The sequence below is a fragment of the Chryseobacterium sp. Bi04 genome (assembly GCF_918698085.1).
In the GTDB taxonomy this organism is placed as follows: Bacteria; Bacteroidota; Bacteroidia; order Flavobacteriales; family Weeksellaceae; genus Chryseobacterium.
The window spans coordinates 115,344-346,029 of sequence record NZ_CAKKLP010000005.1 but is presented as its reverse complement, the minus strand read 5'-3'; the positions used below and the strand labels follow the sequence as shown (position 1 = coordinate 346,029).

Genomic DNA, 230,686 nt, shown 5'->3' with positions numbered 1-230,686 from the left:
AGCATATGCCCGTGACTTCTAATGGAAAAACGGACCGAGGCTTTCTTTCGCAGATTGAGGATCAGCAAAGAAAACGAAGTACCGGATATGAGATGCCTGTTTCTGCAATGGAAATTGTACTTGCTGATATCTGGCAGGAAATATTGAGTATAGAACGGGTAGGTGTCCTTGATAACTTTTTTGAAATTGGAGGAGACTCCATCCGTGTTGTAAAAGTAGCGGCCCGTATCAAGAATAGGATCGGTGTTGAAATAAGTGTCGCAGATATCTATGGGACACGTACCGTTCGGGATCTGGCTGTTTTATTGGAAAACACTAATTATGAGAATACTAATGAAGTCCTTAAAGATATAACCGAAGAACTGTCTGATCTGGAAAAAAAATACCTGCCTTTACTTGATTCAGGAGGTAACTTGGAGTCTGTTTATCCTATGACCAGTATTCAGAATGGGATGATCTACGCTTCATTACGCGACCCGGATTCATCTATTTACCACGATCAGTTTCTATATCCTGTAGAACGGAAAATAGATAGACTGCTTTTTGAGAGTGCCTTAAAGCTAATGGTTGACAAACATGAAACATTCAGAACTACTTTTCATCTCGGGCTTCATGAAACGGGATTGCAGGCTGTGTCACGAAGTATACCGGTGATGGTAGAAGAATTGGATTTGTCTGATAAGGATATAAATGGGGTAAAGCAATATCTGACCATCTATCTGGAAAAGGAACGTGTGAAATCTTTTGATATTCAGGAAGGCCCTTTATGGCGTGCAGCTCTTTTACATTGGCATGAAGGCACTGTTTTTATTTTGCAGTTTCATCATGCTATACTGGATGGCTGGAGTGTGGCTGCTTTTAACACAGAGTTATTTAACCTGTATTTACAATTGGAAAAGAATCCGGTACATCAGCCACTTCCACGGCTGAATGGTCATTATCGCGATTTTGTAAAAGAAGAGATGAGCAGGAAGAAACAGGCACTGGACCATATTTTTTGGCAAACTGAAATGGAAGATCATCAGCGGCTTGATATCTTTACCCAGGAAGAGAACTATGAAAATGTTGTTGTTGGATATGATATTCAGATACTAAATCACCTGAAAGACCTGACCAGGGAGTATGGACTGTCATTGAAAGGTATATTCCTGGGGATCAGTCTTTACGTAACAAGTATGCTTAGCTACAGACGCAAAATAACAATTGGTCTGGTGGCCAACAACCGGCCTATAGTAGAAGACGGAGATAAATTGCTTGGATGCTTTCTCAATACAATACCATTTGTACTGGATATGCCCGGATCTGATATATCCTGGATAGATTATTTCAAAACAGTAGAGGATAAATTAAAACAACTGGAAATTCATGATCGTACACCTCTTGCAGAAATTGCACGCATTAATGGAGAATCTTCACCCAAAGAAAACCCTTTCTTTGATGTTATTTATAATTTTATCAATTTTCATATTTATGATGAACTTGAAAAAGATCTTGTTAATGTACAATTAGGAAAAGAATCGCTTACCGACACCAGCTTCGGTGTAGCAAATACATTTCTTAATTTTTCCATAAGCCTTACGGGAGATGATATGAAAATAGTTTTCTCCCTTTCCAGAATGCTTCAAAGTGGCAAAACAGCCGGAGATCTGAAATACTACTTCGATTATGTGCTGGACTGTTTCCGTCACCGGGCAACACAAAAGATAGAGAAGCAGCTGCTGTTACCAATGGCAGAGCATGATTATCTTATTAAAGATCTCAACAATTCAGGAGCCATTTTCTCACAAGATAGTACACTTTCTTCCGGTTTTGATAAAGCCGCGGAAAATCATCCCGATAAGATTGCACTGGTAACGGCAGAAAAAGAATATACTTATCGTAGATTACAAGACTGGGTAAACAGGCTGGCTGCTTTGTTTATCAGTGCGGGTATTAAGCCTGGTATGTATGTTCCGGTAATTGCTGACCGTACCGCAAATACAGTAGCAAGTATTCTGGCCATTATGAAAGCAGGAGCCGCTTATGTACCTATTGATCCTAAAATGCCGGAAAACAGAATGCTAATGATACTGAATGATACAAAAGCCACCATTGTAGTAGGCCGCCAGCTTCCTGTATTTCAACTTTCTCCTGGAGCTGTATTTGTAAATACTGCGGAGGTTTCAAGTATTGATGCGGCTGATGTATTTCCTGTACTGTCCTCTTCCTCTTATGCCTATGTGATTTATACTTCAGGATCTACCGGAGTGCCTAAAGGGGTGCCTGTAAAACACAGATCTGTGGTGAACCTTATAGAAGGATGCAGCACGCAGCTTGATTTTTCTGCAGATGAACGCTCATTACAGTTTACAAATTTCACCTTCGATGCATCTGTGGAAGTAATGTTTTTATCTTTATTAAAAGGTGCTGCATTGGTTGTACCGAACGATGAGGTATTACATGATCCGGATCTTTTTTGCAAATTCGTAAAAACACAAAATATCACTCATCTTGTTCTTACTCCGGGTTTCTTACAAAGTCTCGGGCATATAAGGCTGTCATCTATCCTTAAAAGGATTGTAGTGGGTGGAGAAGAATGTCCACCAATGCTGGCGGAGTATTGGTCTCAATACGTAGATTTTTATAATGAGTACGGACCTACGGAAAGTACGGTAACTGCCACAAGGTACAAGTATACAGGGGAATCCTTAAAAAAAACACCTATAGGAAAGCCTGTACAAAATGTATCTGTTTATGTATTGGATGAGTTACAGCAGGTGCTTCCATCCGGAGTTACGGGTGAAATATACATTGGTGGAGAAGGAGTTACAGATGGCTACCTGAATCGCCCGGAATTAACGGAACAACGTTTTATACCTGATGTATTCACTGATGCCTCAGGGGCGGTCTTGTATAGAACCGGGGATATAGGAAGATGGCTGCCGGATGGTAACCTGGAATATCAGCATAGAGCTGATAATCAGGTGAAGGTACGTGGCTACCGTATAGAGCCCGGCGAAATAGAATCCGTATTGCTTCAGCATCCGGACATTAAACAGGCTGCCGTACTGGTACAGACAGATATGCATCACAACAATCGATTAATTGCCTACGTATCAGTTGTTAATGGGTTGTCTGAAGAAGATGTTATTTCTTATTTACGAGAACAGCTTCCGTACTATATGATTCCGGCATATATTCAGTTATTGTCACAAATTCCGCTCACTTTTTCAGGAAAGGTAGATAGAAATGCCTTGAGCATTAGCACACCAACGGATTCTGGATCCCGCCAGCTTATTCTTCCGGCAAATCCACTAGAAAATAGGCTGGCAGATATATGGCGGGAGCTATTGAATGTAAATGAGATAAGTACCGATGATGACTTTTTTGCACTGGGAGGGCATTCACTTACTACATTACAATTGCTGAGCCGTATACGGGCAGCAGGATATGAAGTTCAATTGCAGGAAATACTTGCCCATACAACAATTGCCGGACAAGCTGTTTTCCTGATGAATAATCAACAAAGAGCAGACTCTGATAAGGCAATGCAAAACGAACACATTAGAATACTTAACAAAAGCCACCAGCCTCAAAAAATATTTTTATTGCCGGGATCAAATGGTAATTGTGATGGTTATGATGAACTGGCTGCTTCACTGGCTCCTTTGGGAACTGTGTATGGTATTCAGATGATGGGGGTGCTGGAAGGTGAAAAACCATTGTATAATATGAGGAAAATTGCAGAACTTCAGCTTAGCTGGATACAGGAAATACAGCCAACAGGACCTTATCAGTTTATTGCTCACTCTTTTGGCGGACATGTATTATTTGAAATGATTAAACAGTTGGAACAGGCTGGCGAAAAAGTAGAAATGGCTTCCATACTGGATGTAGCCACAACTTTACCTGATATGTTTTTTAATGCCGGTTATGTGATGAATTTTGTGATGGATTCACTTGCGAAATATGGTTTATTAACGGTTTCAGATCCTGAATGGAAAGAGGACCTGCATACTGAACTGATCACATTGATTTCTCAAAAGAAGATTCCCGATATTACTGAATTATTGAAACACAGAATTATAACACAGCCTGAAGGTAATGGTTTGATACTTCGGATTATCAATATGAATATAACCAACATGATGCTTGGCCATGCTATTGAGGATAAAATTGATACTCCTCTTATCATAATAAAAGCAGCGGAAAATAGGTTATCTCATGAGCTGTCTGCACTTGGATGGGAGAACCACAGTACATCGGTACAGGTTGCAGAAGTGGCCGGAGACCATTTTACAATGCTATACAAAAAAAATGCTGTGGAAATAGCCACCTTGGTACAGCAATTTATTGTTGAGCTGGCAGAATAATTATAGCCTTTATTTAATTCTAAAACAAGATTAGAATAGGTTATTTAATCTTACAGTTTTGAGTCGCTTCTTTTCAGTTGTTATAATGTGGAAAGGGTATTAAAGCCTGCAGTTTTTTAAAGCTGCAGGCTTTATTTTTTTTGATAGCTGTTCATAATTTAGCAATAACTGAAGAAATTTACTTGGAAGACATCGTCCTAAATTCGGTAGGACGCATATTGGTTAATTGCTGAAATGTATTGCTGAATGCTGATATGTTGGAATAGCCAATCTCATAGGCAATTTCACTCATACTGAGATCGGTATCTTTAATCAGTTCCATGGCACGGATAATGCGCAGCATTTTTAAATATTGGACAAATGAAATCCCCAGCCTGGTTTTAAACAGGCGGGTCATGCTTCTAACACTCATTCCGGATTGGCTTGCTATACCCTCCAATGTTATAGGTTCACTTATTCTTTTCCGTATATCACCTGTTATATCCCCTAATCTGCTGTCATCAGTAGTAGGCAGCTGAATAGAAAATCTTTTTAAGTTCTCCCTGGGAAGCAGATTCTTTAGAGTAGTTAAAAACTCATATTCCCAGTCACCGGAAAAGAAATTCCCCTGCCATTTTTCACTGTAAGACAGCATCTCAGATAAAAGTTTACTGACCGGATAGATCCCCAGGTTATCATAGAAGTCCTGCTGATCTCCCGGTGGAAAATAGATATTGATGATGTTTAGATCCTGAGTATTGTACATCAGATTGTGAGGATAGCGGGCAGGAATCCATATATAATGGCTGGACGGAATGTAAAAGTCCTTTTCATAAGTCTGCAAATACGCAATTCCTCCAAATACCAGTAAAAGCTGCCCTTTGTCATGCTGATGGGCAGGTAGTTTCTGCTCAGTCTGCTGCCGGACAACCAAAATAGAATCCTGATACTGATCTATAATTCTGTTAAGTTCCTTTAAAATTTCCATCTGGCCAAAATTAACAAAAAATAGGCTAATTATATAAAATAACACAGAGCTGAGTGCGATAATTTTGTATCAAAGTTAATAAGCGGAATCATTATGACAATCAAAAAATATAATAAAGGATTGGAAACAGAAAGGAAAACTGCCCAAAATAAGGGCAGCATCAGAGAACTTTCATACTATAACCCTGGCAAAGCTTACTGTATGATCTCATCAGTGTTTTTACTTCCGTTCTTCTCCCTGGGAAATGTTTCAGCTTTCATCGATGGGCTGATGATCTTTCTGAAAATCCGTACAGGAAAATTATGTAACAGTAAAATTAAATAGGTGAAAAATACAATGAAACCAATACAATTAATAAATGCAGGATGGGCTGTGCTATTCTTTTTGTTTTTTCTGCCAATTGATGCCCAGGTTTCCGACAGCATTCAGGTATTGAGACTGGAAGAGATCTGGAAAATAGCGGAATCCGGCAACAGACAGATAAAACTTACAGATCTTGAACAAAAAGAAAGCAGCATCAGTATCCTCGAAGCCAAAGATAAACTTCTGCCTGAACTTTCCGTTGCCGGAGATTTTAAACTCAATTCAAAATTTCTCATTTACGATAACGGATTGTTTTCAACACCTCAAAATGTACCAGCTTCCCGATACGGATATGCAGCAGGCTATAACTTTAGCCTCAATATTTATAACGGTGGCAGAGAGCAGCGGAATATCAGAATAAAAGAGGAAGAAAGAATACACAGACAACATGAATCTGAGTTACAAAAAAACACTGTAAAATATGCGATAGCCGTTGCTTATTACGACCTCAGCAAATTTCTTCAGTTCCGGGATTTACTTTCCTCAGAAATGATCAACGAAAAAAAGCAATTGTCAAAGATTGAAAGCTTACACCGGAATGGTATTGTCCTGAAAAGTGATGTATTAAGGACCTCACTGAAACTATCCCAATTGGAACTGAGCTTTTCAGATGTTGAAAAAAAGATTGAAGTGGCAAGACAGAGACTGAATATATTAATGGGACGTAAAGGTGATCAGGCATTGGAGATTCCATACCAGGAAATACTCAGCCATAGCGATATAATGGAAACTGATTATTCAGACTACGTGGCTATAGCGCTCAGCAAATCACCGGAAATAAAAATAACACAAAGTAATCTCAGGTTAAGTGAACTGAATATAAAGCAGGTAAAAGCAAGCCTGCTTCCCAGGATCTCCCTTTATTCCTATTACAATTATACTTATCCCCAGGTTTCATTCTTTCCGTATTCAAATGATGTATGGGGGTATGGCCAGACGGGTGTAAAAATGCAGTTTTCCATTGACAATCTATATAAAAGTAAACACAGTATTGCCCATGCAAACAATATAAATCTGCAACAACAGGAAAAATCCAATATAAAAAAAGACGAAATAAATATTCAGGTAAAGGAAGCTTTTCTGCAAAAAAAACAAGCCGAAGAAAGCGTGGAAACAGCAGAAAAAAATATTATCCAAAGTACGGAAACCACACGGGTAATACGAAACAGCTATCTCAACCAGGAATCATTATTGACAGACCTGCTGGATGCAGAAAATACGTTGCTTGAAGCCAAGTTTACACTTACATCAGCCCATATGGCTTTGAAATTGAGTGCTATAAGGCTTTTAATCATTACAGGAATATTTGAATACTAAACATTATGAAAAACAACAGAACCGATAAAATAGTAGTCCGTGCAACCCAATGGCTGGGTATTGCCTTACTTATCACGATCACGATATGGACAGCATTATATTTCCGGAACAGATTGCAGTACGAGCAAACCAATGATGCACAGGTGGACGCTTATCTTTCTCCCATCAATGCAAAAGTAGGCGGATATATCAGCAAGATCAGATATAAAGATAACCAGATGGTGCATAAAGGGGATACACTTGTTTTGATAGAGCGTGATGAATATGGACTGAAAAGGGATGCCGCTTTTGCAGAACTCGTAAGCTCCCGTGCAAAGCTGGATATATTGAGTGCTAATGAACAAACTCAGCTTAAGAATATTGAAGTAATCAAAGCCCAGATTTCGGGTTCCAAAGCAAAGCTTGAACAGCAGCAGAAAGAATATAAAAGATATAAAAGCCTGTTGGATGAAGAATCTACTACTCAGCAGAAATTTGATAATGTATATACAGCTCTGGAGATCAATCAATCTGATTTTGAACAAACGCAGGCGTCCTTACATGCAGCAGAGTCTAAGTTAAATGATGTAAAAGCCCAGCGATCTTCTGTATACGCTGAAATCAGAATTAAAGAAGCACTGCTTCAAAGACAAAACCTGGATATCCGGTATACTGTCATTACTGCACCTTTTGATGGGCAGATCGGAAAAAAGACCATTCAGGAAGGTCAATTGGTACAGCCCGGACAAACACTGGCTTTTCTGGTGAATACATCTGATGATAAATGGGTAGTGGCCAACTTTAAGGAGACACAGATTAAGACGTTTGCCATAGGCCGGAAAGTATCCGTTGAGACGGATGCCTATCCCGGAGAAAAATTCTCCGGCATCATCGAATCAAAATCTCCTGCAACAGGATCACGGTACTCCCTGTTGCCTCCTGATAATGCAACAGGAAATTTTGTTAAGGTTACCCAACGCATTCCTGTCAGGATCAAATTAACTGATCCCCGTGAGAAACTTGCCAAATTATCGGCAGGAATGAATGCCAATGTTTACGTTTTAAAAAATTAAAAATATGCAGATTCATCAGATTCTTATCTTCAGACCCTGGGTACCAGAATGGCTGGCACGCACCGTTATTTTTTGCCTGCTCATGATCTCCCTTTTTAGTTTTGCATTATATAGCAATCCTGCAGCCCTTATGGGATACTATGGGGTAGAGCCTGCAGATGTACAGTATGGGATGGTTCTTACCTATGCTTCAGCTGTTACTTTTCTGGCACTGGATTTTCGTATTGTCAAGTATTTCAGTTCAAGAAAATACCTGTTATTTGGCCTTTCTTTGAGCTGTTTTTGTTCATTAGCTTGTTTTTATACCAAAGGCTGGCTTCTATTTCTGGCTTGTGCATTTATTCAGGGGATCACCTGTGCACTGATATGCAGTATTGTTTTGAATTTGGTTTTTCCCCGCTTAGATTCTGCCAGAGCAAGGGTAATAGGTTATACAATTCTCTATGGCGGGATTCAGATTTCAGTTCCTTTTTATGCGATTTATGCCAATATATTGCTGCATTTTTTTGATCTTAACTGGATTTTTTACGGACATATTATTTTACTTACTGCAATTGCCGTTATCGTCCTGATTACCATGAATGCTAAGGCCAGATTCCATAAAAAAATTCCGCTTTACCAGGTCGACTGGACAGGATATTTTTTCTATACTGCTTTTTGCCTGGTTATTGGATATATTTTAATCTACGGACAGCGGCTGGGATGGTTTGAAAGCAGCTTAATAGGATTTCTTACGGTATTTGGGTTTGTACTGCTTTTTCTTTTTGTCATCAGGGAGATAAACTTAAAACGCCCGCTCATCAATTTACGGGTTTTCAAGGCTAAAAACTTTGTGATAGGGCTGCTTCTGCTTTTTGTCTTTTATATTTTCAAAGGAACTACGGGATTAACATATGGTTACGTAGAAACTATTTTGGGTACAGATCCTCTTCATATATTTCCCATTTGGCTGGCTGTGATTGCGGGAACGGCTCTCAGTATGTTTGTAACGGCACGCCTTATACTTACAGGTACTGATCTTATTCTATTGATCATAGCCGGTTTTGTAATCATGGGGATATATTATGCCTATATGCTTACATGGATATCCGTAACGGGGGAGACCCGTGATTTTGTTTTTCCTATGTTTATTTATGGGGCAGCAACAGGGGTTTTATTTGTTCCTATTGTTTCCTTTACAGCATCATCAGCTCCCCCTCATATCGCTTTCAATGTCGGTTTTGTGGGGATTTTTGCCAGGTTTGCCGGTTTCTGTGCCAGCATGGCCATCAACAACCAGTTACAATTGTTTACCAAAGCTTCTGTAAGCGAAAAAATCCGGGAAGCCGTACATGAAAGCAATAGTCAATTTTTCCTTACTTTAGAAAATATTCAATATGCCTATCTCAATAACGGAAATGATATTTATACTTCAAAAGCAGCTTCACAGCTGTATTTTAATACCCTGCTCAAAAGACAGATATTGGCGCGGGCCAGTATGGATTATTATGAGGTGATGCTGACAGGAATTGTTGTTGTAATCGTTCTGATCTTATTTTTACCAAAAATTCATTCATTTGTACCAAGAAGATCTGAGACTGGGAAAAACTCCTGATATTTTAGCGATGGAATCTATAATTATTACAATTTCATCATCACAGAGAATGTATAAAACGGTCTTTATTATACAGAAATCAGCAATAAAAAAGATGAGACAGGGGAGTCTCATCTTTAATCAATGGTTAAGGTAAATTAATTCTTTTGCCCTGTTCAGGGAAGATGTAATTTACTTCTAACGGATTATTTTCCAGTAATTCTTTTTTTATAATTTCGGGATTGTCCTTTGTCGGTTTTCTGTGGGTAACCACAATGCTTAAACCTTTCAGATTCTTTTGTCCTGTTTTTTCTTTCAGCTTCTGCAGTTCTTCCAGCAGCAGATTAGGGGTGAGGTGGCCGAACAGAAGGTTTTCAGGTTGGCTGTTGGGGAAAGAAACTTCGATTAATATCGTGTTTAACTTCCCTTTTTTTATAAGTGGAGCTATACTGTTCCAAAGCTTATTAAGCTGTTCAGATTTTTCAATCCGATCTGCACCGGTATCCCCTAAATAAAGCAGATAATGATCATCTTTTCTGACCAGTGCGGCACTGCTTTTATAAGGATTCACATGGCTCAGTTCATATGCCGTTATAAAAAGAGGTGTTTTGGATACCGCTATTTCTTTTCCCTCCTGAAGCTCATTATAATGGTATTTTCCGAGCATGGGTTTTTGCCCCTGATCGGCAAAATTAATCCAGGTATCTGTGATGAAATAATGATTCTGTAGAATTTGAAGTACCGGAGCTATAGCGAAAATATCCTTTTTAGAATCGGCCGGAGAATTGATAATGAGCCCCGATAAATGGTCCAAATGACCGTGTGAGATAAAATATCCTTTTATTTGGTCCTTTAGAACGGTTTCTTCCGGTCCGTTAAGGCTTTTCATTTGAATAGCTTTCCGTATTCCCGTATTTAAAGTACCTGCATCAAGAGACAGAAATGTGCTGTCTTTTGGCGCTCCCACTAAATAAGCTGATAAATTGTCTTCTTGTTCTCCACCATATATACCCAATGGAATAAGGTCAAAGTTTTGTCCCTGACAAGCCATATGCATAATGAAGGCCAGTAAGGAAAATGCTGTTTTTTTCATATGATCTAAAGCTAAGAATCTACCTTTTACAGTAGAATAGGGCAAATTTACATTATTTTTTAACGATTATATCCCCCTTTACTTTCATAAAGCAGCTCTTATTAAACATAGATAAAAGTAAAAAGAGATCTTTTGCAGATCTCTTTTTATGATATTGTGACCAGAATTCAGCTATAAAGCTTTAGTATTAAGCCTTGTATCTGCCACTTTTGTTAAAAGCGCATCACATTTTTTTTCTTCGCTAAGGGTTGCTAAGAAATTTTTGAGACAGAAATTTTCTTTAAGAACTTTAGCATAGGCTGCCAATGTCCCGTAGGTAGCGATTTCGTAATGTTCCACTTTCTGTGCTGCAGCGATGATGCCCGCATCTCTTACAGATCCTGGTGCTGTTTCTTCCATAATACTTTTGCCCTCATCCAATAGCCCCTGCATAGCATCACATTTTTTTGCCGTTGCCCTTTTTTTTAGTGATTTAAAGCATTCTTCCAGTCTTTTTACATGAACCTGGGTTTCCATTAAGTGGTTTTCAATGGCTGTTTTAAGTCTTTTATCTGTCGCATTTTTTTGCATCTTAGGTAATGCCTTAACTAATGCTTTTTCTGCCCAGTAAATGTCTTTCAGCGAATCTTCAAACAAATCTTTCAGTTCTTTGGCTGCGTTTTTTTTAGCCGGAGCTTTAGCTGTTTTTTTCGCTGGTGATGACGTGCCTGCCGTTGTTTTTTTTGCGACTGTTTTTTTTGTGGTGGTTTTAGTTGCCATAATATTAGATTTAGTGTTGTTCACTATATACCTACAATTTTAAGACCATAGGGTCTCAAGTCCTTTTTTATTTCGGCTGTTGCTGTGTCACACAATGTACCATTCCTCCATTGGCAAATAAATTACGGCAGTCAATTCCAACTACTTTTTTATCCGGATACAGCTGTTGGATAATCTGGTTGGCAACAGCATCATTAGGATCATTGTAATTAGGAACCAGCACGCGGTTATTAGTAATATAATAATTGATATAAGAAGCACGGCCTACATTTTTTCCATAGGTGGTCATCACATCATATTGAGTCAAAGGAACTTTTACAAACTGATATGCGGCTCCATTTTTCCCTGTGGCACGGTACAGTTTATCAATATCACCATCCGGAATCTGCCAGTAGGCCAGATCATCAGAGTTCATTGTAATAATGGTAGAAGAATTTACAAACCGGGCAAAACCGTCAATATGCATGTCTGTGATATCCAGGCCTGCTTTTCCTTCCAGCCAGATAAACTTGGTTATCCCTAAATTCCTGGTGAATATAGCCTCAGCCTGCTGCTGGGTCATGCCCGGGTTTCGGTTTGTATTGAGGATGGAACTTTTGCAAGCCATTAATACCCCGTTTCCATCAATTTCTACACTTCCGCCTTCATTAATCATTACTGAGTTGAGATCAATTTTTGGAATATGGGGTATCTGCAGCAATTTTAGAGGGAACCGAATTGCAGTGGCTGTATTCTGCCTTATTACCCCAGCCATTGAATCCCCAATCCTGAATAAATAATTTTCCGGTATTATCCTTTACATAGATAGGGCCGTTATCTCGTACCCAAAAATCATCCGTTGGATAAAGTTTAAAATTAACATGGGTGAGTGGAATTCCTGCATTGGCTAGCAATGCTGTAATGCGCTGTTTTTCCGTATCGTCATAAGCAATGATATGAACGTTCTCACTTTGTACCAATTCCCTGGTCATGGCTACCCATGTTGCATCCAGGCGCTTTCGGTAGGTAACACCATATTGATATTCATGTGGCCATTGAAGCCATGTTCCTTCATGTGGAGCAGATTCTTCCGGCATTTTGTACACAGCATCAGTGGATTCATTGCCTGTCCCCGAAGTATCTGTTATATCCGTTTGTGTGCATGAGAGAAGAAGAGGTAATAATAAGAATGGTATCATATTTTTTTGCATAATTAATCTATTTTTTGATATGACAAAATTAGATCGATTACTATTTTCAAAGTTGTCCGGAATTGACAACTTACTTCAGAGGTAATAAAATATAAGTCAGCTGATCGTCCTGACTATCTGTATGATCAGCATGTCTTTCATATTTTTCTATAATAGGAGTATGGGAAAATTCAAGACCGGAATTGAAAATCCAACGGGAATAAATATTCGTGTAGGTTTCATCTATGGTTTCATAGCTTCCCATATGTGTAAAACGGGCATATCTGCATCCGAATATTTTTTTTGTAGGTAGCTTTTTATTTTTAGCCTGGGCACTGGCACAGGCATCATAACGACAGTTTATTTCAGCTTTGATCAACGGTTCATCTGCGATAATCCCAAAATACTCAGTACCGGAAACGGGAAATTCATTTTGTGTAAATTTTCCCCATAATACTTCAATCTCCTCATTGTTGTAATAAGTTGGAGTGCTTTGATAGTACACGGGTATTGATGTAAGGTATACAATTTCAGGTTCCAGCAATATATCAGATGCTACAGGAATCAGATCAGATCCACAAAGCAGCTTTTCTCTGCTCAGTTTTGCTGCTTTAGGTGAAATACCGAAATGCTGTTTGAAAGCTTTTGAAAATGAGGCTATATTGGCAAACCCTACTTCAATACCAATGGCTGTCAGACTTTCATGGGTATAGAGAATACGTTTATAGGCGTTTTCTACCTTCAGCCTTTGCTGAAAAGCACCGATTGTTTCTCCACAACTGTATTTGAAAATACGCTGTATATTTCTGTAAGAGTAGTGGGATACGTCTTCCAGATCTTTTACAGAGATCTGCTGATCATAATTCTTCTCTATAAAATGAATGACCCTGTAAATACAGTTCAAATTGTCTTCCATAAACAACGATTTTTAGCTTCCTTAATCAATTATAATAATTTTCTGAAGATTCAATTCATCTTTATACTGCTCGTTGAGGCTCTTCATTTTTTCTTTATACTGCAATTACTTTCAATATAAGTAACAATGTTATTTGTCTTAGCTTTTTTGCTTTTGTGCCTGTATTGTACTGGGAGAATAGCCAAATTGTTTTTTAAATGCAAAAGAAAAATGGGAAAGGTTTTCAAATCCCAATTCCAAATAAATATCAGAGACCGGTTTATCTTGTTGTGTAAGTAAAATGTGTGCCTCCTTCAGTCTCCGAAGCTGTAGCCATTGTCTTGGCGGTATCCCAAAACTTTTTTGAAAATCCCTTTTAAAAGTAGATAAGCTTCTTCCCGTTAAATAGGCAAAACGTTCAATTTTAGCATTAAAATGGAAATTCTTATTCATAAATGATTCAATATCAATTTTGTAAGGTTCTGAAAAATCAAATAATATATCTTTGAGATCAGGATCATAAGCGAGCATCAGAATTAATGCTTCCTTTTGTTTCAGGCGAATAAGCTCTGTTGAAGCAGGATTGCTCAATAATTCCTCGTAGGGAAGAAGAGAACGCATAAACGTGAGTAATGGCTGGTTGTCCGGCTTTATAAATGTTGAGATATTTTCTTTTTTCTCTGCCGAATATCCATATTCCCTGCTGAAATCCTGTAATACGGCATCGTCAAAATAGAGAGTTACCGTTTTAATTTCCCCATTTTTGGGTGGATATTTAGCAAATTTCAAAAGACGGTTTTTACGTGAGGAATAAAGCTCACCTTCTTTAAATACTGTTTTTGTACTTCCATCATCTAATTCCATTTCACCGGAAAGGACTAAACCCAGACTGTGAATTTGAGTGAACTGTTCTCCCTCCCGGAATTCTGAAAAATGGCAGGAGTAATTAACGGGCCAAACTGTTTTCTGATCATTCATTGCTCAAATGGTAGTTTTCTATTGATTCTTATTCAAACTTACAAACTTTTTCCTCATTACAGGAATATATAAAATGTCTATTCCTCACAGCCAAAACTATGAGGAATAAGCTCTGGTTATGATAAAATAGCTTTGGGTTCTAAATAGGCTTCCAGTCCAAAGATACCATATTCACGGCCAATACCGCTTTGTTTAAAACCACCGAAAGGAGCAAGCGGATCATGGGCAAATCCATTAATGCAAATCCTTCCGGCATCAATCTGGGCTGCAACATGTTCTGCATGTTCCCGGCTGGAAGAACTGATGTAGGCTGCTAATCCATAGGTTGTATCATTTGCGATCCTGATAGCTTCCTCTTCATTTTGATAAGGGATAATAGATAATACAGGACCAAAGATTTCTTCTCTGGCGATGCGCATATTATTATGAACATTTGTGAAAATAGTTGCCTTTACAAAATTACCGTCCTCAAGACCTTCAGGTTTTCCTTCACCTCCCGCCAGCAGAGTAGCACCTTCGCTTTGTCCAAGCCTGATGTAACTTTGTACCCGCTCATATTGTTTTGTACTTACCATGGGACCAACAGTGGTATCCTCTTCATGTGGATGTCCTACTTTCACATTCCGGACAGCCTGTTTTGCGAGCTTATTCACTTCATCCAGCTTATTTTGAGGGACAAGCAGGCGGGTAGGGGCAATGCATGCCTGGCCATTATTCATATAAGCTCCAAACACAGCCATGGGAACAGCTGTAGTAAGATTTGCATCCTCCAGAATGATATTAGGCGATTTTCCACCAAGTTCCAGGGTTACCCTTTTCATGGTATCTACCGCTCCTTTAGCAATGGTTTTCCCTGTAATTGTAGATCCAGTGAAAGATATTTTAGCAATATCAGGATGATTTGTAATTTCAGCACCCACTACATTTCCAAAACCATTAACTATATTAAAAACACCTTTTGGCAATCCGGCTTCATGGAAACATTCTGTAATTAATTGCGTCTGTTGGGCACTCATTTCACTCGGTTTGATTACAGCAGTACAGCCGGCAGCAATTGCTGTAGCCAACTTATTGCATATAAAACTGTTGCTGGCATTCCACGGAGTGATAATCCCTACAATGCCCAATGGCTCAAAACGTACTTTTGAATGTCCTGCGGTTCTTTCAAAATCAAAAGATTCCAGTATTTCAATAGTGGTTGCAAAAGAGGAAATGGCATTCTGTATACTCATTTTACAGAATTGAAGAGTACCTCCGTATTCTTTAACCATGGTGAAAACCAGTTCTTCTTCCCGGCTGCTGACTGCCTGATGAAGCTTTTTCAGGAAAATAATACGTTCAGCTTTGGTAGTTTTTGAAAAGGTTCTAAAAGCTTCTTTTGCAGCAGCAATGGCTGCTTTGGTATCTTCTTCGTTTCCCAATATCACTTCGCCGGTTTTCCGGTTGGTCGTTGGGTCAATAAGATCAAAAGTATCTGTCCCTTGTGGTGAAACAAATTCGCCGTTGACGTAAATTTTATTAATCTGTATCATTTTGTTTGATTTTAATACCACAAAGTTCGTCCGAAATACAAAAGTTAAGTTTGCTGTGCAGTTCAATTTTTGTTTGTTGTATGGTTCATTGTAATTTCAGTAGATAGAATTACTTGAGCTTAATACTAATAGAAAATATTTGTTTTGAAAACGGATAGAATTTCAGCCGTAATTTAATCTGGCAAATAGAGCCTCCGGACTGCTGATCCGGAGGCTTTTGTTATGGAAATATTTTATTTTAGGATGTTTTGTGGTTGAAAATTTTAGATATACATCACAGTCCTGAATACACTTACTGCATTCCCTGTAATGCTGACGATATTGGGAGTACTGCCTTTTACCCTAACTTCCACCTGCACTTTTCCAATACGGTTGATCGCTTCTCCCTGTTTACCTATAAATTTGAAAATATCTTCAGTAATACTGATAATTTTATTTTGAATAAGATAGCCTCCCAAAGGTCCATTGGCATTTCCGGTAACGGGATCTTCTGAAATACCGATTGCCGGGGCAAACATTCTCCCATAGGTCAGGATTTCCTTATCATCGGAATCAAAAGTAAATACAAAATAACCATTACAGCTGATCACTTTACTTAGCTGAGCTAAAGCCATAAGATCAGGTTGAAGATGATTTAAAGTGTTTCTGCTTTTAATACCGATCATAACCTTTGAGTGGCCTGTCGAAGCAATTTGTACAGGGCATTTCTCATCAAGATCTTCCATTATCAATCCTAATGCATGAACGATATTTTGTGTCGTTAACGGATCAAAGGCCGGGCTTAGCTCAAAACGTCCCTGTGTCATTGTGATTTGATAATCATGGTCCTGTTTTTCAATCCTAATGGGTAAAATTCCGATTTGGGTCATTATTCTGATAGTACAGGAATCCAACTGATCTTCCATAGCTTTTGCATATAATGCAGCAATAGTGGCATGTCCACAGGAAGGAACCTCTGTTGTCGGGGTGAAATACCTTACATGGTATTCAAAATTTTGTTCCCGAGTAGTGGGGCGGAAAACAAATGCTGTTTCTGAATTGTTGAGTTCCCTGGCTATCAATTGCATTTCCGAAGTGGTCAGATTTTCTGCATTTAAAACGACCCCGGCAGGGTTTCCTTTGAATTTTTCTTTAGTAAAAGAGTCAATTTGATACACAAGTACTTCCTTCATCATACCATATTAAGTTCAACGTAAAGATAAGGATAAATGAGATGTAAAAAGCCTTTTAGAGGCATACTTATGGCTTTAAAAAGTGTCCTAATGAATCAGCTGGGTAAAAGAAAAATCAGGACGGCGCATTTCTATTTCATTTCTGGATGATGAAATCTGGGCTTCGGAAGCATAGATAAACATTTGCTCTTCATAATCATGAATAGCTGTCTGCAGAGAATTGTATTTTCCATCAGTAAGATTCTCAGCTAAAATGAGAGCATCCATCAACCCCGTATTGACGCCCTGGCCGGCAAAAGGAGGCATGAGATGAGCTGCGTCTCCGATAAGGGTTATCGGTAAAGATCGGTCAGTCTTCCAAGGTGTATTCAAAGGAAGTTTTTTGATAGGTAAGCTCAAAAAAGAGAGCGTCAATTGAATTAAATGTTGGTAACATTTGTCCCAACGGGCAAAATTTTTCAGGAGAAATTCTCGGATACTGTCTGTATCCTGGATATTATATTCCACATTATCAGTTTTTTTGAAAATAACACCATAAGTTAATGCGCCGTTATTGTTGGGATTTACAACCAGCAGCTTACCCTGAAAAGCTGTCATCAGCCTGTTTCCATTGCATAATTGATAAAATTCGGGACAATCTGTTTCAGGATGAGGGATATCTCCCTGAATAATTATGGTTCCTGTTTCTTCAATTGCTGTATCAGTCACAAACTTCCTTATGGCAGACATGCCTCCGTTGGCACCAATGACAAGATCTGCCATAGCTGGTAATCCGTTCTCAAAAAGCAGTTGCCATTTCCCATCACAAACCTTAAGGTCGATGCATTTTCTATCCCAACTCACCGAATCATTGGTTAAACTTTCGAGTAGCATTTTTCTCAGGTTATTTCTGTTGATTTCAGGATTGTCAAACTGATTTTCGGGGGTGATTTGTTTGGTGAACAATATTTTCCCCTGTTCATCAGTGATGGTAATCCCCATGGGTACAGCTGTTTTGTAATAAGCTTCCAGCAATCCGGCCTTTTTCATCGCTTTCTGTCCGGAATTTTTGTGAAGATCCAGCGTTCCACCCCATATTCTGGCATCCGGATCTTTATCTCTTTCGTATACGGTTACTTCAATGCCTTTTTGCTGAAGTAATTTTGCCATTGTCAGCCCCACAGGACCGGCTCCAATAATGGCTACTTTTTTGTCTTTGAGTAACATAATTGTTGTGCTATTAAATATGAATACAAATTTCTGTGTCATTTTAGAGATAAAATAATTATATTAGACTTAAAAATAGCTGTAAAAGACTTTTATGGAAAGAGTTGATCAAACGATTCCTAATATTCTAAAGACCTTAGCCCGTTTATTGGGTTCTGAAATAAAACAGAGAAAACTGGAGATTCCATTCCAGTTTGGAAAAGGATATTGCAGAGGGTTTATTTTTAATCAGTATATCCGGATGCTCATTAGTAATTATGAGCTATACGAAAACTTGATCATTGAAAATCCGGATGTGAATATTGCTAAAAAAATGATCTTTTTTAAGTTTCAGAATATTTTTCCCAAAACAGAAATATCTCCAGGAGGAAATCCGGCCGAACTGCCTTCGGTTATGGTGGCAACGAGCCGTCTTAATACCGATAGGTTCATCCCTATTCATTCCAATAGAAACACAATCAATATAGAAGTGGATGCAGACTACCTGAAAGGGTTGTTTCAGATATCAGATCAGTCACCGATATTGAAAAGTTTGCTGGAAAATACTGAACCCTTTCTGTTTGAACATATGATTAATCCTTCTCTGCAAAATGTTGTCAATGAAATCGTCTCTGAAGAGGTAGGTGAAACTTTTAAGCTGTTTTTTTTAAGGATAAAAGCTGAAGAGCTGATTTGCAGACTATTGATAGAATTGGAAAAACGGGATGAGAAACGTCTCTACGCGCTCAACATCCATGATATTGAAATGATGTATACAATAAAGGCAAAAATTCTTGAACAACTAGAAATTCCTCCTGTCATCAAAGACCTGGCTGCAGAAGCCGGAATGAGTGCTACCAAGCTCAAACGACTGTTCAGACAGATTTTTGGGAACAGTATTTTTAATTATTATCAGGAATTCAGAATGAAGGAAGCTGCGCTATTGCTGAAAGAGAAAAAGTATTCCGTTTCTGAGGTGGGCTACAAACTGGGGTTTTCTAATCTGAGCCATTTTTCAAAAGTGTTTAAAGAGCACATCGGGATGAATCCTAAACAATACTCAATGGGATAAAAAGTGAAACAGCAGAGGTGATTTCAACAGCGAAATGGCCTTTTTGTTATAATTAAATCTAATTTTGTTGCCAGATAAAATGAAAGACGGTTATTCTATTTTTCAACCGGTATTAATTCTATTGAGTATGGCTTGAAACTACATATTTTCCGGCTTCGGTAAAAGAAGAAACTGACACCTATAAGTAAATAAATAGCAAATATTCCAATGTCCAGAAAGCTTGTTTAACTTGAGTTGGAAGCATGAATAATCGATAGTGTATTAACGCTGCGTTCGCCAAGGTTCTATTTAAGTCTTTATTTTCGTTCACAAGGGCACTTTGTTTAGCAGAGAAAGAATACTTTGCTGAGCTAATTGCCCTTGCGAACGTAAAAAATTTCAATTGTAAATAATCCTTTGCAATCTGTAGCGTTTAAAAAATTATTTATAAGTTTTTACCCTGGACCCGGAGTATTTACTTGGCCTGTCCAATATCCAGTCTTTCAAATTTACCTTCAGAATTCTTATGAAACTTGAAAAATACGGGAAATGTTCCCCATTGTCCGGCTTTAAAGCTTCCGTAAATGTCCTTTCCTTCATTTTCTACGCGGTCTATGCTGAGAAAATGTTCTTTACCCAAGGCTTTGGAGAAAAAAGAGGTAAAATCTACAGTATTGCCGTCATCTGTCATGACCGGATTTTCTGTAAAGAAGCTGTACCATTTTTTATCTCCGGTTTGCAGTGCTTCTATGGCATTTTTTACCGTTTCGTCTGTTATTTTTGATAAGTCCATTGTTTGTTGTTTAGAGGATTGTGTTTTTTTTTGATTTTCTTTGACCTGTCCGCAAGCTGTCAGGGAGAAGCTTGTAACAAATATTGTCATGTATATATATTTTTTCATCTCTGTTAGGATTTAAGAGGATGTTGCAGATAAATGATCAGGAGGTTGAGAAATAAGAAGGGAAGCTCAATAGCTACACCTTTAAAATCTTTGTCCATAAGGTGAAAGCAGATAATCAACAGGATACCTGCTGCCATCAGGAAATTCCCCCAGACAAATGTTTTTGGAAATAAAATCATCACTGAAGCCAGGATGGTAACAGCTCCATTAATCATGAGTGCTGTTCGGCTGAATCCCCATTTTCCGAACATTTCCACCATTTCCTGTTTTCCGGAAAACATGGCAGTTCCTTGTTTAAATCCCATGAATACAGCGCCCAGAATAAGTATTGAACTAATAATCTTTATTATCATAATGTGTATTTTATAAAGTCAGCTGCTTTAATAAACAGTATAACAAATATGCAGGAAAAGAATGGTTTTTGAATGGTGAATTTTTCGGAAGTTATTGCTCATTGTCATTTTAAGTGTATTAAAAGATAGAAGCCACAGTTTATAAACTGTGGCTTCTATAACTACTAAGAACTATTTAATACTATTTTGTTTCCAGGTAACCGTAGTGTAAAGAGGGGTCTTTTCCAAATAAACAGGAAAAAATATTCTGGAACTCATGGATATACCTGCATTTTATAGAATTGCCATATATTTTGAGCCCTTCCAGTATTTTCCTGGAACTCAAGTCTATATCATATTTTATAAATGTTTCCGGTCTTTCATACCGTATTCTCTGATCTGAACTATACGTTCTGGAAAAGCCCAGTTTTTCAAGCCATTCTTCCGTGATACGAATAGGTTTAATAGAATCTGCCGGAACTGAAAGGCTCTGACTGTCATTTTCAATTTTAACAAAATAAGCTTGCTCCAAACTCTGAAAAATTTCAGTGATCGTATAAATCTGATTTTTGTACTCGACTAAATTTTTGATTTTAAGATCTGCTACGTTCATAATATTTTGATTTTAAAGGTGGTATTAGTACTATATAAATTAGCAAATACTATGCCCTGCATCATATTGTCTGCCAGCGTTTTAATGAATATTGTGTTAAATATCACACCTAAAAGATTAATAAAGTGTTAAAACCTTTATAGTCAGAGGGATTAGAGCCTGTTTTTATAAAAAATGTGTGGTATCTATGTGGTACCGGTATTGGCAGATGTATTGGCTGTAGCCAGCAGAAGGGCTAATATAACAGCAATAACAAGTACGGAGATAAATACATTCCAGGAAAATGAATGAAGGAGATATCCGGTACCACTTCCCAGAATACTGGACCCAAAATAATAAAATAACCAGTAAATGGAAGTAGCTGAAGATTTTCCCTTTCTGGCATGAAGGGCAGTCATCTGGCTGGCCATAGTATGGGCTGCAAAAAAGGAAAGTGTAAATATCCCCAGCCCGAAAATGACCATATACAAATTTTCTGACAGCAGTAAACATAGTCCGCAAAGCATCAAAAGAATGAAGCTTTTCAGAATGTTATTTTTTGAAAATCTTTTAGAAAGCTTTCCTGTAATCATAGTACCAAATACTCCGAAAATATACATCAGAAATATAAAGGCAATAATAAAGTGACTTAATGAAAAAGGTTCTGCTTCTAACCTGAAAGTAAGATAATTGTAAACACTTACAAAAACACCCATCAGTAAAGCTGCAATAAAGTATAACCGAAGCATATAAGGATTCATGAGAAACCCTTTCATCTGTTTTACCTTTTGATGGTAATCGGTTTTCTGTGGATTGAAGAATTTTGACTCGGGAAATAGTTTCCAGAATATAAGCCCCAGGATCAGACTTTCCAGCCCAATAATAAAAACCGCATTACGCCATCCGAATTCGCCAGCTGCAATGGTAGCCAATATCCTTCCGCTCATCCCTCCAATAGTATTACCACTTAAATACATACTGATGGCAGCGGGTACCGCAGCGAGATAAACCTCTTCAGTAAGGTAGGCAAGGGCGACAGCAGAAACACCGGAAACCACAAATCCTTTCAGTACTCCAATTCCAATAAGAAGACTGAGATTGGGAATCCAGGTTGAAATAATAGTTAATAAAGCTGATGAAATCAACGAAAATACCATCAGCCGTTTTCTGGAATAGCTGTCTGCCTTAAAAGCGAAAAACAATAATCCCAGTGCCATCCCTATAGTAGATGAAGAAACAAGCAGGGAAGTATCACCTACGGTTACATTGAACTGCTCTGCAGCCATCGGGAGCAACGGCTGAAAAAGATAAAGCTGTGCAAATACAGAAAGTCCCGAAAAAAAAATACAAAGTTTTATATATCGGAGGCGCAGGCTTCCCTGGTTGGCTTTTTCAGGTGAATTCATGATTTTTTGCAATTAAAATGCAGTATTGACTGTAGAAATTTTGGTTCTGTAAATTTCAAGATATTTTTTTAATCCTGAAAATGCTTATCTCAATGATTTTTATCGGCAAAACCAATCAATGCATCATCTCGTATACCTTAATCAGCTCTGCAATATTACTGACCTCCAGTTTTTGAAATATCCTTTTCTTATATGTGCTTACAGTAGACATCTGGATACTGAGCTTATTGGAAATCTCCAGGTTTCCGTATCCGTCAGCCAACAGCTTAAAAATTTCATACTCTCTTGAAGAAAGCTTTTCTACAGGATTATCCCGCTTATTCTGAATGATCAGGCCGATAAGTTCTACAGGATAAAAATAACCTTTTTCAATCACTGTTTTCACTGCATTTTTAATTTCTTCCTCACTGCTCTGTTTGTTCAGATATCCTTCAGCACCTTCCCTGATATACTGGATGGCTACATCCTGATCATAGCCTGAAAACACAAGAATCTTTAAATCTTTCTGTATATTTTTGAGCTCAGAAATCATTTTTTTATATTGAGTTCCCGGCATATCAATATCCAGGATCAGAAGATTATAATATTGAGACTTCAATGCTTCTTTTACCCGTTCATAGTTTTCAGCAAAGTCTATTTTCAGTTCAGGGTAAGCAGATTCAAGAACAAGGGCTGTTCCTGCTCTTACCACATAATGATCATCAGCAATTAAAATTCTTTCATTCATATAATTAGTTTTTTTTGAGGGTAATTTCTACAATGGTTCCTTTCGGAAAATTTTGGCTGAAACTGATCTCAGCATTAATCTTTTTAACCAGGTGAATAACCATATGCAGCCCCAGTCCTTTACCTTTAAAACTGGGCGTTTTCCATTTAGGATTTTTGAACAAATTCATATAAATGGCTATTTGTTCCGCAGACATTCCGGTTCCCGTATCATCTATGATGATAACGACTTTCTGTTCATCCTCTATAATATTAAGACTAATCTCTCCTTTATATGTATTTTTTACAGCATTATCGAGGATATTATGAATAATGGCAGACAGAATACTTTCGCTCATTCTGCTGTTTACATTTGTTTCCGTAGCATTAATAATAACAGTCTCTCTTTCCTTTGCGATTTCCCAGAATAATTTTTTCTTGATCTCTAAAATCCTGTTGACAGGATATTCCTGTTCCTCAACAATGCTTTCGGCTTTATAAAGTTCTGTATATTCTTTTAAATTCAATGTAAACTGGTAAAGCTGTTCCGAAGATTTGTAAATACTGTCAAAATACTTTTTCTGAAGCTCTACATCATCAGATTCATGAAGCTTTTGGGAAAGCATGGCAATAAACCTGATGGGAGTAGTGATATCATGACTGATGGTCTCCACCAGCTTTTTCTGATATTCCGTTTCTTTCTGTAAATCATTTTTTACCACCTCAAGCGTAAGGGAAGTTTCCTTAAGTTTAGAATTTTTGTTGTGAACAATCCGTTTTAAAGCTTTGTTTTTTGTTCTTAATAAATTGGTAGTCAACATTATAATAATGATGATTCCCACAAGGAAAATAATGGAAAGTAATATCTTAAATAATAGCGTTTGGAAAAAATAAGGCTGAATCCTGAACTTAACAGCTTTTTCTTCATATTTCCCATCCGCAGAGGCGAGTACCCTCACCTTTAAAGTATATTCTCCCGGGCTGAGGTTGCTGATGGTATATTTCAGATCTTTCCCTAACGTCACCGCCTCCCAGTCAGATTCCTCTTCTCCCGAGATTTTAGCCTCTATATAAAGGTTTTCAAAATCAGAGAAATAAGGAATATCTATGAAAATGTCAGCTGTTTTGTAGTCATTCTTCAGATCGAGTACAGCATCAAAATAAAGGGTTTCAGCATGACCAATTTTTGCTCTTTCTATATAGATTTTTTTAGGATCCGGATAATAGGTCTGAACCTGAACAGGATTGAAAAATACAAAACCATCCATGGAGGGAAACATAAACTCCCCATTTTCTAAAGCATAAGCATTAGGCTGGGAATTGCCGTTGAATTCATTAGACGTAAAACCGTCTTTTTTAGTGAAACGGTAATAGAAGACCGGGCTTTTCCTGTTCTCTGCGTACTGAAGAAGCTGCTTTTTAGGAACTTTATACAGGCCATTGTTCGAGGATATCCAATAAAAGCCCTGTTGATCCTCAAGAATAGAATGGGCAGACTGCAGGTAGTTATTCCTGTCATTAGGCATCTTAATCAGTTTCCGGTCTTTAAAAAGATAAAAACCGTTTTTATGAGTCATAATCCAGATCAGATTATCCTTTGTTTTTACAATACTTTTTACAGAAATATTTTTGATTAGCAGATGAACTGTATTTTTATCTAACATTACCAAATGCAGTCCTTCATTATTGCCCGCCAGCACCTGATTTTCATTATATTGGAGAAAAGTAGTGACAGGGCTTTTAAAACTATAAATATAATCTGGCCTTGTAAACTGATCCTTTTTGAAAATCTGCAGCTGGTATCGGGAAGAGTTTAACAGGGAAAGGGCATATAAATTTCCACTTTTCATAAAGTTCTCAAAACCCAGTTTAAAAAAAGTAGAATCTTTTTTCTTATAACCCGAATTTTTATAAAACCTAATGATGCTCTTTCTTTTGCGGATCAGAATATTACCCGAGTTATCATACATCATAAGGGAGTTGTCATTATTCCCAAAAGCATATTTATTGACAATGCCGTCTTTCCCAAACTCGGTTCCATCCTCCGTTATAATTGTATTTTTACTAAAAGGTAATGAGGCATTGGATACATTATTTGAAAAATCATCTTCCTTTCTGGCCACATGTATGTTTGAAAGATGAACAATATTAAGTCCGTTATTCAATGTACCAAGATAAAGATTGTTGAAATTTTTGCCATAATACATAGAGTAGTAGGAGTGGCTGCCTATTTCTTTATAGGTTACAAGAAATTTTAAAGAAGGCCTGTTTCTGCTGTCCTCTACAAGGTAGATATTACTTTTGTTGATGATAAAAGACTGATTGGTGATCTGTTGCCAGTATATTTTAGTTTCCGGATCATTAAAAAGACTCGGTTGATCAAAAACAGAAAGTTTTCCTTTACAGAGAGAATATGTTTTTCTTGTTTGAAGATCATTTATAAAAAGATTTTCATGGAGAACAAAAATATTATTCAGATCTTCATTGGTAAAAGGGATGGCTATTCTTGTTTCAATACCCTTTTCATCCTTATATATTACAGCGTTCTTTTCTCTGAAAATATACTTTGAGTTTTTGAGCTGTATAAAATATTGAACATCATTATAAAAACTGGAAGATATGGTATTGTTTGCAATTCTTTGGATCTGCTGATCTCCTTTTGAAAAAGAAACCCTGTCATTAGGGTTGAGCTTACTGAGCCTTGGAAATCTGTTTTTGATGATGATCTTATCTTCCTGAGAATTAGTAAGTGTTGTAATAGTGTCTTGAATGGAATCGCCAATAAACACCCCGAAATGCAGGCTGTTTATTTTAAAATTATTAAACGTGACAAACGAAATGCCATCATACCGCACAAGCCCGTTTTCCGTAGATATCCAGATAAAACCGTATTTATCCTTGGCAATAGCCTTCGCACTGCTTTGTGGAAGACCATTATCTATATTATACCAGGTGGAAGTATAGCGCTGTCCGTAAATAGGTAAGTATAAGAAAGCAAAAAAAACTACCCAAGCCCTCATATGTGCAAAACTCATCTATGTTCTCGCATATCAATGCAAAAATTTGTTAATATTAGTTTTTGTACAAGCCGAAGTTTTTTTTAAGATTGAGAATGATTGAAAATAATTTTTTGTCACTTAAGTTTTCTAGGTTTTGCGTTTTATCGTTAAACATATTTGTTTTACGGTGTAAAAATAGTGAAATTATACAGATAAACCAGTATTTTTCAATTTGTTTTAATTTGTGTTTTTTTTATAACCATTGATAATTAAACATATAATGGCTGTTTTATTTCTGGTGGTGGTGAATAAATATTCTTTGAAATTAGAATTTCTATTAATAATTTTAATCCAAAATACGCTGAAATCATCTGGTTTATTCCAGCAGATAGCTGTATTTCTTTTGATAATACATTGATAGATAAGAATATCGATACTAGATATTCTCAAATAGGTGATTTTTTGTATTAAATGTTTATTTTTTATATTATTTTAAAAATGAATTAATATTATTCTTTTACTGAGTTTTTTGTAGTAATAATTTTACAAAAAGTAGGATGTTAATTCTATGGATAAATTTTGCATCAGTGAAATAAGATATATATTTTTGCAAAACAATTTCTAAACATCGATGAATAGAGGGTTTTTATTTAAATAATGATTCTGAAAACACAAACGGTTCAACCCACAAAAAAAGGTCTCTTTTAAGAGATCTTTTTTGTTTTTTAAGGCTTTGCCCACTTTTATTTTTAAAATTCTTTTACTAAACGCTATAGAACTGTCATTTTTTTTAATGGTTTGATAATAATTATTTATTATATTTAATTTTCTATTACCAAAAAAATATTAAACTATGGATCTATTTATGTTAGTGCCAATTTTTGGTGTCGTGGCTTTGCTTTATACATTTCTTCAGAGTAACTGGGTCAGTAAACAGAATGCCGGAAACGAAAAAATGAAAACAATCAGCGGATATATTGCTGATGGTGCGATGGCTTTTCTAAAGGCCGAGTACAAGATTTTAACCTATTTTGTTATTGTAGTAGCTATTTTGCTCGCTGTGATGGGAACCACCAATTCCAATTCACACTGGAGCATAGGAGTTGCTTTTGCAGTGGGAGCTGTATTTTCGGCTCTGGCAGGCTTTATAGGAATGAAGATAGCTACAAAAGCTAATGTAAGAACTGCTGAAGCGGCAAGAACCTCACTTTCTAAAGCCCTTAAGGTCTCTTTCACCGGAGGTTCCGTTATGGGAATGGGAGTTGCAGGACTTGCTGTATTGGGATTAGGATCGCTGTATCTGATCATTAAACAGATTTTTGCCCCTGATGCTACAGTAGATTCACATGAAATGGAAAGGACAATTGAGATTCTTACCGGCTTTTCTCTGGGTGCAGAATCTATTGCTCTTTTTGCAAGAGTAGGTGGGGGTATTTACACGAAAGCAGCAGATGTAGGAGCTGACCTTGTAGGAAAGGTAGAAGCCGGAATTCCGGAAGATGACCCAAGAAACCCTGCTACCATTGCAGATAATGTAGGAGATAATGTAGGAGATGTTGCCGGAATGGGAGCTGACCTTTTTGGTTCTTATGTAGCCACAGTCTTAGCGACCATGGTTTTAGGAAGAGAAACAATCTCTGACGATTCCTTCGGAGGCTTTGCTCCAATTCTGTTACCCATGCTTATTGCAGGAACAGGGATTATATTTTCAATGATAGGGACTTTGTTTGTAAGAATTAACGACAATGAAGGTTCATCCACATCCAGCGTACAGAATGCTTTAAATCTTGGAAACTGGGGAAGTATTGTCATTACAGCTATTTCTTCTTATTTTCTGGTCAATTACCTGCTACCTGAAAAAATGATGCTCAGAGGTCATGAATTTACCAAAATGGGGGTGTTTGGAGCTATAATGGTGGGACTAGTTGTAGGAACTTTGATGAGTATCATTACGGAATATTATACAGCTATGGGTAAAAGACCCGTTTCAAGTATCGTAAGACAATCTTCTACAGGTCATGCTACCAATATTATCGGTGGGCTTTCTGTGGGGATGGAATCTACGCTGCTTCCAATTCTCGTACTGGCAGGTGGAATTTACGGTTCTTATTTGTGTGCGGGATTATACGGAGTTGCCATTGCCGCTGCCGGAATGATGGCTACTACCGCGATGCAGCTGGCTATTGATGCTTTCGGACCTATTGCAGATAACGCAGGAGGTATTGCAGAAATGAGTGAGCTTCCTAAAGAAGTCCGTGAAAGAACAGATATTCTGGATGCTGTAGGAAATACCACTGCAGCTACAGGAAAAGGATTTGCTATTGCTTCAGCAGCATTAACGGCTTTGGCCTTATTTGCTGCTTTTGTAGGAATTGCAGGAATAGATGGTATTGATATTTACAGAGCCGATGTATTGGCCGGATTATTTGTAGGAGGAATGATTCCTTTTATATTCTCTTCCCTCGCGATTACCGCTGTAGGACAGGCTGCAATGGCTATGGTAGAAGAGGTTAGAAGGCAGTTCCGGGAAATTCCGGGGATTTTAGAAGGAAAAGCACAGCCGGAATATGAAAAATGTGTAGCTATTTCTACAGATGCCTCTATCAGAAAAATGATGCTTCCGGGAGCTATTGCTATCATTTCACCATTGCTGATCGGATTTATTTTTGGTCCTGAAGTGTTGGGTGGATTTTTAGCCGGTGCTACTGTAAGTGGTGTTTTAATGGGTATGTTTCAGAATAATGCGGGGGGAGCCTGGGATAATGCGAAAAAATCATTTGAAAAGGGAGTGGAAATTAACGGGCAGACTTATTATAAAGGTTCCGAACCTCATAAAGCTTCCGTAACAGGAGATACCGTAGGAGATCCGTTTAAAGATACGTCGGGGCCCTCAATGAATATCCTGATCAAATTAATGTCCATTGTTTCATTAGTAATTGCGCCCACCTTAGCGGTGTTGCATAAAGATAAAATTGAGGCCAACAGAAAAGCAAAGCTGGAAAGTTTAACCAGGGGAGAAATGGAGCATGGAGGCAGTAACGGTACAGATTCAGTGTATGTTTCAGCTCCCAAAGAAGTGAAAGGTCACCTTAATGAGAACGGAGACTTTGTCTATGAAACAGGGGCTGTCCAAAAGCTTAATTTAAAAGGAGGAAAAACAATTGCAATAGGAGAAGGAAGCCAGATCTACCAGCTGTATCAATCCATAAAGAAGAATGATCAGTCCATTGTAGATCCTAATAAATGGTATACCATAGAAAATCTTTATTTTGAAACCGGATCAAGCGATCTGAAAGCCGGCTATGAAATGCAACTGAATAATCTGGCAGAAATTTTAAATGCATATCCTGATCTTAAGATCAAATTGGGAGGTTACACAGATAACAGTGGAAATGAAGAGACTAACCAACGGTTATCTAACCTGAGAGCACAGACCGCAAAACTGAAACTCCTGGAATTGGGAGTGCCTTCAGACAGGGTAGAAGCTGAAGGATATGGTTCGCAGCATCCGATTTGTGAAGCAAATGATACCGATGAATGTAAAGCTAAAAACAGAAGAATTGATGTAAGTGTACTTGCTCTTTAAAATCAAACTAAATATAATTAAACACTGCTTCGGCAGTGTTTTTTTGCTTTATAAAGTATTAAAGTTTACTTTTCACAGATAGTACTTGTTATAAATAGAAATCCAGAGTCTTACAGAATGACAAAGTCTGTGGTTAGAAAAAGAATTAAAGGTTTTTCCTCAAATGTTCCAGAGCCTGAATAATCACATCATCTTTTTTTGCAAAACTGAACCTTATATAATCTGAATTCTGTCTTGAATTGTAAAATGCAGAAAGAGGAAGACACGCTACTTTTTTTTCAACGGTCAGCCATTTTGAAAAATCCACATCAGACATCGTGGTGGAGACATTTCTGAAGTTGACGACCTGGAAAACACTTCCTTCTGCTTTCTGTTCAACCTGTAATGGAGTATCCCGGATCATCTCATGGAAAATATCCCTTTTTTTCTGCATCATGCTTTTATTGATATTGGGATCAAATACTTCGAGATATTTTGCCAAAGCATATTGGGCAGGGGCATTAGCACTGTAGGAAATATATTGCTGATGACATTGGAATAATGCCGTTAATGCTGCCGAACTAATCATATAGCTTACTTTCCACCCTGAGGTATGAAACATCTTACCAAAGGAAAAAATACAAAATGTCCTGTTTTTAAGTTCAGCATGAAGAAACGAACTATAATGTTCCGTGTCATCATAGCAGTATGTATCATAAATTTCCTCTGAAATTAAATAGATTTCCCTGTCCTTAATCAGTTCATACAATTGGTTCCAGTCTTCCTTTTTCCATATTTTTCCAGTCGGATTTTGAGGAGAATTAACAATAATAGCCTTCGTTTTTTCTGAGATGCAGTTTTGAAACTTTTCCCAGTTTATCGTGAAATCATTATCAAGATCATAATAAACAGGAATTCCTCCGTTCATCACAATGGAAGGGCCATATGTATAATAGGAAGGCTGAATAATGATCACTTCATCTCCCTGGTTTAAAGTAGATTTCAAAGCAGTATATAAAGCAAAGGTAGCACACGGTACAATGGTAATCTCATCTGTTCTGAGCGGTATACGGTTTTCCCGTCTGGCGTTATAGGCAACGATGTTTTCAATGAGCAGCGGATTACCTGCAAGAGGTTCGTAATGATGATGGTCAAGGCTTGCAGACTCTTTTAAAAAGGTTTTTAGCCTTTCATCAATATCGAAATCAGGAAGTCCCAAAGAAAGATCAAAGCTTCCGTGCTTTGTGGCAAGCTCAGACATTTCCGTAAAAAAGGAATAATGAGTGAATCCGTAAATTTTATCCATCAATTTTGCATTTATATCAAATATAATGAAAATAACATTTCACCAATGATTAAATAAAATTTGTTATTTTTAAGAAAATTATTCTTTATGAAAAAACTGCTTATTCCGTTACTGGCCATTACTGTACTCACTGGCTGTAAAACGGCAAATACTTCTAATGGAACACCTACTGCCTCTTTTAAACATGACAAGGCCTTTTCGGCTGCCTATAAGATGATTAAAGCAGAGGACTTAAAGAAGAACTTATATGTAATTGCTGCTGATGGAATGGAGGGTAGAGACACAGGAAGCCCGGGGCAGAAAAGAGCAGGAGAGTACATCGTAAACTACTATAAAAACCTCGGTATTTCCCATCCGAAAGTGCTTAACTCATTTTTCCAGAAGGTTCCGGCAGATTTTATGAAGAAAAGAGGTGGCGGAAACCTTCCCGATTCTGAAAATATCCTGGCTTTTATAGAAGGCAGTGAAAAACCGGAAGAAATTGTTGTAGTTTCTGCTCACTATGACCATGTGGGGATAAAAAACGGTGTTGTATATAATGGTGCTGATGATGATGGAAGCGGTACTGTAGCAGTGATGGAGATTGCAAAAGCTTTTCAGGAGGCTAAAAAGGCTGGTAAAGGGCCTAAAAGATCTGTTTTATTCCTTCATGTCACAGGAGAAGAACACGGGCTGTTTGGTTCTGAATACTATTCCCAAAACCCTGTTTTCCCATTGGCAAATACCGTAGTAGATCTTAATATCGATATGATAGGACGAGATGATCCTGCCAACAGAGGGAAACAATATGTGTACGTGATTGGCTCTGAAATGCTGAGCTCTCAGCTTAAGGTGATCAATGAAGCGGCTAATAAGAGAACCAATAATCTGGAACTGAACTATAAGTATGATGATTTAAATGATCCTGAACAGTTATATTACCGTTCTGATCACTATAATTTTGCCAAGCATAATATTCCGGTTGCATTTTTCTTTGACGGAATCCATGAAGACTATCATAAGCCGACCGATGATCCTGAAAAGATTGATTACCCACTGTTAGAAAAACGTACCCAGCTGATTTTTACTACTGCCTGGGACATTGCGAACAGAGCAGAAAGAATTGTAGTAGATAAAAAATAACAGATAAGACAGATGATAAAGGCACAGGTATACAAAACGCTTTGTGCCTTTATATATAACCATCAATACAAATAAAATTCATCGAATGAATATGATCATCCGTGAAGCAATTTTAGAAGATATTCCACAAATCCAGACCGTAAGAAATTCTGTGAAAGAGAATACATTGTCAGATCCCGGTTTGGTTACAGACAGAAATTGTGAAGAATTTCTTTTTGAAAGAGGAAAAGGCTGGGTCGCTGAAGAAAATGGAAGAATTACGGGCTTTTCGATTGTTGACCTTAAAGAACATAATATCTGGGCTCTGTTTGTACATCCCGATTTTGAAAATAAAGGCATCGGAAGAAAGCTCCATAATATCATGCTCGATTGGTATTTCGCACAGAAAAAAGATGCTGTCTGGCTGGGAACTTCTCCTGAGACAAGAGCTGAAACATTTTACAGAAAATCAGGTTGGAAAGAAGTCGGAATCCATGGAAAAGGAGAGGTTAAATTTGAAATGACTTTTGAGAACTGGAAAAACCTGCAATAATGACATCACAGATAAAATCAATCAGACCTTTTATCGGGGCTAAAGATTTTGAAATAAGCCGTAATTTTTACAGAGATTTGGGATTTGGGGAAGTTATTCTTGAGCCCAAACTGTCTTTGTTTAGCTTACAGGGAATTTGTTTTTATCTTCAGGATTATTATGCCAAAGACTGGATTGAAAATACAATGATCTTTATGGAAGTGGCTGATACTGATGAGTTCTGGAATGAACTTCAGGCCTTAAACCTTACGGAGAAATATAAAGATATACAGCTTAGTCCTGTGAGAACCATGGAATGGGGAAAAGAATGTTTTGTCCATGATCCATCGGGAGTTTTATGGCATTTTGGTGAGTTTATTAATAATGAACAGAAATGATTTACGCTTTTGATACCTATTATTATGAGGATTATGCCAATACCGTGTGTATTGCTTTTGAAAAATGGGATTCTGAAAAGGAGGAGAAGTTTTTACCGAACAGATTTCCATTACCTCAGAATATGAGAGCGGAGCCTTTTATAAAAGAGAATTGCCCTGCATTCTGAGTTTGCTTAGTAAAATAGCATTGAAAAATGGAGATGTCATTATTGTTGATGGATATGTTACCCTTGATAATAATGGTAAACTAGGGCTGGGAGGATATCTTTATGATGCTTTGGACCAAAAATATCCCATCATCGGAATTGCAAAAAATGAATTTACCACACCTGATTCTCAAAGAAGAAATGTCTACAGAGGTGAAAGCAAAACGCCACTTTTCCTTACTGCAAAAGGTGTGGACGTGGATGAAGTACAACCTAAGGTGGAACAGATGCACGGACCTTTCAGAATACCCACTTTATTGAAGAAACTGGATCAGCTGAGCCGGTTATAAAAGATTCTTCTCTGATTGTATTGAAAACTTTGCTATACAATAAAATACCAATTGGTATATTTTGTATATTTGACAAAACGCTTTTTTAACAATGAACGTTTTAAAAAGGGAAAATTTTTTAACCTAAAATATACTGATCGGTATATTTTTAAAACAATAGTATATGAAAGATGTATTTATTATGGCTGCAAAACGAACTCCTGTTGGTGGATTTATGGGGAGTTTATCCGGATTTACAGCCCCACAGTTAGGAGCAATAGCAATGCAGGATGCTTATGAAAGTATATCACTTGCGCCTGAACATATAGACAGTGTATATATGGGGAATGTATTGAGTGCTGGGGTAGGGCAGTCCCCGGCAAGGCAGTCGGCTGTTTTTTCTAAAATTCCCGTAGATAAAGATGCTACAACAATCAATAAAGTCTGTGCTTCCGGGATGAAGGCTGTCATGATCGGGGCCCAGCAGATTCAGCTTGGACTGGAAAATAGGGTAATGACGGGCGGAATGGAAAGTATGAGTAATGTTCCTCATTACCTCTATATGCGTCAGGGGAAAAAACTGGGTGATGAAATGCTTACAGATGGGCTGATTAAAGATGGATTATGGGATGTTTATAATGATTTTCATATGGGAAGTGCTGCTGAGCTTGGGGTAAAAAAATATGGCCATACCAGACAACAGTTGGACGACTATGCCCTGTTATCCTATAAGAGAGCCCAGGAAGCTTCGGGAAAGGGTAAGTTTAAGAATGAACTGATTGAAATATCAGTGACTGGAAGAAAAGGAAGTACAACGGTAGATAAAGACGAAGATATTGACAAGCTTATTCCTGAGAAGATTTCATTGCTGAAACCTGCTTTTGAAAAAGACGGCCTGCTTACAGCTGCCAATTCCAGTAACCTGAATGACGGCGCTGCTGCTATTTTATTAGGTTCATCGAAAGCTTTAGAGCTCCATGGCATCAATCCGCTGGCAAAAATTATAGCATATGCCGATGCTGCACAATCTCCGGAATGGTTTACCACTTCTCCTTCTATAGCTATTCATAAAGTACTCAAACAGTCCGGGCTTAGTCTTTCTGATATAGATTATCTGGAGATCAATGAAGCGTATTCATCTGTTATTTTATCCAATCAGCAGATTTTAAGATATGATCTGGACAGGGTAAATGTATATGGAGGGGCCGTTGCATTAGGTCATCCGATAGGTGCTTCAGGAGCAAGGATCATTGCCACTCTGGTCAATATATTACGCCAGGAAGGAGGAAGGTATGGTATTGCTGCCATCTGTAATGGTGGTGGAGGAGCTTCAGCTATTCTTATTGAAAATATGAGTTAAAATGAGTTTACAGAAGATAATAATGTTAATTGTGTAACAAAATATAAGGGTAGTATGGAGAGGAGATCCCCGGTTTGTATGGTAATATAAAAAAACATGTAAAAAAGGATATCAAAATGAAGCTTCCTGGCCACTGTACTCAAATAGAGAAGCGGGAGATCAGGAATATGCAATCTTCCTGGGAAAAGGAGAAAGAAAAGTGAAACTTAACTGGTCTGATGCTAAGGATAGATTAGAAGCCTATCAAAAGAAGTATGAATTATACAGAGAGAAATCACTGGAGATCATCAGAAATTACAGTAAAAGACAGTAGATCGTTTGAAAAGACATACGATGAAGGATAAAGCCTGAATTTCCATTTTTCCAAAGTAAGTGTTTGGTTGTTATTCAATTAATCAATTAATTTTCAGTTTTAAATAGTCTCTTTTGTCTCAAATGTTAATAAACTGATAAATGTCATTACATTCTTATTTTTATTGATTCTAAATAAATATAAATTTGTCTCATTCAAATTAAGAATTCAATGAAAAAAATAACTACTCTTTCTGCTGTCATTCTCTGTTCTTTGATGGAAGCACAATATTGTACTCCTTCATTTCAGTATGGGGCAGACAGCAACATGATTACCCATATTAATTTTGGAAGTATTAGTAATACCTCTCCGTTTCAATCAGGATCAACGCCTACTTATGAAGATTTTACATCAATGTCTACTGATCTTCAGGCAGGGAATAGCTATCCTATAGCTATAAAAGGTCCTTCGGGAACATTTCCCAGCGATGTAGTTGTTTTTATTGATTTCAATAACAACGGAAGCTTTAATGATCCAGGGGAAAGTTTTTATATCGGAAGATTAACAGAAGCTACCCCTTTCAATGCTTTGACTATCAACGGAACCATTACAGTGCCGGCAAATGCTTTAAACGGTGCTACTAGAATGAGAGTGCTTAAAAACAGCAGTGTAGCAGCGTATTCGGATCCTAATGCTGGAAACTCGATCAGTACAGCTTGTGATGCCGGCTTAAGATCCGGGCAGGCAGAAGATTATACCGTTATTATTTCAGGGAGTAATGTCGTATTCCCGTCCCCTTATTGTGGAACTGAAAATGTAACCACTTCTACGGTAAGCGAAATAAGTAAGGTAGAATTTGCAGGAATCACCAATTCCAGTCCTATTGACGGAAATTCTGAACTTCTGGAGAATTTTACAGGTACTGTTTTTAGTGTTAACCGTGGAGAGACCTATCCTATAACAGTTACAGCAGGTACTCACGGGCAGATTACAGTATCCGCCTATGCTTACATCGACTTTAACCACAACAATATCTTTGATACTGATGAAAAGTTTAACCTGGGATATTTAGATAATTCCAGTCCTGTTTCCAGTATAGAATCTGGTGTTACCTCAGGGAATATCACCATTCCGGCTACAGCATTATTGGGAGCTACACGCTTCAGATTGGTAAAAGCTTATGAATCCAGCTCATCGATGGGTACATTGGAAAACCTACCATGCCCTTCAGGTTGGTTTATAGGACAGGCAGAGGATTATACCATTGACATACAGCCTGCTAATCTTTCCACAAAAGAAACAATGGCAGACTCTTCTGTGAAAATATATCCTAATCCTACAACAGGGTCAGTAAGTGTAAAAACAGCAAAAGGGCTTGAAAAGTACGAAGTTTACAATATCTCAGGACAAAAACTTACGGAAGGTAATACTGCCAGTATCAACTTAGATGGCTTTGTACCAGGGATTTATTATATTAAAATCCAGACTAAAGATAAGAAAGTAATCACTGAAAAGATGATTAAAAAATAAACACATATCTAATCATATCCATATCAATTTTTGTTTTTTTGACCGGCAGATTCTTCTGTCGGTTTTGTTTTTTGAAGGAATAATTAAGGAAAATCTTTATTCCGGTTCCAGGATTTCCAGAAGGTCCTGTTTTGAAAACCCTTGGAACTTGGCTCCATCTGTTTTAAGAAGTTGCTGGGCAAGCTGATTTTTTTTCTTCTGAAGAGAGAGGATTTTTTCTTCTACAGTATTGGAACAGATCATCCGGACAGCAATTACATTTTTAGTCTGTCCAATTCGGTAGCTCCGGTCTATAGCCTGATTTTCGGCTGCAGGATTCCACCACGGATCTACCAGGTAGATATAATCTGCCTGGGTAAGATTGAGACCCACACCTCCGGCTTTCAGACTGATCAGAAATACACGGACGTCTTCATTATTTTGAAAGTTATGTACTTTTTGTCCCCGGTCTTTGGTTTGACCTGTGAGGTATTCGAAGGAGATTTTTCGGCGTTCCAGTTCGGTCTTTATAAGATCCAGCATTCCTACAAACTGTGAAAATACCAGAATTTTATGATCTTTTGATTTACCAAGGATCTGCTCCATCAGAATTTCAATCTTCACGGCATGTTCCCCTGAATATCCTTCTTTGAGCAGGATAGGAGAGTTACAGATCTGTCTTAGTCTTGTTAGGCCTGTAAGAACATGCATACTGTTTTTATTAAGGTCATCTTCGTCATTGGCTGCAATAAATTCACGAAGCTCCCTCTCATAGGCATCATATATCTTTCGCTGTTCAGCATTCATTTCACAGTAGATCACTGTTTCTGTTTTTTCAGGAAGTTCCTTTGCTACCTGCTTTTTTGTCCTGCGGAGGATGAATGGTTTTATTTTTTGCTGAAGTTCCATAGCCCGTTTACTGAACTCAAATTTATCAATAGGAATAGCATAGATATCCTTAAAATATTGCTTGCTGCCCAATAATCCGGGACAGGCAAAAGAAAGCTGGCTATACAGGTCGAAGGTATTATTTTCAATGGGGGTTCCTGTCAGTACAATTCTGTTTCTCGACTGGAGAAGACGGGCAGATTTATACCTTTCTGAGTTGGGATTTTTAATAGTCTGCGACTCATCAAGGAACACATAATTAAACTGAAAGGTTTTCAAAAACTTAATATCTGAAAGAAGCATTCCATAGCTGGTGAGTATTACTTCATAATCAGACATATGAGTGGTGCTTTTCTGTCTTTCGGCTCCATAATGAAGCCATACTTTTATAGAAGGTGCAAATTTGCTGATTTCCTCCTGCCAGTTAAAAAGAAGAGAAGTAGGAACCACAATAAGATTGGTGGTATGACCTCTTTTCTCTCTTTGTGAAAGGATAAACGCAATGATTTGAACTGTTTTTCCAAGTCCCATATCATCCGCAAGACAGCCACCGAAATTAAAGCCATCCAGAAAGTTAAGCCAATTGAGTCCTTCGTGCTGATAGTCTCTGAGCTCCGCATGTAATGCAGAGGGAACGGGGATTTCCGGAATACTCTCACCTGAATAAAGACGGGATGAATAAGAAGTTATTTCTTCCTTTACTTCATCGCTTATCACTTCTTTTTCAAAAAGAGAAGAAACCTCCGTAAAACTTATTTTAGGAATTTTCAGTAGATCTTCATCAATTTCACCAGCCCGGAAATAGGCTGAAATCCTGTCTATCCATTCTTCAGGAAGCATTCCCAATGAACCGTCATCCAGCTGAATAAATTTACTTTTATTACGGATTGCCCTGTGAAGCTGTTTTAAAGAAGCATCTTTCTGTCCGAAGCTGACCTTCAGTTTGGCATTGAACCAATCCAGGCCACTGGTGATCTGAATATTTATTTTAGCCCGGTGTGAATTGAGTTTATTGTTTTTCAGTTCATTAAAACCAAGTATAGATACTCCCTCATTCCTCCAGACCTCGAAGGCCTCCAGGAACCAGTTGTCTTCCAGGAATTTATCCCGGTGGAGGTAGAAATACTGATATCCATCCATCTGTTCTTCAAAATCCGGATGCTGCTGCATGACCAAAGAGGTAAAACGGGCTTCTAACGCTTCGTTTCTTTCTACTTTAAAAAGGTTCCCATTCTGATCAGAATCGAAAAGCTGCTTCCTTGAATAGACAGGAACTTCCAGTTGCCCGTAACGCATCACGGGAGTAATTCCGATGTAATTCTCCTGTTGACGCAGATAAATGATCTTCTCCACATCAAAAGCCTTTTCTTTAAGCTGTACTTTCGATGCGGGTTGTATGTAGCTGTAATTTATATTAATACGTTCTTCTAAAGAGGATAGGGTGGACTGCATAAAATCTTCATATTTAGAAGAATGTATCAGCAATATTTCATTATTGGCTTTGAAGAATTTAATGACTCTGAGCATGTCAGGATCTTCTACAAAGCTGAATGTGTGGTTATTATATACGAAATAGTCATTCCGGAGCATTACATTTTTAAAAGGGATAGAATGGTCCTGAAACTGAATTTCTCCCGTTATTTCATAAAATGGATCTTTCTTAAATACAGAAAGTTGAAGCTCTGCATTTAAAGTGTTCATTGTAACTTTTGTTAGTGACTTTGCAGATATGGTTTCCGCTATTTCACGGTCATGATAATAGACGTCTAAGTCCAGAGGGTTCCGTACAATCAGTTTTAAAGCTTCAAGTTCTGCTGGATTATAATCCTGGTTATAATTATTCTGGAAGGATGCAATGGCAGTATAAAATTTAATTTCCAAAGGTTTTTCAGCCCTCCATATCAGCTGCATAGCATCTACAGGACTAACCGGATTTTTTATTTTTCCGGCTTGGGTAATTTCTGCTTCCATTAAATTAAAAATCAGATGATTATAATAACGGTGCTTACCAATGACCAATATCTTTTTTTTAGTCGTGTTATGCAATACAAGCTCATCCAGTTTGGAAGGGTGCTGAGGAAGAAGATCTTTTTTTAAAACGTGCTCATCAATCGGAAACATTTCTTTGATCTTAGGCATGATTTCAATTCTGCCTTCATGGTATTCCACCTGAAAATAAAGGTCAAGGTCAGGTTCGTTTTCCAAGCCATATCCCTTAGCCTTGGGGATCATTGTTTTTTTACGAAGAGAATCATCAAAGAAAATCCGATACTTCTTTTCTTCTAAAATGCAATGAATGATTTCTGCCTGATGCAGGCAAAGTCTGTCTTCCGGAGTATCGCAGGTACAGGAACAAAGCAGGGTGTTGTTTATCCTGCTGATGGTGACAACAGGAGAACTCTGCAGGGATGATTTTTGAGTGAATATTCCCGTATTAATTTCAATTGAAACAGGATAGATACCGTGAAAATTTTTGCTTTCTATAAAAGAGCTCTCTGAAGTATATTTCAGCAGGTCATATACGGAAAGTGTACTGATATTGATGTTTTCAAGAATATATTCTGCCATAAAAATTAATAGAAGCAAACTTACAAAAAAATGCGAATGAAAAGAACGGGGTTCGCATCCATTTTGGATACATTTTTACCCGTTTTGGCAACTCCGGCATTTTTTCTAATGCTGAACTTTGTCCTACAATTAAACAAAGAAAATATGAAAACAGTTTTTATAACAGGTGCATCTACAGGATTAGGAAAAGCAGCAGCTCAATTATTTCAGAATAAAGGCTGGAAGGTCATTGCTACGATGAGAAATCCTGAAGCTGGGGCAGATCTTTCTGCTTTAGAAAATGTAACGGTACTTCCATTGGATGTTACCAATCCTGAACAGATACAATCAACCGTTAAAAAATCATTGGAATCAGGAGATATTGATGTGGTTTTCAATAACGCAGGATATGGCCTGCTGGGGCCTTTGGAGGCGCTGACAGATGAACAGATTGTAAGACAGTTGAATACCAATTTATTAGGCGTTATCCGGGTAACGCAGGAATTTATTCCGTATTTCAGAGAAAAAGGAAGAGGAACATTTATTTCCACGACTTCGATAGGAGGATTAATTACCTTTCCGCTGAATTCTGTTTACCATGCTACAAAATGGGCATTGGAAGGCTGGAGCGAGAGTATGGCCTTTGAACTTAATACATTAGGAATAGATATCAAAACAGTCTCTCCCGGAGGGATTAAAACTGATTTTGTAAGCCGTTCTTTAGATTCTGCATCAAGTCCTGCCTACGAAGGAATGATCAGTACGTTATTTTCCCGTATGGAAGGGATGATGGATGCAGCTTCTACACCGGAACAGATTGCAGAAGTAGTATACGAAGCTGCTACGGATGGTAAACGGAAACTGAGATATGTTGCCGGTGAGGACGCAAAAGCTCTATATGCACAGCGCCTTGAGTTGGGAGATGAGGCATTCAGAGAACAGCTGGGAAAACAATTCATCTAGCCACTTGTAACCTGTGGCAGCATAAGTGATCATTTATGCTGCCTTTTTACGTTAATAATCAATACATTTATATCATGGAAAAGAAAGAAAATGTACCGCTGAAAATTTCATCCATATCAGAAATGCACGATATGCTTCAGCTTCCGAAGCCTCTTCATCCGCTGGTGAGCTTAGTGGATAATACTAGGATGACTGTTAATAAAGAGCTTTTGGGAAGAAGTTTTATTCTGAATTTTTATAAAATTTCCTATAAATATTCCACAAACGGGAAAATGGGCTACGGACAGGGATATTATGACTTTAATGAAGGAGGAATGATGTTTACCTCTCCCGGGCAGATTCTTTCTACAGATGAAAATACAGAATATTGCGGCTATACTTTGCTCGTACATCCCGATTTTATCAGGAATTACCCTTTGGCTAAGAATATTAAAAAATATGGCTTCTTTTCCTATGATACCAATGAGGCGCTGCACTTATCTGATCAGGAAAAAACAATGATTACCGGACTTCTGGACAGTATTACCCACGAACTGAATACGGCTATTGACGAAATTAGCCAGGATCTGATTATTTCCTATATTGAAGTGCTGCTCAACTATAGCAACCGCTATTATAAAAGACAGTTTATCACAAGAAAATCTGTAAGCAATGATCTTTTATCTAAAATGGATACTATCCTGGAAAATTATTTTGACCGTGAAGAAACCCTGAATAAAGGGCTTCCTACCGTAGAATTTCTGGCTTCAGAACTTCATCTGTCGCCACACTATTTGAGTGATATGCTCCGTAATCTTACCGGGCAAAATGCGCAGCAGCATATTCACGAAAAACTGATAGAAAAAGCCAAAGAATATCTTACGCTCACTAATTTTTCCGTATCAGAAGTCGCATATGCACTGGGATTTGAGCATCCACAGTCATTCAATAAGTTATTTAAAAAGAAAACAGATAAAACACCTTTAAGCTACAGACAGTCATTTAATTAAATATAAATATTTCTTATTGATCTACCCGGCCGATGTGCCGGGTATTTTATGTGTAGCTGTTTGTAGAATGGAAAAGGTTTTACATAGATAAAAATCATTTTTAAAGAAGAAGCCTTTTTACTTTCGATAGAACAAAAAATAACATCAATATGAAAAAGTTAAACTCCATTGTATGCATTATGATAGGCATTACAGCCTGTGCACAGCCTTCAATAACAAGATCAGGTGTTGATAGGGTGAACGCCACCATTACTTTTAAGGCAGGAGATGCAGCAGCTACTGATACTCAGGGCCCTTCAGGGGCTAATATAACCTGGGATTTTTCTGCCTATACAGGACCAAACGTAATTACCACAAACACCAATGAATGTCCGGGACAGGCCAACTGTTTTAGGTTTGCAGGAGCCAACAGGATCACAAAACCAACACTTTCAGATGTCTATGATTTTGCTTCTATCACCGACACAGAAGCCATAACGCTGGGCTCTTATGCCGGCTCGGGCTTTGGAGATGCTACGACTACCTATACAGATCCTCTGATCGATTTTAAATTTCCAATCACTTATTTGCAGCAGTTTAGTGATACCTATCAGTTTACCAATGTTTCTGCAGCGAGCGGAACCACCAACGAATCCGGGCAGGTAGACTATACGGTAGATGGCTATGGAACGGTCATCACACCTACGGGAACCTATTCCAATGTACTGAGGATGAAAAGTATGAAAGCATCAACAATCATTGTTCCGGGATCACCTTTGCCATTCAACTATACAAACGAAAATTATACATGGATCAGCCAGACCTCAGGGATCGTATTTACCTTTGGAATCAATACTTTTGCTTTTAATGGGGTGCCGAACATATCAAAATATATTTCTTATCTGGATACACTTGTTTTATCAACGGCCGGGTCTGCGGGTAGAAAAACAGAAATTTCGGTATATCCGAACCCTGGTTCCGATTTTATTAACCTGGAATCAAAAGAGGATATTAAAAAAGTATCTGTGAATTCATTGGATGGTAAGACGGTTTTAATAACCGACAGCGCTAAAAATATTAATATTTCAAACCTTCCCAAAGGAACTTATATTCTTCAGGCTGAATTGAAGAATGGAGGGTCTGTAACCCGAAAAATTATTAAAAAATAATATAAATTTCTTTTAACAGTTTTTTTATGGCCGGGGACACACGATATAATAAACACAATGGGTCTTACTGTGGATTTCAAGGTCCCCGGTTTTTATAAAAGCTGGGAAAATTTTGTTTTTTTCTTAAAGGCTTTTGATTCTTTAACTACTGATGTTTTCAATAGCTTCAATCTGCCATTGATTCGCTTTACGCAGGGTATAGCGGTAGGTCATTCCGCAATTTTTTAAATGAAATTCCACATAACATAATCTATTGTTGACAGGTTTTAGATTGAAACTTATGGTTTCAATATTCTTTAAATCAGATTGATAGTAAAAAAACGAACTTACAAAAAATAGATAATCTATTTACTTTTTAATTTTATAATTCTCTCTGTAAGTATTGGCTGTAATACCCGTACAACGCCTGAAATACCGACAGAATAGGGAAGAGTCTACAAACTGCAATTGGTTGCTGATCTCTTTAATAGACAGTGAAGTTGTTTTAAGAAGCTCTTTGGCCTGTTTGATAACCCTATAACTGATCCACTGCTTGATGGGTTTTCCCGTTTCTTTTCTTATTAAACTGCTTAGATACTGGGGCGAAAGATGCAGCTGATCAGAATAATACAAGACACTTCTTTGCAAATGACCATGTTCATTTAATAGTTTAAAAAAATGGTCTATGATATCCTGACTTCTGGTTTGTAATAGACTGTTGTTTTTAATGACCGGCAAATAAAGTTTTGAAACCAGCTCCAGTAAGGCATATAGCAGATATTGTACAGACTCCAGAGTGCTTTTTTCTTTCGTTTTGGAATGATATTCCTGGATCAGTTTTACTGTAGGCCAGATCAGTTTTTTAGAAGAAGCTCCCACTTCCATGACAGGACTGAATTTTATTTCATCACTGGCCAGCAGTACCGTGAGGAAACTATAGGTACTGATGAAGTCTAAAGAAATAAAAAATACAGTCAATTCTAAATCCTTACTCCCCGAAACATCAGTCAATTCGGTATCCGGTAGAATCATGATCACAGCATTTTTCTTACTATGAAACGGAAGTGTATGGATTGTAAGGCTTAATTTACCTTCAGATAGAAAGCAGAGTATCAGCTTGTTAAACTTGTTAGCTTTTTTCTGAAAGCCGGTAATGCTTGCTGCCTTATATTTTTCAATATACAACCCTTCGAAATTTGGCTTACTATCTGTCATGGTACTGGTGGATGACTTCCTGGATTGGGTTAAATGTTTTTGGCTTCTGTATTTTTGTGATTAACTTCCGGACAAATGTAAGCAGTTAATTTTTCTTTTTAAATGGGTTGTTTAAAATGGAATATAAAATACCAGAAATGGAATATATTTTATTCCTGAACTGTTCCTAAATTCGCAGTCGGAAACTTTAATCAAATACTGTTATAATGCACAATACAGAATCCCCTAATGCGAAAATGCCGAAAGCCTGCTTTTTACTTTTCTTTGCCCATGGGCTTGTTTTCTCTTCCTGGGCAAGTAGAATTCCTATCATTAAGGACGCCCTTTCAATTAATGAAGCCGAACTGGGGACGCTCTTATTGTTAATGCCTATAGGACAGATTTCCACCATGGTTCTTGCCGGAAAGCTGATCAGTAAGTACGGAAGTTCCTGGATCATCAAAAGATGTTTTCTGCTGTATCCGATGTTTCTTTTACTGATTGGGTTAGCACCATCTTACTGGGTTTTGGCAGCTGTTTTGTTCTTCTTTGGAGTTTCCGGTAATTTATGCAATATAGCGATCAATACACAGGCGATTGAGATAGAGGGGATTACAAAAAGAACCTTACTCTCTTCCTGTCATGGCGCCTGGTGTTTTGCAGGACTGGTTGGTGCCGTTGTGGGATTGCTGATGATTAATCTGGGAGTAGGAACTTTCTATCATTTTGTAGTTGCTTTTGTACTGGTATTTCTACTTTGGTTATACAGTAAGGCTCACCTGACCAATATCATTCATAAAGTAGCTCCTCAAAGACAGTCAATTTTCAAATCGGTAAACCCTACCTTGGTTGCTTTAGGGATCATAGGGTTTTTAAGCATGGCTATTGAAGGAGCTATGTTTGACTGGAGCGGGGTGTATTTTCAGACTATTGTAAAAGCACCGGAAAAGCTTGTGATCGTAGGATATACCAGTTTTATTTTAATGATGACACTAGGCCGTTTTGTGGGAAACCGTGTTATAGAAAAATACGGAAAAAGACTTGTTCTGCAGATGTGTGGTATTTTGATGAGTACGGGCCTTTTTCTAAGTGTTTTCTTTCCGGAATTATGGGTGTGTATTATTGCCTTCATGATTATTGGGTTGGGAAGTTCTCTGAGTGTTCCGTCTGTTTATAGCACGGTAGGAAAGGTGAGCACTGTAGCTCCCAGTATTGCATTGTCATTTGTATCCAGTATTTCGTTTTTAGGATTTTTAATGGGGCCGCCTCTTATCGGATATATTGCTGAAAGCTTTGATTTACGATATTCTTACGGACTTTTTGCATGCTTTGGAATCTTACTGTCTGTTATGGCAGGGCAGATGAAAGTATTCCGAAATAAAAATTGATGAGAGAATCTCTATCTGAATCAAAAGCTACCCGGAGGTAGCTTTTGATATTGTAAGCTTAGGATATCCATTTTTCTACCAGATGAAGCCATAATGCTTTTTCCTCACCAATGAGAAAAACAGCAGACGATTTCCGCTTTGTAGGAGTTTCTCCCGTTACCTGAATTTCGGTATAGGTAGCCAGTCCGTGACTTTCCGAATGTTGGATTTCTATATTTTCCACCGTCACATGACGATCCTGGAATTTGCCATATACCGTGGGAAGCCAGTCGGAAAGCATGGCTAAGGTAACCATATCATTATTGCCGTTAATCATTTTAAAATCCGGAGAAAATCCGGAAAGCAATTGCCTATAAAGCACTTCCTGATCTTCTGATTTTCCCTGAAACCATTTTTCAATATCATCATGAAAGCCCTGAATTTCTTTACTTATTTTTTCTGTAATGCTCATAGAGGTAAGTTTATATTATTTATTTCGAAAATGTGTTGATCTCTTTAAGACCGTTGAATATACTTTTTTAATCTGACAGTAATGAGTATTCCGGTTACCTGAAAGATACCAATCATAGCAATGGCTGCTGCAAAAGCTGTGGGAAATCCCAGCAAGTCTGTCAGATTAAAAAATAAAGTGCCAATAACAGCTCCTCCGGTTACACTGCCTATCTGGATTCCGATACTGATGAGCCCGGATGCCTGTCCTGCTTTATCTTTGGAAGTAAGGGAAATGGCAGTCCTCATCATAACAGGCATAATCGTCCCATGTCCCAATCCTGCTAAAAACAAGGTGATATTTGTTATATAAGAAGGTTTTTGCTGAACATAAAAGGTGGTGGCACTGAGAACAAAACCTCCCATCAGTAACCCTAACCCTATATAAATCATTTTGTGAGTTTCTAGCTTTACTCTTGCCGAAATTAAGGGCCCCAGGAAAAAAGCAATTCCATAGGGAACAATGGCAAGCCCGGTCTGCATAGAGCTTTGATGTAAAAACTGCTGAAGATAATAAGGATAGCAGATAAATAAACCGGCGGTAAAGTTGTAGAAGAATATAATTAAAAAACTTAACGCAAATGGCTTATGCTGCAATAATATAGGGTCTATAAGTACCGGACGTCCTTTTTGCTGTAAGGCTATTTCATATTTTAAGAATAATGTTAATGAAAGTATTCCTGTACATATAATCCCGAATATCCACCATGCCCATTGAAATTTTTGCCCGAAGATTAATGGACAGATAAGCATTAATAAAGCAAAGATTAATATCAGAGAACCTTTATAGTCAATACCCATCTGGTCTGTGCTATGATTATTGTCCATTGTAAAATGTATGCCGGCTATGCAGATGATGGTAACCGGAACATTCACAAGGAATACAAGCTCCCAGGAGAAATCTCCCCAATGCATACTCAGCAGTATACCCCCAAGCAATTGTCCGATCACGGAAGCCAATCCGAAGACAGAGCTGAAAAGACTTACTGCCTTAGGCTGCTCCCGGCTATCAAATAATGTTTTTATGGAAGCTAAAACCTGTGGCGCTAATAAAGAAGCTCCAACACCCTGGAATAATCTGGCAAAGATCAATAAGGTGATGGTGGGTGAGAATGCACAGGCAAGAGAAGAAAACAGGAAGGTATACAAACCCAGGACAAAAATCTTTTTCCGGCCGTAAATATCCCCTAATTTTCCGCCCACAACAACCAGTGCGGCATAAGTAAGCCCATAAATAGCTACTACCATCTGCAACTGATGGTCGCTGGCTTTGAACGCCTCTTTTATGGAAGGTAATGCCATATTCACAATAAAATAATCCAATGGCGAAAGAAATGCTCCTGCTATCAGAAAATTTAATGCCTGCCACTGTTTGGAATAGATACTCATATTTTTTTTATGCAAAATTAACCTCTTAATGTAATGGTAAAATTGTACTTTTGGAGGAAAATTAAGTTCAAAGAATGAAAAGCTTACATCTTGAAGGAATAGACGTAAAAGAAATATGTTTGAAAGGCGAGGAGCTTCCTTTCAAAACAAAAGACTTTCTTTCATTTGCTTATGTTGTAAAAGGCGAAGGGGATCTAGCCTATGATGAACGCAGTATCCGTTTTTCTGCAGGTAAACTTTTCATCATTCCCCAACAGGAACTTTACCATTTTACAAGTAGCGATGCAGAGCTTATTGTTATCCAGTGTCCCATTGAATTTATTGATAAGATACGCCTTGAAGCAGACCGTATCGAAAGTTGTGAAAATTTATATAAACTCCAGTATGTCAGCAATAATTACCATGCGAGAGCCGGATGTGTTTTCCGTAACAAAAATGATGAACATTTTGCCGAAACGATTATTCTTCAAATCGCCAGTGAATTCAAAAATAAAACAGATGATTATCTGATTATCCGTAACTGCATTTCAATTCTGCTCAACCTTATTGCCCGCAATATCATTCAGAGTGAGACTTCAGATCTTCAGGAAAACAGGAAAGCTTTTTCCATCATGAAAATCATCACCTATATTCAGCAAAATATAAAGGATAGAGAAAAGACAGGTATTCAGACTATTGCAGATCATTTTGGGATTTCAGGAAACTATTTCGGGGAATATTTTAAACAACAGACTGGGATCTCCTACCAGGATTATCTGCTGGACTACAGACTTAAGCTTGTAGAAACCTATTTAAAATACAGCAGTATACGCTTAAGTGAAATTGCCTATGAACTTCAGTTCAGCGATGAAAGCCATCTTTCAAAGCTTTTTAAAAAGTACAGAGGGCTTACGCCGGGAGCATTCAGAAAAAATTATAAATGATAGATAACCATTGTGTTATGTTAATTATTTATTAAATATAAAGTCAACTATAAATGTGGACTGGTTAGAAAAATTGGAAGGGGGCAAAGACCTGATAAAATTGTTTATAGAGCTTAATTAATGCAGTAGAAAAGCATTATTAATAGGATGGAGGCCCGGATGGTCTCCTTTTTTTGAATATAATGTAGACATTTTGAATCATGGGTAAGAATCGTAGAACTACTACAATTTTTTAAATAAGTACTATTTCATTTTGCCGTGATTTTTTATGGTGATATATTAGCTTTATGAAGACTCAAAAGATAATAGTTTATGAAAAATAACCTATTGATAAATAGGAGTATTAGACGGATTAATTAAATTAATTCTTTTCTGACTTTATGTTGTATTGAAGGTACGGAAGAACAACACTATCCAAAGCCGAAAGAGTTGTTTTTGTTGCTTGAAAGCGGCTTTTTAATTCCGGTTTTAACCGGAAGATGTAAACAAAAAAAAAAATTAATAGTTTCCGGAAATTCTTCAAAAAATGGATACTATATTTCATATAACTGGGATACCCTTTTAAAAGAAAATGATATGTCTAAAGCTATTAAAATGGGACTTGGAGACCCACCTCAGAATGGTAAATCTATGACAGCATTTGGAGATATTGGACCAATGATTATCAATGATTTGGGGTTTGGATCTACTAATATCTATAAAAAAGGAACTCCAAAAAATGCTCCATTAACAGGTGAGCCTCCTGCTTCTTTCAAAGCATCATTATTACAAAGAAGTTCTTTGAAGTTTGCCCAGTTTGCCCAATCTGACAAAGAATCTGGTTATACAAAAGGAAAAAACTTGTCTTGCAGTTTCTTCTACAAAAATTATTATAACTGTACAGGAGGATGGAATAAATGGTCCATCATTGGATGGTATGAGAGATTATTTCAAAAAATTAGGTTGTAAATATGCTGCTTTTTTTGATGGCAGTGATTCTGCAATGCTTTTTGAAAACGGAAAATTTACAATTAATATGGGGCAAGATAAAAACGAACTTTGTACTTCAGGTATTGCATTAGTAAAATATTATTAAAATGAAATTATTAAATAAATTATTCTTTTCATTTTCCATTTCAATTATACTTTTTACCATTTCAATTTTAAAGTATAATATCAATTGTATGGAAGAAACTCAGCAAGGCATTGGTCATTTTCTTGTTTGGTCGGTAAGAGGTTTTACTTCTTTAAGCTATAAAGTAGATTTGTTAAGATTGATATGTGATTTTTTATTATTTTTTATTATTATTTTTTGTGCTATTTTTTTTATTAAAAAGGCAGTTAATAAATGGTTTAAAATAATAATTTATGTCATTTCATTTATAATAATTTTATTGCTAGTACCCTATTTTTTAATTACAGAAATATATTTTGAAAAAATTGCCTGCCAGGTAATTTATTCTAGTTTTTCTTTAGGTTGGTTTTAATTAAAAATGTTATTATATCAGAAATGATAAAAAATATTTTTATAGTATCGGAAGTACAGGTTATAAGATACTGAAAAATAGATAAAAGGACCTGAGATAACAACTTTGGAAATTAATATACCGGAACTGAATGTAAAGACGGAAGACTAGAACCCAGATGGGGAGAAATAATAGCCTAATATAAGGCATGAATAAATGGAAAATATTTCCCGGCATCATTATTTTAATACAGCTAATAAGTTTAGGACATCTGTATTATACTTATCAATATGAGAATAGTGAGATTCCTGCAACATTTATTAATATTATAATGTTGGTATTATCATATTTCTTTTATTTCAAAGCAGATAAAAACATATTTTGTGGTGGGTGTCTATATCTGTATCTGTTGTTATTATTGTTTTTACTTTGATTTGCTACATCACTATTGGAATTGATAAATATAGATAGTATCTGCTTGCTTCTGAACCTTGAGGCCGTAAAAAAATGATTAGGGGTTGAACAGGTAAATTATCCTGTCTCTTTTGAATACATTCGGTATACTTATAAATGAATTATGAAAAAAATAGCAGCATATACCATCTTATTATTCCTTACAGCAAATACTAATTTGTTTTCACAAAAAACGATTAATAAAGATAATTACACATCTCTGATACAAAAAGAAGAGGGTGATTTGAATTATGATAAAAAGAATGACAGGATCATGGTGGAAATGGATATAAAGGATGAGACCAGACCATTAAGATTACAAATATTCCTCTCCCAACCTGATAAGAAACTTCAATTAGTAGTTTCTTCTACAAAAATCATTGAAAGCCAATATCCGGTTAATAAGAATGGAGAGCATAATGGTAATGTAATTCCGGATTTTTTTATTGAAGAAGGTAAATTGAAAATGCTTACCGACATTAAAGATCGAAAAAGTAGCTATGAATTCAGGCTGAAGCAAAATAATTTTGAGCTGGTTAACATATCACGGGTATACTGGGATGGAAAAAACAGAACTTTTGAAACAAAAATTGACTTAATAGCAAAAACGAAAATTGAATTTGAACAAGAATTAGGGTCAGATGAAATCCTAAACAAGAAGAAAAAACTGATAAAAGTAAATGCATTGCCAAAAATCCAGGATTTAAGCTTCTCCGATTTAGAACAGTACTAAAATATCAATCAGACTAATGACGAAAATTTCCTCTAAATAATACTAAGAGAATAGCTGATCAACTAATATAACGAAAGGAAGATACAGCAACTGAAAATGAATAGAAAATCAGTAGAATAACAGGAATGAAAGGTGTAGCAAAACAAGAATATACAAAGGTAAAGGTAGAAGGGATTCTGAACCTTAAAAAACTTTCCGGAGAGTATGAGCTCACTCCGGAAGAATTGGTAGGTTTTCATAATCAATATTGCAGTCTTCAGGAGTTATTGACCTTGTCACTACCAAAGTGGAGTATATTTATATTCCTTCTGATAAGTTCGAAACCAGGGACAGGAAATTACTGAAAAGTGCAGTATTGGAAATTCCTTCCATTTCCGGTGATAAGATTTATGGAGTGATCATCAGGTTTTTACCTAAAGATCTGCAGATTCACTACAAAATAAAAGTAAACAGGACTGCATTCCAAATTGAACTCACCAAGGAAAAAACATATGTAAACAATCAGGGAATTGATAAAATAATAGAGCAGCTGCTTGAAAAAGCAGAGCAAATTTTGTATCCGTTACAGATTTCGCTAAAGAAAAATGGAGGGCTTACCAACATTATCAATCATGAAGAAATAGTAAAACGCTGGAAAACTGAAAGTCTAAAACTGAAAGACTATTATCAGTCTGAAACAACAGATCAGATATTTGAAAAAATGGATGAGATGTATGCTGATATTAATCTGAAGAAAGACTGGTTTGACAGAAGTATATTTTATAAGTTATTTTTTCTACCTGTTTATCAGGAGTACCCACAATTTTTGAAACATAGTTTCCTGCAAATTTATTTTTCAGGGCTGTCTCAGGATGAGAGAGCAATATCAGAAGAACATTAAAAAAAGAAAGAAGGTTAAAAATAGATCATAACACCTGTAGCTCTTTAAAAACATCAATAACAGCCTCAATGAGCCCTTTTTCTATGGCTGGGCTTGAAGCGTTATCAGGAACAATAGCCCGTAAATTACCCTCATCATCCCGCTCAAAGACTACATCGGTACCATTGATATTGACATAAAGTTTATAACCATAGGTAAATGTGGCAAGGCGTCCGGTAAAAAGAAGGTCTTTGCCCTTATAGGTTACCGGTATTTCTAAATCATGTTCCATGAGTATGAGTTTCTATGCATTTTAAATACCGGGCAAAGGTCGGAATTCTTACCCTGAATTTATAATTTAAATAATAATTTTTATATAATATGGAAAAAAACGTTTTCATCCTTTCAACCAATGGTAAATCGTTCATCGAATGATAAGATTAACTAATATTTCCTGATCTGGACTGAAGATACTTGCTTTATTTTTACCCTTTTTCCTACTTTTTTCAGCAGTCCCGTTTCTGCATTTCGTCTGAATACAAATGCATCTCCGCTTTGAGCATTCGTCACAATTAAGAATTTTCCAGTTTCATCAATAGCAAATACTCTTGGATGTTTCCCTTTGGTTGACTGATAGCCTACGGTTTTTAGTTTTCCGTCATTTTGAATTGAAAATATGGCGATATTATTTTCAACGCCACGATTGGAAGCATATAAATAAAGCCCGTCAGGAGAAATATGAACGTCAGAACTTTCAAAATCTTCTTTAAATTTTTCAGAATGAGTATCTATTCTCTGAATAGGAGTCAGTTTTCCCTGAGCGTACGAATATACACTTACAGCACCACCCATTTCTTCAATACAATAAGCATATTTTCCGTTCGGATGGAAGGTGAAATGTCTTGGGCCGCTTCCTGAAACAGCCTGTGTAAAAGGAGGCTCTGCAGGAACTAAAGGCTCATTTTTTTCATTTTCAAATCGATAACTTCTGATTTTATCCGCTCCCAGATCCGGAAGAAAAACATAATCAAAATCTGGCGAAAAAACAGTAGAATGAATATGAGAACGTTCCTGTCTTCCGGGATCGATACTGCCTTCCAAAAATTGAAAATTCTGAACACCCGGCTGTATGCTTCCATTTTCTAAAACCGGATAAACAGAAACACTTCCTTCTGTATAATTTCCATTAATTAACCATTTTCCATTTTGGTGAGCCATTACATACACCGGGTTTTCGCCGCCGCTTTTCTGACTGTTTATAAAAGTCAGCTTTTTATCTGAAGGATTAAATGCAAAACTGCTTACACTGCCCGCATTTTTTGTTTTGCTTTCCGTACACGCAAAAACATATTTTCCATTGGGAGATAAAGTCAGAAAAGACGGATTTAAAATACCTTTAACGGAGGTTACTTTTGATAATTTCCCCTTGATGGTATCCAGTTCATATACATAAATTCCCTCAGCGGTTTTATCACGGTTAAACGAACCGAAAAACACATACGTATTTTGTGAATATAATTTTGTAAAGGCTAAAATTATAAAGACTAAGCTTAGGGTCTTCTTCAAGGGTATAAATAATTTTTAGATAATTTAAGGCAGTACCGCCGATAGATTGCAAATCTACATATTTAGGTTGGCTTGACAGCATATTTCTTTATGAAAATGGGTGTAACTCTAATGTTTTATTTCGTAATTAAGCATTTTCTACTATTTGGTTTCTTCTTTATTAACTAAAAAATATGACAGGTTCTGTCGCTTTGAGACTATATCTTTGTATTATAAAAATAAAAAAACACCGTCAGGTGATAAATTGATATTAAATCACATCAAAATGATTTTGTGTGTTAAAAATTGTTAAATTTGAAGAATTTTAAATAAGTAATTAAAAAACAACAGATGAAAAAACTCTACTTGGGTGCATGTACTCTATGCACCATCCTGAGCCTCTCTGCCCAGGAAGTGATTTGGCAGAAAGACATCAAATCTTCCACTCAGGATTTTCTCAATCAGGTAATCACCACTATTGATCAGCAATATCTTATCACAGGAAGCTCAATTCAGGCTAAAAGCCAGTCGCCAGCTACTGGTAGCCAAAAGCCAAACAACGGCTACGATTTCCATTTGGTAAAACTTAACCAGCAAGGGGAACAGGTTTGGGAGAAATATTTTGCCGGACAAAACCATGATTATTTATCAGGAACGGTGACCACCCAGGATGGTGGATTTCTGGTTTCAGGTACCACATATTCAAGCAAAGGACTGGATAAAAAAGAAGATTCCAAAGGCGGATCGGATATCTGGCTGATCAGGCTGAATGAATTTGGTGATGAACTGTGGCAGAAAACCTTGGGAACATCTTCAGATGAAGAAGCCAAAGCAGTGATTCAGACCACCGACTTAGGATTTTTTGTAGCGGGAAATATTCAAAATTCATCCAAAGGCTATGGTTCAAAAGATGTCTGGATCACCAGGCTGGATAAAGAAGGGAAAGAACTGTCTCAGCTTATTCTAGGGGGAAGAGGACTAGATGAAGTCGAGAAAATGATCCCCACAAAAGACGGTGGAGCATTACTAGGAATCTATTCGAGGAGTTCCGAGGTTCGGGGTTCAGGTTCCGGGGTTGGGAATCCTGAGACTAAACCTTCGACTGAAAGACCGGTTAACTCAATAGCCATTAGCCAAATGCCAAAAGCCAGCAGCAACTTCGGTGAAGGCGACTACTGGATCGTCAAACTGGATAAAAATGGAAAACTAGAATGGGAAAAGAACTTTGGAGGAAAAGGCGATGACCATATCAGAACCCTGGCTTTAACTTCAACCGGTTTTATCATTGGAGGAGAATCCAGATCCGAAAGATCCGGAAATAAATCAGTGGGCATAGAAGAAGGTACAGACCTTTGGCTGATCTCACTGAATGAAAGAGGTGAAGAAATCTGGCAGAAATCCTATAATTTCAAGAACAGGGATATTTTGATGGGAATGAATGTGATTCAGAGCCAAGAGCCGAGAGCCAAGAATCAAGATGCCACCAAAGGAATATTGTTGGGTGGTTATACTCAGTCGGAAGGAAGAATAGAAAAGGACGATGAAACCTTCTGGATGTTGTATCTGGATGGCAACGGTAATGAACAGTGGAGAAAACATGTAAATGGTGACTCGAGAAAAAGAGAGGAGAGACTTTCGGATCTGAAACTTAACAGAGACGGCTCAATTATTCTGGCCGGAACCAGTGCTGAGGAATTAGGAAAAGAAAACTGGAAGATTGTGAAGCTGGGAGACAAACAGGTGGATCAGCTAATAGAAAAGAATGATATCAAAATCTATCCGAATCCGGTTTCAGATTATGCTTATGTAGAAATAGGCTTTGACTTTAAGGAAGCTGACATTATGCTGTACGACATGAGCGGAAGACAGCTTCAGAATATAAAAACTAAAAATAATGTTACCAAAATCAATACCCAGGCTCTGATTCAGGGTGCTTATCTGGTGACCATAAAAACGGATACGAATAAAACAGCGAATGCTAAACTGATTAAGAAATAAAAAACGACGAATCATGAAAAAAATAAATGTGCCCATTTGTATGCTTCTGGCATTCCAATTATACAGTGGCCAGGCGTCATCCGAGCCCAATAATAATTACGGATTACCCAAAATAGTAGCTCCATCCCAGGAAACCTTTGCCAGTAGCAGGATTAGTTTTGAACAATCTTCCAACGGTGATTTTACCCATCAGATTCCTATTTATAGCCAGCTCCGTACCCCAATATCTTTAAGCTACTCCAGTGGCGTTAGAGCAGACGATATTGGGACTAGCACTGGAATGTCCTGGATGCTGACCGCTCCGGGCGTTATTTCGAGGGTTGTAAAAGATGAAACAGACGAAAATAACACCAACTGGAAACCTGAAACGATTAGTGAAACCGCTGATTTACTTGCCATAAAAGAAGCTGCAAGAACAGGAAATGCAATAGATACTGAATATGACTGGTTTAATTTTTCGGTGGCCAATGGACTATCCGGGAGCTTCTACATTAACAGTAATTTACAGGTTTTTACCGAATCAAAAGATAAGGTCAAAATTGAAATTTTTGATCTGAATGCACCTGTATTTGGATACGGAAAACTATTCCGTTTTAAATTGACGGATAAAACAGGGACAGAATATTATTTCGGAGGGTCGGTAGAGAATATTGAAAGGTCCACTACTCAAAGCGCAGGGCCTGACAGGAGTGCCATCACAGGCTGGTATTTATATAAAATAATAGGCCCTGACAAACGGGAAACCAATTTTACTTATATCACAGAAAATCTCAATTATTATTCCTCATTGAATGCAGGGTTTAACCTACTTCAAAAATGCCCGAGTGATCCAACGGGGGTTCAATATACTTACAGTGATATTGTTAAAAACAAACTAAGCCAGCAATCCTACAAACCGAGACTTACTCTTATTTCAGAAGATAATAAGAATGTTTCTTTCATTTATGGAAAAGCACGAAATGATTTATTTACCAGCAATGCTGAAAATAACCTTCTGACTTCCATTGAAATAAAAAACGGGAATTTACTGGTAGAAAAATATAACCTGGAATATCAGGATGTCCAGGCACTAACTGCCGCTACGTATTATAATCTACCTTCTAACGAAACCACTACCAGAAACAGACATTTTTTAAAATCATTAAAAAACGTTACTAAAAACACCAGCACAGATTTCAGCTATTATAATCTGGAAAAACTTCCGGCAAGATTCAGTTTGAATGTTGATTATTATGGTTATCCCAATAATGCCAGTAATGTTTCCCCTTTCCCTGTTCCCGGACCTACCAATAACTTTGGCATTTTTAAATTGATGGGAGCTTATATGCCCTTAACAATGCTTTCTGCTAACAGGGAAGTGCTGCCATCATGGGCTTCAACAGGGAATTTAAAGCAGATCACCCATCCCACCAAAGGAATTTCCGAGATTTTTTATGATCCCAATTCAAGCGCTGGGGCCACCACCAAAGAAATCATGGAGTTAGGTGGTGTGGAAGCCCGATATAATCCCTGTGATGCGTCCCATCATTTTCCCACAGGGACCTTTACTTTTGTTTCCAATGGAAAGGATATTCATTATTTTGCAGTGGCTGGTCCTGATCCGGTACAAGGATGTTACGAGCCGGACCCTAAGTTGGTCAAGCATACTCTAACTATTACGGATGTAACAACAGGAAACAATGTGCGTACAGTTGCCGGCAATGCTACTAAAGACTTCGATTCTGACGCGTCAGGTTCTTCTCCTATAGGTACGGTAGCCGGGCATACCTATACAGTGGAATACAACGTTAAGGGAGTCGCAGCCTCATCCGGAGCTGCTAGAATTTACTATAATGCCCATAATGTTACAACCTATGAACCCGTATATTTTGGAGGAAGCAGGGTTTCCTCCATCAAAGAATCTGATGTAGAAGGGCATAGCTATACCCGGAAGTTTTATTATAACCCTCTTACCAATATTACAAGTTCTCAGACTTCGGTTGCCGATTATAACCTGAACTATATAGGAGCTGCGCTACGTCAAACTTCAAGATCTTGTACATCTGGTTCCAATACATTTCCATCCGTAGAAATAGTCAATATTTATACAGCTAGCCAGGATAATCTGCTGCCTAATTTTAACCATAGAAAAAATAAGGTCACCTATACCGATATTACAGAGATTGTAGAAAATAAAAGTGCAGTAGAGAAAAAGTTTAGTTATGTTCCCAATTCAGAATATAGTATAGGAAGGCCACCCGCGATTTATAACACGGCGGATACCAATTATGGAGAAGAAAAATCTTATTTACTGCTGGAAGAAAACAGTTATCAATATGAAAATTCGGCTTTTAAGAAACAGCTCTCTAAGACTTATAAATATGATTACAGCCAGCTAAAAAGTCTTAAAAACTATGTGTTTAAAGAGAATTTTACCTATTATCCAGACCCTACGGAGGATCAGCTCCTCAATGTCTCATATGGATTTTATGACAACTATTATGGGTTCTACAATCCTACGGAAGTAAAAACAACAGAATATCTACCGGATAATTCTACCATGACTACTACCAGCTACAGTAGTTATGCCAACCCGAACCATTATCAGCTAACCAATTCAAAAACCGTATTTACGGATGGTTCTACTCAGGAGACAAGCTACCAGTATGCTCATGAAAAAGGAAACCCACTGATGATTGGTAAAAATATGATTGGAATCCCTTTGGAAACGAAAACGGTGCAAACGGTGAATAATGTAACAAAAACCCTTTCCAGAACAGAGACCATTTATCCAACGGTTTTACCACATGTTGCTACTGGAAATCTGGTACTTCCTGTATCTATTTTAAGTTACGATAATCTAAACAATGCAAATTCTAAAGAGGTCAGTTTTGATAAATATGATGAACAGGGGAATATTCTGCAATACACTAAAAAGGATGGTATTCCAGTCAGTATTGTCTGGGGATATAATAAGACTGCGCCAATTGCAGAGATTGTTGGAGCTACCTATAGCCAGGTTGAAAGCCTTATCTCTGAAATTGTAGCTAAGTCGAATGAAGATGCTGCTGATCCAACAAAAGAAGGAGCATTGCTTTTAGCCTTTGAGAATTTCAAGCCGGTAGGTTCGGTCACAAAGTATACTTATGATCCTTTGGTGGGCGTAACTCATATTATCCCACCATCAGGGGTCAGAGAGCAGTATATCTATGATACTGGAAACAGGCTCAAAGAAGTAAAGGTCAGGGAAAAAGACGCTTCGGGAAATTACATCATGAGAGCCATTAAGCAATTCACGTATAACTATAAACCTTAACACCAATTATGAAAAAGCAATTTATTAAAAAGTTATTGGCAATAACAGGTTTATTGTCTATATCAACCTTATCATTATCCAATGCACAAACGCAAACGGAAAACTATATCCAGTCCAATACCTGCCTGAATGGTGATTGTACCCAGAAATCAGAAACCATCACTTATTTTGACGGATTGGGAAGACCCAAGCAGATCATCAATGTAAAAGCCACAACAACAGGGAAAGACCTCGTTACGCCCATTACCTATGATGTATTCGGCAGGCAAACCAAGGATATACTTCCGGTTCCAATAGCTACACAAAATTCATCCATCCATTCAGGAGTAATGAATGAAAATACAGCTAATTCTTATTATGGAGTAAGCAATGCCTATGCTGAAAAAGAAATAGAAAGTTCCCCTCTGGACAGGGTTCTACAACAGGGACAGGCAGGCGATGTTTGGAAATTGGGATCAGGACATTCCACAAAATACAAATATGAAAGCAACACCGGGAATGAAGTAAAGCAGTTTGTAACAAGTACCTCTATAAGTACGGCAAATGGCATTTCAACTACTGTTAATTCTATACCTGTTGCTGCTGGCAATGGTTTTCATAATGCAGGCACACTGTATAAAAATACGGTAACCGATGAAGATGGAAATCCTGTCACTCAGTTTGAAAATGCGCGTGGACAGACATTACTTATAAGAAAGAATGATGGAACCCAGAATATAGATACTTACTATGTTTATAACGAATACAATCAGAAAGTATTTATAATTCCGTCATTAGCAATCAAACAAGTTGAACAAAATAATAATGTGATCAGCCAGTCGATTCTGGATGAATTATGTTACCAGTATCGTTATGACGGACAGGGCAGAGAGGTTGAAAAAAAGCTACCAGGAAAAGGCTGGGAATATACAGTCTATGATAATGCTGATAGGCCTATTCTTTCACAGGATGTTAACCTACGTGCCCAAAGTAAATGGATGCTCACAAAATACGATCAGTTGGGCAGGCTGGCCTACACAGGTTTAATTACGGGGGCAGAAGAAAGGATTGTGTACCAATATCTGATTAATAATATGATTGTTACTGAAACACCCACTACCTCCGGATTTAATAAGAATGGGATAATGGTGTATTATACGGATAATTATTTTGCAGGTGCAATATCTACGGTATTAACAGTCAATTATTATGATAGCTACCCACGGGATACAAAAGAATTTCCGCCATCTAAAATTCTTGATCAATTTGTAATTAGTGACGATGGTACTGCTAATGGTGGGGTATCCACTCTCAATATGCCCACTGCCTCTTATGTAAAAAACATTGAAGATGACAACTGGACCAAAACTTACTTTTATTACGATACAAAAGGTAGGAAAGTTGGGGAAAAGAGCTGGAACCATCTTGGCGGGTATACCAAAAAAGATTTTAAGGTTGATTTTTCCGGTATGGTGGAAGAGAGCTACACCTGGCATCTTAAAAGTCCTTCTGACACGGAGGTGAAAATCAAGGAAAGATTTGTTTACGATAATCAAAAGAGGATTCTGAAACAATATCACCAGGTGAATACCAATCCGGAAGAATTACTGGCAGAAAATACTTACAATGAGATCGGGCAGCTTGTTAATAAAAAGACAGGCAATACTACAGGAACACCTTTGCAATCTGTAGATCTTTCTTACAATATCAGGGGATGGCTTACCAAAGTCAATGATCCTGCCAGCTTGAATGGGAAGTTTTTTGCCTATGAAATCAAATATCATAATCCTTCTTATGCCAACGTTTCTGCAGGAAAATACAATGGAAATATCGCAGAAATAGACTGGTCAACTTCGGATGATAGTAAACTGAGAAGGTATAATTATCAGTATGACGGATTGGATAGGCTAAAGAATGGAATTTACTCAGAACCTACTGTCACGGTTCCACAGAATAATTACTATAATGAAACACTAAGTTATGATGTAAACGGAAATATCCAAACCCTAAAAAGAAACAGGTTGTTATCAAATGTAGGAGCTATAGTGATGGATAACCTTAGCTATACCTATACAGGGAACAGGCTTAATACAGTAGCCGATACATCAGGAAATTATGGAGGTTATCCGGATATTTCCAGCAATCTTATCACCTATGATAATAATGGGAATATGACCAGTCATGTTGATAGAGGGATGTTGCAGATTGATTACAATTACCTCAATCTTCCCAACTACATAAAATTTGATAGGGAATATGAATCACATGATTTTCATAATACCTATAATGTCAACACCAGATACCTTTATAATGCTGCTGGTAGTAAGCTAAGAAAAATCTATACCTATGGATCAGGAAGAACCAATATGGAAACTATTAGCACTACTCATTATTTAGATGGGTTTCAATATACTGATAATGAGCTGAACTTTGTACCTACTACTGAAGGATATTATGATTTCGTTCAAAATAAGTATATTTACAACTATACAGATCAGGTAGGAAACATCAGGCTAGCGTATTATAAAGATGCTTCCGGAAATGTAAAAATAGACAGAACCAACCATTACTATCCTTTCGGATTAGAATTTGGGGGAGAGTTAGGTACAAGTAATTCAATTACACCAAATTATACCTATTCCAGCCAAGGACAAGAAAAACAGATGGAAACGGGATGGAGTTCCTACAAGTGGCGAAATTATGATGCTGCGATGGGGAGGTTTTTTAATGTTGACCCGTTAAGTGAAAAGTATAATACATGGTCAACATATGCTTTCAGTGGTAATAGAGTTGTTGACGCAAGGGAATTGGAAGGTTTAGAACCACATATTTTATTTAATAAGAGAGAGGATGCTGCTGCTAATTTTGGACAACAATATAATGGAAAGTCAATTCTAAATAAACGAGAGTATATGGCATTTATTTATTCCATGTCTGTAGATGGAAAAAAATATTATGCTTATAATACTCCTGCAAAAGGAAATGAACATGGTATTCCAAAGAGTAAAATTAATACTTGGTTACCAGAAGGAGCGACTGCCAGTGCTTATATTCATTCCCATGGAAATGATAATAAAGAATATGATGATGAGAATTTCTCTGGAGAAGTAGGTGAACCAGGAGGAGATATTGGTTATGCAAATAAAATAAAGTTAGATGCATTCCTTGTAACACCCGGAGGATTATTAAAATATTTTGATCAAAGTTCAGGTACAGAAAAAACGCTAAGAAAAAATATGCCAAGTGATCCCAGCTCTTTAGAAAGGCAAAATAAGATTGATCCAGTAAAAAATCCTAGTCCTTCTGATGGAGATTATTTAACAAAGCCTAAGACTTCTACCTTCCAAAAACCTAAATTAGACGGTGCTCTAAAATCATTAGATGAGAATAAAAAAAATGAAATCGTATTGAAAAATAACCTTAAACCTAAAAATCAATGATTATGAAAAACTATATCTTATTATTTGTTTTATTTTCTTGCTGTAAAAATACAGCAAGAAATGAACGCCAAATTGTTGGATCTGATAAAGAGGTTGCATTGATTCTCGCTGAAAAAAAATGGAATGAAATTTATGGTAAATCTACCATTAGTAAACAAAAACCATTTATTGTAAAACAAAAAAATGATAGTATTTATACTGTACGTGGAAGTTATCCAAAAGATATGATAGGTGGTGTGGCTTATGCTGAAATAAATGTAAAAACTAAAAAAGTAGTTAAATACACTCATGGAGAATAGTTTAGATTTATTAGTTTTTTTAATGGAAGTTGGAGTTGCTATCTAATTTACGACAAAAAAGCTAGTACTTCTTGTACTCTCTAAATCAAGAGAATGTTATAAATAATTAGGGTATTGATTTCAATACCCTAATTTTCAATGTAATCAGATATTTTCCGATTGCAAAAATGAAACTATTTACTACAGAAAGAAAGTTAGTTACCCACTATTATCCTTTTGGACTGGAATTTGGGGGAGAATTAGGTACGAGTAATTCAATAACGCCAAATTATACCTATTCTAGCCAGGGCAGGAAAAACAACAAGAGACAGGATGGAGTTCTTACAGATGGAGGAATTATGATGCTGCGATGGGCAGGTTTTTCAATGTTGACCCTTTAAGTGAAAAATATGCTTATCAATCACACTATAACTTTTCAGAGAATAGAGTTGTTGATGGGAGAGAACTGGAAGGATTAGAATGGGCTTCTACAAAAAATGATAAAGGCATAACGACTAATCGACAACTTGCTGTATCTATTAATAATAATACCAAACTTAAAGATAAACAGTTTAATCAATTAGTAGAATTCATAAAAAAAGATTTTTCGAAGACTTATGGAGCAGACGGAGCAAAAGCTGAATTGATTATTTCAGATAAAGCGACCATGAAAGTTGAAATTGTAAATCAAACAAGTGAGGTTATAACTAATGAAAATGGTGAAGAATTTTCAAAATTTAAAGGAGGCGTTACTGCAACATTAGGGGAAACTCAAGAAAATTCATTTACAGTTACGGGCACAGTTGATGGTACCAAAAGAGGAAATAGTGATATTGCAAGATCTTTTAATCATGAATCTGGACACTCTGCTGGATTAGATCATCCTTGGGAGAACAGGGATAAAGTTTCTGATGTTAATCAAAAGTCGAAAGATGTTTCACCCAAAACAGTTAAAGCTAATCTTTTAAATTCAGGAGCTAATCCAAATCCAAACTATAAACAAAGTGCCGGATCAAAATTGACCTCCGGACAGTTAAAAAAAATGGATGAAATAATACAATCTCAACAACCAAAGAATTAATTATGAAAAAATTTATATATTATCTGATAATCTTATGTGTCCTAGGTGGCTGTAAAAGCTTTACAAGAACAGATTTACAGAGTGATTGTGGAAATACCTTTGAAGTCCAATACATTAAAAAAGGGAAATACAAACTTTCTAAACAAGAAAGAGCAAAAAATTATTTAACTATTTATTTCTTGGACGAGTTTAATGATCAGATAAAAATTAACATTAATCAAAAGGAGATATTTAATAAAAAGATCGTTACAGATACTACAAAATTTGATACTTATTCTGCCGCTTTTACCTATAAACTGTCGTCTGCCGATAATAAATATATTATGAAAGGATATTCAGAGCGTAATAAAACGTGCTTTGAAATACCGATTGATACAAAATATAGGATTATTTATCTCTATTACTATCAAAATAAATGGATTGTTAGATTTAGTAACAACTTAAGAATTGATTAGAAGAAGTTTCTCGTAGTAGTGAGTATCTTGTTCATATCTTAGGATAAAAAGCAAACTGTCTTTTATACTTATAATGTGCTATTTTATATTTACTACCATAGAGATTTAATCGTAAATCTCAGGCTGACCTACAGTATTGGAGCTGGCGAAAATCTGACAATAGACAAGGATGACTCACTTTTATCTCTTTTGGGCTAGAGTTTGGAAGAAATTAAGTACCTCCATTCAATAACGCCAAATTATACTTATTCTAGTCAGGGACAGGAAAAACTGAGAGAAACGGGATGGAGTTCCTACAAGTGGAGGAATTATGATGCTGCGATGGGTAGGTTCTTTAATGTTGACCCGTTAAGTGAAAAGTATGCTTATCAATCCCATTTTAATTTTGCTGAAAATAGGGTTGTTGACGGTAGAGAATTGGAAGGTTTGGAATGGGCATCAACTCATTATTATTCTTTAAATGGATCTCAAAGAATTGAGAATAAGGTAAGGCTAAAAGTAGAAAATAATTCTTCATTACTACAAAAAGATGCAGTCTCACTTGTTAACACAATTGTAGCCAATGCAGAAAAGACATTTACAGGAACAACTAATGATGTATCAATTACTACGAAATTTGAGTCTGTGCAATATGTAAATAAGTTAAAAGAAGGTGATTATGGAATAAAATTAGTTGATAAGGTAGAAGGAGGATCAAGTCCTATGACTGCAGGTTTAGCAATTGTTGGAGACTCCCAATCCAATATAATGCAGGTACATACAATATTTGCGAGTAATGAGCCTGCTGTAGGTGTTCATGAAATGGGGCATTCTGTTGGAATGAACCATGAATCTGATCCAAAAAATTTGATGGATAAGCAGCCTACCGAGTATAATGTTACTAATGAACAATTGGAAACAATGAAACAAAATATCCCAACAAAAGTAAAAATAGAAACGAATGAAAAACAATTTGTTACACCATTATTTAATATTGATTAGTTTTATATTAATCCTTATTTTCAATTCCTGCAATGCTTTTAGAGCACAGGAATTGAAATATCATACTAGTTATGATAACTTAGAATTAACAGAAAAAGAAAAAAATATTGATAAAATAATTAAAGATAAATTTAATGTGGTTTTTGAAGAGTTATTTAAGAGTGATAAAATAGATATATATATCAATGGGAAAAATAAATTTTCTAAAGAAATATCAACTAATAATGTAACTGGTGAATCTGCATTTTTCTCCAGTAATGATAAAATAATAAGCTCTTTTATTATTTATGTAAATAACAATAAAATTGAACTGAAAAATTCGGATTTGATAAAATTTAAATATTTATATATTCAAAAAAAAGGACAGAATTTACTTTTGACATTCTCTAATAGACCAAAATATTATGCTTAATTTCCACGCTGTGCACAGACTGTGACTTTGAGTTAATAAATAAAGACCATTGCAATTGCAATGGTCTTGTCTTGGCGCAGTAACAGCTATATTTACCAGTACAAGGAATGAGTAAAAAAGAAGCTTTTACGAAGACTGCGAACGCAGTTCAGCCAGGGTAAGTTTTACGGTAAACTTTACCGTGCAAATAAAATTCGAAAGCTAAATGATAAATTTTGTTAAAACATATTACACTATAATATTTGCTATTTTAACTATAGCAATGATTTTTTACCAATATCATTTTATAAGAAAATTTAAAAGTTCTTATAAGCAAGATGGCCTTTATGCAATTGGTACAATAAAAAAAATTGATGATTATGGAAGAGGGACTGGTTTCAATTTTATATACACTTTTATTGTAAACGGAAAGAAATTTACATCAGTATGTGATATTGGAGATTTATCGTTTTCAACTGCACAGAAAGAAGTAGATAAAAAATGTTTAATTATATATTTGAATAATGATGTTCATAACAATAGACTTTATCCAAGTATTCCTTTAAATGATTCTCTAAATAATGATATTAAAATACGAAAGTGGATTGAAAGTAATTCTAAGGTCAAATCTAAAATAGATCCAGTTCCTTCACCAGGTTATTTTTTGCAAAATTATTTTTAGAAATATTTAAAAGAGTCTTTACTTACTACTTTATTTTTACAGTAGTTGCTAAAATAGTTTTCAAACTCTGTTACTCTAATGATTTTCTTGAAGTGAATCAATACTATTATCTAAAATCAATGCCTACATTATTTTAAAAGTAGCCCCACCAGGAATCGAACCTGGATCTAAAGTTTAGGAAACTTCTATTCTATCCATTGAACTATGGGGCCTTTGGAGTCGTAAAGATACATATTATTTAAATCTGTTTTAATGATTTGAAGATGACAGAATGGAGATTGGTATTGGTTTATCCAACAAAAAATAAAAGAACCCGCTCTTTAGGAGCGGGATTCAGTAGATAAATACATCTCATTTTTTTAATTAGACAACAATAAAAAGCACAGCCGACAATGCTGTGCTTAAATTTTTATTTCAAATTTAATTGCAATTTCAATAGTAGTAAGAAAAGCAAATAAAGTTTCCACTTCGATTATTATTACATAGTAAATGTACAAATAATTCTAATACGAAATATGAACTTAATGTTAAAATTCACAAGTTATCCACAATTTTTTGTGGATAAGTATGGTTGTGCAGATTTTTCGACTCACAGAAAAAGGGAGATAAAAAGAACAGAGAGCTCAATGGCTCTCTGTTTTATAGTTAGTTTTCAAGTTTTTCCTTGATATATTTTGCAGTATAAGACTTCTTATTTTTTGCTAAATCTTCCGGCGTTCCGGCGAATACCACCTCACCACCATGTTTTCCGGCTTCCGGACCGATATCGATAATATGGTCGGCACATTTTATAATATCCGGCTGGTGTTCAATAACGATCACAGAATGTCCAAGATCAATCAGTGCCTGCAGAGATTTCAAAAGTTTCTGAATATCGTGGAAATGAAGACCTGTAGAAGGCTCATCAAAAATAAACAGGGTTTTATCTGTTGTAACGCCTTTAACAAGGAATGATGCCAGTTTTACACGCTGTGCCTCACCACCGGAAAGGGTAGAAGAACTCTGCCCCAGCTGCAGGTAGCCCAGTCCAACCTCCTGTAAAGGTCTCAGCTTGGTGACAATTTTTTCTTCGTTATTATCTTTAAAGAATTCCAATGCTTCATCTACTGTCATATGAAGGATATCAGAAATATTCTTTTCATCAAACCTTACTTCAAGGATCTCATTTTTGAAACGTGTCCCTTTACAAACCTCACATTCCAGTTCAATATCAGCCATAAACTGCATAGAAACATTGATTACCCCTTCACCCTTGCATTCATCACATCTTCCGCCATCTACGTTGAATGAGAAATGTTTAGGTTTATAGCCCATCATTTTGGAGATTTTCTGCTTGGCAAAAAGATCACGGATATCATCGTACGCCTTCAGATAGGTTACAGGGTTGGAACGGGAAGACTTTCCGATCGGGTTCTGGTCGATCAGTTCAATATTTTTAATCAGTTTTTTAGGGAATTCTACAGAATCATAATCCCCTTTTTTACCGCCCATTCCCAACTGAATCTGGATATCATTGGTAAGGATTTCTTTCATTAAAGTAGACTTTCCGCTTCCTGAAACTCCCGAGATCACAACCAGGCTTTCCAAAGGAACATCTACATCAATATTTTTAAGGTTATTCTGGCGTGCCCCTTTGATATGAATCCATTCCTTGGCCTTTCTGCGTTTTTCAGGAATTTCTATTTTCAATCTTCCGGTAAGATATTTTGAGGTCAGTGTGTCAGCGTTTTTCAGATCTTTGTAATCGCCTGCAAATACAAGCTCTCCACCAAGATAACCAGCTTCCGGACCTATATCTATAATATAATCGGCGGTTCTCATTACATCTTCATCATGCTCTACCACAATAACCGTATTTCCTAAATCACGAAGGTTTTTCAATACTTCGATCAGGTTTTCCGTATCTTTAGAATGAAGACCGATAGAAGGTTCATCCAGGATATAGATAGACCCTACTAAAGAACTTCCCAAGCTTGTGGCAAGATTAATTCTCTGACTTTCACCACCGGAAAGTGTATTGGAGGTTCTGTTTAAAGTTAAATATCCTAAACCAACCTTTAATAAAAATTCCAGACGGGTCGTGATTTCATATAACAGTCTTTTTGCTACTTCCTGATCATGTTCAGACAACTGTAATCCGTTAATTAAAGGTGCCAGCTCATCCAAAGGAAGTTCAATCATCGATTGGATGTTATGTCCGTCTACTTTTACCCAGCTGGTTTCCTCACGAAGCCTTAACCCTTCGCAGGTATGGCATAAGGTTTTTCCTCTGTAGCGGGAAAGCATCACACGGTATTGGATTTTATACAGGTTTTCCTCAAGCATCTTGAAGAAATTATTGATAGAAGGGAAGCTGCTCTTTCCGTCACCTTTCCAAAGGAAGTTTTTCTGTTCCTTTGTTAATTGATGATAAGGCTTATGAATAGGGAAGTCGCCTGCTTTTTTTATGAAATCTTTTTTCCATTCGCTCATGGATTCCCCTCTCCAGCATACTACGGCATCTTCATAGATGGATAACGTTTTATTGGGTACCACAAGATCGTCATCAATTCCGATTACTTTTCCATAGCCTTCACAAGCCGGACATGCCCCATAAGGATTATTGAAGCTGAAAAAATGAACATTGGGTTCCAAAAACTCTATACCATCCAGTTCAAACTTATTGGAGAATTCTTTTACCGATCCCGTATCCGGATTTTTCAGTGCACAATATCCACGGCCTTCATAAAAAGCCATCTGGATAGAATCGGCAAGTCGCTGTAAGAAACTTTCGTCTTCCTCATAAGAAAAACGGTCAATCACAAGATTGATGATCATTCCTTTTTCAGGGATAAATCCGAAACTCTCCAAATCTTCTATTCCCGCTACATTTCCGTTTATTTCAAGTCTTGTGAAACCGGCTAGTTTTAAAATATTCAGTGTTTCTTTAAAATTATCTGCATCATATTCCAAGGGTGCAGTCAATAAAAAAGGAGTGTCTTTTTTTGATGCTTTAATAAAATCTACCACATCAGAAACAGAATCCTTTTTCACTTCCTCCCCGGAAACCGGAGAAAAAGTTTTCCCGATTCTGGCAAACAGAAGCTTCATATAATCGTAGATTTCAGTGGATGTTCCTACTGTAGACCGTGGATTGGAAGAAATTACCTTCTGCTGGATGGCTATGGAAGGAGCAAGCCCTTTAATATCATCAATTTTAGGTTTTTCCAGTTTTCCTAAAAACTGTCGTGCATAAGAACTTAAACTTTCTACATATCTTCTCTGTCCCTCTGCATAAATTGTATCAAAAGCCAAAGATGATTTACCGCTTCCCGAAACTCCCGTAATCACGATCAGTTTGTTTTTAGGAATCAGAACATCTATATGTTTCAGATTGTTAAGATGTGCATTCTTAACGAAAATCTGTTTTTTTATATCTATTTCTGTAGTATTAGCCATATTTTGTTTATTCATAAAAGTAACTGCACAGTATTTGATCTGCCAGTAGTAGTGCTTTGCCCTGGTAATATTCCGGGATGTCATCAATTGAACTTTTAAATTCATTCCCCAATTCTTCTGATACAAGACTGCATTATTGATAAAATGCCGTCAGAAAATACAGTTGAAAAGAATGTCTTCTCCCGAAAAATTAAGACCCACAAAATTACGAATTTTTAGTGAAAATTCTATGCTTGTTCTGTTTTCAAAATAAATAGCAGAATAAGTGAAAAAAAGTGTTTTGAAAGCTAAATAATGCACTGATAAAAAATAAAATAGCGGCTTTTTTGCTGTATTTACTTTTTTAGAATATTTATTTTTCATTGTGTTTTAAGGAATTTTATGATTTTGATTATGTTTTTTTACGCAAGTATTGTTTTATGTTTAAAAATTATTTAAAATTGTATTCATAAATATGTAATATAGAGATGAGGAAATTATTCAGAGATCTGGTTACACATTTAATGAGAAAAAGATAGAAAAAATTACTCCCTCAACACAAGATGCAGCACCCCATGCTGCATCTTTTTTTATGACAAGTATCATTTGTCTGTCTTAGTGAACTCCCTTACTTTTGGAATCTGTTATAAAAGAAAATTACGGATACGTTATGATCAAAAAGATAGGAAGTGCTTTTTTTCTGGGATCTCTGCTTTGGGTACAGGCACAGGAAAAGACAACAGATATTGAAAGCATTGAATTTCAGGGGAAATTTATCTCTACACCTTATAAAAATGCCAATCAGAATATCAGTGTCATCACCAAAGAAGATATTGCTCATTCTCCGGCCAGAAGTATTGATGAAATTCTTCAGCAGGTTTCAGGAATGGATATCAGAAGGAGGGGAGCCAACGGGGTGCAGAGTGATATAGGCTTCCGTGGAAGTTCTTTTGAACAGGTCTTACTATTGCTGAACGGGATCAGAATGAATGATTCCCAAACCGGGCACAACAATATGAATATTCCGGTAGATTTAGCAGATGTAGAAAAAATAGAAGTTATCAAAGGTCCTGCTGCCAGACGATTTGGTCAGAATGCCTATGCGGGGGTAATTAATATCATCACTAAAGTAATCCCAGGAAAGCGAGTGAAAATCAGTGCAGATGGGGGAGATTATGAAACGTATGGCCTCGGTTTCAGTGCCCAGCTGGGAAATGAAAAATTTTCAAGTGCCCTTCAGGCAAATTCTGCTTCTTCACAGGGATATATGTATAATACTGATTATGAAATCAGGAATGTATTTTACCAGGGCCGGATGGGTATTAAAAACGGAGATCTTAAACTTCAGGCAGGTTTTTCAGAGAAAAAGTTCGGAGCCAATGGATTTTATGCTTCTAAAAGCGCTACAGAACAGTATGAGGAAACCCAGGCATCCATTGTAAGCGTAGCCCATCAGCAAACTTTTGGAAAGCTGAAGCTTAATTCTAATGTATATTGGAGAAGAGGGCAGGATATGTACCTTTATAGCAGGCAAAATCCATCGTTTTACAGGAATATGCATATTGGAAATAACGTAGGAGGAGAAGTAAATTCAAGTTACCAATGGGGGCTGGGAACAACCGGAGTTGGCGTGGAACTGAGGAAAGAGTTTTTAGTAAGCAGTAATTTGGGGAACCCTAACCGTTTTGTGTCCCAGGTCTTCTTTGAACATCATTTTTCATTACTCGATAAAAAACTGAATATCAGCCCGGGAATTTCATGGGCTAATTATTCTAAAGAAGGTAATTTTTTCTATCCGGGACTTGATGTAGGCTATAGTTTCAATACCAACAATAAGATCTACGGAAATATAGCTAAAGTACACCGTATTCCAACATTTACTGAGCTTTATTACGTAAGCCCAACCGAGCATGGTAATGTCAATTTACAACCCGAAAATGCCATTTCATCAGAAGTTGGATATCAGTTTCAAAACAATAGGATTCTTGCGAAAATCAGTGGATTTATGAGGAATTCCGATAATTCTATAGACTGGGTTAAAAATACGTTCAATGATAAGGTCTGGTATGCCCAAAATGTTGGCGAAATTAAAATAAAAGGAATAGAAGCTGAAGTAAATCATAAAGTAAATGATTGGTTGAGATATTCGGTGGGATATACTTTCCTGGATAGCAAATACAAAGAAAATAATGAGTTTGTTTCAAGGTATATTCTTGATAATCTGAAACATCAGGTGGTAGCCAGACTGGAGACAAAATTCCTTAAAAACTTTACGAATGAGCTTGTGTACAGATATAATGAAAGAGAAAATCTGGGAACCTATAATCTGCTGGATGAAAAATTAAGTTTTGCCCAAAAGGACTTTTCAGTCTATGTTCTGATCAATAATGTGACCAATACAAATTATACTGAAGCCTTTGGAGTAGAAATGCCCCAAAGATGGTTCCACATTGGGTTTTCATACACTATTGATATTAAGTAGCTGTTAATTTAATATGAATTAAAGTTAATATTAACAAATTGTTAAAAAATATACATTTGCAAAAATTTTTTATGAAACTTTTTTTAAGTCTGAGTTTACTTTTGAGTATGACATTATATAAAGCCCAGGAACATCTTTCCAGCTTCAATGCTGTGACTTTAACCTATAAGTTTCATCCAAAATTTTTCATATATGCAGAAGGGCAGCTTCGTGGCAATGAAGACTATACTTACCCCGACTATTATGAAATAAAAGGTGGACTGGGATATAATCTTACCAAAAACCATAAACCTTTTGTAGGACTTGGGAGATATGTCAATTATAAAGACCATAGCCTGAGCAGAGAAGAGTTCAGGGTATGGCTTCAGGATGTAATCGACTTTAAAAAAGGTATCGTAAAATTTGAAAACCGTTTCCGTGTTGAAAAAAGCTGGTTTTATGAACCGCAGATAGACAAAACCTCTCAAAGAATGCGTTACCGTTACCGTTTGAATGTCAGTGTCCCTTTAAATGCTAAAACAATAAAGAAAGGAACTGTTTTTGCCAATGCTTATGACGAAATTTTCCTTGTATCACCTATGAAGCCTACTTTCGCCAGAAACAGGGTATATGGAGGGTTTGGCTATCAGATCGATGAATACTTTGGAATTCTAACCGGATATCTTTGGCAGCGTGAATTTGAAGCCAAAGGAAATAAAAACTTACATTTCATCTACCTTGCCTTGAATATCAATATTGACGGTACGGATCATCACGTGAAGACTTATGACTTCCCGGGTGCTGATTAATATTTCTCTATCAGGTAATGATAGGCTTTCAGATATTTATTAAACCTTTTGATATCCTTAGGACTAAGCTCCCTGTTTACTCTTCTGAGGTCCATATTGTCGCGAAGGTCATTTAACTTTACAGCAACAGCCAGCGGTGATCTTTCGGTCCTTTTCACAAATTCGTCGTAATCTTCTTCCGGATCAAACTTGGTAAGACAGCTGATCGCGAAAATGATATATTCCGGAAAACCTTCGGTTCTTAAATAATCCAGACTGAACTCCACAGGATGGTCTTCTACGACATCGTGCAGTACACCCACTATTTTTTCATCCAGTGTTTTACCATACTCCATAACCCGCATCACATGAGCTATGTAAGGAGCATGATACTTATCCGTTTGTCCTTTGTGTGCTTTGGTCGCTATTTTTATAGCTTTATGTAATAAATCTTCTTTTGTCATTTTTTCTAAAAAATAGAGTGCAAAAATAAAAAATGCCCTAAAAAGATAAGACATTTTGTTGATATTATTTCAGATGTTTTTTATAAATCTGTTTCATCATCTAAAGAGGCATGGGGAGCATTGTTTTTTACGGATTCTATTCCGTTTTCCATACCGTTTTCAGATTCATACATCTGGCTTGATCCTATGATCTGTCCGTTTCCAGCTTTAAGATTAAAATAACATCTGTCATCTTTAGCCTTATTTCTTTCATATTTTGTGTCATCCTGAGAATGGGTTCTCACAGATTCAACTCCTTTTTCACAGGAAGATTTTGAGCTGTATCCCTGGCTCGTTAAGATCACCTGTCCGTTTCCTGCTTTAAGGTTAAATTGAAATTCACTGTTTGTTCTCTTTGAAATAACGAATTTTCCCATATGTTTTTATTTTGAGTTATTAGTTTATAAGGCTGTACAAAAGCTGAGTGAAACGCTATAAACACCTTAGTTTATTAAACTTAAGCGTTCAAGAAACGCTGTAACTTTTATGGTTAAAATAAAAAGTGTAAACAAGTTCTGTTAATAAAATTAGGAAAAAATATTGAATTCCGGAGTTTTCTGAAATTCGTTTGCTCTTTTATACTTTGTAATTAAACATAAAAACGCCCCAAAAATGGGACGTTTTAAAATCAAATTTATGTTACAAAGACTAATAAGCTCCTTTTTCGATATAATGAGCCGCTACTTTTTCAGTTAGGGCCACTACATTTGGATGGTTAGCATATTTTGAAAATCTTCTTAACCCTGAAAGCATCATTCTCTGTTCATCACCTTCAGCAAAAGAAATAATTCCTTCTTTAGCGGCTACGATGATTTTCTCAACAGCCTTGTAAAGGTTTAACTGAGCCATTGCAGCTTCTACAGAATCAGGAGAGAAGTGTTTCTCAGCTCTCAATACAGCAGATTCAGCCATGTAGATCTGGTTAAGAATTTCAGAAGCATTTAATAATAAATGCTGTTGTTTCTCAATATCCATCATGTATTTCTGAAGAGCAGCTCCGGAAACCATTAAGAACACTTTCTTAAGGTTTGCGATAATTGATTTTTCCTCACTCATAAATTCTGAATAATCAGGAACTTCAAATGAAGGGATTCCCATCAACTCTTTACTGATAGCCATTGCAGGAGATAAAAGGTCTAATTCACCTTTCATCGCTCTTTTAATAAGCATTCCTACCGCTAATAATCTGTTGATCTCGTTCGTTCCTTCATAGATTCTTGAAATTCTTGAGTCTCTCCATGCAGATTCCATTGGAGTGTCTTCAGAGAATCCCATTCCTCCATACACCTGGATACCTTCATCAGCAGTGTGCTGGGCAAGGTCGGAAACGAATACTTTAAGGATTGAACATTCTACAGCGAATTCTTCAACACCTTTTAGCTCAGCTGCCTGATGATCCATTCCGCCAGCTACCAACTCATCAATTTTATCCTGAATATCTTTTGCTCCTCTGTAAGAACCAGCCTCACTTACGAAAACACCGGTAGCCATTTCTGCAATTTTCTTTCTGATCGCCCCGAACGTTGAAATAGAAACTCCAAATTGCTTTCTCTCGTTAGAATACTGGATAGAGTGGTTTAAAATTCTTCTCTGTGCATCTAAACAAGCTGCTGCTAATTTGATACGGCCAACGTTAAGTGCGTTTAAAGCAATTTTAAAACCGTTATTTCTTTCCCCTAAAAGATTTTCTACAGGAATCTTCATATCATTGAAGAATACCTGACGGGTAGAAGAGGCACGGATACCCAGCTTATGTTCTTCTTCACCGAAAGTTAAGCTTTCAGGGTTCTCAAGCTCTGAGCGGTTGATTACAAAACCTGTGATATTTTTATCATCATCAATTTTAGCGAATAGTGTGAATGTATCTGCAAATCCTGCATTGGAGATCCACATTTTCTGACCATTGATGATATAGTGTTTTCCGTCTTCGGAAAGTTTAGCTCTTGTTTTTCCTGAGTTAGCATCAGAACCTGCATCAGGCTCTGTTAAACAGTAAGCCCCGAATTTTGTTCCTGTAGCCAGGTCCGGAAGGTATTTTTTCTTTTGCTCTTCCGTTCCGTAAAGAACGATAGGAAGTGTTCCGATACCTGTATGAGCTCCGTAAGCTGTTGCTAACGATCCTGTAGTTCCAGAAAGATAGTCGCAGGCAAGCATAGTGGTTACAAAGCCCATTCCCAAGCCTCCGTACTCTTCAGGAACAGCAATTCCCAACATTCCCATATCTCCAAGTTTACGCATTGTTTCTTCCGTAAATGCATAATCTTTCTTTTCAAAACGCTCTTTTTGAGGAACCACTTCTCTGTCTATAAATTCTTTTGCAGAATCACGAAGCATTTTTTGTTCTTCGTTCAGTTCTTCAATACTGAAAATTTCGCTTGCAGGAATTTGTTTGATTAGGAATTCCCCGCCTTTTAATGTAGCCATATATTATTTTATTTTTTATTTTTTTGAGACTATTTAGATAATAGACGGATAGATAATAGATGTTTAATCTTGTCTATTTTCTTTCTATTATCTCTTAGTCTTTTATCTTATTAGTTTTTATTCAAAGTATTCTGAAATACCATTGTTGCTTTTTGAAATTCTTCAATTTTAATTTCGAAAATTTCACATTTTTCGTCAGATAGATATTTTCTGTGATTTGCTAATAATATTTGTGTTTGCAATTCAAATGATGAACCTAAAGAAATATCTAAAAAATGACTGAAGGACTTATTTGTTCTGCTTGAACCTTCGGCTATGTTTGATGGAATTGAAATTGCACATCTGTCCATTTGACTTTTCAAACCATATTTTTCATGTGTTGGAAAAGTATCTGTCAAATCTAATATGTTTTTTGATAATTCCAGGCCCAGTTGCCAGATTTTAAGCTTCTTAAAATTATGTCTTTTGAAATCAGTCATGCCTTTCTTTTGTCTTTAAGTCTATTATCTATCCATCTATTATCTCTCTGTCTTTAAAGTAGTTCGAAAATTGAAGCTGCTCCTTGTCCTGTTCCTACACACATAGAAACCATTCCGTATTTGTTGCCACGCTTTCTCATTTCGTCTAAAAGCTGAACAGTAAGTTTGGTACCTGTACATCCCAGTGGATGCCCAAGAGCAATTGCCCCTCCGTTTACATTTAAAATATCAGGGTTTAGACCTAATTCTTTTTTAATAGCAACAGACTGAGAAGCGAAAGCTTCATTAAGTTCGATCAAGTCGATATCTTTTAATTCTAAACCTGCCTGTTTTAATGCTTTTGGAATCGCATAAATAGGTCCCATTCCCATGATTCTCGGTTCAAGTCCCGCAGCTGCATAAGCTACCAGTCTTGCTTCTGGTTCCAATCCTAATTCCTTTACCATTTCTTCACTCATTACCATTACAAAAGCAGCTCCGTCACTCATCTGAGAAGAGTTTCCGGCAGTTACACTACCTCCGTTGGCAAATACAGGTCTTAATTTTGATAATCCTTCAAAAGAAGTGTCTTTTCTTGGACCTTCGTCTACAGAGAAATCAAACTTTTTAGTCTGCATTTTCTGATTTTCATCCAGGAAATTATATTCTACCGGGATAGGAACAATCTGATTGGCAAATTTACCTTCCTGATTAGCCTTTAAAGCTTTCACATGAGATTCAAAAGCAAACTGATCCTGTTCTTCTCTTGTGATATTATATTGCTTGGCTACTTCTTCAGCGGTGTAACCCATTCCCCAGTAGTAATCAGGGTTAGTCTTTGCAATATCCGTTTCAGGAACCGGTTTGTAACCTCCCATTGGAATATAAGACATAGATTCTGTACCACCGGCAATAATACAGTCAGCCATTCCGGCCTGAATTTTTGCCGAAGCAATAGCGATAGCCTCACTTCCTGAAGCACAATATCTATTGACCGTTACTCCCGGAACTTTGTCTGTATTTAATCCCATTAAAGAGATCAGACGTGCCACGTTAAGCCCTTGTTCAGCTTCCGGCATAGCATTCCCAACAATAAGGTCATCAATTCTGTTTTTATCTAATTGTGGAAGCTCAGCCATTAATTTTTCAATAACGGTAGCTGCCATGACGTCAGGTCTTGTGAATCTTAAACTTCCTTTTGGAGCTTTTCCAACGGCAGATCTAAAACCCTTTACTATATATGCTTGTTTCATTTTTTTGTTTAATTAATTTGTTTTTGAAATTTTTTTGCCTCGTAGAGATAAACTGTTCATAGCTGTTTATTTGTCTTCGTATTTTTTGTGGAGCTCCGTAGGAGCGACCTGTTAATCTTCAATCCATTCAAATAGGTATTTTGGATCATATTCAATTTCGAATTTTGACATCAGATTCAGATACTCTTCTCTAAAAGTTTTCTTTTTATGATGCTCCTCCTGGTTTAAAATATATTTCAATACCGGATCAATACTGCTTTTAGAATAAGAAAATGCTCCGTATCCTTCCTGCCAATTGAATTTTCCATTTATCCATCCTTTTTCATTAATGAATTTTGAAGATCCTGCTTTAATATCTCTTACTAAATCTGAAACTGACATTGTCGGATTCATACTTACAAGAATGTGAACATGGTCAGGCATTGCAAAAACTGCGAATAATTTTTGATTTCTATTGGAAACAATACCTGTAATAAATTGATGTAATTCTTCTCTGTTTTCTTTCGAAATCAGGTTTTGTCTTCCTTTAACAGCGAAAACAATTTGAATATAAATTTGTGTGTATGTGTTTGCCATAAAAACTAACAGGTCGCCTCTACGAGGCTCTGCAAAAATTGTAAATTATTCATATAGCTATTAACAACCTGCTCCTACGGAGCCGCCCATTAATTTCTCAACGGTTTACCATTTTGTAACATGTACTGGATTCTTTCAAGGGTTTTTCTTTCTCCGCAAAGTTGAAGGAAGGTCTCTCTTTCAAGGTTCAGTAAGTATTGTTCGGTAACTACTGTTGGTTCAGATAGATTTCCACCTACCATTACATTAGCCAGCTTATCTGCAATTTTCTTGTCGTGAGCAGAAATATAGTTTCCGGTAAGCATCTGGTCTGTTCCTACGTAGAACATTCCTAATGCGTCCCTACCCAATACTTTTACTCTTTGCTCAATAGGCTGGGTATACCCTTGTTCAGCTAGTAGTTTTGCTACTTTTTTAGCTTCTGCAATCTGTCTGTTTTTGCTTACAGAAACGATATCTTTACCTTTTTCAAGAATTCCCATATCATAAGCTTCGTAAGCTGAAGTGGCTACTTTACCCATAGCAATGTTCATGAAAGCTTCACGAAGTCTGTTGTTTTTAACGTCATCGCTATGGAATTCTCTTGAAGTTCTCAGGGTAAGTTCTTTTGTACCACCCCCTCCAGGAATTACACCCACTCCGGTTTCTACCAGTCCGATGTACGTTTCTGCTGCGGCAACCACTCGGTCTGCATGCATGGTCATTTCACAACCACCTCCTAAAGTCATTCCGTGGGGAGCAACTACTACAGGAATAGAAGAGTATCTTACTCTCATCATTGTTTTCTGGAAGTAGGCGATCGCCATATTTAGATCATCCCAATCCTGCTCAATAGCCATCATAAGGATCATAGCAAGGTTAGCTCCTACAGAGAAATTTGTTCCCTGATTTCCTACCACTAATCCGTCATATTCTTTTTCTGCTAAATCAATAGCTCTGTTTAATCCATCAAGAACTTCGCCTCCAAGAGAGTTCATTTTTGAACGGATCTCGAAGTTGATGATTCCGTCTCCCAAATCTTCAATAGCAGCACCCGAGTTACTCCAGATTGTTTTATTCTTTCTGATATTATCTAAGATGATGAAAGCATCCTGACCAGGGATCTTGTTGTATTCTCCTGAATTTTTATCAACGTAAATACTTTGTCCTTCATCATTTACTTTATAGAATGTTTCTACGTTTTTCACCCAGTCTGAAACTTCGTATCCAGCATCTTTTGCCAGTTCAATACCCTTTGCAACGCCTACGGCATCCCAGATTTCAAATGGTCCGTTTTCCCATCCGAAACCAGCTCTCATGGCATCATCAATTTTGTAAACCTCGTCAGAAATTTCAGGAACTTTATGTGAAACGTAGGCGAATAGTGCCCCTAAAGATTTTCTGTACAATTCCCCTGCTTTATCTTTACCACCGATCAATACTTTAAATCTGTCAATAGGTTTGTCGATCGCTTTTGTAAGCTCAAGGGTAGGGAATGAGGATTTTCCCTGAAGCTCATATTCTAAAGTATCAAGGTTTAATCCGTGAATTTCAGATTTACCTTCAGCATTTTTTACTTTTTTGTAGAATCCCTGTTCTGTTTTTGATCCTAACCATTTATTATCCATCATTTTCTGGATATAACCCGGAAGAGCAAATACATCATTGAAATCGTTAGCTTCAGCACCGCTTTGACGAACTCCGTTGGCTACCATTACCAATGTATCAAGACCTACTACATCAGCGGTTCTGAATGTTGCAGATTTAGGACGTCCAATGACAGGACCTGTCAATTTATCTACATCAGAAACCGTTAATCCTAATTTCTGTACATTATGAAGAAGATCCATCATAGAAAATACACCGATTCTGTTGGCGATGAAAGCTGGAGTATCTTTGGCTAAAACAGTCGTTTTACCTAAGAATTTTGCTCCGTAGTTCATATAGAAATCTATAATCTCAGGATCCGTATCGTTAGTAGGGATAATCTCTAAAAGAGGAAGATATCTTACCGGATTAAAGAAGTGTGTTCCTGCAAAATATTTTTTGAAATCCTCACTTCTTCCTTCTGTTAAGAAATGGATCGGAATTCCGGATGTATTAGAAGAAATTAATGTACCCGGCTTTCTGAACTGTTCAATCTTTTCATATACTGATTTCTTGATATCAAGTCTTTCTACCACTACTTCAATGATCCAGTCTGTATTTTTTATTTTCTGTAGATCATCATCGAAGTTTCCTACTTTAATTCTATCTGCAAACTTTGGAGAATAAAGAAGTGCAGGACTTGCTTTTTTCAGTTTTTCAAAGTTTTCGGTAGCAATTCTGTTTCTTACTACTTTGTCATCTTTGGTCAAACCTTTTTTCTGCTCAGCTTCAGTCAGTTCAAAAGGAACAATATCCAAAAGTGACACTTCAACACCGATATTGGCGAAGTGAGCCGCGATACCGCTTCCCATAATTCCTGAACCAAGAACCGTTACATGTTTGATTCTTCTTTTCATATGTAAATTTTTATTTTTAATAAGGTCGTATGTAACCATACGGTTTCATTATAATTTATTTTCTGTTGTTTAATAATTCGTTGGCTATCTTCATGATTTCAGTCATCACATCTTTAAAAGTATCCAGCTTCTCGGGAGCAATTTTTTCCATCACCTTTTTATTAAAGTTGACCACTACTTCCTTAGACATATTTCTGGAATTTAACCCTTTATCTGTAAGTTTAATAATGACCTCTCTTTTATCAGTGGTTGTCTTTTCCTTATAGATATATCCGTTATCTTCTAAAAGTTTGATGATTCTCGTTAAAGAGGTGGGCTCTATGGCCATCTTAGGGCCAAGATTCGTACTTCGGGTTCCTTCTTTGGGATCTATCTTAAGAAGGGTGAGGGCCTGTACTGCTGTAGAATCATGTTCCTGAGCTAATTCTGTGTACATTTTTGAAACAGCCAGCCAGGTCTGCTTCAAAATTAAATCTACGTTTTCTATTTTATCTTTGTCCATCATTTTTGCGCTAATGGTTTTACCCAAATTTAGTAAATATTATGCATGCATAGTATTTATTAACGTTAAATTTTGTTAATAAGCTGATAATAAGCGGATTAAATTGTATGATTAGCATAATACTATGCATGCATAGTATATGAAATAAATAACAAAAACTAAGTATTAATGAATGTTTTTAACGAAATTGATGATTTCTTCAAAGGATTGATATTGTTGTTTGGTGTTATCTTTAGTAATTACCCAAAAATGGTTCTGAAGCTCAAAATGAAATGAAGAAAGATCTTTTTGGAAGTTTTTTTGAAGCAGAGAATATAACATTTCTTTATAAACCTGGGGTGCCGAGATATGAGGAGCTATAAAATTCTCACTCATTTGAAATAAAGAAGTAGTAGTCAGTTCCTCATTCTGAAGCAGAATATCTTCTACAATTCCCGAATATAACTGATAGTTCTTTATATACCATATTTTATCTGCAAATTCTTTTGCCAGCCTCCAGTCGTGAGAAGAAAACAGGATAAGTTTATTCTGTTCTTTAGCCAGCTTTCTAAGGGTTTTAAGAATGATAATCTTATTTTTTTCATCAAGATGAGTAGTGGGCTCATCCAAAATAATAATAGGGGAGTTCTGCGTTATAGCCCGCCCGATAAAAGCTTTCTGAAGATTACCATCCGAAAGATTTTTAAGAAGGGTATGTCGATATTGGGTTAACTCTAATTCTTCTATAATGTGAGCGACTTCGTTCCGGTCTTCTTCTTTTAATTCAAAATAAAAAGGATAGTAAATATATTTTCCCAACGAAATAAGGTCTTCAACCGTATAATGCTGCGGGACAACCGATTTTGAAAAAACAACAGCAATCTGCTTAGCAATTTCTTTTACCGAAAACTTTTTTACATTTTTACCATTAATTAATATTTCTCCACTCTGTAAAGAAATCTGATGGAGAATAGATTTGATTAATGTTGTTTTCCCGACCCCGTTATTACCAATCAACAGACATACATCGCCAAGCTTAATCTCTGCATTAGCATTTGATATTAAAGTAGTATGGTAACCTATGTTAGCTTGTTTGATTTGTAGATGCATATTTGAGATGGTTAAACGCAAGGCGCGAAATATCTTACAAAAATACTGTTTTTAAGGTGCAAAGAATTTGACTTTGCCAGTTTTTTATACTTTTTATAGTTTATAAATGATTGACAACTCTTGTTACTCCATCTTTGAAAACATTGGATTGAAAGTTAAGTAATAAGCCTAATTTGCAATTTGTCATTTTTAAATAGGTTAAAAGTTGAGCTTTATGGGTAGGGTTTATATAATCAACTGTTTTTATCTCTAAAATCAATTTATTTTCAATGATAATATCTAACCTGAAAGCATTCTCGATTCTTAAATCTTCATAAACAATGGGGAGCAATTTTTGTTTTTCTACTAAAAGTCCTGCTTTAGTTAGTTCATAAAACATGCATTCTTCATATACATGTTCAAATAATCCTGCTCCAAGTTTTTTATGAATTTTTAAACCCATATCAAAAATAATTCTTGATAATTCATTTTCTGTCATTTGTGGTATTTTAAATAAATATATGAATTGTTGGGTAAACGCAAAGGCGCAAGGGGGGGGTCCTGAATTACGTATATTTTAAGGCGCAAGAAAATCAAAGATTTTCAGGAAATACTTTTGGTATCGATTAGTATATAAAAACTACCATTTTAGCAATGTGGGATTTAATTTTATCGGAGATAAAATCCTTGCGTCTTAAAACATTATAATTTGAAAATTTCTTTGCGCCTTAGCGTTTACCAACCACAATTAAGTTTTATTTTGCTTTAAAAGCATCATCAGGATCACTGGAATATTGAAAACGGAGCTTATTAGATTCAAGGAATTTAATGTTGGGTAAACGCAAAGGCGCAAGGGGAGCTCCTGAATTACGTATATTTTAAGGCGCAAGAAAATCAAAGATTTTCAGGAAATACTTTTGGTCTTGATTAGTATATAAAAACTACCATTTTAGCAATGTGGGATTTAATTTTATCGGAGATAAAATCCTTGCGTCTTAAAAACATTATAATTTGAAAATTTCTTTGCGCCTTAGCGTTTACCAACCACAATTAAGTTTTATTTTGCTTTAAAAGCATCATCAGGATCACTGGAATATTGAAAACGGAGCTTATTAGATTCAAGGAATTTAATGTTGGGTAAACGCAAAGGCGCAAGGGGAGCTCCTGAATTACGTATATTTTAAGGCGCAAGAAAATCAAAGATTTTCAGGAAATACTTTTGGTATCGATTAGTATATAAAAACTACCATTTTAGCAATGTGGGATTTAATTTTATCGGAGATAAAATCCTTGCGTCTTAAAAACATTATAATTTGAAAATTTCTTTGCGCCTTAGCGTTTACCAACCACAATTAAGTTTTATTTATCATCAGGATCACTGGAATATTGAAAACGGAGCTTATTAGATTCAAGGAATTTAATGTTGGGTAAACGCAAAGGCGCAAGGGGAGCTCCTGAATTGCGTATATTTTAAGGCGCAAGAAAATCAAAGATTTTCAGGAAAATACTTTTGGTCTTGATTAGTATATGAAAACTACTATTTTAGCAATGTTGGATTCAATTTTATCGGAGATAAAATCCTTGCGTCTTAAGAACATATTCATTTGAAAATTTCTTTGCGTCTTAGCGTTTACCAACCCAAATCAGATTTTATTTTGCTTTAAAAGCATCATCAATATCACTGGAATACCAAAAACGGAGCTTATTACGTTCAATGGAATCTGTGTTTTTTCTGCAATAATGGAGAAAAACATCATGATCAGCATTCCTAAAAACATATTCAGGATCCATTGCTGCCATAGTTTGGACGGGTTATAGACCAGCCTGCAGAAATGTGGAACAATAATTCCAATAAACAGGATAGGTCCTAAAAACGCTGTAATAGAGGCGGAAAGGAGAGAAGATGCTATAATAATTAATAGCTTCAGACGTTTTAAATTTACACCCAGGCTCTGTGCGTACGATGTTCCTAAAGAATTTCCGATCAGGGGTTTTATAGTTTTAAAACAGAAAAATAACCCTATTAACACAAGAATTGATAGAATATAAATCTGATTTCTGCTTACCATATTATTAGCTCCAAAAGACCATAGAATATAATTTTTAAGACTTTGGTTTTCGGCATAGAACTGAAGCAGGGAAACAATAGCTCCTGCAAAAGCAGAGATAAGGAATCCAAAAATTATAAGGTAAGATTTATCCTGGAATTTATTAGACATCGATAATAATATCAACATCAGCACTAAACTTCCTCCTATAGCGGATAAGCTCAAAAAACTATTTTGAAGAAATTCAGGAAGGAGGATATCTTGTGAAAAAAAAATGTAAAAAGCTACAGATAAACTGGCTACCGAAGTAATCCCCAATATATCCGGACCGGCTAATGGGTTTTGAAAATATTCCTGCATTAGAAAACCGGAAGTAGGAATTGAGATTCCTGCAAGAAGCATCACAAATACACGATTGATACGGATTTCGGCAATCTGGCTATGGGCAGAATCTTGAAAAAAATCCTGCAGCTCTAAACTTAAAAATCCTGTGTTCAGATTAATGCCAGCAGCTATAATAATAGCTACTACTAATAATAAACACAGGATTCTAAACCTTTTTGACATTATTCAGAAAGAATTTCTGTATATTTTTTACTTTAAAAAAGAATCGATTTTTGAATTCAGTACATCTTCTGTCATCATTCCTAAATACTCATCTGTTTTATCACCCTTTCTCATGAAGGTAAATGGAATAGAGCCACCATCCCATTGTTTGAAGTTACCGGAGAAGAAGGTTGGATCTAATTTTTGTCCATCCAAAAGAATAACGCTGCCGCTCAGATTGTTTTCTACAACAAAATTTTTCACAGCACCATCCCAATCTGATTTTTCATCGAGATTGACAAACGTGAATTTTACAGGTTTCCCTTTCAATTCCTCCATTTTATTTTTAAAACTAGGAATTTCTTTCATACACGGTCCACACCATGTAGCAAAAAAATTCGTCACATATAAAGTATCATTATTTTTGGCTAAATGTTGACCCACATTTTCCGGAGAAAGTTCTTTTGGAACATAGGCAGTTGTTTCAGCAGCCGTATTTTTTGTTACTGAAAGTGAATCTGTAGCGGTATTCTCTGTTTTCTGGCTTTCTTTTTTACAGCTGAAAAGAGCGGTAATAATAAGCGTGGATAAAATTATCTTCTTCATAAATTATTTTTTATCTATTTTTGAATTGAAGTATGGAACAACAAATCTATAAAGGGAAACTGATACAGTTTCATCGGTTAAAAGTAGCGAAAAAGGAAGAACTGACCAAAAATACTTTTTCTCTGGAGTTTGAAATTCCCGAGAATTTAAGGGATAATTTCAAGTTTGAAGCAGGGCAGTATGTGAGTGTAAAGTTTCAGTCTCATGGTGAAGAAGTAATTAATGATTATTCAATGACTTCGGCTCCGTATGAAGGGAAAATTTGTCTGGGAATAAAGGTTAATTCCCCTGAAGGAGCTACTTCGCAGCTATTTCAGAATTACAATGAAGGAGATCAGTTGTTGGTAGGTGAGCCTGCCGGAAGATTTACATTAGGGTCTAAGCCAAGTGAATTCCGGACTATTGTGGCTTTTGCTGGAGGTATAGGAATTACTCCCGTTTTAAGTCATTTTAAAAATATCCTTCATAATGAACCGAGGACGAGACTTTTTTTGTTTTTTGGAAATAAGAGTTCTGAGGACCTGATTTTCAGAGATCAGCTGGATCATCTTGCAAGAACCTGTGGAGACAGACTTCAGATTTTCTATTTTTTCTCACAGGAAAAAACAGCTGACCGCTTTTTCTATGGCAGGCTGGATGAGAAAAAACTGAATTTGATCATCAACCAGATCCTGCATCTGGATGATACTGATGAAGAATCTACCATATGGGATGCTGTAGATGAAGTGCTGATCTGTGGGAAAGGAGAAATGATAAAAACGTTGGCTAATGCCTGCTATCGTCATGGAATTCCAAAAAAGAATATTCATTTTGAGCTTTTTGAGGAATATAATGATGATATTTACCCTGTAGAAAAGGAATTTCCGCTTATTGAAAATATTGAAGTGGAGTTTACGATGATGGGTAAAAAATATACAACAATACTTCCCGATAACAGAGATAAAATTCTGCAACAGCTTCTGATTCAGAAATTTCCTGTTCCTTACTCGTGTAAATCGGGAATCTGTGGAAGCTGTGAATGTTCTTTGGAAGAAGGAGAGGTGGAACTTCTTGAAAATGAGTACCTAACTGAAAAAGAGGAAGGGCAGGGGCATATATTGGCTTGCATGTCTATTGTGAAAAGTAAAAAAATAAAGCTTAACTTTGATCTTAGTTGAGAATTTTTAAAAACATATTTGGTCTCGGTGTCATATCAGTGGAATTAGGAATTTTACTGATATGTTTCTGTAATGTCTGGGTTTTCGGGCTTACGAATGGCCGTACCTATACCAAAATATCCAAGATCCCTCCAAGGGAAATTGCTCTGGTTTTGGGGACATCCCCCAAAATGAGATCCGGGTTGTCTAACCCCTATTTTACCAAAAGAATGGATGCCGCAGCACTTCTTTATCACCACGGGAAAATTAAAAAGATTATTGTAAGTGGGGAAAAAAGCAAAGGGTATAATGAACCTGCTGCTATGAAAAACTATCTGGTGAATCAGGAAGGTGTTCCGGGAGATATTATTGTAGAAGATCCGAAAGGCTTCAATACATATAAAAGTATATTACGGTGTAAAGATATTTACAAGAAGAAAAATGTAATTATCGTTTCGCAGGGATTTCATAATCTTCGTGCCTTATTTTTCGCAAGAAATAATGATATGAATGCGCTGGGTTTTGATGCACAAGATGTCACCAAACCTGAAAGTTTTTACAGAAATCAGGCGAGGGAAATCCTCGCCCGTGTGATTGCTGTAATTTACTTTATTTTAGGCGTTTCTCCGGATTAGAAAGGATATCCAAACGCAATATTAAGAGTCGGTTTAAAAGGTTGGATGTTTTTGATTCTCCATCGGTCTCCTTCCGCTTTATTAGGGTCGTAAATCTTATAAGCAAGGTCAATTCTTGCTGTGATGTAGGCAATATTTATTCTGAGTCCAAATCCACTACCAATACCCATTTGTCCCAGGAATTTATTCAGTTTAAATTCATCATTATATCCGTCATTATGATCACGTAGACTCCAGGTATTTCCAATATCTGTAAATAAGGCTCCTTCATACATACTGTTGAAAGGTATTCTGTATTCAATGTTTGTGGTAAGTTTTACATTATTGGTCATATAGGTACGTACCCTTTCATCAACCTGAGAATCTGCCGGACCTAATCCTCCAAATGCCACCCAGGCCCTGATATCGTTGGACCCTCCATTGAAATAAGACTTAATAATAGGCATATCCTGAGAGTTCCCGTAAGGAACACCCACTCCAATAAACTGACGGAGGACTAGTGTCTGATTTCCATTGAATTTGAAATATTTCCTTGCGTCGATATCAAATTTTATAAATTGAGCATAAGGAATTCCAAATATGGTTTTTTGAGGTGAGGTAACAACTCCGCCATCATTATCTTTTTTGTTGAATAAACTTAGAATATTACCTGCAAGCTCTACTTTACCGTTGAAATAAAAGGCATTAGGATAATCTTTCTTACCAATTTCACTATACACAAAATTATAGATCATAGAAGAAATCAGCACATCCTGGGTCTGTCTGTCTTTATTGACCAATGTTCCTCTAAAGGCTGTTAAAAGATCTGTTCCTTTTTGATCCAGATCACCACGGTATTCCTGATCCTGCAGAAGAAGTTTTGAAACGTCATCAATACTAAGCTTGTTATTCTTATAATCGATTCCAATCTGGGGTCTGTACGCAAAATAGCTGCCGAAAATATCGTCTTTTACCCTTTCATCATTAACAAAATAGCTGTAATAAGCATCTTTGTTTTTTGTTAAACTGATTTGGGTATTAAATAAAGTCAGCTTATGATAAATCTGATCATTCACATTAGCCTGATAGTTAAGTCCCGTATTGAAATTCAGTCTTCCCAGTCCGATATTGTTCTGTATAGATGCTCCCAACAAAATAGAGGAGGTAGGAGTATAGCGTTTGGGGATAAACTTATAATAATTGAACGGAAGTAAGAGCCTTGGGAAATTAAGGGAAGCCTGGGCAGAGATTTCGTATGCTGTGCTTCTTTTATCAATATCCTGTGTACTTCTGATAGATCCGAAAGTTCCGGAAATACTGGTGGATATATTTTCTGCACCCCTGAAAACATTACGGGTCGTAAGGTCTATTGAGGGCGAGATCCCCAAATTTAATAGCTGGGAATAGTTCACATCAGTTCCTACTTTAAGATCATATTTTGGAAGTGGTTTCAATACATACAAAACATCTACAATGCTGTCATTAGGTGAAGTTATCCCACCTCTTCTTAGGGAATCCCGGGCTTTTACAATACTAAAATTGTTCATGGCCATGAAGTTCCTTTTGGTGACATCCAGTTTCTTTTGGTCATAAGGCTGTTTGCTGTCTACAATAACAGCTCTCCATAATGAGGATGTTTTATATTTCTCATTCATTTTATGGAATCGTACCCTTCTTAAGCTGTCTTTAACTGTATTTTTTGGAAAGTCTCCGGGTTCATCAACAATAGCGACATCTATATTTCCGAAAGTAGCTACTTTATAGGGACGGTCCAGAGAATCTTTATGGATTTCCAGGGTCAGAGGAACCTGTTTCTTACTCTTAATAGAATCTGCTATAAAATAAACTTCATCATTGGAACTATTGAATTTATAATATCCAAAATCTTTCATCAGATCTGTAATTCTCGTTACTTCTTTTTCAAGAACAGTCTGATCAAGAACTTGCCCTGCTCTTATAAGCGTTTTGTCTTTAAGATGAGAATAGATATTTTTTATACCCTGATCCGGAATATTATAATAATAATCTTTAATATAAGTGGGGTCATTATGTCTGATGAAATAATTGACAGCTGCTTTTTTAGCAGAAGAGTCCAGATCTTGTTTAAATTTTACATCTGCGTCCCAAAAACCTCTGTAGATAAGTCTTTTTTTGATAGATTCAGCACTTTTCTCACTTTTTGTCTGGTCTAAGATTACCGGTGGTGTTCCCCAGTTGTGCAATACACGGTCAAAAAACAGACTTTTTCCTACACTACTTTGCATATTGTACTTGATGAATAAAGAATCCCTTAGTTTTTGATTTCTCATCTCCCGGGGATAGGTCATGTATTCATTAAGTATCGTATCATATTTGGGACTGGCCATATTGTAGAAAGCCAGCGTTAAAGGCATGAAAAGCAGCTGTTTTTTGTTAGGTTTCTGCTGAACGTAATCTTTCAGTTCTTCATCAAAGAATTCTTTCTTATCCTCGAATTTAAAGCTGTTTCTGGTAAGGAGATATTCACCATTCGGAACTTTTTTTGTCGTACTACAAGCATAAAGGAGACCAACAAATGTTGCAAATGATATAATTTTATAATACTTTTGAGGAGAATTCTTATAATGCTTACAGCTCATACAATAAAAATTTTACAGTCTTTAGATAAAAAGAAGTTCAGACAAAAATACAATTTGTTTTTGGTTGAAGGTAATAAAATCATTTGTGAACTTTCTAATTCTAATATTAAAGTTAAAGAAATATTTTCAACCGATCCGCAAAAATTGGACCGTACCGATATTCCTGTTTTCCATATCTCTGAAAATGAGCTAAAAAAAATTAGTTTCCTTAAAACTCCGAAAGATTCTGTGGCAGTATGTTATCTTGCCGAAGAAGAAAGAATGGAAGATAAAAACATTCAGCTTGTTTTGGATGGTATTCAGGATCCCGGAAATCTGGGCACTATTATCCGTCTTGCAGACTGGTTTGGAATAGAACAGATCATCTGCAGCGAAGATACTGTTGATTTCTATAATCCAAAAGTAATCCAGGCCAGTATGGGATCTTTCACCAGGGTAAATATAGTATATACAGATCTTGTGGACTATCTTTCAGAAACGGATAATGTAAATATCGGAACGGATATGGACGGTGAAAGTATTTATAGTTTTGAAAAACCGGAAAAGATAAATCTGATCTTAGGAAATGAAGGAAACGGGATGAGGCCGGAAACGGAAAAACTTCTTCAGAAGTGTGTTACTATCCCAAGATTTGGAAGTTCCCAGTCTACAGAAAGCCTGAATGTATCAATGGCGGCGGGAATTATTTTAGGACAGCTTTTTTCAAAATAGGTATCAGATAAAAGACATCAGATATCAGGCAGGGAACTTTGACAGTAAGTTCTTAAATTATAAATAGGTACTATTTTAATTTAATAAACTGATCTAATGCGTAAAGTTCGACATCTGATATCTGGCATCTATATCTTACTATATCAGCTGTTCCAAACTTGAAACACTTTTATTTTTCTGGTAAACCTCCAGTTTTTTTCTGACGAATTTTAAGGCAATAGGGGCAAGGTATATTAAAGCAACACCTACAAGTTTATTCTTCCAGTTGGTACTTTTCATATTCTTTTTGGCATAGTTTCCTACTATGGCAGTGATGCCCAGTTTTATAAGGCCATCTGCAATATTTCCATTAAATGCAGAACTGGCAATGCCTACAGCTGTATTTTTACTGATGAGGAGATCTTTCACTTCTGAGGTAAGCTGTCTTGCGATTACATCTTTTCTCAGGACTACTTTTTCATCTCCGTCTTCATCTACCTTTTCCTGAAGATACTGATCTGTTAACCCATTGGTAAAGGCACTTAAGCTTTCTTTTGTGTTCTTGAAGGTAAGAAGATTCTCAAGATCATCGATTTCACTCTTAAGCAGTTTTTTCTTTCTTCTTAATTCTTCTATGCTTTCGTATTTTCTGCCCATAGTTTAATGATTTAAAAATTTAATAACCTGATCTGCAACAGTATTGACAATCTTATTTTTAAAAGCAATGACAAAAGCCATTACTAAGGCATAAAATGCAGCAACAATTAAGAATCCATAGGAATAATTATCCAGTGCTTTGCCAATGAGAAATGCAATTCCAAAATTGAAAAGAATAATAAAAAAAGCAAAAGCAACAAGCAGTACTACAAAGTAGGTAATGAGCCCGGCAGAGAGAGAAGACTTTTCAGTAGCTTCTATTTTCAGAAGATCAATTCTCTTCGAGGCGTATTCTTTAATAGTCTCTATCATTGTTTTTTTTTAAAGTTACAAAAAAAGGAACTTTTGTACAAAAGTTCCTTTCTGTAATTTACTTAAAAAAGATAAATTACTTATTTTTTTAGGTCATTCAATTCTGCTTCTACATCTTTCACTACGTCAGCAGTTTTAGAAACAATCTGATCCTTATACTTATCATATCCATCTTTCATGGTGTGCGCTACATTATTCGCTGTTTCTTTGAAAGTGGAAGAGATATTACCATACTGGTCTTTTACTTTTTCAGAAACTTCTCCATATTTATTTTTAGCCTGATCTTTTAAATCATTAGCCTTATTCTTGATTTTCTTTCTTGTTTCTTTTCCTTCTTCCGGTGCGTAAAGCATCCCTAAGATTACACCTGCAGCAGCACCTGCAAGAAGTCCCGCTAATATACCTGCTGTATTTTTTTCTTTTCTAGACATTTATAAGTTTTTTAATAGTTAATAATAGATTAGTTTTTACAGTAATAAAACTTACAATTTGTATACCAAAGGAGGTTGTAAGCCTATTAAAAATTGTTAAATCTTTTGAATATAAGAAAGCATAAGCTGTATTGTTTCCTCTTTGCTCAGTGTGGAATTATCAATAACAATTGCATCGTCAGCCTGCTTCAGAGGAGCTATTTCGCGCTCACTGTCTATTTTGTCTCTTTCAATAAGATTTTGTTTTACCTGTTTTTTATCGGCTTCAATTCCGAGTCCTTTTAATTCAAGAAATCTTCTGTTTGTTCTTTCATCAATACTGGCAGTAAGAAAGAATTTATAGTCCGCTTTTGGCAGAACTACTGTCCCAATGTCACGTCCATCCATAATAACGCCTCCTTTTTCTGCCAAAGAACGCTGAGCCTGAAGTAAAAAGTCTCTTACTTCTTTTTGCTTGGCTACCACACTTACATGGTCTGAAACTTCATTCATACGGATTTCTTTAGAGATATCTGTATGATTAAGGAAAAGAACCAATGTTCCTTCGTTGTTTTTAAATTCGAGCTCTATTTGATCTAAAGAAGAGAATAATACATTCAGGTCAATGTTGCCGTCTTCATCCAAACAGTGCTGCAATGCATACCAGGTAACGCCTCTGTAAAGTGCACCGGTATCCATATGAATAAGTCCCAATTGATCAGCAATGACTTTAGAGATAGAGCTTTTTCCGGTAGACGAGTACCCATCGATCGCTATTACAGGTTTTTTCATACTGCAAATTTCAAGATTTTTTTTAGAAAATCAAGAAATAATAAGAAATTTTAAGAAGGATTACTATTTTTTTTATTCTCCTCTATGGCTGGAAAGGTCCATTGATATCCCTATCTGATTGACGTTGGAAGAGTTGTGGTATCTTACATGAGCATAATCTATACGGAATCTTGATACTTTAACTCCAAATCCTGCAGAAAGCCCTGAAAAGTTTCTCTGATCTGCTACAGCGAGTTCATTTCCTCTTTTCACGTTATATCCCAGTCTTATGTTAAAGTTCTTTTCCGGGAATAATTCTGCTCCCAGGGAGAAGTGATCTGCAATCTTTCTGCCGGCATTCACTTTTTGTCCGTCAGTATTAAACTCTGAAGAAATATCAAACTGCTGAAGATCATGAGCCGTAATGGTAACCGCCAGAGGGAAGTTTTTTAATATTTTGGTATATCCCAAATCTACTCTGAAAGGAAGGTTTTCCTTTACTCCATTAAATGATTTTAGCTGGAACCCAAAATTTCTGAGTACAAGGGAAAGAACTTCTTTGTTCTTTTTGTTGTGATAGGTAACTCCTGCCGTTCCTGAAATGGCAGAAGAAGTATAATTATCAATTTTTGAAGTAACAAAATTAATTCCTCCCCCTATTGTCCAGTCTTCTTCAAACTGGTACGCATAGCCTGCTCCAATGGCAACATCTGAAGCTTTGAACTCTCCGTTTTCAAAACCACTTTCATCAGTCCTTGGAATACTTCCATAGCTCATATATCTGGCATTGATAGTGGCCATATGACCATTATCAAAATCTTTGGCATACGCTATGGTTCCGTATTTCGAGTCAGCCAGATAAGCGGTGGCATTAACGGAAAGCTGTTTGTCAGAGTCTTTATTTAACAGGGCTGGGTTTGCAATAGCAAAGGAAACATCATAATCTCTTATCGAAATTGCATCACCACCTAAGGCGGCTTGTCTTGCAGATACAGGTATATTTAAGAACGGATAAACATTTGTTCCTGTTTGTGCATAAGAAACAATTCCTGATAGAAATAATGAAAAAATGATAATTTTCTTCAATTCAATTTATAATTAATGCAAAAATAATCCTTTTTCGTACTTTTCAAAATATTTCTGACATTATTTCTAATTAAATATTTTTCTTTTATCAATATCTATAATGATTATATTTGCAAAATCAAATTTTGGAGAAATCAGCTCCGGTAAATCGTTATTAAAAATAAAAAATGAAATATAAAAGAATCCTTCTGAAACTAAGTGGAGAGGCTTTAATGGGTAACAGACAATACGGTATTGACACTGAAAGACTGCAGGAATATGCTGCAGAAATAAAAAAAGTAGTGGAAAAAGGTTGTGAAGTGGCGATTGTCATTGGAGGAGGAAACATTTTCCGAGGTGTTGCAGGAGCAGCAAAAGGAATGGATAGAGTGCAGGGTGACTATATGGGAATGCTGGCAACAGTAATCAACGGTATGGCATTGCAGGGAGCATTGGAAGATGCAGGAATTAAAACAAGACTTCAGTCTGCTATCGAAATGGATAAAGTAGCTGAGCCTTTTATCAAAAGAAGAGCCGTAAGACACCTTGAGAAAGGAAGAGTGGTCATCTTTGGAGCTGGAACAGGAAATCCTTATTTTACAACAGATACAGCAGCTACTTTGAGAGCTATCGAAATTGGTGCTGATGTTATTTTAAAGGGAACAAGAGTAGACGGAATCTATGATAGTGATCCTGAGAAGAATGCGGACGCCGTGAAGTACAACTCATTATCTTTTGATGAAGTATTTGAAAAAAATCTTAAAGTAATGGACATGACAGCTTTTACTTTGAGTCATGAAAATAAATTACCTATTATTGTATTCGATATGAACAAAGATGGTAATTTAGAAAAAATTGTTGAAGGAGAAAATGTTGGTACTTTAGTTAATTTGTAATCTGGTAACCATAATAAGTAGGAGATAAGGAAATTTAAAATTCTTCATTACTTATTACCCATCAATTATTAATTATCAATTAGAACAATTAATGTGCAATTTATCAAACTATAATATAATAATGGAAGAATTAGATCTTATATTAGAATCTGTAAAGCAGGATATGGACGCAGCTGTAAAGCACCTGGATCATGCATTTCAAAGAATCAGAGCAGGACGTGCTTCTACGGCAATGGTTCAGGATGTAATGGTTGAATATTATGGTGCTCCCACTCCGATTAACCAGGTAGCTAATGTTTCTGTGCCGGATGCGATGACCATCTCTATCCAGCCTTGGGACAGAACGGCAATCAATGCCATTGAAAAAGCTATTATTAATTCTAATTTAGGTTTTGCACCTTCTAACAATGGTGAGAATATTATCCTTAATGTTCCGCCTTTAACGGAAGAGAGAAGAAAAGAACTGGCAAAACAGGCTAAAGTAGAAGCTGAAAACACTAAAGTAACGATAAGAAATGCAAGACAGGATGGCTTGAAGGAACTTAAAAAGTTAGAGGGTGTTTCTGAAGATGTTGTAAAAGGAGTAGAAGAAGAAATTCAGGGATTCACAGACAAATATGTAAAGCTTTGCGATGATCATCTTAAGACAAAAGAAGCAGAAATTATGAAAGTATAATTTTTAGCTTTTTAAATATTAATAAGAGGTTTCCGGTAGGAAACCTCTTTTATTTTCTGTATATCAGAACTTTAATTTTAATTTTGATGAACTTTCTGTATTTAATTATATAAAATTTTGAAGTAATACGCTTCCTTACTATAATATTTTGATAGATATTAGCGTTAAATCATTATATTTATAAAATTATTCCTGAAACACCTTAAATAAAGACAGGAAACAAAACATTATAGTGATGACGAGAATTATTGGTGTAGGGAACTACATTCCATCTGAAACGATAACCAATCTATTTTTTGATAAGCATATTTTTCTCAATAAAGAAGGAGTGTTATTAAAAGAAAACAATGCATCGATTACGGATAAATTAAAAAAAATTACGGGCATTGAAGAGAGGAGGTATGCAAGCAGCACACAGGTTACTTCAGATTTGGGACTTATTGCAGCTCAGGCTGCCATTGAAAATGCAGGAATAGATCCTGAAACTTTAGACTACATTATCTTTGCCCATAATTTTGGGGATGTACGCTTCGGGACAGTTCAGTCTGATACGGTTCCCAGTCTTGCAGCAAGGGTGAAGCATTTATTAGGAATCAAAAACAACTTTTGCGTTGCTTATGATGTTCTCTTCGGATGCCCCGGCTGGATTGAAGGTATGATACAGGCTAATGCTTTTATCAATGCAGGAATTGCAAAACGCTGCTTGGTAATTGGGGCTGAAACCCTTTCCCGTGTAGTGGATATCCATGACAGGGACAGTATGATTTATGCTGACGGAGCCGGAGCCGCTATTTTAGAAAAGAGTAATGATGACTCCGGAATAAAATCTCACCTTTCTGCTTCCTATACACTGACAGAAAAAGACTATCTGTATTTTGGAAAATCTTACAATAATGAAAGATGCCCGGATACAAAATACATCAAAATGGATGGGCGGAAAATCTATGAATTTGCGCTTGTAAATGTTCCTGATGCTATGAAGAAATGTCTTGATAATAGTGGATATACTATTGATCAGCTCGATAAGATTATTATTCATCAGGCTAACGAAAAAATGGATGAAGCTATTGTTAACAGGTTTTACCAGTTGTATAATACTCCGCTTCCCGAGAATATCATGCCTATGGTAATTCATAAGTTAGGAAACAGCAGTGTAGCAACTATTCCAACTTTGCTTACGATGATTCTTAACGGTGAATTGGAGCAACATGAGATCAAGAAAAATGATATCGTCCTGTTTGCTTCTGTAGGAGCAGGAATGAATATTAACGCATTTGTGTACAAGTTTTAACTGGCATCAATGTTTGACATACAAAAAGAGGTTTCCGCGGTCGGAAGCCTCTTTTGTTTATATCTGTTATTTGATTTCTCCTTCCGGCCTTGTATTTTTTTAGAGATTGATCATTGATGAGGAGGGATTTGATTTGTTTTCAGGAGAAAAGCTTCCGGCAGCAAAATAGTGTGTACCGTAGAAGATCACATCACTTAAACAGGCTGTTATTGAGTCATATCATTTTATACTTTAAAAAGTAGATAACTCCAACATTCTATTTTCAGAAATAAAAAAGACCCGGGGTTTCCGGGTCTATACTGTGTTGAGTATTCAATTTCAGGCATCTATTGATATCTCTGATGTTCTTTGTTTTTTGAGAACCTCTTAGTAATAGGCTTAAATAATGCCTTATATTTCTCCGCATCGAATAGCTGTGAGTCTGTAAGTGCTTTATACGTCATCCAGATTCCAAAAGGAAGAAGAATGAAATTAGGGAGCCATGCTGCCAGATACGGATTCATTTTTCCGCTCCAGGATAAATTTTCCACTCCTACATTCATTACATAAAAAATGATGAAAATAACAATAGCTATGATAACGGGAAGCCCCATACCTCCTTTTCGGATGATAGATCCCAAACTGGCTCCAATCAGGAAAAAGATAATACAGGTTACAGAATAAGAGACTATTCTTTGCTGGTAAATAACCACCTTACTGAAATATTTTACATTCGTACTGAACTCACTTTTTTTGCTTTCCAGAGAAGTTTTCAGATTATCCAGTCTGTTGTAAGAGTTATAGAGGATTTCCAGCTTTTTGTCACTTTTTACAGTGTCCAGTTTTACCTGTGGTTTGGGAGTTGCCTTATGAGTGTTGCCTCTATCCATGTAGGCAACTACAGAATTGGTCTGCCCCAGGACATCAGCTCCGATATTATCGAAAAACAGTTTATTTTCTTTTTTACTTTTAGCAATGGTTGCATTCAGCTGTCCGTAGGTTTGGAAACGGTAGTCATCTGTAATCTGTTCTTTTTCGATAGCCTGGTTGATAATTTCACTGATATCAAAGTGAGAGGTCAGTGTATCAAACTTAATAGCCTGATCGGGTTGCTTCATTCTTACATTTTCTCCCTTTCCGGCAAAATTGTCCTCAAATACATATCCGTTATGCAACACCAGTTTTAAGAAGTTCCTGTTGGCTGCCGGAACAAATTTTCCTTTTTCAGCAACAATAGACTGTTGGTTTTCGTAGGTGTTTGCTTTTCTGTGAACAAAAACACCTTCAATATTTTCACCGTTTTCACCATAAATTTTATCAAACTTTACCATATAGCCGGGAATCTGATCGATAAACTGTCCGGGAGTGAAGTTAAGCGCGGGTTTAGTCTGTGCAATGTTGAAAAGCATGTTTTTCGCCTTCTTCTGGAAATCGGGAATGATATTATTTGAAAAGAAGAAAAGCATAACCGCCAATATGGTGGCCACCCCCAGGAGAGGCATCATAACTCTCGTCAGAGAAATTCCTGCGGCCTTCATTGCTGCCAGCTCATATCTTTCACCAAATTCTCCAAAGGACATAATACTGGCCAGCAGGATAGTAAGAGGAAGCACCATACTGATAACGCTTACTCCAAGATAAAAAAGAAGTTTAAGGATCTGCCAGTAGCTTAATCCTTTTCCCATAAATTGCCCTAATTGAACCCAGATAATGTTTACAATAAAGATGAAAAACAATACGCTGAATATAAAGAAAAACGGTCCAAAGAAGGTTTTTATGATATATCGGTCTAGTATTTTTAACATGCGCCAAAATTAATCAAAAAGCCGCAAATTTTACTTGCGGCTTTTATATTTTGTTATTTTTTTAACTTAAAAACAGAATTGCGTATTTACAGCCCTGTTTTCTTGCTTTTTAAAGTTCAGTGATTACGTAGTTTTTGAATTTATTCTTATCAAAAACAAACATATTCGGATCCAGATCCTGGTTTTCTTTATATTCTTTGATCGCAATTACAGCAACATCCTTATTGCTTCCGTGCTGTTCAAGCTTTACCATTTGTTTTTTTACAGAATCTACAAAAAGATACACATACTTTATTCCGTTTGATTTTACGGGAGTTAGTTTGATAAAATCAGCATTCACACCGTTGACCATTTTCTTTCCGTTATAGGTTACATTATAGTCATTTCTATACGTACTAAGATAATTGATAGGGGAGAAGAGGGTGCTGTTTCCATTAGGTTTTGCAATGGTTACTTCCATATCGTCAATACTGATATTGTAAATTTTGCTTCCATCAAAGATCTGTTCAGTATCCATGATTTTCAACTTGTATTTATCTCCTGCCGAATAATAAATTCCAGGTTCTGTTTTAGTTACCTGATCATTAAGACCGCTTCCAAAAGAAAATTTGAAGTAAGAATTCTTTTTAGATTTGTAATTGGCTGTAATATCATCCAATATCTTTTTGGCTTTAGCATCTATTTTCTGAGCACTGGTCATACCAACTGCACCTACAACAAAACTTCCTAATATAACTTTTGAAATAATATTTTTCATTTTTTTATTTAATAATCTTTAGACATTTTCTAACTCTTAAGGGTAAAGCCATTCGCTTTTTTCCCCTTAATTACGCAAATCTTCCAAAAACTGTTCCAAAAAAAGTTCACTATTTTTAATACTCAAGTAAAAAAATATAAATTGTTTTTTTTTACCCTTTTTAATTTTTAAGGACCTGTTCCCTTGAATAAAGCGTGTCGATAATGATAATGTTTTGTAAATTATCTTGTCTCGGGTCTTTCAATATATGTATCAAAGTTTTCAGGAAGAATATTGGTTACTGTTAATTTATTAGAAGTGATGGTAGGTTCAATTTTAATAACTTTAGTGCCTGCATTAATTTCAACCGGATGTTTACTTCTCATATTCACCATATCTATATGAAGAGCAGTGAATTCATGTTTTCCATTTTCTAGATTAACAATAACATATTCTTTAGGTCTGATCTGTCCCAGAGATTTACCATCAAGTCCAATATTTAATCTTGCTGTATTATCCATTTTGTGGAGAACTCCAGCACCGTTATAAATGAGTACTTTGCCATTTCCCAGAGTATTATTGTCTATGACATTCAGTTTTACAGAAGAATAGTCACTGGGAACAGATCTTAATGCACAAGAAGATAATGTAAGTACAGATGCAAAAATCCCCAGTTTAAAGGTTTGTTTTATTGTAATTTTCATGATATTAGTTGAATTGAATATTGTTTATATTTCCTGGGTTATGTTGTTGCATACCCAGGATTAATTACTTTGTATGATGAATTAGCTTCTTAAATCTTCCAGAAACTGTTCTAAAGAATGAAGATCACTGATGATCACCTCTCTTGCTTTAGCTCCGTTAAAGCCTCCTACAATACCGCTTGCTTCCAGTTGGTCCATAATTCTTCCCGCTCTGTTATAGCCCAGTTTCAACTGACGCTGAAGCATAGAAGTGGAGCCTTGCTGGGTAGATACGATGATTCTTGCGGCATCTTCAAATAATGCATCTTTTTCATTAGGATCAAAAGCCCCTACAGAACTTGTAGAATCTTCAGAAACATATTCCGGAAGTAAGAATGCCGAGGCATATCCTTTTTGTTCCCCAATATATTCTGCAAGCCTTTCAACCTCCGGAGTATCCACGAAAGCACACTGAAGTCTTAAAATTTCATTACCGTTGAAATAAAGCATATCACCTTTACCAATCAGCTGATCTGCACCCGGAGAATCAAGAATAGTTCTTGAATCCACACTGGAGATCACTCTGAATGCTGCTCTTGCAGGGAAGTTGGCTTTAATCATACCGGTAATTACATTTACAGAAGGTCTTTGTGTTGCCACAATAAGGTGGATACCTACGGCTCTTGCAAGCTGTGCCAGTCTGGCAATAGGTAATTCTACCTCTTTTCCTGCGGTCATGATCAAATCGGCAAACTCATCTACTACCAGAACGATATAGGGTAAAAAACGGTGTCCGTTTTCAGGATTTAATTTTCTTTCTGCAAACTTTTTGTTGTATTCTTTTAGGTTTTTACAGAACGCATTTTTAAGAAGGTCATACCTAGTATCCATCTCCACACAAAGAGAGTTGAGGGTATTGATTACTTTATTGGTGTCTGTGATAATAGCTTCATCCACATCCGGAAGTTTAGCCAGATAATGTCTTTCTATTTTTGAGTATAATGAAAGCTCCACTTTTTTAGGATCCACCATTACAAATTTCAGTTCACTCGGGTGCTTTTTATAAAGAAGAGAAGTAAGAATAGCATTAATTCCTACAGATTTACCCTGTCCCGTTGCTCCGGCCATCAATAAGTGGGGCATCTTTGCAAGGTCAGCCATGAAAACTTCGTTGGAAATTGTTTTTCCGAAAACTACAGGAAGATCCATATCTGTATTTTGGAATTTTTGAGAAGCAATAACAGAGCGCATAGAAACCATGGTAGGATTCTTTCTTGGCACTTCAATACCGATAGTTCCTTTTCCCGGCATTGGCGCAATAATCCTGATCCCTAAAGCTGAAAGATTCAAAGCAATATCATCCTGCAGTTTTTTAATGGCTGCCACCCTGATGCCGGCTTCCGGAACAATTTCGTATAAAGTAACCGTTGGCCCGATGGTCGCCTTGATCTCGGCAATACCTACATTAAAGTTCTTTAAAAGACCAACAATTTTATTTTTATTTTCTTCAAGTTCTTCTTTATTGATAGAAATTTCTTCATTCCCGTAATCTTTTAATAAATCTACCGGAGGCATCTGGAAATTGGCAAGATCTAATTTATGATCATATAAGCCATGCCTTTCTACCAATTCCTGAGACTTTTTATCTGAATCATCCAGTATATCAATTACAGGGGCGATTTCTACTTTAAATTTAATGTCTTCCTGAACAGGTGCGGAAGTAGAGACAGAAGATGGAGTAGAAGGTCTGATATCAAAAGCTTCCTCAGGAGTAGACATTGGAACAGCCGGTTTTGGATTAAGGTTTAAGTTCACCGGTTGTGTGATGTCTTTTTGACCATTTTCAAAAGAAGTATGATTCGGAGTAACAATAGTTTCTATATCGGTAGTAAGAGAAACTTCCTGAACCGGTTTTGAAATAGGTACAGCTTCCTGTTCTTTTATTTTATTGATAAGATTGGCAGGGGGCTGCTGGCTAAGGTCACTTACTGTAACATGAGATGCCGCTTCTTCAGCTTCTTCCTTCATTTCCTCATCTGCTTCAAAATCTTCATTGGAATCCGGCATCATAGCTTTTACCTTTCCAATGGTATTTTCATTGATCTTATTCAGCTTGGCTTTGATAGAGCTTGGACGAAGATTGAATTCCAGGATAAAATATAAAAGGATGCTTGCAGCCAATACCGTCCACAACCCTACAGCTCCGATGATGGAATTAAGATAATCCATGATCTGGTAACCATAGACTCCTCCTAAAACTCCTTGTCCTTTGGTAAGTGCTCCCATAAAAATAGGAAGCCAGCAAATAAAAAACAGGGAATGGCCAATGGTTTTCCATGGCTTGAACATTTTCTTTTTAAGAATCATTGTTCCTACCACCAGGAATAAAAATGCAATAATAAATGAGGCAATACCAATACTTTCAAATATGAAAAAATTTCCAAACCAGTCTCCTAATTTTCCAAAAATGTTTGAAGATTTTATATCCTTATCGAGCATTGTTCCTGCCTGGCTTTGATCTGCTTTCCAGTTCATTAGGTAAGAAATGAATGAGAAAGCAAGAACAATAGAGAAAAGTATAAAAGTAAGCCCAAAAAATATACGGGGCTTAGATAAAATCCGGCCTGCTTCCGGCAATTCAGTCTGTTTTTTTTGTGTCTTTTTATCCATAATATCAATGTCGCAAATTTAATGTTTTTTCAACACTAAAAGAATCTTTTTTACGCAAAAGAAAGCCTAATTTATGGTATTTTTTTTGAAATTAAACTGAATTTTAAAGATAATTTTCAGGTATAATCTCTGTTCTATTTCTAAAAATTAATACTGAAATCCATTTTTGAACTCTTTCAAATGTCAGAAATAAAAATTTAGAAAATAAAAAAACACATTCGGGGCACTTTGATATTACAGTCAATTTCTTACACTACTTCATATGGAAATTTTTGAGCCCTTGAAATATTGATAGGCCCAGATTCAAAAATATAAGAATAGGATTGTTATCAATCTATTCCATGAGTGGTTTTATTTTTATTTCCAACGTTGCCCGGAAGTAAATATAACATTACCCAAACAATTATTAAACAAAAAATGCCGGCAGTTAATCCGATTTGAAGGGCTAAAAGATAATTTTTTGAATTGCCGGAATCATCCAGAATTGTGTAAAATATTCCTCCTATAATACTTATTCCTAATGCTGAAGCAGTTTGTTGAAATGTTGAAAATATTCCGGATGCTGATCCTGCATCTTTCTCATTAATATTATGCAGCACCATATTTAATAGAAAAGGCAGGACTAAACCATTCCCCAAACCATATAATGCCAGGAAAAGCATTGAAACAAATGGAATATTCTTATTGGTAAAAAGAAATATTTGCAAAAGAAAGGATACTAAAATAATACATAGTCCCAGCTGCAGAATACGTTTACCATATGTTGGCAACAATTTACCGGCAGCTATAGAGGATATCATAAAGAACACTGCATGAGGAATAAAGTACATGCCGCAAGCTAAAGCAGAAACGCCCAATCCGCTTTGTAAATAAACTGTAATGATTAATAAATAGGCCGTATGAAGCATGAAATGAAATAATACCGCAAATAATCCTATTTTAAAATCTTTTAGTTTGAACAAAGATAAATCAATAAGCGGATGCCCATTGTTCTTCAATTTTTTTCTTTGAATAATAATGAAAAATGCAAACTGTAATAAAGACAGCAATAATAATAAATAGAACCACCATGGAAAATGATGTTCCCTTCCTTCCGTTAAGGCATATATTAAACCAGCCAGTCCAAGAGTAAGAACAAATGCCCCTTTATAATCAAAATGAGCTTTTTGCATTTTTGGTGTTTCTTTCAGATATATATGTATTGTGAAAAGGGATAAGATACCAACCGGAAGATTAATAAAAAATATTAAACGCCAACCTTCAATTGAGAAATTCGTTTCGGCCAAATATCCTCCTAACATCTGGCCAATTATAGCTGCAATGCTTAAGGTAATGCCGTACCATCCTATAGCAACAGATCTCTCTTTAGGATTTGGAAAAAGTATCTGGATTAATGATATAGATTGAGTGACCATAAAAGCGGAGCTTACTCCCTGAAAAAATCTTGCAATATTTAGCTGAGCTGCATTTTGACTCAGTCCACAAATACAAGATGTAAACGTAAATGCTAACATTCCCCAAAAGAAAACCTTCTTTTTACCTAAAAAATCACCAGCTCTTCCGCCTGTAACTAAAAAACATGCGCTTCCCAATAAATAAGAAGCTATTACAAGCTGAATTTCTCCGTCTGTAGCGTGTAAACTTGTTTTAATTGTTGGGATTGCAATATTGATAATGAATATATCAATGACATACAATAGAGGGGCGGTAAGCACAATGATGAGTGCAAACCACTTATTGACAGTAGTTTTCATTAGAATTAGATTAGATCGTTAAGTTGTAGGAATTAAAAATGAAGAAGAGTATTAAAGATTCCGCTCTTCTAAGTCGAGGAGCCACTTTTTGCGCCAGATACCACCGCCATATCCGGTCATACTTCCATCCGGGCCTGTTACTCTATGGCAAGGAATTAAGATTGAAATTTTATTCATTCCATTAGCATTGGCCACAGCATGTAGAGCATCAGGACTGCCAATTGTTATAGCCTGCTGCTTATAAGATGTTGTTTCACCATACGGAATCTTACATACAGTATCCCAAACCTTATGCTGGAAATCAGATCCCAATGTGAGTAAAGGAACTGAGAACTTTTTTCTTTTCCCTTCAAAATATTCCTTAAGCTGTTCTTCCAGTAAGGAAAAATGAGGATTGTCACCTTGAACTATTGTTGCATTTAATATTTTTGATAAATACTTAAATTCAGTTTCCAGTACTTTTCTGTCGGTAAATTCAAGTAAACAGATTCCCTGTTTCACTGCACATGCATACATTGTTCCTAAAGGCGTTTCTACTCGTTTAATATCAATAATACCCTGTTTTTTGCTGTTTTTAGGAGAAACACCAAAAACTTGTTTAAAGGTATCGCCAAAACCACTTAAGGATTCAAACCCTGAATTAAAAGCAGCCTCTGTTATGGTGTCTCCATTTTGTATTCTCTTAAAAGCGGAGTTTATTCGGAACATCCGTTGGTATGCCTGGAAAGTAATTCCATGGTTTTTCATGAACCAACGTCTTAACTGATTGGGTTCCAGGCCACGTTTTTGCAAATCATTATCTTTAAACTTTAAGCTTGGATCTTCTGAGAGCTCGGTAAGAATTTGCTTGATGTATGGAGGTGTTTCATTTAGTTTTTCTAATGGGTGACATACTTTACAAGGACGGTATCCTTTTAAAATGCATTCTTTGGAAGTGGAAAAAAATTCAATATTTTCAGGTTTGGGTCTTCTTGCAGGACAGGAAGGACGGCAAAATATTCCCGTTGTTTTTACGGCTGTAAAAAATATCCCCTCAAATGAAGCGTCATTCTCAGAGGTTGCTTTATACATTTGATCAAAACTTAATTCCATGATTGCTGTGTTTTAATTATGAAACAAATTTATCGTGTATTTTCTTTCATTACAACCGAAAAATTGTCAACCATTTTTTTAAAATTTAAACAGTTCATCTAAAATAACATATTATACTGTTCAACTATATGATTTTCCTGGAATTCATATGTATTCAAAGTTGTTTTTTTATGAACATCATTTTTTGAACTAGTTCAAATGTCAGGAATTCTTTCCGTCATAATTTTGTCCTATTAATTTTATAACAGAAAAATAATGAAAGACACTTTTAAAAGTATTCTGACTTTATGTTTGATTTTAACTTCATTCGTATGTATTAATGCACAACAAAAAAGAAAAAATGGAAAACACTGCACTATTAATTATTGACGTACAAAACGACTATTTTCCGGGAGGAAAAATGACACTGGAAGGCGCTGAAAAAGCTGGGAGAAACGCTAAAGATATTTTGAATTATTTTAGGAAAAACAATCTTCCTGTGGTTCATATTATGCACATTTCCACCAATGAAGGAGCCTCCTTTTTTCTTCCGGATACTCCCGGAATGGAGATCAGTTCATGGGTGAGCCCGAAATCTGATGAGAAAGTTATTGTAAAACATTTTCCAAACAGCTTCAGGGAAACTGATCTGCTGCAATATCTTCAGTTGAAAAAAATCAAAAATCTGGTGATTACAGGTATGATGACTGATGTATGTGTAGAATCAACCACAAGAGCTGCTTTTGACTTGGGCTTTACCAATACCATTATTGGAGATGCTACTGCAACACGAGACCGGGAATTGAACGGGCAGGTCGTAAAAGCGGCAGAAGTACAAAGGTCATTTTTAGCAGGGATATCTGCATTAGGAGATCTTTATGCCAGAATTGTCAGTACAGATGATTTCTTACATGGAAAATAAGTAATGAACAATGGGTAATGAATAAAGTATCAACAATAATTGGTATCTTTATTTTGCTTAAACAGAATAATGCTTGACTTACTTTATCAAAACATCAACAGGTATATAGACTTATCCGAAGAGGAATTCACTCGGTTTGCTTCTCCATTTGAATATAAAGTCTTTAAAAAGAAGGAAGTGATTCTTAAAGAAGGGGATTACTGTTCTTTTGAAGGGTTTGTTGTCAGTGGATGCTGTAAAGTATATTATCTCAATGAAAACGGTTTTGAACAGACACTGTATTTTGCTGTCAAAGGTTGGTGGATAACGGACATCGACAGTCTGATTAATCATGTTCCCAGTATTCTGAATATAGAAGCTCTTGAGGATAGCGAGGTTCTTATGATCTCCAAAAAGAATAAAGAACTTCTGTATGAAACAATGCCCCAGGTGGAAAAGCTTTTTAGAATGATGAACCAGCAGTCATCAGTGGGATTACAGAGAAGAATTCTTTCTTTGACAGGTAAAACAGCTGATAAAAGATATGTGGAATTTTTGCAAAAATACCCGGAACTTGAACAAAAGCTTATCCAGCAACAAATTGCTTCCTATTTGGGGATTACCCATGAATTCTTGAGCAAAATCAGGAAAAAGATATTTCTTGGAAAATAAATTCTCTGTCCATCTAATTTCTTATAAAACCGATTTTAATTTAAATAACTTTAAATCAGTTGTTTGTGTTTTGTTGAGTTGTTTTTGAATAGAAGATTTCAATCACGGCTATAGGTATAATGAATCCTGATTTGCCTGGTTTTAAAAATTGTTTTTTCCTTAGTGTTTTTTAAGTTATTAAGAATGATTCAAAATAAGCGAAACGGGCTTTAAAATGACAAAAAACAGCTTTTTTTAATCTCTTTGTAGTTTATCATGCTTATTTTTGCATGTCAAGTATAATTAAATCATGAAGAAGCTCCAAGATATTCTTATCTCAACCAGGACAATGGCTGTTTTGTTACTGGTGTATGCATTTGCAATGGCTTATGCAACGTTCCTGGAAAACGACTATGGAACGCCTACAGCAAAAGCATTAATTTATGAGGCCAAATGGTTTGAACTGATCATGGTCCTGCTTATTCTCAACTTCATAGGAAATATCGGCAGATATAGACTTTGGAAAAAAGAGAAATGGCCGGTTCTTGTTTTTCACCTGGCTTTTATATTCATTTTTATCGGTGGTGCTATCACAAGATACATTAGTTTCGAGGGAACCATGCACATTAGAGAAGGAGAAACATCCAACGAAATCGTAACGGATAAAAACTTCCTTAAGATTCAGATTGAGGAAAAAGGTGATGTCCTTAATTATAAAGATATTCCTTACCTGATGTCTCCACTCCACAAAGATCTGAATGCCACCTATGATTTCCACGGAAAAGAAGTAAAGATTTTTGCCAAGGAATATATTCAGAGAAAAAAAGACAGCCTGGTTGCTGAACCCAACGGTGCAGAATACCTTCACCTGGTGTCTACAGGAAGTACCGGAAGACAGAATGTTTACATCAAACCGGGAGAAACCAAATCAATTAACGGAACTTTGGTAACATTCAACAGAGCTATTGAAGGGGCAGTGGAATTTAAAAATGAAGGAGGAAAATTATTCATCAAAACTCCTGTTGATGCAAGCTATATGACGATGGCCACTCAGGCTACCGGAAGTACAGTAAAGGATGAATTCCAACCGTTGGCATTGAGAAGTTTATATACGATCAATGAATTAAAACTTGTAGTTCCTGAAGGACTGAAAAAAGGAAGATTGATCGCTATTGAAGGAGATAGAAAGAAGGATGCTAACGTTCCAGACATGCTTCAGATAGAACTGCAGGGTCCAAAAACAAAACGTCTGGTTGATCTTTCTGTGGAAAGAGGAAATCCAAATGCCTATAAGCAGGTGACTATGGATGGGCTAAATATCATGGTTGGATTCGGGCCTAAGGTTTACAATACCCCTTTTGCCCTGAAGTTAGAAGATTTCGTAATGGAAACTTATCCTGGAAGTTCTTCTCCAAGTGCTTACGAAAGCCATGTGAAAATTGTTGATGAAGGTAAAGAAACTCCTTATAAAATCTATATGAACCACGTTCTTAACCATAAAGGATACCGTCTCTTCCAGTCGAGCTTTGACCCGGACAGAATGGGGACCGTACTTTCTGTAAACCATGATTTCTGGGGAACACTGATCTCATACATAGGATACGGATTATTATTCTTAGGAATGTTTGTGATCTTCTTCTGGAAAGGAACTCACTTTTGGAAATTAAATAAAATGTTGGCTGACGCCAGCAAGAAAAAAGCAAAAACAGCAGCTGTTCTTTTATTGTTTTTAAGTATAGGGGGTAATGCCCAGAAAATTGAAACACATGGAACTACAGACGGAAGCAGAGAGCATGTACATGTAGAAGGTGACGGGCATACTCATGCTCCGGCTCCATCTGCCCAACCGCTTGATGGTGCTGCTCCAAAGCAGAATTCTCTGGCAGCGCCAATGAGTAAGATGAGATCTATCTCTCCGGATGAAATCATTGCAAGAAACAGAATCAGTGAGGAGCATGCTGATAAATTCGGATATCTTCTGGTGCAAAGTTTTGAAGGAAGAATTGTTCCTATCAATACAGAAGCATTGGATGTTTTAAGAAAACTATACAAGAAAGATAAATTCAAAGGAACTGACGGGAAATACCTTACTGCTAACCAGTGGTTCTTATCCGTAAATACAGATACCCCAAGCTGGACAATGGTTCCAATGATTAAAGTGGGGCCGAAAGGAGGAGACGAATTAAAGAATAAGACAAAGGCTGATGATGACGGTTATACTTCTTTAATGAATCTTTTCCCTGCAGATGCTAACGGTAATTTAACATACATCCTTGAGCATGATTATAACACTGCTTTCCGTAAAAAGCCGGCAGATCAGACCAATTATGATAAAGAAGTAATTGCTGTAAACGAAAGAGTTCAGATTTTTAACGAGTTTTTCAGTGGTCAGTTTATGAGAATTGTACCGGTAAAAAATGATGCTAACCATACATGGCATTCATGGCTTGACCAGAAATTTGAACCGGATATGGAATCTCAGCAGGTAATGGGGCCTTATTTTGCAGAAGTTCTTACCGCTCAGAAATCAGGAAACTGGAGTAAAGCAGATTCGGAACTTGCTAAACTTTCAGAATATCAGCAGAAATGGGGTAAAAGCGTTGTTCCTGCCCAATCTAAAGTAGATCTTGAAGTTTTCATGAATAAAGCAGATATTAATTTCAAATTATTAATATTCTACACCATCATAGGAGGACTTCTTTTGATCTTAGGTTTTGTTGAATTATTCAAGTCAAGCAAACTACTAAATAAAATAATCAAAGTCATTATTGCGATAGGTTTAATAGGGTATTTATGCCACTTCTTAGGCCTTGTTGCAAGATGGTATATTTCAGGGCACGCCCCTTGGAGTAACGGATATGAAGCTATTATCTTTATTTCCTGGGTAGGAATTACAGCAGGGCTTGTTCTTTACAGAAATTCCAATGCATTGATTCCTGCAGCCGGATTTATGGTAGCGGTAATTATGATGGGATTTGCGCATGGAGGCTCAGCGCTTGATCCGCAGATTACACCATTGGTTCCTGTATTGAAATCTTACTGGTTAATTGTTCACGTAGCGATTATTACCTCCAGCTATGGTTTCTTTGCCCTATCGATGATCATTGCCGTGATCTCTCTGGTATTTTATATTATTTCAAACAAAGAGACCTATAAAATTCATCATGATACCACATTGAAAGAATTGGTAGTGGTTTCTGAAATGTCCCTTACCATTGGTCTTTTCGCTTTAACGGTTGGAAACTTCTTAGGAGGAATCTGGGCCAACGAATCGTGGGGTAGATACTGGAGCTGGGACCCGAAAGAAACATGGGCTTTCATCTCGATTATGGTATACGCTTTTGTACTGCACATGAGATTAGTGCCCGGATTGAGAAGCAGATGGGCGTTCCACGTAGCAACAATGTTTGCGTTCTGCTCAATGGTAATGACTTATTTTGGGGTAAATTACTACTTAAGCGGACTTCACTCTTATGCAGCTGGAGATCCGGTACCGGTACCGGCCTGGGTATACATTGGAATTGCAACAATGATTACTTTATCAGCAGTTTCTTATTTCAAGTTTAAAAAATTAACGAAGAAGTAAAAGCGGCAGACCTATACAATCAAAATCCTGGAATTTATTTTCCGGGATTTTTTTGTGCGGTACAGGTACCGGATGATGCGTGGTACGGTTACGTGGAGAACCTTCTGAGATAGCCAGACCTACATAGTAATCCTGCTATTGCTTATTCCATACCCCACAAAAAAAACTTATTATTTAGATCTGGCATTCAAAAATTAATGCTATCTTTATGATATCAAAATAATATCAAATTAAAAATTCAGTTATGGAAAAAACATTAAAACCCATGTCGGGTTATATTACCTTAGTAATCTGTCTGGCTTTATTTGCTGCTTCGGTTTATTTCTTTATTTCCGGGGTTGATCAGAGTATTGCCTATGTGATTATTGCGATGCTTTGCTTTTTACTTTCATGCTTCTTCCTGAAAGGATTAATGATTATTCAGCCTAATCACTCACGAGTGTTAAACTTTTTTGGAAAATATGTAGGCTCGGTAAAAGAGAACGGGTTATTCTTTATCAATCCTCTGTATTCCTCACAGAAAATGTCTTTGCGTTCCGAGAATTTACAAGGACAGACCTTGAAAGTGAATGATAAAATGGGAAACCCAATTGAAATTGCAGTAGTAATCGTATGGAAAGTGGGAGATACTTATAAAGCAGCTTTTGACGTTGAACGGTATTCAGATTTTGTAAAAATGCAGAGTGAAGCAGCAGTGCGGCATTTGGCCATGAGTTTTCCTTATGATAATCTGGAGGATGACCATGCACCCATTACGTTGAGAGAAGGTGGAGAAAAAATCAATTCTATTTTGGAACAGGAGCTCACAGACCGTCTTTCAAAAGCCGGAATTGTCATCCAGGAAGCAAGGATCTCCCATTTGGCTTATGCATCAGAAATAGCAGGAGCGATGCTTCAAAGACAGCAGGCTACTGCCATTGTTGCAGCGAGAACCAAAATTGTAGAAGGAGCTGTAGGAATGGTTGATCTTGCCTTGAAAAAGCTTTCCGAAGGCAATATCGTTGAACTTGATGACGAAAGAAAAGCAGCAATGGTAAGCAATTTAATGGTGGTTTTATGTGGTGAAAAAGCAGCAACCCCTATATTAAATGCAGGAACATTGTATAACTAAAATATGAATAATTTCCAGGGATTGGGGAGTTGTTATCCGCCTGTAAACAATGAATCTGGAAAATAAATCTTCACGCATCTTGCGTTAAAAACAAGAAAAATGAAATCAGAAAAAGTACAAAATTCTTCCGAAAGCAAAGGTAAAAAATCCTTTGTCATAAGGATAGATGAGTCTACTTATAAACTCCTGGAAAAATGGGCAAATGATGAATTCAGAAGTGTAAACGGACAGATTGAATACTTGCTGCATCAGAACCTGGTTGATTCGGGGAGGAAGAAGAAAGAGTAGTTTACGTTTAGAATAACTATTCAATTACCTTAATTATAAAAAGAAAGCTGAGAAAAAATTCTCAGCTTTCTTTTTATATCATTGTCTGTTGTCTTACCCGAATATCGTTGAAAAGTATTTGGTAATGATATTCCAGAAATTCTTTCCAAGAAAATAAATTAAAGTCGAGGTAATGATCCCCTTTACGGTAAAAAATATAATTCCCCCGACACCAAAACGTTTAATCCACTGCTTCCACTTTGAATTGTCTTTTTGTTTTGAAAAATCTTCTTTTGATGTATTATTCTCCATTTCTGAATGTCAAAATTTTACCCTACAAAGATACATATGTTTATAATTAGTCCAAATAAAAAACAGCTTAAAAATTAAAGTTTTGAGGTTCGCATAATATTTTTATCTTTAGAGAGAACGAAAAGTAAGATTTTATGTCAAAAAAAGTAAAGGATTTCGGAATCGAAACAACACTCAGAAACCTTGGTATTAAAGAAGAAAATAAAGGGACTTCAGTGGGCGGAAAATATTTCGCTTCAGGAAAGACAATAGAAAGTATCTCTCCTGTAGACGGTAAATTAATCGCTAAAGTAAAGACTTCCGGAGAAAGTGATTATGACAAAGTAATTGAGACTGCTCAAAAGGCATTTCAGGAATTCAGAATGATCCCTGCTCCCAAAAGAGGAGAAATTGTAAGACAGCTGGGTCTGAAGTTGAGAGAATATAAAGATGATCTTGGAAAACTGGTTTCCTATGAAATGGGTAAATCATTGCAGGAAGGTCTTGGAGAAGTACAGGAAATGATTGATATCTGTGATTTTGCTGTGGGGCTTTCCAGACAGCTTCAGGGATACACGATGCACTCAGAAAGACCGGGACACAGAATGTACGAGCAATACCATCCGCTAGGTGTGGTTGGAATCATCACAGCATTCAACTTTCCCGTGGCTGTATGGTCATGGAATACTGCATTAGCATGGATCTGTGGTAACGTTACCATTTGGAAGCCATCTGAAAAAACACCACTTTGTGCAATTGCATGTCAGAATATCATGAATGAAGTTGTAAAGGAAAATAATCTTCCTGAAGGAGTTTCAAGTGTATTGGTATCAGACCATGAGATCGGACAGAAGCTGGTAGATGATAAAAGAGTAGCTTTAGTATCTTTCACAGGTTCTACAAGAGTAGGAAGAATGGTTTCTTCTAAAGTAGCAGAAAGATTCGGAAAATCTATCCTTGAATTAGGAGGTAACAATGCAATTATCATTACGAAAGAAGCAGATATAGATATGTCTATCATCGGAGCCGTTTTCGGAGCCGTAGGAACAGCTGGTCAGAGATGTACTTCCACGAGAAGACTGATCATCCACGAGAGTGTGTATAATGAAGTGAAAACAAGATTGACAAAAGCTTATGGCCAGTTGAAGATCGGAAACCCGTTGGATGAGAAAAACCATGTAGGTCCTTTAATTGATACTGATGCAGTGAATCAATATGAAGAAGCTATCAAAAAGTGTAAAAAAGAAGGCGGTAAATTTGTTGTTGAAGGCGGTGTATTAACCGGGAAAGAATACGAATCAGGATGCTACGTAAAACCTTGCGTTGCCGAAGTGAAAAATTCTTATGAGATCGTGCAGCATGAAACTTTTGCCCCGATTTTATATTTGATTAAATACAAAACCCTGGAAGAAGCAATTGCTATTCAAAATGATGTTCCTCAGGGATTATCTTCTGCAATTATGACCCAAAACCTGAGAGAAGCAGAATTATTCCTTTCTTATGCAGGTTCAGACTGTGGTATTGCCAACGTTAATATTGGAACTTCAGGTGCTGAAATCGGAGGTGCTTTCGGTGGAGAAAAAGAAACCGGAGGAGGAAGAGAATCAGGATCTGATGCTTGGAAGTACTATATGAGAAGACAAACCAATACTATAAATTATACCGCGCAACTTCCTTTAGCACAAGGTATTAAATTTGATTTATAAAAGCTTTACTTAAAGCACAAAAAACAAAAACAAAAATTAATAACCTGAATGATTAAGAGCTCATTCCTGTGAGTTTTTAATCATTCACTTATTAAATCACACATCAATTTTATTATGGAACAAATATTAGATATAAAAGCAAATAAAGTAAAAGAAACAGTAGGAAAGCACGTTTTGGCAGATGGGTTTGACTTCGTGATGGACATTGAAAAATCTCACGGATCATGGCTTTACGATAAACTTACAGACAGAGAATATCTGGATATGTTCTCTATGTTTGCCTCAGCTTCTGTTGGATACAATCACCCGTATCTTGTAGAAAGATCAGAATGGTTAGGCAGAATGGCTGTCAACAAACCAACTTTAGCAGATGTTTACTCAGAAGAATATGCTCATTTCTTAGAAGTGTTTGAAAGAGTAGTTATTCCTGAAGAATTACAATATGCTTTCTTTATCGAAGGCGGAACTTTAGGGGTTGAAAATGCTTTAAAGGCTTGTTTCGACTGGAAGACCCGTAAAAACTTTGCAAAAGGACTTCAGACTGAAGCCGGAATCTGTATCCATTTCAGACAGGCTTTCCACGGAAGAAGCGGTTATACGTTAAGCTTAACCAACACTTCAGATCCCAGAAAATACCAATATTTTCCTTTATTTGACTGGCCAAGAATCTTAAATCCGAAATTATCATTCCCGATTACGGAAGAAAATCTGGAAGAAACCATCAAAAATGAAAAGCTTGCTTTATTACAGATTGAAGAAGCTATTTTGATGAATCCGGATAAAGTGGCTTGTATCATTATAGAACCAATCCAGGCAGAAGGAGGTGATAACCATTTCAGAGATGAATTCTTATTAGGGTTAAGACAGCTTTGTGATCAAAATGAAATCTTACTTATCTTTGATGAAGTTCAGACCGGTATTGCTATTACGGGAAAAATGTGGGCTTTTCAGCACTTTACTGCAAAACCGGATATCATTTCTTTCGGTAAAAAAGCACAGGTTTGCGGAGTTTTGGCCAATAAAGAAAAATTTGATCAAGTTCCTAATAATGTATTCAGAGAAAGCTCAAGAATCAACTCTACTTTCGGAGGAAACTTTATCGATATGCTTCGTTTCCAATTGGTAATGGAGGTTATTGAAAAAGAAAATCTTGTTGAAAATGCCAGAGTGGTAGGAGACTTTTTGCTGGATAGCCTGAAAGCTCTTGCTGAGAAATATCCTGAGAAAATTTCCAATGCAAGAGGAAGAGGGTTGATGTGCGCCATTGATCTTCCATCAGCGGGAGACAGAAATAAAATGATGAATGAACTCTTCAATGACGGACTGATCATTCTTCCATGTGGAGACCAGTCTTTACGTTTCAGACCTCACCTTAATGTTACCAAAGAAGAAATTCAGCTGGCGTTAGATAAAATAGAAAACAATATTAACAAAATTTAAAACCAGGATTTGTAATTTTCAAAAAATCATTGTATATTTAGATACTCAAACAATATAGAATATGGAAAGAAGTACGAGAGTATCGGTTTTTGAAAGTGATAACCCTTCAGAAATTCAGTTGGTTAAGTCTAAATTGGATGATGGACAAATTACAAACACGGTTGAAAATAATTATCTTACATTTACCACAACTCCCACGGCTACGTCGTTAAAAGTAATGGTAGATCTGGAAGATGAAAAAAGAGCATTTGAAATTGTAGATGCTTACCTTCAACAAAGTGAAAATCAATAAAACAATTTCATAATTTTAAATTTTACTACTTCGAACCGAAAATTAATTTTAATTAGTTTTCGGTTTTTTAATTAGCAACTCATTATTAAAATAAACAAGAATACTAAAGGATGTAAGTGTCAGGCTTCTGAAAAACAAGCTTTATTAGCATACATTATTTATAATCATCTGGTTTTGCCATCCTCCGGAAAGATAGGAGTAAATAATACGACAGAACTTCTGATTGCCCTAATCCTTTAATCAAAAATCAAAGAACAATGAATCCAGAAATTACACTGAGAAAAGCGGAAATTGAAGAAAGAGAAATTATTTGGGGAATCATCCAGCAGTCTATAGAAAGAAGAAGGCTGGATGGCAGTACACAATGGCAAAACGGATATCCTAATCTGGGAACGGTAGAAAGCGATATTGCAAAAGGTTTTGGATATGTTCTTACAGTAGATGGAGAAATTGCTGTTTTCGCTGCTTTGATTTTAAATGATGAGCCTGCTTACAGTACCATTGAAGGGGCATGGCTGAGTGATGGGGAGTTTGTGGTCGTACACAGAATTGCAGTAGATGAAAAATTTGCAGGCCGGGGAATGGTGAAAAAACTTTTCGACCATATCGAAGATTTTACAAGATCTCATGGAATTCAGAGTGTAAAAGTAGACACGAATTACGATAATATTGCCATGCTGAAAATTCTGGAAAGTAAAGGATATTCCTATTGTGGAGAGGTTCTTTTGAAAGACGGAATGAGAAAAGCTTTTGAGAAGATTATAATTTAAGCCAAAAGTTAAATCCACTTTCATTGAATTTTTAAAAGAAACTGTATTTATAATCTCTATCATCTTTGTTCGTTTAGTTCTGAACTAATTTCTACTTTTGTTTACATTTTTATAATATGCACAAAAGTATAGAAATTGATGAAAGAATATTTCAGGATGCCGTAAAGTTTTATGGCTTTCTTTTCAACATACCCCCATTAGCCTCAAAAATCTATTCCTACCTTCTTTTCGATTATGAGAAAGTAGGAATTACTTTTGACGAGTTTGTTGAAGTGCTTTCTGCGAGTAAAAGCTCCGTGTCCACAAGTATTTCATTGCTTCTCAATATGCAGCTTATCGTAGACCACAACAAAATGGATGAGAGGAAAAGGTATTTTTTCACCAATGATGAATATAAGAAAATCCGATTCGAACAAGTTGTCCAAAAGATGAAGGACGAATTGAGGTTATTAGATGATTTAAACAATTTTAAAAAAAATAAAGACAATGACTACAACAAAAGAATAGAAGCTTACAAAGCGCTACTAAATAAAAATATAGAAAATATTCAGGAATCTCTTAATAAACTTTAAAATGAATAATAAGCTAGTTATACTTTCCATTGCAGCGTTTTCACTAACCGCCTGCAAAAAAGAAGCTCCGAAACAGGATGGTGCCAAGCCCTATCCTGTTATTTCTGTGGAGGCAAAAAATATAGTGGGTTATCAGACGTTTCCGGCTACCATTCAGGGTAGGGTAAACAATGATGTACGTGCAAAAATACAGGGTTATATCACCCAGCTATTGGTAGATGAAGGACAATATGTTACTAAAGGACAGCCTTTATTTCGTCTGGAAACCAATATCCTTACTGAAAATGCAGCAGCATCCAAAGCAGGAATTGGTGCCGCAGAATCTACTATTGCCGCAGCTCAGGCTTCAGTAAATGCGGCTCAGCTTGAAGTCAACAAGCTAAAGCCTCTGGTTCAGAAAAATATCATCAGTAACATCCAGCTACAGACGGCTCAGGCCAATCTGGCCCAGGCTCAGGCACAACTGCAGCAGGCCAATGCGGCAAAAAGACAGGCTGTGGCTAATTACAAAGGAGTAGAAGCCAACATCGATTATTCTATCATCCGTGCACCTATTTCAGGGGTTATCGGTAAACTTCCACTGAAAGTAGGTAGTTTGGTAGGACCTTCTGACCAGATTCCCCTGACCACTATTTCTGATACATCACAGATTTTTGCCTACTTTTCAATGAATGAGAAAGCTTATTTTGATTTCCTTGAAAAATCTCCGGGTGCATCAATGCCTGAGAAAATAAAAAACCTTCCGATGGTTGAGCTTCAGCTAGCCAATGGCAGTCTTTATCCTGAAAAAGGAAAAATTGAAGCCATTACCGGTCAGATTGATCCTACAACAGGAACTATTCAATTCAGGGTAGCTTTTTCTAATGCCCAAAAGCTTTTAAGTAATGGTAACAGTGGAACCATTAGGTTCCCACAACGTTATGATAACGTATTGGTGGTTCCTGAAAGTGCTACCTATGAACAGCAAGGTATTGTTTACGTATATAAAGTAGAAAAAGATACCGCTAAAAATGTTGTGATTAATGTTATTGACAGAATCGACAATATGGCTCTTATAAAATCGGGGGTAAATAAAGGGGAAACTGTTGTAGCAGCAGGAATCGGAGGTCTGAAATCGGGAACTGCCGTGAAGCCGAAACCAATCAAAATGGATAGTCTTGTTCAATCAATAAAACCGAAATTCTAATGATAAAAAACTTTATTAACAGACCGGTTTTATCTACCGTAATCTCAATTTTGATTGTGATTCTCGGTATTTTAGGGCTTGTCTCGTTACCGGTTACACAGTATCCGGATATTGCGCCGCCTACAGTGAGTGTTTCCGCCAACTATACCGGAGCCAATGCTGAGACGGTGATGAAAAGTGTAGTGGTACCTCTGGAAGAACAGATCAATGGGGTGGAAGGTATGGATTATATCACTTCCAGTGCTGGAAACGACGGTTCTGCCCAGATCCAGGTTTTCTTCAAACAAGGAATAGACCCGGATATTGCCGCAGTAAACGTACAGAATCGTGTGGCCAGAGCGACGCCTTTATTACCTTCTGAAGTAACACGTTCAGGGGTTGTAACGCAAAAGCAGCAAACCAGTGCACTGATGTATATGTCTTTCTATTCCGAAAATAAGGATCTGGATGACGTATACCTTCAGAACTTCATGAATATCAACATTATTCCCAACTTAAAAAGGGTTAATGGTGTAGGAGATGCCAACGTTTTCGGGGGTAAAAACTACTCGATGAGAATCTGGTTGGATCCGGCAAAAATGGCTGCCTACAGTGTAACACCTACAGATGTTACCAATGCTATCAATGAGCAGAGTAGAGAAGCGGCAGCGGGTTCCATTGGCCAGAACAGCGGCAGCTCTTTTGAATATATCATTAAGTATGTAGGTAAATTCAACGATAAAGAACAGTATGATAATATCATCATAAAATCTCTTGCAAACGGACAAAACCTGATGCTAAAAGATGTTGCTAAAGTAGAGCTGGCAGGCCAGTCTTACACAGGAATCGGGGAGAATGGGAATTCACCTTCCATCAGTATGGGGATCTTCCAGACGCCAGGTTCCAATGCCCAGGAAATTATTAAAAATATCAAAACATATCTGAAGTCGGCAGAAAGTACTTTCCCAAAGGGAATTAAATATACCTTCAACTTTGATACCAATGAATTTCTTGAGGCTTCTATTGAAAAGGTAGTACATACCCTGATTGAAGCTTTCATCCTGGTATTTATTGTAGTATATATTTTCCTTCAGGATTTCAGATCTACGCTGATTCCGGCCATCGCGGTTCCGGTATCTATTGTAGGGGCATTTTTCTTCCTGAATCTATTTGGATATTCATTAAACCTGTTAACATTATTCGCCTTAGTTCTCGCGATTGGTATTGTCGTCGATGATGCCATTGTGGTCGTTGAAGCCGTACATGCGAAGATGGAACATGGTATTTCTGATGCGAAAAAGGCGACGGTAGAAGCGATGGATGAGATTACAGGGGCTATTATTTCTATTACTTTGGTAATGGCTGCGGTATTTATTCCGGTAACGTTTATTACGGGTCCTACAGGAGTATTCTACCAACAGTTTGGTATTACGCTTATTATAGCGATTATCATTTCTGCTGTTAATGCATTAACGTTGAGCCCGGTTTTATGTTCATTATTCTTAAAACCTCACGAAGAGCATCATAAGGAGTATAAGAACTTAAATCTGTTACAGAAGTTTTTCTATAAATTCAATATTGCTTTTAAAACAACTACTGAACGTTACGGAAGAGGATTTGTATTTCTATTAAGACATAAATGGGTAACCCTGATTATTTTTGCTGTTACAGGAGGTATCTTATTCTGGGCAAGCAGCAGTATGAAGAAAGGGTTTGTACCTACAGAAGACAGAGGGATTATCTTTACAGATGTCCAGCTTCCTCCGGGAGCTTCTATGGAAAGAACTTACAACACCCTGAAAACACTTCAGGCCAAAGCATTGAAAGTTCCGGGAGTACAGAATGTAACAATTTCTACAGGGCGGGGATTCTTATCCGGAAACGGAAGTAACAATGGTCTTGCCTTTGTTAAGCTAAAACCATTCGAAGAAAGAAAAAAAGACGGACAGACTTCTGAAGATATTACCAAAAAACTATTTGGAATTGTAGGATCTGTTCCTGATGCCAAAGTTGTATTCTTTCAGCCGCCAAGTGTACCTGGATTTGGTAACAGTGCAGGTTTTGAAATGGTATTGCTGGACAAATCAGGTGGAGAATATGCTGATCTGGATGATAAAACCAATGAATTTATCGGAAAACTGATGCAGAGACCGGAAATTCAATTTGCTCAGACTTCATTCAATACAAAATATCCTCAGTATCAAATGGATATCAATGTTCCGTTAGCAAAACAACTTGGGGTTTCCGTAAGTGATATCCTTGCTACCATGCAAGGGTATATAGGGGGAGTCTATACTGCTGACTTTACAAAATACGGAAAACAGTTCAGAGTAATGGTGCAGGCCCTTCCGGATAATAGAAAAAGTATTGATAACCTGAACGAGCTTTATGTAAAAACAGGTTCAGGAGTAATGTCTCCAATCTCCCAGTTTGTAACTCTTACTAAAGCATACGGGCCACAATCTGTAAGCCGTTATAACCTGTTTACCTCAGTGAAGGTAACGGGAGCAAACTCTGAAGGATATAGTTCCGGGGATGCCATTACCGCTGTACAGCAGGTGGCCAATGAAACCCTGAATCAAAACTACGCAGTAGAATTTACCGGATTGACCAGAGAAGAATTGAATTCAGGATCTCAGACGCTTCTTATTTTTGGGCTTAGCTTGATTTTCGTTTACTTTATCCTTTCGGCACAGTATGAAAGTTATATCCTTCCTCTGATCGTTATTATTTCTCTTCCTCTTGGGGTAATGGGAGCTTACTTCGGACAGAAGATTATGGGCTTGGAAAATAATATTTATTTCCAGATTGCCCTGATCATGCTCGTGGGACTACTGGCGAAAAACGCGATTCTTATCGTCGAATTTGCTGTTCAGAGAAGGCATCATGGTGAAACGATTGTCATGTCTGCCATCAATGCAGCTAAAGCCAGAGTGAGACCCATTCTAATGACGTCTTTCGCTTTTATCTTCGGTTTATTGCCGTTAGTTCTAGCAAGTGGAATTGGAGCAGTAGGTAACAGATCAATTGCAACAGGAGCCGCTATTGGACTATTGATAGGTACTATTTTAGGATTATTTGTAATTCCTGTTCTGTATGTGATCTTTGAAACACTGCAGGAAAAAATTAAACCTCTCAAAAAAGAAGATATCAACTTAGCAGAATAAAAAATAATGATTTAGAAAAGAGAAGCTAGACACTGGCTATCCGGCTAAAAACTAACTTCTCATTTCTGGATTCTAACTTCTAATTTTAAATAATGAAGAGTTTATTAAACATCATAAAAGGAATCACTTTTTCAGTTTTCATACTGGGAGCCATTACATCCTGTATGGCCAGAAAAGATTATGAAAGGCCGAAAAACGTTGTAGACGAAAAGCTTTTCCGTACAGATATGCTTCCTACTGACAGTACCAATATTGCAGATATTTCATGGAAAGAAATCTTTACAGATCCTGTACTTCAAGGCCATATTTCGAAAGCTTTAGAGAATAACCTGGATATCAGAATTGCTTTACAAAGCATCAGTTCTGCGGAAGCTTATCTGAAGCAAAGTAAAGCAGCCTATCAGCCTACCGTTTCTATTGGTCCTAACTATACTTTCCAAACCCAGTCTATCAACACTCAGTTTGGTCAGATCATTGGAAACCGAAGCTATGTGAATCAGTTTGATATTACAGCAAGTATTGGCTGGGAAGCGGATATCTGGGGTAAGCTGAAAGCACAGGAAAAAGCACAGCTGGCCACTTATTTAGGCACAGTTGCTGCTCATAAAGCAGTAAAAAGCAGTCTTGTTGCTTCTATTGCTTCTGCTTACTACCAGCTGTTGACTTTCGATGCTCAGAAAAAGATCATTACAGAAACCATTGCAGTACGTGAGAAGAATTTAGAAACAACAAAAGCTTTGAAAATTTCAGGAACCGTTACAGAAGTGGCGGTACAGCAAAGTGAAGCCCTTGTTTTTAATGCAAGATCTCTATTGATTGATATTGATACGCAGATACAGTCACTTGAAAATACAATGAGTCTTCTGATGGGGGAACCTTCCCACACTATTGAAAGGTCAACGCTGGAAAATCAGAATCTGCCTATTGACTTAAAATTAGGATATCCTACTCAGTTACTGGCTAACCGTCCGGATGTCATGAGAGCAGAGTATAGCCTGATGAATGCTTTTGAATTAACCAATTCAGCTAAAGCCCAGTTTTATCCTACTTTAAAGATCACCGGAAGCGGAGGACTTCAGTCTGTAGATATCGACCACTTGTTCAGTGTCAACTCATTGTTTGCCAATGTAGTGACAGGGTTGGCTCAGCCTATTTTAAATAAGAGACAGATCAAGACGAACTATGATGTGAGCCTTGCCAATCAGGAAACAGCTTATTTAAACTTTAGGAAAACAGTGCTTACCGCTGGAAAAGAAGTTTCCGATGCCATCAGAGTATATTCTGTACAGGATTCTTTTATTGAATTGAAACAAAAAGAATTGGATGCCTACAAAAAGTCAGTTGACTATTCTCAGGAATTGGTAAACTACGGTATGGCCAACTATCTTGAAGTTTTAAATGCAAGTGTGAATTCATTGAATGCGGAGCTTAATATCTCCAATGCACGATACAATAAAATGAAGGCCGGTGTAGAGCTTTATCAGGCTTTAGGCGGAGGCTGGAAATAAAAGATATTTTACGCTTACACCATATAAACGTATGTCATCACTGGCATACGTTTTTTTGTTCTTTTTTTTAAGAACTGTTAAAATCATTATAAAAATAAAATTATGTTTGTATATACGTAGTAAACTACGTAGTTTTGTTTTTGTGAATATGACACGATATTAAAATGAAAATTTAAATAAAGAAATACGATGAAACCACTGATAAAGCCTATAGACAATTCATACTCAGAGCAGGCCATTGACCTCATTCTTACGATTCAGCAAAAAGAGTTTAATGTTCCGCTGACAATCCATGACCAGCCGGACCTTTTTGAGATTGAAAGCTTTTATACCGAAGCTGGAGGGAACTTTTGGGGAGCCTTTATAGATGGGGAGATGGTGGGAACCATTGCTTTAGTCAAATTTGATGAAAGGGCAGGAGCGATCCGGAAGATGTTTGTAAAAAAAGAATTCCGGGGAAAAGACCTGAATATTGCACAGGAATTATTGGAAGTTTTACTCTCTTTCTGTCATGAAAATGGAATAGATGATTTATATTTGGGAACCATCACGGTATTGAAGGCTGCCCAGCGGTTCTATGAACGGAATGATTTTGAAAAGATTGGGAAACAAAAGCTTCCGGCTCAATTTCCATTGATGGGTTCCGATGATGTTTTTTATCATTTAAATAGGACTCTATGAATGTTATCAACGAAGCAGGAATTCTTGCTATTTCAACCCGGTTACACCGCCTGAGCGAACAGTTAAGAAAAGATGGAGCGATGATCTACAAAGCATTTGGGATAGATTTTGAACTCAAATGGTTTCCGGTCATCTTTACCATATACAAGAAAGAAACTGCAAGTGTGGTGGAAATTGCGAATGAAATTGGGTATACCCATCCTTCTACCATAACGCTGCTCAAAGAACTTGAAAAGCTCAAACTCTTAGAATGGAAAAAAGATAAGAGTGATGAGCGTAAAAGGTTATTTCTGTTGACTTCTAAAGGTACTGAGCTGGTTGAAAAAATGAAACCGGTATGGGAACTGGTGGCTACTGTATTGAGTGAAATTGCAGATAATGAAAATAATCTCCTGAAAGCGATTGATGAAGCTGAAGAAAAAATTGCTAATCAGTCTTTTTATCAACGGGCAATGCAGCTTAAGAATTCAAAGTAAATATCTGTTATTGGATAGAAAAAAGATGTAGTAAATAATTAAATAATTATAATGATTAGGAAAGCTGTTCATGATGATGTACTTCAGGCTGCTCAGGCGCTTGAAGAAGTAAAAGTACATATGCTGGATCACGGAATTGATCAATGGGATCAGGAATATCAAGTAAAATGATTCAGTATGCCGAAGAATTTGCCAGGCGAAATCAATATCCATCGATTCGGTTTGATGCTTTTTCCATGAATGATACTGCGAATGCTGTTTATACTAAAAAAGGATACGACCTTGTAGGAACAGTTCGCTTCCGAAAAGGAATATTTAACTGCTATGAAAAAAATTTGAAATAAAAACAAATCATACTATTTGTAAATTAACGTCCATGTTGCTGATTATCTGATCATAACATGGATGTTTTATTTAGCGGTGACACGAAAAGCTCCGTAGAAAGGTTTTTTAAAATTCATTGTCGTAGTTCTACTACAATTTTTGAAATAATAGATAGTTCATTTTGACGTGAATATTTAAGGTTATATATTGCATTACCAAAATCACCGAAAAAACTTATGAAAAAATACAATAATCAATCCTGTAAAAAGTACTGTCAGGTACTTAAAGTGGAATTACACTTCTGAAAATTCCAACTGCAACTATCTCAGATCAATCATAAAAAAGCTTGTTCAAGAGGCCTTTGCAAGCTGCCGATTGGTTCTTTAAGCTAAAGGGTCTCACCTATAAAGGTTGAATATCTAATTAAGTCATACACCAAAAAAAATTGACGTCATGTTTAAGGAACAGAATAATCTTCCCAAACCGGAAATAGATTCAGACAAGACAGGTTTTGTAAACAAAATCCAGGAAAATAAAAAAATCAAAGAAGTAAAGAAAGTTGCTTCAAAAGTGAATAACGCAGTGAATGTAGTGAATACAGGAAAACAATTCCTGAATCAGCCTTTGCTGCCGAATGAACCATCCATTACTAAAGGAAAATTATGGGCAAAGCAGCCTACATCAAGAATATTTAATGCAGACAGTATTCCGGAAAGCGCCATTGCAGGCATTAACCGCGTAGTAAAACTTGATATTCATGTGGAAGGCAAGCCGATAAAATATTTCAAACACTTTAAACTCACCCAAAGCACTACCAAACATCATGAGTTTGAACTCATTCTGGCGCACGATACTTTAGGAAGTGCAGAAAATCATAATCTTGAAGAAGTACAGAATTTTCTTGGAAAAAGGATTACAGTAGTATTCAAGTATAAAGATGTAGAGGGTGGAGCTGAACGAAATTTTGTGGGGGTCATCACAGAAGTCGGATTCAGTCAGGAAAAGGGAAGTCTGGGAAATCTTATATTATCAGGATTAAGCCCAACCATCCTTTTGGATGCAGCCCCTCATATTCAAAGTTTTGGTGGAGCACAGCCCATGAGCTTGAACAGTATCGCTAATGAAGTTATTAAAGAAGGATTGGGGCAAGGAAAATATGATTTCAGGGTAGACGCCCGTCAGGGAAATGTCTCTTACAGTTGTCAATACGAAGAAACCCATTATAATTATCTGGCGAGAATAGCAGAAGCTTATGGGGAGCAATTCTTTTATGACGGGGAAGTGCTGCATTTCGGACAGTTGCCTCCACAGGAAAAACCTGTGATGCTGACTTATGGCAGTAATCTCACTGACGTTAAAATTAAAATGAAAGCTCAGCATGTGAATCCATCATTTTATGGATACAACAGCAGCAAAAATGAGAAATTTAAAGGTGGAAGTTCAAAAATTAACCATACCTCAGAGATCGCCAAGCGTGCCTATGAAATTTCAGAAAAGACTTTTCAGACGCCGTCTTTACGTGTTGCACCTATCAAGGCTGTTTCCTTTATGGATATTGATGCCTCACAGAAAGGTGCTGCGGGAAGTAAGGCTTCAGAAGTTTTTGTTACTTCAGGGAATACAACCGTACCATTCCTTTATCCGGGCTGTATTGCAGATATAGAAATGCGTAAGTCAGATACTAACGATACCGGATATTTTACCAAGCTTATGCTGATAGAGGTAACTCATGAAGTAGATGCCCGTGGATATTATGATGGATCTTTTCAGGCAATAGCTGCTGATACCGGATTTATTCCAAGACCGGAATTTACAGTTCCGGTGGCAGAACCCCAGTTTGGAAAAGTAATTTCCAACACCGATCCTGAAAATCAGGGCCGTGTACAGGTTCAGCTCGATTGGCAGAGTGGGCAGGATACCACTGAATTTATCCGTGTGATGTCACCAGACGCCGGAAGCAGTGAAAAAGTAGGCAAGAATCGTGGCTTTATGTCTATTCCTGAAGTGGGAGATCAGGTGATTGTCAACTTTGTACATCTTCATCCGGACCGCCCTTTTGTCATGGGGGGAATGTTCCATGGCGGAATAGGAGCTGGTGGCGGTACCGGAAATAATATCATGAGTTTCAGTGGCCGAAGCGGTGCAGAATTGAAATATGATAATGGTGCCGGATCCATGAATCTTAAAGATCAGGGTGGTGCCAATATGAATTTTGACGGAACCGGAAATGCAACCACCAACGCCAATAGCAATCATACCGTAAATGCAGGAAGTACCAATGTAATCAACGTTGGGGGTAAGAAAGATGCTCCACCACAATCCTTATTAAAAATGGATGCTGGAGGAAATATTACCCTTGACGGAAAAACAAGTATCACTCTGAAGGTAGGAGATAATTCTATTACCATATCTGAAGCAGGAATTACGGCATCAGCAGGAAAAGGAATCATTGATATTACTGCACTTACCGGTGCACTCGGACTTTCAAGTAAAGGAGGAGCGATGAATATTAGCACAGATTCTCCACTTACAATTACCGGAGGGCCAAGCGCTGTGATGTCTTCCGGAGATACCAATATTATGTAATTCTAAAACAGAAATCATGGATGAGTTAGAATACATAACCCTCAATGCCCTGATGATGTGCGATCAGGGAGCTGCCCCGGATTTTTTTAAACCTACGTTCAATACAAAGGTGAAGATCCATGGCTGTTTGGTGGCCACCAATCAAGATGCTGCTCCTCTGATTAATATTCCATCCTTTAAGGTATGCAAAGTCAGTGGTGGTCCTTGTGCACCAGCCACCGTTCCTATGACCTGGCAGGATACCTGGCAGGTAAAAATTAATGGAATCAGATCTTTGATAGGGAAAAGTACCTGTCAATGTACTGTAGGTGGAAAGATAGAATTTATGACCAGCGGGCAGGTTCCTCTTCCGGACGATGCCGCTCAGGAAGTAAAAGATATGCAGGATCAGGCACAGCGCGAGCTTGATGACAGCGGACATGGAGACAGTGTAGGAGAAGCAGGCTTTGTAGAAGGGATGATCCCCGTTTGGGGAAGCGGCCGTGATCTTATCAACGATATACAGACCGGTGATGGCTGGGGAGCTGCTATGAATGCCGGATTTTTAATCTGGGATGTAGCCTCTATTGCGGTAGGAGTGGTTTCTTTTGGAACCGGAACAGTAGCCATGCAGGGTGCAAAAGCCGGTGTGAAAGGTGCCATAAAAGCTGGTGCAAAAGCTATCTCTAAAGAAGCTCTTCAGCAGATGGGAAAAGCTGCGTTGAAAAAACTGAGCAAAGAAGCCTTAAAGAAAAGTGTAGACGATATCGCTAAAAAGCTGCTTAAAACCTGTGTTTTTGCCTGTTTTCCGGCTGGAACACCTGTTCATACTGAACATGGAATTAAAAATATTGAAGACATCAGAATTGGAGATCTTGTCTGGGCTTATGATGAAGATACAGATACCGTAGCCCTTCAGCCGGTGATTGATTTAATCACCAATGAAAGTGATCATACGATTAGTATTTATACGGAAGCTGAAGTTATTGAAACAACGGCTACCCATCCTTTTTATACCAATGGTGAATGGACGGATGCTTCAGAATTGAAAGAAGGAGATAAAATTCTTTTGCGTGACCAGCAAGAAGGTATTATACAAAAGACAGAATTCAATTATACCCCTCAGAAAGTCTATAATTTTGAGGTAGACCACTGGCATAATTATTTTGTAGGGAATTCAGGGGTTCTAGTGCATAACAGTGGAAAATGCTTAAGTAAAATGGCTGATGAAGCCGCTGAGCTTGTAGCAAAAACTTGGGATGACCTCGCGAAACTTAAACATTGTTTCCCTGCCGGAACTTTAGTGAAAATTGATGAAAATAGTGGTTATGCAGCTATTGAAACAATTTCAGTAGGAGATTATGTTACAGCTTTTGATCAGGATAAACATACGGAGGTCTTAAAACAGGTTACCGGAGTGTATGTAAATCATACTGAAAGTCTTTGCAGGCTATATATTGGGGATGAAATCATTGAAAGTACATCAGCCCACAGGTTCTGGTCAGTAACGCATTCTGACTGGATTAATGCAGAAGATATTGAAAGCGGAAATCTGTTGATGGATGCCACCGGAAAATCTATCATTGTAGAAAAGACCGAAAAAATTGTTGGAAATTTCAAAACCTATAATCTTGAAGTTGAAGAAGTACATAATTATTTTGTGTCTTCACTTGATATTCTGGTGCATAACGGAAAGTCTTATCCAAATTCAGTTTTTCATGATCTCACTCCTAAGCCATCAGAAATTTATGGGATTTGGGATAAGAAAACAAAACAATATGTTTATGTTGGAAAAACAATACAAGAAGATGGGAAAAGATTTACTCAGCATGTCTTAGAGAAAGGACTCGATCCTAGAAGATATGTTAGTAGAACATTAGAGTCTGGAACTTGGAATGCATTTCAAACAGCAGCTCGTGAACAATATCATATAATGCAAAATGGAACTAAAACTTTAAAAGCAGGAGCGGAAATTAGAAATAAGATTAATGCGTTAAGCAAAAGGAAATTTAATTATTTTAGTAAACTTATAAAATGTCCATAAAAATGATAAAAAAATTAGAGGTTGGAGATATTTTCAATTTAAAATTAGAAAACAAAAATCTTTTTATTTTTGGTAGGGTCTTATTTGATGTAGACAGCCAGCTAAAAAAATCAAAGGTAAACGATGAAAACTATTTTACAACTTATGCAGGATGCCATCTAATAGAAATTTACAAAGGTATATATGATTCTCCCAATCTTCCAGATAGTATGGAAGTATTAATTCCTAGAGTTTTTGTATTTAAAATAGATTCAAAAGCAAATAGTTTAAAATGGGAAGTAGCTGGACATCATAAAGTTGATGTTAAGAATATAGAATTTCCGGAAGTTGTAGGAAATGCATATAATGAAGTTCGGTTAATGAGGGGAGAACTTTATTTCAAAACAGCTATTAAGGATCCGATTCAATATCCTGGAGTTCTTCCTGCTCCGGAATACCCTGTTGTGATTTTAGATGCTAGTTTAGGGTTACAAGGAAGAGAGGATTTAATAGACGGAGATTATTATGATGAAAGCCTTACAGATTTAGATCTTTTGTATCATCCCGATGAAAGAAAACAAATTTATTCAGATTTAAATTTAGATCCAGATAAAAGCTATTATGAATTATCTAAGGAAATGGGATTTGATTTAGAACGGTTTTATTAAGGAATGAGTAAAAAATTAGGAACTGGAGATATTTTTTATCTAAAAATTGAAAATGAAAATCTATATGTATTTGGTAGGGTTTTATTTGATGTTAATTCTCAATTCAATAAAATTATAAAGAAAACTGAATTATCAGAGGATTACTTTCCAATTCTAGCCGGATTTTATCAAGGATACCAGTTAGTAGAAATGTATGATGGAATTTATGAAAATATAAATGATTTTACTGAACCAAAAGTTATTATTCCAAGAGTTTTAGTAACATCATTAAATAACTCTAAGTATAATTCATTAGAATTGGGAAAAATAAAAAATGTTAATGTAGATTATACAAAAGTTGAATTTCCTGAAAATTTGACTTATGATATGGATGGAGCTATTCTTTCTCGTGGAGAATTAAATTTAAAAACTCGTTTATCAGAAAAAGAATTTAAAGAGCTAGACTATCAGATCTCTTCTTGTGTACCAAGAGTTCTATTACATGCTACTTTAGATTTTCAAAAAAGAAGAGATCTTATACCACAAGAAGTAATAAGACCTCATTATTTAATTAAAAATGATTTACATTATAATAATGAATTAAGAAAAGTAGTTTATGATAATCTTAAATTAGATCCAGATAAAAGTTATTATGAATTATCTAAGGAAATGGGATTTGATTTAGCCAGATTCTATAAACATTAATTTTAAAATATAATTATGGGGGCTTGGGGATATAAGAACTTCGAAAATGATACTGCTGCAGATTGGTTTGCAGAACTGGAGGAATCTCCGGATAAAGAATTAGTGATTTCTTATCTCACCAAAATTTTGGATGAAGATGATTTTATAGATGATGAAGAAAGCTTTATTACGTTAGCAATACTTGAAGCACTGAGTGGTCGTTTGAAACTGATTTCCACAGACTACATTTTGCCACAGTTGGAATCTGTAGATACGATTCTATTAGCTCAAATGGTTATAAAAGCCTCTAAAAAGATCCTTTTCTTTAAAGAGCATTCAGAAGTAAGAGAATTATGGGAAGAATCTGATGAATATCACCAATGGTTTAATTATCAGGTTTCTTTAATTATGAAGCTCGATAATTTTTATAGCAACTATAATTTTGTTGATGAAGAAAATAATGATCCGGAAATTGAGGAGGAGTGGACGAAATATATAAAAACCAATTTTTCATAATAAATAAAATATCTTTAGAAGAGATCATTTAAACTGCACAGGAATCAAAATAAAGTAATGAGTATTTCAAATTTCTTTTTTGGGGAAAATATTCCTCTTCTTCAACTTGAAAAATTCTCGCAGGAATATACCCTGAATGTGGAGAATATCTTTCTGATGGGTAAGGAAAATTCCCCAATTTCTTTAAAAACCTCATCTGAACTTCTTCTTGACCAGCAGAAAGAATCAGATCTTATTTACAATAGGATAAATCTTCTTGAAATTACAGGAAATACGGAAGATCATACAATGAAATCCTTTTTACAACAAAGTCTTGCCCTTGCTGATATTTCACGTAATCTTTATATCAAACGAAATGCAAACGGAAAGATACTTTCTGTTGAGAATACAGAGGAGCTGTGGAAGAGCTGGGAAGAATGGAAAGAAAATAAAATGGTTACTGTTTTTCCGGAAAAAAAAGATCAGATTAAATTGGTTGCCAATTATGAAAAAGGATTGAAAAGCTTTGAGGGAGAACTGAAGAAAAACCTACAGTATATTCTTCTGTTACCGGAGGTTTACAGTTTGATATTTCCACCTAATGAATATTACAGCTTTCTATCCAGCCCGTTGAATATTCGTTCCAGATTGATGCAGGGAGTAGAGTACAGCTATCAGCTAAAACTGGTGAAACTTGAAGAAGAAAACAATACCCTTTTTGTAGAATTTCATTCCGTGTTGAACAACCGGGAAGAACTCATTAAAAGTCATATCAAAAAGCTTTATGAAAATGAGAAGGAATTCTCTATTGACCAATTTGAATTCAGTGTCAAAACAAAATACAATTTTGAAAAATCAACCGGTAAGATTATGAATGCCGAGCTTCATTTCATAGAAAAAATGCATGAACATCTTGCTTATAGGATTGATATGGATTTAAAGATTAAATCGATTGAGAATTAATGATATTGATTATGGGATGAAGAGAAGATAACAACATCTTTTAAAAGAAAAGAACCCGTCACTTTTGACGGGTTCAATTGATTGATATTCAGATGGTATAATTAGAATCTGAAAGTTGCTGCAACAGACCAGGTTCTTCCAAATCCAAGGAATCCTGTATTGCCGTCAGCTACGCCCTGATAAACTCTTCCTGCTTCCTGGTATGTTTTTCCGGCATCCGGACCATTGGCAATTTTATCACCTGCAAAAATATTGGAGCTTAGCTCAGAAATATAGTACTTATTGAATAAGTTGTATACATTAGCTCTTAATGTCAATGATTTTTTCTGATCAATGATGAATTTATAAGTAGCCCCTACATCAAATAAATGATAGCTTGGTAATTTTACAATCCCTTTTTCTCTTGCTGCTTCAGTAAGGAAGTTGATAGGATTGAATTGTGCATATAGCTTGTCATAATATTCCCAGTTAGCATCAATGCTGAAAGCTTTGGTAATATTATAATCAGCCCCGATGCTTGCTGTTGTTTGGGCAGCATCTCCTACCTTCAGATCTTTGATGTTGATGATTCCTGTTGCTCCGGTGACTTCCTGGTTGCTCTGAACATCCATGATGTTGAAATTTGCATTCCCTTTGTACTTCCAGTTCCCTAACGATAGCATCCCTCTAAGCCTAAGGTTAGAAAGAGGTCTTGCTTTCGCTTCCAGTTCAACTCCCTGGTGTACCTGTCCAACATTCAGGGCGTTGTAGAAATAAGCATTTCCAAGTTTTAACTGAGAGAAATTGGCAACATCTGCGGCACCGGCATTAAATGTTCTTGAGATGAATCTGTCATCCCACTGTGTTCTGTAAGCGTTAATATTAACATCCACATAACGGGATTTGAACCCATATCCCAATTCTACAGAGAAGATTCTTTCATTCTTCGCATCGTTGTATATGTTTTGGTTTGATGGGAATAAAGCATTGAATAGCGGTTGTCTCGAAATAACTCCCGTATTGAAAAATACATTATGATGCTGGTCTATATTATAGTTGGCACCTCCTTTTACAATATATCCCGTTTTATGATACCACTTGGTTTCCTGATTTCCGGGAGTATACAGCATATAGTCTATTCTCTTGTAATATTGTTCAGAAACTGAAGCCTGAACAGATGCACTTAGCTTTTCTGAACTGTACTCAACCATTCCATATAAACCTGCCCATTTTACCAACCCTTCGTTGTATATAGATACTTTCTGAGCATTATTAAGCTTGGTAAGAGGTTCCGGTTTTACGGTTTGGTCTACATAAGATCCTTTTGGAGCATTCACCGTATTAGGAATATATAATGCATCAGAGCCCAGCATATCGGTAACGATATCATAAAGCGCTCCTTTGTAAGTCTTAAGGTCGATCCCTCCGTTAAAGGTCCAGTTATTCTTTTTGTAATTAAGATCTGCGATGGCTCCATACCAGTCATGAGAATTAATGCTCTGCTTTCTAACGATACCGGAAGTCCCGTTTAAAGTAGCTACATATTGTCCATTATAATCAGCCGGAGATCCCGCAGGAGCAGTAAAGGTTGGTTTCTGAAAGGAATTTCCATTATAATCAGTGACCATACCCCCTCTGTTGTAACGGTAAATCATATCCCAGTTGATGGTGCCATCTCCGCCCTGGCCATAATTCATGAAATTCATAGTTTGCCCGTTAGCATTTTTAATAGAACCATTAAGCCCGGTACCACCGCCACCACGTCCCCAGGAACCATAAACAACTGTAGAAAGCTTCAGGGCATCATTAATATTCCAGTCCCAGTTAAGTGATGCAATAGGTTTGTGATAGAAGTTGGGCGCCAAGTTGAATGAAGAACCATTCAGCATTCCTGTTTGTGGATTATATCTTCTTCCATAGGTTTCAAACTGTCGTAAAGTGGCTACATTCGCTCCGGTTGCAGAAGATCTTCTTGTGTCGTGTACCTGTGGTGCACCTGTAGCAATTAAATTGAATGCATGCTTTTCATTAGGCTTAAATCCTGTAGAGAAAAACCATGAATAGCCTTCTCCTTTGGTTCCGTTGATATAACCGTCACCTTGCCAACGGGAGAGTAGAACAGTTGTTCCCCACTTATTTTTTAACCCGGAAGAATACATGGCTGATACTCTGGAGTAGTTGTCATTACCTGCTTCTGCCTTTATCATTGCTTTTTGCTCAGAATCAGTAGCTTTGGTTACAATATTTATCGTTCCCCCTACAGACGGAACTACAAATTTAGAAGCTCCTAACCCTCTCTGAATCTGAATATTGCTTGCAATATCTGCCAATCCGGTCCAGTTGGACCAATATACAGTACCTCCCTGCATATCATTAACAGGCTGTCCGTTGATGATCACCGCAATGTTGGCACCGTCAAAACCCCTCATGTTAATTCTGCTGTCTCCAAATCCGCCGCCTACTTTAGTAACATACACGGATGGGGTAGACTTCATAATTTCGGGAAATTCTCTGTTTCCTAATTTTTCCTGAATTTCAGCTGCCTTAATGGTAGAAACTGCAACAGGGGTTTTTCTTTCTTTGGCTGTTTGGGAAAGGTTTCTTCCCACTAACATCACCTCATCAATAGATTTAGATTTTTCTAAAGAATCCTTCGTACTCTGTGCATAATATATGCCGGCCGTTGGTAATACAAGCGCTATAAGTAGTCGCTTTTTAAAAATAATGCTCATGAAATAAACTAGCGTTTTTGAGTTTAAGGCTGCAAATATGGATATTTATTTTTTAATAGAGTATTAAATCTTTATTACGTGATTTCATAAAGAAGGTAATATGGGGATTATGGCTGTTTTTTGCGAATAAATAAAACAGCTTCACTAATTTCATTTACAGGTTGTTAAGGTGAAAGTCTGTAATTTATTAAGTATGATTATATTTATTATTAAAAAATTTTAATCATCTGATCTTTAATCTATGAAAATGATATTTCAATGCATGATCTGTTGAAAAGAGATTATATTTACCCATAATCTAATATAATGCTGAGAAAGATTAAGCTTAGTCCAAGCCATTTATCCATGCTTTATAGTAGTGTTTTATGGTCATAAAAATTTCTTTTCCGTATCACAAAATTTCCTTTTCGTATCATCCGATGGTTAGCATAATGTTACTTTTGAAAGAATACAATCCTCTATTGCTATGATTATGAAAAACTCCCTGTTATTCTTAATACCTTTCCTGCTCCCGGGCTTATCATTGGCGCAACAATATCATCCGCTCACTGCCCGGGAAGCAGAAAAAAGATTACTGCCCCAGTTCCAGGTAATGAATAATACTCCTATTCAGGATATGACGTTTGAAGAAGTGAAAAGAGATCGCAAAATTCAGGCAGAAATGCCTTGGCCGGAACTGAAAAACAAAGACAGTATTGAAGTGACACGGTCTAAAATTCCGGGACTGAACGCAAAAGACCCCGAAATCCCGGTAACGGTTTATAAACCCAAAAATTCGAAAAACCTTCCCATATTTCTTTGGTTTCATGGGGGTGGTTTTGTATATGGAACTCCCAAATGGGATCACCAGAGGTGTGCAGATTATGCATTGAAAGGAAATGCTGTGGTTATCAATATAGATTACCGTTTCGCTCCGGAAAATCCTTTTCCGGCAGCCCTCCATGATGCCTATGCCTCGTTATTATGGGCCCATAAAAATGCAGGAAATATAGGTGGAAATCCAAAGCTGATCGCTGTTGGAGGTTCCAGTGCAGGAGCTGGTATATCCGGAGGCCTGGCACAATACACAAGAGATAAGAAAGGCCCAAAAATAAGTTTACAGGTTCTGGAAATTCCGCCTGGAGATTTCAGGATGGATTATCCATCAGTTATTGAATTTAAAAGAATCCGGGGTCTTAAAAGTGATGACTTTCCGGCTTTAAAAAATTTCTATATAGGAAAAAACGGCAATTCAGAAGAAAAATATGTGCTGCCCGGAAATGATAAAGATCTTTCCAACCTTCCGCCAACTGTCATTTTTGTTGCCGGAACAGATCCCTTGCGGGACAGCGGATTGGCTTATGCTGACCGTCTGATAAAAGCAGGTATTTTTACAGAACTACATGTTTTTGCAGGCTATGCCCACGGAATGCAACTCCCGGAAAGTATGGAGATCACGGTAAGAATGATGAAGCAGTTTCTTAAATAATCAGCATAAAAACAGGGCAGGAAGTCTGTAATTTTTGACAGCAGAAGAAAAAACAATATTCCATAGATTTTGATAAAGAAAAATATTTTCCTTACTATTGATTTAAATAACGCAGTACCATATTGTAATCTCTGACTGCGAATTTCTTACATTTTAAAATTAAAATAATGCAGTACCCACAAAAAATATCTTTACTTCTCGTCTTATTTTCTTCCATTGCGTTTTCCCAAACGTATAAAACTTCTTCAACAGTTTTACCGGGAAAAGAATTCCCGAAAATGGACGCAGAGAGAAAAGCAGAATTTCGGGTCTATTTTCCTGATGCAAAATCAGTAATTTTAGATGGCGGCGACGGAATGAAAAGTATAAAATCCTCTGCTTCCAAAGATAAAAACGGATTTTGGAACATCTCTACTACCCCCATGGAGATAGGGTTTCATTATTACTGGTTCAACGTAGATGGCCAGCGTACAAACGATCCCAATACACAGCTGTATTTTGGATACAGCCAGCCTACCAGTGGAATTGAAGTCCCTTCCGGGGAAGATTTTTTCCTGGAGAAAAATGTAAAGCACGGAAAAATTGTTAACGACAGTCTGAATTCAGAAATAACCCATGGCACACGGAACTTTAAAGTATATCTTCCTCCCAATTACGGATCTGAAAAACTCCCCGTTTTATATCTGTACCACGGTACCGGAGAAGATATTACAGGCTGGGAAAAACAAGGCTATATCCTTCATATCCTTGATAATCTTTTCGCAGAAAAAAAGGCTAAGAAAATGATAGTGGTAATGGATTATGGAGTTGCATTGACTCCCGAACAGGAAAAAATGCCAGACAACTATCCCAGAACGGTACTTTCTTCTAAAAATCTTGACAAAATACTTACCAAGGAGCTAATTCCCTATATTGAAAAAAAATATAAAACTTCTGGTAAGAAAGCTATTGCGGGACTTTCCCGTGGCAGTTATCAGGCTATGCTGATTGGGGTTTCCCATCCGGAGTTATTCTCGGCAATCGGGGCTTTTAGTCCTGTAATTTATGAAGGAACTGAAACCGAACCTTTTAGAGAACTCCCTATAGGAAATTTGTTGACATCTAAGAAAAAGCCTTATTTCTTTATTGGAATCGGGGGAAAAGAAGATCCTATCTTTTTTAAATTTAATCAGATATTAACAACTTATTTAAATAAGAATAAGTATCCTTATTTCCAATATAACTCTCCGGAAACCCGTCATGAATGGCTTACCTGGAGAAGGTCACTCTATCAGTTCTCACAACATATCTTCAGATAGATGCATGATATTTGTCATGTTTTATAATTTTATTAACTTACAGTCCAATAAATTACCGTTTTATGGAATTACTCCTTCCTTACCTGGAGCCGGATGGTTTTAAACAAGGTCTGATTCAGGATTACAGATTTTGTGACAAAGATTTCCTGAACTCTACTGTTCTGGAGATGCCGGAGGATTTGGGAAGCGGGAAGCTCATTCTTTTCAGCAAGAGAAATTTTCACTTTTTCCGGGGGAAATGGAACTTTCATGAAGAAACTATTTTCCACTCTCCACATAAAGTCGGCGACAACGGAATGATGGATTTCCGGATCAACAAAGAAGGGAAAATCAGCAGCAATTTTATTAATGATGAAAAAAAGTTTGAACATAATACCACCGATATTGATGGCGTGAGAATTTTTGTTCCGAAAAACCTTTTTTCAAAAGATAACGGACTGTTGAAAGAAAAGCTGGAAAATGCACAACGCAATTATCTGAGCCAGGAAAAACTGAAAATTATTTTCGATACTCCGTTTGATGATGCATCCTGCAGCATTATTCTTGAAAGCAGAATGCTGGAATTCTTAAGCTACTGGATTCATTATCTTCTTTCTGATGAGAAGACCTTTGAACACAAAAAAGCATTGGAAGACAAAATAAAGCTCGCGAAAGATTTTGTGGACACCAATGCATTCCAAAGTCTGGCGATCAGGGAAATCAGCCGTTACTGCGGGCTCAACAGCAGTGATCTTAAAAAAGGATTTAAAGATTATACCCAGCTGCCTATCCATCAGTACATCATTAAAACCAGAATGGAAACAGCCCGATCTATGCTTCTGGAAACCGAAAAGTCGGTAGGAGAGATCAGTGATTTTATTGGATATAATAATCGTGGGCATTTTTCTCAGCTTTATCTCCGTCATTTCGGAAAACTTCCTTCCGAAGAACGTCAGTAAAACTTAAACACTTTCCGGATGGATGTTGTAAATGTTGTCTATTTCGGCGTTTACAAGAGGTTGTATTTTTATACACTTTGAAAAAATTTCTTTTCCGTATCACAGAATTTCCTTTTCGTATCACCACGTGTTCAGCATATCATTAATTTGGAGTTAAGATTAGTTCATATGAAATATCCTTTAGCTAAGGCCCTTTTCATATCAAAATTAACTTAATATGAACAAAACTATGCTGAACTTATCAATTTTAGTGGAAGAAAGTGCAAGAAGTAACCCCAAAAGACCGGCCCTAAGCCTTGGAGAAACTACTATCAATTATAGAATCTTTCATGAGAAAGTCTGTCAGGCAGCCAATGCATTTACAAAAGCAGGAATAGGTTATGGTGACAAGATCGCTTTGCTTTGCCCCAATATTCCTCAATTTCCGATTATTTTTTTTGCCATATTAAAAACCGGAGCAACAGTTGTACCCTTTAGTATTTTTCTTAAACCTGAAGAGATTGCTTATCAGCTTTCCGATTCTGACAGTAAATTGTTTTTGTGTTTTGCCGGAACTCCGGAAATGCCTGTAGGACAATTCGGGAAAGAAGGTTTTGACCAATGCGAAACTTGCAGAGATTTTATCAGCATAGGGCATTTGGCAGAAGACATCCGGAATTTTGATGATTTCATTAAAGATCAAGAAAAATATTTTGAATCTTATATTACCTCATCAGAAGATACAGCAGTTATCATTTATACTTCGGGAACTACAGGAAAACCTAAAGGGGCAGAGCTTTCACATATTAACCTTTTTACCAATGCAGAAGCCAGTACCACCATAGTTGCGGCGGCTGAATTTGAAGCGCAGCTTGTTGTTTTGCCATTATTTCACATCTTTGGCTTAACGGTGATGATGCTTGCAGGAATCCGGAAGTCACTTCATCTTATTCTGCTTCCAAAATTTAATGCCCAGACAGCTTACCAGCTCATTACCCGCTTTGATATCGGAATTTTTGCAGGCGTACCTTCCATGTATTGGGCGCTTCTGAATGAAGAAGATACCGAAGAAAATACCAATAGCATTAAAAAACTGAGAATCTGCATTTCCGGAGGTGCTTCTCTTCCTATAAAAATCATTGACGAATTTGAAACCCGTTTCGGAGTTCCTATTATTGAAGGATACGGAATGTCCGAAGGCTCTCCTGTGGTGACATTCAATCAGCTGACTGTGGGAAGAAAGCCCGGTTCTATCGGAACTCCTGTTTGGGGAGTTGAGGTAAAGATTGTAGATGATCAGTGCAATGAACTTCCGGTTGGGGAAAAAGGAGAGTTGATCTTTCGTGGTCCCAACGTGATGAAAGCCTATTATAAAAGAAGTAAAGAAACTGACGAAGTTCTGAAAAACGGATGGATGTTTTCCGGAGATATTGCTGTAAAGGATAAAGATGGATTTTTCTTCATTGTTGACCGTAAAAAAGAAATGATTATCCGAGGCGGCATGAATGTTTATCCCCGTGAAGTGGAAGAAGTGATGATGAGAAATCCTGATATTTCTATGGTCGCCATTATCGGTATTGATGATGAAAAACTGGGTGAAGAAATTAAAGCATTTGTGGTGAAAACAAAAGAAAGCAACGCTTCAGAAGAAGATATCAGGCTATGGATAAGAGAAAGAATTGCCAAGTATAAATATCCGAGAATTATAGAATTTATAGACGAAATGCCTTTAAGTGGCACAGGAAAAATACTTAAAAAGAACTTAAAAAAACAACTGAAATGAATTATTTTAAAATCGCAGCTCTGTCCATTGGATTATTGACAGTAAGCTGCTCAACACAAAACGTAAAAAGTACCAGAACTGCTTCTGTAAGCCAAAAAGAAGAAAAGCTTACCGACATACAATATGGAACACACGAAAAGAACATAATGGATGTTTATCTTCCTGCCGATAGAAGCCCTAACACAGCATTTCTCATTAGCATCCACGGTGGTGCCTGGACAATGGGTGACCGAAAAGACGATGTTAAATTTGTAGAATATCTTCTTTCACAGGGGATCGCTGTTGCCAATATCAATTATCGGTACGTCAATCTTACAGACACACATCTTCCTGAAATTCTGGATGATATTGACCATGCTGTAAAATACCTTTCTTCACATGCCCGGGAATGGAATACCAGGAAAAACGGGTTTTCAATTTCCGGAGGAAGCTCCGGTGCCCATGTTTCCCTGATGTATGCCTACACAAAAAATACTCAGATCAAAACCATCATAGAGATGTGTGGTCCGGTAGATTTTACAGACGTTCAGACGTTACAGTACGTGAAAGCCGCTAACCTTTTGGGGGTTCTGGATAAAATGTCTGGAAATAAGGTGGTCTGGAATCCTGGTGATGCTATCCCGGATGCTTATACTAAAACAAGTCCTGTAAAATTTATAAACCAGATTCCCACATTGATCATTCATGGGGATAAAGATGAGGTAGTTCCCATCCAGCAAGGTTATATCCTGGAAAATGCGCTTAAAGCAAAAGGCGTTCAGTATAAAATGGTAGTCGTTCCCGGAGCTGGCCATCTTATTACAAAATTACCGGAAAATGAGCAGATTGTATTCACCAACGTGGCTGAATGGCTTAAAAAAAATGGCACAAATTAATGATTAAAGTATATGAAGACTCAATTTTTACATACAAAAATTACGGTAGCCATACTTTTTCTGACAGCATCTTCTAGTTTGATGGCGCAGAAAAAAGAAGCTGATACCCTAAAAACAAAAGATATTGATGAGGTGATCATGACCGGTGTATTTGATAAAAGAACAAGAATGAATGCCCCCATTGCGATCTCTGTTTTGAAAAGTGATGTCATTGAGAAGCAGGTTCCGGTGAGTGCTGCAGATCTGCTGAAAAATGTTCCCGGAGTATATGTTAATTCGTCATTGGGAGAGATCAGAAACAATGTAAGCTCAAGAGGGATCAGCGCGGGCTCCTCAGATGGTACGTTTGCTTATGAATATATATCTATGCAGGAAGATGGTTTGCCGGTAACCAATACCACCTATTATAATTATGGCCCGGACTTTTTTCTAAGAGCTGATGCCACTATTTCTCAGATTGATGCCGTGAGAGGAGGCCCTGCTTCTATTACTGCTGCCAATGCGCCAGGTGGAATTTTCAATTATATATCAAAAACGGGCGGAAGTAAATTTGGAGGAGAAATCCGTGCCAAATATGGTGTTCAGGGGGCAAATAATTCAGGGTATCACAGACTTGATGTCAATTTTGGCGGACCTTTGGGAAAGAACTGGTTTTTTAATATTGGTGGATTTTACAGATATGATTTGGGTGCCAGATATGCCGGATATCCGTTTAATAATGGGGGACAGGTAAAGGCGAATATTGTAAAAAAATACAATAAAGGAAGTTTGAAAGTATTTCTAAAGTATCTTGACGACAAAAATGGCTATGCACAATTGGTTCCTACAAGAAATTATACAAACCCTGAACCGGCAGAAGGGTTCAGCAGCAGTTCATCCCTGCTGATTCCGAAGTTACAGTATAATTCTCCTGATTTTATCCATGGAGGAAATATAGATTATAACTCAGGCCGTCTGGTCAGTAACAAATACCGGTCTGTAGGCTTAAATTGGGACCACAACCTGGGAAATGACTGGAAGTTGTTTTTGGCAAGTAAATATTCTGATAATGATGTGGTACAGAACAGCGTAGGGAATTCTTTTATTACATCGCTGGATGATATGACCTCCTATTTTTTGGTGGGTGGATTGGGAGTGGGAACCTATTCTTTTAAGGATGCCCTCACAGGACAGGAGCTTGCCAGTGTGAATTCTGTCTTGGGAGCCGGAGGATTACCAGTTTATCAGATAACAAAAAATCAATTGCCGGGTCAGTCTATTCAGAATAATTCATTTGTAATGTCTACGCTTAATTTTTATGAAAATAAGGTAAAAGAATCCATGAGCCAGCTGACCATTAATAAAAAATGGAATACTATGAATTTCTCATTTGGCGGTTATTATGGTTACTCGGATGTATGGCGTTTTTCCGGAATCAATGGGATAGCACTTACCACTTTAGAGAATCGACCAAGAATGATGACTTTAAGTTTAACAGGGGTTACCACTTTAGATCTTACAAAACCCGGTGCTTATCAGTTGACGAATAATGACGGTTTTGCACAAGCAACGGGAAGCATAGGTGACTTGCTGGAACTCAGGGCTAAACAACAGCAGGGAGCTGTGTTTTTCGGACATACCTGGGATATTACGGATCACCTGACATTGGATTGGGGAATACGGTATGAAAAGGTATGGATCAAAGGAGATAACACCCGAACGTATCTGTTGTCGGATAAAAACGGAGGTACGGATGGCAACATTTATACCGTATACAATAATAACGTCCTGACAAAGCTTACCAATGTTGTCTACAGCAGACAGCTGGAAAACTTTTCCTATTCAGCAGCACTGAACTATAAATTCAATAATAATGTTGCCGTATATGCAAGATATTCTAAAGGCAGCAAGTCTCCGGATCTCGATATATTCTTTGCGGCCAACAGACCGGAGACCATTGGCTTACTTGATCCGCAATCGAGAAAAACACAACAGGTGGAAATGGGATTTAAGACTAAAACAACCTATTTTGATGCTTTTATAACTCCATTTTACAGTTTGCTGAGCAATGTGCCTTACAGCTTTATGGCCGATGACGGAAAAGGCGGGTTCTATACAACTCCATCATTATACAATAAAAATGAAACATTTGGAATTGAACTGGAAACCAATATCAGACCATCCGACAATTTCAGTATCAGGGCGGTGCTTACAGTACAGGATCCGAAAGTGAAGCAAGGGTATTTATGGAATTTAGGAAGTGCACCCGGCCCATCAGATGATACTGTATTTTCATATTCAGGAACTACAATTGCGTATACTCCAAAAATTATGGCCAATATAAGTCCTAATTTGAAAATTGGTAAAGCATTTGGATTTGTAACCTGGAATTATATGGGAAAAAGAGAGGGTAGTAATACCAATGTCTATAAATTACCGGGATTTTCACAGTTTGATCTGGGAATAGGATATAACGTAAATGAGCATCTCAGCATGCTGGTTAATGTGAACAATGTATTTAACAAATATGGCGTGATGAGCTACCAGAGGCCGGGAACTCTTCAGCAGCAGCTTGCCGGCTTTGAAAACTTCACCCAGGCTGAATATGCTTCTGCAGTTGCCGGCAATACTCCTTATTTCACGATTGCAATTCCACCGACTTCCGGATATCTTACAGTAACCTATAAATTTTAATATAATGAAAAAGTTTTTAAATATATTCTTTGCAGTTTTACTCTTCATCATTCTGTTATTGTTGGTTATTCCCATGATTTCGGTGTACGTGAAGGCACCCATGCTTCTGAGTGGGTATAGCAGTTCGTTCACCATACAGTTCAATTCACAGTTTGTTATTTTGAGTCTGGTACTTCTGTGTATCTGTTTTCTTTTTTATAGATATGGAAAATACTGGCGTAACTTATTGAAAATTAATATGATTCTTTCAGTGTTGTTTTTTGCGGCTCAGATTTACTTCACCATAGTTATGTTTTCTACAGCTAAAAAATACAATACCCAGGCTTCATTTTCTCAGGGATTGAAAAGTTCTGAAGAACCGGTAAAACCTACGGAAACTTATTCTTATCTTAGTATTTATAATGAAGAACAGCATATAGATGTTTTCCGCCCGGAAACAAAATCTTCTACACCTGCCATTCCGGTTATTCTGGTGCATGGAGGTGCTTTTATCGAAGGAAACAGAACTCAGGTCGGGTATGCTGCCAATTGGTTTAAAGATCATGGATACACGGTTTTCTCCATAGATTATCCTTTAGGAAAGGACGATCGGCACAATTGGGAATCTGCGGTTAATTCAGTCGTGACTTCGATGGGGTTTGTTATGAAAAATTCAAAAAAATTCAATGTTGATCCGAACAAAATAATTTTAGTAGGCGGTTCTGCGGGAGCAGCTTTGGTCATGCAGGCAGATTTAGGAGTAAGGAAAGGTTTTGCCCAATCTTATGATTCACCTCAGCCTCCGCTTCCGGCGGCCGTTATTGCTATTTATCCGCCTGTCAGCCTATCGGAACTCTGGCAGAAAATAGATGAGAAAAAAAATATCGACCTGAAAGATGCAGCCAGAAAATACCTTGGAGGATCACCCACTGAATTTCCACAGCGGTATGCCCAGCTGAATTTAATAGACCAGCTTTCCGAAGGCATTTCACCCACATTTATTATTGCCGGTGAGATCGATCATGTCGTCAATGTAGAAGCGACAAGAAAATTTGTGAAAAAAGCGGAAGATCTGAAACTTCCTGTTTCCTATGTTGAAATTCCTTACGGTGAACACGTCTTTGACGCCAATCCCAATGCTATTGCCGGACAGATTGAATGGAATAAAATAGGGGAGTTTTTAAAGAAGAATCACCTGAAAAACTGATGAGATTATGCTATTTCATTAGAAGTGTATTGGGGTGTTGGAAATGGATGATTTCCATGTAATGAAAAAAATCCTGTAATTCCTGAAAATTACAGGATTTAATGGTTTTTCAAGCATTTTTAATTTGCCTGTTGATCTTAACAGGAATACCGTATATAAATTAATTAATGAACGCCAAAAGCTCTTTATTTTAATCGTAGATTTGTTTATTAGATTTATTGTGAATTTATTTTAGATATGAACAGAGAATAAATATGAACATACTATTTATCAAAAATATGGTCTGCAACCGTTGTATTATAGTCGTGCAGAATGAAATGAAGAAACTTGGATTAAAGTTGGAAAATATTAAACTGGGTGAAGTTACTCTTGAAAAAGAGCTGTCTTCCAGTGAAAAAGATGCTTTGGAAAGTGCTTTGGTACCTTTAGGTTTTCAAGTGATCGATGATAAAAAAGGTAGGATAATAGAGCAAATAAAGAATGTAATTATTGATCTGGTACATTATAAAGATAATGATACAAAAGCCAATCTATCTGATATATTAAGTAAAAAACTAAACCATGACTACAATTACCTTTCCAATCTGTTTTCAGAGGTCGAAAGTACTACAATAGAGAAATATTTTATTGCTCAAAAGGTTGAAAAAGTAAAAGAACTTCTGGTTTATGATGAGCTGTCTTTAAGCGAAATTGCATACCGGTTAAACTATTCTAGTGTGGCCTATTTAAGCAACCAGTTCAAAAAAGTAACCGGACTTACCCCCAGCTATTTCAAACAAATCAAGGAAGAAAAGAGAAAACCGTTGGACAAGGTGTAAGTAAATATTACAAATCAATTCTATAATTCCACAATAACTGTTCTCCATATTGTCGCCAATTTTGTATTGTAAATAAATCAATCGAAATTATGGCTACAAATAACAATAGAGAAACGGTTTACATTCCATTAGAAGACGTAGAAAGTGAACATTGTGCGTTAATTGTTGAAAAAGGATTAGCACAGGTAGATGGTGTAGAAAGTCACAAAGTGGAAATAAATAACCGCAGAGCGGGCATTACTGTTACAGATAATGAAACAGTTGGTAAAGCCGTTACAGCTATTAAAAACTTGGGTTATGGTGTTCCAACGGTAAAAAACACTTTTCCGGTTTTGGGAATGACTTGTGCTTCTTGTGCCGGAAGTGCAGAAAGTATCGTAAAGTACGAGCCAGGTGTGATCGGCGCTTCTGTCAACTATGCAACCGGAAATCTTACCGTAGAGTATCTTCCCAATATGACGGATGCTTCCAAACTGCAAAAAGCGGTACAAGGTGTTGGTTATGACTTGCTTATCGTTGAAGAAACAAAGCAGCAGGAATCCCTGGAGACCATCCACGCAGAGAAATTCAAAAAATTAAAATACAAAACTATTTGGGCTGTCATCCTCTCCATACCTGTAGTAACAATTGGTATGTTTTTTATGGATATGCCTTACGGTAACGAAATTATGTGGCTCTTTTCCACTCCTGTGGTCCTTTGGCTGGGTAAAGATTTTTTTATCAATGCATGGAAACAGGCCAGACACCGTTCTGCCAATATGGACACTTTAGTAGCATTGAGTACAGGTATTGCTTACATTTTTAGTGTATTTAATATGCTTTTTATGGATTTCTGGCATCAGAGAGGTTTACATGCACATGTATATTTTGAAGCTGCTGCAGTTGTTATTGCCTTTATTCTTTTAGGTAAATTATTAGAAGAAAAAGCCAAAGGAAACACCTCTACTGCCATTAAAAAACTGATGGGCCTGCAACCAAAAACTGTGATGGTAATAACACAGGACGGAACCGAAAAACTAACTGCCATTGAAGACGTACATGAAGGTGATGTACTATTGGTAAAGCCAGGCGAAAAAATTGCGGTCGATGGAATGGTTACTTCTGGTAATTCGTATGTAGATGAGAGTATGCTGAGCGGAGAGCCTGTACCTGTACTGAAACAAGACGGTGAAAAAGTTTTTGCCGGAACAATAAACCAGAAAGGAAGCTTTCGGTTCAAGGCGGTGAAAGTTGGCAAAGAAACCATGCTGGCCCAAATCATTAAAATGGTGCAAGATGCACAAGGTAGTAAAGCTCCCGTTCAAAAATTGGTTGATAAAATTGCAGGCATCTTCGTTCCGGTGGTGATCAGCATTGCTATTCTCACATTTATTTTGTGGTTTATTTTAGGGGGTGATAACGGTGTAGTACAGGGGTTGCTGGCAGCCGTAACGGTATTGGTTATTGCATGTCCCTGTGCATTGGGATTAGCTACTCCTACGGCTATAATGGTAGGCGTCGGTAAAGGGGCTGAAAACGGTATTTTAATAAAAGATGCCGAAAGCCTGGAATTAGCTAAAAAAGTGAATGCTATTGTTTTAGACAAAACAGGAACAATAACAGAAGGAAGACCGCAGGTAACAGGCATTGAATGGCTGAACAATGATGATACAACAAAAAATATTTTACTGAGCATTGAAAAACAATCAGAGCACCCATTGGCGGAAGCCGTGGTGAAACATTTGGAAGGAGTTGATACCACAACACTATCAATGTTCGATAGTATTACAGGTAAAGGAGCTAAAGCAGATTTCAATGGTGAAACATATTTTGTAGGTAATAAAAAACTACTCACAGAAAACAACATTAGTATTGCTGAACAATTACAACAGCAGGCTGATGAATGGGGAAAACAATCCAAAACGGTAATTTGGTTTGGAAACAGTACGCACGCACTTTCTGTTATCGCTATTTCCGATAAAATTAAAGAGACATCCGTTCAGGCAATTAAAGAAATGCAGGAAATGGGAATTGAATTGTATATGCTTACTGGCGACAATGAAGCAACAGCAGAAGCGATTGCTGAACAAACAGGAATTAAACATTATCAAGCCGAAGTATTACCACAGCATAAAGCCGATTTTGTAAAAAAATTACAGCAGCAAGGCAAAGTAGTAGCAATGGTGGGTGACGGAATTAATGACAGTACCGCATTGGCAACAGCCGATGTAAGTATTGCCATGGGTAAAGGGAGTGACATTGCTATGGACGTAGCCAAGATGACGATTATTTCGTCAGACCTTACCAAAATACCTCAGGCCATACGCCTGTCTAAACAAACTGTGGCCACCATTCAGCAAAACCTCTTTTGGGCTTTTATCTACAACCTGATTGGTATTCCTTTAGCTGCCGGAATATTGTTTCCGATCAACGGCTTTCTGTTAAACCCAATGATAGCTGGAGCTGCAATGGCCTTGAGTAGCGTAAGTGTAGTAAGTAACAGTTTAAGATTGAAATGGATGAAATAAACCAGTAAATATCACAAATCAAAAAGGGAATAGCGTAAAAAATAAAAGCAGAACAATAAAGAAATTTGTAATACAAAAATTTATTTAAAATGAAAAATGTAGAATTGAACATACCCGGTATGCAGAGTGCACATTGCCAGACAAAAGTAAGTGATGCAATTAAAAATATGGCTGGCGTAAAAGTTGAAAAGCTGGAATCCACAAAATTATCCGTTTCTGTTGAAAGTGAGGAAATAAAAGAAGAACTGGTGGAAACTATTAAAAGAGCAGGTTACAAAGTAGAGGGCTATGACAGCGAAAAAGAGTCAGGTTCTTCAGCCAGTTGCTGCTCTAACTAGGAGTTTTAAGTTGATTTCAGGGATGATGCATCATACATTGGTCCCTGAAATTTTAAATACAGACTTATGTTGCTTTAGAATTTAACGTCAATACTTAAAGCGGAAGTTATGTTATCAAAAAAATCATCCAATGACCGTTCAGAACTATTTAGCAAAGTTAAAAACATTGCGGACCATATTATTCAGACCCGATTGGATACCGGTAGGTCTTTAGTTTTTGCTAAACAGATTGCCAGCGAATTGAAAGTAGATTACAATGTATTTGATAACCTGTTTTTATCTGAATATGGAATCACACTCGAAAGAGTTTATGTAATGCGGGTAGTAGAAAAAGTGAAAGAACTGCTGGTCTATACAGAACAGTCATTGAAGCAGATTGCAGGTGCATTGGGATATAATAATCCTTCTTCGCTGTCTGATATACTAAAATACAACACGGGATTTACATCCACCTATTTCAAACAAATAAGAAAAAATAAGCTGGAAATTATCAGGAAACAGCAAACTGAACAGAACGGAAATTGATGATCATTTTTGTATCATCCATGATCAACTGTTTGGCAGATTTCGTAAATCAAATACGGCATATCATAACATTTTATTACCGCTAAAAACAGACTTTTGGTTCCTTAACGTAAGGAATACTAAATATCTTTTTAAATCTATGAAATTATTAATTAAAGGCATGGTATGCGACAGGTGTATTTATGTACTTTCTGAAGAATTCCCAAAGCTTGGTGTGGAAATTTCTGATATTCGGTTAGGTGAGGTAATTCTAAAAGAAACGGATGAAATTACCATGGAAGAAGAAGTTATCAGAGTTATGCTCCAAAAGAACGGATTCGATCTGTTATACAGCAAAGATCAAAAGATTATAGAGTTGATTAAAAGTGCTGTTGAAAATGGCATACAGAAACAACTGGATACCGGTGCTGCCGTTAAATTTTCGGCATTTATCAGTAACGAATTGCATAAAGAGTATGATTCGCTGAGTGCCTTATTTTCGTCTTTGGAAGGGTATACCCTCGAAAAATTTATCATTTCAAAGAAGATAGAAAAAGTAGAAGAGCTTTTAGTCTATACAGATCAGTCGCTGTCAGATATTGCTTACGCCTTGGGCTATGGCAGCCCGGCCTACCTGTCCAATCAGTTAAAAAAATATACAGGCTTTACTTCCAGCCACTATAAAAAAATAAGAAATGATGCGAACATAATTAAGTATTCATAATACCTCTTATTCATTGTCATTAGACAAATTTTATAAAGTTATTTAAATAAAATCATCTTGCAGAACCCGTTCGTTATATGAGCAGGGTTTTCTGTTTTTAATAGAGTAGCCCCAAACATCATAATTGCCAACACGAATGTATGGTGATCTTTTATCATTCCTGAACCCGTAACCATTTAAGGCCGGAAATAGCAAAGCGTAAATCTTACAACTCTTACCTGTAATAGTCTGAAAACTGCGGCAGCTACGGCCTGTACCTTTGCTCTTAAGTTTTAATCGTCTGTTATATCATTAAACACAAGACCATGTTATACAAATCTAAAATACAAAAGGTAGGGATTTTAATTCCGTTATTGGGCATTTTACTGATTGCCTGTGAGAACAAGTCGGAAAAGGTTTCGACAGAAAAGGCAACAACTAACGCAGATGTCGGCAAATTGCCGGTAGACATTATTGTAGCACAGGAAAAACTGCTCAATCATGAAGAAGCTATAGTGGGGACGATGCTGCCTTACAGAGAGGTTTCCATCGTTAGTGAAATTCCCCAAAAGATTACTAAAGTAGCCTTTAAAGATGGCGGCTACGTTAGCCGGGGTGCCATACTTTATACACTGAATGATGCCGATATCAAATCCCGTTTAAAACAAATTGGTGCTGAATTGGAATTGGCAAAACTCAACAAAGAACGGATGAGCAATCTCTTGAAAACCGAAACCGTAAGACAGCAGGAATATGATGATTCATTGATGCGTTTCCGCTCCTTAGTGGCGCAACAGGATTTGCTTCGTGTTGAACTCGCCAAAACAGTAATACGTGCGCCATTTTCAGGGAAAATAGGTATTTCAAAGGTGTTTCTGGGTGCTTATGTTACGCCTGGTGCTGAACTCGTAAAGCTGCAGGATCAAGGCAGTATCAAAATTAATTTTTCAGTTCCGGAAAAATACCTGCCTTTGATACAGACTGGGAATAAAGTCAGATTTACTTCGGAGCTGTCAGACCAAGAGTATGCAGCAACCATCAGTGCTACTGAACCAAATCTTGATGCACAAGGCAGGAGTCTGCAGGTACAGGCCACAGCCAATAATGCTCACGGGCATTTTCGGGCAGGACTTTCAGCAAAAGTTTATTTCCTTGCTACTGAGAAAGGCACAAAAGGGATTTTGGTTCCCACTGAAGCACTTGCACCTGGTGCAAAAGGGTATACTGTTTTTATCATTAAAAATGGCGTGGCAAAACCCACCGAAGTAACCATAAGCAACAGGACAGAAACCGATGCAGTTATTACCTCTGGTATTTCAGCTGGTGATAGTATCATTGTTTCAAATATGCTACGCTTAGGAGATGGAACTCCTGTAAAAGCCATTTTGTCCAAATAATTTATTTCAAATCTTAGCATTATGAGTATATCATCTTTAAGCATAAAAAAACCGGTTTTGGCTGGTGTATTTTCACTCCTGCTCATTATTTTGGGAATAGTAGGATGGAAACAATTAGGGGTTCGCGAATTTCCGTTAACAGAACCGCCCGTAATTTCGGTCATTACGTTTTATCCTGGTGCAAGCCCGGATGTAATTGCATCGAAGCTTACCCGGCCAATGGAAGAATCTATTGCAGAAGCCAATGGAATACGTACCATTTCTTCTGAATCCAGGGAACAGGTAAGTATTATTTCGGTAGAATTTAACCGTGAAGTGGATCTTGAAGATGCACTGAATGATGTGAGGGACAAAGTGGCCAAATCCCGTAAGCAACTCCCTACCGATGTAGATCCGCCCATTGTACAAAAGGCGTCTTCGCCAGACAATCTGGTAGCATTTCTTGAGGTGGAAAGTGACACCAAAGACATAAAAGAAGTAAGCCACCTTGCTTCTACGGTCATCAAAGACAAAATGCAGTCTATTCCGGGAATCAGTAATGTAGCCATTGTGGGCGAACACAAATACGCCATGCGTCTTCGCTTTGATCCCGCAAAACTTGCCGCTTATCAATTGACTCCTGCAGACATTCGCAAAGCTTTGGCAAGGGAAAATATTGATTTACCCGCGGGCCGGATAGAAGGAAACAACAGCGAGTTGAGTATCCGTACGATGGGCCGCCTTACTTCGGTAAAAGATTTTGAAGAAATGCTCATCAGGCAGGTGGGCAGTACGGTAATTCGCCTCAAAGACATTGGCTCCGCCGAATTGGGAGAAGAAAACGAGCGTACCGCAATCATTAACGAAACAGGAAACCTAAACCGTATTGGCATTGGGGTGGCCATCCAGATACAGCGTGGTGCGAATGCCATCGAAGTGGTAGATGAGTTTTATAAGCGGTTGGAACAGCTGCGTAAAGAAGTTCCGTCTGAATACCGTTTGATAGTTGGTTTCGACTATACCAGTTCTGTACGGGAATCTATCAAAGAGGTAGAAGAAACCCTGTTTATCGCTTTCGGACTGGTGGTACTGATTATCTTTCTATTCCTTAGGGATTGGCGGTCAACCATCATTCCGGTATTGGCTATTCCGGTATCCATCATATCCGCATTTTTTATTATGTATGTAGCGGGTTTTTCCATCAATATTTTAACGCTGTTGGGATTAGTGCTTGCGATTGGATTGGTGGTAGATGATGCCATCGTTGTACTTGAAAATATTTATAAAAAGATAGAAGAAGGTATGACGCCCATACAGGCTGCATTTAAAGGATCGAAAGAAATTTATTTTGCAGTTGTTTCCACCACCATTACGTTGGCAGCCGTTTTTCTTCCGATTGTTTTCATGGGTGGAATAAGTGGGCAGCTTTTCAAAGAGTTTGCCATTGTAGTATCAGGCTCGGTAATGATTTCAGCTTTTGTGGCATTGACACTGACACCAATGTTGAGTGCTTATTTTTTAAAGAAAAAAGTAAAGCCAAGTTGGTTTTATCAGGTTACTGAACCCTTTTTTGTGCGTTTAAATAATGGATATGCCCGTTTGCTTACCACGTTTATGAAAGCCAGGTGGTTGGCCTGGATATTCTTAATAGGGACCACTGCACTCATTTATTTTGTAGGCAAAGAGCTTCCTTCAGAACTGGCGCCTGTCGAAGACCGCTCAAACATGAACCTCATAGCCGTTGCTCCGGAAGGTGTTTCTTTCGACTACATGAAAAAGCACATGACCGAAGTTGGTAAATATGTGAATGACTCTACCGATGGATTATATCAAACCTATTCCATGGTCGCTATTTCCTTTATTCCTGCTCCGGCACCCGTGAATGTGGCGGTACAAAGTATCTATCTCAAAGATCCTAAAGAAAGAAAGCACAGTGTTCAGGACCTGTACAATCAGTATGGAGCTGCATCAGGGCAATTCAGAGGGTTTCTTTTATTCCCTTATCTGCCGCCAACTATCGGGAGCCGATATGGTGGGGGTATGCCGATACAGTTTGTATTGCAATCGCAAAACCTCGACAGTCTGACGGCAGTGCTTCCAAAATTCCTGGCAGCGGCACGTCAAAGTAAAAAACTGATGTTTATAGATGCCGATTTAAAGATTAATAAACCGGAAGTAAAAATAAATATCGACCGTCAGAAAGCTGCCTTAATGGGTGTATCTATGGAAGAAGTGGCCCACACCCTTCAGCTTTCCTTCTCTGGCCAGCGTTATGGATATTTCCTGCGGGACGACCGTCAATATGAAGTGATTGGACAATTAGATAAAGCACATAGAAACGATAAAAGTGACCTGAGTGCAATCTACGTCCGTTCGGCAACAGGCGAAATGATCCCATTGAGCAACCTGATCACCACAGAAGAAGCTGTAAGTCCTGCTGCCATTTACCGGTACGATCAATATACTTCTGCTACCGTATCAGCTGCAATGGCACCGGGAGTGAGCCTTGCTGAAGGAATACAGGAAATCGAAAGAATAAAGAAAGAAGTTTTGGGAGAAACTTTCAAAGCATCCTTAGCTGGCCAATCGAGGGATTATACAGAGAGCCAGGGCAACATCACCTTTACGCTTATTTTAGCATTGATACTTATCTATATGATTTTGGCCGCTCAGTTTGGAAACTTACGTGATCCGCTTACCATTATGCTTACCGTACCAATGGCTATAACCGGAGCTATTCTCAGCCTCTCATGGTTTGGTCAGAGTTTAAATGTATTCAGCCAAATTGGAATAATTACCCTGATAGGATTAATTACCAAAAACGGAATTCTGATTGTTGAATTTGCCAACCATCTTAAAAACACAGGACTTTCAAAGCGGGAAGCAGCTATACAGGCAGCCGAGCAGCGTTTCCGTCCTATTTTAATGACGTCACTGGCGATGATATTCGGAGCATTGCCCATTGCGCTTACGCTTAACAGCCGTCAGTCATTAGGGATTGTGATTGTAGGAGGATTAGCATTCTCTGGAATACTAACCTTGTTTATCATCCCGGCTGTATATTCTTACTTATCAAGCAAAAAAGTGGAGAAAGTAGTTGTAGAAGAAGATACCGAAGAAGAAAGCAGATCAGCTGAAGTATTATGATTCCAAATCTCAAAATAAGTAAAAAAATGAAAAAAAACATCTCATATATAGGTACAATACTGCTATTGATAAGCAGCGTAAATATACTGTATGCACAGAAGAGAACGATGTCTCTTACCGATGCTCTGGAAATGGCAAAGCAGGGAAATAAGGCTTTACAGGTACAGGTTTTAGAAGAAATTAATGCTAAAGAAAAAACCCGTGAAACAAAAGGCGCCTTACAGCCTGCTATTTCGGCAAACTTTGGCTATTCCTATTATTTTGACAGGCAGGTTATATTTATGCCCGGTTCGTTCGCAGGTACCAGTAAGCCGGTGCAGGACATCGCCGTTGGCGGGAAAAATATTTATAACGGATTGATATCAGTCTATCAACCTGTTTTTACACCTGCTTTACATCATTTAACAAAGGCCTCAAAAATTAATGAAAAAATAGAAAATGAAAAGACGGGTGACCTGAAAAGTAAAGTTGCCCTTCAGGTTTCAACCCGTTATTTGGATATATTGATGATGAATAATCAATTGGGATTACTTGACCAAAGTTTGCAACGCAATTTCAAAGCACTGCAAGATTCGCGGGCCTTATTGGTGCAAGGAAAAGGCTTGAAATCTGATACGTTAAGAAGCTTTATTGCTGTAGAAAATTTGAAATCCTCTATTTCATATTTAAAAAATAACGCTGAGGTTTCAGGCATTGAATTAAAAAGGTTAATCGGACTGGATGACGCATCCGAATTAGAACTGACCGATGTCCTTGAATTGGGTATTGAAGCGGACAAGAGCGAGTTTTATCAAATTGATGAAGCATTCAAAATTGCAGTAGCCAATCGAAAAGACCTGAATATTCAAAAGTTATCTATTGATCTGCAACAAAAAAAATTAAAAGCTACGCAAGCTATGTTGTTGCCACAGCTTTCTCTAATTGGGCAATATCAGGTACAGGCGCAGGCAGATGATATGAGGTTTGGGGAATATTCTTTACCAAGAACTTCTTTTCTGGGCTTACAAGTGACTGTACCTATTTTTAACGGTTACCGTACCAGATCTCAGATCAGCCAGGAAAAAATTAAAGGCCAGCAAGAAGATATACGGTTAAACGATATAAAAGATAAGGTTAAAACAGAACTAGCAACCATTATAAGCAAATGGAAAGAAGCGAATACACAAATGGATATACAAGAAACAACGGTGCAATCGGCAGAGCTAAACCACCGCATGATGGAAGACCGCTTTAAAAACGGCTTAGGCTCAAGACTTGAATTGACGGATGCCGAATTGGCATTGACACAAGCAAAGATCAACTATCTGAATGCTGTATATAACCTGCGAACGCTTCACATAGAGCTGCAAAATGCACTGGGACTATTAAGCCTGTAACTATTCATCAATATTTTAAAAAATGAAAAAAAACATGGAACAATCAATAAATAAACCTGCCGCATACAGCAAACGCTGGTCGGCACTTTTCTTACTTTGTACTGCACAATTTATAGTAATTATGGATACCTCTATTATTGGGGTAGCTTTGCCGGCAATAAAGGCAGACCTGGGGTATTCGCAAAGTGGCTTGCAATGGATTTTTAACGCTTATGTTATTGCGTTTGGCGGCTTTTTACTACTTGGTGGCCGCTTGTCGGATTTGTTTGGCGCCCGCAAGGTTTTTATGTGGGGTTTTGCCATCCTTTCTGCCGCATCACTGTTGGCAGGTGTAGCTTGGTCAGAAGCAGCACTTAATACCGGAAGGGCTTTACAGGGCCTGGGTTCTGCATTGATTGCCCCGGCAGCGCTTACTTTAGTGCTGTCCAAATTTACCGACCCGAAAGAACTCAATAAAGCATTAGGTTTTTGGGGTGCTTCTGCAGCAGCAGGTGGCTCTGCAGGTGTTTTCCTTGGTGGAGCTATTACCGAATGGCTTTCCTGGCACTGGGTATTTCTGATCAATATTCCTATAGGACTTGCTGTGCTGTTGTATAGCCGAAGCCTGTTGTTTAAAGGCAGTACCCAAAAAGGAAAAGTGGATGTTACAGGGGCCATTTTGGCAACTGCTGCACTGGTATTCGCAGTATATGGTATTGTGTCGGCTGAAGGTGCAGGATGGAAATCGCTTCAAACCATTGGACTGTTAGCCCTGTCTTTAGTATTGTTCACTATCTTCTTTGTCATCCAAAAGCAGAAAAAGGAGCCCCTGGTTCCGCTAAGTATTTTCAAAGTGCCCAATCTTTCATCTGGTAATCTGGTCATGGCTTTGTTGGCTGCAGCGTGGATACCTTTATGGTTTTTCCTCAATCTGTACCTACAGCAGATGTTAAATTATTCTGCCTTCAACAGTGGGTTGGCATTACTGCCTATGACGATTGCTATCATGTTTTTGATGGTAGGTGTTACGGGCAAATTGGTAGCTAAATTGGGTTTCAAAACAAATCTTATAGCTGGGCTTGTTGTACTTGCCGCATCACTTCTCCTGTTTAGTACCATTCCTGCTGATGGAACGTTCCTGGTTAATGTATTACCTGCATCTTTGTTGGGAGCATTAGGTATGTCGTTAGCTTATATTCCGGGTACTATTGCTTCTATGTCTGGTGCAAAACCTGAAGAAACAGGGCTTGCTTCAGGATTGGTCAATACGAGTTATCAAGTAGGTTCGGCTTTGGGTCTGGCGATTATTGTTGCTATTTCTGCTGCAAAAACCAATGCTGTTAAAACAGCAGGAGCTCCAGATATGGCAGCGCTGAATGCAGGTTTTCAAACAGCATTTTTCTCGGCTGCTGTTATATGTGTAATTGCCGCAATTATTGCTGCATTTTCTGTTAAGAAACTCAAAAATTAACCAGTTACATTTGTTGAACTTGATTATGGAAGAACGTATTTCCCAAAATGAAAAAGGAATAATAATGATCCCGGATATATCCGGCTTTACAGATTTTGTTATCAATACCAATATGTTTATCGGAAAATATATCACTGAAAATCTTCTGAAATCAATCATTGACAGCAATAATCTTTCATTTAAAGTTTCTGAGATCGAGGGAGATGCGGTATTGTTTTATAAATACCGCAAAATACCCTCGTTTGACGATACGCTAGCTCAGATTGTGGTAATGTACAAGAATTTCAAAAAAGAGCTAGGCAGGTTATCATTGGAGCTTACTATGGAAATTTCTTTATCATTGAAAATTATTGTGCACTATGGCTCTTTTACCCGATATACAATTGGCAGGTTTAAAAAACTTTACGGAGCTACCGTTGTAGAAGCTCATCAAATGCTCAAAAACCACATGGCAAAGTTTCCACCGTATGCTTTGTTCTCCGAAGCCTTTTTAAAAGCTAATTTCGAACAGCCTGCTCAGTCTATTATTGAATATGATAACTGCGACAACTGTATTTACCTGGCTAAAATTGGATACATCCATTACCTGTAATCTGAAACCAGACCTTCAGTATCGTTAGCAGTACAAAATCTACAATCAGTAAATCTTACAAATCAAAACCCAAAAACCGCAATAGAAATCGTGTTATTTGGCTCAACTTTGTATCAATAAATAATTTAAAATAAATAAAAATGGAAAATACGAATTTTCAGTTCAAAACAAACATCAATTGCAGTAGCTGCGTAGCAAAAGTAACCCCTTTTCTAAATGATGCCGAAGGTATCGGGCAATGGGAAGTGGACACTGCCAATAGAGAGAAGATCCTAACTTTGAAATCTGAAGGAATTACTGAGCAAAAAGTGATAGAAGCAGTTCAAAAGGCAGGTTTCAAAATTGAAACTATAAAATAATTAAGATGAAAAAGGTCATCAATACATTGTTGGGCGTAACGGTTTGCTTAGTCACTTTATCGGCCTGTAACAATGTAGAAAATAAAAAAAATAAAGATATGACAACTCACGAGCATACAGACAAAGAAAGCGTTTACGCTTGCCCTATGCACCCGGAAGTAACCGGAAAACAGGGAGAAAAATGCCCCAAATGTGGAATGGATTTGAAAGCAGTTAATACTGAAAATGCAGTTGCGTATGAGGTGCAATTAACTACTTCGCCACAAAATGTGGAAGCAGGAAAACCAACTCAATTGACACTTGCTGTAAAGCAAAACGAAAAAAATGTAGCCTTGGATATTTCACACGAGATGAAACTGCATTTAATGGTAGTTAGTGAAGATTTAAGCTGGTTCCGCCACATCCATCCGGAAGAGCAGACTGACGGTGCGTATGCGATTACCGAAACATTCCCGAATGGTGGAAAGTATCTGCTGTTTTCCGATTTTAAACCGAGTGGTGGCGAACAGACCTTGAACAAACAGGAAATTGAAGTACAGGGAAAAAGCAGTCCGGTTAATAATGATATTTCAACCAAGTATATTTCAAAAGTTGATGGATTTACCATAACCCTCCTCAATGGAAGTGATTTTAAAACCAACAAAACACAACACCTGGAAATCTCCATCGAAAAAGATGGAAAGAAATTAATCGAAAAGGATTTGCAGCAATATTTAGGAGCATCTGCCCATATAGTAATGATAGGCAAGGCAGATAAAGAATTTCTGCATATTCATCCTGTAACAGACAGCCGCTTTCCAATTTTTGCACAAACACATATCGAAAATGCGGGAGTTTACAGAATGTGGGTACAGTTTAAAATAGATGGGAAAGTGCATACCGCAGATTTTACCGTTGATGTAACCAAAGGAAAGAAAGACGAAAATGGAGAACAGATGCACGTGCATCAACATTAGATTGTTTTAGAACCAGTAGAGAAATTGGTGATCATAACATAATTTTTTTCTTCTTACTGAAGAATTCCCTATCAAAAGTACATTTACAAATAAAGCCAGGCACCGATAGAAATACCGGTGCTTTTGTTTTTTTTAAGGCTGGTTTTTGATGAAAAAAATCCTTCTTTTGAAGTAATGCAGCCATTGTGTAGATTTCGGATAAAACTGACCATGTGTTTCCGCGGCAAGTTGGCCACCAGGCTTCTGGCGAAGTAAGTAATGTCATCAAAAAAATCCCACAAAACATGAATTTTGCAGGATTAATCAGCTTTTTTTAACATTTGAAGAAGTAGCCAACTGCGTCAATCCTCCTGTTTTGTTTGGGAACAATTTTTCTCTCTCATCATCAGTGATATATTATAAATGATAGGGCAGGAGGATTTAACTAATTTTTAAATAGTTCGCAGTTAATTGGCAATTTTATAACCATAGAACGAGCTTACGACCACCTGATAAGCAGTTCCGCTGGTTACGGCTGCTGCTGAAGCCATGCTTACGGTTTCTCCGGCATTCAGATAGGTAATGCACGAAACATTGGTCCCTGCCAATATACCGGGACTCGACTGGTAAGACTGAACCAATACATTATTGGGAGTGGTGCTGAAGTTTTTTACAAGATATAATATAGCCCACGCAAAATTGGGAGCACCGGCAATCGCACCATTATCAAACTGGGTAGAACCGTAAAACATATAATATCCACTGGTAGCAGCAGTAAACCTTCCATTGGCCGTATTCATTACATTTCCTGTATTGATGACTGTTCCTTCAGGATAGTTGATTTCGGCGTTGATATAAGGTCCGCTTACTGTAGCAGGAAGAGACTGTCTGGTTGTAGTGCTTATAGTGGAAAAAGCATAAGTGGATGCTGCTGCGGGCAGACTATTGGAGCTTGATAGTAAAATAAGTTCCCATGTCGTATTGGTAACCGTTCCCTTACTTATGAAAAAAGCATAGTAACCCGGAGGAACACTTATAGAAGCTACTCCTGCACCGCTTTGATTGTCAATCAGCTCTGTTCCGCTGGCGGCAATGGATAATGTTGCTGTTCCTGTATTTTTGAAATGGTAGGTTCTTCCGATAAAATTGCCGGATCCGGTTACAGCAGCAGGCAGCGTTAAAGTGCCATTGTTGTTCCCGCTGTAGGCTATATAATAATCATTGGCATCAACAGGACCACTTGTTGTTGTGGTTTTGTAGGTGGCAGCAAATGAGCCATTGACGGTTAGCTTACTGCCAGGATCGCTGGTATTAATACCTATATTACCGGTTTGAGAATACATCACAGTATAGTTTAGAGCTGCCAGTAGCGGCAGTAAAAACATTTTTTTTCTCATATTTAATAAGATTAATGAATAATTAGCGGGTAAAGAAATTTCACTTGTTGTTAATAGCCGGCATCTGTATCCGCTACAGAGAAAGCATGTTTAATGAACTGCCATAGGGATGAGGGACTTGAAGCAGTTCGGTTTTTCAGATTTATGTGTTTAGAATCATCTTGTATGTTTTTTCTTAATTTTGGAATTTCACAAAATCAAGGTAGAAAGCTGGATTACCACCATTAAACCCAGTCGGAACTACGAAATTGGTTTTATGAGCAACAACAGGATAAATTCCGGGAGCTGCAAAATACAATACTCTGGTCTGGTCTCTTGGTACAAAATTAATAGGATCAGGGCTGGCAGTTCCACAATAAGCTTTCCATACTTCTCCTATACCACCAATATAAAACCAGTAATCATTACAAGTAGAGGTGATCGTAATTCCGGAACGGAAAAAATACCAGCCTTTGGCTGGAATGTTCACTGATATTCCTGTCGGCAGGTTATCTCCACCTGCATTTCCAGTAAAAGGATTAGTTAATGTCCCTGTATACTTTGTCCAGTTGTTGGCAAATGCTGTGGTGACTGTTGATGACCAGGTAGCTAAACCGTTGGCGTCACTGGTCAGTACATAACCCAGCTGCTGAGTACCGTCTTTAATCTGTAATGCACCGTTATTAGTACCGTTGTCGATGACGATTTTAGAATTGGCTGATCCTGCAGGAACTGTATTGGTTCCTACCAAAATCTTTCCGGTTCCGTTGATACTCAGGTTGTTTCCTGCAGTAGCAATATTTGTTGGCTGAGATAGGGTGCCTCCTAATTTAACATCAGTGCCCGACATGGATAGACCGTTACTGGCGGTATAATTACCTGCCGAAGCACTCGCTGATACAATTTCCCAGGTAGAATTGGCCCCGGTAAGTCCTGTATTGATCAGCTGGATGCTTTGGTTGGCAGGGACTACAATACTGGTATTTCCATTAATTGTTTCCGGTGCTGCGGAATTGAGTGTAACGGTAAAATTTGTATTATTCTTAATAGTATACATTCGCCCCTTAAAATTTCCAACGCCATTGATGGCTGCCGGAAGATTGAATACAGCGTTAGCAGTGCCATTGTAAGAGACATGAAAATCAGCTGAATTCAAATTGTATGATGCTGTATTTATTGCAGTGTAATTCGCCGCTACGGATCCATTAATATCTATTGTGGATCCGGGATTGGGAGTATTTATCCCTACATTTCCTGCTTGTGAGAAGACAAGAGAAGAAGCGAGTAGCCCTAATAGTAGCCCTAATTTTGTAAATTTTCTTAGCATTTATTTTAGTTTTTTAATTTTAACTCCCTGAATATAAACTATGTATAGCATAATATATGAATAATATTGCCCTGATTTATTAATTTCAAGTTAAGTGTTTATTATTATATTGTGAATTTTATTGTATTATTTTTAAATAAAATACATTCATAACGCAAAAATATAGAAATACTTCTACAAAAAACAATGTGTTTTGTAGAATAAAATAAAGGATATTGTAGAAAATTTTCTACGTGTGTATTATGAGAAATCAGGCTATATAGGTTTGATATAATCTAATGAGGTCTGCTAAATTTTTCGTTTTAAGTTTGTTATGAATTCTTTTTTTATAGGTACTGATAGTAGGCATCTGGATACTCATCTTATTTGAGATCTCTAAATTGCCGTTACCCTGAACCATTAAAATAAAAATTTCGTATTCTCTTACGGATAATTTTTTTATAGAATCCAGTGGAGACTGCTGAAGCAATTGCTGTACAATAGATGGGGGGTAATAAAATCCCTCAGAAAAAATTTTATTTACGGCATCTGAGATTTCCTCAGATTTGCTTAATTTACTGATGTATCCGTTGGCGCCCGCTTTTATATACTGTACGGCTACCTCTTCTTCATAGGCAGAAAATATCAGGATTTTTATGGCGGGATCCAGTGTTTTAATTTCGGAGATCATTTTTTTGTTTTTGCTTTCCGGCATATTGATATCCAAAATAACAAGATCATATTTCTTCCCGGAAATCTTTTCCAGAGCTTCCGGATAATCTTCAGCCTGGTCTATCACAACACCCTGGATTCTTGACTCTAAAATCATGCTTGTTCCTACCAAAACAATGTCGTGATCATCAGCAATAAGAATATTCTTAGTCATCTTTTTTATTTGTTAAAATCAGTTTAAATGAAGTTCCTTTTAATTTATTTTTTTTGAAGGCAATTTTTCCTTCGATCATTTGAAGTAGCTGCAGGACAAGGTGAAGTCCCATTCCGTATTTTTGAAGCAGTAATTTTTCATTTTCAATATTATCCTGAAGTTTTGTATAATATTCTATTTTCTTTTCATCCATTCCAATACCGGTATCTGTTATCAATAGAATCACCGTATCGCCTTCCACACTGCTGTCTATTGTGATGGAGCCATTTTTTGTAAATTTTACAGAATTGTCCAGGAGATTGTGAAAAATTGCAGATAATATGTTTTTGCTGATCCATACAGACAGTGCCTTGTCTACATTATTAATAATTACAGTGTTACTGTTTTCTGCTATAGCATTGAAAAGCACTTTTTTTTCATCTATCAGCTTATACAGAGAATAGAGTTCTGTTTTGTTGGATCGGTGATGGGTGTAAATATCTGCATATTCTTTTAAGGTAATGGTAAAATTGTATAATTGATCTGAGGACTTGTAAATAGAATTCAGAATTTTTTCACTTTGCTGCCCGTTAAATTCATTCTGATTCAGGGCTTCTTTTGCTGTGAGCGCAATAAATTTTACCGGTGTTGTAATGTCGTGGGTAATAGTTCCGATCAGCTTTTTTTGCTGCTCAATTTCTTTATGAAGCTTTATTTTTGTAATCTTAAGCTTTTCAACAGTATCAGAAAGGCTTTTTGTACGGGAATTGACAATTTCTTCCAGTTCATGATTTTTCTTTTTCAGAAAACGCAATCTCCATCTTACCACCATGTATAATAAGAACAGTATGATGGAGAAAATAAATAGTTTAAACCAAAGCGTCTGGTAAAAATAGGGTGGAATGATGATTTTTATTTTTTTATAAATGTATTTTCCATCATCGGAAACAAGTATTCTCACTACAAAAGTATGGTTTCCGTAGGTAAGATTTGAAAATGAAAATTTTCCGTCCTTTCCTATAGGTTCCCAGCTGTCATTAGACATGCTGCTTAGCTTAGCTTCTATAACCAGGTTGTCGGGGTTTGAATAATAGGGTATATCAATGAAAATATCAATACGATTGGATTCCGGTTTTAGATGCAGCACTTTGTTGAAGTACTTTTCTTTATTATCAATCATAGCTCTTTCTATGTAAATATTCTCAGGATAGTAACTTCTTACTTTCGCCGGATCAAAGAAAACCAGACCATCTAAGGAAGGAAGTACAAATTCCCCGTTTTTTAGCCTGTTGCCACAGATATTACTGCCACCATTGAATTCATTGGTTTTGAAACCTGAATCTTTTGAAAACCGATAATAGTTAACCCTGAATTGTCTGTTCTGGACATATTGAAGCAGCTGGCTTTCCCGAACCCTGTAAAGCCCGTTGTTGGTAGGAATCCAGAAAAATCCGTATGAATCTTCCAAAATGGTATGAGATGAAGAAATATTGTTATTGGCATCATAGGGCATTTTGATCAGACGATTGTTTTTCAGTAGATAAAGTCCTTTTCCTAAGGTGGTTATCCAGAAATTACCATCTTTTGATTTGATAATACTACGGATGGATAATTCATTACCGGGATTTAAATTAAGCATTCTGTTTGTTTTCAGCGATACTTTGTATAATCCCTTTATAGTTCCTACCAAGATGTGATCCTCATCAAACTTCAGGAATTTAGAGGGTTCATTATTAAAAAAAAACCTCTTTTTTACAGATTTGAAAGACAAGTCTTTATATATCAGAAGATTTCCGCTGTATTCAGTAGTTCCATCTTTTTTTTGATGGACTTCCAAGGCATAATACCTGTTGGCATCAAAAAAAAAGTCTATTAAAATGAAATTTTTCTTTGAAATAGTTTCTGTGTAAGATGCTTTCTTCTGGTATATCACCAAGTCATTTGCCTTTCGTACAATAAGATTTTCCTTCTCATCATAAGCCATGAAGAACGGCGTGATGTTTTTAAAACTTTTATCCTCTACGAGCCCGCTTTGGCTATAGCTCTCACCGAAGGTTGTGATTACTGAAGACTCAGTGTAGGGGAGAGTGGCATAAAAGACAGATTCCGGCTTCGATGAATGCCTCTGAAGGGTACTGAAATCTGAAAAGCTGATGATCTGCAGTCCATTGGTGCTGCTTCCGAGATAAAGTTTTTTGTAAGATTTGTCGTAGTATATGCTAATTATATTCTCTGCAATATGGTCGAGCTGTGCAATTTTTGATATATTGAATTTATTTTTTTCATAAAGACACCTGTATATGTTATTCTTATTGACTATAAACACCTGGTTATTAATCCGGCTCCAGTAAATTTTAGTATTACTATCTGTCAGTAAAGGTTCATTATAATAATCAACAACTTTTCCCTTTTCAATTTTCTGAATATTTTTTGAGCGATGATCAATAAAGAATACTGATGTATTGAGTAAGAAAATTTTGGCAGTGTTCTTATAGAATGTTTTGATATTTAGATGCTCTTCTTTTTGGGAAACGGTATCAACATATTTCAGGGAATTTTCTTTTATAAAATAAGTGCCTTCATTAAGCTGAAAATAAAGGCTCATGCCTGGTGACGTAGTATAGCTATAATTGGACCCGTACAAAAAGTAATTGGTATGGTCTTTAAATATAAAATTTGATTTTTTTTTTAATGAGTTTGTTACCACAGGAGATTTTTGGTGTATAAGGACGGTTCTTCCATAGTCTGCTGTAGTATAAATGCTGTCTTTCTCGGGATGGCCATAGAAATACATAAACCGCTGACTGTTTAATGGAAGATTTTTATAAACCAAAAATTTCATTCCATCATACCTTACAATTCCGTTTTCAGTGGTCAGCCAAATAAAACCGTATTTGTCTTTTATAATATCTTTTACGCTGTTTTGCGGAAGGCCGTTGTCTGTATTATATAACTGAATAGTATAGTGCTGGGTGTAAATAATAGAAAAAATAAAGAGAAGAACAGCGGAAGAATATTTTTGCACAAACTTTTGTTTAATTTTCCCACAAATTTATTACCAAATATGTAATAAACAAAAATAAAAGGTTTTTTCTTCATCCTTGATAGAAATGCACGAAAAATAACAGCTATTCTATTATTTTAAGCATGATGCAAGGGTTTTGTTCCCTGTACTTTATAGGTGATTAAGGACCAGGTTATAAACTTGAAGACTAAGCAAATTGTATTAAATCTAAAACCTCTTGGATTCAGGCTAATGAAAAATACATAACCACTGTTACTGAAGAAATTCTTTATAAATTAAAAGACAAGCATAGACCTTATACGGCTTTTTAGAAAAAGTAATTCCCTCCAAATTGTTGAAGGAATTTTTTATCTTGAAATGTTTCGTAATAACATAGAGCCATTATTTTACATATTAACAAAATGGTTATCATTTAGTTGCTTGAAACGAAAGGCAGATTGGGTTTTATCACTAAGAATCAGCTTGTATTTTACTCCTCAACAAAGCTTTGGGCTGACTTTACAACTGATATTTTACCACCAATAGAACACTGGCAGGTAGAGTTATCTAAAAGTTCTTTTTTACCCTCAATTTCAAAAACAGAGGTATCTTGCCATTTTACAGGAGACGGGGCACAGGAAGACCTTAAAACACTACACGTGCCAAAAGGTTTAATGTTGGTGTTAGGTTGCTTATCTTCCTCTGTAGCCTGTAATTTTCCATCAATACTCATAAAAGATTGACTGGTTACTGTGATAGGTGTCATAGCTGTTCCTTTGTCACATTTTAGCTGGGTGGTATCTGTGATGTGTTGGGGCATAATTTGAATTTATCACGGTTTTTAATAATGTATCTAATGTCTTCAATTTTTATACTTTTACTCTGTTTGAATCCTTATATAATAGTTCTCAAGATAATCTTTCATATAATTTTCAATATCATATTCAGGTTCTCTATTGTAATTTTTCTTATTTTCTACTAAATTAATGTACATCTTTTTCAAATCACTATTTGACTGATATATGCAATTACATTTTTTCCTTTTGTGATTTTTATTATAATTGGCAAATTGCTGTTTTATTGCTTTAATACTTATTAGTCTGGGTAGTGGAAATAATAAATTATATTTTGAACCATATTCATCTTCTAAAGTATATGATTTGCTATTTAAACAATAAATTTTCCCAAACTCAATATATTGGTTATAAGAAATACTATCTTTTTTTAATTTAATTACAACAGAATCAAATCTCGTTTTTTGTGCATTTAATGAAATAAAAAACACGGTAAAAATTACTATCCATTTCATAATTAAAACTTATTTTAATTCCCAAAAATAAACTGTTCCACCATAGCTAACATAGTTATGCCCTCCAATTACATCTCTATTATTCCCAATCCATAAGGTAGCATGTCCTGTAATTCCGTCTCCAAATCCACCTAAAATGATATAAACTCCATTTTTTATTCTACCCTCGTTAATTTTATCAGCAACAGTCTTAATATCTGATGGACCAGCTACTGTTATATCAGCAGAACCCCACACACTTTCTTTTTCTAACCATTTTTTCAAACTTCCAGCACTGGCTATAAATCCTTTGCCTTTAAAATCTCCTTTCTGTATCTGAAAATCTTTTCTTACAATCATTTTTCCTTTTAATAGTCCAAGAGATACTCTAGTTGCACAAGCATTTCCAAAAGTTTTCTTATCATAATCATCACCCAATATTTTAGGAAAAATTGAGGTTGCAGGCTCATCATCATTACCAACTTTAGGATAGCCATTATAAACATCTGACCAACTGGGTCTTTTTACTCGTATTGTTGTGGATGCTCTTCCACTTGTTGCAACAATCCCTCTTCGTTGCTCCAGTAAAATAGGTGTAAAATTGTTAATATTCATTTTTTTTGATTTTTTTTATAAATTTTCTACTTCTTCATCTTCTTGCTCTAAATCCAATGTATATCCTTTCAAAGGCTCTCTAAAAACTGCTATTCCATCTTTGTCTACTGCTCCTGATAAATTTAATTCAGTTAAGCCTACTGCAATTGGTTCACCATCATCTGATTTTATAGTAACATCAATACTTTCTCCCTCTTCATAATTTCTTGTTTGTACCATCAAATTCATATCAACAAAAAATCTGGATTCATCCATTAATGGTGTATTATCTTCTCCATGAGCCCAGTACATTGTTACAATTTGCTTTTCTTTCGTGTAATCAAACTCACCATTTTGAGGAAGTTTATTCATTTGTGGAGCTTTGTACTCAATCTTGTCTTTAGCCGTCAATAATGAGTTAGCACCATACACATGCATTCTCTCTTTTGCTCCAAACTCAGTCTGTCCATCCGTGTAACCTATGAATTTTTCTTTTCCATAAAGGTCTAGATGTGCTTTTGCTGATATTTCAGTATTGGTTCCAGCAGAAATAATAGTTTTCTTCCCACTGTCTTGGCTGATTTCTTGTCTTGCAATAATCTTGATGTTCTGCCCAACATTGGTATCCATATTCTTTCCTGCCTTTGTTTCAATATTCTCTTCAATATCAAATTTCAGGTTCTTTGATTTTATTGTAATGGTTTCAGGTGCAGTAATATTAATGTTACTTCCCTCTGTATCAAATCTCAATTCATTGCCACTTTTGTCTGTCAGTAAAATGCTTTCATCCTCAGTAAACACTAGTCTATGTCCACTTCTTGTCTGTAAGGATTTTACACGGTTATCCGTACCACCTCCCAATCCTACACCTCCATGAAACATGCCACCCATAGCAAAAGGAAAATCTGGATTGTGATATTCAAAACCTATCATCACTTGGTCTCCGATTTCTGGAACAGCCACAAATCCCCTGTTCTGGCTTATGGCATCTGTTCCCCCAGCATCGGGACTCATCATCCTTATGAAATGGGTGGTATCATTTAGTTGCCAGTCAAATTGCACCTGTATTCTTCCTTGGTTTAAAGGGTCAACATTGGATATAACTGTTGCTACCTGTGGTTCTGCTTTAGGCATTATAAATTCAGGTCTAGGCATAAAACCTGTTCCCTCTGCTATAGCTTCAAAGCTTCCAGTGTAATAGCCTCTGGCATCAACTTCGTGATTAGCTTCTGTAATCATCAAAGTTGTAAAGTGAGAGGTCTGGTTACTGTCCTGTTTTCTCATGTCTATATCTGCCACACAACCTATGAATAAAAAAGGAACTGTTGTACTTCCAGATACAGTAAAAACTTCTACTGCCTTACTTCCTCTTGCACTTTTTTGGGAATCATCCACATCCAAAAACATATTGGCATTAATAGGGGTGGGAGTCAATGAACGGGTTTTAAAAATATTGTTATTCAGCTCATAGGCTTTTTGAGATAAGTCTCCTAAATGCTTTATAGCATTATCAGAACCATTCATTTTAGCATGACTACTGCTGTTGTAACCAAAGTATTCTGGTTTTGTATGTACTGCTTTTAACTCTACCTGTACATCGTTAACGTTACTACCATAAATAAGTTGGATAGGCTTTTCATGAGGGGGAAGCTTTCCAAAGTGTAGTACTTCACCATCATAGTAAAACTGTTCTCCGTAGGCTTCTGCCAGTCTTGTCAGGTAGTTGTAATGAGTTTCACAATATTGAGCACTATAATTAATGTAGCTTTTATTCTGGGCATCTATCCTAAAATCAAATTGAGTTGTTCCCAATGTCTCTTTAATAATGTTGTCAGCAATGATAGAGGTGTTTACAGTCTGATTACCTCCGAAACTTTGAGTATGGGGTGCAGAGTCCATTAATATAGTTGGACTGTAGCCTTTGAGTACAATATTGCCTAGGCTCATTTTTTCCTGACTGAATGCCACTTTTGTAACTACACCAACAAACGTTCTTTCGGGGCTTTCGTTTTCAGCATCTTTATATTTAAAAGTAACTGTCAGACGTTTTCCCAGAAATTGTTGTACATGTTCTAAATTATGGCTCTGTACTTCATCAAGAGAGTCATGTGCTAAAGTAAGCTCAAAGCAGTGGTGTTTTCTGGCACTTTGCTGTAAACGGAAGTGTTTAAAGTGCCTGATAGGTTTTCCATTAACCACAACATCAAGCTTAACCACACGGTTAATACCTGCTATATGGTTCTCAGAAATCCTCTCAGAATTTGAGACATTTTTTTTCATTATATATCTGTGTGTTTTTGATATTATATCACTAAAGATAGATAAAATATCATGCCAGATATAATGTTTTCTGTTAAATTTTAAAAAGTGTAGTAGAACTACGATTGATTAGAAACGTGATGTCAAATCTATAGTTCTAATTATTATGATGTCTAAAACGACATTAAGGGAACTTTGGATTTATCCAGAATGTGAAGTCCCATTTTAATACCTTAACCAACTTTTTTATATATAGTTTAACTACCTATATGAACAACAAGCCCCTCCTTTTGTTTTGATTTTGGTAATGCCCCCTCTTTTTGAAATTGGACTTATCTTTATTTATCTGGAAAAGATAAAATATTTTTAGTTTGGAGATTTTTCGAGAGATATAACAGTCAGTTTTGAGCCTAAAAATTTACTAAATGTGGTACTGAAGTAAGAAATCACTATCTTTGTTATATATAAAATGTAGGGAAAATGTGGGACAAAAAAGTCTAGTAAAAACAAAAACCCACTGATTATCAGCAGGTTTGCATTTGTCCTTTGTGGAGAATACGGGATTCGAACCCGTGACCTTTTGACTGCCAGTCAAACGCGCTAGCCAACTGCGCCAATCCCCCTTTTTGAAGCGGTACAAAAGTAAGTATTTAAATGATATCTGCAAATATTTTCAGGAATATTTTTACAAACTTTTCTTTTTACAAATTATGCATTTGGGATTAAATATAAACTGTCACGAAATAACGCTGCCTATAGCATAAGGCGTATATGATTGAGATCATAATTTCTTAGTGAGTTAAAATTTATTTTTGTAATTCTTATTTAGCAGATACAACCCGAATTACTTAAGTGTTAGACTGTCTTATTTATAGCCATTAATGAAATTGGAATAAGGAATTTTTAGGATGTAATTAAATCATAAGTATTTTAAATCTAATCTGTTAATTGATTGAGTGATCACCATTTAAAATTTATTAATATGAAAAATTCTGCTTTAACAATTTTTGCAGTCTTTGCTTTTATAGCCTGCAAAAAAAATGAAACAACAACGGTAAGCCAGCCTGCAGACAGCATGTCTGTATCTGCTCCTTCCGATTCCTCAATGACCGTTAACGACTCTGCAAAAACCACTAATTCCCCGTCTGCAAATTCTCTGAGCGATCAGGATAAAAAATTTGCTGATGCTGCTGCAAAAGGAGGACTGATGGAAGTGATGATGGGGCAGCTGGCAGCAACCAATGCTTCCGGTGCTGCGGTAAAAACCTTGGGAGAGATGATGGTCAAGGATCATACTAAGGCCAATGATGAGCTCAAAAAATGGGCATCAACAGCAGGCTATACACTGCCAACGGGTTTGGATGCTGAAAAGCAAAAAAAATATGACGACCTGAAAGCAAAAAAAGGAGTGGACTTTGACCGTATGTATACTGATCTGATGGTTACCGATCACAAAAAAGATATTGAAGAATTTAAAAAAGAAGGCGCTGAGGGTAAGGAAACATCATTGAAATCTTTTGCTACCAAAACCCTTCCGACGTTAGAACACCACTTAATGGAATCTGAAAAGGCGAAGAGTACTGTTAAATAATATGAGGCATATGTTGAATTCTGGGTGATAAGGTAATTTCTTTATTACGACGGTAGCAGAGTAGGGAATAGAGCGGCTTTCTTTTGTGAGCGGTCACAGCTACAATAAAGTCTATGGCTTCTTTGCTAAACAGGCCTTACCTAACCATAATTTCGCAATTAATATGGTTATTATATTTATGCGAAATGCAAAAGATATTTCAATACACCAAACAATAAACTGATCAGAATAAGATAGATCATATGAAGTTTATACCGGTAAAGCAGGACCACTGAAATAATTACCCAGAGCAATGAAATCCAGTTTACAGCTGCTACAGAGATTGCCTGGCCGTTGAATAAAATTTCCTCACCCAGATAAAATGCCAGGTTGACAATAACACCCACCACTGCTGCCGTTATTAATGATAACACAGTCTGTATCATTTTGTTTTCCTGCGTTTTTTCGATCAAAGGAGCTCCCATAAAAATCAGAATAAAATTGGGCAAAAAAGTAAAATAAGAAGCGATAAGCAATCCGATAGAGCCCATTACCAAAGAACCCCCAAAATGGTTGTAGCCAGCCATGAAGCCAATGTAGGACAATACAATAACCAGGGGACCCGGTGTAGTTTCCGCGAGAGCAAAACCATCTATCATCTGCGTCTTAGTCAGCCACATCAATTTATTGGTTACCAGGTTGGCAGCATAGGGGATAACCGTATAGGAACCGCCAATTGTTAAGAAAGCAGCTTTGGTAAATAATAGAGATGAGTTTTGCCAAAATATCGGATCAATTAAGAAATTAGATACATATAAAAACGGAGCTAGCCACAAGGCTGCAAACACCAGCAGCTGTAGCATGATTTTCTTTACCGATGTTTCAGAACTGCTTTGATTGGAATTCACAAAGTATACATCTTCATGAATGAGATCCTCGTTTTCTTTATTTCTGGCTTTAGGAATTAGAAGTTTGGGAAAAATCAGGTTGACAGTAATTCCTAAGATGATAATGCCAAATAAGATATAAGGCATTGAAATATGAATAAAATACGACAATAAAAAAGCCATCGATGCGGCGAAAAAATGCAGGGGAGTAAGGAGGGATTTTTGACTTACTTTCCATGTTGCAAATAAAATGATAGCCAGCACGGCGGGTTTTAATCCATTAAATACAGATGTTAACAGCGGTGTATTTCCGTAGAGTGCATATATTAAGCTTAGTCCCAGTAAAATACACATTGAGGGTAAGATAAAGAATAAACCAGCTATTATGCCGCCTTTTAGACCATGGAGCTTCCAGCCAATATAGATTGCCAGCTGATGAGCTTCCGGGCCGGGTAAGACCATACAGGCATTGAGGGCGTGATAGAATTTGCTGGTACTGATCCATTTTTTCTTATCAACTAAAAAGGAATGCATAATCGTAATATGACCGGTAGTTCCTCCAAAGCTGATCCACCCCAGGATGAACCAAAACTGTACAGCTTCTGAAAAAGAGGGTTTTGAGACTTTTTTTTCGTTTATAATTTGTTGCATTTATTTTATATTTGGGGAGCATGCTGAATGATTCGAAAATCGATGATCCCTTACATAATGTATAAGGCAAATCCTGATTGGAAACATCAGGAAAGATAAACTCAAATATAAGTATTTTAGGGGAATTACGGAAGGTTTTGAGCATGGTTTTTAAGGTCCTGATTTAATCATATTGCACTGAATGTAGTGACATACAATTTAACATAAATAAAGCCTTGAAAAATCAATTTTCATAAGTAACATTGTACAGAGTTATAATTTCAGAAGCCTTTGTTGAGAATTTCAGAGAAAGGTATTATGATATTTATTTTAAAATGCAAATCTTTCAATTCACAGGAAGTTGGCTTTCATTGCATATCATGATCTTTTTTAAGCTGTCCTCTATTGATATTCTTTTTATTTAAAGGATAAGCAAGCTGTGATTCATAGTATAAGCAATAAGTTCTGCCGAAGTTTTAGTATTTGTTTTTTTTCTAAGGTTACTTTTATGATTCTCCACCGTATTATAAGAGATAAAAAGCTTTTCTGCAATTTCCGGACTGTTGAGACCTTGGGCCATAAGCTTTAAGATGTCTTTCTCACGATTTGTTATATTTGGCTTTTCTGTGTCTATTGGATGTAATTGCTGATCAACATGCTTAAAATACTGGACTTCATTATCGCTAAAATCTATTATGGAAAGAAGGGGCAGGTTTTGAATAATGAAATGGGAAAGATCATAAATAACAACTATAGATGCTTTTATTTCGTAGTTATGAATAATTTGAAAGGGTGACTGAAGTAATATCCAGCGATAATCTCCATTCCGGGTAATCATTCTGCCGTAATGATTAAACCCTACATCTGTTTTTCCCTCTCTAAGAAACTGCAAACGGACATTGGCAGAAAATACAAATGCTGCCATTACGTATTCTCTGTCTTGAGGATGAAATAGGTTAATAAAAAATTCAGTACTTGAGCCCATCCATTCTTCTTTGCTAAAAGGAGTAAATTGTTCAATATTTTCACTGGTTCGTTCTATTTCCATGTTGGTCCCATTGACAATAAACCAAAAGAAAGGTCCTACAGAAAACTTTTTAGCACTTTCAATCGAGTCCTTAAAAAAATCGAAATAATTGGCAGGCAGCTGGCCATCTTTTTTATTGAAATAGTCATTAAACTGCTTTTCATCCATTGGGTTAATATTTTTCTCCATAATATTCCGAATAATTAAAATAAATCTAATTTTTTATTGCGAAAATTATACCAGCGTCTACAGAGGTAATAGATTTTACTGACACACAATTTCTTGATGCCCGTTTTTGTGAATGATAAAAGGAGCTTGAAGCTTTTTAGTGGGATTGAACAATTTGTAAAAGTCTATTATTTTTTAGAACGCTTACAGTGACGTGGTAGGTTCAAAAAGTTATCTTCGATATTGTTATTAAAATTCTTGCTAGATTATCTGGAAATTGCTGGTTTTATTAAAAAACAAATCTTTCAATTCGCAAGAAACTCTTTTGAAACTTGGGAAGTTTATCCTTCATTGTATATCATAAATTTTTTATGGACATCCTATATTATATTCTTTTTATTTAAAGTACAAGTAAACTGTGATTCATAGTATAAGCAATCAATTCTGCTGAAGTTTTAGTGTTTGTTTTTTTTCTAAGATTACTTTTATGGTTTTCCACCGTACTATAAGAGATAAAAAGTTTTTCTGCAATTTTAGGACTGTTGAAGCCTTGTGCCATAAGCTTTAAGATGTCTTTCTCACGATTTGTTATATTCGGCTTTTCCGTGTTTATTTTATGCAGATCCTGATCAATATGCTTGAAATATTGTACTTCATTATCAGTAAAATCTATTATGGAAAGTAACGGCTGGTTTTGAATAATGAAATGAGAAAGGTCATAAATGACTACCAAAGATGCTTTTATTTCATAGTTATTAATAATTTGAAGAGGTGATTGCAATAATATCCAACGATACCCTCCATTCCGGTCTATCATTCTGCCATAATAATTGAATCTTATTTTGGTTTTTCCCTCTCTTAGACGCTGTAAACGTAAAGTTGCAGAGAATACAAATGCGGCCATGATATGATGTCTGTCATTTGGATGAAAAAGATTTATGAAAAAACCAGTATCTGAATTGATCCATTCTTCCTTGCTGTAAGGGGTAAATTGCTCAATGTTTTCACTAATTCTTTCTGTTCTCATTTTTGTATTGTTGGTAATGAACCAGAAATAGGGACCTATAGAGAAGCTTTTTGCATTATTAATTGAATCCTTAAAAAAGTCATAATAATTTTCAGGAAGATCACTGTTCTTCGCAAAGAAATCGTAAAATTGCTGTTCATCTATCGGATTGATCTTTTTTTTCATAATATTTCCGCTAATTAATATAAGTCTACTTTTTATTATGAAAATTATACCAACAATTACTTAATTAAGTTAATTATTTTTGCTATATATAATTTCTTGATGTGGGTTTTTGTAAATAATAAGAGATTTATGTAATTTATTTTTTTAGCCGGAATGAAGCATTGCTAAAACTTATTATTTTTTGAGACTCTTCCAAAGCAGAGTAGGCCCTCAAAAGTTTTATTCAGTATCGAAAAAAAAAAAATCTATAGGCAGATGTAAGTATTTAGTGGTCACTAATTCAAATTCTGACAACTCTTAAATTGGAAATTGAGTTGGAAAGTGCCGGCATATTTAATTAAAATGATAAATGAATTTAAACATAAGTACTATAATAAGCGCCTGCTTAAACTAATTAAAAATTGAGTCACAAAAGCTGAGTGAAAATCTATAAACACTTTAGTTTATTTAAGTTTAAACTGATTGAAAATAAAAAGTACACGTAAGCAAAAAATCTTTGATTTTTAAAAACTTACGTGAGCTTTAGTGAGCTTACTTTCAAAACTTTATTTAATCTTAAGTGTTCAATAAACTTTGTGACTTTTTGATAATGTCAAATCTTCGATTTGTGATTATAATAAAAAGTGTAGACAAGTTCAAGAAATATGATACCGATGTTATATTATGGTTTAATATCATAATCATACACTGTATCTTCATCAAGATATAGATATAATTTCAATTTAAATAGTCCGAAAAATGATTTTCTCAAAACAAAAACACACTCTTTGGTATGTATTTTTTGTACTTGATAATCGCTGAAAAAGAAATCCAGATCATCCATTTTTTTTCCAACCAGCTGATCTTCCCGCAGCAGAATATTTTGATCCTTATCATAGAAATGATATTTTTTATTGAAATAAAATTTTTTATTTTTCATACTTAGATTTTATTATTTGCAAAGTCTTTTTATTATGCAGATTACAGAACTTGCTGAAGTCCTGTAATCTGATAAAATATATAATAATGTGTTTTTTTTAATTTAGCAGGATAGGTCTTTCTTTTCCGTTCTGTTTGCCGGCCTGATTTATTGGATGAACTTTTTAGAAACTTTCTGACCGTTTTCTATAAATGTTAAAACATAAGTTCCTTTATGATAGAAGTTCAATGTAATTTCGCTGGTTTCAGACTTTCCTTTTTGAATCATTTTTCCACTGATATCATAAATTTCGTAGCTGCCAAATTTTTTAGATCCACTATTGACAAGAATCAACGAATTAGTCTCTTGCGAATAATGAACTGCTTGGGGAAGTCTATTAATGTCAATAGTATTTAAGGTAGCCCCTGGAATTCGTACTGAATAATCTTCCGTTTGACCATTCGTTAAGTTTTCGCAGGGTGTTTTCTGATCTCTGTCCGCGATCACTCTCATCCTCAGATACGTGTCTTTTACTGCTGAAGCAGGAGGTGTAAAATTAATCACATAAGGTGACTGGCTGGAATTGAGCCTGTTAGGTGAAGCTCCAATCAATTCTGAAGCTTCAAAACTGCCATTATTATTATAATCAATCCACGCCATTATATATTGTGGGTTGCCTCCGAAACTTACCTTTAGCTCATTGAAATCAACGCTGATATCGGTAAAAACTTCTCTTCTAAAGCAGTTTTGTAAACTGTAATCTGCATAATAATGTCCATTAGAATACGTCCAAAATGCATCTGATGCATTATTTATGCTGCCGAGTTGAACTCGCCTTGGTCCCATACCTTGATTTGACGGATTAGTTATGCCGGTAGGATTGCAGGAAGAAGCCGTTAATGTAGGTACAGGAGAAGCTGAAGAAATAGCCGTTCCTGCCAAAGATCTTGTCAGATTAGACCGGTACTGCATAAACATAGCAATACCCCGTTCTCTCTGCCCCGTAGTAAATTTTCTCGGACGGGAAGTATAATTCATGAAATTATACTGAGTGCCCTGATAAGGAGATCCTGTACAAGGATTCATGGTTGTATTGGAAGGAAATGGCGAAACATATAATAGATTAGCGGTAGGCTCTGTATCACATACCTTGTCATTGCTGGTAGTACAGTTAGAATTATCCGGGCAATGGGATGCCTGTGGGGAAGACGAAATAGCAGAGGTTCCGGCGAAGACATGATCAAGACCTATTGCATGCCCAAATTCATGGGCTAGAACATATGGATTATTAGTGCCGGCTGCTTTCATAAAACTGTCATAGGCAGAATTAGGATTTGCAGGAACACCAGCCCAGCCTAAAAGGCCGCCAGTACTTTTATCTCCATCAAAGGCGATAACAATATATATATTGAAATAAGAGTTTTCAGGCCAATGGGGAGCCATACTTTTTATTTGGCTTTCACTAGGCCCATTGGTACCGTTTTCTTTCATACCAGCTGAATCATATCCTGGAAGGGTGCTTCCGTTATATCTTATAATTCCGTTAGTGGTACTGCATTGCGGGGTTCTTTTGGCCAGCACCAGTTTAAAGGGAATAACATTTCCGTCATCAATTCCCGGCCCTTCTGTATAATAGCCATTACCATAGGTGGTTGCAAACATCTTGTTACAGTTTTCTATCCATTCCTGGATCTGGGTATCGGTACGTGTAAGAAAAGCATTGGACGGACTTGAAGATTCTATAACATGTACCACGACAGGAATTTCATAAACTGTCCCGGTATACAGTCCGTTTTTAGAGGTGGCCCCAATTTTATTAAGATACTCCTTTACGTTCGTCTGCATGAGACGGGCTTCTGCATCTTCTCTTGCTTTCCGGATTTCCGGATTTTTCCTTTCCAGTTCCTGCTGAACCTGGTCAAAGGCACATGACTCCTGTCCGAATATCATTATTGTGCCTATTGTTATAATAATAGTTAAAATTTTTTTCATTGTAATTTTTTTTAGAATAATAAGAAAATAGATATGTCCGAAACCTGAATGAAGGCCTTACCCAATAATAAAAGGGACTGCTGTCTTTATTTTTTAGAATTTTTGAAATCTCAATTTGGCAATGCTTCTATGCAATGCAAATCCAGTAGCCTCAGGATGAAAGGTCTTTCCTGAAAAGGATATTCATCATATGGGGTTGCTCTTGTTACAGTTTAGAGATAAAGGCAATAAGGAGTAAAACTGCAGTAAGGATCAAACCAATGAGGAATCCTGTTAATAATTTATTTTTCACATCATTCACTGTTTTTTGTTAGTTTTCTGTTGTATGTATGTCTTTCGTCCTATTTAATGTCTTAAATAAAACAAAGCATCGGTATCTCAAACAATATGATATAAAGAAATTAGGTCACAACACTATGATAGAATGAATAAAAAATATACCGATGCAGTGTTTTATAATTTTAATTGTAGATTAAGTTTGAATAGCATAGCCATGTATCTTATTTTCAGTAAGGTTATATTTCATACTGATGAATAATGATCTGCTATTTGTAAAATTCCTTTACTGCTTTTATTGATGCATCTTTTTCCAGGCCGCCAAAGTATTCCGGCTGAGTTTAAATGCTGATGCAGTGGCTATGTTAGTCATCTTATTTTTTCTTTGATATTCCAATATTTTGGCAATGCTTTCATAATCATAGGATTTGTATTCATTATGTGTGTCGCCATCATGAAATATAATACGGTTAAGAGTGATAACTTCTAATGAAGATAACCTTTCCTTTCTCAGATAGTTCCTGCAATCGGAAATTTTTTCCGGAAATTTTTTCGTAATGATATCTGAAAAAATCTTCACATAATCGGGTCCTATACTTTCCATGATTTTTTTTGTATTGTATGATGATATATTCTTATGATTTGTATTTTTCAAGCCACTTGTATAATGTGGTTTTCGGAATTCTGTATTCTTCAATAACCTGCGCTCTGGTTTTTTCTCCGCTTTCTATAAGGTTTACAATGAAATCAATAATTTCTTTGGTATAAATATTTTTTCTGAATTTCGGCAATTCAGATTCTTTTTTTACCTGAGATTGATTTCTTGATATTTGCGGAGCGTATAAAATCAAATGTTGATTGTAGATCCTGAAAAAATCATATTCTAAGAGTTTACTCCATCTTAACAGGAGTTCAGAATCAAGACTTTTTAATGTATACATGGTATCGACTTCCTCATCTGAGTATTTAAGAAAATTACAGATACGAACAATATCAATTTCACATTCCAATACTCTTTTCTGAATGAGCTGACCGATATGTATATTTTTAAAATCCATTATTCTTGATTTTAATTATTAAATACCTAGTAGTTTAACTATTTGATAATGAGTGGTGTAATTCTATATAGTCCTTTTCGTTTTTATTTGATTACAAGCCAATACGGGCTTGTAATCAAATAAATATATATAGATTGTGTTTTTTTGTGATGAGGAATTCAAATCCCTATTACTTAAATTCAAAAATATAACTGATCATGGATTGATTTATTTTTCCGGAACCATTTCCTCCTGAAGAAATGGTACTCGAATAATCTTCTTTAAAGACATTAAATCCTATCAGAAATTTTCTTTGTGTCCACTTATCTGGGTAATTCAACGTTACATATATATTCTGTGCTTCTACAAAATAAGTCGTAAAATTACCATCTACTAATGAACCTTGCTTATCATTAAGAAGGACATTAGTTCGAAATGTTGGATTACCGTAGGTAACGGTATTATAATTGATATTAATGGCCTCTCCTGAAATATTATATAGAATCGGTGCATAGGAGTCTCCATTTATTCTGGCTACATCAACTCTAAAGATATCATTTGAGGCAAAATTCCCATTTGCTGTATAGGCCCCATAAAGTCGAGTGTTGGTAGGGCTATATGGAGGCACACCACTTTGACTGGCAGGAATTGTACCGCTGGTCATTCCCCAATAAAAAGGTTTATAACGTCCGAAGTTCATAGATCCAAAAGCTTCAGGCTGCTCACTGAGACATTCCCACTTAGGACTAGCCGGCGTACCGTTGTTAATCTGCAAACAATTATCAGTAGTATTGTATATCATCAGACCTGTTGCCGGCTGAGCAATAGAATTTCTATTTTGAGTAGTCATGGTTCCCAGTAATGTTCCTTTGTTTTGGTTCGAACTGTTTCTGGGAGCTACATGTAAATTAGCAGAAGGATCCGGGCTTGAAGTACCTATTCCAACTTGTCCTTTTGCCATAATTACACCTGCTATTAGTAATACTACAGCATTTAATTTATTTTTTTTCATTTTTGTATTATTTAATTGTAGTTAGCTGATATTTAATAAGATATTCTTCTTTTTTATTATTTGATATTAATACATACCCATTGAGGTTGAGTAGAATTACCCTTATTCACTTTCAGACATTTTTTTTCAGTATCATAAGCTAATAAACCATTGGCGGGTTTGGATATGCTGTTGATCTGGTTTGTGGTCATTGGACTGAAAAGGGTTCCTTTATACTGGCCTTTTAAATTGGTGGGAGCCACCGTGAGAATACTTGACGGATGTGGAGTTTCGGAATTGATACCAACCTGTCCGAATGCATGTGAGGTGCATAAGATTACACCTGTAAAAATTAATATTTTTTTCATTTTTCCATTTATATGATTACAAATCTTGAACAAGCCTCCGGGCTTGTTTAGAATGGTAGGTTATTGTGTTTTTTTCAACCGATGGATACCGGTATTATCTTGAGTGCAAAGTTAGTAGGCCTGGAAATGAAAACATATAGTAGATATCTATCATTTTTGCTTTTTTTATTTATTATCATGATAATAAAACCTGTTTTTAATTATTAAAATTAACATTAAATAGCTTGTGAATTAATGTTATTTATTCAACATATGGTGAAAAATTATAAAATTATTAAAATTTGTTTTTAATACGAGACATTCTATATGATGATTGAAATAACAGTAATAAAGCAGTAGATGATCTTTTTTTTCATAAACCTGGTGACCAGATGTGATGAATAGAGTAGTTGAAATTTTACGATGACAAACGTGAATAAAAAGATCTCACAATGCTGGCATACAATCGGATATCATCTCTATAAGGTAAAAAAGTCATTTTCAGAAGATATAGTTCTTTTACTATTTTGTACTGCAATATTGATGACATCCAGAAAAAAAAGTATAAAATTAATAAGCAATAAAATCTTTATCATATCCATATTCTTTATATAATCTCATTTTTACCGGTTATTAAATCTTGTCTAAGTAAAGATCATGATTAATAAAACAGTTCTTTTCATTTGCATGATACTTTATTCAGTTTAAAATTTTCTGTGTTTTTTTACAGCTATATCATATTATAATAATAACAAAACTACTAGGCCCGAAAACTAAAACATATAGTAGATATCTATCATTTTAGCCCTATCTGCTTGCTATTATGATCGTACAGAATAATTTTGTTTGTATTATTGCCCTGGAAAAGTACAAATCGAGTAATCCGAAATAGTTCTGTTGCAAAAAAACTGAAATAACAATCCTTCGGATCTATAATAAGTAATAAAATTATATCCTTTGAAAAATCCAATGACGTACGGTGATGGTTGAGTACCTGAAATTTTATATAACTAACCCATAAAAACTCCGACGGTGTTCATTATGCAATTATGCTTAGTGTTCATAAAAAACGGATTACTGCTGAAGATGAGTCCAATCCAATGAAAATAATCAATTCAACTATTTAATTTTTTTTACAATATGGAAAATGAAGTAATAGATTTAAGAAGCGACACCTTAACCTTACCGACACCGGAAATGAAAAGTGTGATGAATGATGCCGTATTAGGTGATGATGTGTACAGCGAAGATCCTACGGTGAATAAACTTGAAGAAAAAGTGGCAGCAATGTTCGGTATGGAAGCAGCTCTTTTTTGTCCTACCGGAACCATGACCAATCAACTGGCAATTAAAGTTCACACAAAACCCGGGGATGAAGTGATCTGTGACCAGCTTTCCCATGTTTATCTTTATGAAGGAGGAGGAATTGCCATGAATGCTTTTTCCTCTGTGCGGCCACTGGCTGGAGATTATGGAAAATTAAGTGCAGCTCTGGTTAAAGATGCTATCAATAATCCTAATGATATTCATCAGCCTGTAACAAAGCTTGTGGTATTAGAAAACACTACAAACAAAGGAGGCGGAAGTATTTATAATTTTGATGAGATAAAAAAAATAAAAAAAATATGTACTGACCATGGACTTATTCTACATTTAGACGGAGCCAGATTATTTAATGCTTTAACTGAAACTTCAGAGACCCCTAAGGAGTACGGTGAGGTGTTTGACAGCATATCCATTTGCCTGTCAAAAGGACTGGGATGTCCTGTAGGATCTGTACTTGTTGGTTCTTTAGAATTCATTAAACAGGCAAGAAGAGCCAGAAAAGCAATGGGAGGAGGATGGAGACAGGCCGGAGGATTGGCAGCGGCCGGTATTTACGCTCTTGACCATCATGTTTCCCTGCTTAAAAATGACCATTTAAGGGCAAAAAAAGTAGGCAACTTATTACTTGCCCAGACAGAGATTATACGCCTATATCCCGTTGAAACGAATATTGTAATAGGAGAGCTCCCCGAAGATATAGAGGCCGTAAGTTTTGTAGCCGGAATGAAGGAAAAGAATATATTATGTTCTCCTTTTGGGAAAAACCTGGTACGCTTTGTTACCCACCTTGATTTTAAAGATTCTCATTTAGATATATTGGAAAGCAGATTAAAATTGTACAATACCGGTAGGACCAACTAAAATAATACTATTAATAATGAACTGCTTTATTTTTTATTTCATCTGACATTTTAAACGGACGTTTGGCTGCCAGATAGGTATCCTTTCTGTTTTCTACGGCCCAGCCGCTTACCGTATTTCTAAGATTATTCTTTTGAAATTAATATTAATAAAAACAGAAATATCTTCTAAAAGTGGCTCTTTCGACATTCGATATAACGGTTTTTAGGAGACACCTGAAATGTTTTCTAATTGATGTATTACCACAGCATCAGGATAACATTAAAGTGTACACAATAAAGATAACATTATTATTTCTTGTTGATCGAAAGCTACAACCGCGGCTGTTCCAGGGCGTATATGGATTTCGGATATAGAAATAGTGGGTTTATAAAGAACTTGTTTATACTTTTTATGTTAACCACAAATCGAAGATTCGACGTAGTCAAAAGCCACAAAGTTTCTTGAACACTTGTTTAATAGGCTTTGAAAATAAAAATAAACTAAGGTGTTTATAGCTTTTCACTCAGCTTTCGTGGCTCAGTTTTAATTAGTTTAAACAGGCTTAAACAAAACACAAATTATAATTAAATCGCATGAAAATTTCCGTTATTATTCCTGTTTATAATGCAGAAAAATATGTTGCAAATGCAGTACATTCTGCATTGCAGCTTAAAGAAGTTTATGAGGTTATCCTTATTGAAGATGGATCACCTGATAATGCACTTAAAATTTGCATTGGACTAGCTGAAAAATATGAAAGAGTAAAATTTTTTCAACATGCGGATCAGAGAAATCATGGTGCCGGAGCCAGCAGAAACCTGGGGATTGAAAAATCAACGGGCGATTTTATTGCTTTTCTGGATGCTGACGACTACTTTCTACCGAATCGATTTGATGCCGAAAAAGAGCTTTTTAAAAATAATAAAACTGAGGGAGTGTATGGTGCGCTGGGTGTACATTATTATTCTGAAAAAGCAAAAAAACAGTATTACAGGTTATTTGGTGAGAGACTTACAACAGTTTATAAAAAATATGAACCGAAGGATGTTTTTAAAGGTCAGCTTCATATGCTTGGAACCTTTGGCCTTTTCAGTATTGACACGCTTACCCTGCGAAAAGAAGCCCTGTTAAAAATGGGGTCTTTGTTCAAGCCGGGCTTACAGCTTCATGAAGATACTGAATTCCTTTTCCGCTTATCGTTTTATCTCGATCTGTATCCCGGGATTATAGATCAGGCTGTGGCTATAAGGGGAGTACATGAAAGTAACAGAATAACAAAAGTAGATAACCGGGAAATAAATCCGGCCATATCAAAAGCGATACTCTGGAAAGAGGTTTACAATTGGATGCAAAGTGAAAAAAAGGTTTCAGAAGATATAAGAATTCATGCTAAAAGAATGCTTAGAAGTTTCGAAATTGCAAAAGCACCTCTGCTGCAAAAATGGGGAATGATAATCCGGTATTTTTTCACAGATTATCCAAGCATACGTTCAGGTCTTTATAATATTAACTTCAGGTCTAGCTTATTGTAAAATATCTAACGGCTCGTCGTTACAAGGCTGAACTATTTTAACAAAGGATTCCCCATTTCAATAAATAGCAATAATCTAATTAATAATCTCTCCTTTATTCTTCGCTAATTTTTCCTGCCATTGCTGTAATTGCTCAGGTGTCTGTTTTTGCCAATCTGTTATTTCCCCGATGATCTTCAGCGGCTCGCTGGTACGGTAGGAACGTGTAGGATTGCCGGGAAACTTTTTATTAGTGACATTGGGATCATCCTCAAAACTGCCACTAGGCTCAACAATATAGACCCGTTCAGCACCATCACCCTTGGCTAAAGCTGCAGCTAGCCCTGCTCCGTTAACCAATGCTGTAAAGTAGATGTGATTCATTACGAGCTCCGACTGATAGTTGGAAGTACGTCCTGCTGTCAATAGATCACCTACGTCCAGATCCGCTCGTGTACCATGGTAAAAGGGACCCTTATCTGAAGGCTGGTTTACAGATGATAATGCTAATTCATGATACTTTTTTGCTTTATCAATATCGCCAAGTTCTTCATAACATTGAGCTATCTTTGAATAAAGAGCAATAAAAGCTCCTTTCACGGCATCATTATCAGCTTTTAAAGCAAACTCCAGTGCCGTTTCGTACCAGCTTAATTGGTCAGGAACCTTTACCTGGCACCGCCCAATAAACCAGGCTGCAAGGAACTTTTCAAAATCGTTTGTTGCCTTGTCCCAGGCCTGTAGAAATAATTTACATCCTTCTTCCGGATTTTCAGTTTCTTCCAGCTGTATACCTTGCATACAAAGCTGTATAACGGGATTGTTGGGGGTGAATTCCATTTTTCGATAATTATTTTTTTAAAGAACGTAAAAATCATGTTTTGCGCATATAGTCTCATCTAATATCTGCAATTCTACTATTTTTATGAGGTATTCACCTAAAGTATGCAGTGCTTACCGAGATATTGTAGATGCTCAAAGGGCCAAATTGCCTCCTGACGCTTATTGAAATGAGAACGCTTTCCCAAGCAAAATTATATAAATATGGCAAATAAAAAAATAAATGTTACGTATTTGAATTTCTTAACTTTGCATTATGAAAGAAAAGGTGACAAGAGAAGTTTCCAGATTTAATAACGAGCTTAAACTGCAAGGCTTTAAAGCATTTCAAATAGAAGAAGATGGTGCTGAGACCAGGACTTACAGTAGAAAAGAGTTTTATAAAATTTGCCTGACGACCGGCAGAAGCAAAATTCATTACGCTGACAAAACGTATGAGCAGGAAGGAACAATCCTTTTCTTTGGAAACCCGCATATTCCTTATTCGTGGGAAACCATTTCAACAACTTATACCGGCTACACTATTCTTTTCTCTGAAGAATTTTTTAAAAACTCTGAGCGTTCGGAAAGTTTACAGCAGTCCTCATTTTTTAAAATTGGCGGAACACCCGTTTTGAAAATTACTGAGGAACAAAGATTTTTTCTCAATACCTTATTTCAGAAAATGATAGCAGAGCAGGAGAGTGATTATGTATTTAAAGATGAATTGATTCGTAATTACATCAGTCTCATCATCCACGAATCTCTGAAGATGGAGCCTTCTGAAAATTACGAACAGAATAAGAATGCATCTTCAAGATTGACTTCCGTTTTCATGGAATTATTGGAAAGGCAATTTCCTATTGAAACTATCCAAAACCCACTTCAGCTACGAACTGCACAGCATTACGCCCAACATCTCAATGTACACACCAATTATCTGAACCGGGTTGTAAAAGAAGTCACAGGAAAATCTACAACATCGCACATTACTGAGCGAATTATAACAGAAGCCAAGGCCCTTTTGCTGCATACCGACTGGAGTATTTCAGAAATCGCTTACGCCCTGGGATTCGACTATCCAACCTACTTCAATAATTTCTTTAAAAAATTTACAGGAACTAATCCGACTGCTTTTCGTTTGTCGGAAGTTTGATTTTCTTAATCTTTGGTTTGATAATCATTACCACTTTGCTCAAAGGAGGTATTAACTTTGTACTTGGTAATCAAATCCAAATACAATGTCAGATTCAAACAACATCCCCGATTCTACTTCTGTTCAGAAAGATATTTTTGAACGGCTTTTAGCTGGTGAAACAATATTTCCCAACGATTTACAAATAGCCAGACTAAGAGAGGAAGCATTTGCTGTGAAAGCATTACTTATACAGATGAATGCTTCTTCGGACCCGGAGGAAATTACGCAGCTATTAAGCAGGATTTTAAATAAAGAAATTCAGGATGTTGCCGTATTCACACCAATTTACATCAATTACGGCAAGCACATCAGCATTGGAAAAAATGTCTTTATTAATTTTGACTGTACATTTTTAGCATTAGGTGGAATTACGATTGAGGATGATGTCTTAATTGGTCCAAAAGTCAGCCTTATTACCGAAAACCATCCGTTAAACCCTCAAGATAGAAAAGGACTGATTGGCAAACCTATCCTTATCAAAAAAAATGCATGGATCGGTGCCAACGCGACCATATTACCTGGTGTGACAATTGGTGAGAATGCAGTTGTAGCAGCCGGAGCGGTGGTGTCTAAAAATGTTCCCGACAATAGCATTGTCGGTGGAATACCTGCAAAATTTCTTAAAGATATTTACTCCTAAATCAAAAATTAAGCGTCAGGCAATTGGTAACCCATATTTTCGGTTTATACACCGTCAATAATAAAAATAAAAAAATATGAAAACAGAAATTCCCAAAATAAGCGATTTTCCTACGGGTGAAGAAAATACTGAATATGCACCATATTTTACAGGTAAATCTTACCTGGCAATGCTTACTACAGAGAAGGATTTAAATGTGCCCCTTTCAAACGTAACCTTTGAACCCGGCTGTAGAAACAACTGGCATAAGCACACTGGAGGACAGATTTTAATTGTCGTAGGCGGTGAAGGATTGTATCAGGAAAAAGGAAAGCGTGCCATACATCTGAAGTCAGGAGATATTGTAGAAATTGCACCTGATGTGGAGCATTGGCACGGAGCAACGGCAAAAAGCTGGTTTTCCCATCTCGGTGTTACATGTAATCCGATAACGAATGAAAATGTCTGGCTTGAACCTGTAACTGATGAAGAATACAGTGAGGCTAATAAGCAGATTAAAAAAGGATGAAGAATTGGAAGTATATACCCACTTTTTTTGTAATCATTTTAAGCGCAACAATTATGAACGCACAAATTAAAAAAGGACTGGATAGCCGGCAGCAGAGTTTGGTGAAAATCTCTGCATTAACAGCAATAGGAAACCTGGAAGACCTTCAACTCCAATTAAATGAAGGACTGGATAATGGATTGACCATTAATGAAATAAAAGAGGAACTGGTACAATTGTATGCATACTGTGGTTTTCCACGAAGTCTTAATGCAATTAATGCATTTAAAACGGTTGTTGAAGATCGAAAAGCCAAAGGAATAGCAGATAGTGAAGGTGAAAAAATTATTACCGAAAATAATCCACCTGATAAATATGAACAGGGAAGAAAAGTATTGGAAGTTTTAACTAATACGCCACAAATAAAGCCTGCTCCGGGATTTGGCGAATTTGCACCAAGAATTGATGCGTTTTTAAAAGAACATTTATTTGCCGATATTTTTGCAAGTGATGTTCTTACTCATCAGCAAAGAGAACTCATTACCATTGCAGCTTTATCTTCAATGAAAGGAGTAGAACCGCAATTGAAATCTCACATCGCTATGGGCAGGAATACCGGAATTACTGATGATCAACTTATTGTTTTAGCAACAGTTGTAGAGACTATAATCAACAAATAATGAATACATGAATACCATAAAATTATTATCGATAGCTGCCGTGCTTTTGTTCACCCATACTTTGGCCCAGAGGAAATCAATACCTTCAGAAATGAATACATCAAAAGAACATTATACATTTAAATTAAGCGATAAGGTAACCCGTCAAAAAATAACTTTCAAAAACCGTTATGGCATTACATTGAGTGGCGATTTATACCTGCCAAAAAGGGCAGGAAATGAAAAATTAGCAGCATTGGCTATTAGCGGACCTTTTGGCGCCGTAAAGCAGCAATCATCAGGATTATATGCAAACCAGATGGCTGAACGTGGTTTTGCCGTTGTGGCATTTGATCCATCTTATACTGGCGAAAGTGGCGGCGAACCCAGAAATGTAGCTTCACCGGAAATTAATACGGAGGATTTCAGTGCTGCAGTTGACTTTTTAGGGTTACAGAAAAACATTGACAGGAATAAAATTGGGATTATTGGGATTTGTGGTTTTGGAGGATTTGCATTAAACGCCACTGCAATTGATAAACGAGTGAGAGCCGTTGCCACAACAAGTCTGTATGATATGACAAGACTGATGTCGAAAGGATACAGCGACTCTGTAACATCAGAACAACGCACTAAAACATTGGAAGATTTAGGCCAGCAACGTTGGAAAGACGCTGAAAACGGAAAGCCTGCCAATGGACCAAGAAATCTGCCGGAATCGCTGAAAGGTGACGAGCCACAATTTGTAAAAGAATATTTTGACTATTACAGAACACCACGAGGCTTTCATGTAAATTCTGTGAACTCAAACGGAGCATGGTTGCTAACTAATCCGTTATCGTTTATGAATATGCCGATATTGACTTACGTGAAAGAAATTTCGCCAAGATCTATACTTATGATTGCCGGTGAAAACGCACATTCAAGATATTTCAGTGAAGATATATTTAAGTCTGCAAATGAACCGAAAGAATTAATGATCATTCCAAATGCAGTTCACGTAGATCTGTATGATAAAGTAAATGTGATTCCATTTGATAAATTGGAAAGTTTCTTTACAACGAATTTAAAATAGATCAATGGCAAAAATATTTGTAAAAGGTTCTGCATTGACTATATTTACTAAGTATGGACAAAGAAACTGCCAGTTACATCATCAAGTATTTTAGCAACCTCATGGCTGACGATGAAAAGTTAGCATTAAAATATCATACGTATAAAGGAAGTGGATAAGATGCAAGAGGTGATTAAGAAAGAAAATCCGCTGCCCTCCAAAAAAATATAAAAATATCCTATATAACTATTTGTTTTTCTTATCTAAATCACTATATTAGAGATAGTACCTTATAACAGTGGGAAATTTAACAAATGATAATTTATAGAACCATTAAAAATGGAAAGGAAACGAAACATTATTTAGATGTTTTAGATGTGGACGGGAAAATCTATGGATTTTTACAATTGAACCCGGAAGATGAATGGGATGAAGATCACGAGTTATTTAATGAATGTTGTGATCGTCTCAAATTGATGTATGGTAGTAGGTTCAAAAAATTTACACTTAAACATTCAAGAATTTAAAATTTATGCCTTCTCTTTGTAAACTGCCCTTAAAAAGTGTTTAACTTTTTGTGGGCAGTCTAATTGGGGCTTACTTTTGTTTATACGGATTGAAATAGCCGTTTCTATGTGCTGTAATTCTTTTAATTGATATATTTATGCTGTCAATTGTATTCTGATCTAGTAAATAACTTATACCCCTCTTGTTTTTTAGCAAGGATCCGGTAATAAATTCCGATTGAATGTAAGGGGAAACATTATTATAAATTGTAGCCCTCGTAACAAATTGAATTTTTGCTTGTCTATCTGTGTCGGCTTCTATATCTATATCGGACTTGGTAATATTACTAATCATGTATGAAGGAATTGTTGTCTTATAAATAATTTGACCTTCATATTTATCTCCACATGAATAACAGGCAAGTCCCAATATAAAGACAATTTTTTTCATTTCATAATTTTGGTCAAAGAAAGGAAAATATTATACAAAATAATTATGGGATTCCTTAAAAACTATTTGAAAACTATTTGCTTACTGTTAACCCTTTTCCTTTAAGTGCGAAGAAAAGGTTTTGGAGCTGGTGTACGTATCTCATCATCATAATTTCCCAACTTGATTATCCAGCCTTTAGACGGTTTGCATATGAAAGCTCTATGATATCTAATGTATATTCAAATTGCTCTACCTATTCATCATTCGGATTATACTTTTCTCCGTCATTATTTTCAAAGCCAAACCTAATTAGCCACTCCTCAGTTAAAGGAATAGGTATACAATAAAAGCCTTCAATTTTGTAAAGAGACATCGTGATAAGTAAGATATTTCTCTGAGAAAAAAAGTATTACTACAAAAAAGATCGTAGTAATACTCCAAAAAAATATATAATATCCAGACCGCATATTGGTAATACTACCTTTATTGCTGATTTGTCAGTTGTAATCAGAGAATCTATAGAGAATCTTAGTGATCATCTACTTTCTGAATTGGGGTAACCTGCTGTCATTAGACAGGCTCCATTCATTTCGGAATTGATTATACTGTTTTCTTCCAGAAGTTCAGTAATCCATTACAGTCGGTACCCACGATATCAAAACTGCTAGGAATCTCATCCCATTTACTCCAATACGTAACCAGACGGGTACCTACAGGAGTTTTATCAAGCTGTTCCTTTACGTAGTCCGAATAAGCATAATATAAATCTTTCTCCGGCATCACTGTATTGTCTATTAAACATGTGGTATCTATATTTTCATAAAAAGAATTAAAAAAGTAGAAGGCATCATAATCCAAAAAGGAAATTTCATTGATATTGGCATGAATAAACTCTACATTATCGATTTTATTACGGGAAGCTATCTTTTTTGAGATCTTCGTGAGGGAAGCTCTTTGTTCAACACCGAAAAACATCCCTTTGGTAGAAGCTGCCCCCACCAGGCAAAACTTTCCGACACCGGCTCCAATATCCAGTATTTTAGTATCAGGCTTCTGGGCGAGATATTCGGCGGCTATCTTTGCAACAGCAATGGGTGTCCAATGACGGCTTGCCAGCTCTTTTATATGACTTGGATAAAGTTCATTAAAAGTACTGTCTTTAACATCAATATTTAATTTGAGATCATTAAAAATCATTTGATAAGTTGAATATATTCTTTATGGGTCAAAAATTCACTGGTGCAAATATCGGCTGAAATACTCAAAAACCAATAACTATAAGGAGCTATATTAATATGTGAAGGCTTTTCGTTCAGCATGATATTGACATCTGTAATGGTAAATTCACCGGGCAAAATAAGGGGAAAAGTTTTGTGAGTTCCATAAACAAAGCCCCATGGATTCTTTTCTCCTATGGTATCTTCCTCCAAATTAATTTCAATAAGATTGATTTCACCAATTTCTTTCTGGGCAAAATCAGTAATTCCTATGCAGAAATCATACAATCCTATTTTTCTTAACCATAAATGATTTTTAGTATAATAAAGATTCTTAGGAATAAGCATAGGAATCAAATTTATTTTATGAATGTTGTTTTCCTGGTTATTAGAGTTATCTGCCAATTAATGATGCATATGACTTAGCTCTCAGTAAACCTTCTGTATCAAAAATATTTTCGATTCTGATTTTGATCATCCAGCCTTCTCCATAAGGATCGGTATTCACAAGTTCCGGGTTGGCTTCCAGTTTGGGATTGATCTCCAGTATTTCACCGGGCACAGGCAGGAAAAGGTCTGATACAGTCTTTACGGCTTCCACGCTTCCAAATACTTCATGCTGTTTTAAATTTTCTCCCAGCGTCTCGATTTCAATATAGACTATATCACCTAATTCACGTTGCGCAAAATCAGTAATTCCAATGTATGCCGTATTATTTTCTAATCTCACCCATTCATGGTCCTCTGTATACAAGAGGTTTTCAGGAATCTTCATTTTTTATAATTCTTTTATTTAATTGCCGGTGTAAAAGTAGATCGTTTAGCTGAGACTTATGATGATCTAGATTGTGATAAAATTTGATTTAAATCAAATTGCATAGCTGAAAATTGTTTAATTTTGTTCTAATCTATGATTTCAAAATTTATATTTAATAATCAATACCTTTTTGACGAATTGCCGGACAGTGATAAAGAGCTGCTTCAGGGCGTGATGCAGAACAGGAATTATCGCAAAAATGAAGCGATATTTACCGATGGAACAATACCCAGTGGTATTTTTTATTTAAAAGAAGGGAAAGTAAAAAAGTATAAAGTAGATAATGAGGGGAGGGAGCAGATCATTTATATTTACAATTCAGGAGAGTTTTTTGGATATTCAGCTATTTTAAGTAATGAATGTTATGGAGATACCACACAGACTCTTGAAAATTCAATGATCTCATTTATTTCAAAAGAAGACTTTCTCAAATTACTGGATACGTCCGTGGTATTTTCAAGATTGCTTTTAAGAAGCTTAAGCCATGAGTTCAGTGTGATGGCCAATTTGATGACGGTATTGTCACAGCGTACTGTCAGAGAGCGGGTGGCTCTGAGCCTCCTTATTTTACACAATAAATATAAAGGAAACAGAGCAGAAGACGACGTATTTATCACATTATCCCGAGCAGACTTAGCCAATATGGCCGGTACGGCAAATGAAACATTGGCACGCATACTCCATGATTTTAAAAAAGATCAGCTTATCTTGATGGAAGGCCGGAAAATACAGCTGCTCAATTTTAAAATGTTGACACAGATAGCCAATTTCATGTAAATTACTCCAAATTTCTTAGTTACTATCACTCACAGGCTTTGAATGTTTTCTGATTTGATTCAAAATTACTTTAGGAAATTCAAGGTGAAAAGCCCTGTTAAAAAAAACATTTTTTCAGTTTTGCTATAGAGACCTGTTCTTTTTTCAAAATTTCCCTTTCCCTACAATTTAGTAAGTAAACAGGAAAAATATTTCTTTTTATGAAATTTGTAAAAAAAAGAAATGGAAATTATAAAAACCGTTATTTACTGGGCGGGCTATGCCTATTATCTGTATGTTTTTGGGTATGCTTCTTTGTATAAGGTCTTTCAGAAGACCTCTATGATGCAAAGTATGAAATCTTTAGGATTTAATACGCCTTCGACAATTCTTATAGGAGTATTAGAATTATTGGGAGTTGTTATGTTGGTTGTAGGCCTATGTAAACCTCAGTTTAGAAATATAGCAGCACTGTATTTATTTCCTTTTGCCATAGGAGCTTTCACTGCTCACATGGCTCACAATGAGTACAATCATTATTACAACTCTTTACTGATGTGTATGATTTCAGTTGTTTTACTGGTCCTCGATAAGAACTTTAAAATTATGGTCTAAGCAGCATTGTAAAAGCGCATCCTAAAATTAAGATAACCTTTTAGTTTACACCACGAATATGCGAACATTTTATACGTGTATTCGTGGTGTAAAATTAACAACCCATTACAGCTTCCTTATTTTTATTTATCTTGTTTTTCGATGGCCTGATCTCCCCAACGGTCCATCAAATCAAAGATTTCTTTTAAAGACTTTCCTTTTTCTGTTAGAATGTACTCTACCTTAGGAGGAAATCCTTCATATTCAATCTTTTCTATCAGAGCGTCATTTTCAAGCTCTTTTAATTTGGCACTCAATACCCGTTCGGAAATTCCAACAAGCTTTTCTTTAAGTTCAGAATACCGTAGCCTGGGGTGATTGAGCAGGTAGGCGAGGATGTTAATTTTCCATCTTCCCCCTATTATTGCTAAAGTACCGGACAGCCCACAATTGCTTTTCCAGTACATTTCATTGTGATTATTTGTTGAATTTTCTTTCCTAGTGGTCATTGGGATAGCTGTTGGTTTATATTTGAAATCAGGTCAGGTGAAGCTGAGTGCAACTGTCTATGATAAAGCAAATGTACAAAAGGAGATTGAAGTTTTATTAAAATTTACAAATCATACAATAAGCAGTGTCTTATGGGATCAGGTGCAAAAGTTGGGGAGTAACATCAACTACATCAATACAGTTTCTCTTTGACGCAAAGTTCTATTTTTATTATGCTTGATTTTAAGTGAGCCAAGAATGAATCGATTTCTAATCGATTTTGATGAAGCTAACTTTTTTATATCGCTTATTCAGTGACAAAGTCACCTTTCTTTGCTTTCTTACAATAGAGCATCCGAATTATTTTTCCTTTGCGTGAATAAAAGGTTATTTCCATCCTATTTTTAAGTCAAAATATAAAAAATTACATATTTAATGTCATCCAAACAAGAAGTTTTAGTTTAATCCAATTTGCTTAGTCCACAACTTTTGAGACTGATCCGTCTTATGCTTGTAAACGGATTAAAAAAACTTAGAAATAGCAATGACTTGTTATGTTTAAAAACAATTACGGATGTTTCCTTCTAAAAAAAGAGCCACAACAGATATTGCGGCTCCTCATTGAAATCAATTATATAGGTATTATAGACTTTTTGAACGCGCTACTGAAATAAGATAGACAAGATGTGCAAACATACTTCGTTTCACAGATTCTATTTTTATATCCCCGGTGGTCTGATTGATGGTAGTAACCAGGTCGGTGTTACATTGTCCTGAGAACGATCCGCTTCCCAGATAATTGGCCATGTTAGGGACAGGATAGGAAATTCTTGGATAGTCTGGAGGAACCTGGTTGGCCACAGGTGCCGTACCGAAAAACCCTTTATTATCGATGAATCGGGCCGACCAGGTGCCTAAGAACTGCCCGTTTCCTGTATTAATTCCCTGTCCAACTACAATTTGAGTGTCCACAGCATTGGTAAAACCTGCACATGAACTGTAATGATTAACAATAACAGTACATGAAGAGGCATTATCTGAAGGCTGGAAGCACTTTCCTTCATAAATAGTTGACCGTTGTTCAGTAGGGGATGTAGAAGTGTTGAGTATAGCTTTTGGAGAAAAAATTTCTTCAGGGGATAATAAGGTAAGAACTCCCTGTGCATCTGCCGAAACAATTTTTTTATCAGGATTTGCCAACCCTCTTACTCTTACCTGTCCATTTACATCTAATGTCTGAGTAGGAGTAGTTGTATTAATTCCCACCTGAGCACTTACACTGCCATAAAATGCAAGCACTGCCACAAAAATAGTTTTTGTTTTCATGTTATTAAATTAAATCTGTCTAATTTTTCACTAAGATAGGAAATATATATAATTTAAGATATTAATTCTATAAAAATATATAATGCAGTAACTTAATAACTATATAACAATTAATTAAGGATAAATTAAACTTATGAACGAAAGATTAAGTCAAAAATTTCGATCCGTGATATTGTTTGAAAAATATTTGTATTTTAGCCGAAATATGTTGTTTTTTAATAAACATATTGCCTGCTGATTAAAATTCAGACAATTTGAAGAAAAAATTAGTAGATTTGCACGAACAAAAAATAATAAATATTAAACACTATTCTTTGTTACAGGATGCTTTTTGAACAAAATGGAAACAGGGAATAACAGGATTTTAGGTTATAAAACTACTGAAACTATGAAGAAACTTTTTTTACTTTTATTAACGGCGTTTTTATTTATCGGTTGTAGCTCTGATGATGACACTATCTATGATTATATAGGAACATGGTCAGGAACTTATGACGGGAGTGACAAGGGAGTCTGGAACATTGTGGTAGATAATGCCGGAAAAGTGACAGGTACCATGCATTCCGATGTAAATAATGAAAATTACAATATTTCCGGTAATCTAAGTACTTCAGGAGATTTAAATGCAGTAGTAGGGCTTCCGTCAAAAGGAGATTTCAGAGGAACCTTAAATACGGATAAAAAAGGAAATGGAAATTGGTCCAACTCACTTCCCACCCCTGCAAAATCAGGAAGCTGGAAAGGAGATAAAAAATAAAAATAGAAAGTCTGCAGAAAGTTGCAGACTTTTTTATTTATACAAATCCCATATGGGTAATCGTATGGTCTTCTTTTTTCAGGGCCACAAAACAAATCAGAAAATCATCTTCCGAAAACTGCTTTTTAAAACTGATCTTTTGCTTATTCTCAAGAATAATATGCTCTTCAGCATATTCAGCCGTGTAATGCTCAAAATCCAATCTGATCGTTAGAATATCAGCCATATATGATGCTGAGCTTTCATCCGGAAAAAGAGTGTAATCCTGAACTTTAACTAATAATTTTTTTGTTTTCCCGAACGGAAATCCTCTGAGAAGAGCTTTTCCTTCTTCTGTTTTTAATCCTTCTTTTACAGTCCTTTTACCTCTTTCAGATAAGATGTCTAGGTCTTTAATTTCGGTCATTACCTTAGCAAACTTCTGGTAGAGGAGGGGATCTCCTGCTTCTTTAATATAGGCAGTCAAACCGGCCCGTATGATTTTTCCGACTTTAGAACAGTGCCCAAATTCCGAACTGTTCTGTCTTACTTTTTCATATGACGCGTTCTTTTTAAAAGCCGTTTTATTGAACCCACTTTTCTTCCGAACCACATTCTTGCCGTTCAGATTATAAAAAACCAGGTCACCCACAGCTCCTTTGATCTTGATGAGACTTTCATACGTTGCCATACTGCTATTGCCAAAATTGAATCCAAATATAGGAATAAATAATGGTAATTTAAATTTTAACATATATTTATCATATAGTTGTAGTATAGTTATACCGTAATTAAATTATAAAATGTATATTTGTACATAATTAGTTAATTAAGTAAAAATCAGAGGAATATGGGACCGGAATTATTTGTAAAAAAACTAAGAATAAAGCAGCTGTCTGTTCTCATGATAGCTTCTGCTTTTGTCATTTCCTGTGGATCATCAAAAAGCGTTTCTGCCCATAAAAAATCAGGATCTAAAACAGTGGCAAAATCTGAAAACCTTAGAAGACTTGATTCTAAATTTGACGGAAAAGTTCCGAGATCGGCGAATGATATTCTGAAAGATGCAGAGAAATATATTGGAACTCCCTATAAATTTGGAGGAAATACATCTTCCGGATTCGACTGTTCCGGGTTTACGGTAAAAGTATTTGAAGAAAATGCTTTCACCCTTCCAAGAAGATCGTCAGACCAAGCTGATGCCGGGAAAAACATAGATATTACCGATGTTAAGCCCGGTGATTTGTTGTTTTTTGCAACAGCAGGAGGAAGCAGGGTTTCCCATGTAGGAATTGTTCATGATATAGGACCTGATGGAGAAGTGAAGTTTATCCATGCCTCTACCTCAAAAGGAGTGATTATTTCATCCCTGAACGAAAAATACTGGAATAAAGCCTATCTCCATGCTCAAAGAGTTCTGTAATATGTACTCATTGATGTCATTAGGAATTGCTGCCTTTATACGATATATTGTCTTACCACATTGGCTATGTCCCGTGGAGCCTTTAAAAAACAATGATACCAGCTTCTTTCTGCCTCAGGAGCTGGCAAATATCCTATTCTGAACAACCAACACCCAGATTTTCAAAAACGGACAGGCCATCTAACTTATAAAAAGAGTGTTGGACAGATGTTCAGCCTTTAGTCAAAAGCATAAAGTTAACAGGTATTTTGCTGAACTTTTTTGTATCTTTGGCCGTATAATTTTTCAAACTAATTTAAATAAGAAACATGTCGTTACAACAAACAATTGAAAACATTTGGGATAACAGAGATTTATTACAAAATGAAGAGAGCCAAAAAACGATAAGAGAGGTGATTTCTTTACTTGATTCCGGAGAACTTCGTGTAGCTGAACCTACAGAAAATGGATGGCAGGTAAACGAATGGGTGAAAAAAGCAGTAGTAATGTATTTCCCAATTCAGAAAATGGAAACTATTGAAGTAGGACCATTTGAATTTCATGACAAAATTCCTTTAAAGAAAAATTATGCAGAAAAAGGAGTAAGAGTTGTACCTCATGCCATTGCAAGAGAAGGATCTTTTGTAGCTTCAGGAGTAATTCTGATGCCTTCTTATGTTAATATCGGGGCTTATGTAGATTCAGGAACTATGGTAGATACCTGGGCTACAGTAGGAAGCTGTGCACAGATTGGTAAAAACGTACACTTGAGTGGTGGAGTGGGTATCGGTGGTGTATTGGAACCGTTACAAGCTGCTCCGGTAATTATTGAAGATGATTGTTTCATCGGTTCAAGATGTATCGTTGTAGAAGGTGTACACGTGGAAAAAGAAGCCGTACTGGGAGCTAATGTTGTTTTGACGGCATCTACAAAAATTATTGATGTAACAGGAAATGAGCCTATTGAAATAAAAGGAAGAGTGCCTGCACGTTCAGTAGTAATTCCTGGAAGTTACACCAAACAATATCCAGCCGGAGAATATCAGGTTCCATGTGCTCTTATTATTGGGCAGAGAAAAGAATCTACAGATAAGAAGACTTCACTTAATGATGCTTTAAGGGAAAATAATGTAGCTGTATAGTTTACAACCATAAAAAATGCCACATTGAAGGAAAAAATTTCATCATTTATACTAAACCCTAAATATATATTTGGGGTTTATATTATTACTGCCATTGCTACAGCCTTGTCAAAATATTCCAGGGGAGAGCGTGCTTACAATAACTACCTTATTTTTAAGAACGTTTTTTTTAACACCCTTAAAGAGAGAAACCTTTATCTTTCTTACCCGGAATATCTGGATGTTAATCATTATGGGGTATTCTTTAGCGCCATTATTGCTCCCTTTGCAATGCTTCCGGATTGGGCGGGTTTAATCCTGTGGAATATAGCGAATGTGTTGGTTTTCCTACTGGCAGCAAAAAAATTACCGTTCTCAGAAAGAAATAAATCCTTTTTCTTATGGCTTTGTTTACAGGAGTTTATCACCTCCAGCCTCCACCAGCAGTTTAATGTGGCATTGGCAGGATTGATTATTCTTTCGGCAGCCCATATTTACAGAAAAGAAGAAGTGCAGTCTGCTTTATCAATCTGCATAGGTTTCTTTGTAAAAATCTATGGAATTGTAGGGCTTTCTTCATTCTTTTTCATAAAAGATAAAAAGAAATTCATACTTTCCTTTATTGTTATTTCTTTAGCATTTCTGGCTATTCCGATGTTGTATTCATCTTTCCATTTCGGTTTGCAGTCTTATGTAGACTGGTTTGTAGAATTGAAACATAAAAATATGGAAAACCAGCAGCTTGGAAACTTTCAGGATATTTCCCTGATGGGATTTGTGAGAAGAGTGCTGGGAGATGCTGCCATTCCCAATACGATATTTCTGGCTATTGGGGTTCCGCTTTTCTTTTTACCTTACCTGAGAATCAGTCAGTACAAGTATTTAGGTTTTAAACTGTCTATTTTAGCATCATCATTATTGTTTGTAGTGTTGTTCAGCTCCAGTTCTGAACCACCTACTTATATCATTGCTGTGGCAGGTGCTGTCATCTGGTTTTTGATTCAGGAAAAGAAAAGTCCGGTAGTTATTGCCATGTTGGTGTTTCTGATCCTGTTTACGTGTTTTTCAACTTCAGATTTGTTTCCAAAAACGGTAAAAGAGAATTTTATTCTGAAGTATGCCATTAAAGCTGTTCCATGTGTGGTCATATGGCTAAGACTGACCTGGGAGCTGATGACTAAAAAATATACAGATAAATTATCATACTAACTCATGAAGAAAATCTCAATTGTCATTCCTGCCCATAATGAAGAAGGTAATGTTGCCTTAGTCCATGAAAGAATCAGGGATGTTTTTTCCGGGCTGAAAAACTATCATTATGAAGTTATTTTCGTTAATGATGGGAGTAGAGACAATACCCAGCAGCGACTGGAAGAACTGTCTCAGAAGTTTGAAGAAGTGAAATATATTGAATTTTCGAGAAATTTCGGCCATCAGCCCGCTGTAAAGGCCGGGATGGATAATGCCAATGGAAATGCCGTTATTTCAATGGATGGCGATCTTCAGCACCCACCCGAACTGATTCCCGAACTGATTAAAAAATGGGAAGAAGGCTATGATATTGTATTTACTGTAAGAACATATCCCAAAGAAATATCTTTTTTTAAAAGAAAAACGTCAGACTTTTTCTATAAAATATTATCCGGCTTATCCGATGTTAATTTAACAAAAGGAGGCGGTTCAGATTTCAGGTTAATGGATGCCAATGCTGTTGAAGTAATGCGTACCTTTACCGAAGACGATTTATTCCTCAGAGGTCTCACCAGCTGGATGGGCTTCAAACAGGCCGGAATTGATTTTAAAGCAGATACCAGACTCTCTGGAGAAAGTAGTTACAATTTTAAAAAAATGCTCACTTTTGCATTTACAGGGATTACAGCTTTTAGCGTAAAACCACTGTATATAGCGGCTTATTTAGGCTTTTTATTTTCAGCACTTTCCATTGTGGGATACGGAACTTACGTCATTCATTCATTTGTGGCAAAAACGGAAATTTCAGGTTGGGCATCCTTGATTATGACGATCGTCTTTTTTGGAGGACTGCAATTGATCATTATGGGAATTATGGGAATTTACTTAGGTAAAATATTTAAACAGGTGAAAGACAGGCCTAATTATATTATTAAAAACAAAAATTTTTAGAATGGTATTATTGAGTTTTGATATCGAAGAATTTGATATGCCATTAGAGTATAAGGGTGAAATTCCTTTTGAAAAGCAGATTTCAATTTCGCAGACAGGACTGGAAAGGATATTGGATATCCTTAAAAAACACCAGGCAAAAGCTACTTTCTTTTCTACTGTGGTTTTTGCTGAGAACAGCAAAAACCTTATTGAAAGATTATTGAACGAGGGCCATGAGCTGGCTTCTCACACATGGTTTCATTCTGAATTTGAAGAAAAACACCTGAAAGAATCAAGGGAAAAACTACAGGAATTATTCTCAACAGAAGTAACGGGATTAAGAATGCCAAGGATGATGCCCGTAGACGAAAAAGCTGTTGAAAAAGCCGGATATTCTTACAATTCATCTGTTAATCCTACTTTTCTTCCGGGAAGATATAATAATTTAAAGGTATTAAGGACCTACTTCAAAGAGGGGAATGTAACCCAAATTCCAGCTTCAGTATCACCTAACTTCAGAATTCCTTTATTCTGGCTGAGTTTTCATAATTTTCCTTTGCCGTTTTATAAAAAGCTGGCTTCAGATACCTTGAAAAAAGACAAATATCTGAATGTTTATTTTCATCCGTGGGAATTTGCAGAAATTAAAGAGGAAGCATTCAAACTGCCGGGATTTACAGTGAAAAACTCAGGAAAAGATATGGTAGAAAGGTTTGATTCATTCGTGGGCTGGCTTAAAGAAAAAGGCCATCAGTTTGGTACCTTTCAGGAGTTTCAAAAACAGATACAAAGATGATATTAGCATCAGCGAAGTTTCATCATAAACAAACCCAGGCGAAAGTAACAATTGCCTGTGGTTTTATAAAAAAAATAAACAGATCCCTATGAAAATTGCCTTTGACGCAAAACGTTTTTTTCACAATACGTCCGGTTTGGGTAATTATTCCAGAGACCTTGTAAGAATGCTTTCTCAATATTATCCTGATAATCAGTATATATTGCTTAATAAAAACACCTCCGAGCGGGGAAAAGATATTCTGGATCGTCCGGATGTGCGGTTTATAGAAACCTCAAAAGGAAGTCTTTCAAGGCAGCTGAAAATGGGGAAAGATGCCCAGAAACAGGGAGCTGATATTTTCCATGGCCTATCCGGTGAATTGCCCTTGAAATGGGATAAAACACCGATCACAAAAGTGGTTACGATCCATGATCTGATCTTTATGAGGTATCCTCAGTATTATTCTTTTTTTGACAGGAAAATTCACTTCTGGAAATTTAAAAAAGCAGCTGAAGCAGCCGATAAGATTATTGCGATTTCAGAACAGACCAAAAGAGATATTATCCACTATTTAAAAGTTCCGGAGACTAAAATCGAGGTGATTTACCAGGGCTGTCATAAAGCTTTTAAAAAGCAGCAGTCTGAGGAATTTATGCAGAAGGTAAAAGAAAAAATTAAACTTCCTGAAAGATTTGTTCTGAATGTGGGAACAATAGAGGAGCGAAAAAACCTTCTGAATATTGTAAAAGGAATCCACGGAACAGATATTCCTCTGGTAGTAGTGGGAAGAAAGACCAAATATTACCAAAAGATAGAACGCTTCCTGAAAAAGAACAACATGGAAAAACAAGTCCTGTTTCTGGAAGGTATTTCTATGGACGAATTGGCTGTGATCTATAAAATGGCCGATATTTTTGTATACCCAAGTTTCTTTGAAGGCTTTGGAATCCCAGTGATAGAAGCCCTTTTCTCCAAAACAGTGACGGTGACCAGCAATACGAGCTGCTTACCTGAAGCGGGAGGAAGTGATTCTGTATATATTGATCCCAATAATGCTCTCGACATTGGAGCTAAAATAAAATTTTTGTGGGAAAATGAATCCGAAAGGAAACGCCGTGCAGAAAGGAGTTTCGAGTTTGTTCAGAAGTTTAATGACCAACCTATTGCTGAGAAGCTGATGAATTTTTATCAAAAAATTATCTGAAAAAACTTTGCATTTTAAAAATAAGCCCTACATTTGTACCACAATTCAATACAATGAAACCCATTTTTTTAGCATTACATCATTATTATCATCATCTCTGTTAGGCGGAATTGATTGATATATGTGTATGCTAAAATCAAAAATAATAAAAACCGTCTGAGTAAATAGACGGTTTTTTTGTTTCCTGAATTCACCTCAGAAATTCCAATCAATCAGTTTTTATTTACTCGGACTCAAAAAAGACGAAATGAGTAAAATAAAAATTGCAATCCAGAAAAGCGGCCGGCTCTACGAAGAATCTTTACAGCTTCTCAAAGACTGCGGAATATTTGTCAACAACGGTAAAGACCAGCTTAAAGTTTCGGTAGATAATTTTCCGATGGAAATCATGTACCTGCGAAATTCAGACATTCCTCAGTATCTTGAAGACGGGGTAGTGGATATCGCTATCGTAGGTGAAAATCTTTTGATAGAAAAAGGAAAAGACATCCGGATCATCCAGCAGCTTGGCTTTTCCAAGTGCAGGGTTTCCCTTGCTGTTCCCAAAGAGGTGGAAACCGATGAACTCTCTTATTTTCAAGGACGAAAAATAGCAACCTCCTATCCCAATACCCTAAAGACTTTCTTAGAAAAAAAAGGAATTACTTCAGATATACACATCATTTCGGGTTCTGTAGAAATTGCACCTAACATTGGTCTGGCAGATGGGATCTGTGACATAGTAAGTTCTGGAAGTACTTTGTTTAAGAACGGATTAAGAGAAACCGTCAGCCTTCTCAAATCGGAAGCAGTGCTTGCCCAAACCCCTCAACTGTCGCAGGATAAAGAAGCTATTCTCGAAAAGCTTTTATTCAGAATCAAGGCTGTTTTAAAGGCAAAGAAATCAAAGTATATCCTGATGAATGTTCCTAATGAAAAAATCGGAAAAGTAGCAGGTGTTCTGCCTGTTCTTAAAAGCCCTACGGTAATCCCTCTGGCAGAAGAAGGATGGAGCAGTATTCATTCTGTGATTGATGAAGAAAGATTTTGGGATGTTATTGACGAGCTGAAAGAAAACGGAGCCCAGGACATACTTATTATTCCAATCGATAAAATGGTCATTTAAAACACATACCTATGAAAATATACAGATATCCTAAGAAAAATATATGGGCAGATTTAGTACAGCGTCCCGTTTTTGAAAGAGCAGAAATTTCAGGGCTTATTGCTGAAATATTTGAGGAAGTTGAAAAAAATGGAGATCAGGCACTTCTTGCATTTAATAAAAAATTTGATCAGGCAGAAACTGATGGTGTCATTGTTTCAGAACCGGAAATTGAAGAAGCTGAAAAGCTGGTTAACAGTGAGTTGAAGAAAGCTATTCAGCAGGCAAAAGAAAATATCTTTCAGTTCCACGAATCGCAGAAGCAGGAAGTTCAAAAGATTGAAACAACAAAAGGAGTTGTTTGCTGGAGAGAAAATCGCGCAGTTGAAAAAATAGGGATTTATATTCCGGGAGGAACAGCTCCTTTATTCTCCACGGTTTTAATGCTTGCTATACCTGCTAATCTGGCTGGATGTAAGGAAGTTATCCTCTGCACACCACCGGATAAAAACGGAAATGTAAATCCTGCAATTCTTTATACGGCAAAACTGTGCGGAATATCCAAAGTTTTTAAAACCGGAGGAGCTCAGGCTATTGCTGCCATGACGTTAGGAACGAAGAGTATTCCAAAGGTGTATAAAATTTTCGGACCTGGAAATCAGTTTGTGGTCGCTGCCAAAGAATATGCCCAACGGTATGGGGCAGCCATTGATATGCCTGCAGGGCCAAGTGAGGTTCTTGTAATTGCGGATGAGCAAGCTGTGCCGGATTTCTGTGCTGCAGACCTGCTTTCACAGGCTGAGCACGGCAGTGACAGTCAGGTGATTTTCGTAGCTACCGACCTTAAAGTTTTCAATGAGACCATTGAGGCCATTGATCATCAAATCAAAAAATTACCAAGAAATGAAATGGCGGGAAGGGCATTGGAAAACAGTTGTTTTATTCTGGTCAATTCTTTAGATGAAGCCATTGAGTTCAGCAATCTCTATGCCCCGGAACACCTTATTTTAGCAATAAAGGATTTCAAAAAATATATTCCAATGGTCCAGAATGCAGGGTCGGTTTTCTTAGGAAATTACTCTTGTGAGAGTGCAGGAGATTACGCCAGCGGAACCAATCACACGTTGCCGACAAACGCATATGCAAGGAACTACAGCGGGGTTTCTCTGGATAGTTTTGTTAAAAAAATAACATTCCAGCATCTATCTGAAGAAGGACTTCAGAATTTAGGGAAAACAATAGAACTCATGGCAGAAGCAGAGGGACTCTTTGCCCACAAAAATGCAGTATCAATAAGATTAAAACGATAAAATGAAAAATATGAATATAACTACTTTAGTACGGGATAATATTTTAAAGCTACAGCCTTACATCAGTTTCAGGGATCATAATGAATTTAGCAGCCCTGTGCTGCTGGATGCCAATGAAAGCCCGTTTGGAGAATTTAACCGTTACCCGGATTCTACACAGAAAAAACTTAAAAATAAATTGGCGGGTCTTAAAAAAGTATCTCCTTCACAGATTGCTGTTGGAAATGGGAGCGATGAGCTTATTGATTTGATTATTAAAGTTTTTTGCGAACCTAAAAAAGATTCGATACTCATGATGAACCCTTCTTTTGCCATGTATGGTTTCTATGCAGCGATCAATGAAAATAAAGTATTGAAGTTGGATCTGGATGAAAATTTTGAAATTGTAAAAGATGATTTTTTAAAAATTATACAGGAACAGCCCATCAAAATATTCTTTCTGTGCTCACCCAATAATCCGACAGGAAACAGTATAGAAGATATTGAGTTTTATATTCAGAATTTTGACGGAATTGTGGTAGTGGATGAAGCCTATATTGAATTTTCTAAAAACAGATCAAGCGTGGAACTCCTTGATCAGTATCCTAATCTGATTGTTTTGCAGACCTTTTCTAAAGCCTGGGGTACGGCAGGAGCAAGAGTAGGAATGGCCTATGCTTCTGAAGAAATTACTAGCCTTATTAATACGGTAAAAGCACCTTATAATGTGAACTCTTTAAGCCAGCAGCTGATTTTGGAAACGATTGGTAATGAAGACAGACTCACAGAAAACGTAAACAATATTTTAAAAGAAAGAATATGGCTTAAAGAACAGTTTAAAGAGGTGGCTTGTATCTCAAAAGTCTTTCCTACGGATGCCAATTTCTTTTTGATTGAACTGAAAAATGTAGACGGCGTTTATGACAGAATGCTGGAAAATGAAATTCTAACGAGTAAAAGAGATCCTGCAATTCCCGGATGTATCAGAATCAACATCGGAAACCGTAAAGAAAATGAAATGCTGATTACCGTTTTAAAAAATATTCAATTATGAAAAAAGTGCTTTTTATAGACCGCGACGGAACACTGATTATTGAACCTCCCACAGACTTTCAGGTGGATTCTTTGGAGAAACTTGAATTTTACCCTGGAGTGTTTCAGAACCTTTCCAAAATAGCCAATGAACTGGATTATGAACTGGTGATGGTAACCAATCAGGATGGGCTGGGAACAGAAAGTTTTCCTTTCGAAGATTTTATAAAACCTCATGAAAAAATGGTGAGAGCTTTCGAAAACGAAGGGATTTTTTTTAGTGATATTATAATAGACAAAAGCTTTGAGCATGAGAACCTGCCTACCCGGAAACCGGGTGTTGGACTGCTTGGAAAATATATCTACGGAAATTATGATCTGGAAAATTCATATGTAATTGGTGATAGAAGTAGTGATGTGCAACTGGCTTTAAATTTGGGATGTAAGGCGATTTATCTTAATAATGACTTTAATAATGAATCTGCGCTTACTACTACACAGTGGGCAGAGATCTATCAGTTTTTAAAGCAGGGAATGAGAAGAGCCAAAGTATCCAGAAAAACAAATGAAACAGAAATTGAAATTGAAATCAATTTGGATGGAAGCGGAAACTCCGAAATTTCTACAGGATTACACTTTTTCGATCACATGCTGGAGCAGATTGCCAGACACGGAAATATAGATCTTACCATAAAAGTAGACGGAGATCTTAAGGTGGACGAACACCATACGATAGAAGACACCGGAATTGTATTGGGAGAAGCCGTTATAAAAGCTTTAGGTAAGAAAAAAGGAATTGAAAGATATGGATTTTTACTGCCTATGGATGATTGCCTTGCGCAAGTGGCTATAGATTTTGGAGGAAGATCCTGGCTGGTATGGGATGCAGAATTTAAAAGAGAGAAAATTGGCGATGTACCAACAGAAATGTTCTCGCACTTTTTTAAATCTTTTACAGACGCTTCAAAATCAAATCTGAATATCAAAGCGGAAGGAACCAATGAGCACCACAAAATAGAATCTGTTTTCAAAGCATTTGCAAAGGCCGTTAAAATGGCCGTAAACCAATCTGATACCAGCTATAATTTACCTTCTACAAAAGGAAGTTTATAATCATGATAGCCATAATAAAATATAACGGAGGCAATGTAAGCTCAGTTCAAAATGCACTGAACAGGCTGAAGGTAGATTCTGTAATTACAGATGATCCGGAGCAGATTGTAAAAGCGGATAAAGTTATTTTTCCGGGGGTAGGTGAAGCTTCTTCTACTATGAAACTGCTTAAGGAGAAAGGGCTTGATATACTTATTCCAAGCCTTAAGCAGCCTGTTTTGGGAATTTGTCTGGGAATGCAGCTGATGTGTGGAGATAATGAAGAAGGAGATATTCGGGGGATGGGAATTTTTAATGTGAATGTAAAACGGTTTCCCCCCGCAGATTTAGTTCCTCATATGGGCTGGAATACGGTTTCAGACCAGGCATCATCTCTTTTTTTAGGTATTGAAAGGAATGATGATGTTTATTTTGTCCACAGCTATTATTGTGAGCTGTCTGACTTTACGACTTCAGTGTGTGATTATATCCTGCCGTTCAGTTCGTCTTTGCAAAAGGATAATTTCTATGCCGTACAGTTTCACCCGGAAAAATCCGGTGGAATAGGAAATCAAATATTAATTAACTTTATTAAGCTATAACCATGAAAATTATTCCAGCCATTGATATTATTGAAGGAAAATGTGTACGTCTGTCAAAAGGAGATTACAGTACAAAAAAGATATACAACGAAAACCCTGTGGAAGTTGCCAAAGAGTTTGAAAGTTTTGGGATCAGGTTTCTTCACCTGGTAGATCTTGACGGGGCAAAATCAAAGCATATTGTCAATCAGAAAGTGTTGGAAGACATTGCCGGAGCAACCTCCCTTCATATTGATTTTGGAGGAGGGTTGAAGACTAAGGAGGATATTGAAACCGCATTCAGTTCCGGAGCACAGCAGATTACATTAGGAAGCATTGCCGTTCAGGATCCTGAATTCTGTTTTGGAATGATTGAAAAATATGGTACTGAGAAAATCATCCTGGGTGCAGACTGTGACAACAGGAAGATTAAAACCTCCGGATGGCAGGAAGAAAGTGATAAAGATATTATTGATTTTATTCTTCAATATCAGAACAAGGGAATTCAGAATGCCATATGTACCGATATTGCCAAGGACGGCATGCTGGAAGGTCCTTCTACAGGACTGTATATCGAAATTTTATATAAAACAGCGATACAGCTTACGGCAAGCGGTGGCATTTCGGGCATCAAAGACGTCTATAAAATGAAAGATATCGGATGTTCCGGGACTATTATCGGAAAAGCCATTTACGAGGGGAAAATAAGCTTACAACAACTTCAGAACTTTATTGAAAATGCTTAAAAAAAGAATTATTCCATGTTTGGATATTAAAGAGGGTTCAACGGTGAAAGGGGTGAACTTTGAAGGACTTCGCAATGCCGGAGATCCTGTAGAGCTGGCTGTAAAATATGAACAGGAAGGAGCTGATGAACTTGTTTTTCTGGATATTACGGCCACCATTGAAGAAAGGAAAACATTTGTAGAACTGGTAAAAAAGATAGGTAACGAACTGAGTATCCCTTTTACCGTAGGAGGTGGAATTTCTTCTGTGGCGGATGTCAGGAAGCTCCTGGAAGCAGGTGCGGATAAGATCAGCATCAATTCTTCCGCAGTTAAAAATCCACAACTCATCTCTACGCTGGCTAAAGAATTCGGCAGTCAATGTGTTGTGGTAGCAATTGATACCCGGTTAGCAGGAAATGTTGATTGGGTGCATATAAAAGGAGGGCGCGAAAAAACAGAGTGGATGACGCTGGACTGGGCGAAAGAAGCAGAATCTTTGGGAGCTGGGGAAATCCTTTTAACCTCTATGGATGGTGATGGAACAAAAAACGGTTTTGATCTCCGGATTACAAAACTGGTTTCTGAAAATGTGGGTATTCCGGTCATTGCCTCGGGAGGAGCTGGAAATGCTGATGATTTTCTTAAAGTCTTTAATGAAACAAGGGCTACAGGAGCCTTGGCAGCCAGTGTTTTTCATTTTAATGAAATCGGAATTATGGACTTGAAAGAATTATTAAAATCTAAAAAAATTAACGTAAGATGAAAATTAAGTTTGATAAAAGCAATGGGCTTATTCCAGTTGTTATCCAGGACCATATAACACTTCAGGTTTTAATGCTGGGGTATATGAATGAAGAAGCCCTTGAAAAAACAAAAAAAGAGGGCGTTGTTACCTTCTTTAGCCGTTCCAAAAACAGGCTCTGGACAAAAGGCGAAGAGTCCGGTAATTTTTTAACAGTAAAAGATATCAGCCTAGACTGTGATCAGGATACTATTTTAATAAAAGTGATCCCGCGGAATGTGGTCTGCCATACCGGAAGCTTCAGTTGTTTTGGAAATAAGGATCCCAAAGGATTTCTATATGAGCTTGAAGAAAAGATATCCCAAAGGATTGACAGCCGCTCAGAAGAATCTTATACCTATTCACTATACCAGAGGGGAATTAATAAAGTGGCTCAAAAAGTAGGTGAGGAAGCGGTAGAGCTGGTAATTGAAGCTAAAGATAATAATGCAGAGCTTTTTAAAAATGAAGCTGCCGACTTAATCTATCACTTCTTAATTTTACTGAAAGCCAAAGGATTTACTTTGGAAGAAATAGAAGATGTTCTCCAAAACAGAAACCGATGAAACCTTTGAAATTTTTCAAAGGTTTTTTTATGATAAGCTTGTTTAAACTAATTAAAAATTTAGTAACAAAAGCTTAGTGAAACGCTATAAACACTTTAGTTTATTTTAAGTTTAAACCGATTGAAAATAAAAAGTACACGTAAGCAAAAAATCTTTGATTTTTTTAAAACTTATATGAGCTTTAGTAAGCTTATTTTTTACAGCTTTATTAAAGTGTCCAAGAAACTTTGTGGCTTTTGACTACGTCGAATCTTCGATTTGGGGTTAAAATAAAAAGTTTAAACAGGTTCGATGTTTGTATGTTGATTTGAAAGACTAAACATACAAATTAAAGTATTAGCGAAAATTTTACTTCATTATGTAATGATGTAGTATTGCTTGGTATTGCTCAAAAGTATTCGCTTTCTGGAAAATATATCACAGCAGTACAAAACTACTTCTACGAGAAAATAAATGATGTAAAAGAGAATAAATAGTAAATAAAATATGAAACTAAATAATTTGAATCTAAGTACAAACGAGATTGTGAATATTGTTAAATATTCTACTATAGGAATTTTAGTACCGATGTTTATTATTGGCGCTATTTTTAATGCTTTAATGAAGAATAAATTATTATCAGTTTAATAAAAATGCTCTGCTAGATCGTGAAATAATGGTAGCACAAGAAAATAACCATCATAACAAAAGCCAACTTTCATAAGTTGGCTTTGCTTTTTATATTAGACATAAGATTAAATTACCTGTCTATCAATATATTTTTGACAAGGGTTTGATCACCTACTTTTAAAATGCCGATATACATTCCTTTTTGAAGTGTAGAAACATTGATTTTGGTTTCGTTATTTGTTTTAAGTAATGACCTTCCTACCAGATTGGTCATTTCAAAGCTGAAATTAGTGGTTGGTGATGGGAGCTCAACGTGTAAAATGTCATTAGCCGGATTAGGGTATATCTTTACATCTTCCAGAGTGTTGGTTGGAGCCTGCTTATTGGCTGAAGCTACTGAAGCTGTAGCAAAATGTTGTAAGGCGCCTACAGTAGCTTTTCCAATATTATAAACATAAACCGGGTCTACGTTTGCAAAAGTATCTTTACTGCTATGTGGATAGGTACTTCTTATTTTTTCAAAAAATCCGGTAATCACTTCTCCTTTTCGTTCAAAAGGAATGTAATCAGTGGCTTCAGCCGGGTCAACAGCGGTTTGAAGGGGCGAATAGAGTGCTGTACAATTTCTAAGCTGCTGGGTTACAGCGGCAGAAGCTGCATTGTTGGAGGAAACTCCACCCTGATCCTCATCGCAATACACCGTATTGTTATTATTTCCTTTTACACCACCTACCTGGTCAAGGTTAAAGACAAGTTTGATATCCAATTTGCGGACACCTCCCTGATATACCACATTATTCACATAATGGCTGCTGCCTACCAAACCTTGTTCTTCCCCTGAAAAGTGAATAAATTTAATAGAGTATTCTGTAGGAACGTCTTTCAATATTCTGGCAGCTTCCAGGATAATGGAAGTACCACTGCCGTTATCATTAACACCCGGACCATTAATGGTATCATAATGTCCGCAGATAATGACATATTTGTTGGGATAAAGAGTTCCTGTTTTGGTAATGATCAGATTCTTTGAACTCGCTGATCCATACGTAAAGGAGCTTTCCACAATTTGGCTGGCAGAATATCCGTAAGAGGTATACTTGTTTTTAATCCAGGTCAGCGTATTGTTGTTTGCCTGTGAGCCGGTGGTCTTTATTCCTAAATTACCGAATTCCTGAAGATTGGAAGTAATATTGGCCTGGGTAACCATATCAGCTCTGTTTTTATAAGCCTGAATAAAAGATTGGGCTCCGATACTCTGTATGACCAATGAAGTCAATAAAAATGTTGTGATTTTTTTCATATTATATATAATGGTTTGTAAATACGAATGTAGCAAATAAATCACAACGATGTGTTTAATAATTTAAAAATATCATAAATTTTATACAGTTTTATTATGCTGAACTTATCATGTTCCTGTATGGTACTTTGTAAAATTTCATGTTTAACTCAAAAAATAAGAATAATAAAAACCCTTTGAACGATTTCAAAGGGCTTTATATGCTAAAAGCTTGTATTTTGTTAGAATATGAGTGAAATTTTATCTCATGATCATAATTTTTCTTACCACAGTTTGATCAGCAGTTTTTAAAATTCCAAGATAAGCGCCATTTTCCAGGTTTGCAACATTAATTTTTGTTTCGTTGGTCGTTTTTAAAACAGAACGTCCGGGAAAATCAGTGATTTCAAAGCTGAAATTTTTTATCTTAGAATCAGGAAGATCAATATTGATGATATCTTTTACAGGATTAGGATATATTTTTATAGCTTCCAGTGGATTTTTTGAAACATTTTCCTTGGTTCCCAATAGAGTACTGGCAACAGCAAAATGTTGTAATGCTCCCACGGCAGCTTTTCCGATATTATAAATATATACAGGATCTGTATTGTTAAATGTATCGCTGGAAGTATGTGGATAACTACTTCTTATTCTTTCAAAAAAGCCGGTAATAATATATCCTTTTTGCTCAAAAGGGATATAATCTGTATCTTCAGCAGGATCTACAGCGGTTTGAAGTGGAGAATAAAGAGCGGTACAGTTTCTGAGTTCCTGAGTGACTACAGCAGATGCCGCATTATTGGCAGGGTCACCCCCTTGATCCTCATCACAATAAACAATATTGTTATTATTTCCCATCACGCCACCTACCTGGTCAAGATTAAAGACTACTTTAATATCCAGCATACGGGCACTTCCCTGATATGCAACATTATCTGCATAATGATAGCTTCCTACAAGCCCTTGTTCTTCTCCTGAAAAATGAATGAACTTGATAGAATAGTCTGTAGGAACATCTTTCAATATTCTGGCAGCCTCCAGGATAATGGAAGTACCACTGCCGTTATCATTGACCCCGGGACCATTGATGGTATCGAAATGTCCGCAGATAATGACATATTTGTTTGGATAAACGGTTCCGGTTTTGGTGATCACCAAGTTTTTTGAATTTCCGCCTACAAAAGTAAAAGGATCTTCTGCTATCTGGCTGGCAGTATATCCATAAGAAGTATATTTACTTTTTAACCAATTCAGAGCATCTGTATTGGCTTGTGAACCTGTTGTTTTTATTCCATAACTGGCAAAATCCTGAAGGTTATTAATGATATTGGTTTGGGAAACAGCATCAGCACGGCCTTTATATGACTGAATAAAACTTTGCGCTCCCAGATTTTGAACAATGATTGATGTAAACAAAAAAATAGCGATTTTTTTCATTTTCTGATATATTATGTAGTAAGATGTAGTATTTTTTCAAAGTATATCCTGTTTGATATGACTTATTTTTCAATGATTATCTTTCTGGTCAGATTACCTGCGCTTGTTTTTATGGTAAGGGTATAAACACCATTTGGAAGAGCGGAAGTATCTATTTTATTCTGATTTTCAGAACTCAAGACCAGATGCCCGGTCATATCATTGATCTCAATGCTAAACTGTTTCATCTTTTCTGTTTCTACTGTGATCATATCCTTAGCGGGATTAGGATATACTCTGATATTTTGTAACGGATCCTTAGCAGGCGCTTCATTCACCTGTAAGTTATTGTTATTGCTGGTACTGGCAACAGCGAAATGCTGTAACGCACCTACAGCAGCTTTCCCTACATTGAAAACATACACAGGATCTATATTGGTCAGATTATCATCCGTACTGTGCTCATTGTTGCTTTCGGTATACTCATAAAATCCGGTAATAGTATAGCCTTTTGCTTCAAAAGGAACATAATCTGAACCGTATGTATAAGAGATAGAGGTCTGAAGAGGAGAGTAGAGGCCGGTACATACCGCAAGTTCCTGTGTTGCCGTATTAGAAGCAGCATTATTACTGGATAGTCCACCTGTATCTCTTTCGCAGGTAATCTTGTTATTTAAATTTCCTATCTGGCCTCCTACCTGGTCAATATTAAAAACCAGTTTTATATCCAGTTTTTGTATACCTCCCTGATAAGCTACATTATTTACATAATGGTTACTTCCTATCAGTCCCTGTTCTTCACCGGAAAAATGAATGAATTTGATAGAATATTCGGTAGGAATATCTTTTAATATTCTGGCTGCTTCTAAAAGAATGGAAGTCCCGCTGCCATTATCACTGACACCCGGTCCTACAATGGTATCATAATGCCCGCAGATGATAACGTATTTATCCGGATATACCGTACCCGTTTTGGTGATCACCAGGTTTTTAGAATTTGTACTTCCAAAGCTGAAAGGATCCTCAACCATCTGGCTTGGAGAATATCCATAAGAAAGATATTTGTTTTTCAGCCAGTTTAAAGCATCGGTATTAGCGGTTGAACCAGTGGTCTTTACTCCAAGATTGGAAAACTCCTGAAGGTTGTTACTGATATTGGCCTGAGTAACCATATCGGCTCTGTCTTTATAAGCCTGGATAAGATTTTGAGCAGCAATATTTTGCAGCGCTACAGATGTAAATAAAAAAACGGCGATTTTTTTCATTTCTTCAATCAAATTATTTTTTGATTGCTAATATACTAATTAATTATCATCCAGCATTGTTGATCTGTGTTGTTTGTTTTGTTTTTGTTGGTTATTCGTTATTTATTTTGGAGTATTGGTTGTATTCATATCATTTTAAAACCCATACAAAAGTTTATATCCGTAATGAAATAAAAAATCCCGGGAGAACCCGGGATCTTATATTGATAACAAAAATAGTATTCTACATTATTTTAATTGATCTACAACAGCTTTGAAAGCTTCAGGGTGATTCATTGCTAAATCTGCTAAAACTTTTCTGTTAAGCTCAATGTTGTTCTTTTTAAGAGCTCCCATAAATTGAGAGTAAGACATTCCGTGCTCTCTAGCTCCCGCGTTAATACGAGTGATCCAAAGTGCTCTGAAATTTCTCTTCTTCTCTTTTCTACCACGGTAAGCATATTGCATTGCTTTTTCTACCGCGTTTTTAGCTACAGTCCAAACGTTCTTTCTTCTACCGAAAAAACCTTTAGCTTGCTTAAAAATTTTCTTTCTGCGAGCTCTTGAAGCTACCGCATTTACTGATCTTGGCATAATTTAAATTGTTTTTTTTGAAAAGGGCGGCAACAAATGTTGCTCTTTATTAGCACCGTTTCAGGGTTAAAATGATGAATTTGTTTGAATTCTTATAAACCGAATATAGATTTATAAAAACTACTTAATTGCTAATTGACGTAGAACGCTTTTTTCGTCCACTTTAGCTACGTAAGAAGTAGTAGTAAGATTTCTCTTCTGCTTAGTTTCTTTCTTAGTTAAGATATGGCTTTTGTAAGCATTCTTTCTTTTGATCTTACCAGAACCGGTAAGAGCAAAACGTTTCTTAGCACCTGATTTCGTTTTTAATTTTGGCATTGTCTTGCTTTTTTATTGTTTTTGTTATCAATATCTGTTTTGGTTACCCCTAAGGACATTAGGAATAATTGGGTGCAAAGATACAAAAAAAATCAATTCAAGCTTTATAATCTGTGATTTTATCGCAGTAAATAAGAAGACCGCCTCTCATGGAACGGTCTTCTTATGATATGCTCGGTTGGAAATCTACATTTTCATAGTTTCTCCCAATATCATTAGCTCAGATTATGACTGAAAAAATGCTAGTAAGTCTTTATTGATTGTTTCAGCTTCGGTAGTAGGCATCCCATGAGGAAAGCCAGGATAAGAAATTAATTTTCCATTTTTAAGCAGGGTAGCGGCTACTTTTCCTGTGGTTTCAAACGGTACAATCTGGTCATCTTCACCATGCATTACCAGAACAGGAACGTCTACACTTTTAAGATCCTCAGTAAAGTCGGTTTCAGAGAATGCTTTAACGCAGTCATAGTGTGCTTTGATAGAGCCACTCATCCCTTGTCGCCACCAGTTTCTTTGAATGCCTTCAGAAATCTTGGCTCCTTCTCTGTTATACCCATAGAAAGGGAAAGTAAGATCAATAAAGAACTGCTGTCTGTGTTTAGCTGTATTATTACGGATATCATCAAAAACAGAAATAGGAACTCCATTCGGATTATTCTCATTCTGAACCATGATCGGGGTCACTGCACTTATTAAAACAGCTTTTGCGACTCTTCCGTTACCATGCTTTGCCACATATCGGATTACTTCACCACCTCCAGTAGAATGCCCTACATGGATGACATCTTTTAAATCTAAAGCGGTAACAATTTCCGATACATCAGAAGCATACGTATCCATATCATGCCCATAAGGGGTTTGCGCTGATCTTCCGTGGCCTCTTCTGTCGTGGGCAATCACTCTATAGCCCTGTTCTAAGAAGAAAAACATTTGAGCATCCCAGTCATCACTGGAAAGGGGCCATCCGTGATGAAAAAATACAGGCTGTCCTTTTCCCCAATCTTTGTAATAGATTTCTGTTCCGTCTTTTAAAGTAAGTGTGTTCATTGTTTATTTTTATGATTAATAATGTATTTTATTTTTAATATTCACAAATTTATATGGAAAACATCCATAATATATTGATCTAGGATAATATTTTAATTAAATATAAAAGTAAGGGAATGCATTATTAAAATATAGCTGATAATCGGGATTGTGTTATTCTTTACTTCTCTTTAATATTGACCCATTAAGAAGAATAGAATTTTGAAGTATGAAAATAATAGTATTCAGTATCTTTTGTATGTTGGCTTCAGTGATGGCTTGTACACAAGAAAAAAAAGATAATTCTCCATTAATTTCTTCAAAGAAGAAGATCATAAATAGTGTTCCGTTCTTAACGAAGCAGAATGATTTTGTATATGTAGATAAAGTAAGTTTGAAACCGGTCACTAATCAAAAATTCCGAAGTGCATCAGTATATACTCCCACTGGTTTTGCCGTTGTCGGAAATGAAAAAAATGAATATGCAGTCATAGACGAAAATGGAAAGACAGTGCTGGACTTCTCCGCTGAAAATATTAATTTAAATGTAGTAAACGGACTTACACTGTATAAAAAAGACATTGAATATGAAAAGAAAATGCCTGCCTGGAAATGGGATTGGAATATCTTAGGAGGCGGCATCAAGAAAGAGCAAACGTATCATAAAATCGAGATTGGAGTTTTAGAAAGCAAACAGGTCTTACTTCATGAGGACATTCCATATTTGGAGGATAATTATTATCTGAATTTTGTTTCTGTAGATCAAAACCACGTTTTTTGGAATGGAAGCCTTTATGAAATCAAAAAAAACCGTTTACATACAATTGAAAATAATATTGCTGAGCTGTTAGAGAACAAACGATTTCTCAAATCTTCAAATGCAAATTTTTCAATGTATGAACTGAACCAGAAAGAAGCAAGTCACAGCGGTTTGAAAGGAACTGAAACACTTTCACTTCAATTTGGTAAGGAAACTATACTCCTGAAGGATGTAAATAAAGAACGCTATGAACCGGAAGTTCCTAAGCTTTTAACAGACAGCAAAACCAATGATGTTTACCCTTTTCCACAGTATGAAAAGGTATTTCCGAAAGAAATTACAAAGGCAACAGCTTCGCAAATTGATTTTATTAAAAAAGTTTCTTTGGTGTATTCTATTACTAATTCACCTTATTTTCTGTTGGGTGTTTTTAATTATGATCATGATATTTGGGCGTTTGATTGGCTGTATATCGATACCAAAGGAAATGTTACAGATTCTATTGATACCTATAATTTTAAGGTTTTGGACCAGGTTGGAAACCTGGTTTGGCCCGATAGAAAAATGATCTTACCCACCCAGTTCATTGACAAAAACTGGAAATTTGGAAAAATAAATTCTTATCAGGGCATGAATGATGCATATCTTATCCGGATTGAAAATGAAAAACAATTGAGAACCATGGGCTTGTGGGATAGTAAAACAAAGACTTGGGAGATAAAGCCTGATTACCATGATATCTCGGTGTTGGATACAGAAAAACAGATCTATGCACTTCAAAAAGAGAAAGACGGTTTGTACACTCTTTATGACAGTAAAGATAAAAAAAGTATGGGTTCAAAAGCCTATACATCCATTAATTCGGATGGGTTGGTAAGTGTTAAACTTAGTTCAGAAGAAAATATATATTACTATATTGATATTTATTCCGGAAAAGAATATAAAGAGAATTAAATAATACATTGAAAATAGTAAAATTATGATTTTTAGAAAGCTATTGCCTGTTGCCGCTTGTATTGTAAGTGTACTATCTTTTGCACAAATAAGAACAGGAGTATATTTTTCTTCAGATAAAAAATACAACGAGATTATTGAAGAACTTGGAAATCCGTTAACGGGAAATCCCGTCATGATCGTAAAATCCTTTGTTCCAAACTATGGAAGTTATGTTTGGTATCTGAATGAAAGCAAAGCTGAAAAACCCTCTTATCTAACCGAAAATCCTAAGGATTTACACGCAGGTATTTTTCTCGAAGATCACGGTGGGCTCATTCCACAGATCGCCTTTAAAGACTTTGCACAGGGGTTGGCACAACCTAAATACCTGATTAACTTCTGTGAAATTGGCGATGCAGATCATGATGGCTTTCCTGAGTTTTATCTTACTTATTTTGAAGAATCAGACGGATTGGATGCCAAACCCTTGAAAGTGATTGTGTACACCAATATTGGAGAAAAAACATTTTCAAAAGCAAAAATTACCGGTTGGATTCCGTTTCAGGAGGAAGACCTGTATCGTGAAGAAAAGGATGCGAACTTTAAATTATTGCCCAAAATGATAAGACTGAAGGCCGAAAAGATATTGAAAGATGCCAAAAACGGAATGAACTAGAATACCTATGAAAATACCTAACCACTGGCACCGCTTTATAAAAACATTTCAGAAGAAATTTGATTCTGAAATAGTGTATGATATAGTACATGTTTTTCAAGATAAAGAAGCTGTTAATGAGCGTTTTACTACTCATGATTTCGAAACATATTTGCCTGATTATATTCCGGTAGCTGACGACTCAGGTGGCCGGGTAGCTGTAATTTCTAAGAATGATGAGGATACAAAAGTATACCTTACATCATATGGAGCACTACAGGAAAAAGAGTTCAAAATATTGGATCGTGATTTATTGCATTGGATGCAGCAAAAATTTCCTTTTGGTAAAGAAGATGATAGAATGTCTGAAGTAACAACAGAACAAAAAGCATCATTTGAAAGAGAAAATAATAAACTAATACAAAAAGTCAGTCAATTTCCATTGCTCCTGAATTTTTGGAATCAAACGTATTCAGTTGAGAATTTATGTTTGCCGGAAAACTATCCGGAAGTAAAAGATATTCTGGCGTTTCAAGAGGGATATGCTTTTAGTTCTGTTGTAAGTGAAAAATTAATAGGAGAAAAGGCTGGAGACTTCAAGGAAAGTTGGTTAGTGATTGCCAGCAACTATTTTGCAGATCCTTTTTTTATTGATTTTAATGATGCACAGGAGAATTTCCCTGTATATTTTGCCTTTCATGGTGCGGGAAAATGGACCCCTATAAAAGTTACAGATAGTATCAGCGAATTTCAAGAAATACTGAACAAGATTTTCGAAAATAGATTTGATAGAAACTATCTTGGTTCTTTTCTAAAAGAATTAACAATTTCAGGTAACGAGTTTTGGGATGAAGTGTACCAAAATGTCTTAGACATGCCAGATAGAACAGAAGAAGAACAGAGCCAAAAAAATTATGAATCCGATTGGCGCGAAGCAGAAGTGTACATCATTGATATTGGTCCCAATAAAATGAAAATTGTTTCTTTATTAAAAGAAGTCTATAAATTATCAGGGATTGAAGCTCTTCAAATGAGCAAACAAAACCGAATTTTATACCACGAGGGTCCTTACAAATGGATACAAGCAAGTGTCCGGGAATTAGAAAATTTAGGTGCAACAATAGAAATAGTCATGCTATAGATTTATGACGGTAATGTTGCTGAAGTGAAATTCTAATTATCACAAAAAAACCACCATTTTCAGGGATGTTTTCATATGGTATCTTTTGTTACTTTTAACTCAAATATTTTTAAAAGTAAAGCGGTGAAATACCTTATAATTTTAACTTCATTTTTAACATTATCCGGCTGTAAAACTGATGCGCAAAAATTGAAAATTTCTGCCATTTATACTGAGCCCAAAAAAGTTAGCAGAGAAATTCCTGGAACAGATTCAACACATACTTTTACAACTCGGACGGAAGTTACAGAGCGACTGACTCCTATGGTATTTATGCTTTCTAAAAATGCTGAATTACTCAAATTTCGTATACAGGGAAATATCAGTTCCAGTGGACGTTCCATTCATCAGATAAGAAAAATTCGTTTTGAAAAAGGAGAGCAAAATGGAAATTACATGACACTGAGGTATTACGTAGAGATTAAAAAAAAGCCGGGCAAAGAAAATGCTAATGTACAAGGATATAACTATACCAAAGATGAGGCCTGCAAAATACCAGATGATGTCAAATTAATAAAAATAGAATTGTACGAGGATAGGATCAATGAGATATCAGATACGAATCCCAAGCTTATAGCCCAACAAACGCTTAATTTTTTTGCTAAAATTTAAATGTCTGAAAACAATAATATGGGTTTGGAGAAAGCTGAATAAGCAATTATAAACTAAGCTACAATGAAAAATACTTTTGTTTTCTCATTTTTGAGTATCATTTTGGTAATGACCTTAAGTTGCAAAGATCCGGAAAGAAAAAAAACAATTTTCCGGAATTATCTGAAAAATAAGGAGTGGATTGTGAATGAAGGAGGACTTATTATTCCGGATGGTGGAAAAATCTATTCTATGTCTCCAAGAGATACTGCATTGATCTTCAATTTTCATGGTGTAACCTTTTTGGATGAAGAAAAGTTCAAAAGTTATGATGCCTGGCAATGTGGAAACGATTGCTTCACAGAGATACATGGCAGATATTATTTTACGGAAGCCAACCAGATAAAAATGGAAGTCGATAGTATTACAAGATCTGAATTCTGTAACGCACCTACACAAACATTCAAACCACCCAAAGTCATGTCTTTTAACCTTTTAAAAGAAGGAAAACAGCTAAAATTAAAAAGAAAATAATATGACTGATTTAATAAGAATATTCCCCGCTTACGAAGACGTATTTTATGATGATATTGAAAATCATAAAAAGTATTTCCTTCCTATTTGTTCAATTAATTTGAAACTTGTTGATCCATTAGAAGATCAGTGGCTGCATATTGTTTCTGTAAAGGAAATTTATGACGGCTGTGTCGGGGAAGATAAGCCGGAATATCACACACAATTTACCAAAGCTGATATGTTTGGCTTTGATGTTATTGACGGTAAATACAAATTTGATGCAGACTGGAACTATTTTTCAGCACATACCGAGATCTCTCCGGAAGATTATGGAAACAATTATTCAGATTTAGAGATTGAATACAATATGAATGAAGCCATGTATCAATTGAAAAGAGAATATTACCAAAAATACAATAAGCTTTATGATAAAGACTGTTATCGACCAGGTTTAATGGTAGAAGATATTCGCCGTTTAGAGCGTTTACGGAAGCTTACGGTTGAAGATCTGGAGAAAGATGATTACTCAAAATATGCTGAGGAACGTTTGCAAAAGAAAATGTATGGTGTTTTTGATGAGCTGAATACCGATTCTCTGCCTTTAGAAGAAACTCACTTCGGAGGAGATAACCTGACAGACAAACCTTATAAAAATAATCATACATTGATGGATTATATCGGGTGCGTCGAAGGCTATGATTTTCAAAATACAGCAGCAGATCAATTGTATCTGTTTTATGACAAAGAACTTAAAAAGGCAGTAATCTGTTTGGAGTATACTTAATCCGAAACTCATTATTAAATCCCTGCAAACTGGAATATTTCAAAAATTTACGATTTACTAATTTTAACTAATGGCACACCGTATTTATCTATACAATTACGATCAGAAAACGAATCAATCTTTCGATACCCATTTAGGCGAGTGGAACTATGAAATTCCATTATTGCTGTATCCTCTGTTGGCAGAAGATATTAAAGTGGAAGGCGTTGAGTTTTTCTCTAATAAAGAACAGGGAATTATTCACCTGCGCTACTTCTTCAATTTACTGGCTGATAGCTACCAATTACACTACAAAAAAGCTTATTACGAACCTGTCAATACAATGTTTGAGTTCCTGGAAGCATTGCCGTATGATTCCTTCGTACTGAATGCAACAGATGTTTTCAATATGAACGAAGAAAAGCATAAAGTACAGGCAAAGGAATGGCTGGTGGAGATTCAGCAGAAAAATAAGCTGTATAAAAAAGCAGTAGAAACTCAGAATCTTTCATTATTAGATTCTTTGTTTTCGCAATACGGTTACACCTCATTTCTCGATATTTTACAAACCGACTGGATCAATTACGGATTGGGCTATTTTGAGGAGCTTGCTTATAAGAAAGTAGCATCTTCTGTATTTGAAGAAGATGGAAAATTTGGTCTTAAGGACGCAAAAAGCGCTATTTTAGCTCCGGCCATATATGATGAAATTTTTGAAGCAGACTATAATTACGGTATATCGGTGATTCAAAAAGACACTTTGTTCGGTTACCTGCAGAGTGATGGGAAAGAACTGGTTCCTCCAATGTATGAACAAGCGTTCGATGTGTTCGATTTTGCGCAGGAACCCTTGGGTGAAGTAAAAGTGAATGGAAAATCTGGCATTTTAAAAGTGTATTCAAACACATGGCTTGTTCCTGCTGATTATGACACAATCGAAAGAGTGGCTTATGGATTTTTAGGGGTAGAAAAAGATGGGAAATTTGGAGTTTATGACGATGAAAGCAGACTTCTTCTTCCCATTGACAGTGAAACCCCTTATGAATATGATTACTTTCCGGAATTGTTTTTTACCAGACAAAAAGGAACCAGTAAGCGCAGATATTATACGAAAGAAGGAAATTATCTGGGTGATTTTGTAGAAGATAGTATCCTAAATGCCGGTACCTGTTTCTGGATCAAACCGAATAAATTCGACAAAAAAGGAAGGTTGATAGATGAAAAAGGCAATCTTATAATAGACGAAGCGGATCAACTGATTTTAATAGATAATTTTGAAACACTGGCGATTCGCAAAGACAAAAACTGGAAGATTTATAATACCTTAAAACATCAGTTTCTGTTAGATAATGAACATATTACCAAAGTAAAGGCAGAATCAAGTATCGGATATAAAAGCAATGTGTTTACCCTGGAAGTCCAAAACGGATTGGGACTTTTTGATGCAGTTAATGAGAGTTGGTTAATTACTCCTCATTCCGAAATTAAAAAGATCCATTATCTGGATCATGGGTTTTTATCAGCTCAAAAGAAAGAAGGCTACCGACTGTTTGATTTCCAAAATGGATTGTCAGCCGAATCATACGACTATATTTCTAATCCTTTGAATTATAGAGCCGATGAAGGCTTGCTGTTTCTTTATCAGGGTGAAAATATGTTGAGAATGAATGAAGATAAAAGCATTCATCCGGTAGAGATTGCCGAGTATGGATCTATTTATCTGGACCGGTATTCATTTAGGGGAAAAGATTTAGACTATTTTACGTCTTTTTATAATCGTTGGAAAAACCAGGCAGGCAATAACTCTGAGCAGTTCATGGATGTTGAAACCATTAAAAAGATGGCTTTTGACGCAAAGGAGAATCGAGATTACCATGAGGCGTTGCGCCTGTTTGAACTGTCTGCTCAAAAAGATGATATCGATAGTTGGGTAGAAATGGGTATATTACTCACCGATCCTGATATTGAATCATTGTTTGACCCACAAAAAGGCATTGTGTATTATGAAAAAGCAGCACAACAAAATCATCCTGTTGCCTGGAACAATATAGGTGCTTTGTATCACAACGGGACAGGGTATTCTTTTAATATCAAAAAAGCAATTCGGGCCTACGAGAAAGGAGCTGAGCTTGGCGATGGAATGGCGCTTGCCAATTTAGGGGATCTGTATTATTTCGGAGAGCATGTAATACAGGATTATGATAAAGCACTGGATTTTTATCAAAAGGCCGAGAAAAAATACTACTACAATTATGATAAAATTTCAGAAATCTATTATCAGTTAAGAGATTATAAAAATCTTCTGGTTTACCTGAAGAAAGATTATGAACAGACTTATTCAAGGATCTATTACGGCATTATCTACGAACATGGTATGGGAGTAAAATCAGATTTGAAGAAAGCCATTAAGTACTACGAGCAAGCTAATGCTTACAGCGCCTACGAATACGCTACCCAACGCCTGGTGTACTTCTATGGTGAAGATCCGACATTTAAAAATGAAAAGAAATTTCAGAAGTGGAAATCTTTTGCTGAACAACATGGTTTCGAAATAGACTAGCTGGTATTTTGCCTATATTTACGTTCTTTGTAATAATAAAATTTAATAGAGTTAAGGATTTGATGTACAGGTTGTTATTTATATTTACTTTGTTTATTTGTTCTTTTTTTGCTCAGGCACAGGATGTTGTAAGCCAATTAGAGAGGGAATATAACAATGCTTCAAATAAAACAATAGAGCAGTTGGATCTGGCTCCCAAATACGCTAAAGCCCTATTTTTACGTAACTTAAAATCAAAATCCTACCAGATTTTAGAAACCAGCATTTCTATCGCAGCAAAACAAACGGATGGGAAATATGCCACCATCTTGTATGCTGTTCAAGCTATGAATTATCGACTTGATAACAAAGGAACTGAAGCTTTGAAAAGTCTTGACATGGCCAATGTGTATAGCTTAAAAACGAACAGTAACGAGGCTAAAGGTTATTTTCAATATGCAAAGGGGTGGATTCTGATACGTAATAATAAAACAACTGATGCCGCTGCCGCTTATTTGAAAGCTATTGACTATTATGAAAATTCACCAACAACTTCTACACTGTACGGAAGATTTGCTACCGTTGTTAAAGAGTTGTCCACTATTTATTCCAACCTCAATGAATACCAACTGGAAGAAAAATACAGTAAGCAGTTTTTGTTGTTGGCATCCAAACAGAATGACCCTAATCTTATCTTTGATGCCTATATGCGGATGGGCTACGTCTATGAACAAAAATACGCGCAAAATCCATCGGATGTAGCGTTGAGAAATAGGGCAGAGCAGTATTATTTACAGGCCATTAAGACTTTCAACAAAAATAAAGAGGCTATGCTCAACAAGACTAGTCTTTCCTATGCAGCCATCAATTTAGCCAATCTGTATACTGGTTTTGATAGAGATAAGGCGATGAAATATGCCCAATTAGCCAATACCGTGAGCCTGGAAACCGGTGACGCCATTCATATCGCTTCTTCATTTGGGATTATGGCGGAGCTGGCTGTACAGGATAAGGATTATGATTTAGCAAAGTCTTACTTTCTAAAAGCTTCTATGGAAATTGGGAAAAGCCCGGTTAGAGATCATAATATAGAATTATCTATTCTTGAATCTTTATCCCAACTTAGCGAAGAGCAAGGCAATTACAAAGAAGCCCTTAATTATTATAAAAGTTATGTCAACAAATACAAAAGTATTTATGATCAGGAAAAACTGGATATTACCAAAAGGTTAGAATCTCAGTTCGACAAAGAACGGCAGGAACAGAAGTATATAAAGCTACAGCTGGAAAGCGATAAAAAAGCACAGCAGATTAAGTTGATCAATATATTGCGGGCACAACGTGAACAGGTGTACAACAACTTAAAATTAGTGGAGGAAAATCAACGCGAGCGACTGAAATTTTCAGAATTGGAATCGGAGAAAAAAGAACAGCAGCTTCGGTTGGCAAAGTTAGAAACCGAACAAAAGAACAAGGATATCAGCAACTTTAAAAAACTGTTGACATTCAAGGAAAAGATCAATACCTATTACATTGTTTTTATTTTCATTTTCATCGTTTTGATTATTTTATTGCTTTATGCCTATAAGCAACGTGCAAAGTCGATGAAGCAAAGAGACGAATTGCATGCCTTAGCTATGGAAAAAGAGAAACAAAATTCAAAAATATCTACGCTTACGGCATTGTTGGAAGGGCAGGAACAGGAACGTGGCCGTTTAGCCCGTGATCTTCATGATGGATTGGGCGGCTTGCTTTCAGGAACCAAACTTCAGCTGTCTTCTTTAGACCCTTACCAATCCGAAAGCATAGAAGAAGAAATTTCAAAATCTATTACCCAGATTGATGGTGCTGTAGAAGAGCTGAGACGGGTAGCGCATAATTTAATGCCTGATTTATTAATGAAATACGGATTGGAAGTAGCCATTCAGGAGTTTGCTTCCCGCATGTCTAATACTTCATTAGATATCCATACCGAATTTATCAGTTACACCGATTCCATAGCAGAAGAAAAGCAGCTGATCCTATACAGAATCATTCAGGAATTGGTCAACAATGCCATAAAACATGCCTATACTTCCGAAATTATTATTCAGATCAGTGAAGAAGAAAATGTATTAAATCTTACAGTAGAAGACAACGGTAAAGGTTTTGACCCTACAAACTTAGACGTAAGAAAAACAGCAGGTTTTCATAATATAGAATCAAGAGTCCAGTTTTTAAAAGGAACGATGAACATCATCTCCGAACAAAATATTGGGACCAGTATAGAACTTCAAATTCCTATTCATTACACATGATAAAAGTAGCCATAACAGATGATCATCCACTTCTATTGGAAGGACTGAAAAATATTTTAGGAAACAGCGATACGATAGATGTTGTAGATTGTTTCAAAAGCGTTTCAGAAATGAATGCAGGCCTGGCAAAACAAGCTGTCGATATTTTGTTGCTGGACATCAATCTGGTAGATATCAACAGTATTGAACTTATAAAACCTTTGAAGAAAAAGTATGGGAACCTCCAGATTATTATGCTTAGCGTTCATAATGAACTGCCGGTAATCAACAGTACTTTAGCGGAAGGCGCTTTGGGATACATTCAGAAAAATGCGTCAGTTTCTGAAATTCTGGAAGGTATCAATACCGTATATGCCGGTGACCGTTTTTTATGCTCACAAACCAAGTCTGTTTTGGAGAAGAAATCATCAGATGGGTTGCATCAGGTGCCGAAATTAACACGAAGAGAAAAGGAAATCTTAGCCGAAGCAGCAAAAGGACTTACGACCAATCAAATGGCTGAAAAGCTTTTTATAAGCCCGCACACCGTAGAAAGTCACCGGAAGAATCTTATCGAAAAATTTCAAACGTCTAATCTTAGTTCAGCTATTAAACTAGCCATAGAATACGGATTGATTATCGAATAATACAAGAGCCGGGAGTTTGTTTTTTGCTCCCACAGATTACGCAGATTTCACAGTTGATATTGGAAAACGTTATGAATAAATACTTCTGATAAAGCAGATGCTAGATTTTCGCTTCGTCAGAATCGATTTCAATTGATTCATTGCTTAGATTACTTAAAATAATAAGTCCCTAAAAATAAAATCTTCGTTAACAAAATAAGATGAATTTAAACCATTAAGAAAAGTGAATATTTTAGGTAAGTTTCATCAAGATCAATTTAAGACAGAACATTATAAAACAAAAATGAACATAAATTTACGAACAGAAAGATTACATTTAAGTCTTATCTCAGCAAACGATATTGAAAACATTTTCGAATTGCAATCCTTAGAAGAAACGTCGCGGTTTAATACTTCAGAAGTTCCAAAAGACATTCAGGAAACTGAAGAAATGGTTAAAAAATGGATGATGGAAAACAATAAAGAAAAAGCCAAAAAATTCACATTCGGCGTTAATTTGATTAATGAAGATACATTTATTGGATTAATTGGAATTAATTTGGGGAAAGAACATTATAAAAACGCTGAAGTTTGGTTTCAGCTCCATTATAAATTTTGGAATCAAGGGTTTGCAACAGAAAGTCTAAATAAAATACTGGATTTCGGTTTTGAAAATTTGAAACTTCATAGGATAGAAGCGGGTTGTGCCATTGAAAATATTGGCTCTATAAGTGTTTTAGAAAAAGTTGGTATGCTAAGAGAAGCACATACCCGAAAATTACTTCCTTTACAATCTGGGTGGTCAGATAATTATGGGTATGCTATTTTATCAACCGACGAAAGAAAATGAGAGAAGTACTTTCAGGTTTAAAAACTAACACGTTGGCTGTAGCAGGGTTGGAAAGGTCACAGAAAGCACCGAAAAAATCTTATCAAAACTAATCTTAGTTCAGTCATTTAAACTGGCTATAGAACACGGTTTGATCATCGAATAATATATTCTAAAAGGGTAGCAAAGCTGCTGGCTAAACGTTCGCTTAAAATGAATCAATAAAATTGATTCACTGCTTTGCTTCCTTAAAATAATACGTTACTAGAAATTAAACCTTTGCGTCTATAAAATTCAGCGTAAATAATCTGCATTCAATTTTTTGAAACTGATTCATATTCATACCAGCAAAAAGGTCTGCTTACATCGTAAAAGCAGACCTTTTTTATATAAATTTAAAATTAGGTGTTCAATTATTAATCTTTGAATCTCAGCACAGCCTGGAACAGATTTTTCTTTCCTATTAAATCGTACTCATCGTTATATACAGGCTCATAGATGAATACATAAGCACTTCCGTCAAAATCTTTTAAATTAACAGGCTGATCCACCATGATGTCATAAAACCTCGTAATAGTACGCGTAGCTGTCCATTGTTTTACGTTTCCTTTAGGATTTTTATCGAATCTGTGATCTTTTGTATCTGTATAATACCAATAGGATGGCGCCTCATCCATTAAAAATAGTTCTTTGTCCTTGTTATACAGTTCCTCTGCCATACCTGTATTTTGAAACCAGGGAACCTCAGTATTGAAAAGTCCCAGAGCTTCCGCATAAATATCCTTATTGGTCGTTGCTCCCACTAAAAAACCTTCAAGATTGGTAGCGGCAAACTCAAATATAAAAGGTGACTTTTTCAGATCATAAACATCATTGACCGGTTCAATTACTTTTCCGTCCTGTTTAATAACTACTTTTAACGATTGTGCAAAAGTCATTAAGCTTAGTAAAGAAAAAAGGAGGGTTAAACTTATTTTTTTCATTGTATATCTTTAAATAACTGCTGCAAAGATATGTACTTTACCTCCATAAACACTGGCTGGTTTCAGGGGTTTTTATCTTACTTCTTTCCTAACGGGGCCAATTGCTATAGGGGTTATAATACTTTTTTTTCATTCGAAACAGATTAGCCTTCAGCTGAATTTTTATGAAAGCCGCTTTTTGCTTTTTGCCATTTGATGAAGCTGAATTGGTAGGATAAACTTCGGCATAAAAGGTTTCATCATCCGCCCAAAAAGCTTTTGTGCCATCGGCTATTTTGAACTTAGTAAAGTTGACATACAAAAGGTCTTCAAGATTATAACTTTGTTTCACATATTTACTGATTGCAAAATCACTTCCCACATCATTGTTTGAAACAATATAGGAAATCCAGTCTTTCTTGGGAAGAACCTGCGGATAACCCGCTGTAAAGAGTTGAAAATTAACTGAAGATTTTACATTATAAAAAGAATAATACGTATCTGAAGTCTCCATTGAGCTTTCTTTGAAAACCTGTAAATACAGGTAAGGGGATACTCCTATATATTCATAGGATAAGAGTCCGTCTTCTGTAGATACATTCTCATGTTGTGTAATCAGTTTTTTTTCTGTTGTGCTATTGATGTATAGCCATTTATTACCTTCCAGGATTACATGTGGATCTTTTATTAAAACTTCATCGATTCGTTTGTTAGAGGCTGTTTTAAATTCCTCTTCAGAGACTTCTGCTATGGTACCATATGTACTGAACGATTTATTTTTTACATCCTGAGACTTTTTAAATACACTGCTTCTGATCTCATAAAGATCAACACCTTGTAAAGTCAAGTCAAATCCTGCAGTGAATTCTGATTTTAAGACAAAAGCTTCAATGCTGTTCGAAATAGTATTATTAATGCTGTAATGAATAGAGTAGAAGTCATCAAACTCTTCAAATCCATAATAATTATCCAGTTTATTGTAAGCTATTTTCAAATGGGCAGCATCTTTATCCGGAGCTATAAAAAACCTTACAGAATCCAGCCTGGTAAATAATTGAAAGGGCACATCCTGTACATTATCTACACCTTTTATCTTTTTAAAATCAGCAAATGTTATGTTTTTCTGTGTAACTTCAGCTTCCGGTTTATGCGTTTCTGATATTTTAGTTTGTTGATTACATCCCACAAAAACAACAACCATAGAGGATATAAAGAATTGAGATAAGAGTTTCATTTTCTATATTTTTCAGCCAAAGGTATCAGTATTCAGGGTGGCGGCCAACAAAACCGCTTAATACAGGGAATAAATGGCTGAAAGCAGGGATATATTGAATGGTATATTTTAAACAATTTTACAAAAGATAAATTTAAGTGTTGCAAATTATTTTATATAGATGAAAAATATAATAATCAACTGCTCAATGGTGATAGCTTTGTTCGTTTCTTGCTCACCTGCTACAGAAAAAAAAGGGGCTGAAAAAGCAGATTCTACGGAGGTAAAAGTAACTACAGTTCCTACATCTGTTCCGGTAAAGGATACCCTATCACAACAAGATATGCCAAGTGATTTTTCAGCGTTAGTTCCTATTGATATACTGAATAGCAAAAGTACAAATGTGCATGAAAAATATGGTATAGAATTCTCCGGCAACTGTTATTCATGTGACTTAGCAAGCTTATCTGTAACAAAGGATAAAATGATATGGACCAATATCTGTGATGAAAACGATACTTTTAAAATTGATAGGTTCTCATTCTCTAATGAAGGAAATAAAACCGTTTTAAAAACACCTGAAGGAACTTATACTATAACTCAAATAGATAAAGCCCCAGTTTACGAACTGGTTATAGAAGGTAAAAAGCTGGAATTAAATAATAAAAGAGTATCCAGGTATTTTACCATCAAAAAAGCGTTGCCACTTTTCAAAGAACATGACTGTGGCGATTTTGAAGGAT

The 230,686-nt window shown here is 36.5% G+C and carries 202 protein-coding genes, 2 tRNA genes and 1 pseudogene (2 of these 205 only partly in view); 120 read left to right on the top strand and 85 right to left on the bottom strand.

The window, feature by feature from the left end:
- A protein-coding gene (locus LQV47_RS11115; RefSeq protein WP_230036843.1) for a non-ribosomal peptide synthetase crosses the window boundary here: on the top strand, positions 1 to 4,352 show its final stretch. The gene continues 7,153 nt to the left of window position 1, outside the view; only the last 4,352 of its 11,505 coding nucleotides appear in the window; the start codon falls outside the window, past its left edge; it ends in the stop codon at positions 4,350 to 4,352.
- A gap of 178 nt (positions 4,353 to 4,530) precedes the next feature.
- Here LQV47_RS11115 and LQV47_RS11110 read toward each other — a convergent pair whose 3' ends face one another.
- Positions 4,531 to 5,319 carry an AraC family transcriptional regulator gene (locus tag LQV47_RS11110; RefSeq protein ID WP_230036841.1) on the bottom strand — a complete coding sequence of 263 codons (789 nt, stop codon included), beginning with the start codon at positions 5,317 to 5,319 and terminating at the stop codon, positions 4,531 to 4,533.
- Positions 5,320 to 5,412: 93 nt separating this feature from the next.
- Between LQV47_RS11110 and LQV47_RS11105 the strand changes: the two genes are divergently transcribed.
- The 4 genes from LQV47_RS11105 to LQV47_RS11090 are packed head-to-tail and all read left to right on the top strand — an operon-like array spanning position 5,413 to position 9,645.
- The gene (locus tag LQV47_RS11105; protein ID WP_230036839.1) at positions 5,413 to 5,643 is read left to right on the top strand and encodes a hypothetical protein; all 231 of its coding nucleotides are present in this window, start codon (positions 5,413 to 5,415) and stop codon (positions 5,641 to 5,643) included.
- Positions 5,644 to 5,655: 12 nt separating this feature from the next.
- Positions 5,656 to 6,999, top strand: coding sequence for a TolC family protein (locus LQV47_RS11100; protein WP_230036837.1), 1,344 nt, complete (start codon positions 5,656 to 5,658; stop codon positions 6,997 to 6,999).
- A gap of 5 nt (positions 7,000 to 7,004) precedes the next feature.
- Positions 7,005 to 8,051, top strand: coding sequence for an HlyD family secretion protein (locus tag LQV47_RS11095; protein ID WP_230036835.1), 1,047 nt, complete (start codon positions 7,005 to 7,007; stop codon positions 8,049 to 8,051).
- A gap of 4 nt (positions 8,052 to 8,055) precedes the next feature.
- Entirely contained in the window at positions 8,056 to 9,645 is a 1,590-nt protein-coding gene (locus LQV47_RS11090; RefSeq protein ID WP_230036833.1) for an MFS transporter, read from the top strand.
- A 127-nt stretch (positions 9,646 to 9,772) separates the two neighbouring features.
- Here LQV47_RS11090 and LQV47_RS11085 read toward each other — a convergent pair whose 3' ends face one another.
- From LQV47_RS11085 to LQV47_RS11050, 9 genes are all read right to left on the bottom strand, one after another.
- On the bottom strand, positions 9,773 to 10,717 hold the full coding sequence (locus LQV47_RS11085) for a 3',5'-cyclic-nucleotide phosphodiesterase (RefSeq protein ID WP_230036831.1): 945 nt from the start codon (positions 10,715 to 10,717) through the stop codon (positions 9,773 to 9,775).
- 171 nt (positions 10,718 to 10,888) lie between these two features.
- Entirely contained in the window at positions 10,889 to 11,476 is a 588-nt protein-coding gene (locus LQV47_RS11080; protein ID WP_230036829.1) for a ferritin-like domain-containing protein, read from the bottom strand.
- A 67-nt stretch (positions 11,477 to 11,543) separates the two neighbouring features.
- Complete coding sequence (locus LQV47_RS22480; protein WP_253073891.1) at positions 11,544 to 12,176, bottom strand: agmatine deiminase family protein; 633 nt, start codon at positions 12,174 to 12,176, stop codon at positions 11,544 to 11,546.
- Positions 12,145 to 12,666, bottom strand: coding sequence for an agmatine deiminase family protein (locus LQV47_RS22475; protein ID WP_253073890.1), 522 nt, complete (start codon positions 12,664 to 12,666; stop codon positions 12,145 to 12,147). Before LQV47_RS22475 ends, LQV47_RS22480 begins: the two co-directional genes overlap by 32 nt.
- A 70-nt stretch (positions 12,667 to 12,736) precedes the next feature.
- On the bottom strand, positions 12,737 to 13,561 hold the full coding sequence (locus LQV47_RS11070; RefSeq protein ID WP_230036827.1) for an AraC family transcriptional regulator: 825 nt from the start codon (positions 13,559 to 13,561) through the stop codon (positions 12,737 to 12,739).
- 138 nt (positions 13,562 to 13,699) lie between these two features.
- A complete protein-coding gene (locus LQV47_RS11065; RefSeq protein WP_230036825.1) occupies positions 13,700 to 14,518 on the bottom strand; it encodes an AraC family transcriptional regulator in 819 nt (272 codons plus the stop codon).
- 116 nt (positions 14,519 to 14,634) lie between these two features.
- A complete protein-coding gene (locus tag LQV47_RS11060; protein WP_230036823.1) occupies positions 14,635 to 16,050 on the bottom strand; it encodes an aldehyde dehydrogenase family protein in 1,416 nt (471 codons plus the stop codon).
- Positions 16,051 to 16,313: 263 nt separating this feature from the next.
- Complete coding sequence (locus LQV47_RS11055) at positions 16,314 to 17,225, bottom strand: PhzF family isomerase (protein WP_230036821.1); 912 nt, start codon at positions 17,223 to 17,225, stop codon at positions 16,314 to 16,316.
- Positions 17,226 to 17,309: 84 nt separating this feature from the next.
- Positions 17,310 to 18,470 carry an NAD(P)/FAD-dependent oxidoreductase gene (locus LQV47_RS11050; RefSeq protein WP_230036819.1) on the bottom strand — a complete coding sequence of 387 codons (1,161 nt, stop codon included), beginning with the start codon at positions 18,468 to 18,470 and terminating at the stop codon, positions 17,310 to 17,312.
- Between the two features lie 52 nt (positions 18,471 to 18,522).
- On the opposite strand from LQV47_RS11050, the gene LQV47_RS11045 reads away from it, so the two are divergent.
- Entirely contained in the window at positions 18,523 to 19,479 is a 957-nt protein-coding gene (locus LQV47_RS11045) for an AraC family transcriptional regulator (protein ID WP_230036817.1), read from the top strand.
- A gap of 454 nt (positions 19,480 to 19,933) precedes the next feature.
- Here the strand turns inward: LQV47_RS11045 and LQV47_RS11040 are convergent, their stop codons facing one another.
- The 6 genes from LQV47_RS11040 to LQV47_RS11015 form a co-directional block, all read right to left on the bottom strand.
- Positions 19,934 to 20,341: a hypothetical protein gene (locus LQV47_RS11040; RefSeq protein ID WP_230036815.1), complete on the bottom strand. Its 408-nt coding sequence runs from the start codon at positions 20,339 to 20,341 to the stop codon at positions 19,934 to 19,936.
- A 23-nt stretch (positions 20,342 to 20,364) separates the two neighbouring features.
- The gene (locus LQV47_RS11035; protein WP_230036813.1) at positions 20,365 to 20,712 is read right to left on the bottom strand and encodes a DoxX family protein; all 348 of its coding nucleotides are present in this window, start codon (positions 20,710 to 20,712) and stop codon (positions 20,365 to 20,367) included.
- A gap of 181 nt (positions 20,713 to 20,893) precedes the next feature.
- Positions 20,894 to 21,304, bottom strand: coding sequence for a hypothetical protein (locus tag LQV47_RS11030; RefSeq protein ID WP_230036811.1), 411 nt, complete (start codon positions 21,302 to 21,304; stop codon positions 20,894 to 20,896).
- A gap of 185 nt (positions 21,305 to 21,489) precedes the next feature.
- Positions 21,490 to 22,689: an MFS transporter gene (locus LQV47_RS11025; protein WP_230036809.1), complete on the bottom strand. Its 1,200-nt coding sequence runs from the start codon at positions 22,687 to 22,689 to the stop codon at positions 21,490 to 21,492.
- Between the two features lie 115 nt (positions 22,690 to 22,804).
- Complete coding sequence (locus LQV47_RS11020; RefSeq protein ID WP_230036807.1) at positions 22,805 to 23,416, bottom strand: response regulator transcription factor; 612 nt, start codon at positions 23,414 to 23,416, stop codon at positions 22,805 to 22,807.
- A gap of 4 nt (positions 23,417 to 23,420) precedes the next feature.
- A complete protein-coding gene (locus tag LQV47_RS11015; RefSeq protein WP_230036805.1) occupies positions 23,421 to 26,429 on the bottom strand; it encodes a HAMP domain-containing sensor histidine kinase in 3,009 nt (1,002 codons plus the stop codon).
- An 817-nt stretch (positions 26,430 to 27,246) separates the two neighbouring features.
- Here LQV47_RS11015 and LQV47_RS11010 point away from each other — a divergent pair.
- Complete coding sequence (locus LQV47_RS11010) at positions 27,247 to 29,979, top strand: sodium-translocating pyrophosphatase (RefSeq protein ID WP_230036803.1); 2,733 nt, start codon at positions 27,247 to 27,249, stop codon at positions 29,977 to 29,979.
- Between the two features lie 145 nt (positions 29,980 to 30,124).
- Here LQV47_RS11010 and LQV47_RS11005 read toward each other — a convergent pair whose 3' ends face one another.
- Positions 30,125 to 31,264, bottom strand: coding sequence for an aminotransferase class I/II-fold pyridoxal phosphate-dependent enzyme (locus LQV47_RS11005; protein WP_230036801.1), 1,140 nt, complete (start codon positions 31,262 to 31,264; stop codon positions 30,125 to 30,127).
- A gap of 87 nt (positions 31,265 to 31,351) precedes the next feature.
- On the opposite strand from LQV47_RS11005, the gene LQV47_RS11000 reads away from it, so the two are divergent.
- The 7 genes from LQV47_RS11000 (at position 31,352) to LQV47_RS10975 (ending at position 36,952) form a co-directional block, all read left to right on the top strand.
- Positions 31,352 to 32,386, top strand: a complete 1,035-nt coding sequence (locus LQV47_RS11000; RefSeq protein ID WP_230036799.1) for a M28 family metallopeptidase — start codon at positions 31,352 to 31,354, stop codon at positions 32,384 to 32,386.
- 85 nt (positions 32,387 to 32,471) lie between these two features.
- Entirely contained in the window at positions 32,472 to 32,918 is a 447-nt protein-coding gene (locus tag LQV47_RS10995) for a GNAT family N-acetyltransferase (protein WP_230036797.1), read from the top strand.
- Positions 32,918 to 33,295 (top strand): glyoxalase, encoded by a 378-nt coding sequence (locus LQV47_RS10990; RefSeq protein WP_230036795.1) that lies wholly within the window; start codon positions 32,918 to 32,920, stop codon positions 33,293 to 33,295. Before LQV47_RS10995 ends, LQV47_RS10990 begins: the two co-directional genes overlap by 1 nt.
- Complete coding sequence (locus LQV47_RS22595; RefSeq protein ID WP_354960728.1) at positions 33,292 to 33,462, top strand: hypothetical protein; 171 nt, start codon at positions 33,292 to 33,294, stop codon at positions 33,460 to 33,462. The genes LQV47_RS10990 and LQV47_RS22595 overlap by 4 nt, the downstream gene beginning before the upstream one ends.
- Entirely contained in the window at positions 33,447 to 33,791 is a 345-nt protein-coding gene (locus LQV47_RS10985; protein WP_354960726.1) for a hypothetical protein, read from the top strand. Before LQV47_RS22595 ends, LQV47_RS10985 begins: the two co-directional genes overlap by 16 nt.
- Before the next feature lie 163 nt (positions 33,792 to 33,954).
- Positions 33,955 to 35,130, top strand: a complete 1,176-nt coding sequence (locus tag LQV47_RS10980; RefSeq protein WP_230036793.1) for an acetyl-CoA C-acyltransferase — start codon at positions 33,955 to 33,957, stop codon at positions 35,128 to 35,130.
- A 523-nt stretch (positions 35,131 to 35,653) separates the two neighbouring features.
- Complete coding sequence (locus tag LQV47_RS10975; RefSeq protein ID WP_230036791.1) at positions 35,654 to 36,952, top strand: T9SS type A sorting domain-containing protein; 1,299 nt, start codon at positions 35,654 to 35,656, stop codon at positions 36,950 to 36,952.
- 96 nt (positions 36,953 to 37,048) lie between these two features.
- Here the strand turns inward: LQV47_RS10975 and LQV47_RS10970 are convergent, their stop codons facing one another.
- Positions 37,049 to 40,387, bottom strand: a complete 3,339-nt coding sequence (locus LQV47_RS10970; protein WP_230036789.1) for a DEAD/DEAH box helicase — start codon at positions 40,385 to 40,387, stop codon at positions 37,049 to 37,051.
- A gap of 144 nt (positions 40,388 to 40,531) precedes the next feature.
- Between LQV47_RS10970 and LQV47_RS10965 the strand changes: the two genes are divergently transcribed.
- The 3 genes from LQV47_RS10965 (at position 40,532) to LQV47_RS10955 (ending at position 43,466) form a co-directional block, all read left to right on the top strand.
- Positions 40,532 to 41,329: an SDR family oxidoreductase gene (locus LQV47_RS10965; protein WP_230036871.1), complete on the top strand. Its 798-nt coding sequence runs from the start codon at positions 40,532 to 40,534 to the stop codon at positions 41,327 to 41,329.
- Between the two features lie 74 nt (positions 41,330 to 41,403).
- On the top strand, positions 41,404 to 42,318 hold the full coding sequence (locus tag LQV47_RS10960; RefSeq protein ID WP_230036787.1) for a helix-turn-helix transcriptional regulator: 915 nt from the start codon (positions 41,404 to 41,406) through the stop codon (positions 42,316 to 42,318).
- 149 nt (positions 42,319 to 42,467) lie between these two features.
- Positions 42,468 to 43,466, top strand: a complete 999-nt coding sequence (locus tag LQV47_RS10955; RefSeq protein WP_230036785.1) for a T9SS type A sorting domain-containing protein — start codon at positions 42,468 to 42,470, stop codon at positions 43,464 to 43,466.
- A 348-nt stretch (positions 43,467 to 43,814) separates the two neighbouring features.
- Here the strand turns inward: LQV47_RS10955 and LQV47_RS10950 are convergent, their stop codons facing one another.
- Positions 43,815 to 44,660, bottom strand: a complete 846-nt coding sequence (locus LQV47_RS10950) for a helix-turn-helix transcriptional regulator (RefSeq protein WP_230036783.1) — start codon at positions 44,658 to 44,660, stop codon at positions 43,815 to 43,817.
- Between the two features lie 206 nt (positions 44,661 to 44,866).
- Here LQV47_RS10950 and LQV47_RS10945 point away from each other — a divergent pair, with 206 nt between their 5' ends.
- Positions 44,867 to 46,027, top strand: a complete 1,161-nt coding sequence (locus tag LQV47_RS10945) for an MFS transporter (protein ID WP_230036781.1) — start codon at positions 44,867 to 44,869, stop codon at positions 46,025 to 46,027.
- 58 nt (positions 46,028 to 46,085) lie between these two features.
- Here LQV47_RS10945 and LQV47_RS10940 read toward each other — a convergent pair whose 3' ends face one another.
- Together LQV47_RS10940 and LQV47_RS10935 are read right to left on the bottom strand one after the other, a co-directional pair.
- Positions 46,086 to 46,478: a hypothetical protein gene (locus LQV47_RS10940; protein WP_230036779.1), complete on the bottom strand. Its 393-nt coding sequence runs from the start codon at positions 46,476 to 46,478 to the stop codon at positions 46,086 to 46,088.
- 44 nt (positions 46,479 to 46,522) lie between these two features.
- Positions 46,523 to 47,905, bottom strand: coding sequence for an MFS transporter (locus LQV47_RS10935; protein WP_230036777.1), 1,383 nt, complete (start codon positions 47,903 to 47,905; stop codon positions 46,523 to 46,525).
- Positions 47,906 to 47,979: 74 nt separating this feature from the next.
- Between LQV47_RS10935 and LQV47_RS10930 the strand changes: the two genes are divergently transcribed.
- The 6 genes from LQV47_RS10930 to LQV47_RS10910 all read left to right on the top strand — a co-directional run bounded on the left by LQV47_RS10930 (position 47,980) and on the right by LQV47_RS10910 (position 52,339).
- A complete protein-coding gene (locus tag LQV47_RS10930) occupies positions 47,980 to 48,828 on the top strand; it encodes an AraC family transcriptional regulator (RefSeq protein ID WP_230036775.1) in 849 nt (282 codons plus the stop codon).
- Positions 48,829 to 49,404: 576 nt separating this feature from the next.
- The gene (locus LQV47_RS10925) at positions 49,405 to 49,776 is read left to right on the top strand and encodes a hypothetical protein (protein WP_230036773.1); all 372 of its coding nucleotides are present in this window, start codon (positions 49,405 to 49,407) and stop codon (positions 49,774 to 49,776) included.
- Positions 49,694 to 49,903 carry a hypothetical protein gene (locus LQV47_RS22590; protein WP_354960746.1) on the top strand — a complete coding sequence of 70 codons (210 nt, stop codon included), beginning with the start codon at positions 49,694 to 49,696 and terminating at the stop codon, positions 49,901 to 49,903. The genes LQV47_RS10925 and LQV47_RS22590 overlap by 83 nt, the downstream gene beginning before the upstream one ends.
- Before the next feature lie 88 nt (positions 49,904 to 49,991).
- On the top strand, positions 49,992 to 50,294 hold the full coding sequence (locus LQV47_RS10920; protein ID WP_230036771.1) for a hypothetical protein: 303 nt from the start codon (positions 49,992 to 49,994) through the stop codon (positions 50,292 to 50,294).
- A 556-nt stretch (positions 50,295 to 50,850) separates the two neighbouring features.
- Positions 50,851 to 51,459: a hypothetical protein gene (locus tag LQV47_RS10915; RefSeq protein ID WP_230036769.1), complete on the top strand. Its 609-nt coding sequence runs from the start codon at positions 50,851 to 50,853 to the stop codon at positions 51,457 to 51,459.
- 247 nt (positions 51,460 to 51,706) lie between these two features.
- A complete protein-coding gene (locus LQV47_RS10910) occupies positions 51,707 to 52,339 on the top strand; it encodes a hypothetical protein (RefSeq protein ID WP_230036768.1) in 633 nt (210 codons plus the stop codon).
- 25 nt (positions 52,340 to 52,364) lie between these two features.
- Here LQV47_RS10910 and LQV47_RS10905 read toward each other — a convergent pair whose 3' ends face one another.
- Together LQV47_RS10905 and LQV47_RS10900 are read right to left on the bottom strand one after the other, a co-directional pair.
- Positions 52,365 to 52,610 (bottom strand): hypothetical protein, encoded by a 246-nt coding sequence (locus tag LQV47_RS10905; RefSeq protein WP_230036766.1) that lies wholly within the window; start codon positions 52,608 to 52,610, stop codon positions 52,365 to 52,367.
- A gap of 152 nt (positions 52,611 to 52,762) precedes the next feature.
- A complete protein-coding gene (locus tag LQV47_RS10900; protein ID WP_230036869.1) occupies positions 52,763 to 53,890 on the bottom strand; it encodes a lactonase family protein in 1,128 nt (375 codons plus the stop codon).
- Between the two features lie 324 nt (positions 53,891 to 54,214).
- Here LQV47_RS10900 and LQV47_RS10895 point away from each other — a divergent pair, with 324 nt between their 5' ends.
- The 10 genes and pseudogenes from LQV47_RS10895 (at position 54,215) to LQV47_RS10850 (ending at position 66,443) form a co-directional block, all read left to right on the top strand.
- Positions 54,215 to 55,861 (top strand): T9SS type A sorting domain-containing protein, encoded by a 1,647-nt coding sequence (locus LQV47_RS10895; protein ID WP_230036764.1) that lies wholly within the window; start codon positions 54,215 to 54,217, stop codon positions 55,859 to 55,861.
- 13 nt (positions 55,862 to 55,874) lie between these two features.
- A complete protein-coding gene (locus LQV47_RS10890) occupies positions 55,875 to 59,156 on the top strand; it encodes a hypothetical protein (protein WP_230036762.1) in 3,282 nt (1,093 codons plus the stop codon).
- 8 nt (positions 59,157 to 59,164) lie between these two features.
- Positions 59,165 to 62,575, top strand: a complete 3,411-nt coding sequence (locus tag LQV47_RS10885; protein WP_230036760.1) for a DUF6443 domain-containing protein — start codon at positions 59,165 to 59,167, stop codon at positions 62,573 to 62,575.
- A gap of 2 nt (positions 62,576 to 62,577) precedes the next feature.
- Positions 62,578 to 62,874 (top strand): NTF2 fold immunity protein, encoded by a 297-nt coding sequence (locus LQV47_RS10880; RefSeq protein WP_230036758.1) that lies wholly within the window; start codon positions 62,578 to 62,580, stop codon positions 62,872 to 62,874.
- 167 nt (positions 62,875 to 63,041) lie between these two features.
- Positions 63,042 to 63,254, top strand: a complete 213-nt coding sequence (locus tag LQV47_RS10875) for a hypothetical protein (protein WP_230036756.1) — start codon at positions 63,042 to 63,044, stop codon at positions 63,252 to 63,254.
- Positions 63,221 to 63,934: pseudogene (locus LQV47_RS10870) on the top strand (hypothetical protein); the annotation flags it as partial. The gene LQV47_RS10875 and the pseudogene LQV47_RS10870, both read left to right, overlap by 34 nt.
- 2 nt (positions 63,935 to 63,936) lie before the next feature.
- Positions 63,937 to 64,389: a hypothetical protein gene (locus LQV47_RS10865; protein ID WP_230036752.1), complete on the top strand. Its 453-nt coding sequence runs from the start codon at positions 63,937 to 63,939 to the stop codon at positions 64,387 to 64,389.
- Positions 64,390 to 64,590: 201 nt separating this feature from the next.
- Complete coding sequence (locus LQV47_RS10860) at positions 64,591 to 65,370, top strand: matrixin family metalloprotease (protein ID WP_230036750.1); 780 nt, start codon at positions 64,591 to 64,593, stop codon at positions 65,368 to 65,370.
- Complete coding sequence (locus tag LQV47_RS10855) at positions 65,330 to 65,782, top strand: hypothetical protein (protein ID WP_230036748.1); 453 nt, start codon at positions 65,330 to 65,332, stop codon at positions 65,780 to 65,782. The genes LQV47_RS10860 and LQV47_RS10855 overlap by 41 nt, the downstream gene beginning before the upstream one ends.
- A 205-nt stretch (positions 65,783 to 65,987) precedes the next feature.
- A complete protein-coding gene (locus tag LQV47_RS10850) occupies positions 65,988 to 66,443 on the top strand; it encodes a hypothetical protein (protein WP_230036746.1) in 456 nt (151 codons plus the stop codon).
- A gap of 140 nt (positions 66,444 to 66,583) precedes the next feature.
- On the opposite strand, the gene LQV47_RS10845 is transcribed toward LQV47_RS10850, so the two are convergent.
- Both LQV47_RS10845 and uvrA read right to left on the bottom strand, forming a co-directional pair.
- A tRNA-Arg gene (locus LQV47_RS10845) sits at positions 66,584 to 66,655 on the bottom strand.
- 433 nt (positions 66,656 to 67,088) lie between these two features.
- The gene (gene uvrA, locus LQV47_RS10840) at positions 67,089 to 69,881 is read right to left on the bottom strand and encodes an excinuclease ABC subunit UvrA (protein ID WP_230036867.1); all 2,793 of its coding nucleotides are present in this window, start codon (positions 69,879 to 69,881) and stop codon (positions 67,089 to 67,091) included.
- 649 nt (positions 69,882 to 70,530) lie between these two features.
- Between uvrA and LQV47_RS10835 the strand changes: the two genes are divergently transcribed.
- Together LQV47_RS10835 and LQV47_RS10830 are read left to right on the top strand one after the other, a co-directional pair.
- The gene (locus tag LQV47_RS10835; protein ID WP_230036744.1) at positions 70,531 to 72,342 is read left to right on the top strand and encodes a TonB-dependent receptor; all 1,812 of its coding nucleotides are present in this window, start codon (positions 70,531 to 70,533) and stop codon (positions 72,340 to 72,342) included.
- A 71-nt stretch (positions 72,343 to 72,413) separates the two neighbouring features.
- Positions 72,414 to 73,130 carry a DUF2490 domain-containing protein gene (locus LQV47_RS10830; RefSeq protein WP_230036741.1) on the top strand — a complete coding sequence of 239 codons (717 nt, stop codon included), beginning with the start codon at positions 72,414 to 72,416 and terminating at the stop codon, positions 73,128 to 73,130.
- Here the strand turns inward: LQV47_RS10830 and LQV47_RS10825 are convergent.
- The 12 genes from LQV47_RS10825 to LQV47_RS10770 all read right to left on the bottom strand — a co-directional run bounded on the left by LQV47_RS10825 (position 73,127) and on the right by LQV47_RS10770 (position 85,576).
- Positions 73,127 to 73,573 (bottom strand): phosphohydrolase, encoded by a 447-nt coding sequence (locus LQV47_RS10825; RefSeq protein WP_230036739.1) that lies wholly within the window; start codon positions 73,571 to 73,573, stop codon positions 73,127 to 73,129. The two genes, LQV47_RS10830 and LQV47_RS10825, sit on opposite strands and share 4 nt — an antisense overlap.
- Positions 73,574 to 73,653: 80 nt before the next feature.
- Positions 73,654 to 73,989, bottom strand: coding sequence for a YegP family protein (locus LQV47_RS10820; protein WP_230036737.1), 336 nt, complete (start codon positions 73,987 to 73,989; stop codon positions 73,654 to 73,656).
- Positions 73,990 to 74,260: 271 nt separating this feature from the next.
- Positions 74,261 to 76,036, bottom strand: a complete 1,776-nt coding sequence (locus LQV47_RS10815; RefSeq protein ID WP_230036735.1) for an acyl-CoA dehydrogenase family protein — start codon at positions 76,034 to 76,036, stop codon at positions 74,261 to 74,263.
- A 110-nt stretch (positions 76,037 to 76,146) separates the two neighbouring features.
- Positions 76,147 to 76,515 (bottom strand): four helix bundle protein, encoded by a 369-nt coding sequence (locus LQV47_RS10810; RefSeq protein ID WP_230036733.1) that lies wholly within the window; start codon positions 76,513 to 76,515, stop codon positions 76,147 to 76,149.
- A gap of 53 nt (positions 76,516 to 76,568) precedes the next feature.
- On the bottom strand, positions 76,569 to 77,747 hold the full coding sequence (locus tag LQV47_RS10805; RefSeq protein WP_230036732.1) for an acetyl-CoA C-acyltransferase: 1,179 nt from the start codon (positions 77,745 to 77,747) through the stop codon (positions 76,569 to 76,571).
- 111 nt (positions 77,748 to 77,858) lie between these two features.
- Positions 77,859 to 78,323, bottom strand: a complete 465-nt coding sequence (tnpA, locus tag LQV47_RS10800; protein WP_230036730.1) for an IS200/IS605 family transposase — start codon at positions 78,321 to 78,323, stop codon at positions 77,859 to 77,861.
- Positions 78,324 to 78,412: 89 nt separating this feature from the next.
- Complete coding sequence (locus LQV47_RS10795) at positions 78,413 to 80,806, bottom strand: 3-hydroxyacyl-CoA dehydrogenase/enoyl-CoA hydratase family protein (RefSeq protein WP_230036728.1); 2,394 nt, start codon at positions 80,804 to 80,806, stop codon at positions 78,413 to 78,415.
- Between the two features lie 55 nt (positions 80,807 to 80,861).
- The gene (locus LQV47_RS10790; protein ID WP_230036865.1) at positions 80,862 to 81,308 is read right to left on the bottom strand and encodes a MarR family transcriptional regulator; all 447 of its coding nucleotides are present in this window, start codon (positions 81,306 to 81,308) and stop codon (positions 80,862 to 80,864) included.
- 165 nt (positions 81,309 to 81,473) lie between these two features.
- On the bottom strand, positions 81,474 to 82,397 hold the full coding sequence (locus LQV47_RS10785) for an ABC transporter ATP-binding protein (protein ID WP_230036726.1): 924 nt from the start codon (positions 82,395 to 82,397) through the stop codon (positions 81,474 to 81,476).
- A gap of 100 nt (positions 82,398 to 82,497) precedes the next feature.
- Positions 82,498 to 82,875 carry a GxxExxY protein gene (locus LQV47_RS10780; RefSeq protein ID WP_230036724.1) on the bottom strand — a complete coding sequence of 126 codons (378 nt, stop codon included), beginning with the start codon at positions 82,873 to 82,875 and terminating at the stop codon, positions 82,498 to 82,500.
- Between the two features lie 1,144 nt (positions 82,876 to 84,019).
- A complete protein-coding gene (locus tag LQV47_RS10775; RefSeq protein WP_230036722.1) occupies positions 84,020 to 84,991 on the bottom strand; it encodes an iron ABC transporter permease in 972 nt (323 codons plus the stop codon).
- A 27-nt stretch (positions 84,992 to 85,018) separates the two neighbouring features.
- Positions 85,019 to 85,576 carry a TlpA disulfide reductase family protein gene (locus LQV47_RS10770; RefSeq protein WP_230036720.1) on the bottom strand — a complete coding sequence of 186 codons (558 nt, stop codon included), beginning with the start codon at positions 85,574 to 85,576 and terminating at the stop codon, positions 85,019 to 85,021.
- 32 nt (positions 85,577 to 85,608) lie between these two features.
- Between LQV47_RS10770 and LQV47_RS10765 the strand changes: the two genes are divergently transcribed.
- On the top strand, positions 85,609 to 86,733 hold the full coding sequence (locus LQV47_RS10765) for a ferredoxin--NADP reductase (protein WP_230036718.1): 1,125 nt from the start codon (positions 85,609 to 85,611) through the stop codon (positions 86,731 to 86,733).
- Positions 86,730 to 87,347, top strand: coding sequence for an ElyC/SanA/YdcF family protein (locus LQV47_RS10760; RefSeq protein ID WP_230036716.1), 618 nt, complete (start codon positions 86,730 to 86,732; stop codon positions 87,345 to 87,347). The genes LQV47_RS10765 and LQV47_RS10760 overlap by 4 nt, the downstream gene beginning before the upstream one ends.
- On the opposite strand, the gene LQV47_RS10755 is transcribed toward LQV47_RS10760, so the two are convergent.
- A complete protein-coding gene (locus LQV47_RS10755) occupies positions 87,344 to 89,944 on the bottom strand; it encodes a BamA/TamA family outer membrane protein (protein ID WP_230036715.1) in 2,601 nt (866 codons plus the stop codon). The two genes, LQV47_RS10760 and LQV47_RS10755, sit on opposite strands and share 4 nt — an antisense overlap.
- Between LQV47_RS10755 and LQV47_RS10750 the strand changes: the two genes are divergently transcribed.
- On the top strand, positions 89,930 to 90,655 hold the full coding sequence (locus tag LQV47_RS10750; protein WP_230036713.1) for an RNA methyltransferase: 726 nt from the start codon (positions 89,930 to 89,932) through the stop codon (positions 90,653 to 90,655). The genes LQV47_RS10755 and LQV47_RS10750 overlap by 15 nt on opposite strands.
- Positions 90,656 to 90,793: 138 nt before the next feature.
- Here LQV47_RS10750 and LQV47_RS10745 read toward each other — a convergent pair whose 3' ends face one another.
- From LQV47_RS10745 to porQ, 5 genes are all read right to left on the bottom strand, one after another.
- Positions 90,794 to 91,291 carry a phosphoribosyl-ATP pyrophosphatase gene (locus LQV47_RS10745; RefSeq protein ID WP_230036711.1) on the bottom strand — a complete coding sequence of 166 codons (498 nt, stop codon included), beginning with the start codon at positions 91,289 to 91,291 and terminating at the stop codon, positions 90,794 to 90,796.
- Positions 91,292 to 91,294: 3 nt separating this feature from the next.
- Positions 91,295 to 91,603 (bottom strand): phage holin family protein, encoded by a 309-nt coding sequence (locus LQV47_RS10740; RefSeq protein WP_047496002.1) that lies wholly within the window; start codon positions 91,601 to 91,603, stop codon positions 91,295 to 91,297.
- Between the two features lie 80 nt (positions 91,604 to 91,683).
- On the bottom strand, positions 91,684 to 92,034 hold the full coding sequence (locus LQV47_RS10735; RefSeq protein ID WP_047496001.1) for a YtxH domain-containing protein: 351 nt from the start codon (positions 92,032 to 92,034) through the stop codon (positions 91,684 to 91,686).
- Positions 92,035 to 92,130: 96 nt separating this feature from the next.
- Positions 92,131 to 92,805, bottom strand: coding sequence for a (d)CMP kinase (gene cmk, locus LQV47_RS10730; RefSeq protein WP_230036709.1), 675 nt, complete (start codon positions 92,803 to 92,805; stop codon positions 92,131 to 92,133).
- 72 nt (positions 92,806 to 92,877) lie between these two features.
- On the bottom strand, positions 92,878 to 93,870 hold the full coding sequence (gene porQ / locus LQV47_RS10725) for a type IX secretion system protein PorQ (protein ID WP_230036708.1): 993 nt from the start codon (positions 93,868 to 93,870) through the stop codon (positions 92,878 to 92,880).
- Between the two features lie 167 nt (positions 93,871 to 94,037).
- Between porQ and pyrH the strand changes: the two genes are divergently transcribed.
- The 3 genes from pyrH to LQV47_RS10710 all read left to right on the top strand — a co-directional run bounded on the left by pyrH (position 94,038) and on the right by LQV47_RS10710 (position 96,712).
- Positions 94,038 to 94,745: a UMP kinase gene (gene pyrH, locus LQV47_RS10720; RefSeq protein WP_047495991.1), complete on the top strand. Its 708-nt coding sequence runs from the start codon at positions 94,038 to 94,040 to the stop codon at positions 94,743 to 94,745.
- Positions 94,746 to 94,866: 121 nt separating this feature from the next.
- Complete coding sequence (gene frr / locus LQV47_RS10715; protein WP_230036706.1) at positions 94,867 to 95,421, top strand: ribosome recycling factor; 555 nt, start codon at positions 94,867 to 94,869, stop codon at positions 95,419 to 95,421.
- A 232-nt stretch (positions 95,422 to 95,653) separates the two neighbouring features.
- Positions 95,654 to 96,712, top strand: a complete 1,059-nt coding sequence (locus LQV47_RS10710; RefSeq protein ID WP_230036704.1) for a ketoacyl-ACP synthase III — start codon at positions 95,654 to 95,656, stop codon at positions 96,710 to 96,712.
- A gap of 326 nt (positions 96,713 to 97,038) precedes the next feature.
- On the opposite strand, the gene LQV47_RS10705 is transcribed toward LQV47_RS10710, so the two are convergent.
- From LQV47_RS10705 to LQV47_RS22585, 6 genes are all read right to left on the bottom strand, one after another.
- A complete protein-coding gene (locus LQV47_RS10705; RefSeq protein ID WP_230036702.1) occupies positions 97,039 to 98,496 on the bottom strand; it encodes an LptF/LptG family permease in 1,458 nt (485 codons plus the stop codon).
- A 109-nt stretch (positions 98,497 to 98,605) separates the two neighbouring features.
- A complete protein-coding gene (locus tag LQV47_RS10700) occupies positions 98,606 to 99,253 on the bottom strand; it encodes an outer membrane lipoprotein carrier protein LolA (RefSeq protein ID WP_230036700.1) in 648 nt (215 codons plus the stop codon).
- A 221-nt stretch (positions 99,254 to 99,474) separates the two neighbouring features.
- Complete coding sequence (locus LQV47_RS10695; protein WP_230036698.1) at positions 99,475 to 99,936, bottom strand: hypothetical protein; 462 nt, start codon at positions 99,934 to 99,936, stop codon at positions 99,475 to 99,477.
- 81 nt (positions 99,937 to 100,017) lie between these two features.
- Complete coding sequence (locus LQV47_RS10690; RefSeq protein ID WP_230036696.1) at positions 100,018 to 102,585, bottom strand: DNA translocase FtsK; 2,568 nt, start codon at positions 102,583 to 102,585, stop codon at positions 100,018 to 100,020.
- Positions 102,586 to 102,914: 329 nt separating this feature from the next.
- Complete coding sequence (locus LQV47_RS10685) at positions 102,915 to 104,339, bottom strand: MFS transporter (RefSeq protein WP_230036695.1); 1,425 nt, start codon at positions 104,337 to 104,339, stop codon at positions 102,915 to 102,917.
- A 51-nt stretch (positions 104,340 to 104,390) separates the two neighbouring features.
- On the bottom strand, positions 104,391 to 105,431 hold the full coding sequence (locus LQV47_RS22585) for a trifunctional transcriptional activator/DNA repair protein Ada/methylated-DNA--[protein]-cysteine S-methyltransferase (RefSeq protein WP_354960707.1): 1,041 nt from the start codon (positions 105,429 to 105,431) through the stop codon (positions 104,391 to 104,393).
- Between the two features lie 340 nt (positions 105,432 to 105,771).
- Here LQV47_RS22585 and LQV47_RS10670 point away from each other — a divergent pair, with 340 nt between their 5' ends.
- From LQV47_RS10670 to LQV47_RS10650, 5 genes are all read left to right on the top strand, one after another.
- A complete protein-coding gene (locus tag LQV47_RS10670; RefSeq protein ID WP_230036693.1) occupies positions 105,772 to 106,332 on the top strand; it encodes a cysteine hydrolase family protein in 561 nt (186 codons plus the stop codon).
- 69 nt (positions 106,333 to 106,401) lie between these two features.
- Entirely contained in the window at positions 106,402 to 106,983 is a 582-nt protein-coding gene (locus tag LQV47_RS10665) for a Crp/Fnr family transcriptional regulator (protein ID WP_230036691.1), read from the top strand.
- Between the two features lie 289 nt (positions 106,984 to 107,272).
- Positions 107,273 to 110,548 (top strand): cytochrome c biogenesis protein CcsA, encoded by a 3,276-nt coding sequence (gene ccsA / locus LQV47_RS10660; RefSeq protein WP_230036689.1) that lies wholly within the window; start codon positions 107,273 to 107,275, stop codon positions 110,546 to 110,548.
- Positions 110,549 to 110,792: 244 nt separating this feature from the next.
- Positions 110,793 to 111,659 (top strand): SPFH domain-containing protein, encoded by an 867-nt coding sequence (locus LQV47_RS10655; protein WP_230036687.1) that lies wholly within the window; start codon positions 110,793 to 110,795, stop codon positions 111,657 to 111,659.
- Between the two features lie 99 nt (positions 111,660 to 111,758).
- The gene (locus LQV47_RS10650; protein WP_230036685.1) at positions 111,759 to 111,947 is read left to right on the top strand and encodes an Arc family DNA binding domain-containing protein; all 189 of its coding nucleotides are present in this window, start codon (positions 111,759 to 111,761) and stop codon (positions 111,945 to 111,947) included.
- 93 nt (positions 111,948 to 112,040) lie between these two features.
- Here LQV47_RS10650 and LQV47_RS10645 read toward each other — a convergent pair whose 3' ends face one another.
- The gene (locus LQV47_RS10645) at positions 112,041 to 112,238 is read right to left on the bottom strand and encodes a hypothetical protein (RefSeq protein ID WP_230036683.1); all 198 of its coding nucleotides are present in this window, start codon (positions 112,236 to 112,238) and stop codon (positions 112,041 to 112,043) included.
- 134 nt (positions 112,239 to 112,372) lie between these two features.
- Here LQV47_RS10645 and LQV47_RS10640 point away from each other — a divergent pair, with 134 nt between their 5' ends.
- The 17 genes from LQV47_RS10640 to LQV47_RS10560 all read left to right on the top strand — a co-directional run bounded on the left by LQV47_RS10640 (position 112,373) and on the right by LQV47_RS10560 (position 131,695).
- Positions 112,373 to 113,923, top strand: coding sequence for an aldehyde dehydrogenase family protein (locus LQV47_RS10640; RefSeq protein ID WP_230036681.1), 1,551 nt, complete (start codon positions 112,373 to 112,375; stop codon positions 113,921 to 113,923).
- Positions 113,924 to 114,037: 114 nt separating this feature from the next.
- Positions 114,038 to 115,363, top strand: coding sequence for an L-lysine 6-transaminase (lat, locus tag LQV47_RS10635; RefSeq protein ID WP_230036679.1), 1,326 nt, complete (start codon positions 114,038 to 114,040; stop codon positions 115,361 to 115,363).
- A gap of 61 nt (positions 115,364 to 115,424) precedes the next feature.
- Positions 115,425 to 115,655 (top strand): DUF2007 domain-containing protein, encoded by a 231-nt coding sequence (locus tag LQV47_RS10630; RefSeq protein WP_230036677.1) that lies wholly within the window; start codon positions 115,425 to 115,427, stop codon positions 115,653 to 115,655.
- A 257-nt stretch (positions 115,656 to 115,912) separates the two neighbouring features.
- The gene (locus LQV47_RS10625) at positions 115,913 to 116,425 is read left to right on the top strand and encodes a GNAT family N-acetyltransferase (protein WP_230036675.1); all 513 of its coding nucleotides are present in this window, start codon (positions 115,913 to 115,915) and stop codon (positions 116,423 to 116,425) included.
- Positions 116,426 to 116,541: 116 nt separating this feature from the next.
- Positions 116,542 to 116,997, top strand: coding sequence for a transcriptional regulator (locus tag LQV47_RS10620; protein ID WP_230036673.1), 456 nt, complete (start codon positions 116,542 to 116,544; stop codon positions 116,995 to 116,997).
- A gap of 1 nt (position 116,998) precedes the next feature.
- Positions 116,999 to 118,183, top strand: a complete 1,185-nt coding sequence (locus LQV47_RS10615) for an efflux RND transporter periplasmic adaptor subunit (protein WP_230036672.1) — start codon at positions 116,999 to 117,001, stop codon at positions 118,181 to 118,183.
- Positions 118,183 to 121,329 (top strand): efflux RND transporter permease subunit, encoded by a 3,147-nt coding sequence (locus LQV47_RS10610; protein ID WP_230036670.1) that lies wholly within the window; start codon positions 118,183 to 118,185, stop codon positions 121,327 to 121,329. Before LQV47_RS10615 ends, LQV47_RS10610 begins: the two co-directional genes overlap by 1 nt.
- Positions 121,330 to 121,421: 92 nt before the next feature.
- Positions 121,422 to 122,837 (top strand): efflux transporter outer membrane subunit, encoded by a 1,416-nt coding sequence (locus LQV47_RS10605; protein ID WP_230036668.1) that lies wholly within the window; start codon positions 121,422 to 121,424, stop codon positions 122,835 to 122,837.
- Positions 122,838 to 123,026: 189 nt separating this feature from the next.
- Complete coding sequence (locus tag LQV47_RS10600) at positions 123,027 to 123,518, top strand: GNAT family N-acetyltransferase (protein WP_230036667.1); 492 nt, start codon at positions 123,027 to 123,029, stop codon at positions 123,516 to 123,518.
- Positions 123,515 to 123,994, top strand: coding sequence for a MarR family transcriptional regulator (locus LQV47_RS10595; protein WP_230036665.1), 480 nt, complete (start codon positions 123,515 to 123,517; stop codon positions 123,992 to 123,994). Before LQV47_RS10600 ends, LQV47_RS10595 begins: the two co-directional genes overlap by 4 nt.
- Positions 123,995 to 124,161: 167 nt before the next feature.
- Entirely contained in the window at positions 124,162 to 124,338 is a 177-nt protein-coding gene (locus tag LQV47_RS10590; protein ID WP_230036663.1) for a hypothetical protein, read from the top strand.
- 433 nt (positions 124,339 to 124,771) lie between these two features.
- Positions 124,772 to 126,904, top strand: a complete 2,133-nt coding sequence (locus tag LQV47_RS10585) for a phage baseplate assembly protein V (RefSeq protein WP_230036660.1) — start codon at positions 124,772 to 124,774, stop codon at positions 126,902 to 126,904.
- Positions 126,905 to 126,920: 16 nt separating this feature from the next.
- The gene (locus LQV47_RS10580; protein ID WP_230036658.1) at positions 126,921 to 128,927 is read left to right on the top strand and encodes a polymorphic toxin-type HINT domain-containing protein; all 2,007 of its coding nucleotides are present in this window, start codon (positions 126,921 to 126,923) and stop codon (positions 128,925 to 128,927) included.
- A gap of 2 nt (positions 128,928 to 128,929) precedes the next feature.
- Positions 128,930 to 129,574 carry an Imm26 family immunity protein gene (locus tag LQV47_RS10575; protein WP_230036656.1) on the top strand — a complete coding sequence of 215 codons (645 nt, stop codon included), beginning with the start codon at positions 128,930 to 128,932 and terminating at the stop codon, positions 129,572 to 129,574.
- Positions 129,575 to 129,577: 3 nt separating this feature from the next.
- Positions 129,578 to 130,258, top strand: a complete 681-nt coding sequence (locus LQV47_RS10570) for a hypothetical protein (protein WP_230036654.1) — start codon at positions 129,578 to 129,580, stop codon at positions 130,256 to 130,258.
- Between the two features lie 15 nt (positions 130,259 to 130,273).
- Positions 130,274 to 130,753: a DUF4259 domain-containing protein gene (locus LQV47_RS10565; RefSeq protein WP_230036652.1), complete on the top strand. Its 480-nt coding sequence runs from the start codon at positions 130,274 to 130,276 to the stop codon at positions 130,751 to 130,753.
- Positions 130,754 to 130,810: 57 nt separating this feature from the next.
- Positions 130,811 to 131,695, top strand: a complete 885-nt coding sequence (locus tag LQV47_RS10560; protein ID WP_230036650.1) for a hypothetical protein — start codon at positions 130,811 to 130,813, stop codon at positions 131,693 to 131,695.
- 101 nt (positions 131,696 to 131,796) lie between these two features.
- On the opposite strand, the gene LQV47_RS10555 is transcribed toward LQV47_RS10560, so the two are convergent.
- The gene (locus LQV47_RS10555) at positions 131,797 to 134,406 is read right to left on the bottom strand and encodes a TonB-dependent receptor plug domain-containing protein (protein ID WP_230036648.1); all 2,610 of its coding nucleotides are present in this window, start codon (positions 134,404 to 134,406) and stop codon (positions 131,797 to 131,799) included.
- 466 nt (positions 134,407 to 134,872) lie between these two features.
- Here LQV47_RS10555 and LQV47_RS10550 point away from each other — a divergent pair, with 466 nt between their 5' ends.
- From LQV47_RS10550 to LQV47_RS10460, 19 genes are all read left to right on the top strand, one after another.
- Positions 134,873 to 135,874, top strand: coding sequence for an alpha/beta hydrolase (locus tag LQV47_RS10550; protein ID WP_230036646.1), 1,002 nt, complete (start codon positions 134,873 to 134,875; stop codon positions 135,872 to 135,874).
- Positions 135,875 to 136,041: 167 nt separating this feature from the next.
- The gene (locus tag LQV47_RS10545) at positions 136,042 to 137,172 is read left to right on the top strand and encodes an alpha/beta hydrolase-fold protein (RefSeq protein WP_230036644.1); all 1,131 of its coding nucleotides are present in this window, start codon (positions 136,042 to 136,044) and stop codon (positions 137,170 to 137,172) included.
- A gap of 62 nt (positions 137,173 to 137,234) precedes the next feature.
- The gene (locus LQV47_RS10540; protein ID WP_230036642.1) at positions 137,235 to 138,110 is read left to right on the top strand and encodes an AraC family transcriptional regulator; all 876 of its coding nucleotides are present in this window, start codon (positions 137,235 to 137,237) and stop codon (positions 138,108 to 138,110) included.
- Between the two features lie 217 nt (positions 138,111 to 138,327).
- Entirely contained in the window at positions 138,328 to 139,872 is a 1,545-nt protein-coding gene (locus LQV47_RS10535; RefSeq protein WP_230036640.1) for a long-chain fatty acid--CoA ligase, read from the top strand.
- Entirely contained in the window at positions 139,869 to 140,747 is an 879-nt protein-coding gene (locus LQV47_RS10530; protein WP_230036638.1) for a prolyl oligopeptidase family serine peptidase, read from the top strand. The genes LQV47_RS10535 and LQV47_RS10530 overlap by 4 nt, the downstream gene beginning before the upstream one ends.
- 12 nt (positions 140,748 to 140,759) lie before the next feature.
- A complete protein-coding gene (locus tag LQV47_RS10525; protein WP_230036636.1) occupies positions 140,760 to 143,420 on the top strand; it encodes a TonB-dependent receptor in 2,661 nt (886 codons plus the stop codon).
- Between the two features lie 4 nt (positions 143,421 to 143,424).
- Complete coding sequence (locus LQV47_RS10520; RefSeq protein WP_230036634.1) at positions 143,425 to 144,606, top strand: alpha/beta hydrolase; 1,182 nt, start codon at positions 143,425 to 143,427, stop codon at positions 144,604 to 144,606.
- Between the two features lie 254 nt (positions 144,607 to 144,860).
- On the top strand, positions 144,861 to 145,424 hold the full coding sequence (locus LQV47_RS10515) for an AraC family transcriptional regulator (RefSeq protein ID WP_230036632.1): 564 nt from the start codon (positions 144,861 to 144,863) through the stop codon (positions 145,422 to 145,424).
- Between the two features lie 89 nt (positions 145,425 to 145,513).
- Complete coding sequence (locus LQV47_RS10510; protein WP_230036630.1) at positions 145,514 to 147,931, top strand: heavy metal translocating P-type ATPase; 2,418 nt, start codon at positions 145,514 to 145,516, stop codon at positions 147,929 to 147,931.
- 89 nt (positions 147,932 to 148,020) lie between these two features.
- Entirely contained in the window at positions 148,021 to 148,269 is a 249-nt protein-coding gene (locus LQV47_RS10505) for a heavy-metal-associated domain-containing protein (RefSeq protein WP_230036628.1), read from the top strand.
- Positions 148,270 to 148,377: 108 nt separating this feature from the next.
- On the top strand, positions 148,378 to 148,794 hold the full coding sequence (locus LQV47_RS10500; protein ID WP_230036626.1) for a helix-turn-helix domain-containing protein: 417 nt from the start codon (positions 148,378 to 148,380) through the stop codon (positions 148,792 to 148,794).
- A 139-nt stretch (positions 148,795 to 148,933) separates the two neighbouring features.
- Entirely contained in the window at positions 148,934 to 149,497 is a 564-nt protein-coding gene (locus LQV47_RS10495) for an AraC family transcriptional regulator (RefSeq protein WP_230036624.1), read from the top strand.
- A gap of 305 nt (positions 149,498 to 149,802) precedes the next feature.
- A complete protein-coding gene (locus tag LQV47_RS10490; protein ID WP_230036622.1) occupies positions 149,803 to 150,873 on the top strand; it encodes an efflux RND transporter periplasmic adaptor subunit in 1,071 nt (356 codons plus the stop codon).
- Between the two features lie 21 nt (positions 150,874 to 150,894).
- The gene (locus tag LQV47_RS10485; protein WP_230036620.1) at positions 150,895 to 153,999 is read left to right on the top strand and encodes an efflux RND transporter permease subunit; all 3,105 of its coding nucleotides are present in this window, start codon (positions 150,895 to 150,897) and stop codon (positions 153,997 to 153,999) included.
- 26 nt (positions 154,000 to 154,025) lie between these two features.
- Entirely contained in the window at positions 154,026 to 155,375 is a 1,350-nt protein-coding gene (locus LQV47_RS10480; RefSeq protein ID WP_230036619.1) for a TolC family protein, read from the top strand.
- Positions 155,376 to 155,397: 22 nt separating this feature from the next.
- On the top strand, positions 155,398 to 156,825 hold the full coding sequence (locus LQV47_RS10475; RefSeq protein WP_230036617.1) for an MFS transporter: 1,428 nt from the start codon (positions 155,398 to 155,400) through the stop codon (positions 156,823 to 156,825).
- Positions 156,826 to 156,850: 25 nt separating this feature from the next.
- On the top strand, positions 156,851 to 157,417 hold the full coding sequence (locus LQV47_RS10470; RefSeq protein ID WP_230036615.1) for a DUF2652 domain-containing protein: 567 nt from the start codon (positions 156,851 to 156,853) through the stop codon (positions 157,415 to 157,417).
- A 140-nt stretch (positions 157,418 to 157,557) separates the two neighbouring features.
- Positions 157,558 to 157,776 (top strand): heavy-metal-associated domain-containing protein, encoded by a 219-nt coding sequence (locus tag LQV47_RS10465; protein WP_230036613.1) that lies wholly within the window; start codon positions 157,558 to 157,560, stop codon positions 157,774 to 157,776.
- A 5-nt stretch (positions 157,777 to 157,781) separates the two neighbouring features.
- The gene (locus LQV47_RS10460; RefSeq protein WP_230036611.1) at positions 157,782 to 158,732 is read left to right on the top strand and encodes a heavy metal-binding domain-containing protein; all 951 of its coding nucleotides are present in this window, start codon (positions 157,782 to 157,784) and stop codon (positions 158,730 to 158,732) included.
- Between the two features lie 446 nt (positions 158,733 to 159,178).
- Here the strand turns inward: LQV47_RS10460 and LQV47_RS10455 are convergent, their stop codons facing one another.
- From LQV47_RS10455 to LQV47_RS10415, 9 genes are all read right to left on the bottom strand, one after another.
- Positions 159,179 to 160,108: a hypothetical protein gene (locus LQV47_RS10455; protein ID WP_230036609.1), complete on the bottom strand. Its 930-nt coding sequence runs from the start codon at positions 160,106 to 160,108 to the stop codon at positions 159,179 to 159,181.
- 175 nt (positions 160,109 to 160,283) lie between these two features.
- Complete coding sequence (locus tag LQV47_RS10450; protein WP_230036607.1) at positions 160,284 to 161,414, bottom strand: hypothetical protein; 1,131 nt, start codon at positions 161,412 to 161,414, stop codon at positions 160,284 to 160,286.
- A gap of 250 nt (positions 161,415 to 161,664) precedes the next feature.
- Positions 161,665 to 162,279, bottom strand: a complete 615-nt coding sequence (locus LQV47_RS10445) for a response regulator transcription factor (protein ID WP_230036605.1) — start codon at positions 162,277 to 162,279, stop codon at positions 161,665 to 161,667.
- Positions 162,272 to 165,283 (bottom strand): HAMP domain-containing sensor histidine kinase, encoded by a 3,012-nt coding sequence (locus tag LQV47_RS10440; protein WP_230036603.1) that lies wholly within the window; start codon positions 165,281 to 165,283, stop codon positions 162,272 to 162,274. The genes LQV47_RS10445 and LQV47_RS10440 overlap by 8 nt, the downstream gene beginning before the upstream one ends.
- Before the next feature lie 469 nt (positions 165,284 to 165,752).
- Positions 165,753 to 166,082 carry a DUF4280 domain-containing protein gene (locus LQV47_RS10435; RefSeq protein WP_230036601.1) on the bottom strand — a complete coding sequence of 110 codons (330 nt, stop codon included), beginning with the start codon at positions 166,080 to 166,082 and terminating at the stop codon, positions 165,753 to 165,755.
- 57 nt (positions 166,083 to 166,139) lie between these two features.
- Positions 166,140 to 166,571 (bottom strand): hypothetical protein, encoded by a 432-nt coding sequence (locus tag LQV47_RS10430; RefSeq protein WP_230036599.1) that lies wholly within the window; start codon positions 166,569 to 166,571, stop codon positions 166,140 to 166,142.
- A 9-nt stretch (positions 166,572 to 166,580) separates the two neighbouring features.
- Positions 166,581 to 167,165: a T6SS effector amidase Tae4 family protein gene (locus LQV47_RS10425; protein ID WP_230036597.1), complete on the bottom strand. Its 585-nt coding sequence runs from the start codon at positions 167,163 to 167,165 to the stop codon at positions 166,581 to 166,583.
- Positions 167,166 to 167,180: 15 nt separating this feature from the next.
- Positions 167,181 to 169,424, bottom strand: a complete 2,244-nt coding sequence (locus LQV47_RS10420) for a phage baseplate assembly protein V (protein WP_230036595.1) — start codon at positions 169,422 to 169,424, stop codon at positions 167,181 to 167,183.
- A 528-nt stretch (positions 169,425 to 169,952) separates the two neighbouring features.
- A tRNA-Ala gene (locus LQV47_RS10415) sits at positions 169,953 to 170,026 on the bottom strand.
- A gap of 359 nt (positions 170,027 to 170,385) precedes the next feature.
- Here LQV47_RS10415 and LQV47_RS10410 point away from each other — a divergent pair.
- Positions 170,386 to 170,994 carry a DUF4142 domain-containing protein gene (locus LQV47_RS10410; protein ID WP_230036593.1) on the top strand — a complete coding sequence of 203 codons (609 nt, stop codon included), beginning with the start codon at positions 170,386 to 170,388 and terminating at the stop codon, positions 170,992 to 170,994.
- A gap of 176 nt (positions 170,995 to 171,170) precedes the next feature.
- Here the strand turns inward: LQV47_RS10410 and chrA are convergent, their stop codons facing one another.
- From chrA to LQV47_RS10365, 9 genes are all read right to left on the bottom strand, one after another.
- Entirely contained in the window at positions 171,171 to 172,511 is a 1,341-nt protein-coding gene (gene chrA, locus LQV47_RS10405) for a chromate efflux transporter (RefSeq protein WP_230036591.1), read from the bottom strand.
- 400 nt (positions 172,512 to 172,911) lie between these two features.
- Entirely contained in the window at positions 172,912 to 173,706 is a 795-nt protein-coding gene (locus LQV47_RS10400) for a LuxR C-terminal-related transcriptional regulator (protein WP_230036589.1), read from the bottom strand.
- 379 nt (positions 173,707 to 174,085) lie between these two features.
- Entirely contained in the window at positions 174,086 to 174,877 is a 792-nt protein-coding gene (locus tag LQV47_RS10395) for a LuxR C-terminal-related transcriptional regulator (protein WP_230036587.1), read from the bottom strand.
- A gap of 661 nt (positions 174,878 to 175,538) precedes the next feature.
- The gene (locus LQV47_RS10390) at positions 175,539 to 175,796 is read right to left on the bottom strand and encodes a hypothetical protein (protein ID WP_230036585.1); all 258 of its coding nucleotides are present in this window, start codon (positions 175,794 to 175,796) and stop codon (positions 175,539 to 175,541) included.
- Positions 175,797 to 175,943: 147 nt separating this feature from the next.
- A complete protein-coding gene (locus tag LQV47_RS10385; RefSeq protein WP_230036583.1) occupies positions 175,944 to 177,767 on the bottom strand; it encodes a zinc-dependent metalloprotease in 1,824 nt (607 codons plus the stop codon).
- A 571-nt stretch (positions 177,768 to 178,338) separates the two neighbouring features.
- Positions 178,339 to 178,647, bottom strand: a complete 309-nt coding sequence (locus LQV47_RS10380) for a helix-turn-helix domain-containing protein (protein WP_230036581.1) — start codon at positions 178,645 to 178,647, stop codon at positions 178,339 to 178,341.
- 31 nt (positions 178,648 to 178,678) lie between these two features.
- Positions 178,679 to 179,101: a helix-turn-helix domain-containing protein gene (locus LQV47_RS10375; protein ID WP_230036579.1), complete on the bottom strand. Its 423-nt coding sequence runs from the start codon at positions 179,099 to 179,101 to the stop codon at positions 178,679 to 178,681.
- A gap of 169 nt (positions 179,102 to 179,270) precedes the next feature.
- The gene (locus tag LQV47_RS10370) at positions 179,271 to 180,092 is read right to left on the bottom strand and encodes a hypothetical protein (protein ID WP_230036577.1); all 822 of its coding nucleotides are present in this window, start codon (positions 180,090 to 180,092) and stop codon (positions 179,271 to 179,273) included.
- Positions 180,093 to 180,148: 56 nt separating this feature from the next.
- Complete coding sequence (locus tag LQV47_RS10365; protein WP_230036575.1) at positions 180,149 to 180,439, bottom strand: hypothetical protein; 291 nt, start codon at positions 180,437 to 180,439, stop codon at positions 180,149 to 180,151.
- A 1,119-nt stretch (positions 180,440 to 181,558) separates the two neighbouring features.
- Between LQV47_RS10365 and LQV47_RS10360 the strand changes: the two genes are divergently transcribed.
- Complete coding sequence (locus tag LQV47_RS10360; protein WP_230036573.1) at positions 181,559 to 182,605, top strand: GntG family PLP-dependent aldolase; 1,047 nt, start codon at positions 181,559 to 181,561, stop codon at positions 182,603 to 182,605.
- A gap of 575 nt (positions 182,606 to 183,180) precedes the next feature.
- Entirely contained in the window at positions 183,181 to 184,119 is a 939-nt protein-coding gene (locus LQV47_RS10355; RefSeq protein WP_230036571.1) for a glycosyltransferase family 2 protein, read from the top strand.
- 75 nt (positions 184,120 to 184,194) lie between these two features.
- On the opposite strand, the gene arr is transcribed toward LQV47_RS10355, so the two are convergent.
- Positions 184,195 to 184,635: an NAD(+)--rifampin ADP-ribosyltransferase gene (gene arr / locus LQV47_RS22580; protein ID WP_354960743.1), complete on the bottom strand. Its 441-nt coding sequence runs from the start codon at positions 184,633 to 184,635 to the stop codon at positions 184,195 to 184,197.
- 559 nt (positions 184,636 to 185,194) lie between these two features.
- On the opposite strand from arr, the gene LQV47_RS10345 reads away from it, so the two are divergent.
- The 6 genes from LQV47_RS10345 to LQV47_RS10320 all read left to right on the top strand — a co-directional run bounded on the left by LQV47_RS10345 (position 185,195) and on the right by LQV47_RS10320 (position 189,482).
- Positions 185,195 to 186,073: a helix-turn-helix domain-containing protein gene (locus LQV47_RS10345; RefSeq protein WP_230036567.1), complete on the top strand. Its 879-nt coding sequence runs from the start codon at positions 185,195 to 185,197 to the stop codon at positions 186,071 to 186,073.
- 85 nt (positions 186,074 to 186,158) lie between these two features.
- Positions 186,159 to 186,755, top strand: a complete 597-nt coding sequence (locus LQV47_RS10340; protein ID WP_230036565.1) for a DapH/DapD/GlmU-related protein — start codon at positions 186,159 to 186,161, stop codon at positions 186,753 to 186,755.
- A 76-nt stretch (positions 186,756 to 186,831) separates the two neighbouring features.
- Complete coding sequence (locus tag LQV47_RS10335) at positions 186,832 to 187,263, top strand: cupin domain-containing protein (protein WP_230036563.1); 432 nt, start codon at positions 186,832 to 186,834, stop codon at positions 187,261 to 187,263.
- On the top strand, positions 187,260 to 187,922 hold the full coding sequence (locus LQV47_RS10330) for a carboxymuconolactone decarboxylase family protein (protein ID WP_230036561.1): 663 nt from the start codon (positions 187,260 to 187,262) through the stop codon (positions 187,920 to 187,922). The genes LQV47_RS10335 and LQV47_RS10330 overlap by 4 nt, the downstream gene beginning before the upstream one ends.
- Positions 187,923 to 187,929: 7 nt before the next feature.
- Positions 187,930 to 188,976 carry an alpha/beta hydrolase gene (locus tag LQV47_RS10325; protein WP_230036559.1) on the top strand — a complete coding sequence of 349 codons (1,047 nt, stop codon included), beginning with the start codon at positions 187,930 to 187,932 and terminating at the stop codon, positions 188,974 to 188,976.
- A 293-nt stretch (positions 188,977 to 189,269) separates the two neighbouring features.
- Entirely contained in the window at positions 189,270 to 189,482 is a 213-nt protein-coding gene (locus LQV47_RS10320; protein WP_230036557.1) for a hypothetical protein, read from the top strand.
- Between the two features lie 70 nt (positions 189,483 to 189,552).
- Here LQV47_RS10320 and LQV47_RS10315 read toward each other — a convergent pair whose 3' ends face one another.
- From LQV47_RS10315 to gcvH, 4 genes are all read right to left on the bottom strand, one after another.
- Positions 189,553 to 189,912, bottom strand: coding sequence for a hypothetical protein (locus tag LQV47_RS10315; protein WP_230036555.1), 360 nt, complete (start codon positions 189,910 to 189,912; stop codon positions 189,553 to 189,555).
- Positions 189,913 to 190,494: 582 nt separating this feature from the next.
- Positions 190,495 to 191,091: a class I SAM-dependent methyltransferase gene (locus LQV47_RS10310; RefSeq protein WP_230036553.1), complete on the bottom strand. Its 597-nt coding sequence runs from the start codon at positions 191,089 to 191,091 to the stop codon at positions 190,495 to 190,497.
- Positions 191,088 to 191,459: a glycine cleavage system protein H gene (locus LQV47_RS10305; protein WP_230036551.1), complete on the bottom strand. Its 372-nt coding sequence runs from the start codon at positions 191,457 to 191,459 to the stop codon at positions 191,088 to 191,090. The genes LQV47_RS10310 and LQV47_RS10305 overlap by 4 nt, the downstream gene beginning before the upstream one ends.
- 46 nt (positions 191,460 to 191,505) lie before the next feature.
- Positions 191,506 to 191,886 carry a glycine cleavage system protein GcvH gene (gene gcvH / locus LQV47_RS10300; RefSeq protein WP_230036549.1) on the bottom strand — a complete coding sequence of 127 codons (381 nt, stop codon included), beginning with the start codon at positions 191,884 to 191,886 and terminating at the stop codon, positions 191,506 to 191,508.
- A gap of 135 nt (positions 191,887 to 192,021) precedes the next feature.
- Here gcvH and LQV47_RS10295 point away from each other — a divergent pair, with 135 nt between their 5' ends.
- Both LQV47_RS10295 and LQV47_RS10290 read left to right on the top strand, forming a co-directional pair.
- A complete protein-coding gene (locus tag LQV47_RS10295; protein WP_230036547.1) occupies positions 192,022 to 192,705 on the top strand; it encodes a Crp/Fnr family transcriptional regulator in 684 nt (227 codons plus the stop codon).
- Between the two features lie 222 nt (positions 192,706 to 192,927).
- Positions 192,928 to 193,299 (top strand): DoxX family protein, encoded by a 372-nt coding sequence (locus LQV47_RS10290; RefSeq protein WP_230036545.1) that lies wholly within the window; start codon positions 192,928 to 192,930, stop codon positions 193,297 to 193,299.
- Between the two features lie 122 nt (positions 193,300 to 193,421).
- Here the strand turns inward: LQV47_RS10290 and LQV47_RS10285 are convergent, their stop codons facing one another.
- Together LQV47_RS10285 and LQV47_RS10280 are read right to left on the bottom strand one after the other, a co-directional pair.
- Positions 193,422 to 193,787, bottom strand: a complete 366-nt coding sequence (locus LQV47_RS10285) for a helix-turn-helix domain-containing protein (RefSeq protein ID WP_230036543.1) — start codon at positions 193,785 to 193,787, stop codon at positions 193,422 to 193,424.
- 622 nt (positions 193,788 to 194,409) lie between these two features.
- Complete coding sequence (locus LQV47_RS10280) at positions 194,410 to 195,093, bottom strand: hypothetical protein (protein WP_230036541.1); 684 nt, start codon at positions 195,091 to 195,093, stop codon at positions 194,410 to 194,412.
- Between the two features lie 388 nt (positions 195,094 to 195,481).
- On the opposite strand from LQV47_RS10280, the gene LQV47_RS10275 reads away from it, so the two are divergent.
- On the top strand, positions 195,482 to 195,850 hold the full coding sequence (locus LQV47_RS10275; RefSeq protein WP_230036539.1) for a hypothetical protein: 369 nt from the start codon (positions 195,482 to 195,484) through the stop codon (positions 195,848 to 195,850).
- A gap of 37 nt (positions 195,851 to 195,887) precedes the next feature.
- Here LQV47_RS10275 and LQV47_RS10270 read toward each other — a convergent pair whose 3' ends face one another.
- Entirely contained in the window at positions 195,888 to 196,583 is a 696-nt protein-coding gene (locus LQV47_RS10270) for a hypothetical protein (RefSeq protein ID WP_230036537.1), read from the bottom strand.
- Positions 196,584 to 196,679: 96 nt separating this feature from the next.
- Between LQV47_RS10270 and LQV47_RS10265 the strand changes: the two genes are divergently transcribed.
- The 14 genes from LQV47_RS10265 (at position 196,680) to hisIE (ending at position 209,611) form a co-directional block, all read left to right on the top strand.
- Positions 196,680 to 197,252, top strand: coding sequence for a C40 family peptidase (locus LQV47_RS10265; protein ID WP_230036535.1), 573 nt, complete (start codon positions 196,680 to 196,682; stop codon positions 197,250 to 197,252).
- Between the two features lie 308 nt (positions 197,253 to 197,560).
- Positions 197,561 to 198,373 carry a 2,3,4,5-tetrahydropyridine-2,6-dicarboxylate N-succinyltransferase gene (locus LQV47_RS10260; RefSeq protein ID WP_230036533.1) on the top strand — a complete coding sequence of 271 codons (813 nt, stop codon included), beginning with the start codon at positions 197,561 to 197,563 and terminating at the stop codon, positions 198,371 to 198,373.
- A gap of 24 nt (positions 198,374 to 198,397) precedes the next feature.
- On the top strand, positions 198,398 to 199,561 hold the full coding sequence (locus tag LQV47_RS10255; RefSeq protein WP_230036530.1) for a glycosyltransferase family 87 protein: 1,164 nt from the start codon (positions 198,398 to 198,400) through the stop codon (positions 199,559 to 199,561).
- Positions 199,562 to 199,564: 3 nt separating this feature from the next.
- Positions 199,565 to 200,494 (top strand): glycosyltransferase family 2 protein, encoded by a 930-nt coding sequence (locus LQV47_RS10250; RefSeq protein ID WP_230036529.1) that lies wholly within the window; start codon positions 199,565 to 199,567, stop codon positions 200,492 to 200,494.
- A gap of 1 nt (position 200,495) precedes the next feature.
- Positions 200,496 to 201,272 (top strand): polysaccharide deacetylase family protein, encoded by a 777-nt coding sequence (locus LQV47_RS10245; RefSeq protein WP_230036527.1) that lies wholly within the window; start codon positions 200,496 to 200,498, stop codon positions 201,270 to 201,272.
- An 88-nt stretch (positions 201,273 to 201,360) separates the two neighbouring features.
- Positions 201,361 to 202,458 carry a glycosyltransferase family 1 protein gene (locus LQV47_RS10240; protein ID WP_230036525.1) on the top strand — a complete coding sequence of 366 codons (1,098 nt, stop codon included), beginning with the start codon at positions 201,361 to 201,363 and terminating at the stop codon, positions 202,456 to 202,458.
- A 247-nt stretch (positions 202,459 to 202,705) separates the two neighbouring features.
- A complete protein-coding gene (gene hisG / locus LQV47_RS10235; RefSeq protein WP_230036523.1) occupies positions 202,706 to 203,563 on the top strand; it encodes an ATP phosphoribosyltransferase in 858 nt (285 codons plus the stop codon).
- An 11-nt stretch (positions 203,564 to 203,574) separates the two neighbouring features.
- On the top strand, positions 203,575 to 204,852 hold the full coding sequence (gene hisD, locus LQV47_RS10230) for a histidinol dehydrogenase (protein WP_230036521.1): 1,278 nt from the start codon (positions 203,575 to 203,577) through the stop codon (positions 204,850 to 204,852).
- A gap of 1 nt (position 204,853) precedes the next feature.
- Complete coding sequence (hisC, locus tag LQV47_RS10225) at positions 204,854 to 205,885, top strand: histidinol-phosphate transaminase (RefSeq protein ID WP_230036519.1); 1,032 nt, start codon at positions 204,854 to 204,856, stop codon at positions 205,883 to 205,885.
- Positions 205,882 to 206,976, top strand: a complete 1,095-nt coding sequence (gene hisB, locus LQV47_RS10220; RefSeq protein WP_230036517.1) for a bifunctional histidinol-phosphatase/imidazoleglycerol-phosphate dehydratase HisB — start codon at positions 205,882 to 205,884, stop codon at positions 206,974 to 206,976. The genes hisC and hisB overlap by 4 nt, the downstream gene beginning before the upstream one ends.
- 2 nt (positions 206,977 to 206,978) lie before the next feature.
- A complete protein-coding gene (gene hisH / locus LQV47_RS10215; protein ID WP_230036514.1) occupies positions 206,979 to 207,557 on the top strand; it encodes an imidazole glycerol phosphate synthase subunit HisH in 579 nt (192 codons plus the stop codon).
- A 2-nt stretch (positions 207,558 to 207,559) separates the two neighbouring features.
- Positions 207,560 to 208,282 (top strand): 1-(5-phosphoribosyl)-5-[(5-phosphoribosylamino)methylideneamino]imidazole-4-carboxamide isomerase, encoded by a 723-nt coding sequence (hisA, locus tag LQV47_RS10210; RefSeq protein WP_230036512.1) that lies wholly within the window; start codon positions 207,560 to 207,562, stop codon positions 208,280 to 208,282.
- On the top strand, positions 208,275 to 209,027 hold the full coding sequence (hisF, locus tag LQV47_RS10205; protein WP_230036510.1) for an imidazole glycerol phosphate synthase subunit HisF: 753 nt from the start codon (positions 208,275 to 208,277) through the stop codon (positions 209,025 to 209,027). The genes hisA and hisF overlap by 8 nt, the downstream gene beginning before the upstream one ends.
- Positions 209,024 to 209,611 (top strand): bifunctional phosphoribosyl-AMP cyclohydrolase/phosphoribosyl-ATP diphosphatase HisIE, encoded by a 588-nt coding sequence (gene hisIE, locus LQV47_RS10200; protein ID WP_230036508.1) that lies wholly within the window; start codon positions 209,024 to 209,026, stop codon positions 209,609 to 209,611. Before hisF ends, hisIE begins: the two co-directional genes overlap by 4 nt.
- 739 nt (positions 209,612 to 210,350) lie before the next feature.
- Here hisIE and LQV47_RS10195 read toward each other — a convergent pair.
- The 6 genes from LQV47_RS10195 to LQV47_RS10170 all read right to left on the bottom strand — a co-directional run bounded on the left by LQV47_RS10195 (position 210,351) and on the right by LQV47_RS10170 (position 216,118).
- The gene (locus LQV47_RS10195; RefSeq protein ID WP_230036506.1) at positions 210,351 to 211,520 is read right to left on the bottom strand and encodes a M28 family peptidase; all 1,170 of its coding nucleotides are present in this window, start codon (positions 211,518 to 211,520) and stop codon (positions 210,351 to 210,353) included.
- Between the two features lie 240 nt (positions 211,521 to 211,760).
- Positions 211,761 to 212,936: a M28 family peptidase gene (locus LQV47_RS10190; RefSeq protein ID WP_230036504.1), complete on the bottom strand. Its 1,176-nt coding sequence runs from the start codon at positions 212,934 to 212,936 to the stop codon at positions 211,761 to 211,763.
- A 62-nt stretch (positions 212,937 to 212,998) separates the two neighbouring features.
- Positions 212,999 to 214,180 carry a M28 family peptidase gene (locus LQV47_RS10185; RefSeq protein WP_230036502.1) on the bottom strand — a complete coding sequence of 394 codons (1,182 nt, stop codon included), beginning with the start codon at positions 214,178 to 214,180 and terminating at the stop codon, positions 212,999 to 213,001.
- Between the two features lie 228 nt (positions 214,181 to 214,408).
- The gene (gene rplT, locus LQV47_RS10180) at positions 214,409 to 214,753 is read right to left on the bottom strand and encodes a 50S ribosomal protein L20 (RefSeq protein WP_230036500.1); all 345 of its coding nucleotides are present in this window, start codon (positions 214,751 to 214,753) and stop codon (positions 214,409 to 214,411) included.
- A gap of 120 nt (positions 214,754 to 214,873) precedes the next feature.
- On the bottom strand, positions 214,874 to 215,071 hold the full coding sequence (rpmI, locus tag LQV47_RS10175) for a 50S ribosomal protein L35 (protein WP_230036498.1): 198 nt from the start codon (positions 215,069 to 215,071) through the stop codon (positions 214,874 to 214,876).
- A gap of 225 nt (positions 215,072 to 215,296) precedes the next feature.
- Positions 215,297 to 216,118: an alpha/beta hydrolase gene (locus tag LQV47_RS10170; protein WP_230036496.1), complete on the bottom strand. Its 822-nt coding sequence runs from the start codon at positions 216,116 to 216,118 to the stop codon at positions 215,297 to 215,299.
- A gap of 208 nt (positions 216,119 to 216,326) precedes the next feature.
- Here LQV47_RS10170 and LQV47_RS10165 point away from each other — a divergent pair, with 208 nt between their 5' ends.
- From LQV47_RS10165 to LQV47_RS10120, 10 genes are all read left to right on the top strand, one after another.
- A complete protein-coding gene (locus LQV47_RS10165) occupies positions 216,327 to 217,811 on the top strand; it encodes a hypothetical protein (protein WP_230036494.1) in 1,485 nt (494 codons plus the stop codon).
- A gap of 25 nt (positions 217,812 to 217,836) precedes the next feature.
- Positions 217,837 to 218,469 (top strand): hypothetical protein, encoded by a 633-nt coding sequence (locus LQV47_RS10160; protein WP_230036492.1) that lies wholly within the window; start codon positions 217,837 to 217,839, stop codon positions 218,467 to 218,469.
- A gap of 7 nt (positions 218,470 to 218,476) precedes the next feature.
- Positions 218,477 to 219,589, top strand: coding sequence for an SMI1/KNR4 family protein (locus LQV47_RS10155; RefSeq protein ID WP_230036490.1), 1,113 nt, complete (start codon positions 218,477 to 218,479; stop codon positions 219,587 to 219,589).
- 75 nt (positions 219,590 to 219,664) lie between these two features.
- Positions 219,665 to 220,240: a hypothetical protein gene (locus tag LQV47_RS10150; protein ID WP_230036488.1), complete on the top strand. Its 576-nt coding sequence runs from the start codon at positions 219,665 to 219,667 to the stop codon at positions 220,238 to 220,240.
- Positions 220,241 to 220,303: 63 nt separating this feature from the next.
- Positions 220,304 to 220,753, top strand: a complete 450-nt coding sequence (locus LQV47_RS10145; protein WP_230036486.1) for a hypothetical protein — start codon at positions 220,304 to 220,306, stop codon at positions 220,751 to 220,753.
- Position 220,754: 1 nt separating this feature from the next.
- Positions 220,755 to 221,519, top strand: a complete 765-nt coding sequence (locus LQV47_RS10140) for a hypothetical protein (protein ID WP_230036484.1) — start codon at positions 220,755 to 220,757, stop codon at positions 221,517 to 221,519.
- Positions 221,520 to 221,589: 70 nt separating this feature from the next.
- Positions 221,590 to 224,058 carry a tetratricopeptide repeat protein gene (locus tag LQV47_RS10135; RefSeq protein WP_230036481.1) on the top strand — a complete coding sequence of 823 codons (2,469 nt, stop codon included), beginning with the start codon at positions 221,590 to 221,592 and terminating at the stop codon, positions 224,056 to 224,058.
- 62 nt (positions 224,059 to 224,120) lie between these two features.
- Positions 224,121 to 226,334 carry an ATP-binding protein gene (locus LQV47_RS10130; protein WP_230036479.1) on the top strand — a complete coding sequence of 738 codons (2,214 nt, stop codon included), beginning with the start codon at positions 224,121 to 224,123 and terminating at the stop codon, positions 226,332 to 226,334.
- The gene (locus LQV47_RS10125; protein WP_230036477.1) at positions 226,331 to 226,960 is read left to right on the top strand and encodes a response regulator transcription factor; all 630 of its coding nucleotides are present in this window, start codon (positions 226,331 to 226,333) and stop codon (positions 226,958 to 226,960) included. The genes LQV47_RS10130 and LQV47_RS10125 overlap by 4 nt, the downstream gene beginning before the upstream one ends.
- 223 nt (positions 226,961 to 227,183) lie before the next feature.
- A complete protein-coding gene (locus LQV47_RS10120; protein ID WP_230036475.1) occupies positions 227,184 to 227,789 on the top strand; it encodes a GNAT family N-acetyltransferase in 606 nt (201 codons plus the stop codon).
- A 395-nt stretch (positions 227,790 to 228,184) separates the two neighbouring features.
- Here LQV47_RS10120 and LQV47_RS10115 read toward each other — a convergent pair whose 3' ends face one another.
- Together LQV47_RS10115 and LQV47_RS10110 are read right to left on the bottom strand one after the other, a co-directional pair.
- The gene (locus LQV47_RS10115) at positions 228,185 to 228,751 is read right to left on the bottom strand and encodes a hypothetical protein (protein ID WP_230036473.1); all 567 of its coding nucleotides are present in this window, start codon (positions 228,749 to 228,751) and stop codon (positions 228,185 to 228,187) included.
- A gap of 88 nt (positions 228,752 to 228,839) precedes the next feature.
- On the bottom strand, positions 228,840 to 229,964 hold the full coding sequence (locus LQV47_RS10110; protein ID WP_230036471.1) for a resolvase: 1,125 nt from the start codon (positions 229,962 to 229,964) through the stop codon (positions 228,840 to 228,842).
- Between the two features lie 160 nt (positions 229,965 to 230,124).
- Here LQV47_RS10110 and LQV47_RS10105 point away from each other — a divergent pair, with 160 nt between their 5' ends.
- Positions 230,125 to 230,686, top strand: partial view of a hypothetical protein gene (locus LQV47_RS10105; protein ID WP_230036469.1) — the 5' portion only. Its footprint extends 2 nt past the window's final position; the window shows 562 of its 564 coding nt (coding positions 1-562); it begins with the start codon at positions 230,125 to 230,127; the stop codon is cut by the window's right edge — 1 of its three bases falls inside, at position 230,686.

Coding starts and splice junctions, on each gene's coding strand:
- LQV47_RS11110 (WP_230036841.1), bottom strand. CDS start 5,319: ATGGAAATTTTAAAGGAACTTAACAGAATTATAGATCAGTATCAGGAT.
- LQV47_RS11105 (WP_230036839.1), top strand. CDS start 5,413: ATGACAATCAAAAAATATAATAAAGGATTGGAAACAGAAAGGAAAACT.
- LQV47_RS11100 (WP_230036837.1), top strand. CDS start 5,656: ATGAAACCAATACAATTAATAAATGCAGGATGGGCTGTGCTATTCTTT.
- LQV47_RS11095 (WP_230036835.1), top strand. CDS start 7,005: ATGAAAAACAACAGAACCGATAAAATAGTAGTCCGTGCAACCCAATGG.
- LQV47_RS11090 (WP_230036833.1), top strand. CDS start 8,056: ATGCAGATTCATCAGATTCTTATCTTCAGACCCTGGGTACCAGAATGG.
- LQV47_RS11085 (WP_230036831.1), bottom strand. CDS start 10,717: ATGAAAAAAACAGCATTTTCCTTACTGGCCTTCATTATGCATATGGCT.
- LQV47_RS11080 (WP_230036829.1), bottom strand. CDS start 11,476: ATGGCAACTAAAACCACCACAAAAAAAACAGTCGCAAAAAAAACAACG.
- LQV47_RS22475 (WP_253073890.1), bottom strand. CDS start 12,666: ATGCAAAAAAATATGATACCATTCTTATTATTACCTCTTCTTCTCTCA.
- LQV47_RS11070 (WP_230036827.1), bottom strand. CDS start 13,561: ATGGAAGACAATTTGAACTGTATTTACAGGGTCATTCATTTTATAGAG.
- LQV47_RS11065 (WP_230036825.1), bottom strand. CDS start 14,518: ATGAATGATCAGAAAACAGTTTGGCCCGTTAATTACTCCTGCCATTTT.
- LQV47_RS11060 (WP_230036823.1), bottom strand. CDS start 16,050: ATGATACAGATTAATAAAATTTACGTCAACGGCGAATTTGTTTCACCA.
- LQV47_RS11055 (WP_230036821.1), bottom strand. CDS start 17,225: ATGATGAAGGAAGTACTTGTGTATCAAATTGACTCTTTTACTAAAGAA.
- LQV47_RS11050 (WP_230036819.1), bottom strand. CDS start 18,470: ATGACACAGAAATTTGTATTCATATTTAATAGCACAACAATTATGTTA.
- LQV47_RS11045 (WP_230036817.1), top strand. CDS start 18,523: ATGGAAAGAGTTGATCAAACGATTCCTAATATTCTAAAGACCTTAGCC.
- LQV47_RS11040 (WP_230036815.1), bottom strand. CDS start 20,341: ATGACAATATTTGTTACAAGCTTCTCCCTGACAGCTTGCGGACAGGTC.
- LQV47_RS11035 (WP_230036813.1), bottom strand. CDS start 20,712: ATGATAATAAAGATTATTAGTTCAATACTTATTCTGGGCGCTGTATTC.
- LQV47_RS11030 (WP_230036811.1), bottom strand. CDS start 21,304: ATGAACGTAGCAGATCTTAAAATCAAAAATTTAGTCGAGTACAAAAAT.
- LQV47_RS11025 (WP_230036809.1), bottom strand. CDS start 22,689: ATGAATTCACCTGAAAAAGCCAACCAGGGAAGCCTGCGCCTCCGATAT.
- LQV47_RS11020 (WP_230036807.1), bottom strand. CDS start 23,416: ATGAATGAAAGAATTTTAATTGCTGATGATCATTATGTGGTAAGAGCA.
- LQV47_RS11015 (WP_230036805.1), bottom strand. CDS start 26,429: ATGAGTTTTGCACATATGAGGGCTTGGGTAGTTTTTTTTGCTTTCTTA.
- LQV47_RS11010 (WP_230036803.1), top strand. CDS start 27,247: ATGGATCTATTTATGTTAGTGCCAATTTTTGGTGTCGTGGCTTTGCTT.
- LQV47_RS11005 (WP_230036801.1), bottom strand. CDS start 31,264: ATGGATAAAATTTACGGATTCACTCATTATTCCTTTTTTACGGAAATG.
- LQV47_RS11000 (WP_230036799.1), top strand. CDS start 31,352: ATGAAAAAACTGCTTATTCCGTTACTGGCCATTACTGTACTCACTGGC.
- LQV47_RS10995 (WP_230036797.1), top strand. CDS start 32,472: ATGAATATGATCATCCGTGAAGCAATTTTAGAAGATATTCCACAAATC.
- LQV47_RS10990 (WP_230036795.1), top strand. CDS start 32,918: ATGACATCACAGATAAAATCAATCAGACCTTTTATCGGGGCTAAAGAT.
- LQV47_RS22595 (WP_354960728.1), top strand. CDS start 33,292: ATGATTTACGCTTTTGATACCTATTATTATGAGGATTATGCCAATACC.
- LQV47_RS10980 (WP_230036793.1), top strand. CDS start 33,955: ATGAAAGATGTATTTATTATGGCTGCAAAACGAACTCCTGTTGGTGGA.
- LQV47_RS10975 (WP_230036791.1), top strand. CDS start 35,654: ATGAAAAAAATAACTACTCTTTCTGCTGTCATTCTCTGTTCTTTGATG.
- LQV47_RS10970 (WP_230036789.1), bottom strand. CDS start 40,387: ATGGCAGAATATATTCTTGAAAACATCAATATCAGTACACTTTCCGTA.
- LQV47_RS10965 (WP_230036871.1), top strand. CDS start 40,532: ATGAAAACAGTTTTTATAACAGGTGCATCTACAGGATTAGGAAAAGCA.
- LQV47_RS10960 (WP_230036787.1), top strand. CDS start 41,404: ATGGAAAAGAAAGAAAATGTACCGCTGAAAATTTCATCCATATCAGAA.
- LQV47_RS10955 (WP_230036785.1), top strand. CDS start 42,468: ATGAAAAAGTTAAACTCCATTGTATGCATTATGATAGGCATTACAGCC.
- LQV47_RS10950 (WP_230036783.1), bottom strand. CDS start 44,660: ATGACAGATAGTAAGCCAAATTTCGAAGGGTTGTATATTGAAAAATAT.
- LQV47_RS10945 (WP_230036781.1), top strand. CDS start 44,867: ATGCACAATACAGAATCCCCTAATGCGAAAATGCCGAAAGCCTGCTTT.
- LQV47_RS10940 (WP_230036779.1), bottom strand. CDS start 46,478: ATGAGCATTACAGAAAAAATAAGTAAAGAAATTCAGGGCTTTCATGAT.
- LQV47_RS10935 (WP_230036777.1), bottom strand. CDS start 47,905: ATGAGTATCTATTCCAAACAGTGGCAGGCATTAAATTTTCTGATAGCA.
- LQV47_RS10930 (WP_230036775.1), top strand. CDS start 47,980: ATGAAAAGCTTACATCTTGAAGGAATAGACGTAAAAGAAATATGTTTG.
- LQV47_RS10925 (WP_230036773.1), top strand. CDS start 49,405: ATGTCTAAAGCTATTAAAATGGGACTTGGAGACCCACCTCAGAATGGT.
- LQV47_RS10920 (WP_230036771.1), top strand. CDS start 49,992: ATGGAAGAAACTCAGCAAGGCATTGGTCATTTTCTTGTTTGGTCGGTA.
- LQV47_RS10915 (WP_230036769.1), top strand. CDS start 50,851: ATGAAAAAAATAGCAGCATATACCATCTTATTATTCCTTACAGCAAAT.
- LQV47_RS10905 (WP_230036766.1), bottom strand. CDS start 52,610: ATGGAACATGATTTAGAAATACCGGTAACCTATAAGGGCAAAGACCTT.
- LQV47_RS10895 (WP_230036764.1), top strand. CDS start 54,215: ATGAAAAAACTCTACTTGGGTGCATGTACTCTATGCACCATCCTGAGC.
- LQV47_RS10890 (WP_230036762.1), top strand. CDS start 55,875: ATGAAAAAAATAAATGTGCCCATTTGTATGCTTCTGGCATTCCAATTA.
- LQV47_RS10885 (WP_230036760.1), top strand. CDS start 59,165: ATGAAAAAGCAATTTATTAAAAAGTTATTGGCAATAACAGGTTTATTG.
- LQV47_RS10880 (WP_230036758.1), top strand. CDS start 62,578: ATGAAAAACTATATCTTATTATTTGTTTTATTTTCTTGCTGTAAAAAT.
- LQV47_RS10875 (WP_230036756.1), top strand. CDS start 63,042: ATGAAACTATTTACTACAGAAAGAAAGTTAGTTACCCACTATTATCCT.
- LQV47_RS10865 (WP_230036752.1), top strand. CDS start 63,937: ATGAAAAAATTTATATATTATCTGATAATCTTATGTGTCCTAGGTGGC.
- LQV47_RS10855 (WP_230036748.1), top strand. CDS start 65,330: ATGAAAAACAATTTGTTACACCATTATTTAATATTGATTAGTTTTATA.
- LQV47_RS10850 (WP_230036746.1), top strand. CDS start 65,988: ATGATAAATTTTGTTAAAACATATTACACTATAATATTTGCTATTTTA.
- uvrA (WP_230036867.1), bottom strand. CDS start 69,881: ATGGCTAATACTACAGAAATAGATATAAAAAAACAGATTTTCGTTAAG.
- LQV47_RS10835 (WP_230036744.1), top strand. CDS start 70,531: ATGATCAAAAAGATAGGAAGTGCTTTTTTTCTGGGATCTCTGCTTTGG.
- LQV47_RS10830 (WP_230036741.1), top strand. CDS start 72,414: ATGAAACTTTTTTTAAGTCTGAGTTTACTTTTGAGTATGACATTATAT.
- LQV47_RS10825 (WP_230036739.1), bottom strand. CDS start 73,573: ATGACAAAAGAAGATTTATTACATAAAGCTATAAAAATAGCGACCAAA.
- LQV47_RS10820 (WP_230036737.1), bottom strand. CDS start 73,989: ATGGGAAAATTCGTTATTTCAAAGAGAACAAACAGTGAATTTCAATTT.
- LQV47_RS10815 (WP_230036735.1), bottom strand. CDS start 76,036: ATGGCTACATTAAAAGGCGGGGAATTCCTAATCAAACAAATTCCTGCA.
- LQV47_RS10810 (WP_230036733.1), bottom strand. CDS start 76,515: ATGACTGATTTCAAAAGACATAATTTTAAGAAGCTTAAAATCTGGCAA.
- LQV47_RS10805 (WP_230036732.1), bottom strand. CDS start 77,747: ATGAAACAAGCATATATAGTAAAGGGTTTTAGATCTGCCGTTGGAAAA.
- tnpA (WP_230036730.1), bottom strand. CDS start 78,323: ATGGCAAACACATACACACAAATTTATATTCAAATTGTTTTCGCTGTT.
- LQV47_RS10795 (WP_230036728.1), bottom strand. CDS start 80,806: ATGAAAAGAAGAATCAAACATGTAACGGTTCTTGGTTCAGGAATTATG.
- LQV47_RS10790 (WP_230036865.1), bottom strand. CDS start 81,308: ATGGACAAAGATAAAATAGAAAACGTAGATTTAATTTTGAAGCAGACC.
- LQV47_RS10785 (WP_230036726.1), bottom strand. CDS start 82,397: ATGCATCTACAAATCAAACAAGCTAACATAGGTTACCATACTACTTTA.
- LQV47_RS10780 (WP_230036724.1), bottom strand. CDS start 82,875: ATGACAGAAAATGAATTATCAAGAATTATTTTTGATATGGGTTTAAAA.
- LQV47_RS10775 (WP_230036722.1), bottom strand. CDS start 84,991: ATGTCAAAAAGGTTTAGAATCCTGTGTTTATTATTAGTAGTAGCTATT.
- LQV47_RS10770 (WP_230036720.1), bottom strand. CDS start 85,576: ATGAAGAAGATAATTTTATCCACGCTTATTATTACCGCTCTTTTCAGC.
- LQV47_RS10765 (WP_230036718.1), top strand. CDS start 85,609: ATGGAACAACAAATCTATAAAGGGAAACTGATACAGTTTCATCGGTTA.
- LQV47_RS10750 (WP_230036713.1), top strand. CDS start 89,930: ATGCTTACAGCTCATACAATAAAAATTTTACAGTCTTTAGATAAAAAG.
- LQV47_RS10755 (WP_230036715.1), bottom strand. CDS start 89,944: ATGAGCTGTAAGCATTATAAGAATTCTCCTCAAAAGTATTATAAAATT.
- LQV47_RS10745 (WP_230036711.1), bottom strand. CDS start 91,291: ATGGGCAGAAAATACGAAAGCATAGAAGAATTAAGAAGAAAGAAAAAA.
- LQV47_RS10740 (WP_047496002.1), bottom strand. CDS start 91,603: ATGATAGAGACTATTAAAGAATACGCCTCGAAGAGAATTGATCTTCTG.
- LQV47_RS10735 (WP_047496001.1), bottom strand. CDS start 92,034: ATGTCTAGAAAAGAAAAAAATACAGCAGGTATATTAGCGGGACTTCTT.
- cmk (WP_230036709.1), bottom strand. CDS start 92,805: ATGAAAAAACCTGTAATAGCGATCGATGGGTACTCGTCTACCGGAAAA.
- pyrH (WP_047495991.1), top strand. CDS start 94,038: ATGAAATATAAAAGAATCCTTCTGAAACTAAGTGGAGAGGCTTTAATG.
- frr (WP_230036706.1), top strand. CDS start 94,867: ATGGAAGAATTAGATCTTATATTAGAATCTGTAAAGCAGGATATGGAC.
- LQV47_RS10705 (WP_230036702.1), bottom strand. CDS start 98,496: ATGTTAAAAATACTAGACCGATATATCATAAAAACCTTCTTTGGACCG.
- LQV47_RS10700 (WP_230036700.1), bottom strand. CDS start 99,253: ATGAAAAATATTATTTCAAAAGTTATATTAGGAAGTTTTGTTGTAGGT.
- LQV47_RS10695 (WP_230036698.1), bottom strand. CDS start 99,936: ATGAAAATTACAATAAAACAAACCTTTAAACTGGGGATTTTTGCATCT.
- LQV47_RS10690 (WP_230036696.1), bottom strand. CDS start 102,585: ATGGATAAAAAGACACAAAAAAAACAGACTGAATTGCCGGAAGCAGGC.
- LQV47_RS10685 (WP_230036695.1), bottom strand. CDS start 104,339: ATGAAAACTACTGTCAATAAGTGGTTTGCACTCATCATTGTGCTTACC.
- LQV47_RS22585 (WP_354960707.1), bottom strand. CDS start 105,431: ATGGAATTAAGTTTTGATCAAATGTATAAAGCAACCTCTGAGAATGAC.
- LQV47_RS10670 (WP_230036693.1), top strand. CDS start 105,772: ATGGAAAACACTGCACTATTAATTATTGACGTACAAAACGACTATTTT.
- LQV47_RS10665 (WP_230036691.1), top strand. CDS start 106,402: ATGCTTGACTTACTTTATCAAAACATCAACAGGTATATAGACTTATCC.
- ccsA (WP_230036689.1), top strand. CDS start 107,273: ATGAAGAAGCTCCAAGATATTCTTATCTCAACCAGGACAATGGCTGTT.
- LQV47_RS10655 (WP_230036687.1), top strand. CDS start 110,793: ATGGAAAAAACATTAAAACCCATGTCGGGTTATATTACCTTAGTAATC.
- LQV47_RS10650 (WP_230036685.1), top strand. CDS start 111,759: ATGAAATCAGAAAAAGTACAAAATTCTTCCGAAAGCAAAGGTAAAAAA.
- LQV47_RS10645 (WP_230036683.1), bottom strand. CDS start 112,238: ATGGAGAATAATACATCAAAAGAAGATTTTTCAAAACAAAAAGACAAT.
- LQV47_RS10640 (WP_230036681.1), top strand. CDS start 112,373: ATGTCAAAAAAAGTAAAGGATTTCGGAATCGAAACAACACTCAGAAAC.
- lat (WP_230036679.1), top strand. CDS start 114,038: ATGGAACAAATATTAGATATAAAAGCAAATAAAGTAAAAGAAACAGTA.
- LQV47_RS10630 (WP_230036677.1), top strand. CDS start 115,425: ATGGAAAGAAGTACGAGAGTATCGGTTTTTGAAAGTGATAACCCTTCA.
- LQV47_RS10625 (WP_230036675.1), top strand. CDS start 115,913: ATGAATCCAGAAATTACACTGAGAAAAGCGGAAATTGAAGAAAGAGAA.
- LQV47_RS10620 (WP_230036673.1), top strand. CDS start 116,542: ATGCACAAAAGTATAGAAATTGATGAAAGAATATTTCAGGATGCCGTA.
- LQV47_RS10615 (WP_230036672.1), top strand. CDS start 116,999: ATGAATAATAAGCTAGTTATACTTTCCATTGCAGCGTTTTCACTAACC.
- LQV47_RS10610 (WP_230036670.1), top strand. CDS start 118,183: ATGATAAAAAACTTTATTAACAGACCGGTTTTATCTACCGTAATCTCA.
- LQV47_RS10605 (WP_230036668.1), top strand. CDS start 121,422: ATGAAGAGTTTATTAAACATCATAAAAGGAATCACTTTTTCAGTTTTC.
- LQV47_RS10600 (WP_230036667.1), top strand. CDS start 123,027: ATGAAACCACTGATAAAGCCTATAGACAATTCATACTCAGAGCAGGCC.
- LQV47_RS10595 (WP_230036665.1), top strand. CDS start 123,515: ATGAATGTTATCAACGAAGCAGGAATTCTTGCTATTTCAACCCGGTTA.
- LQV47_RS10590 (WP_230036663.1), top strand. CDS start 124,162: ATGATTCAGTATGCCGAAGAATTTGCCAGGCGAAATCAATATCCATCG.
- LQV47_RS10585 (WP_230036660.1), top strand. CDS start 124,772: ATGTTTAAGGAACAGAATAATCTTCCCAAACCGGAAATAGATTCAGAC.
- LQV47_RS10580 (WP_230036658.1), top strand. CDS start 126,921: ATGGATGAGTTAGAATACATAACCCTCAATGCCCTGATGATGTGCGAT.
- LQV47_RS10575 (WP_230036656.1), top strand. CDS start 128,930: ATGATAAAAAAATTAGAGGTTGGAGATATTTTCAATTTAAAATTAGAA.
- LQV47_RS10570 (WP_230036654.1), top strand. CDS start 129,578: ATGAGTAAAAAATTAGGAACTGGAGATATTTTTTATCTAAAAATTGAA.
- LQV47_RS10565 (WP_230036652.1), top strand. CDS start 130,274: ATGGGGGCTTGGGGATATAAGAACTTCGAAAATGATACTGCTGCAGAT.
- LQV47_RS10560 (WP_230036650.1), top strand. CDS start 130,811: ATGAGTATTTCAAATTTCTTTTTTGGGGAAAATATTCCTCTTCTTCAA.
- LQV47_RS10555 (WP_230036648.1), bottom strand. CDS start 134,406: ATGAGCATTATTTTTAAAAAGCGACTACTTATAGCGCTTGTATTACCA.
- LQV47_RS10550 (WP_230036646.1), top strand. CDS start 134,873: ATGATTATGAAAAACTCCCTGTTATTCTTAATACCTTTCCTGCTCCCG.
- LQV47_RS10545 (WP_230036644.1), top strand. CDS start 136,042: ATGCAGTACCCACAAAAAATATCTTTACTTCTCGTCTTATTTTCTTCC.
- LQV47_RS10540 (WP_230036642.1), top strand. CDS start 137,235: ATGGAATTACTCCTTCCTTACCTGGAGCCGGATGGTTTTAAACAAGGT.
- LQV47_RS10535 (WP_230036640.1), top strand. CDS start 138,328: ATGAACAAAACTATGCTGAACTTATCAATTTTAGTGGAAGAAAGTGCA.
- LQV47_RS10530 (WP_230036638.1), top strand. CDS start 139,869: ATGAATTATTTTAAAATCGCAGCTCTGTCCATTGGATTATTGACAGTA.
- LQV47_RS10525 (WP_230036636.1), top strand. CDS start 140,760: ATGAAGACTCAATTTTTACATACAAAAATTACGGTAGCCATACTTTTT.
- LQV47_RS10520 (WP_230036634.1), top strand. CDS start 143,425: ATGAAAAAGTTTTTAAATATATTCTTTGCAGTTTTACTCTTCATCATT.
- LQV47_RS10515 (WP_230036632.1), top strand. CDS start 144,861: ATGAACATACTATTTATCAAAAATATGGTCTGCAACCGTTGTATTATA.
- LQV47_RS10510 (WP_230036630.1), top strand. CDS start 145,514: ATGGCTACAAATAACAATAGAGAAACGGTTTACATTCCATTAGAAGAC.
- LQV47_RS10505 (WP_230036628.1), top strand. CDS start 148,021: ATGAAAAATGTAGAATTGAACATACCCGGTATGCAGAGTGCACATTGC.
- LQV47_RS10500 (WP_230036626.1), top strand. CDS start 148,378: ATGTTATCAAAAAAATCATCCAATGACCGTTCAGAACTATTTAGCAAA.
- LQV47_RS10495 (WP_230036624.1), top strand. CDS start 148,934: ATGAAATTATTAATTAAAGGCATGGTATGCGACAGGTGTATTTATGTA.
- LQV47_RS10490 (WP_230036622.1), top strand. CDS start 149,803: ATGTTATACAAATCTAAAATACAAAAGGTAGGGATTTTAATTCCGTTA.
- LQV47_RS10485 (WP_230036620.1), top strand. CDS start 150,895: ATGAGTATATCATCTTTAAGCATAAAAAAACCGGTTTTGGCTGGTGTA.
- LQV47_RS10480 (WP_230036619.1), top strand. CDS start 154,026: ATGAAAAAAAACATCTCATATATAGGTACAATACTGCTATTGATAAGC.
- LQV47_RS10475 (WP_230036617.1), top strand. CDS start 155,398: ATGAAAAAAAACATGGAACAATCAATAAATAAACCTGCCGCATACAGC.
- LQV47_RS10470 (WP_230036615.1), top strand. CDS start 156,851: ATGGAAGAACGTATTTCCCAAAATGAAAAAGGAATAATAATGATCCCG.
- LQV47_RS10465 (WP_230036613.1), top strand. CDS start 157,558: ATGGAAAATACGAATTTTCAGTTCAAAACAAACATCAATTGCAGTAGC.
- LQV47_RS10460 (WP_230036611.1), top strand. CDS start 157,782: ATGAAAAAGGTCATCAATACATTGTTGGGCGTAACGGTTTGCTTAGTC.
- LQV47_RS10455 (WP_230036609.1), bottom strand. CDS start 160,108: ATGAGAAAAAAAATGTTTTTACTGCCGCTACTGGCAGCTCTAAACTAT.
- LQV47_RS10450 (WP_230036607.1), bottom strand. CDS start 161,414: ATGCTAAGAAAATTTACAAAATTAGGGCTACTATTAGGGCTACTCGCT.
- LQV47_RS10445 (WP_230036605.1), bottom strand. CDS start 162,279: ATGACTAAGAATATTCTTATTGCTGATGATCACGACATTGTTTTGGTA.
- LQV47_RS10435 (WP_230036601.1), bottom strand. CDS start 166,082: ATGCCCCAACACATCACAGATACCACCCAGCTAAAATGTGACAAAGGA.
- LQV47_RS10430 (WP_230036599.1), bottom strand. CDS start 166,571: ATGAAATGGATAGTAATTTTTACCGTGTTTTTTATTTCATTAAATGCA.
- LQV47_RS10425 (WP_230036597.1), bottom strand. CDS start 167,165: ATGAATATTAACAATTTTACACCTATTTTACTGGAGCAACGAAGAGGG.
- LQV47_RS10420 (WP_230036595.1), bottom strand. CDS start 169,424: ATGAAAAAAAATGTCTCAAATTCTGAGAGGATTTCTGAGAACCATATA.
- LQV47_RS10410 (WP_230036593.1), top strand. CDS start 170,386: ATGAAAAATTCTGCTTTAACAATTTTTGCAGTCTTTGCTTTTATAGCC.
- chrA (WP_230036591.1), bottom strand. CDS start 172,511: ATGCAACAAATTATAAACGAAAAAAAAGTCTCAAAACCCTCTTTTTCA.
- LQV47_RS10400 (WP_230036589.1), bottom strand. CDS start 173,706: ATGGAGAAAAATATTAACCCAATGGATGAAAAGCAGTTTAATGACTAT.
- LQV47_RS10395 (WP_230036587.1), bottom strand. CDS start 174,877: ATGAAAAAAAAGATCAATCCGATAGATGAACAGCAATTTTACGATTTC.
- LQV47_RS10390 (WP_230036585.1), bottom strand. CDS start 175,796: ATGAAAAATAAAAAATTTTATTTCAATAAAAAATATCATTTCTATGAT.
- LQV47_RS10385 (WP_230036583.1), bottom strand. CDS start 177,767: ATGAAAAAAATTTTAACTATTATTATAACAATAGGCACAATAATGATA.
- LQV47_RS10380 (WP_230036581.1), bottom strand. CDS start 178,647: ATGGAAAGTATAGGACCCGATTATGTGAAGATTTTTTCAGATATCATT.
- LQV47_RS10375 (WP_230036579.1), bottom strand. CDS start 179,101: ATGGATTTTAAAAATATACATATCGGTCAGCTCATTCAGAAAAGAGTA.
- LQV47_RS10370 (WP_230036577.1), bottom strand. CDS start 180,092: ATGAAAAAAAATAAATTAAATGCTGTAGTATTACTAATAGCAGGTGTA.
- LQV47_RS10365 (WP_230036575.1), bottom strand. CDS start 180,439: ATGAAAAAAATATTAATTTTTACAGGTGTAATCTTATGCACCTCACAT.
- LQV47_RS10360 (WP_230036573.1), top strand. CDS start 181,559: ATGGAAAATGAAGTAATAGATTTAAGAAGCGACACCTTAACCTTACCG.
- LQV47_RS10355 (WP_230036571.1), top strand. CDS start 183,181: ATGAAAATTTCCGTTATTATTCCTGTTTATAATGCAGAAAAATATGTT.
- LQV47_RS10345 (WP_230036567.1), top strand. CDS start 185,195: ATGAAAGAAAAGGTGACAAGAGAAGTTTCCAGATTTAATAACGAGCTT.
- LQV47_RS10340 (WP_230036565.1), top strand. CDS start 186,159: ATGTCAGATTCAAACAACATCCCCGATTCTACTTCTGTTCAGAAAGAT.
- LQV47_RS10335 (WP_230036563.1), top strand. CDS start 186,832: ATGAAAACAGAAATTCCCAAAATAAGCGATTTTCCTACGGGTGAAGAA.
- LQV47_RS10330 (WP_230036561.1), top strand. CDS start 187,260: ATGAAGAATTGGAAGTATATACCCACTTTTTTTGTAATCATTTTAAGC.
- LQV47_RS10325 (WP_230036559.1), top strand. CDS start 187,930: ATGAATACCATAAAATTATTATCGATAGCTGCCGTGCTTTTGTTCACC.
- LQV47_RS10320 (WP_230036557.1), top strand. CDS start 189,270: ATGATAATTTATAGAACCATTAAAAATGGAAAGGAAACGAAACATTAT.
- LQV47_RS10315 (WP_230036555.1), bottom strand. CDS start 189,912: ATGAAAAAAATTGTCTTTATATTGGGACTTGCCTGTTATTCATGTGGA.
- LQV47_RS10310 (WP_230036553.1), bottom strand. CDS start 191,091: ATGATTTTTAATGATCTCAAATTAAATATTGATGTTAAAGACAGTACT.
- LQV47_RS10305 (WP_230036551.1), bottom strand. CDS start 191,459: ATGCTTATTCCTAAGAATCTTTATTATACTAAAAATCATTTATGGTTA.
- gcvH (WP_230036549.1), bottom strand. CDS start 191,886: ATGAAGATTCCTGAAAACCTCTTGTATACAGAGGACCATGAATGGGTG.
- LQV47_RS10295 (WP_230036547.1), top strand. CDS start 192,022: ATGATTTCAAAATTTATATTTAATAATCAATACCTTTTTGACGAATTG.
- LQV47_RS10290 (WP_230036545.1), top strand. CDS start 192,928: ATGGAAATTATAAAAACCGTTATTTACTGGGCGGGCTATGCCTATTAT.
- LQV47_RS10285 (WP_230036543.1), bottom strand. CDS start 193,787: ATGACCACTAGGAAAGAAAATTCAACAAATAATCACAATGAAATGTAC.
- LQV47_RS10280 (WP_230036541.1), bottom strand. CDS start 195,093: ATGAAAACAAAAACTATTTTTGTGGCAGTGCTTGCATTTTATGGCAGT.
- LQV47_RS10275 (WP_230036539.1), top strand. CDS start 195,482: ATGAAGAAACTTTTTTTACTTTTATTAACGGCGTTTTTATTTATCGGT.
- LQV47_RS10270 (WP_230036537.1), bottom strand. CDS start 196,583: ATGTTAAAATTTAAATTACCATTATTTATTCCTATATTTGGATTCAAT.
- LQV47_RS10265 (WP_230036535.1), top strand. CDS start 196,680: ATGGGACCGGAATTATTTGTAAAAAAACTAAGAATAAAGCAGCTGTCT.
- LQV47_RS10260 (WP_230036533.1), top strand. CDS start 197,561: ATGTCGTTACAACAAACAATTGAAAACATTTGGGATAACAGAGATTTA.
- LQV47_RS10250 (WP_230036529.1), top strand. CDS start 199,565: ATGAAGAAAATCTCAATTGTCATTCCTGCCCATAATGAAGAAGGTAAT.
- LQV47_RS10245 (WP_230036527.1), top strand. CDS start 200,496: ATGGTATTATTGAGTTTTGATATCGAAGAATTTGATATGCCATTAGAG.
- LQV47_RS10240 (WP_230036525.1), top strand. CDS start 201,361: ATGAAAATTGCCTTTGACGCAAAACGTTTTTTTCACAATACGTCCGGT.
- hisG (WP_230036523.1), top strand. CDS start 202,706: ATGAGTAAAATAAAAATTGCAATCCAGAAAAGCGGCCGGCTCTACGAA.
- hisD (WP_230036521.1), top strand. CDS start 203,575: ATGAAAATATACAGATATCCTAAGAAAAATATATGGGCAGATTTAGTA.
- hisC (WP_230036519.1), top strand. CDS start 204,854: ATGAAAAATATGAATATAACTACTTTAGTACGGGATAATATTTTAAAG.
- hisB (WP_230036517.1), top strand. CDS start 205,882: ATGAAAAAAGTGCTTTTTATAGACCGCGACGGAACACTGATTATTGAA.
- hisH (WP_230036514.1), top strand. CDS start 206,979: ATGATAGCCATAATAAAATATAACGGAGGCAATGTAAGCTCAGTTCAA.
- hisA (WP_230036512.1), top strand. CDS start 207,560: ATGAAAATTATTCCAGCCATTGATATTATTGAAGGAAAATGTGTACGT.
- hisF (WP_230036510.1), top strand. CDS start 208,275: ATGCTTAAAAAAAGAATTATTCCATGTTTGGATATTAAAGAGGGTTCA.
- hisIE (WP_230036508.1), top strand. CDS start 209,024: ATGAAAATTAAGTTTGATAAAAGCAATGGGCTTATTCCAGTTGTTATC.
- LQV47_RS10195 (WP_230036506.1), bottom strand. CDS start 211,520: ATGAAAAAAATCACAACATTTTTATTGACTTCATTGGTCATACAGAGT.
- LQV47_RS10190 (WP_230036504.1), bottom strand. CDS start 212,936: ATGAAAAAAATCGCTATTTTTTTGTTTACATCAATCATTGTTCAAAAT.
- LQV47_RS10185 (WP_230036502.1), bottom strand. CDS start 214,180: ATGAAAAAAATCGCCGTTTTTTTATTTACATCTGTAGCGCTGCAAAAT.
- rplT (WP_230036500.1), bottom strand. CDS start 214,753: ATGCCAAGATCAGTAAATGCGGTAGCTTCAAGAGCTCGCAGAAAGAAA.
- rpmI (WP_230036498.1), bottom strand. CDS start 215,071: ATGCCAAAATTAAAAACGAAATCAGGTGCTAAGAAACGTTTTGCTCTT.
- LQV47_RS10170 (WP_230036496.1), bottom strand. CDS start 216,118: ATGAACACACTTACTTTAAAAGACGGAACAGAAATCTATTACAAAGAT.
- LQV47_RS10165 (WP_230036494.1), top strand. CDS start 216,327: ATGAAAATAATAGTATTCAGTATCTTTTGTATGTTGGCTTCAGTGATG.
- LQV47_RS10160 (WP_230036492.1), top strand. CDS start 217,837: ATGATTTTTAGAAAGCTATTGCCTGTTGCCGCTTGTATTGTAAGTGTA.
- LQV47_RS10155 (WP_230036490.1), top strand. CDS start 218,477: ATGAAAATACCTAACCACTGGCACCGCTTTATAAAAACATTTCAGAAG.
- LQV47_RS10150 (WP_230036488.1), top strand. CDS start 219,665: ATGGTATCTTTTGTTACTTTTAACTCAAATATTTTTAAAAGTAAAGCG.
- LQV47_RS10145 (WP_230036486.1), top strand. CDS start 220,304: ATGAAAAATACTTTTGTTTTCTCATTTTTGAGTATCATTTTGGTAATG.
- LQV47_RS10140 (WP_230036484.1), top strand. CDS start 220,755: ATGACTGATTTAATAAGAATATTCCCCGCTTACGAAGACGTATTTTAT.
- LQV47_RS10135 (WP_230036481.1), top strand. CDS start 221,590: ATGGCACACCGTATTTATCTATACAATTACGATCAGAAAACGAATCAA.
- LQV47_RS10130 (WP_230036479.1), top strand. CDS start 224,121: ATGTACAGGTTGTTATTTATATTTACTTTGTTTATTTGTTCTTTTTTT.
- LQV47_RS10125 (WP_230036477.1), top strand. CDS start 226,331: ATGATAAAAGTAGCCATAACAGATGATCATCCACTTCTATTGGAAGGA.
- LQV47_RS10115 (WP_230036473.1), bottom strand. CDS start 228,751: ATGAAAAAAATAAGTTTAACCCTCCTTTTTTCTTTACTAAGCTTAATG.
- LQV47_RS10110 (WP_230036471.1), bottom strand. CDS start 229,964: ATGAAACTCTTATCTCAATTCTTTATATCCTCTATGGTTGTTGTTTTT.